The 222,795-nt window shown below is 74.2% G+C and carries 226 protein-coding genes, 5 tRNA genes, 1 other RNA gene, 1 pseudogene and 1 riboswitch (2 of these 234 running past the window's edge); of the genes and pseudogenes, 117 read left to right on the top strand and 116 right to left on the bottom strand.

Translation table 11 applies throughout. From position 1 onward, the window contains the following. The 3 genes from phoU to WHI96_RS03095 form a co-directional block, all read left to right on the top strand. Positions 1-386: the 3' portion of a phosphate signaling complex protein PhoU gene (gene phoU, locus WHI96_RS03105; RefSeq protein WP_062399711.1), read on the top strand. The gene continues 271 nt to the left of window position 1, outside the view; the window shows 386 of its 657 coding nt (coding positions 272-657); the start codon falls outside the window, past its left edge; its stop codon occupies positions 384-386. A 98-nt stretch (positions 387-484) separates the two neighbouring features. Further along, positions 485-685: a dodecin domain-containing protein gene (locus WHI96_RS03100; RefSeq protein ID WP_100879374.1), complete on the top strand. Its 201-nt coding sequence runs from the start codon at positions 485-487 to the stop codon at positions 683-685. A 71-nt stretch (positions 686-756) separates the two neighbouring features. Beyond that, entirely contained in the window at positions 757-1,419 is a 663-nt protein-coding gene (locus WHI96_RS03095; protein ID WP_345641415.1) for a phosphate signaling complex PhoU family protein, read from the top strand. A gap of 66 nt (positions 1,420-1,485) precedes the next feature. Here the strand turns inward: WHI96_RS03095 and pstB are convergent, their stop codons facing one another. The 6 genes from pstB to WHI96_RS03065 form a co-directional block, all read right to left on the bottom strand. After that, positions 1,486-2,265, bottom strand: a complete 780-nt coding sequence (pstB, locus tag WHI96_RS03090; RefSeq protein ID WP_345641412.1) for a phosphate ABC transporter ATP-binding protein PstB — start codon at positions 2,263-2,265, stop codon at positions 1,486-1,488. Positions 2,266-2,276: 11 nt separating this feature from the next. Then, on the bottom strand, positions 2,277-3,392 hold the full coding sequence (gene pstA / locus WHI96_RS03085) for a phosphate ABC transporter permease PstA (protein WP_345641409.1): 1,116 nt from the start codon (positions 3,390-3,392) through the stop codon (positions 2,277-2,279). Between the two features lies 1 nt (position 3,393). Beyond that, positions 3,394-4,338, bottom strand: coding sequence for a phosphate ABC transporter permease subunit PstC (gene pstC, locus WHI96_RS03080; RefSeq protein WP_073575849.1), 945 nt, complete (start codon positions 4,336-4,338; stop codon positions 3,394-3,396). A 127-nt stretch (positions 4,339-4,465) separates the two neighbouring features. Then, positions 4,466-5,569 (bottom strand): phosphate ABC transporter substrate-binding protein PstS, encoded by a 1,104-nt coding sequence (gene pstS, locus WHI96_RS03075; RefSeq protein ID WP_073575848.1) that lies wholly within the window; start codon positions 5,567-5,569, stop codon positions 4,466-4,468. A 198-nt stretch (positions 5,570-5,767) separates the two neighbouring features. Next, on the bottom strand, positions 5,768-6,652 hold the full coding sequence (mshD, locus tag WHI96_RS03070; protein WP_345641404.1) for a mycothiol synthase: 885 nt from the start codon (positions 6,650-6,652) through the stop codon (positions 5,768-5,770). 16 nt (positions 6,653-6,668) lie between these two features. After that, entirely contained in the window at positions 6,669-7,454 is a 786-nt protein-coding gene (locus tag WHI96_RS03065; protein WP_345641401.1) for a winged helix-turn-helix transcriptional regulator, read from the bottom strand. Between the two features lie 201 nt (positions 7,455-7,655). Between WHI96_RS03065 and WHI96_RS03060 the strand changes: the two genes are divergently transcribed. The 10 genes from WHI96_RS03060 (at position 7,656) to WHI96_RS03020 (ending at position 13,188) form a co-directional block, all read left to right on the top strand. Next, a complete protein-coding gene (locus tag WHI96_RS03060) occupies positions 7,656-8,486 on the top strand; it encodes an LmeA family phospholipid-binding protein (RefSeq protein WP_345641398.1) in 831 nt (276 codons plus the stop codon). 12 nt (positions 8,487-8,498) lie between these two features. Beyond that, positions 8,499-8,930 carry a thioredoxin family protein gene (locus WHI96_RS03055; RefSeq protein ID WP_073575845.1) on the top strand — a complete coding sequence of 144 codons (432 nt, stop codon included), beginning with the start codon at positions 8,499-8,501 and terminating at the stop codon, positions 8,928-8,930. 20 nt (positions 8,931-8,950) lie between these two features. Beyond that, positions 8,951-9,076: a putative leader peptide gene (locus WHI96_RS27800; protein WP_373324057.1), complete on the top strand. Its 126-nt coding sequence runs from the start codon at positions 8,951-8,953 to the stop codon at positions 9,074-9,076. A 64-nt stretch (positions 9,077-9,140) separates the two neighbouring features. Then, positions 9,141-9,599, top strand: a complete 459-nt coding sequence (locus tag WHI96_RS03050; RefSeq protein WP_345641394.1) for a DUF4395 domain-containing protein — start codon at positions 9,141-9,143, stop codon at positions 9,597-9,599. A gap of 34 nt (positions 9,600-9,633) precedes the next feature. Next, positions 9,634-10,470: a sulfurtransferase gene (locus tag WHI96_RS03045; RefSeq protein ID WP_345641391.1), complete on the top strand. Its 837-nt coding sequence runs from the start codon at positions 9,634-9,636 to the stop codon at positions 10,468-10,470. Position 10,471: 1 nt separating this feature from the next. Next, on the top strand, positions 10,472-10,771 hold the full coding sequence (locus WHI96_RS03040; RefSeq protein ID WP_345641388.1) for a DUF1416 domain-containing protein: 300 nt from the start codon (positions 10,472-10,474) through the stop codon (positions 10,769-10,771). 130 nt (positions 10,772-10,901) lie between these two features. Then, positions 10,902-11,072 carry a hypothetical protein gene (locus WHI96_RS03035; RefSeq protein WP_157818430.1) on the top strand — a complete coding sequence of 57 codons (171 nt, stop codon included), beginning with the start codon at positions 10,902-10,904 and terminating at the stop codon, positions 11,070-11,072. A gap of 47 nt (positions 11,073-11,119) precedes the next feature. After that, the gene (locus WHI96_RS03030; protein WP_345641526.1) at positions 11,120-11,713 is read left to right on the top strand and encodes a heme-binding beta-barrel domain-containing protein; all 594 of its coding nucleotides are present in this window, start codon (positions 11,120-11,122) and stop codon (positions 11,711-11,713) included. Then, on the top strand, positions 11,714-12,328 hold the full coding sequence (locus tag WHI96_RS03025; protein ID WP_345641385.1) for a 5-oxoprolinase subunit B family protein: 615 nt from the start codon (positions 11,714-11,716) through the stop codon (positions 12,326-12,328). Continuing rightward, a complete protein-coding gene (locus WHI96_RS03020) occupies positions 12,325-13,188 on the top strand; it encodes a 5-oxoprolinase subunit C family protein (RefSeq protein ID WP_345641382.1) in 864 nt (287 codons plus the stop codon). The genes WHI96_RS03025 and WHI96_RS03020 overlap by 4 nt, the downstream gene beginning before the upstream one ends. 3 nt (positions 13,189-13,191) lie before the next feature. Here WHI96_RS03020 and WHI96_RS03015 read toward each other — a convergent pair whose 3' ends face one another. Both WHI96_RS03015 and WHI96_RS03010 read right to left on the bottom strand, forming a co-directional pair. Further along, the gene (locus WHI96_RS03015; RefSeq protein WP_345641379.1) at positions 13,192-14,904 is read right to left on the bottom strand and encodes a hypothetical protein; all 1,713 of its coding nucleotides are present in this window, start codon (positions 14,902-14,904) and stop codon (positions 13,192-13,194) included. A gap of 43 nt (positions 14,905-14,947) precedes the next feature. Beyond that, positions 14,948-16,771, bottom strand: a complete 1,824-nt coding sequence (locus tag WHI96_RS03010) for a hypothetical protein (RefSeq protein WP_345641376.1) — start codon at positions 16,769-16,771, stop codon at positions 14,948-14,950. Positions 16,772-17,015: 244 nt separating this feature from the next. Between WHI96_RS03010 and WHI96_RS03005 the strand changes: the two genes are divergently transcribed. From WHI96_RS03005 to WHI96_RS02990, 4 genes are all read left to right on the top strand, one after another. Further along, a complete protein-coding gene (locus tag WHI96_RS03005; protein WP_412763154.1) occupies positions 17,016-17,501 on the top strand; it encodes a Fur family transcriptional regulator in 486 nt (161 codons plus the stop codon). Then, positions 17,498-18,625 carry a CAF17-like 4Fe-4S cluster assembly/insertion protein YgfZ gene (gene ygfZ, locus WHI96_RS03000; RefSeq protein WP_345641373.1) on the top strand — a complete coding sequence of 376 codons (1,128 nt, stop codon included), beginning with the start codon at positions 17,498-17,500 and terminating at the stop codon, positions 18,623-18,625. The genes WHI96_RS03005 and ygfZ overlap by 4 nt, the downstream gene beginning before the upstream one ends. 222 nt (positions 18,626-18,847) lie before the next feature. Then, positions 18,848-19,051 (top strand): DUF3073 domain-containing protein, encoded by a 204-nt coding sequence (locus WHI96_RS02995; RefSeq protein ID WP_062399683.1) that lies wholly within the window; start codon positions 18,848-18,850, stop codon positions 19,049-19,051. Between the two features lie 194 nt (positions 19,052-19,245). After that, positions 19,246-19,989 (top strand): NUDIX hydrolase, encoded by a 744-nt coding sequence (locus WHI96_RS02990; RefSeq protein ID WP_345641369.1) that lies wholly within the window; start codon positions 19,246-19,248, stop codon positions 19,987-19,989. Positions 19,990-20,274: 285 nt separating this feature from the next. Here the strand turns inward: WHI96_RS02990 and purM are convergent, their stop codons facing one another. The 7 genes from purM to WHI96_RS02955 form a co-directional block, all read right to left on the bottom strand. Beyond that, positions 20,275-21,372, bottom strand: coding sequence for a phosphoribosylformylglycinamidine cyclo-ligase (gene purM / locus WHI96_RS02985; RefSeq protein ID WP_345641366.1), 1,098 nt, complete (start codon positions 21,370-21,372; stop codon positions 20,275-20,277). Between the two features lie 43 nt (positions 21,373-21,415). Then, positions 21,416-23,002, bottom strand: a complete 1,587-nt coding sequence (gene purF / locus WHI96_RS02980) for an amidophosphoribosyltransferase (protein ID WP_425571520.1) — start codon at positions 23,000-23,002, stop codon at positions 21,416-21,418. A gap of 119 nt (positions 23,003-23,121) precedes the next feature. Continuing rightward, positions 23,122-23,460 carry a sterol carrier family protein gene (locus tag WHI96_RS02975; protein WP_345641363.1) on the bottom strand — a complete coding sequence of 113 codons (339 nt, stop codon included), beginning with the start codon at positions 23,458-23,460 and terminating at the stop codon, positions 23,122-23,124. Next, positions 23,460-25,766, bottom strand: coding sequence for a phosphoribosylformylglycinamidine synthase subunit PurL (gene purL, locus WHI96_RS02970; RefSeq protein WP_345641359.1), 2,307 nt, complete (start codon positions 25,764-25,766; stop codon positions 23,460-23,462). Before purL ends, WHI96_RS02975 begins: the two co-directional genes overlap by 1 nt. A gap of 188 nt (positions 25,767-25,954) precedes the next feature. After that, entirely contained in the window at positions 25,955-26,629 is a 675-nt protein-coding gene (gene purQ / locus WHI96_RS02965) for a phosphoribosylformylglycinamidine synthase subunit PurQ (RefSeq protein ID WP_345641356.1), read from the bottom strand. Then, a complete protein-coding gene (gene purS, locus WHI96_RS02960) occupies positions 26,626-26,859 on the bottom strand; it encodes a phosphoribosylformylglycinamidine synthase subunit PurS (protein WP_345641353.1) in 234 nt (77 codons plus the stop codon). The genes purQ and purS overlap by 4 nt, the downstream gene beginning before the upstream one ends. Positions 26,860-26,957: 98 nt before the next feature. Beyond that, the gene (locus tag WHI96_RS02955) at positions 26,958-27,812 is read right to left on the bottom strand and encodes an alpha/beta fold hydrolase (protein ID WP_345641351.1); all 855 of its coding nucleotides are present in this window, start codon (positions 27,810-27,812) and stop codon (positions 26,958-26,960) included. A 90-nt stretch (positions 27,813-27,902) separates the two neighbouring features. On the opposite strand from WHI96_RS02955, the gene WHI96_RS02950 reads away from it, so the two are divergent. Together WHI96_RS02950 and WHI96_RS02945 are read left to right on the top strand one after the other, a co-directional pair. Further along, on the top strand, positions 27,903-28,535 hold the full coding sequence (locus tag WHI96_RS02950) for an MBL fold metallo-hydrolase (RefSeq protein WP_345641348.1): 633 nt from the start codon (positions 27,903-27,905) through the stop codon (positions 28,533-28,535). Continuing rightward, positions 28,535-28,906 (top strand): VOC family protein, encoded by a 372-nt coding sequence (locus WHI96_RS02945; protein WP_345641345.1) that lies wholly within the window; start codon positions 28,535-28,537, stop codon positions 28,904-28,906. Before WHI96_RS02950 ends, WHI96_RS02945 begins: the two co-directional genes overlap by 1 nt. A gap of 77 nt (positions 28,907-28,983) precedes the next feature. Here the strand turns inward: WHI96_RS02945 and WHI96_RS02940 are convergent, their stop codons facing one another. The 6 genes from WHI96_RS02940 to WHI96_RS02915 form a co-directional block, all read right to left on the bottom strand. Beyond that, positions 28,984-29,754 carry a DUF2334 domain-containing protein gene (locus WHI96_RS02940; RefSeq protein ID WP_345641342.1) on the bottom strand — a complete coding sequence of 257 codons (771 nt, stop codon included), beginning with the start codon at positions 29,752-29,754 and terminating at the stop codon, positions 28,984-28,986. 88 nt (positions 29,755-29,842) lie between these two features. Then, positions 29,843-30,565: a GolD/DthD family dehydrogenase gene (locus tag WHI96_RS02935; protein WP_345641338.1), complete on the bottom strand. Its 723-nt coding sequence runs from the start codon at positions 30,563-30,565 to the stop codon at positions 29,843-29,845. Then, a complete protein-coding gene (locus WHI96_RS02930; protein ID WP_345641335.1) occupies positions 30,565-31,062 on the bottom strand; it encodes a ribose-5-phosphate isomerase in 498 nt (165 codons plus the stop codon). Before WHI96_RS02930 ends, WHI96_RS02935 begins: the two co-directional genes overlap by 1 nt. Next, entirely contained in the window at positions 31,059-32,777 is a 1,719-nt protein-coding gene (locus tag WHI96_RS02925; protein ID WP_345641332.1) for a dihydroxyacetone kinase family protein, read from the bottom strand. The genes WHI96_RS02930 and WHI96_RS02925 overlap by 4 nt, the downstream gene beginning before the upstream one ends. Next, a complete protein-coding gene (locus WHI96_RS02920; protein ID WP_345641329.1) occupies positions 32,774-34,093 on the bottom strand; it encodes an RbtT/DalT/CsbX family MFS transporter in 1,320 nt (439 codons plus the stop codon). Before WHI96_RS02920 ends, WHI96_RS02925 begins: the two co-directional genes overlap by 4 nt. Before the next feature lie 8 nt (positions 34,094-34,101). Next, positions 34,102-35,193 carry an alcohol dehydrogenase catalytic domain-containing protein gene (locus WHI96_RS02915; protein WP_345641326.1) on the bottom strand — a complete coding sequence of 364 codons (1,092 nt, stop codon included), beginning with the start codon at positions 35,191-35,193 and terminating at the stop codon, positions 34,102-34,104. A 154-nt stretch (positions 35,194-35,347) separates the two neighbouring features. On the opposite strand from WHI96_RS02915, the gene WHI96_RS02910 reads away from it, so the two are divergent. Then, complete coding sequence (locus WHI96_RS02910) at positions 35,348-36,298, top strand: sugar-binding transcriptional regulator (protein WP_345641323.1); 951 nt, start codon at positions 35,348-35,350, stop codon at positions 36,296-36,298. Positions 36,299-36,466: 168 nt separating this feature from the next. Here the strand turns inward: WHI96_RS02910 and WHI96_RS02905 are convergent, their stop codons facing one another. The 3 genes from WHI96_RS02905 to WHI96_RS02895 are packed head-to-tail and all read right to left on the bottom strand — an operon-like array spanning position 36,467 to position 39,386. Further along, complete coding sequence (locus tag WHI96_RS02905; protein ID WP_345641320.1) at positions 36,467-37,324, bottom strand: phosphoribosylaminoimidazolesuccinocarboxamide synthase; 858 nt, start codon at positions 37,322-37,324, stop codon at positions 36,467-36,469. After that, positions 37,321-38,748: an adenylosuccinate lyase gene (gene purB, locus WHI96_RS02900; protein ID WP_345641318.1), complete on the bottom strand. Its 1,428-nt coding sequence runs from the start codon at positions 38,746-38,748 to the stop codon at positions 37,321-37,323. Before purB ends, WHI96_RS02905 begins: the two co-directional genes overlap by 4 nt. 53 nt (positions 38,749-38,801) lie before the next feature. After that, on the bottom strand, positions 38,802-39,386 hold the full coding sequence (locus WHI96_RS02895) for a TetR/AcrR family transcriptional regulator (protein WP_345641316.1): 585 nt from the start codon (positions 39,384-39,386) through the stop codon (positions 38,802-38,804). A 222-nt stretch (positions 39,387-39,608) separates the two neighbouring features. Between WHI96_RS02895 and WHI96_RS02890 the strand changes: the two genes are divergently transcribed. The 3 genes from WHI96_RS02890 (at position 39,609) to WHI96_RS02880 (ending at position 44,035) form a co-directional block, all read left to right on the top strand. Then, positions 39,609-40,661 carry a threonine aldolase family protein gene (locus WHI96_RS02890; RefSeq protein ID WP_345641517.1) on the top strand — a complete coding sequence of 351 codons (1,053 nt, stop codon included), beginning with the start codon at positions 39,609-39,611 and terminating at the stop codon, positions 40,659-40,661. A gap of 288 nt (positions 40,662-40,949) precedes the next feature. Then, positions 40,950-41,888, top strand: a complete 939-nt coding sequence (locus tag WHI96_RS02885) for a hypothetical protein (protein ID WP_345641313.1) — start codon at positions 40,950-40,952, stop codon at positions 41,886-41,888. After that, on the top strand, positions 41,885-44,035 hold the full coding sequence (locus WHI96_RS02880) for a YhgE/Pip family protein (RefSeq protein WP_345641310.1): 2,151 nt from the start codon (positions 41,885-41,887) through the stop codon (positions 44,033-44,035). Before WHI96_RS02885 ends, WHI96_RS02880 begins: the two co-directional genes overlap by 4 nt. Before the next feature lie 7 nt (positions 44,036-44,042). Here the strand turns inward: WHI96_RS02880 and WHI96_RS02875 are convergent, their stop codons facing one another. From WHI96_RS02875 to acs, 7 genes are all read right to left on the bottom strand, one after another. Then, positions 44,043-45,161, bottom strand: a complete 1,119-nt coding sequence (locus WHI96_RS02875) for an aminotransferase class I/II-fold pyridoxal phosphate-dependent enzyme (protein WP_345641515.1) — start codon at positions 45,159-45,161, stop codon at positions 44,043-44,045. A gap of 166 nt (positions 45,162-45,327) precedes the next feature. Continuing rightward, positions 45,328-45,537 (bottom strand): hypothetical protein, encoded by a 210-nt coding sequence (locus WHI96_RS02870; RefSeq protein WP_345641307.1) that lies wholly within the window; start codon positions 45,535-45,537, stop codon positions 45,328-45,330. Positions 45,538-45,746: 209 nt separating this feature from the next. Beyond that, positions 45,747-47,015: a phosphoribosylamine--glycine ligase gene (gene purD, locus WHI96_RS02865; RefSeq protein ID WP_345641304.1), complete on the bottom strand. Its 1,269-nt coding sequence runs from the start codon at positions 47,013-47,015 to the stop codon at positions 45,747-45,749. 50 nt (positions 47,016-47,065) lie between these two features. Continuing rightward, positions 47,066-48,016, bottom strand: a complete 951-nt coding sequence (locus WHI96_RS02860; RefSeq protein ID WP_345641301.1) for an alpha/beta fold hydrolase — start codon at positions 48,014-48,016, stop codon at positions 47,066-47,068. 6 nt (positions 48,017-48,022) lie between these two features. Further along, positions 48,023-48,544 carry a phage holin family protein gene (locus WHI96_RS02855; RefSeq protein WP_345641298.1) on the bottom strand — a complete coding sequence of 174 codons (522 nt, stop codon included), beginning with the start codon at positions 48,542-48,544 and terminating at the stop codon, positions 48,023-48,025. A gap of 133 nt (positions 48,545-48,677) precedes the next feature. Next, positions 48,678-49,103, bottom strand: coding sequence for an alternative ribosome rescue aminoacyl-tRNA hydrolase ArfB (gene arfB / locus WHI96_RS02850; RefSeq protein ID WP_345641296.1), 426 nt, complete (start codon positions 49,101-49,103; stop codon positions 48,678-48,680). 72 nt (positions 49,104-49,175) lie between these two features. Continuing rightward, positions 49,176-51,152: an acetate--CoA ligase gene (gene acs / locus WHI96_RS02845; RefSeq protein ID WP_345641293.1), complete on the bottom strand. Its 1,977-nt coding sequence runs from the start codon at positions 51,150-51,152 to the stop codon at positions 49,176-49,178. A gap of 335 nt (positions 51,153-51,487) precedes the next feature. Between acs and WHI96_RS02840 the strand changes: the two genes are divergently transcribed. Continuing rightward, positions 51,488-52,240 (top strand): oxidoreductase, encoded by a 753-nt coding sequence (locus tag WHI96_RS02840; RefSeq protein ID WP_345641290.1) that lies wholly within the window; start codon positions 51,488-51,490, stop codon positions 52,238-52,240. Between the two features lie 803 nt (positions 52,241-53,043). Here WHI96_RS02840 and WHI96_RS02835 read toward each other — a convergent pair. Next, positions 53,044-54,012, bottom strand: a complete 969-nt coding sequence (locus tag WHI96_RS02835; protein ID WP_345641287.1) for an HAD family hydrolase — start codon at positions 54,010-54,012, stop codon at positions 53,044-53,046. Between the two features lie 674 nt (positions 54,013-54,686). On the opposite strand from WHI96_RS02835, the gene ssd reads away from it, so the two are divergent. Together ssd and WHI96_RS02825 are read left to right on the top strand one after the other, a co-directional pair. Beyond that, positions 54,687-55,778, top strand: coding sequence for a septum site-determining protein Ssd (gene ssd, locus WHI96_RS02830; protein WP_345641284.1), 1,092 nt, complete (start codon positions 54,687-54,689; stop codon positions 55,776-55,778). Next, the gene (locus WHI96_RS02825; protein WP_345641281.1) at positions 55,775-57,010 is read left to right on the top strand and encodes a TadA family conjugal transfer-associated ATPase; all 1,236 of its coding nucleotides are present in this window, start codon (positions 55,775-55,777) and stop codon (positions 57,008-57,010) included. Before ssd ends, WHI96_RS02825 begins: the two co-directional genes overlap by 4 nt. 54 nt (positions 57,011-57,064) lie before the next feature. Here the strand turns inward: WHI96_RS02825 and WHI96_RS02820 are convergent, their stop codons facing one another. Continuing rightward, the gene (locus tag WHI96_RS02820; RefSeq protein WP_345641278.1) at positions 57,065-57,760 is read right to left on the bottom strand and encodes a type IV toxin-antitoxin system AbiEi family antitoxin domain-containing protein; all 696 of its coding nucleotides are present in this window, start codon (positions 57,758-57,760) and stop codon (positions 57,065-57,067) included. A gap of 516 nt (positions 57,761-58,276) precedes the next feature. Between WHI96_RS02820 and WHI96_RS02815 the strand changes: the two genes are divergently transcribed. From WHI96_RS02815 to WHI96_RS02765, 11 genes are all read left to right on the top strand, one after another. Beyond that, positions 58,277-58,618, top strand: a complete 342-nt coding sequence (locus tag WHI96_RS02815; protein WP_345641275.1) for a hypothetical protein — start codon at positions 58,277-58,279, stop codon at positions 58,616-58,618. Between the two features lie 330 nt (positions 58,619-58,948). Continuing rightward, complete coding sequence (locus WHI96_RS02810; protein WP_345641272.1) at positions 58,949-59,464, top strand: hypothetical protein; 516 nt, start codon at positions 58,949-58,951, stop codon at positions 59,462-59,464. An 864-nt stretch (positions 59,465-60,328) separates the two neighbouring features. Continuing rightward, a complete protein-coding gene (locus tag WHI96_RS02805) occupies positions 60,329-62,170 on the top strand; it encodes a bifunctional DNA primase/polymerase (RefSeq protein ID WP_345641269.1) in 1,842 nt (613 codons plus the stop codon). A gap of 239 nt (positions 62,171-62,409) precedes the next feature. Then, on the top strand, positions 62,410-62,580 hold the full coding sequence (locus WHI96_RS02800; RefSeq protein WP_345641265.1) for a hypothetical protein: 171 nt from the start codon (positions 62,410-62,412) through the stop codon (positions 62,578-62,580). Next, entirely contained in the window at positions 62,577-62,786 is a 210-nt protein-coding gene (locus WHI96_RS02795; protein ID WP_345641262.1) for a hypothetical protein, read from the top strand. Before WHI96_RS02800 ends, WHI96_RS02795 begins: the two co-directional genes overlap by 4 nt. Positions 62,787-62,872: 86 nt before the next feature. Beyond that, positions 62,873-63,052 carry a hypothetical protein gene (locus WHI96_RS02790; protein ID WP_345641259.1) on the top strand — a complete coding sequence of 60 codons (180 nt, stop codon included), beginning with the start codon at positions 62,873-62,875 and terminating at the stop codon, positions 63,050-63,052. Further along, positions 63,033-63,251, top strand: a complete 219-nt coding sequence (locus WHI96_RS02785) for a hypothetical protein (protein WP_345641256.1) — start codon at positions 63,033-63,035, stop codon at positions 63,249-63,251. Before WHI96_RS02790 ends, WHI96_RS02785 begins: the two co-directional genes overlap by 20 nt. After that, positions 63,248-63,862: a DUF2637 domain-containing protein gene (locus tag WHI96_RS02780; protein WP_345641253.1), complete on the top strand. Its 615-nt coding sequence runs from the start codon at positions 63,248-63,250 to the stop codon at positions 63,860-63,862. The genes WHI96_RS02785 and WHI96_RS02780 overlap by 4 nt, the downstream gene beginning before the upstream one ends. Further along, on the top strand, positions 63,862-64,233 hold the full coding sequence (locus tag WHI96_RS02775) for a hypothetical protein (protein WP_345641250.1): 372 nt from the start codon (positions 63,862-63,864) through the stop codon (positions 64,231-64,233). Before WHI96_RS02780 ends, WHI96_RS02775 begins: the two co-directional genes overlap by 1 nt. A gap of 254 nt (positions 64,234-64,487) precedes the next feature. Continuing rightward, a complete protein-coding gene (locus WHI96_RS02770) occupies positions 64,488-64,931 on the top strand; it encodes a hypothetical protein (protein ID WP_345641247.1) in 444 nt (147 codons plus the stop codon). A gap of 10 nt (positions 64,932-64,941) precedes the next feature. Beyond that, positions 64,942-65,586 carry a hypothetical protein gene (locus tag WHI96_RS02765; protein WP_345641244.1) on the top strand — a complete coding sequence of 215 codons (645 nt, stop codon included), beginning with the start codon at positions 64,942-64,944 and terminating at the stop codon, positions 65,584-65,586. A gap of 40 nt (positions 65,587-65,626) precedes the next feature. On the opposite strand, the gene WHI96_RS02760 is transcribed toward WHI96_RS02765, so the two are convergent. Next, on the bottom strand, positions 65,627-66,406 hold the full coding sequence (locus WHI96_RS02760) for a hypothetical protein (RefSeq protein ID WP_345641241.1): 780 nt from the start codon (positions 66,404-66,406) through the stop codon (positions 65,627-65,629). A gap of 128 nt (positions 66,407-66,534) precedes the next feature. Here WHI96_RS02760 and WHI96_RS02755 point away from each other — a divergent pair, with 128 nt between their 5' ends. The 9 genes from WHI96_RS02755 to WHI96_RS02715 are packed head-to-tail and all read left to right on the top strand — an operon-like array spanning position 66,535 to position 71,831. Continuing rightward, entirely contained in the window at positions 66,535-66,888 is a 354-nt protein-coding gene (locus tag WHI96_RS02755) for a hypothetical protein (protein ID WP_345641238.1), read from the top strand. Then, on the top strand, positions 66,885-67,088 hold the full coding sequence (locus WHI96_RS02750) for a hypothetical protein (RefSeq protein ID WP_345641235.1): 204 nt from the start codon (positions 66,885-66,887) through the stop codon (positions 67,086-67,088). The genes WHI96_RS02755 and WHI96_RS02750 overlap by 4 nt, the downstream gene beginning before the upstream one ends. Continuing rightward, a complete protein-coding gene (locus WHI96_RS02745) occupies positions 67,085-68,800 on the top strand; it encodes a recombinase family protein (RefSeq protein WP_345641232.1) in 1,716 nt (571 codons plus the stop codon). The genes WHI96_RS02750 and WHI96_RS02745 overlap by 4 nt, the downstream gene beginning before the upstream one ends. Further along, complete coding sequence (locus WHI96_RS02740) at positions 68,776-69,123, top strand: ATPase, T2SS/T4P/T4SS family (protein ID WP_345641229.1); 348 nt, start codon at positions 68,776-68,778, stop codon at positions 69,121-69,123. The genes WHI96_RS02745 and WHI96_RS02740 overlap by 25 nt, the downstream gene beginning before the upstream one ends. Beyond that, complete coding sequence (locus WHI96_RS02735) at positions 69,117-69,938, top strand: type II secretion system F family protein (RefSeq protein WP_345641226.1); 822 nt, start codon at positions 69,117-69,119, stop codon at positions 69,936-69,938. Before WHI96_RS02740 ends, WHI96_RS02735 begins: the two co-directional genes overlap by 7 nt. Then, a complete protein-coding gene (locus WHI96_RS02730) occupies positions 69,935-70,648 on the top strand; it encodes a type II secretion system F family protein (RefSeq protein ID WP_345641223.1) in 714 nt (237 codons plus the stop codon). The genes WHI96_RS02735 and WHI96_RS02730 overlap by 4 nt, the downstream gene beginning before the upstream one ends. Before the next feature lie 58 nt (positions 70,649-70,706). After that, positions 70,707-70,907 (top strand): DUF4244 domain-containing protein, encoded by a 201-nt coding sequence (locus tag WHI96_RS02725; RefSeq protein ID WP_149663265.1) that lies wholly within the window; start codon positions 70,707-70,709, stop codon positions 70,905-70,907. After that, positions 70,885-71,400, top strand: coding sequence for a TadE family type IV pilus minor pilin (locus WHI96_RS02720; protein ID WP_345641213.1), 516 nt, complete (start codon positions 70,885-70,887; stop codon positions 71,398-71,400). Before WHI96_RS02725 ends, WHI96_RS02720 begins: the two co-directional genes overlap by 23 nt. Further along, positions 71,397-71,831: an Rv3654c family TadE-like protein gene (locus WHI96_RS02715; protein ID WP_345641210.1), complete on the top strand. Its 435-nt coding sequence runs from the start codon at positions 71,397-71,399 to the stop codon at positions 71,829-71,831. Before WHI96_RS02720 ends, WHI96_RS02715 begins: the two co-directional genes overlap by 4 nt. 374 nt (positions 71,832-72,205) lie before the next feature. Here the strand turns inward: WHI96_RS02715 and WHI96_RS02710 are convergent, their stop codons facing one another. Next, positions 72,206-74,863: a DEAD/DEAH box helicase gene (locus tag WHI96_RS02710; RefSeq protein WP_345641207.1), complete on the bottom strand. Its 2,658-nt coding sequence runs from the start codon at positions 74,861-74,863 to the stop codon at positions 72,206-72,208. A 367-nt stretch (positions 74,864-75,230) separates the two neighbouring features. On the opposite strand from WHI96_RS02710, the gene WHI96_RS02705 reads away from it, so the two are divergent. The 5 genes from WHI96_RS02705 (at position 75,231) to topA (ending at position 82,713) form a co-directional block, all read left to right on the top strand. Next, a complete protein-coding gene (locus WHI96_RS02705) occupies positions 75,231-77,534 on the top strand; it encodes a sodium-translocating pyrophosphatase (protein ID WP_345641204.1) in 2,304 nt (767 codons plus the stop codon). 119 nt (positions 77,535-77,653) lie between these two features. Further along, positions 77,654-78,259, top strand: coding sequence for a hypothetical protein (locus WHI96_RS02700; protein ID WP_345641201.1), 606 nt, complete (start codon positions 77,654-77,656; stop codon positions 78,257-78,259). A gap of 74 nt (positions 78,260-78,333) precedes the next feature. Beyond that, positions 78,334-78,936, top strand: a complete 603-nt coding sequence (locus WHI96_RS02695) for a hypothetical protein (RefSeq protein WP_345641198.1) — start codon at positions 78,334-78,336, stop codon at positions 78,934-78,936. 75 nt (positions 78,937-79,011) lie between these two features. After that, positions 79,012-79,602: a hypothetical protein gene (locus WHI96_RS02690; RefSeq protein ID WP_345641512.1), complete on the top strand. Its 591-nt coding sequence runs from the start codon at positions 79,012-79,014 to the stop codon at positions 79,600-79,602. A gap of 339 nt (positions 79,603-79,941) precedes the next feature. Beyond that, the gene (gene topA / locus WHI96_RS02685) at positions 79,942-82,713 is read left to right on the top strand and encodes a type I DNA topoisomerase (RefSeq protein ID WP_425571519.1); all 2,772 of its coding nucleotides are present in this window, start codon (positions 79,942-79,944) and stop codon (positions 82,711-82,713) included. A gap of 69 nt (positions 82,714-82,782) precedes the next feature. Here topA and WHI96_RS02680 read toward each other — a convergent pair whose 3' ends face one another. Then, entirely contained in the window at positions 82,783-83,256 is a 474-nt protein-coding gene (locus WHI96_RS02680; RefSeq protein WP_345641192.1) for a GatB/YqeY domain-containing protein, read from the bottom strand. Positions 83,257-83,294: 38 nt separating this feature from the next. Here WHI96_RS02680 and WHI96_RS02675 point away from each other — a divergent pair, with 38 nt between their 5' ends. Together WHI96_RS02675 and WHI96_RS02670 are read left to right on the top strand one after the other, a co-directional pair. Further along, positions 83,295-84,245, top strand: coding sequence for a metallophosphoesterase (locus tag WHI96_RS02675; RefSeq protein WP_226364720.1), 951 nt, complete (start codon positions 83,295-83,297; stop codon positions 84,243-84,245). 37 nt (positions 84,246-84,282) lie between these two features. Further along, a tRNA-Pro gene (locus WHI96_RS02670) sits at positions 84,283-84,356 on the top strand. Positions 84,357-84,411: 55 nt separating this feature from the next. Here the strand turns inward: WHI96_RS02670 and WHI96_RS02665 are convergent. Beyond that, positions 84,412-85,170, bottom strand: a complete 759-nt coding sequence (locus tag WHI96_RS02665; protein ID WP_345641186.1) for a TetR/AcrR family transcriptional regulator — start codon at positions 85,168-85,170, stop codon at positions 84,412-84,414. Between the two features lie 67 nt (positions 85,171-85,237). Here WHI96_RS02665 and WHI96_RS02660 point away from each other — a divergent pair, with 67 nt between their 5' ends. The 6 genes from WHI96_RS02660 (at position 85,238) to WHI96_RS02635 (ending at position 88,645) form a co-directional block, all read left to right on the top strand. Beyond that, positions 85,238-85,630 carry a VOC family protein gene (locus tag WHI96_RS02660; RefSeq protein WP_345641183.1) on the top strand — a complete coding sequence of 131 codons (393 nt, stop codon included), beginning with the start codon at positions 85,238-85,240 and terminating at the stop codon, positions 85,628-85,630. Between the two features lie 83 nt (positions 85,631-85,713). Further along, positions 85,714-86,211: a polyketide cyclase gene (locus tag WHI96_RS02655; RefSeq protein ID WP_345641180.1), complete on the top strand. Its 498-nt coding sequence runs from the start codon at positions 85,714-85,716 to the stop codon at positions 86,209-86,211. 17 nt (positions 86,212-86,228) lie between these two features. After that, the gene (locus WHI96_RS02650; RefSeq protein ID WP_062399612.1) at positions 86,229-86,561 is read left to right on the top strand and encodes a hypothetical protein; all 333 of its coding nucleotides are present in this window, start codon (positions 86,229-86,231) and stop codon (positions 86,559-86,561) included. A 349-nt stretch (positions 86,562-86,910) separates the two neighbouring features. Beyond that, positions 86,911-87,114, top strand: a complete 204-nt coding sequence (locus WHI96_RS02645; protein WP_226353718.1) for a cold-shock protein — start codon at positions 86,911-86,913, stop codon at positions 87,112-87,114. 109 nt (positions 87,115-87,223) lie between these two features. Then, a complete protein-coding gene (locus WHI96_RS02640) occupies positions 87,224-88,054 on the top strand; it encodes a phosphotransferase (protein WP_345641174.1) in 831 nt (276 codons plus the stop codon). A gap of 9 nt (positions 88,055-88,063) precedes the next feature. Continuing rightward, positions 88,064-88,645, top strand: coding sequence for a GNAT family N-acetyltransferase (locus WHI96_RS02635; RefSeq protein WP_345641171.1), 582 nt, complete (start codon positions 88,064-88,066; stop codon positions 88,643-88,645). Here the strand turns inward: WHI96_RS02635 and lnt are convergent. From lnt to WHI96_RS02595, 8 genes are all read right to left on the bottom strand, one after another. Then, the gene (gene lnt, locus WHI96_RS02630; protein WP_345641169.1) at positions 88,620-90,116 is read right to left on the bottom strand and encodes an apolipoprotein N-acyltransferase; all 1,497 of its coding nucleotides are present in this window, start codon (positions 90,114-90,116) and stop codon (positions 88,620-88,622) included. The genes WHI96_RS02635 and lnt overlap by 26 nt on opposite strands. 4 nt (positions 90,117-90,120) lie before the next feature. Further along, positions 90,121-91,509, bottom strand: a complete 1,389-nt coding sequence (gene mptB, locus WHI96_RS02625; RefSeq protein ID WP_345641166.1) for a polyprenol phosphomannose-dependent alpha 1,6 mannosyltransferase MptB — start codon at positions 91,507-91,509, stop codon at positions 90,121-90,123. A gap of 8 nt (positions 91,510-91,517) precedes the next feature. Continuing rightward, positions 91,518-93,548 carry a hypothetical protein gene (locus WHI96_RS02620; RefSeq protein WP_345641163.1) on the bottom strand — a complete coding sequence of 677 codons (2,031 nt, stop codon included), beginning with the start codon at positions 93,546-93,548 and terminating at the stop codon, positions 91,518-91,520. A gap of 47 nt (positions 93,549-93,595) precedes the next feature. Beyond that, positions 93,596-94,837 (bottom strand): ATP-grasp domain-containing protein, encoded by a 1,242-nt coding sequence (locus tag WHI96_RS02615; RefSeq protein WP_345641160.1) that lies wholly within the window; start codon positions 94,835-94,837, stop codon positions 93,596-93,598. Between the two features lie 99 nt (positions 94,838-94,936). Beyond that, on the bottom strand, positions 94,937-95,875 hold the full coding sequence (gene whiA / locus WHI96_RS02610; protein WP_226354788.1) for a DNA-binding protein WhiA: 939 nt from the start codon (positions 95,873-95,875) through the stop codon (positions 94,937-94,939). Between the two features lie 106 nt (positions 95,876-95,981). Beyond that, positions 95,982-96,182, bottom strand: coding sequence for a hypothetical protein (locus WHI96_RS02605; RefSeq protein WP_345641153.1), 201 nt, complete (start codon positions 96,180-96,182; stop codon positions 95,982-95,984). Positions 96,183-96,322: 140 nt separating this feature from the next. After that, positions 96,323-96,937 carry a TetR family transcriptional regulator gene (locus WHI96_RS02600; RefSeq protein ID WP_345641150.1) on the bottom strand — a complete coding sequence of 205 codons (615 nt, stop codon included), beginning with the start codon at positions 96,935-96,937 and terminating at the stop codon, positions 96,323-96,325. A gap of 384 nt (positions 96,938-97,321) precedes the next feature. Further along, positions 97,322-97,822 carry a class I SAM-dependent methyltransferase gene (locus WHI96_RS02595; protein ID WP_345641147.1) on the bottom strand — a complete coding sequence of 167 codons (501 nt, stop codon included), beginning with the start codon at positions 97,820-97,822 and terminating at the stop codon, positions 97,322-97,324. A 47-nt stretch (positions 97,823-97,869) separates the two neighbouring features. Between WHI96_RS02595 and WHI96_RS02590 the strand changes: the two genes are divergently transcribed. Next, positions 97,870-98,301 carry a DUF1707 SHOCT-like domain-containing protein gene (locus WHI96_RS02590; protein ID WP_345641144.1) on the top strand — a complete coding sequence of 144 codons (432 nt, stop codon included), beginning with the start codon at positions 97,870-97,872 and terminating at the stop codon, positions 98,299-98,301. A gap of 328 nt (positions 98,302-98,629) precedes the next feature. Next, the gene (locus tag WHI96_RS02585; RefSeq protein ID WP_345641141.1) at positions 98,630-99,220 is read left to right on the top strand and encodes a TetR/AcrR family transcriptional regulator; all 591 of its coding nucleotides are present in this window, start codon (positions 98,630-98,632) and stop codon (positions 99,218-99,220) included. A gap of 12 nt (positions 99,221-99,232) precedes the next feature. Here the strand turns inward: WHI96_RS02585 and WHI96_RS02580 are convergent, their stop codons facing one another. Continuing rightward, the gene (locus tag WHI96_RS02580) at positions 99,233-99,643 is read right to left on the bottom strand and encodes a hypothetical protein (RefSeq protein WP_345641138.1); all 411 of its coding nucleotides are present in this window, start codon (positions 99,641-99,643) and stop codon (positions 99,233-99,235) included. A 75-nt stretch (positions 99,644-99,718) separates the two neighbouring features. Between WHI96_RS02580 and WHI96_RS02575 the strand changes: the two genes are divergently transcribed. After that, positions 99,719-101,557 carry a prolyl oligopeptidase family serine peptidase gene (locus WHI96_RS02575; RefSeq protein ID WP_345641135.1) on the top strand — a complete coding sequence of 613 codons (1,839 nt, stop codon included), beginning with the start codon at positions 99,719-99,721 and terminating at the stop codon, positions 101,555-101,557. On the opposite strand, the gene arsC is transcribed toward WHI96_RS02575, so the two are convergent. Together arsC and WHI96_RS02565 are read right to left on the bottom strand one after the other, a co-directional pair. Beyond that, positions 101,554-101,898 (bottom strand): arsenate reductase (glutaredoxin), encoded by a 345-nt coding sequence (arsC, locus tag WHI96_RS02570; RefSeq protein ID WP_345641132.1) that lies wholly within the window; start codon positions 101,896-101,898, stop codon positions 101,554-101,556. The genes WHI96_RS02575 and arsC overlap by 4 nt on opposite strands. Positions 101,899-101,962: 64 nt before the next feature. After that, positions 101,963-103,420 (bottom strand): catalase, encoded by a 1,458-nt coding sequence (locus WHI96_RS02565; protein WP_345641129.1) that lies wholly within the window; start codon positions 103,418-103,420, stop codon positions 101,963-101,965. A gap of 189 nt (positions 103,421-103,609) precedes the next feature. On the opposite strand from WHI96_RS02565, the gene WHI96_RS02560 reads away from it, so the two are divergent. Both WHI96_RS02560 and WHI96_RS02555 read left to right on the top strand, forming a co-directional pair. Further along, positions 103,610-104,803 (top strand): MFS transporter, encoded by a 1,194-nt coding sequence (locus WHI96_RS02560; RefSeq protein ID WP_345641126.1) that lies wholly within the window; start codon positions 103,610-103,612, stop codon positions 104,801-104,803. 424 nt (positions 104,804-105,227) lie between these two features. Continuing rightward, a complete protein-coding gene (locus tag WHI96_RS02555; protein WP_345641123.1) occupies positions 105,228-106,172 on the top strand; it encodes an endonuclease/exonuclease/phosphatase family protein in 945 nt (314 codons plus the stop codon). Between the two features lie 314 nt (positions 106,173-106,486). On the opposite strand, the gene WHI96_RS02550 is transcribed toward WHI96_RS02555, so the two are convergent. The 3 genes from WHI96_RS02550 to WHI96_RS02540 all read right to left on the bottom strand — a co-directional run bounded on the left by WHI96_RS02550 (position 106,487) and on the right by WHI96_RS02540 (position 109,556). Beyond that, a complete protein-coding gene (locus WHI96_RS02550) occupies positions 106,487-107,560 on the bottom strand; it encodes an aspartate-semialdehyde dehydrogenase (RefSeq protein WP_345641120.1) in 1,074 nt (357 codons plus the stop codon). A 5-nt stretch (positions 107,561-107,565) separates the two neighbouring features. Then, positions 107,566-108,831 (bottom strand): aspartate kinase, encoded by a 1,266-nt coding sequence (locus WHI96_RS02545; RefSeq protein ID WP_345641117.1) that lies wholly within the window; start codon positions 108,829-108,831, stop codon positions 107,566-107,568. A 227-nt stretch (positions 108,832-109,058) separates the two neighbouring features. Then, on the bottom strand, positions 109,059-109,556 hold the full coding sequence (locus WHI96_RS02540) for a CGNR zinc finger domain-containing protein (protein WP_345641114.1): 498 nt from the start codon (positions 109,554-109,556) through the stop codon (positions 109,059-109,061). A gap of 56 nt (positions 109,557-109,612) precedes the next feature. Between WHI96_RS02540 and WHI96_RS02535 the strand changes: the two genes are divergently transcribed. After that, entirely contained in the window at positions 109,613-109,795 is a 183-nt protein-coding gene (locus tag WHI96_RS02535) for a hypothetical protein (RefSeq protein ID WP_345641111.1), read from the top strand. Between the two features lie 24 nt (positions 109,796-109,819). Here WHI96_RS02535 and WHI96_RS02530 read toward each other — a convergent pair whose 3' ends face one another. Further along, on the bottom strand, positions 109,820-110,155 hold the full coding sequence (locus tag WHI96_RS02530) for a hypothetical protein (RefSeq protein ID WP_349302339.1): 336 nt from the start codon (positions 110,153-110,155) through the stop codon (positions 109,820-109,822). A 261-nt stretch (positions 110,156-110,416) separates the two neighbouring features. Here WHI96_RS02530 and leuA point away from each other — a divergent pair, with 261 nt between their 5' ends. Continuing rightward, the gene (leuA, locus tag WHI96_RS02525) at positions 110,417-112,213 is read left to right on the top strand and encodes a 2-isopropylmalate synthase (protein WP_345641105.1); all 1,797 of its coding nucleotides are present in this window, start codon (positions 110,417-110,419) and stop codon (positions 112,211-112,213) included. Between the two features lie 44 nt (positions 112,214-112,257). Here leuA and WHI96_RS02520 read toward each other — a convergent pair whose 3' ends face one another. The 6 genes from WHI96_RS02520 to WHI96_RS02495 form a co-directional block, all read right to left on the bottom strand. Further along, positions 112,258-113,361 (bottom strand): ABC transporter ATP-binding protein, encoded by a 1,104-nt coding sequence (locus WHI96_RS02520; protein WP_345641103.1) that lies wholly within the window; start codon positions 113,359-113,361, stop codon positions 112,258-112,260. After that, positions 113,358-114,368: an ABC transporter ATP-binding protein gene (locus tag WHI96_RS02515; protein ID WP_345641100.1), complete on the bottom strand. Its 1,011-nt coding sequence runs from the start codon at positions 114,366-114,368 to the stop codon at positions 113,358-113,360. Before WHI96_RS02515 ends, WHI96_RS02520 begins: the two co-directional genes overlap by 4 nt. Then, positions 114,365-115,291 (bottom strand): ABC transporter permease, encoded by a 927-nt coding sequence (locus WHI96_RS02510; RefSeq protein WP_345641096.1) that lies wholly within the window; start codon positions 115,289-115,291, stop codon positions 114,365-114,367. The genes WHI96_RS02515 and WHI96_RS02510 overlap by 4 nt, the downstream gene beginning before the upstream one ends. Further along, complete coding sequence (locus WHI96_RS02505) at positions 115,288-116,292, bottom strand: ABC transporter permease (protein ID WP_345641093.1); 1,005 nt, start codon at positions 116,290-116,292, stop codon at positions 115,288-115,290. Before WHI96_RS02505 ends, WHI96_RS02510 begins: the two co-directional genes overlap by 4 nt. A 76-nt stretch (positions 116,293-116,368) precedes the next feature. Continuing rightward, positions 116,369-118,021 carry an ABC transporter substrate-binding protein gene (locus WHI96_RS02500; RefSeq protein ID WP_432422457.1) on the bottom strand — a complete coding sequence of 551 codons (1,653 nt, stop codon included), beginning with the start codon at positions 118,019-118,021 and terminating at the stop codon, positions 116,369-116,371. 114 nt (positions 118,022-118,135) lie between these two features. Next, the gene (locus WHI96_RS02495; protein WP_345641087.1) at positions 118,136-119,056 is read right to left on the bottom strand and encodes a helix-turn-helix domain-containing protein; all 921 of its coding nucleotides are present in this window, start codon (positions 119,054-119,056) and stop codon (positions 118,136-118,138) included. Between the two features lie 246 nt (positions 119,057-119,302). Between WHI96_RS02495 and WHI96_RS02490 the strand changes: the two genes are divergently transcribed. After that, positions 119,303-119,506 (top strand): hypothetical protein, encoded by a 204-nt coding sequence (locus WHI96_RS02490; RefSeq protein WP_139282813.1) that lies wholly within the window; start codon positions 119,303-119,305, stop codon positions 119,504-119,506. A 153-nt stretch (positions 119,507-119,659) separates the two neighbouring features. Here WHI96_RS02490 and recR read toward each other — a convergent pair whose 3' ends face one another. After that, positions 119,660-120,277, bottom strand: coding sequence for a recombination mediator RecR (recR, locus tag WHI96_RS02485; RefSeq protein ID WP_345641082.1), 618 nt, complete (start codon positions 120,275-120,277; stop codon positions 119,660-119,662). Position 120,278: 1 nt separating this feature from the next. Beyond that, complete coding sequence (locus WHI96_RS02480) at positions 120,279-120,593, bottom strand: YbaB/EbfC family nucleoid-associated protein (protein WP_060713646.1); 315 nt, start codon at positions 120,591-120,593, stop codon at positions 120,279-120,281. Positions 120,594-120,720: 127 nt separating this feature from the next. On the opposite strand from WHI96_RS02480, the gene WHI96_RS02475 reads away from it, so the two are divergent. Continuing rightward, on the top strand, positions 120,721-121,524 hold the full coding sequence (locus tag WHI96_RS02475; RefSeq protein WP_345641078.1) for an N-acetylmuramoyl-L-alanine amidase: 804 nt from the start codon (positions 120,721-120,723) through the stop codon (positions 121,522-121,524). Between the two features lie 34 nt (positions 121,525-121,558). On the opposite strand, the gene WHI96_RS02470 is transcribed toward WHI96_RS02475, so the two are convergent. Then, entirely contained in the window at positions 121,559-123,988 is a 2,430-nt protein-coding gene (locus WHI96_RS02470; RefSeq protein WP_345641075.1) for a DNA polymerase III subunit gamma and tau, read from the bottom strand. A 50-nt stretch (positions 123,989-124,038) separates the two neighbouring features. Beyond that, positions 124,039-124,133, bottom strand: an RNA gene (gene ffs / locus WHI96_RS02465) — signal recognition particle sRNA small type. 80 nt (positions 124,134-124,213) lie between these two features. On the opposite strand from ffs, the gene WHI96_RS02460 reads away from it, so the two are divergent. The 4 genes from WHI96_RS02460 (at position 124,214) to WHI96_RS02445 (ending at position 126,521) form a co-directional block, all read left to right on the top strand. Then, positions 124,214-124,301: transfer RNA gene (locus tag WHI96_RS02460), tRNA-Ser, on the top strand. A 386-nt stretch (positions 124,302-124,687) separates the two neighbouring features. Continuing rightward, positions 124,688-125,443 (top strand): MerR family transcriptional regulator, encoded by a 756-nt coding sequence (locus WHI96_RS02455; RefSeq protein ID WP_345641072.1) that lies wholly within the window; start codon positions 124,688-124,690, stop codon positions 125,441-125,443. Beyond that, on the top strand, positions 125,437-125,778 hold the full coding sequence (locus WHI96_RS02450; protein WP_345641069.1) for a YnfA family protein: 342 nt from the start codon (positions 125,437-125,439) through the stop codon (positions 125,776-125,778). The genes WHI96_RS02455 and WHI96_RS02450 overlap by 7 nt, the downstream gene beginning before the upstream one ends. Before the next feature lie 74 nt (positions 125,779-125,852). Next, the gene (locus WHI96_RS02445; RefSeq protein ID WP_345641067.1) at positions 125,853-126,521 is read left to right on the top strand and encodes a GNAT family N-acetyltransferase; all 669 of its coding nucleotides are present in this window, start codon (positions 125,853-125,855) and stop codon (positions 126,519-126,521) included. A 241-nt stretch (positions 126,522-126,762) separates the two neighbouring features. Here the strand turns inward: WHI96_RS02445 and WHI96_RS02440 are convergent, their stop codons facing one another. Beyond that, positions 126,763-127,287, bottom strand: a complete 525-nt coding sequence (locus tag WHI96_RS02440; RefSeq protein ID WP_345641065.1) for a DinB family protein — start codon at positions 127,285-127,287, stop codon at positions 126,763-126,765. A gap of 81 nt (positions 127,288-127,368) precedes the next feature. On the opposite strand from WHI96_RS02440, the gene WHI96_RS02435 reads away from it, so the two are divergent. Then, on the top strand, positions 127,369-127,752 hold the full coding sequence (locus WHI96_RS02435; RefSeq protein ID WP_345641062.1) for a hypothetical protein: 384 nt from the start codon (positions 127,369-127,371) through the stop codon (positions 127,750-127,752). Here WHI96_RS02435 and WHI96_RS02430 read toward each other — a convergent pair. From WHI96_RS02430 to WHI96_RS02420, 3 genes are read right to left on the bottom strand one after another with little or no spacing between them, the layout of a single operon-like run. Beyond that, positions 127,700-128,338, bottom strand: a complete 639-nt coding sequence (locus WHI96_RS02430; RefSeq protein ID WP_345641059.1) for a LysE family translocator — start codon at positions 128,336-128,338, stop codon at positions 127,700-127,702. The genes WHI96_RS02435 and WHI96_RS02430 overlap by 53 nt on opposite strands. A gap of 47 nt (positions 128,339-128,385) precedes the next feature. Continuing rightward, positions 128,386-128,766 (bottom strand): VOC family protein, encoded by a 381-nt coding sequence (locus WHI96_RS02425; RefSeq protein WP_345641056.1) that lies wholly within the window; start codon positions 128,764-128,766, stop codon positions 128,386-128,388. Between the two features lie 35 nt (positions 128,767-128,801). Then, entirely contained in the window at positions 128,802-129,059 is a 258-nt protein-coding gene (locus tag WHI96_RS02420; protein ID WP_345641053.1) for a hypothetical protein, read from the bottom strand. Positions 129,060-129,131: 72 nt separating this feature from the next. Then, positions 129,132-129,198, top strand: a riboswitch (guanidine-III (ykkC-III) riboswitch). 20 nt (positions 129,199-129,218) lie between these two features. Between WHI96_RS02420 and WHI96_RS02415 the strand changes: the two genes are divergently transcribed. Beyond that, positions 129,219-129,533: a DMT family transporter gene (locus tag WHI96_RS02415; RefSeq protein ID WP_060713653.1), complete on the top strand. Its 315-nt coding sequence runs from the start codon at positions 129,219-129,221 to the stop codon at positions 129,531-129,533. A gap of 62 nt (positions 129,534-129,595) precedes the next feature. On the opposite strand, the gene WHI96_RS02410 is transcribed toward WHI96_RS02415, so the two are convergent. From WHI96_RS02410 to WHI96_RS02380, 7 genes are all read right to left on the bottom strand, one after another. Continuing rightward, a complete protein-coding gene (locus WHI96_RS02410; RefSeq protein ID WP_345641050.1) occupies positions 129,596-129,913 on the bottom strand; it encodes a hypothetical protein in 318 nt (105 codons plus the stop codon). Positions 129,914-129,998: 85 nt separating this feature from the next. Continuing rightward, positions 129,999-130,469 carry a (2Fe-2S)-binding protein gene (locus WHI96_RS02405; protein WP_345641048.1) on the bottom strand — a complete coding sequence of 157 codons (471 nt, stop codon included), beginning with the start codon at positions 130,467-130,469 and terminating at the stop codon, positions 129,999-130,001. Positions 130,470-130,479: 10 nt separating this feature from the next. Beyond that, positions 130,480-132,831, bottom strand: a complete 2,352-nt coding sequence (locus tag WHI96_RS02400; protein ID WP_345641046.1) for a xanthine dehydrogenase family protein molybdopterin-binding subunit — start codon at positions 132,829-132,831, stop codon at positions 130,480-130,482. A gap of 646 nt (positions 132,832-133,477) precedes the next feature. Further along, positions 133,478-133,849, bottom strand: a complete 372-nt coding sequence (locus WHI96_RS02395) for a hypothetical protein (protein ID WP_345641043.1) — start codon at positions 133,847-133,849, stop codon at positions 133,478-133,480. A gap of 209 nt (positions 133,850-134,058) precedes the next feature. After that, positions 134,059-134,143: transfer RNA gene (locus WHI96_RS02390), tRNA-Ser, on the bottom strand. A 21-nt stretch (positions 134,144-134,164) separates the two neighbouring features. Then, entirely contained in the window at positions 134,165-134,638 is a 474-nt protein-coding gene (locus WHI96_RS02385; protein ID WP_345641041.1) for a nucleoside deaminase, read from the bottom strand. Position 134,639: 1 nt separating this feature from the next. Next, positions 134,640-135,155, bottom strand: coding sequence for a tRNA adenosine deaminase-associated protein (locus WHI96_RS02380; RefSeq protein ID WP_174525539.1), 516 nt, complete (start codon positions 135,153-135,155; stop codon positions 134,640-134,642). A 109-nt stretch (positions 135,156-135,264) separates the two neighbouring features. Here WHI96_RS02380 and WHI96_RS02375 point away from each other — a divergent pair, with 109 nt between their 5' ends. Further along, the gene (locus WHI96_RS02375) at positions 135,265-136,476 is read left to right on the top strand and encodes a M20 metallopeptidase family protein (protein ID WP_345641037.1); all 1,212 of its coding nucleotides are present in this window, start codon (positions 135,265-135,267) and stop codon (positions 136,474-136,476) included. Between the two features lie 64 nt (positions 136,477-136,540). Here WHI96_RS02375 and WHI96_RS02370 read toward each other — a convergent pair whose 3' ends face one another. After that, positions 136,541-136,690 (bottom strand): hypothetical protein, encoded by a 150-nt coding sequence (locus WHI96_RS02370; RefSeq protein WP_345641034.1) that lies wholly within the window; start codon positions 136,688-136,690, stop codon positions 136,541-136,543. A 324-nt stretch (positions 136,691-137,014) separates the two neighbouring features. Between WHI96_RS02370 and WHI96_RS02365 the strand changes: the two genes are divergently transcribed. The 4 genes from WHI96_RS02365 to WHI96_RS02350 all read left to right on the top strand — a co-directional run bounded on the left by WHI96_RS02365 (position 137,015) and on the right by WHI96_RS02350 (position 141,336). Continuing rightward, a complete protein-coding gene (locus tag WHI96_RS02365) occupies positions 137,015-138,418 on the top strand; it encodes an MFS transporter (protein WP_425571518.1) in 1,404 nt (467 codons plus the stop codon). A gap of 42 nt (positions 138,419-138,460) precedes the next feature. Further along, positions 138,461-139,759 (top strand): amidase, encoded by a 1,299-nt coding sequence (locus WHI96_RS02360; protein ID WP_345641031.1) that lies wholly within the window; start codon positions 138,461-138,463, stop codon positions 139,757-139,759. Continuing rightward, the gene (locus WHI96_RS02355) at positions 139,756-140,319 is read left to right on the top strand and encodes a hypothetical protein (RefSeq protein WP_345641028.1); all 564 of its coding nucleotides are present in this window, start codon (positions 139,756-139,758) and stop codon (positions 140,317-140,319) included. The genes WHI96_RS02360 and WHI96_RS02355 overlap by 4 nt, the downstream gene beginning before the upstream one ends. 72 nt (positions 140,320-140,391) lie before the next feature. After that, a complete protein-coding gene (locus WHI96_RS02350) occupies positions 140,392-141,336 on the top strand; it encodes a prephenate dehydrogenase (RefSeq protein ID WP_345641025.1) in 945 nt (314 codons plus the stop codon). On the opposite strand, the gene WHI96_RS02345 is transcribed toward WHI96_RS02350, so the two are convergent. Both WHI96_RS02345 and ligD read right to left on the bottom strand, forming a co-directional pair. Then, positions 141,333-141,914: a putative glycolipid-binding domain-containing protein gene (locus tag WHI96_RS02345; protein ID WP_345641505.1), complete on the bottom strand. Its 582-nt coding sequence runs from the start codon at positions 141,912-141,914 to the stop codon at positions 141,333-141,335. The genes WHI96_RS02350 and WHI96_RS02345 overlap by 4 nt on opposite strands. Positions 141,915-142,010: 96 nt before the next feature. Next, positions 142,011-142,958, bottom strand: coding sequence for a non-homologous end-joining DNA ligase (gene ligD, locus WHI96_RS02340; RefSeq protein WP_345641502.1), 948 nt, complete (start codon positions 142,956-142,958; stop codon positions 142,011-142,013). Positions 142,959-143,010: 52 nt separating this feature from the next. Here ligD and ku point away from each other — a divergent pair, with 52 nt between their 5' ends. Continuing rightward, on the top strand, positions 143,011-143,994 hold the full coding sequence (gene ku / locus WHI96_RS02335) for a non-homologous end joining protein Ku (RefSeq protein WP_345641022.1): 984 nt from the start codon (positions 143,011-143,013) through the stop codon (positions 143,992-143,994). Positions 143,995-144,004: 10 nt separating this feature from the next. Here the strand turns inward: ku and WHI96_RS02330 are convergent, their stop codons facing one another. Continuing rightward, on the bottom strand, positions 144,005-145,345 hold the full coding sequence (locus WHI96_RS02330; RefSeq protein ID WP_349302338.1) for an LCP family protein: 1,341 nt from the start codon (positions 145,343-145,345) through the stop codon (positions 144,005-144,007). Positions 145,346-145,494: 149 nt separating this feature from the next. Between WHI96_RS02330 and WHI96_RS02325 the strand changes: the two genes are divergently transcribed. The 11 genes from WHI96_RS02325 (at position 145,495) to WHI96_RS02275 (ending at position 156,726) form a co-directional block, all read left to right on the top strand. Continuing rightward, positions 145,495-146,367 (top strand): nucleoside phosphorylase, encoded by an 873-nt coding sequence (locus WHI96_RS02325; RefSeq protein ID WP_345648544.1) that lies wholly within the window; start codon positions 145,495-145,497, stop codon positions 146,365-146,367. An 11-nt stretch (positions 146,368-146,378) separates the two neighbouring features. Continuing rightward, on the top strand, positions 146,379-147,437 hold the full coding sequence (locus tag WHI96_RS02320; RefSeq protein WP_345648541.1) for an NAD-dependent epimerase/dehydratase family protein: 1,059 nt from the start codon (positions 146,379-146,381) through the stop codon (positions 147,435-147,437). Between the two features lie 79 nt (positions 147,438-147,516). After that, positions 147,517-148,164, top strand: a complete 648-nt coding sequence (locus WHI96_RS02315) for a glycosyltransferase family 2 protein (protein WP_345648538.1) — start codon at positions 147,517-147,519, stop codon at positions 148,162-148,164. After that, entirely contained in the window at positions 148,161-148,850 is a 690-nt protein-coding gene (locus tag WHI96_RS02310; protein ID WP_345648535.1) for a TIGR04282 family arsenosugar biosynthesis glycosyltransferase, read from the top strand. Before WHI96_RS02315 ends, WHI96_RS02310 begins: the two co-directional genes overlap by 4 nt. Continuing rightward, on the top strand, positions 148,847-149,470 hold the full coding sequence (locus WHI96_RS02305) for a methyltransferase domain-containing protein (protein WP_345648532.1): 624 nt from the start codon (positions 148,847-148,849) through the stop codon (positions 149,468-149,470). Before WHI96_RS02310 ends, WHI96_RS02305 begins: the two co-directional genes overlap by 4 nt. An 8-nt stretch (positions 149,471-149,478) precedes the next feature. Continuing rightward, positions 149,479-150,723, top strand: a complete 1,245-nt coding sequence (locus WHI96_RS02300) for a molybdopterin-dependent oxidoreductase (RefSeq protein WP_345648571.1) — start codon at positions 149,479-149,481, stop codon at positions 150,721-150,723. Then, a complete protein-coding gene (locus WHI96_RS02295) occupies positions 150,707-151,147 on the top strand; it encodes a hypothetical protein (RefSeq protein ID WP_345648529.1) in 441 nt (146 codons plus the stop codon). The genes WHI96_RS02300 and WHI96_RS02295 overlap by 17 nt, the downstream gene beginning before the upstream one ends. Then, positions 151,144-151,512 carry a PH domain-containing protein gene (locus tag WHI96_RS02290; protein WP_100879288.1) on the top strand — a complete coding sequence of 123 codons (369 nt, stop codon included), beginning with the start codon at positions 151,144-151,146 and terminating at the stop codon, positions 151,510-151,512. Before WHI96_RS02295 ends, WHI96_RS02290 begins: the two co-directional genes overlap by 4 nt. Positions 151,513-151,563: 51 nt before the next feature. Next, on the top strand, positions 151,564-152,847 hold the full coding sequence (locus tag WHI96_RS02285; RefSeq protein WP_345648523.1) for a geranylgeranyl reductase family protein: 1,284 nt from the start codon (positions 151,564-151,566) through the stop codon (positions 152,845-152,847). Positions 152,848-153,004: 157 nt separating this feature from the next. Further along, positions 153,005-154,585, top strand: a complete 1,581-nt coding sequence (locus tag WHI96_RS02280; protein ID WP_345648520.1) for a serine/threonine-protein kinase — start codon at positions 153,005-153,007, stop codon at positions 154,583-154,585. 104 nt (positions 154,586-154,689) lie between these two features. After that, positions 154,690-156,726, top strand: a complete 2,037-nt coding sequence (locus tag WHI96_RS02275) for a cytochrome c oxidase assembly protein (RefSeq protein ID WP_345648517.1) — start codon at positions 154,690-154,692, stop codon at positions 156,724-156,726. A 276-nt stretch (positions 156,727-157,002) separates the two neighbouring features. On the opposite strand, the gene WHI96_RS02270 is transcribed toward WHI96_RS02275, so the two are convergent. Continuing rightward, on the bottom strand, positions 157,003-157,431 hold the full coding sequence (locus WHI96_RS02270) for a hypothetical protein (RefSeq protein ID WP_345648514.1): 429 nt from the start codon (positions 157,429-157,431) through the stop codon (positions 157,003-157,005). A 245-nt stretch (positions 157,432-157,676) separates the two neighbouring features. On the opposite strand from WHI96_RS02270, the gene WHI96_RS02265 reads away from it, so the two are divergent. After that, positions 157,677-158,951, top strand: a complete 1,275-nt coding sequence (locus WHI96_RS02265) for an MFS transporter (protein WP_345648511.1) — start codon at positions 157,677-157,679, stop codon at positions 158,949-158,951. Here the strand turns inward: WHI96_RS02265 and WHI96_RS02260 are convergent. Both WHI96_RS02260 and WHI96_RS02255 read right to left on the bottom strand, forming a co-directional pair. Beyond that, positions 158,852-159,730 carry a helix-turn-helix transcriptional regulator gene (locus WHI96_RS02260; RefSeq protein WP_345648508.1) on the bottom strand — a complete coding sequence of 293 codons (879 nt, stop codon included), beginning with the start codon at positions 159,728-159,730 and terminating at the stop codon, positions 158,852-158,854. The genes WHI96_RS02265 and WHI96_RS02260 overlap by 100 nt on opposite strands. Before the next feature lie 101 nt (positions 159,731-159,831). Then, positions 159,832-162,141 (bottom strand): heavy metal translocating P-type ATPase, encoded by a 2,310-nt coding sequence (locus WHI96_RS02255; RefSeq protein WP_345648505.1) that lies wholly within the window; start codon positions 162,139-162,141, stop codon positions 159,832-159,834. Positions 162,142-162,290: 149 nt separating this feature from the next. Here WHI96_RS02255 and WHI96_RS02250 point away from each other — a divergent pair, with 149 nt between their 5' ends. Beyond that, positions 162,291-162,977 (top strand): DsbA family protein, encoded by a 687-nt coding sequence (locus tag WHI96_RS02250; RefSeq protein WP_345648503.1) that lies wholly within the window; start codon positions 162,291-162,293, stop codon positions 162,975-162,977. A gap of 59 nt (positions 162,978-163,036) precedes the next feature. Here the strand turns inward: WHI96_RS02250 and WHI96_RS02245 are convergent, their stop codons facing one another. Continuing rightward, entirely contained in the window at positions 163,037-163,333 is a 297-nt protein-coding gene (locus tag WHI96_RS02245) for a hypothetical protein (protein WP_345648500.1), read from the bottom strand. A gap of 42 nt (positions 163,334-163,375) precedes the next feature. On the opposite strand from WHI96_RS02245, the gene WHI96_RS02240 reads away from it, so the two are divergent. After that, the gene (locus tag WHI96_RS02240; protein WP_345648497.1) at positions 163,376-163,711 is read left to right on the top strand and encodes a hypothetical protein; all 336 of its coding nucleotides are present in this window, start codon (positions 163,376-163,378) and stop codon (positions 163,709-163,711) included. Between the two features lie 31 nt (positions 163,712-163,742). Here WHI96_RS02240 and WHI96_RS02235 read toward each other — a convergent pair whose 3' ends face one another. Beyond that, positions 163,743-163,943 carry a hypothetical protein gene (locus tag WHI96_RS02235; RefSeq protein WP_345648494.1) on the bottom strand — a complete coding sequence of 67 codons (201 nt, stop codon included), beginning with the start codon at positions 163,941-163,943 and terminating at the stop codon, positions 163,743-163,745. Positions 163,944-164,183: 240 nt separating this feature from the next. Between WHI96_RS02235 and WHI96_RS02230 the strand changes: the two genes are divergently transcribed. Next, on the top strand, positions 164,184-165,050 hold the full coding sequence (locus WHI96_RS02230) for a helix-turn-helix domain-containing protein (RefSeq protein WP_345648491.1): 867 nt from the start codon (positions 164,184-164,186) through the stop codon (positions 165,048-165,050). Here the strand turns inward: WHI96_RS02230 and WHI96_RS02225 are convergent. After that, positions 165,047-165,244 carry a DUF397 domain-containing protein gene (locus WHI96_RS02225; protein WP_345648488.1) on the bottom strand — a complete coding sequence of 66 codons (198 nt, stop codon included), beginning with the start codon at positions 165,242-165,244 and terminating at the stop codon, positions 165,047-165,049. The genes WHI96_RS02230 and WHI96_RS02225 overlap by 4 nt on opposite strands. A 230-nt stretch (positions 165,245-165,474) precedes the next feature. Next, positions 165,475-166,419 (bottom strand): EamA family transporter, encoded by a 945-nt coding sequence (locus WHI96_RS02220; RefSeq protein WP_345648486.1) that lies wholly within the window; start codon positions 166,417-166,419, stop codon positions 165,475-165,477. Between the two features lie 55 nt (positions 166,420-166,474). Between WHI96_RS02220 and WHI96_RS02215 the strand changes: the two genes are divergently transcribed. After that, entirely contained in the window at positions 166,475-167,041 is a 567-nt protein-coding gene (locus tag WHI96_RS02215; RefSeq protein WP_345648484.1) for a CGNR zinc finger domain-containing protein, read from the top strand. A 78-nt stretch (positions 167,042-167,119) separates the two neighbouring features. Here the strand turns inward: WHI96_RS02215 and pcaD are convergent, their stop codons facing one another. Next, positions 167,120-167,884, bottom strand: a complete 765-nt coding sequence (pcaD, locus tag WHI96_RS02210) for a 3-oxoadipate enol-lactonase (protein ID WP_345648481.1) — start codon at positions 167,882-167,884, stop codon at positions 167,120-167,122. Between the two features lie 95 nt (positions 167,885-167,979). Here pcaD and WHI96_RS02205 point away from each other — a divergent pair, with 95 nt between their 5' ends. After that, positions 167,980-169,455 carry an aldehyde dehydrogenase gene (locus tag WHI96_RS02205; protein WP_345648478.1) on the top strand — a complete coding sequence of 492 codons (1,476 nt, stop codon included), beginning with the start codon at positions 167,980-167,982 and terminating at the stop codon, positions 169,453-169,455. Here WHI96_RS02205 and WHI96_RS02200 read toward each other — a convergent pair. The 3 genes from WHI96_RS02200 to WHI96_RS02190 all read right to left on the bottom strand — a co-directional run bounded on the left by WHI96_RS02200 (position 169,442) and on the right by WHI96_RS02190 (position 171,675). Further along, positions 169,442-169,582 carry a hypothetical protein gene (locus tag WHI96_RS02200; protein WP_345648475.1) on the bottom strand — a complete coding sequence of 47 codons (141 nt, stop codon included), beginning with the start codon at positions 169,580-169,582 and terminating at the stop codon, positions 169,442-169,444. The two genes, WHI96_RS02205 and WHI96_RS02200, sit on opposite strands and share 14 nt — an antisense overlap. A 309-nt stretch (positions 169,583-169,891) precedes the next feature. After that, the gene (locus WHI96_RS02195; RefSeq protein ID WP_345648472.1) at positions 169,892-170,542 is read right to left on the bottom strand and encodes a response regulator; all 651 of its coding nucleotides are present in this window, start codon (positions 170,540-170,542) and stop codon (positions 169,892-169,894) included. Further along, the gene (locus tag WHI96_RS02190) at positions 170,539-171,675 is read right to left on the bottom strand and encodes a sensor histidine kinase (RefSeq protein WP_345648469.1); all 1,137 of its coding nucleotides are present in this window, start codon (positions 171,673-171,675) and stop codon (positions 170,539-170,541) included. Before WHI96_RS02190 ends, WHI96_RS02195 begins: the two co-directional genes overlap by 4 nt. A 191-nt stretch (positions 171,676-171,866) precedes the next feature. Between WHI96_RS02190 and WHI96_RS02185 the strand changes: the two genes are divergently transcribed. After that, positions 171,867-172,592, top strand: a complete 726-nt coding sequence (locus tag WHI96_RS02185; protein WP_345648466.1) for a hypothetical protein — start codon at positions 171,867-171,869, stop codon at positions 172,590-172,592. 117 nt (positions 172,593-172,709) lie between these two features. On the opposite strand, the gene WHI96_RS02180 is transcribed toward WHI96_RS02185, so the two are convergent. The 10 genes from WHI96_RS02180 to WHI96_RS02135 all read right to left on the bottom strand — a co-directional run bounded on the left by WHI96_RS02180 (position 172,710) and on the right by WHI96_RS02135 (position 183,028). After that, positions 172,710-173,168, bottom strand: coding sequence for a Rieske (2Fe-2S) protein (locus WHI96_RS02180; RefSeq protein WP_345648463.1), 459 nt, complete (start codon positions 173,166-173,168; stop codon positions 172,710-172,712). A gap of 35 nt (positions 173,169-173,203) precedes the next feature. Further along, positions 173,204-174,529, bottom strand: coding sequence for a DUF6529 family protein (locus tag WHI96_RS02175; protein ID WP_349302337.1), 1,326 nt, complete (start codon positions 174,527-174,529; stop codon positions 173,204-173,206). Continuing rightward, the gene (locus WHI96_RS02170) at positions 174,529-175,131 is read right to left on the bottom strand and encodes a hypothetical protein (RefSeq protein WP_345648458.1); all 603 of its coding nucleotides are present in this window, start codon (positions 175,129-175,131) and stop codon (positions 174,529-174,531) included. Before WHI96_RS02170 ends, WHI96_RS02175 begins: the two co-directional genes overlap by 1 nt. A 1-nt stretch (position 175,132) precedes the next feature. Further along, on the bottom strand, positions 175,133-176,113 hold the full coding sequence (locus tag WHI96_RS02165; RefSeq protein WP_345648455.1) for a hypothetical protein: 981 nt from the start codon (positions 176,111-176,113) through the stop codon (positions 175,133-175,135). Further along, positions 176,110-177,084, bottom strand: coding sequence for a DUF4142 domain-containing protein (locus tag WHI96_RS02160; protein WP_345648453.1), 975 nt, complete (start codon positions 177,082-177,084; stop codon positions 176,110-176,112). Before WHI96_RS02160 ends, WHI96_RS02165 begins: the two co-directional genes overlap by 4 nt. A gap of 16 nt (positions 177,085-177,100) precedes the next feature. Continuing rightward, positions 177,101-178,369: a ferredoxin reductase family protein gene (locus WHI96_RS02155; RefSeq protein ID WP_345648451.1), complete on the bottom strand. Its 1,269-nt coding sequence runs from the start codon at positions 178,367-178,369 to the stop codon at positions 177,101-177,103. Positions 178,370-178,909: 540 nt separating this feature from the next. After that, complete coding sequence (locus WHI96_RS02150; RefSeq protein ID WP_345648449.1) at positions 178,910-179,506, bottom strand: hypothetical protein; 597 nt, start codon at positions 179,504-179,506, stop codon at positions 178,910-178,912. 65 nt (positions 179,507-179,571) lie between these two features. Then, positions 179,572-180,366, bottom strand: coding sequence for a tryptophan synthase subunit alpha (trpA, locus tag WHI96_RS02145; RefSeq protein ID WP_345648447.1), 795 nt, complete (start codon positions 180,364-180,366; stop codon positions 179,572-179,574). Further along, a complete protein-coding gene (gene trpB, locus WHI96_RS02140; protein ID WP_345648444.1) occupies positions 180,366-181,628 on the bottom strand; it encodes a tryptophan synthase subunit beta in 1,263 nt (420 codons plus the stop codon). The genes trpA and trpB overlap by 1 nt, the downstream gene beginning before the upstream one ends. Positions 181,629-181,783: 155 nt before the next feature. Further along, positions 181,784-183,028, bottom strand: coding sequence for an MFS transporter (locus WHI96_RS02135; protein ID WP_345648441.1), 1,245 nt, complete (start codon positions 183,026-183,028; stop codon positions 181,784-181,786). A 49-nt stretch (positions 183,029-183,077) separates the two neighbouring features. On the opposite strand from WHI96_RS02135, the gene WHI96_RS02130 reads away from it, so the two are divergent. Together WHI96_RS02130 and mscL are read left to right on the top strand one after the other, a co-directional pair. After that, a complete protein-coding gene (locus WHI96_RS02130; protein ID WP_345648438.1) occupies positions 183,078-183,848 on the top strand; it encodes a FadR/GntR family transcriptional regulator in 771 nt (256 codons plus the stop codon). Positions 183,849-184,010: 162 nt separating this feature from the next. Next, positions 184,011-184,382: pseudogene (mscL, locus tag WHI96_RS27795) on the top strand (large conductance mechanosensitive channel protein MscL); the annotation flags it as partial. A 208-nt stretch (positions 184,383-184,590) separates the two neighbouring features. On the opposite strand, the gene WHI96_RS02120 reads toward mscL, so the two are convergent. Together WHI96_RS02120 and WHI96_RS02115 are read right to left on the bottom strand one after the other, a co-directional pair. Then, positions 184,591-186,009 carry a multicopper oxidase family protein gene (locus WHI96_RS02120; protein WP_345648433.1) on the bottom strand — a complete coding sequence of 473 codons (1,419 nt, stop codon included), beginning with the start codon at positions 186,007-186,009 and terminating at the stop codon, positions 184,591-184,593. A gap of 139 nt (positions 186,010-186,148) precedes the next feature. Next, positions 186,149-186,607, bottom strand: a complete 459-nt coding sequence (locus tag WHI96_RS02115) for a DUF6220 domain-containing protein (RefSeq protein ID WP_345648430.1) — start codon at positions 186,605-186,607, stop codon at positions 186,149-186,151. Between the two features lie 178 nt (positions 186,608-186,785). Between WHI96_RS02115 and WHI96_RS02110 the strand changes: the two genes are divergently transcribed. Next, a complete protein-coding gene (locus tag WHI96_RS02110) occupies positions 186,786-188,198 on the top strand; it encodes an APC family permease (RefSeq protein ID WP_345648427.1) in 1,413 nt (470 codons plus the stop codon). A 9-nt stretch (positions 188,199-188,207) separates the two neighbouring features. Here the strand turns inward: WHI96_RS02110 and WHI96_RS02105 are convergent, their stop codons facing one another. The 4 genes from WHI96_RS02105 to WHI96_RS02090 are packed head-to-tail and all read right to left on the bottom strand — an operon-like array spanning position 188,208 to position 192,497. Then, the gene (locus tag WHI96_RS02105; RefSeq protein WP_345648424.1) at positions 188,208-189,188 is read right to left on the bottom strand and encodes a zinc-dependent alcohol dehydrogenase family protein; all 981 of its coding nucleotides are present in this window, start codon (positions 189,186-189,188) and stop codon (positions 188,208-188,210) included. A 58-nt stretch (positions 189,189-189,246) separates the two neighbouring features. Next, a complete protein-coding gene (locus WHI96_RS02100) occupies positions 189,247-190,203 on the bottom strand; it encodes a TIGR03557 family F420-dependent LLM class oxidoreductase (protein WP_345648421.1) in 957 nt (318 codons plus the stop codon). 54 nt (positions 190,204-190,257) lie between these two features. Continuing rightward, positions 190,258-191,205, bottom strand: coding sequence for an NADP-dependent oxidoreductase (locus WHI96_RS02095; RefSeq protein ID WP_345648419.1), 948 nt, complete (start codon positions 191,203-191,205; stop codon positions 190,258-190,260). A gap of 47 nt (positions 191,206-191,252) precedes the next feature. Further along, the gene (locus WHI96_RS02090) at positions 191,253-192,497 is read right to left on the bottom strand and encodes an amidohydrolase family protein (protein ID WP_345648417.1); all 1,245 of its coding nucleotides are present in this window, start codon (positions 192,495-192,497) and stop codon (positions 191,253-191,255) included. 225 nt (positions 192,498-192,722) lie between these two features. Here WHI96_RS02090 and WHI96_RS02085 point away from each other — a divergent pair, with 225 nt between their 5' ends. The 4 genes from WHI96_RS02085 to WHI96_RS02070 all read left to right on the top strand — a co-directional run bounded on the left by WHI96_RS02085 (position 192,723) and on the right by WHI96_RS02070 (position 198,950). Next, a complete protein-coding gene (locus WHI96_RS02085; RefSeq protein ID WP_345648414.1) occupies positions 192,723-193,133 on the top strand; it encodes an STAS domain-containing protein in 411 nt (136 codons plus the stop codon). Positions 193,134-193,157: 24 nt separating this feature from the next. Continuing rightward, the gene (locus WHI96_RS02080; RefSeq protein ID WP_345648412.1) at positions 193,158-193,874 is read left to right on the top strand and encodes a hypothetical protein; all 717 of its coding nucleotides are present in this window, start codon (positions 193,158-193,160) and stop codon (positions 193,872-193,874) included. Between the two features lie 121 nt (positions 193,875-193,995). Next, the gene (locus WHI96_RS02075; RefSeq protein WP_345648409.1) at positions 193,996-198,456 is read left to right on the top strand and encodes a Pls/PosA family non-ribosomal peptide synthetase; all 4,461 of its coding nucleotides are present in this window, start codon (positions 193,996-193,998) and stop codon (positions 198,454-198,456) included. Positions 198,457-198,548: 92 nt separating this feature from the next. Next, the gene (locus WHI96_RS02070; protein ID WP_345648406.1) at positions 198,549-198,950 is read left to right on the top strand and encodes a group I truncated hemoglobin; all 402 of its coding nucleotides are present in this window, start codon (positions 198,549-198,551) and stop codon (positions 198,948-198,950) included. Between the two features lie 42 nt (positions 198,951-198,992). Here WHI96_RS02070 and WHI96_RS02065 read toward each other — a convergent pair whose 3' ends face one another. Then, positions 198,993-199,883, bottom strand: a complete 891-nt coding sequence (locus WHI96_RS02065; protein ID WP_374107535.1) for a LysR family transcriptional regulator — start codon at positions 199,881-199,883, stop codon at positions 198,993-198,995. A 70-nt stretch (positions 199,884-199,953) separates the two neighbouring features. On the opposite strand from WHI96_RS02065, the gene WHI96_RS02060 reads away from it, so the two are divergent. After that, positions 199,954-201,111 carry a TDT family transporter gene (locus WHI96_RS02060; RefSeq protein ID WP_345648403.1) on the top strand — a complete coding sequence of 386 codons (1,158 nt, stop codon included), beginning with the start codon at positions 199,954-199,956 and terminating at the stop codon, positions 201,109-201,111. 7 nt (positions 201,112-201,118) lie between these two features. On the opposite strand, the gene WHI96_RS02055 is transcribed toward WHI96_RS02060, so the two are convergent. Continuing rightward, positions 201,119-201,931, bottom strand: coding sequence for a GntR family transcriptional regulator (locus WHI96_RS02055; protein WP_345648400.1), 813 nt, complete (start codon positions 201,929-201,931; stop codon positions 201,119-201,121). Positions 201,932-201,992: 61 nt separating this feature from the next. Further along, positions 201,993-202,394 carry an Rv1352/Rv1906c domain-containing protein gene (locus WHI96_RS02050; protein WP_345648398.1) on the bottom strand — a complete coding sequence of 134 codons (402 nt, stop codon included), beginning with the start codon at positions 202,392-202,394 and terminating at the stop codon, positions 201,993-201,995. A gap of 377 nt (positions 202,395-202,771) precedes the next feature. Between WHI96_RS02050 and WHI96_RS02045 the strand changes: the two genes are divergently transcribed. From WHI96_RS02045 to WHI96_RS02030, 4 genes are all read left to right on the top strand, one after another. Continuing rightward, entirely contained in the window at positions 202,772-203,395 is a 624-nt protein-coding gene (locus WHI96_RS02045) for a TetR/AcrR family transcriptional regulator (RefSeq protein ID WP_345648395.1), read from the top strand. A gap of 78 nt (positions 203,396-203,473) precedes the next feature. After that, positions 203,474-204,313: an SDR family NAD(P)-dependent oxidoreductase gene (locus WHI96_RS02040; RefSeq protein ID WP_208818626.1), complete on the top strand. Its 840-nt coding sequence runs from the start codon at positions 203,474-203,476 to the stop codon at positions 204,311-204,313. Between the two features lie 70 nt (positions 204,314-204,383). Then, positions 204,384-206,045, top strand: coding sequence for a flavin monoamine oxidase family protein (locus tag WHI96_RS02035; protein WP_345648389.1), 1,662 nt, complete (start codon positions 204,384-204,386; stop codon positions 206,043-206,045). Further along, positions 206,045-206,815 carry a carbon-nitrogen hydrolase family protein gene (locus tag WHI96_RS02030; protein ID WP_345648386.1) on the top strand — a complete coding sequence of 257 codons (771 nt, stop codon included), beginning with the start codon at positions 206,045-206,047 and terminating at the stop codon, positions 206,813-206,815. Before WHI96_RS02035 ends, WHI96_RS02030 begins: the two co-directional genes overlap by 1 nt. On the opposite strand, the gene WHI96_RS02025 is transcribed toward WHI96_RS02030, so the two are convergent. Continuing rightward, a complete protein-coding gene (locus tag WHI96_RS02025) occupies positions 206,806-207,171 on the bottom strand; it encodes a hypothetical protein (RefSeq protein ID WP_345648383.1) in 366 nt (121 codons plus the stop codon). The genes WHI96_RS02030 and WHI96_RS02025 overlap by 10 nt on opposite strands. A 102-nt stretch (positions 207,172-207,273) precedes the next feature. Here WHI96_RS02025 and WHI96_RS02020 point away from each other — a divergent pair, with 102 nt between their 5' ends. Next, positions 207,274-208,257, top strand: coding sequence for a sugar-binding domain-containing protein (locus WHI96_RS02020; protein ID WP_345648380.1), 984 nt, complete (start codon positions 207,274-207,276; stop codon positions 208,255-208,257). A gap of 134 nt (positions 208,258-208,391) precedes the next feature. On the opposite strand, the gene WHI96_RS02015 is transcribed toward WHI96_RS02020, so the two are convergent. Beyond that, complete coding sequence (locus tag WHI96_RS02015; RefSeq protein WP_345648378.1) at positions 208,392-209,879, bottom strand: protein kinase domain-containing protein; 1,488 nt, start codon at positions 209,877-209,879, stop codon at positions 208,392-208,394. A gap of 173 nt (positions 209,880-210,052) precedes the next feature. Between WHI96_RS02015 and WHI96_RS02010 the strand changes: the two genes are divergently transcribed. The 3 genes from WHI96_RS02010 to WHI96_RS02000 all read left to right on the top strand — a co-directional run bounded on the left by WHI96_RS02010 (position 210,053) and on the right by WHI96_RS02000 (position 212,304). After that, positions 210,053-210,229 (top strand): CsbD family protein, encoded by a 177-nt coding sequence (locus WHI96_RS02010; RefSeq protein ID WP_345648375.1) that lies wholly within the window; start codon positions 210,053-210,055, stop codon positions 210,227-210,229. A 174-nt stretch (positions 210,230-210,403) separates the two neighbouring features. Continuing rightward, on the top strand, positions 210,404-210,916 hold the full coding sequence (locus WHI96_RS02005; RefSeq protein ID WP_345648372.1) for an STAS domain-containing protein: 513 nt from the start codon (positions 210,404-210,406) through the stop codon (positions 210,914-210,916). A 263-nt stretch (positions 210,917-211,179) separates the two neighbouring features. Beyond that, positions 211,180-212,304, top strand: a complete 1,125-nt coding sequence (locus WHI96_RS02000) for a collagen-like domain-containing protein (protein WP_345648369.1) — start codon at positions 211,180-211,182, stop codon at positions 212,302-212,304. A gap of 126 nt (positions 212,305-212,430) precedes the next feature. Here the strand turns inward: WHI96_RS02000 and WHI96_RS01995 are convergent, their stop codons facing one another. Continuing rightward, positions 212,431-212,853: a MerR family transcriptional regulator gene (locus tag WHI96_RS01995; protein ID WP_345648366.1), complete on the bottom strand. Its 423-nt coding sequence runs from the start codon at positions 212,851-212,853 to the stop codon at positions 212,431-212,433. Positions 212,854-212,909: 56 nt separating this feature from the next. Here WHI96_RS01995 and WHI96_RS01990 point away from each other — a divergent pair, with 56 nt between their 5' ends. Next, positions 212,910-213,797 (top strand): alpha/beta fold hydrolase, encoded by an 888-nt coding sequence (locus WHI96_RS01990; RefSeq protein ID WP_345648364.1) that lies wholly within the window; start codon positions 212,910-212,912, stop codon positions 213,795-213,797. A gap of 70 nt (positions 213,798-213,867) precedes the next feature. Here WHI96_RS01990 and WHI96_RS01985 read toward each other — a convergent pair. The 4 genes from WHI96_RS01985 to WHI96_RS01970 all read right to left on the bottom strand — a co-directional run bounded on the left by WHI96_RS01985 (position 213,868) and on the right by WHI96_RS01970 (position 217,024). Beyond that, positions 213,868-213,940: transfer RNA gene (locus WHI96_RS01985), tRNA-Arg, on the bottom strand. Positions 213,941-214,009: 69 nt separating this feature from the next. Then, positions 214,010-214,099: transfer RNA gene (locus WHI96_RS01980), tRNA-Ser, on the bottom strand. 100 nt (positions 214,100-214,199) lie between these two features. Then, positions 214,200-216,206 carry an acetoacetate--CoA ligase gene (locus WHI96_RS01975; RefSeq protein WP_345648361.1) on the bottom strand — a complete coding sequence of 669 codons (2,007 nt, stop codon included), beginning with the start codon at positions 216,204-216,206 and terminating at the stop codon, positions 214,200-214,202. Positions 216,207-216,322: 116 nt separating this feature from the next. After that, a complete protein-coding gene (locus tag WHI96_RS01970; protein ID WP_345648358.1) occupies positions 216,323-217,024 on the bottom strand; it encodes a dienelactone hydrolase family protein in 702 nt (233 codons plus the stop codon). A gap of 59 nt (positions 217,025-217,083) precedes the next feature. On the opposite strand from WHI96_RS01970, the gene hisC reads away from it, so the two are divergent. Continuing rightward, positions 217,084-218,136: a histidinol-phosphate transaminase gene (gene hisC / locus WHI96_RS01965; protein WP_345648356.1), complete on the top strand. Its 1,053-nt coding sequence runs from the start codon at positions 217,084-217,086 to the stop codon at positions 218,134-218,136. A 10-nt stretch (positions 218,137-218,146) separates the two neighbouring features. Here the strand turns inward: hisC and WHI96_RS01960 are convergent, their stop codons facing one another. Continuing rightward, on the bottom strand, positions 218,147-218,821 hold the full coding sequence (locus tag WHI96_RS01960; protein ID WP_345648354.1) for a response regulator transcription factor: 675 nt from the start codon (positions 218,819-218,821) through the stop codon (positions 218,147-218,149). A gap of 544 nt (positions 218,822-219,365) precedes the next feature. Here WHI96_RS01960 and WHI96_RS01955 point away from each other — a divergent pair. Beyond that, positions 219,366-220,937 carry a family 16 glycosylhydrolase gene (locus WHI96_RS01955; RefSeq protein ID WP_345648352.1) on the top strand — a complete coding sequence of 524 codons (1,572 nt, stop codon included), beginning with the start codon at positions 219,366-219,368 and terminating at the stop codon, positions 220,935-220,937. A 65-nt stretch (positions 220,938-221,002) separates the two neighbouring features. On the opposite strand, the gene WHI96_RS01950 is transcribed toward WHI96_RS01955, so the two are convergent. Then, on the bottom strand, positions 221,003-222,795 hold the 3' portion of the coding sequence (locus tag WHI96_RS01950; RefSeq protein ID WP_345648350.1) for a M3 family metallopeptidase. It continues 271 nt past the right edge of the window; the window shows 1,793 of its 2,064 coding nt (coding positions 272-2,064); its start codon lies beyond the right edge, outside the window — the gene reads right to left on this strand; the stop codon is at positions 221,003-221,005.

Here is a 222,795-nt window from a genome sequence, read left to right as displayed (position 1 = left end):
AGCGCATGGGGGACCTCGCCCTGCACGTCGCCCAGGCCGCCCGCCGCAGGCACCCGCAGACCGTCCTGCCCGACGAGGTGAAGTCCTACTTCGCCGAGATGGGCCGGGTCGGTGTGGAGCTCGCGGAGAAGGCCGGGCGGGTCATCCGCACCCGTGACCTGGACGCGGCGAACGAGCTCGAGGCCGACGACGACGCCGTCGACGACATCCACCAGCACATGTTCACCGTGCTGATGGACCGCAACTGGACCCACGGGGTGTCCGCCGCGGTCGACGTCGCGCTGCTCGCGCGCTTCTACGAGCGGTACGCCGACCACGCCGTCGCCGTCGCTCGCCGGATCGTGTACGTCGTCACCGGTCAGATGCCCGGTCCGCTCGCCGTCTGAGAGCGTCGTTGCCCCGTTCGACGTAGGCGATACACCCCGCTCGGCGAACGGTCGACCGATCGAGTTTGACGGTGAGACGCCGGGGGCACGTCTGCTGCATGGAACACGCGGGCTGCGTCGTCACCGAGGTCGTCGGGACCTCCGACGAGAGCGTCGAGGCTGCGATCCGGGACGGCATGAGCCGCGCCGGACACGCCCTCGAGTGGTTCGAGGTGACCGGGGTCCGGTCGACCGTCCTCGGCTCCACCGAGCGTTTCCGGGTCGGCCTGCGTGTCGGCCTGCGGGCCCGCGCCGCCTGACCCCGGCGTTCACCGAGCGTTCACCGGTCCCGGCACGAAGCCGTCACGGACTCCGATCTAAGGTCGTCGCCATGCGCAGGGAGACGCTCGAGGACAACCTGACGCAGCTCCGGGCCATGCTCGACGAGACGGGTCCGCTCGTCGCCTCCGCGTTCCGTGACGCGTCCGAGGCGCTGCTGTGGGACCGCCCCCGGCTCGCCGAGCAGGTCGTCTCCCGCGACCCCGTCATCGACGGCCACCGCGACGCGATCGAGCTGCTCGCCGTCGAGACGATGAACATCCACCAGCCGATGGTCACGCCGCTGCGCTCGGTGATCACCGCCCTGCGGTGCGCCCAGCAACTGGAGCGGATGGGTGACCTGGCCCGGCACATCGCCGCCACCGTCGTCCGCAACGGGGACCGCGTGGTGCTCGCCGAGCAGGCCCGCCCGCTGTTCCGCGACTACGGCGCCCGGGTCGCGGCGATGGGCGACAAGGCGGTCGAGGTGCTCCGCACCCACAACGTCGTCCTCGCCGCCGAGCTGCGCGACGACGACGACGTGGTCGACGCCCTGCACCGCCAGGTGTTCGAGCTGATGTTCGGCCCGGACTGGACCGCGGGGGTGCCGGCCGCCGTCGACGCCGCGCTGCTGGCCCGCTTCCACGAGCGCTACGCCGACCACTGCGTGCACCTGGCCGACCACGTCGTCTACGCCGTCACCGGCGGCACCGTGGACGAGCTGCCCGCGCTCTGACCCGACCCGCCGACGACGAACGGCCCCGGCTCCCTGAGGGGCCGGGGCCGTCGCCGTGCTGCGGACTCAGCCGAAGCGACCGGACACGTAGTCCTCGGTCGCCTTCTGCTTCGGCTGGGAGAAGATCGTCTTGGTCTCGTCGAGCTCGACCAGCTTGCCGGGCTTGCCGGTGCCCTCGATGTTGAAGAAGCCGGTGAAGTCGCTGACCCGCGCCGCCTGCTGCATGTTGTGGGTCACGATGACGATCGTGTAGTCGTTCTTCAGCTCGTTGATCAGGTCCTCGATCGCGAGCGTGGAGATCGGGTCCAGCGCCGAGCAGGGCTCGTCCATCAGCAGGACGTCCGGTCGCACCGCGATCGCGCGGGCGATGCAGAGCCGCTGCTGCTGACCACCGGAGAGACCCGAACCGGGCTTGTCGAGCCGGTCCTTGACCTCGTTCCAGAGGTTGGCGCCGCGCAGCGACCGCTCGACGGTGTCGTCGAACTCGGACTTCGACGCCCGCTTGTTGTTCAGCTTCATGCCCGCGATGACGTTGTCGTAGATCGACATCGTCGGGAACGGGTTGGGCCGCTGGAAGACCATGCCGATCTGACGACGGACGCCGACCGGGTCGACGCCCGAGCCGTAGAGGTCCTGGCCGTCGAGCTCGAGCCGGCCCTCGACGCGGGCGCCGGGGATGTTCTCGTGCATCCGGTTGATCGACCGCAGGAAGGTCGACTTGCCGCAGCCGGACGGGCCGATGAGGGCCGTCACGGTCTTCGGCTTGATCGTCATGTTGACGCCCTCGACGGCGAGGAACGACCCGTAGTAGATGTTCAGGTCCTTGGCTTCGACACTCTTGCCCATGTCGGGAGTCCTTATCGGGTCTTCGGGGCGAAAATACGGGAGATGACGCGGGCGAGGATGTTCAGCACCATGACGATGAGCATCAGCACCAGGGCTGCGGTCCACGCCCGGTCGATGAACGCCTCACGCGGGATGCCGGGCACCGCGTAGGAGTAGTACGAGAAGACGGGCAGCGTCGCCATGGGCCCGGAGAACGGGTTGAGGTTGATCCCGAGAGCGGCACCGACCGTGACCAGCAGCGGCGCGGTCTCGCCGATGACCCGGGCGACGGCCAGCGTGATGCCGGTCGCGATACCGCCGGCGGTGGTCGGGATGACGACCTTCAGGATGGTCCGCCACTTCGGGACCCCGAGGGCGAAGGAGGCCTCACGCAGCTCGTTCGGGACGATCTTCAGCATCTCCTCGGTGGAGCGGACCACGATCGGGATCATCAGCACGGTCAGTGCGACCGCACCGACGAACCCGAAGCGGACCCCGGGCCCGAGCAGCAGCGCGAAGAGCGCGTAGGCGAACAGGCCTGCGACGATCGAGGGGATACCGGTCATCACGTCGACGAAGAAGGTGATGACCCGCGCCAGGCGCGAGTTGTTGCCGTACTCCACCAGGTAGATCGCGGTCAGGATGCCGATCGGGATCGACATCAGGGCGGCGAGCCCGGTGATGATGAGCGTGCCCTGGATGGCGTGCAGACCACCGCCGCCGACACCGACGATGCCGCGCATGGACTGGGTGAAGAAGGTCGCGTCGAACCGTGCCCAGCCCTCGGAGACGACGGTGTAGAGGACCGACACCAGCGGCAGCATGGCCAGCAGGAACGCCGTGGTGACCACGACGGTGACCAGACGGTCGGTGGCCCGGCGACCGCCCTCGACGACCCGGGACACGACGTAGGTCGCGACCGCGTACACGACGGCGGTCGACACCACCCAGAGTCCGACACCGGAGCCGAGGAGTGCGACGAGCCCACCCATCAGGACCGCGGAGGCCACGAGCACCGCCCACGGGGCCCAGTTCGGCAGGCTTCCCGTACGGCGCAGCACCGTGGGTGTCGCGGCGGGGGTCTCCAGACCGGTACTGGTCACGGGTACCTCGGTGTCGGTGCGGTTGCGTTCGGTTCCGGTGGACATCTCAGTTCGCTCCGGAGAAGTCGCGGCGGCGCTCGACGATGTAACGGGCGAGCATGTTCACCAGCAGCGTGATCACGAAGAGCACGAGGCCGGAGGCGATCAGGACGTTCACGTCGAGCCCGGAGGCCTCGGGGAACTGCAGGGCGATGTTCGCCGCGATCGTCGACGGGTTCTCGCTGCTGATCAGGTTCAGCGTCACCGCTCCGGAGACCGACAGGATCGTGGCGACCGCCATCGTCTCCCCGAGCGCGCGCCCCAGACCCAGCATCGCCCCGGAGATGACACCCGAGCGGCCGAACGGCAGCACCGCGAGCCGGATCATCTCCCAGCGGGTGGCACCCAGGGCGAGCGCGGCCTCCTCGTGCAGCTTCGGCGCCTGGAGGAAGACCTCACGGGCGACGGCGGTGATGATCGGCAGGATCATCACGGCGAGGACGACACTGACGACCAGCATGGTCCGGCCGGTGACCGAGGGCGGCCCGGCGAACAACGGGATCCAGCCGAGGTAGTCGTTGAGCCAGACGCTCAGCGCCACCGACGCGGGGGCGAGGGTGAAGGCACCCCAGAACCCGTAGACGATCGACGGGACCGCCGCCAGGAGGTCGACGACGTAGCTCAACCCCTGCGCGAGCCGGCGGGGCGCGTAGTGGCTGATGAACAACGCGACACCGACCGCGAGCGGCGTCGCGATCAGCAAGGCGATCACGGCACCGAGGACCGTGCCGAAGATGAGCGGGGCGATGTAGGCGGCGAGCCCACCGTGCACCTCCTCCGCCGGAGCGACGAGAGCGGGCGCGGCCTCGGAGACGAGGAACGCGGCGACCCCGGCGAGGACGACCAGGATCAGGATCCCCGCACCCTTCGCCGAACCGGCGAAGATGCGGTCACCGAGCTGGCCCGGAGGCTTGCCCGATACGGGTTCGGGCTTCGTTTCCGTGGTGGTCACAGTGATCCCTGGGGGTGCGATCGTGCGCTGGGCAGGGGAGGACGGCACCGGGGAACCCCGGGCTCGGTGTCCATGATGAACACGGCCCGGGGCCCCTGGCTAGATGACATCCGACTCAAGCCGACGGTCAGCCGGCGGCCTTGATCTGGTCGATCACCGGGGTGATCTGGCCACGCAGGGCCTCCGAGAGGGGCGCCGAGCCCGCGTTCTGCGCCGCGGTCTGCTGACCGTCCGCGCTGACCACGTAGTTCAGGAACGCCTTGGTGGTGTCGGCCTGGGCGGCGTCGGGGTAGGTCGGGCAGGCGAGGAGGTACGACACCAGCACCACCGGGTAGGCACCGCCGGTGGCGGTCCTGTTCAGGTCGAAGGCGAACGAGGTGTCGCCCTGGCCCTCGACGCGCGTGGACTCCTCGAGGATCTTCGCGGCGGCCTCGGCGGTCGGCTCGACGTTCTGGTCGCCCAGCTTCACCTTGGCCTTGCCCAGCTCGCCGGCCTGCGACGCGTCGGCGTAGCCGATCGTGCCGTTGCCCGCGTTCACCGCGCCGACGACACCGGAGGTGCCCTGGGCGGCCTCGCCGCCCTGGATCGGCCACTCGCCGTCGCCCTCATCGGTCCACACCTGCGCCGCGGCCTTGTTGAGGAAGTCGGTGAAGTTCTCGGTGGTGCCCGACTCGTCCGAGCGGTGCACCGGGGTGACCGCCGTGGCCGGAAGCTGCACGCCCGGGTTGTCCGCGGCGACCTTGGGGTCGTTCCAGGTCGTGATCTCGCCCTTGAACAGGCCCGCGATGGTCGCCGGCGACAGGTTCAGGTCCTGCACGCCGTCGAGCTTGTAGACGATGGCGATCGGCGAGACGTAGTTCGGGATCTCGATGACCGAGCCGCCGCAGCGCTGCCGCGCCTGATTCAGCTGGTCGTCCTTCAGGTAGGCGTCCGACCCGGCGAACTGGACCGCCCCCTGGACGAACTGCGTACGGCCACCGCCCGAGCCGACCGGCTGGTAGTTGACCGTCGCGCCGGGGTTCGCGCCGGTGAAGCCGGCGATCCAGGCCTGCATGGCCGCCTGCTGGGAGCTCGCGCCCGCACCGGCGATCTGGCCGGTGACGCCCGAACCCTGGGCGTCCGAGCCACCGCCCTCGTTCGCCGCCCCGCAGCCGGCGACGAACAGTGCGCAGGACGTGGCGATACCGACGGCAGCCAGGCGCGCCCGGGGCGCGCGCCGCTTGGTCTTCACTGCAGTTTCCTCCGAGTCGGCTCCGAGCCGGTTGCGGGACGGCGGTCTGGGTGACCACTCGGCCGCAGACGCTAGGAGTCGACGTTGGACGCCACCCCCACGGAAGATGAACGTGGGATGAACAGGGTCGGCGACCGGGTGGACCTGCGTCACACGTTCGAACGAACCCGTCACCGGTCGTCGAACGGTGACCGGGTCTCACCGGGCGTAGTTGACGTCCGCGGCGTGTACGGCGAACCCGAGGCGCTCGTAGACGGCTACGGCGGGGGCGTTGTCCGCCTCGACGTAGAGCAGCACGGTGTCCAGCCCGCGGTCGTGCAGGTGGTGCAGTCCGGCGAGGGTCAGGACCGTGCCGAGCCCCCGTCCGTGGGCGGCCGGATCGACGCCGAGGACGTAGACCTCGCCCAGGGCCCGCTCGTCGCCGGTCGCCGGGTGGACCTTGGTCCAGTGGTAGCCGAGCAGGGTGCCGCCGCCGTCGACGGCGAGCAGGAACCCGGCCGGGTCGAACCAGTCCTCGGCCTCCCGCGCGGCGAGCTCGGCGCCGGTCCAGCCGCCCTGCTCGGGGTGCCAGTCGAAGGCGGCGTTGTTGACGCGGAGGAACTCGTCGTCGTCGCGGCCGGGTTCGAAGGCACGGATCGTGACGCCGTCGGGGACGGTCAGGGCGGGGAGCGGGCCCGCCGCACCGGTGCGGCGCATCTGCCAGAGCACGCGGTCCCGGCTGTAGCCGCGGCCCGCGGCGAGCCCCTTCGCGGCGTCGAGGTCGCCGTGCGCCCACACGTGCGGGTCGGCGGTGACCTTCTCGACCGCGGCGACGAGCGCGCCGCCGATCCCCCGCCGTCGTGCGCCGGGGTGCACGGCCAGCTCGGCGTAGGTGCCGTCGACCTGGGCGTAGCCGGCCACGGCTCCGTCGTCACCGGAAACGACGAGGTGCGCCACACCGTCGGCGGGGGCGTCCGGACGCAGGTGCATCAGGAACTGCTCGGAGAGCGGTTCGGCGCCGTCGGCGGCGGTCGCCGCCCTCAGCAGGTCCTGCACCGCGGAGACGGTGGCGGCGTCGAGACGGGGGTGCTCCTGCGGGTCCACGAGCGCCGACCCTAGGTCACCGCGGCGCCCATGCTCCACGTCCCGGGCCGGTCGGGGGCCGGGCGCCGGGCAGGCGGCGGTCCGGGACGGGCTCGGGGTCCGCGTCGTCCTGGTCGGGCGGCGCGGACAGCCCGCCGCGCGACGGCCGGACGAACTTGTAGCCGACGTTGCGCACGGTGCCGATCATCTGCTCGTGCTCACCGCCGAGCTTGGCGCGCAGCCGCCGGACGTGGACGTCGACGGTGCGGGTGCCACCGAAGAAGTCGTAGCCCCAGACCTCCTGCAGCAGCTGGGCCCGGGTGAACACCCGTCCCGCGTGCTGCGCGAGGTACTTGAGCAGCTCGAACTCCTTGTAGGTGAGCTCCAGCAGCCGGCCCTTGAGCCGCGCCGAGTACGTCGCCTCGTCGATGACGAGCTCACCGAGGACGAGCGCGCCACCCCCGGACGCGGACTCGGCGCCGGGGCGCGACCGCAGCAGGCGAAGCCGCGCGTCCACCTCGGCCGGGCCGGTGTCGGGCAGCAGGATCTCGTCGACCACCCACTCGCCGGACACGGCGACCAGGCCGCCCTCGTTCAGCACGGCGATCACCGGCGCGTCGGTCCCGGCGCTGCCCAGCAGCCGGCACAGGCTGCGCGCGGCGACCAGGTCGGAGCGGGCGTCCACCAGGACGGCGTCGTGCGGACCGGCGTCGAGCAGTGCCGCCACCTCGGGCGCCGCGGTCCGCACGTTGTGCGGCAGCAGCGACAGGGCGGGCAGTACGGCTGCCGCATCCGGAGCCGTGGTCAGCAGGAGCAGTTCCATGGACTCCCCCTTCTCGCGATACGCGGACGATACCGGGACGTCACCCCACGGTCAGCCGCAGAGCGACGGGTTTCACGCCGCGATCCGGATCGTCCCCCCGGGGATCGGAACCGATCCGGGGCCCCCGGGGCCGCCCACCGGACCGGCGGCAGGGCTCTCTACCCTGGTCAGGACGTATCCCGATCCTGTGGAGGCCCGGTCGTGGGACGCCCCGTCCGTCGCGTGCTCGTCGCCGTCCTGGCGGTGGCCGCCGTGCTCGTCGTGGGCGACCTCGCCACCGGCGCGGCGGTCGAGTCGGGCGTCTCCCGTGCGCTGCGCGACCGGCTCGACCTCCCCGAGGACCCGCGCGTGCAGGTGCACGGCTTCTCGGTCCTCGCCCAGGCCGCGACCGGCCGCTACGACCATGTCGAGATGACGCTGCAGCGGGTCCCGGTCGGGCCGCTGCGCACCCCCGAGCTCCAGGTGCAGATGTACGGCCTGCGCGGGGACCTGTCCGACCTCGCCGGGCCCGGACCCGCCCGGTTCCGCGCGGCGGCGGCCGAGGGGATCGTGCAGGTCAGCCCGAACGACATCCGCCGGATGGTCGTCGACGCCGGTGGGCCGGCCGCCGGGGTGACGCGGCTGTCGGTCGAGGCCGTCGACGCCAACGCGATCGACTCGGTGATCCAGGCCGGCGGCGACCCGACGCTGCGCGGGCTCGACCCGCGCAACGCGGCACGGTTCGTCGCGGAGATGCCGGTGGACGGGGCCGACGCGCAGGTGGCCGTCCTGACCGTGCTCCTCGTCGACCACGGCACGATCCGGATCGTCCCGCGGGACGTCCGGATCAACGGATCGGACGAGCCGGTGCCGGACGCGGTCCGCACCTCGATGCTGCGCGCGCTCGCCGTGGACATCGACCCGGGTCCGCTGCCGCTGGGCGTCACCGCGACCTCGGCCGGTGTTCCGGAGTACAACGTCCTGCAGATCGCCGGGTCCGTGCGCGACCTGAGCGTGGGCGGCGGACCGGGCACGTCCCGCTCCGCGGGCTGAGAGGGGCCGTCGGTGGACGTCACGGGTGCGGTGGTGCTGGTCGTCGTCCTGCTGGTGGCGACGCTCGTCGGGCTGGTCCTGCGCAGCCGTTCGGGGCGGCTGCGGCCCTCCGGCGACGACAGCGGCGCGCCCGCCGTGGCCGGGCCGGGCTGGGAGCTGGCCGGGACCGGGCCGGACGGGCGCCGGGCGCTGCTGCTGCAGCTGTCCTCACCGGTCTGCGCGCCGTGCCGGCAGACCGCACGCGTCCTCGGCGACCTGGCCGCGGCGGACCCGGGTGTGGCGCACGTGGAGGTCGACGTGGCCGAGCGCGTCGACGTCGCCCGGGCGCTGGGCGTGCTGCGGACCCCGACGACGGTCGTCTTCGACGCCCGCGGTGCCGAGGTCCTGCGGGTCTCCGGGGTCCCGCGCACCGACGAGCTCGTCGCCGCCCTTCCCACCGGCTGAGAACGTGTGTGTGATGTCCGGTGGGCGCCGACCGCTGGGCTCGGCGCGGATCGTCGGCTAGGCTCGGTTCCGTGAACTGGCCGCTGACCCGACGCCGCACGGTCGATCTGTGCCGCCTCGCCGGCTGCCTGTGTCTGGACTCCTGACCCGCGTGTCCTGAGCCCCGGCGTCCCGCGACGCCGAGGTTCCCACCCCGGTTACTGGAGTCCCATGTCCGTCACGGACCGCGGATCCGCGCTCACCGAGCCCCGGCTCGACCCGCGCGGGGTCCGCTTCTCCGCCGCGATCACCACCGTCGTCCTGGCGCTGGTGCTGCTGTCCGGCAGCGGCCTGCTCGTACTCGCGCAGGCCGTCGTCTTCGCCGTCGGCGCGTTCGCCGGCATGCGGTTCGCCCCCTACGGCGTCGTGTACCGGCACCTCATCGCGCCCCGGCTGGGCCCGCCCGCCGAGCGCGAGGACGCCACCCCGGTCCGCTTCTCGCAGACCGTCGGGCTGGTGTTCACCGTCGTCGCGGCGGCCGGCTACCTGTCCGGCCTGACCGTGCTCGGTGTCGTCGCCACGGCGGCGGCCCTCGCGGCGGCCTTCCTCAACGCGGCCTTCGGCTTCTGCCTCGGCTGCGAGATGTACGGGCTCCTCGCCCGCCTGCGCGGCACCGCCGCGCAGTCCTGACCGTTCCACGACACACGATTCGGGAGAGATCGACATGAGCCGCGAGGACGTCCTCGTCACCGCCGACTGGGCGGAAGAGAACCTGGAGACCGACGGGGTGGTGTTCCTCGAGGTCGACGAGGACACCACCGCCTACGACGGGGGCCACATCCCCGGTGCGGTCAAGGTCAACTGGACCGACGAGCTGCAGGACGCGGTCCGTCGCGACATCCCCACCAAGGAGCAGTTCGAGCAGCTGCTCTCGGCCAAGGGCGTCGGCAACGACGACAAGGTCGTGCTCTACGGCGGCAACAACAACTGGTTCGCCGCCTACGCGTACTGGGAGTTCAAGCTCTACGGCCACGACAACGTCGTGCTGCTCGACGGCGGCCGCAAGAAGTGGGAGCTCGACGGCCGGACCCTGACCACCGACGTCAAGGACCGCCCCGCGACCTCCTACACCGCCGAGGAGGCCGACACCTCGATCCGCGCGTTCCGCGACGAGGTCGTCGACGCGATCGACGCCAAGAACCTGGTCGACGTCCGGTCGCCCGACGAGTTCTCCGGCAAGATCCTGGCCCCGGCCCACCTCCCGCAGGAGCAGAGCCAGCGTCCGGGCCACGTGCCGAGCGCGATCAACATCCCGTGGTCGAAGGCGGCCAACGAGGACGGCACGTTCAAGTCGAACGACGAGCTCGCCTCGCTGTACAAGGAGGCCGGCTTCGACGAGGGCAAGGCGACCATCGCCTACTGCCGCATCGGCGAGCGCTCCAGCCACACCTGGGTCGTGCTGCACGAGCTCCTGGGCCACTCCGACGTCAAGAACTACGACGGCAGCTGGACCGAGTACGGCTCGCTGATCGGCGTGCCGATCGAGCTGGGAGCGAAGTGACATGTGTGCCGCACCTGACCAGAACCTGACCCTGCCCCCGAACACGGACCTCTCCAAGGAGACCGTGCTCGCCGGCCGCGTCGTCGCCGGTGGCGACCCGGTGGCCGGGGCCTTCGTCCGGCTGCTCGACGGCACCGGGGAGTTCACCGCGGAGGTCGTGTCCTCGGCCTCGGGTGACTTCCGGTTCTTCGCCGCCCCGGGCACCTGGACCGTCCGGGCGCTGTCGCGCTCGGGCAACGGGCAGTCCGAGCTCGTCGCCGACGGGCCGGGTCTGCACCGCGCGGAGATCGCCGTCGCCTGACCCGCTCGTTCCACCCGAACGCCGTCCCGGTCCCGCCGGGGCGGCGTTCGGCGTTCCGGCCGCCGACGGTCCGCGCGTCGGAACGGCCGGGGAGGCGCGACGGCGTGCCAGGTCAGTAGACTCGCGCGCCGTGCACTGGTTCTCCACCGGGCTGTTGATCGCCCTGTCCGCGGGAACCGCCGCCTGGGCCGGCTGGTTGCTCCGTCGCCTGTTCGTCGTCGAGCCCGTCGCCGCGCCCGGGCCGGGTCCCGATCCCGAACGGGACCCCGACGACCACCACACCGAGGAGCAGACCCCGTGACCGACCCCGAGCCCGCCGCAGCCTCCGACGAGGAGCTCCAGACCACGATCACCGGCCCGGAGAACGCGGCCCCGGACTCCCCGCAGCGCAACCGGCCGCAGTGGCCCGACCTGCCCGTCGACGACGACACCGCCAACCTGCGCCAGGGTCCCGACCTGCACGAGGCATGCCTCGGCCTGCTGCCGCTGGTCGGCACCTGGCGCGGCACCGGCGAGGTCGTCTACCCGACGATCGAGGGCCCGTTCCACTTCGGCCAGCAGATCACCTGGGCGCACGACGGGCGTCCGTTCCTGTCCTACGAGGCCCGCTCCTGGCTGCTCGACGACGACGGCGGGATCATCCGCCAGGCCGCCCGCGAGACCGGGTTCTGGCGCCCCCAGGAGGACGGCTCGATCGAGGTCCTGATCGCGCACCACACCGGGATCGTCGAGGTCTACTACGGGCCGCGGGGCGACATGCGGTCCTGGCAGATCGAGACCGACGCCGTCGCCCGGACGCCCTCGGCCAAGGAGGTCACCGCGGCGAAGCGGCTCTACGGCCTGGTCAACCAGGGCGATCTCGCCTACGTCGACGAGCGCGCGATGGTCGGGCAGCCGATGCAGCCGCACATCTCGGCCGTCCTGCACCGCGTGGTCGGCTAGTTGGTCGCGGTCCGGGTCCGCCGCTGCGGCGGGCGGGCGGTGCTGCTGGAGGTCGACGACGCCGCCGGGGTGGCGGCCGTCGTCGCCGCCGTGCGGGACGCCGCGCTGCCCGAGGTGCGGGAGCTGGTCCCGGCCGCCCGGACCGTGCTCGTCGAGGTGGCGCCCGGGGCCGCCACCGAGCGGGTCGTGCAGGTCGCACGGGCCGCGGACGCGGCCGCAGGCGAGGCGGGCACCGGCACCGTCCACACGCTGCCCGTGACCTACGACGGCGAGGACCTCGCGCTCGTCGCCGCGACCGCGGGCCTGTCCGTCGACGAGGTGGTCGCGCTGCACAGCGGCGCGGAGTACCGGGTGGACTTCTGCGGCTTCGCGCCGGGCTTCGGCTACCTCTCGGGGCTCCCGGAGCCGCTGCGGCAGCCACGCCTGGAGAGCTCGCGGACCGCGGTGCCCGCCGGCTCGGTCGGGATCGCCGACGTCTACAGCTGCGTCTACCCACGGCGTTCCCCCGGCGGCTGGCGGCTGATCGGCCGCACCGACACGGTCCTGTTCGACCCCGCCGCCGACCCGCCCGCGCTGTTCACCCCCGGCGACCGCGTCCGGTTCGAGCCCCGGTGAGCGCGCTGCTGGTGGTGCGGACCGGGCCACAGGCGCTGGTGACCGACCGCGGACGTCCGGGGCACGCGCACCTGGGGGTGCCGCCGTCGGGCGCGCTGGACGGGCCGGCGTACGAGCTGGGGAACCGTCTGGTCGGCAACGACGACGGCGCCGCCGGGCTGGAGCTGCTCGGCGGCGGGCTGCGGGTGCGCGCCTCGGGCGACCGGACCGTCGCCGTCACGGGGGCGCCCGCGCCGGTGACCGTCGACGGCCGCCCGGCGGCGTCGCACCGGGCGCTGCACCTGCCCGACGGCGCCGAGCTGACGGTCGGGACGCCGGTCGGCGGGCTGCGGTGCTACCTCGCCGTCGCGGGCGGGCTGGACGCGCCGGTCGCGCTGGGCAGCCGCAGCACCGACCTGCTGTCCGGGCTGGGGCCCGACCCCGTCGCCGACGGCGACGAGCTGCCGGTCGGCCCGTGGCCCGGGCCGATCCCGGTGTCCGGGCCGGTCCCGGTGTCGGTGCCCGGTGCCGTGGTCGGGCTGCGGGTGCGCCCCGGCCCCCGCGACGACTGGTTCACCGACCCGCACGCCGCCCTCGCCGGTCCGCGGTGGACGGTGACGGCCGACGGGAACCGGATCGGGGTCCGTCTCGACGGGCCGTCCCCGCAGCGGCGCCCGGAGCTGCGCCGGAACGAGCTGCCGAGCGAGGGGATGGTGACCGGCGCGGTGCAGGTCCCGCCGGACGGGCCGCCGGTGGTGTTCCTCGCCGACCACCCGACGACCGGTGGCTACCCGGTGATCGCCGTCGTCGAGCCCGCCGACCTGCCGCTGCTCGCCCAGGCCCCGCCGGGGACGGGCGTGCGGTTCACCGTGCTGCGCTGAGGCTCAGCGCTCGGCGTCCTCGCCGTCGAGGATGGTGCGGACGTCGTCGACGGCCATGCCGGACAGCCGGCCGATCTGCGCCGGGTCGAGCCCGCACTCGTGCAGGTGCCGGACGGCGCCGGCCAGGTCGTCGCGGCGGCGGCGCAGGACCTCGTCGAGCTCGGCGATGCGGTCGCGGGTGTCGTCGAGCCGTTCGGTCGCGTCGACGGCGCGGGCCGGGTCCTCCAGGAGCACCCCGAGCAGCCGGTCCCTCGCGTCGCCGGCCGCCGGGGTGCGCGCCCCCGCGGTCGGGACGACGGCGAGCGGCAGCTCCTGCTGCTCGCCACCGGGGGAGTCGGGCTGCGGGTCGACGACGGCGTCGGTGGCGCGCAGGCGCGCCCGCTGCACGGCGCGGGCCGCGAGGGCCTGCTGCACGGCCCGGGAGACCGGCTCGGAGCTCGGCCGGGGTGTGACCTCGGGCCCGGTGCGCGGGGTCGGCGCGGGGGGCGGCGTCGTCGGGATCCCGGACGTCGCGGGGAGGTCCTCGGGGGCCGGTTCGGCGCGCTCGGCCGACCAGGGCGGCAGCGGGCCGGGCGCGGTGTCCTTCCGGGCGGCCGGAGCCTGTTCCGCGGCCGGGGGCACGGTCTCGTCCCCGGCGGCCGGGGACCGCCCGGCCGGCGTGGCGTCCGGGCCGGGCGGGACGGAGTCGGTGAGGTCGTCGACGATGCGCAGCCGCGCGACCGGCCACTCCGGGACCGGCGGCGTGGCCGGGTCGCCGGGGGTGCCCGCGGCGACCCGGGCCGCTGCGGCGTCGGTCGGGGAAGCGGGGTCGACCCCGGCGGCGCCGTCGGTCCCGGCAGCGGCGTCGGTCCCGGCAGCGTCGGTCCCGGCAGCGCTGTCGGTGCCGGACGCGGCGGCGTGGGGCGTGGCGGCGATGTCGGTGGGGGCCGTACCGCCGGTGTCCGTCCGGGCCGCCTCCGTCTGAGCCGTGTCGGTCGGTGCCCTGTCGACGGGAGCGGTGCCGTCGGCGGGGACGACGGCCGCGTGGGGGCCGCCCCCCGGGGTCGTCGCGGCCGGGGACTCCACGTCCGCCGTGCTGCGCGCACCCTCGACGGTGCCGTCGCCGGCGGTGGCGCGCCCGGCACGCGGGGCGGCCCCGGCAGCCCGGGCCCGTCGCAGCCCGGTCGACCGGGGGCGCGGGGTCGGACGCGGCCGGGGCAGCGGCTCCGCACCCGAGGCCCCGGTTCCCGCCGCGGCACCCGGGATCGGCGGCGCCGCGGCGAGCGACACGGCGGCCGTCGCCTCCGGATCGCGACCGCGGGCCAGGGTGGCCGCGTCGGGCTGCTCGTCGGCGGGGGCGACCAGAGCCTCCAGGGAGCCCTCGCCCCCGTCGGGGGCGGCGTGGCGCCCCGCACCGGAGGCGACGACCGGGCCGGCGTACGCGGGCACCCGCGGCAGCGGACCGGTGTCCGCGCCGCGCTCGGCGACCACGTCGGCGACGGTCCGTGCACGGGCCGGGGGCGGCGGGTCGGCCGGGCCACCGGCCGCCTCACCGGTCCAGTCCGCAGAGGACGGCTGCGGGTCCGCGGCCGTGCGCGGGGGCTCGAGCGGCAGCGGCACGGGCGCGGAGGTGCGGCGCGCACGCCACACACCCCACAGGACCAGGACCACGAGCACGCCCGCGCCCAGCACCGCCACGAGGGGCAGGACCGGGACCGTGAACGAGCCGAGCTGCATGGGCCCGGACCTTATTGGGGTCCCGGGCCCCGCGCGGGGAACCTCAGCTGCTGCGCGTCCCCGTCGACGGCTGTGCCGCGCCCGTCCGGCCCTTGTCGCCGGCGGCCGCGCCGGAACCGTTGCGGGTCGCGCCGTTGCCCTTCTCGCCACCCTGCGACGACGTCTCGGACGCCGACGACGCACCGTTACGACCGTTCTGACCGTGGCCGGCCTGGCCGGAGCCGTTGCGGGCCCCCTCCGGACCGGGTCGGGCCGGGCCGCGGCCGGCGGCCGGGTTCGCGGTCGTCGGCGGCTCCGCGTCGGCCTCCGCACCCCCGGCCGCGGTGCCCTTGTCCCCCGCCTGCGGCTTCTGCGAACCATCCGTTGGGGTGTCACCGGAACGGCGGACGGCGCCGACCGCGACCGTGCGCTCGGCGTCGCCGCCGGGCGTCGGACGCGGGTCCTGGCGCGGCACGGCCGACGTCGTCGGCTCCGCCTCGACCGGGCGCGACTCCGACGCGGGCCGGAACAGCTCGGCGGGCTCGGGCTCGTCCCCGGGCCGGACGGCGGTGGTGCGCTCGGCACCACCCTGCTGCCCGGTGGGGGCCGGCGACGGGCGCGGGCCCGGTGCGGGCCGCGGACCCGGACGCGGGCCGGCGGCCTTGTCCCCGTCGGTGCCGCCGGGCCTCGGGCCCGGGGCGTCCGTCCGGGCGGACTGCGGTGCCCCGGCCGGACGGTCGGTACCCGTCCCACCGGCGCCCGGTTTGGCCGGGCCGGAGTCTGGCCGGGACTGGGACCCGGAGTCCTGGCGTGCCGGGGTGGGCCCCGGCTGCGGCCGGGGACCGGGCCGCGGCGCGGGTGCCGCGGCGCCCGACGACGACGCCTGGGCGGCCGCGGGTCGGGCACCGTTCGCCCCGGCGCCGTTGGCACCGGCCGCGGGGGCCTGCGGGCGGCCGTTCGGGGCGCCCTGCGGACGCGCGGGCCCCTGGTCCTTCTGGCCGGGACGCTGCTCGGACCCCGGACGCTCCTCGGCGCCGGACCGGGTACCGGGACGCTGCGGCTCCGGTGCACCCGCGCGCGGCCCGGGCCGACCGGAGCGCTGGTCCGACGAGTCGGGACGGACCTGGTCGGAGCGACCCTGGTCGGGACGACCGGGCCGGGCGTCGGCCTGCCCCGGGCGCGCGGAGGCGTCCGCACCCGTGGCGGCGGCAGCGGCGGCGGGCTTGGCGCCGGCACCGGACTGCGCGGCGGGCTTCGCGGAGCGGTCGTCGGACGACCCGGCCTCGCCGGACGGTCCGCCGGGCTTCTGCCCCGGACCGGGGACCGGCCGGATCTCGTGGCGGGCCTTGTCCCCGGTGGCCGGGGGCTTCCCGACCTCGGCGCGCAGCTCGTCGCGACGGCGGGTCAGCTCCCCGACCTCGGTACGGAGCTTGTCGCCCTGCTCACGGGCCCGGTCGGCGTCGGCGCGGGCGCGGTCGACCTGCTTGCGGGCCTCGGTGACGACGCGCTCGGCGTCGGCACGGGCCTTGCCGCGGATCTCCTCCGCCTCCTCCTCCGCCTTCTGCAGGATCGCCTGCATGCGGTCGGAGAAGTTGTCGACGGCACCGTGGCGATCGGACTCCGACGGCCCCGGTCCGGGACGCGGTCCCGGACGCGGCGCCGGGCGCGGCGGCCCGCCGGCCGGACCGGGCGCGAACCCGCCGGGCGGCGCCACCGGCATGGGCGGCGGCATCGGCCGGCTCCGCAGTGCGTCGATGTCCGCGCGCATCCGGCCCATCAGTCGCTGCATCTGGACGATGTGCTCGTCCACCTGCCGACGGTCGTAGCCGCGGAGAACGACGTCGAACCGCGGGGAACCGCCCGGGCGGTCCGCCCCGTCTGCCGTCATCGCCTCTCCTCAGGTCGTCGACATGGGTGCCCTCGGAGGGCACGTACGAGGTGCGCCGACCGACGGTTCGGCGCGACCTCGCCGGTCAGGGTAGTCACGACGACGGGGTCGCGGCGAACCACGCAGCGTGCAACGGTCGTCCGTCGGCGTGGCGGGGCCCGCGACGGACGGTTCCGTGACACGATGTGCGGTCACCGTCCTCGTGTCCCGAGCCTACCGGGCCGTACCGAATACCATCGGCGGTGTGGACAGCACACTGAAGGGCACGTTGCACCGGCGTGGGCTCCGGATGACCCCTCAACGCCAGCTCGTGCTGGACGCGGTCCGGCAGCTGGGGCACGCGACACCCGAGCAGGTGTGCAGCCGGGTCCAGGCGACGGCGCCGGCGGTGAACATCACGACGGTGTACCGGACGCTGGACCTGCTCGAGGAGCTCGGCGTCGTCCGGCACGCCCATCTCGGGCACGGTGCGCCGACCTACTCCGAGCACCAGCACCGCCACGTCCATCTCGTCTGCCACCACTGCGGCCGGGTGGACGAGGCGCCGACCGAGCTGCTCTCCGATGTGGCGAGTCGCACGCTCGCCGACCTGGGCTTCCACCTGGACGCGACGCACGTGGCCCTGTCCGGCACGTGCGTCGACTGTGCGCACGACGACGAGGACTCCGCCGACGGAGCCCCCGAGCAGGACGACACGGCGCCCCAGGAGGGCGCGGAGGGAGACCGGTGACCGTTCCCGGATCCGAGCAGGACCCCGACACCACCGACAACGCCGAGGACACGACCCCCGACCCGGACGACGTCGTCGCCGCGCACCACGGCGACCCGCCGGCCGAGCAGCGGGCGATGGCCCGCTCGGCCGCCGTCGTCGACCGCGGGCACCGCGAGGTGCTGGCGGTGACCGGCGAGGAGCGGCTGTCCTGGCTGCACCTGCTGCTCACCCAGCACGTCAGCGAACTGCCGCCCGGCACCGGCACCGAGGCCCTGGTGCTCGACGCGCAGGGCCGGGTGCTGCACCACATGGCCGTCGCGTCGTCGGCGGACACGGTCTGGCTCGACACCGAGCCCGGCGAGGGCGCGGCGCTGCTCGACTACCTGGCGAAGATGGTGTTCTGGTCGAAGGTCGAGCCGCGCGACGTCACCGCGGAGCTGGCGGTGCTGTCGGTCGTCGGCCCCGGGACCCCGACCGTGCTCGCCGCGGCGGGGCTGCCGGTGCCCGATGCACCGAACGGCGTCGTGGCCCTGCCGGACGGCGGGTTCGTACGACGGACGCCGTGGCCGGGCCGGGACGCGGCGGACGTCGTCGTCCCCCGCGGGACGAAGGACGCCCGCTGGGCGGACCTCACCGCGGCCGGGGCGCGGGCCGCCGGGACGATCGCGTTCGAGGCGCTGCGGGTGGAGTCGCGCGCACCGCGTCTGCATCGCGACACCGACGACCGCACCATCCCGCACGAGGTCGGCTGGATCGGCTCCGCCGTGCACCTCACCAAGGGCTGCTACCGGGGCCAGGAGACCGTCGCCCGGGTCGCGAACCTGGGGCGCCCGCCGCGGCGCACGGTGCTGCTGATGCTCGACGCCGGCGACGAGGACCTGCCCCGCACCGGCGACCCGGTGGTGCGCGACGGCCGCACGGTCGGCCGGGTGGGTACGGTCGTCCAGCACCACGAGCTGGGCCCGGTGGCACTCGCGCTGCTCAAGCGGTCGGTCCCGGTGGACGCCGAGCTGACCGCGGGCGTCGACGACCGGGTCTCCCCCGCCACGATCGACCCGGACTCCTTCGAGCCGGACCCGGACACCCCGCCGCCGGGCCGCGCGGCCCGGGAACGGACGGGTGGCGCCGCGCGCCGCGGGTGACGCGCGGCCCGGCCGGACGACCGTGGGGCGGCCACCGGGTGAACACCCGGCGGGCCCCGCGCCGGTCCGGGGCCGGGTCCGCCTGTGACGACGGCGGTGCCGCGTCGCATGTTCCGGGGTGAGCAGGGTACGGTTGGTTTCACGACATTGATGAGACGAGAGGGGCCGCCGGGTCGTGCGCAATGACCGGCCGCCCCTTCCCTGTTGTAAGGGGGACCTGCCATGGGGCGTGGACGAGCCAAGGCCAAGCAGACGAAGGTGGCCCGTGAGCTCAAGTACAGCTCCCCTTCTATGGATCTCGACGCCTTGCAGCGGGAGATCGGTAGCGCGACGGCGGTGACTACCGACAGCCGCGAGGACGACTACGGCGAGTACGACGACCTCGCCGCCAAGTACAACGACGAGGACGACGACCCTCGCCGTTGACGGCCACCCCGGCGCCCGGCCCCCGTTGTGACACGGCGGCCCGGGCGCCGCGGCACGTGCCGACCCGGTGAGTTCGCTCGTCGGACCGGTCGTACCGGGCGGTTTCCCCCGGCCGGTCGGATAGGGCAAGATCATGACCGGTCTCCTGTGGGAGGCTTGGTCACCGATCCCGTCACGTCCGAGGTGTTCAGCAGATGCGCGGCAACCTGTTCGCGGTCGCCGTCAACCTCGTCGTGCTGACCGTGCGGTCGGACCGTCTGCACGTGCTGCTCATCGAACGGGGCGAGCCCCCGTTCGTCGGGCACTGGGCGCTGCCCGGTGGTTTCGTGCGCCCGGAGGAGGACCTCGTGCACACCGCCAGCCGGCGGTTGGGCGAGGAGACCGGGAGCGACACCGGCAGCGCCGTGTGCGGGCACCTCGAGCAGCTGGCGAGCTACGCCGCACCCGACCGCGATCCCCGCGGCCGGGTCCTGTCCGTCGGCTACCTCGCGCTGCTGCCGGACATGCCGGAGCCGACGCCCGGCGGCGGGGCCGCCGCGTCCGCGTGGTGCGCCGTCGACGACGTGCCGCCGCTGGCGTTCGACCACCAGCGCATCCTCGCCGACGGCGTGGAGCGGGCGAAGTCGAAACTCGAGTACACGACGCTCGCCGTCTCGTTCTGCCCGGACGAGTTCACGGTGACCGACCTGCGCCGGGTTTACGAGGCCGTCTGGGAGACCTCCCTGGACCCGCGCAACTTCCAGCGCAAGGTGACCTCCACCGACGGCTTCCTCGTACCGACGACGACGCTGGTCACCGGCGGCCGCGGACGGCCGCCCCGGTTGTTCCGCCGCGGTCCGGCGACCGCGCTGCACCCGCCGATGCTGCGTGAGCCGCACCGCGCCGGGAGCCGACAGCCGGCGTCGCACGACACGGAGCTGCACCACTCGTTCGAGTGATCCGTGGCAGCCCCGTCGCGGGCTCGGGGCGGGCTCGCGCCGTACGGGTGTACGGCCACCACGTCGGTCCGTGCGGCGGCCGGGTCGTGCGGGATCGCCAGGCCGTGCGAGGGCGGGTGGCCCGGCACTCCGGTCGGCGAACTCGCTTACCCGGTGAGCGAGTTCGTGGCCGGTACACCCGCCGGGGTCGTCGCCCGCACCCCGGCGGTGGGCGGGCGGCTCAGAGGAACCGGACGGTCCCGCGAAGCGCGGCTGGTCCCGCAGAACCCGGGCTGCGCAGGGCGCTCAGAAGCGGGGGTGCTCCCCGCGCAGCTGCACCCGGGCGCCGAGCTCGCCGGAACCGGCACCGTCGACGTCGCCGATCCGGCCGACCTCACCCAGGATCCAGGCCGGGACGTGCCGGGCGGTGAAGACGGCGAGGGCGCGGTCGACGTCCTCGGGCGGCAGCACCGCGACCATCCCGACGCCCATGTTGAACGTCTTCTCCATCTCCGCGCGCTCGACCCGGCCGCGGGACTGGATCAGCTTGAAGATCGGGGCCGGGGTCCACGAGCCGCGCTCCACGGTGGCCGCGAGGCCCTCCGGCAGCACCCGCTCCAGGTTGCGGGCCAGCCCGCCGCCGGTGATGTGGGAGAACGTCCGCACGCCGGTCTCGGCGGTGATCGCCAGGCAGTCCTTGGCGTAGATCCGGGTCGGGACGAGCAGCTCCTCGCCGAGGGAGTGGTCGAACTCCTCCAGCTCACCGGCCAGCGGCAGCCGGGCGATGTCGAGCAGCACGTGGCGGGCCAGGGAGTAGCCGTTGGAGTGCAGACCGGAGGAGCCGAGCGCGACCAGCACGTCGCCGGGGCGGACGCGCTCGGGCCGCAGCACCTTCTCGGCGTCGACGACACCGACACCGGTGGCGGAGAGGTCGTAGGCGCCCTCCTCCATCAGCCCGGGGTGCTCGGCGGTCTCGCCGCCGAGCAGCGCGCAGCCCGCGGTCTGGCAGCCCTCGGCGATGCCGCGCACGATCGTCGCCACCCGGTCGGGGACGATCTTGCCGATGGCGATGTAGTCCTGCAGGAACAGCGGCTCGGCCCCGCAGACGACCAGGTCGTCCACGACCATCGCGACGAGGTCCTGGCCGATGGTGTCGTGCTTGTCCATCGCCTGCGCGATCGCGACCTTGGTGCCGACGCCGTCGGTCGAGGCGGCCAGCACCGGCTCGGAGTACTTGCCGAACTTCGCCGCGAACAGACCGGCGAAACCGCCGATGCCGCCGCGCACCTCGGGCCGGGTGGCCTTCTCGGCGAACGGACGGAAACGCTCGACCGCCTGCTCCCCCGCGTCGATGTCCACCCCCGCGGAGGCGTAGCTGGCGGGGCCGGGCTCGGTCGAGGGCATGCGAGGTCTCTCCAGGTCGGGACGGGGTCGTGATCGGGTGCCGCTACGGGCGGGTCAGCGCTTCTCCGGCACCGTATCCGACGGACAGCGGGCCGGGATCGCCAGAGGCTGCGCCGGACGCCGTCGGCTCCGGGACGTCCTCCAGCAGGTGCTTGCCGAGCTGGGCCTCCTCCGGCAGCGGGATCGGGTACTCCCCGTCGAAGCAGGCGCAGCACAGCCGCGAGCGCGGCTGCTCGGAGGCGGCGACCATCTGCTCGACCGAGACGTAGCCGAGGCTGTCCGAGCCGATCGAGCGTCGGACGCCCTCGGTGTCGGCGCCGTTGGCGATCAGCTCGGCCCGGCTGGCGAAGTCGATGCCGTAGAAGCAGGGCCAGCGCACGGGCGGCGAGGCGATCCGCACGTGCACCTCGAGGGCGCCGGCCTCGCGCAGCATCCGCACCAGCGCGCGCTGGGTGTTGCCGCGGACGATCGAGTCGTCGACGACGACCAGCCGCTTGCCCCGGATGACGTTGCGCAGCGGGTTCAGCTTCAGCCGGATGCCGAGCTGGCGGATGGTCTGGCTGGGCTGGATGAAGGTGCGCCCGACGTAGGCGTTCTTCACCAGGCCCTGGCCGTAGGGGATGCCGGAGCCCTGGGCGTAGCCGATCGCGGCCGGGGTGCCGGACTCCGGGACCGGGATGACCAGGTCGGCCTCGACCGGGTGCTCCTCGGCGAGCCGGCGGCCGATCTCCACCCGGGTGTCGTAGACCGAGCGGCCGGCGATGGTGGTGTCCGGGCGCGCCAGGTAGACGTACTCGAACACGCAGCCCTTCGGCTCCGGAGCGGCGAAGCGCTGGCTGCGGATGCCGTCGGCGTCGATCGCGATGAGCTCGCCCGGCTCGACCTCGCGGACGAACGAGGCGCCGACGATGTCCAGCGCCGCCGTCTCCGACGCGACGACCCAGCCGCGCTCCAGGCGGCCCAGGACCAGCGGGCGGACGCCGTGGGAGTCGCGGGCGGCGTAGAGGGTGCTCTCGTCGGCGAAGGTCAGCGAGAACGCGCCGCGCAGCCGCGGCAGCAGCCGCATCGCGGCCTCGTAGACGCCGAGGTCCGCGGCGCCCGCGGCCAGCAGCTCGGTGAGCAGGTCGGAGTCGGTGGTCGCGCGCAGCCCGGACCGCTTGCGGTTCTCCAGCTTCGCGACGTCCTCGCGCAGCTCGGCGGTGTTCACCAGGTTGCCGTTGTGACCCAGCGCCAGACCGGAGCCCGCGGCCGTGGTGCGGAACGTCGGCTGGGCGTTCTCCCAGGTCGTCGCGCCGGTCGTCGAGTAGCGGCAGTGGCCGACGGCGAGGTGCCCGCGCAGCGAGGACAGCGTCTGCTCGTCGAACACCTGGCTGACCAGGCCGAGGTCCTTGAACACCACGGTGCGGCGGCCGTCGGACACGGCGATGCCGGCGGCCTCCTGGCCGCGGTGCTGCAGCGCGTAGAGGCCGTAGTAGGTCATCTTCGCGACGTCCTCGCCGGGGGCCCAGACGCCGAACACGCCGCACTCCTCGCGGGGTCCTGGCTCGTCGGGCTCGGCGGCGGGCGGTGCGACGGGGGTGAGGGAGAGGGTTCGTTCAGGGCTGACGTGCTCGTTCCGGACGGAACTCAACGCGGCGCTCCTCGGCTGGCGGCGTACCGGGACCAGGGGACGACTGTACGCCCCGAGATCACATGTCCCCAGGTACGGGGACGGGGGTCACGTCGGCGTCGCACACCGCACCCGCCCGGTCACGGCGTGCGGAGCGGCAGGAACGCGGCGATCTCGCCCGCCCGCGACCCGGACGCCGACACCCGCCCGGCGGCGACGGCGTCGTCCCAGGTCAGACGGCCGATGGCGAGCGCGATCCAGGTGCGCGGGTCGGCCTCGACGACGTTCGGCGGGGTGCCGCGGGTGTGCCGCGGCCCCTCGACGCACTGCACCGCGCCGAACGGCGGGACCCGCACCTCGACGCTGCGGCCCGGTGCGCGCCGGGCCAGCTCGTCCAGTGACGCCTTCACCGCCGACTTCCGTGTCGCCCGGTCCGGCTCGACCCCGTCGTCGACCCAGCCCAGGAGGACGTCGGACATCAGACCGAGACGGCGCCGAACCGCGCCGGGAGCGTGCCCTCCCAGGCGGCGCGCAGCTCGTCGAGCGCCAGCGTGCCGAGGGCGTCGCCCAGGTCGAGGACGTCGCCGCCGGTCTCGCCGAGCCGCAGCGCCGGGACGCCGGCCTCGGCGGCGCGGGCCAGGAACGCCTCGGCGCCGTCGGCGGGCACGGTGACCAGCACCCGTCCGGCGGACTCGGCGAACAGCGCGGTGAACGAGTCCTCGTGCACCCCGGCCAGGTCGACGCGGGCCCCCCGGCCCCCGACGAGCGCGGCCTCGACCAGGCCCTGGGCGAGGCCGCCGTCGGACAGGTCGTGGCTGCCGGTCAGCGCCCGGTCCGCGGCCGCGGCGGCGAGGAGCTGCGCGAGGCGCCGCTCGTGCTCCAGGTCGACGGCGGGCGGCCGGCCGCCGAGGTGCCCGTGCACCTCGTGCGCCCACTCCGACCCGCCGAACTCGGCGGCGGTGGTGCCGAGCAGGACCACCGCGTCGCCGTCGGCGCCGGCGAACCCGGACCGGACCGCGGTGGTGACGTCGTCGATCACGCCGAGCACGCCGACGACCGGGGTCGGCAGGATCGCCGTCGTCCCGGTCTGGTTGTAGAAGCTGACGTTGCCGCCGGTGACCGGGGTGCCCAGCACCGCGCAGCCGTCGGCGAGACCGCGCACGGCCTGCTCGAACTGCCACATGACGTGCGGGTCCTCCGGCGAGCCGAAGTTCAGGCAGTCGGTGACGGCGAGCGGGACGGCGCCGGAGGTCGCGACGTTGCGGTAGGCCTCGGCCAGCGCGAGCTGCGCGCCGACGTACGGGTCGAGCGCCACGAAGCGGGCGTTGCAGTCGGTGGCGACGGCGATGCCGCGGCCGGTGGACTCGTCGACCTGCACGACCCCGGAGTCGGCGCCGTGCGCGGCGACGGTGTTGCCACGCACGTAGCGGTCGTACTGGTCGGTGACCCACGAGCGGGACGCGAGGTTCGGGGCGGCGGCCATCCGCAGGATCTCCGCGCGCAGCTCGGACGGGGTCTCCGGGCGGGGCAGCGTCTCCGGCGAGTCCGCGTTCAGCGCGTCCTGCTTCGCGTCGTCGCGGGCGACCGGCCGGGTGTAGACCGGGCCCTCGTGGGCGACCGTGCGCGGCGGCACGTCGACGACGGTCTCGCCCCGGGAGGTGATCACCAGGCGGTCGCCGTCGGTGACCTCGCCGATCACGGTGGCGATGGTGTCCCACCTGCGGCAGACGGCGAGGAAGGCCTCGACGTTCTCCGGGGTCACGACCGCGCACATCCGCTCCTGGGACTCCGAGGAGAGGATCTCGGCGGCGGTCATGCCGGTGGCGCGCAGCGGGACGGCGTCGAGGTCGACGTGCATGCCGCCGTCACCGGCGGAGGCGAGCTCGGAGGTCGCGCAGGACAGCCCCGCGCCGCCGAGGTCCTGGATGCCGACGACGAGCCCGGCCGCGAACAGCTCCAGGCAGCACTCGATGAGGACCTTCTCGGTGAACGGGTCGCCGACCTGGACGCTCGGGAGCTTCTTCCGCCCGGTGCCGCCACTGTCGGAGTCGAAGGTCTCCGACGCCAGCACGGACACACCGCCGATGCCGTCGAGGCCGGTCGTCGCACCGAACAGGATGATCTTGTTGCCGGTGCCGGAGGCGAACGCGAGGTGCAGGTCCTCGGTCTTCAGCGCTCCCACGCACAGGGCGTTGACCAGCGGGTTCCCCGCGTAGGACGGGTCGAAGACGACCTCGCCCGCGACGTTCGGCAGGCCGAGGCAGTTCCCGTAGCCGCCGACCCCGGCGACGATGCCGGGCAGCACCCGGCCGGTGTCGTCGGCGTCGAGCGGGCCGAAGCGCAGCGGGTCGCCGACCGCGATCGGGCGCGCGCCCATCGCCATGATGTCGCGGACGATGCCGCCGACACCGGTCGCCGCGCCCTGGTAGGGCTCGACGTAGGACGGGTGGTTGTGCGACTCGACCTTGAAGGTGACCGCCCAGCCGTCGCCGACGGACACGACGCCCGCGTTCTCGCCGATGCCGGCGAGCATCGTCGAGCGCATCTGTTCGGTGGTGGTCTCACCGAAGTAGCGCAGGTGGACCTTGGAGGACTTGTAGGAGCAGTGCTCGCTCCACATCACCGAGTACATCGCGAGCTCGGCGTCGGTGGGCCTGCGGCCGAGGATCTCCCGGATGCGGGCGTACTCGTCGTCCTTGAGCCCCAGCTCCCGGAAGGGCTGCGGCTGCTCCGGAGTGGCCTCGGCGTGCTTGACGGAATCGACCGGCACCTGGGACTGCGTCACGGGGTCAGGGTAGACGGGGCTTCCCCGCCCGCGTCCCCGCACGGTGCCGGGGCCCACAGGCGGGGTTCCCCACAGCGGGGTGGAGCGCGTCCGCCCCGGGTGGGCCCGCAGGTCCGCTCCCCGGTCACGGGGACGGCCCGGCCGGTGGTCCGCGGGGACCACCGGCCGGGCCGTGCGTCGTCGACGGGTCAGGCGGTGACCCGGGCCAGCACCGAGGTGAACAGGCCGAGGCCGTCCGCGGACGGGCCGGTCAGCTCGCTGGTCGCGTGCTCCGGGTGCGGCATGAGGCCGACCACGTTGCCCGCCGCGTCGGTGATGCCGGCGATGTCGCGGGTCGAGCCGTTGGGGGCGGGCTCGGCGTAGCGGAACACCACGCGGCCCTCGCCCTCCAGCTCGTCGAGGGTCGCGGCGTCGGCGACGTAGCGGCCCTCCTGCGACTTCAGCGGGATCGTGAGCCGGTCCCCCGCGGTGTAGTCGCGGGTCCACGCGGTCTGCGCGTTCTCCACGGTCAGCTCGAGGTCGCGGCACAGGAAGTGCATCCCCGCGTTCGCGACGAGCGCGCCGGGGAGCAGGTGCGCCTCGCAGAGGATCTGGAAGCCGTTGCAGATGCCGAGCACCGGCAGGCCGCGCCCGGCGGCCCGCACGACCTCGGTCATGATCGGCGCCAGGCTCGCGATGGCGCCGGCGCGCAGGTAGTCGCCGTAGGAGAAGCCGCCCGGCACGACGACGGCGTCCACACCCTGCAGGTCGTGGTCGCCGTGCCACAGCGGGACGGCCTCGGCGCCGGCGCGGCGGACCGCGCGGGCGGCGTCGACGTCGTCGAGGGTCCCCGGGAACGTGATCACACCGACCCGGGTGCTCACAGCCGGGTCACCGTCCAGTCCTCGATCACCGGGTTCGCCAGCAGCGAGCCGGCGAGCCGGTGCAGGGTCTCGTCGTCGATGCCGTCCTCGACGTCGAGCTCGAAGTGCTTGCCCTGCCGCACCCCGCTCACGCCGGACACACCGATCCGGCCGAGCGCCCGGGTCACCGCCTGGCCCTGCACGTCGAGGATCTCGGGCTTGGGCATCACGTCCACCACCACTCTGGCCACGGGGCCAGCCTACGGTGAACGACCCGCCGGCTCGACGTGCGTGCCCTCACCCCCGGCGCCCGCGGATCCCGGGCGGCGCGCGGTGCCGCCGGTGCCGCTCAGCCGAGGACCTCGCGCAGCCGGGCCGCGAACTCCGCGGGCTTGCCGGGCCACCCGAACTCGCCGCCGGCGAACCCGCCGTGGTGGCTGGGGAACACGACGACGTCCTGCCCGAGGCGCGCGGCGAGGCCCCGCGCGGTGCGGGCGGTGAACGTGTCGCCGGACTCCTCACCCACCGCCACCACGATCCGGGTGGGGGCAGCCTGCAGCGCGTCGACGTCCGGGACGTGGTCGACGACGGCACGCGAGCCGCCCGAGAGCAGCGGGTCGTCGCGCCGGCCGTCGTCGTCGGCGGGCAGGCCGAACGCGGCCGGGTCGGGCGGGGTCGCCGCCAGGAACTCGTCGGTGAACGGGCCGGCCCAGGACGTCGCCGCGAGGAACCCGGCCATGCCCACACCCCAGCCGCCCGCCGCGTAGGCCCGCTCGTAGCCGTCGATCACCCGGCGGGCCGCGTCGGCGTCGGGCAGCACCCCGACCAGCGGCGGCTCGTGCGCGACGAGCACCCGCACGTCCCCGGGGTGGGCGGCGACGAGTGCGAGCGCGGTGACCGCGCCGCCGCTGGAGGCGAAGACGTCCACGGGGGCACCCAGCTCGCCGACGAGCGCGTGCAGGTCCTCGGCCTGCACACGCGGGTCGTGGTCGGCGCGGCCGTCGTGCCGCGTGCTGCGGCCGAGCCCGCGCGGGTCGTAGGCGACGACGCGGCGGTCCGGCAGCTCCGCGGCGAGCGAGCGGAACCCGGTGGCGTCCATCGGCTGCCCCACGCAGAGCAGCGGCCGGTCCCCCGGCGCGGGGTCCGGGCCGTGGACGTCGTGGACGAGGTCGGCGTCGGGGCGGTGCAGGGTGCGGGTCTCCATGTCCCTCCGACCGCGGCCGTCGCCCGAACTCATCGGCGCGGCCGCCGGGCGCCGCGACGCCGTGACGCCGTGACGCGGGATGCTGTGCCCATGCAGCTGACGCACTACGGCCACGCCTGCGTCCTGGTCGACACCGGAGCCGCACGCCTGCTGTTCGACCCCGGCGCCTTCTCCTCCGGGTTCACCGGTCTCCAGGGCCTCGACGCGATCCTCGTCACCCACCAGCACGTCGACCACGTCGACGCGGACGCGCTGCGCACCCTGCTGCGCGCCAACCCCGACGCCGCCCTGGTCACCGACGGCCAGACCGCCGGGCAGCTCGACGGCATCGACGCCCGCACCGCCGCCCCCGGCGACGTTCTGGCCCTCGGCGGCGCCGAGGTGACCGTCGTCGGGTCCGGGGACCACGCGCAGATCCACCCGGACATCCCGCTGGTCGCGAACAACGGCTACCTCGTCGACGGCGCGCTGCTGCACCCCGGCGACGCCTACGTCCCGCCGGGCGTCGACGAGCTGGCGACGCTGCTGCTCCCCACCGGCGCGCCCTGGCTGAAGGTCTCCGAGGCCGTCGACTACCTGCGGTCGGTCGCGCCGCGGACGGTGGTGCCGATCCACGAGGGCACCCTCGCCGACCCGGCGCTCCACCACCGCTTCGTCGACCAGCTCAAGCCGGACGCCACCACGTTCCTGGTCCCCGACCGGGAGACGGCGGTCGACGTCTGATGGCCCTGCAGTGGGAGCAGGTCGTCGTCGACGCCCGGGACCCGGTCCGGCTCGGCCGCTGGTGGGCCGAGGCCCTGGACTGGACGGTGGTGAACCCCTCGGTGTCGGAGTTCGAGATCCAGCCCGCCGAGGGCGTCGTCCCCGGGCTGATCTTCGTACCGGTCGGGGAGGGCAAGCGGACCAAGAACCGCCTGCACATCGACCTGCGGCCGGACGGCGTCCGCGACTCCGAGGTGGCCCGCCTGCTGATGCTGGGCGCCACCCGGGTCGACGTGGGCCAGCACCGGGCCCCGGCCGACGAGGTGTCGTGGACGGTGCTCGCCGACCCCGAGGGCAACGAGTTCTGCGTGCTCGGCGAGCGGCGGACCTGACACCTGTCCACAGGTGGCACCGGTTGTCCACAGGAGAGCACACACTGTGGACAACCGGGCCGATCGCCGGGGAGTTCCTAGGCCGCCGGGGCGGCGGCGAACAGCGTGCGGTGCACGGTGCCGACGGCGCCCGCCCCGCGCGCCGCGTCGACGGCGGCCAGCGCGGCCTCGACGCGGTGCTCGCGGCGCAGGTCCTTGGCCCGCAGCGCGAGCCGGACGAGCCCGCCGCGCTCGGCGGTGCGCACGGCCTGCTGCTCCAGCGCCCGTCCGCGACGGCGCTCCCCCGCGCGGCGCTCGCCCCGCCAGGGTTCGGACACGCGGAAGGTCAGCACCCGCGAGCGCAGCACCGGACCGCCGGTCGCGCGGACGGTCGTCTCGTCGGCGCAGAGGCCGAAGCCGAGGTCGGCCAGCGCGTCGAGGGTGCCCTCGGAGGCGATCCAGCCGGGCGGTGCGAAGCCGTCGGTGGACAGCCCGGTCGCGAGCAGGATCCGCCGGGCACCGGTCAGCCGCAGACCGGCCTCGTGCCGGGGCAGCGCCCCGAACTCGGTGCGGCGCCCGATCCGCGGCACGGAGCCGCTCTGCCAGGCGCCCACCGGGTCGCTCGTGTGGTCGAAACCGTGCAGGAGCAGGTCGTCCCCGGCGCGGACGCGGCCGGCGATCCAGCGGACCAGGTCGTCGCCGCGGCGCAGTGCCCGCATCCCACCCGCCCCGTCGGGCCCCTTGGGCTGCACGAGGTGGGTCAGCGGCACGCCGCGCCGGTCCAGCTCCGCGGCGAACGCGGCGGCGCGGGCGCGGTCGGCGTCGTCGGAGTCGGTCAGGCCGGACAGCGAGACCAGCAGCGTGCTCATGGCCCCATCCGACCCGACCGAGGTGAACCCCGCGTGGAGCCGCCGGATCGCGCGGACGACGATCGGCGGGCGTTCTCGGCCGGTGTGCTCAGCGGGCCGTGAACCCGCCGTCGACCCGCAGCTCGGCGCCGTTGACCATCGCGGCCTCGGCCGAGGCCAGGTAGACCACGGCCGCGGCGATCTCCGACGGCTCGGCGAACCGCCGCGCCGGGATCTGCGCGCGGTGCGCGTCCCCGGCCGGGTTGTCCCACGCCGCGCGGCCCAGGTCGGTGAGCACGACCGTCGGCGACACCGCGTTGACCGTCACCCCGTGCGGCCCCCACTCGACGGCGAGGGTGCGGGTCAGCCCGGTGATCCCCGCCTTGGACGCGCAGTAGGCCGCGTGCTGTTCCAGCCCGCTGCTCGCCGCCTGCGAGGCGAGGTTCACGATCCGCCCGTACCCGCGCTCCACCATGACCCGGCCCGCGGCCCGCGCCATCAGCCACGAGCCGGTGAGGTTGACGTCCAGGGTGCGGCGCCAGTCGTCGACCCCCAGCTCCAGGGCCGGGGCGAGCAGCGCGATCCCGGCCGAGTTCACCAGCACGTCGACCCGGCCGTGCCGCGCGACGACCTCGTCGACGCAGGCCTCCGCCGCGTCGGGGTCCGCGACGTCGACGACGTGCGCCGACGCACAGACCCCCGGGACGCCGTCGGTGCGCAGGTCCGCGCCGGCGACCACCGCGCCCTGCCCGGCGAGCGCCCGGGCCGCCTCGGCGCCGATGCCCGACGCGGCCCCGGTGACCAGCGCGACCGAACCGGTGAGATCGAACATCAGCAGTCCGTCCCGACGGTCTCCGACCCGGCCGGTCGGCCGCGGTCGTAGGTGTCGAGCGCGGCGACCTTCTCCGCCGAGGCGCTCGCCGGGTCGAACCGGTGGTCGAGCCAGCCGTCGACGAGTGTGCGCGCGAGCTCCAGCCCGACCACGCGCTGGCCCATGCAGAGGACCTGCGCGTCGTTGGACTTCACCGACCGCTCGACGGAGAACGGGTCGTGCGCGGTGACCGCGCGGACACCCGGCACCTTGTTCGCCGAGATCGCGACGCCCAGCCCGGTCCCGCAGATGAGCAGCCCGCGGTCGGCCTCGCCGTCGGCGATCCTGCGGGCCGCGGCGACGCCGATGTGCGGGTAGGCGGTGTGCCCGTCCGCGCCGACGCCGACGTCGACCACCTCGGCGACGCGGTCGTCGGCCTCCAGGTCGGCCTTCAGCCTCTCCTTGTACTCGTAGCCGGCGTCGTCGGCGCCGACGACGATGCGGAGCTTCCCGCTCATGTCTCCTCCTCCAGCACCTCTGCGACGGCCGTCGCGACGAGTCCCAGCGACACCGCCCCGGCGTCGGGGGTGCCGACACTCTTCTCCGCCAGCGGACGGGCCCGGCCGATCCGGGGCCGCAGGTCCGCGGTGTCCCGCGCCCGGGCGGTCGCGACCTCCGCCGCCGCGGCCCACGCCCCGGCGAGCGGATCGCCGTCGCCGACCCGGCGCTCCAGCTCCTCGACGAAGGGCAGCAGCGCGTCGAGCAGGGTCTTGTCCCCCGCCCGTGCCCCGCCGAGCTGCTCGATGGTCGTCGCGAACCCGCGGACGCCGGCGGCGACGGTCGCGGCCGGGTAGCCCTCGGCGGTGTCACCGAGGTGCCGCCCGAGTGCCTCGAGCGCGGCGCCCCACAGCACCCCGGAGGTGCCGCCGGCGCGCTCCGCCCATGCCTGCCCGGCCTGCTGGAGCACCCAGCCGCCGCCGACCTCGTCGCCGAGCTCGCCGACCCGGGCGGTGGCGGCCGTGATCCCCTTGAGCATGCCGCGGCCGTGGTCGCCGTCGCCCGCGACGGCGTCGATCCGGCCCAGCTCGTGCTCGTGGGAGCGGATCGTCGACTCCGCCGCCGCCAGCGCGGCGCGGACGGTGCCCGCGAGCTCCCGGGCCGCGTCGCTCGCCGCGGGCGCGGTGACGACGGCGTCGGCCTCGGCGAGCTCGTCGGCGGTCGGCCCGTGCAGCGCCGCCAGCGGTGCGGCGGTCTTGCGGTAGGCGGGGGTGTAGGCGTCCGCCCGCCACAGCGGCTCCAGCTCGTCGTCGAGCCACATCAGGGTGAGCGAACAGCCGCCCATGTCGAGGCTGGTCACGAGCTCGCCGACCTCCGGGTCGACGATCTCGTACCCGGCGTCGCGCAGCCGCGGCGCGACGTGGCGCCACAGCAGGAACAGCTCCTCGTACTTCGTGGTGCCCAGCCCGTTGAGGATCGCCCCGACCCGGCCGGGCGCTCCCGTGGGCGCGTGCTTCAGCACGTCGTCGACCAGCAGCTCCGCCAGCTCGCGGGCGGGCAGCATCGGGACGTCGCGGATGCCGGGCTCGCCGTGGATGCCCAGGCCGAGCCCGAGATGCCCTTCGGGCACCGAGAACAGCGGCTCGTCCTCGCCGGGCATCGTGCAGCCGGTGAACGCGACGCCGAGGCTGCGGGTGGCCGCGTTGGCGGCCCGGCCGACCCGCTCGACCTCGTCGATGTCCGCGCCGCGCGCGGCGGCGGCGCCCATCGCCTTGAACACGGTGAAGTCGCCGGCGATCCCGCGGCGCCGCGACTCCTCCTCGGCGGAGGCGACGTCGTCGGTGACGACCACGATGCGGGTGTCGATCCCCTCCTCGCGCAGCCGGTCGGCCGCGATCCCGAAGTTGATCGTGTCGCCGGCGTAGTTGCCGAAGCCGAAGACCACGCCGCGGCCCTGGTCGGCGGCCTTCGCGACCGAGTACGCCTGGGCGGCCGACGGCGAGGTGAAGATGTTGCCGACGACGGCGCCGTGCGCCATCCCCGGCCCGACCGTCCCGCAGAAGGCCGGGTAGTGGCCCGAGCCGCCCCCGATGACGACGGCGACCTGGGGGCCACCGTCGCCGCGGTGGGCGACCACGCCGCCGTGCACCCCCCGGACACGGTCGGCGTAGAGGTCGAGGAAGCCGTCGAGCTGGTCGTCGGCGAACGTGGCGGGGTCGTCGTAGATCCTGGTCACGAGGTCTCCTTCACCGGGGTCGCGACGGCGGCGCGCGGCTCGGGGGCGTCCTGCGGGACGTTCAGGAACGAGACCATCACGAAGGCGGCCGCGTAGAGGGCGACGAAGGCCCACACGACGCCGACGTTCCCGGCCCCGACCCCCAGCAGCAGCGCGACGACGCCGGACCCGAGGAACGCGGCACCGCCCGCGGCGGTCGTGTACATGGCCATCGCGGCGCCCGTGTGGTCGGGTGCGAGCGCGGGCATGATCGCGCCCATCGGGACGAACCCGGCGAGCAGGCAGCCGAAGATGCAGCCCGCGGCGACCGAGACCCAGAAGCCCCAGGTCGATCCGGCCGGGACGGCGTGCGGCACGTACCACCACAGCAGCAGGCCCACGGCCGAGCCGAACACGCCGAACCACTGCACGGTGCGCCGCCAGCCCCAGCGGTCCCCGACGGCCCCGAACACCGCGTTGACCAGGATGTTCGTCGCGTAGACGAACACGGTCATGGTCAGCCAGCGGCTCTGGCCCCAGCCGAGGTCCACCGCGATGACCGTCGGCAGGATGATGAACATGCCGTACTGCGGCGCGGTGTTGATCAGCCGGACCAGGAAGCCCATGAGGATCTTCGGGTTCGACGCGGTGAGCCGCAGCCCGGCGGTGAGCACCTGGGCGGTGGTCTCCCCCGCCGGGGCGAGGCGCCGGGTGGCGTGCGGCTCGCGCACCCCGAACCGGGCGATCAGGAACCCGGCGACGACGAGCACGGTCGAGCCGACCATCGCGGCGGTCTCGCCGCCGGTGCCCCCGCCGAAGGCCGGAATCATGCCGAGCGCGAACAGCGAGCCCAGCGTGGGCAGGCCGCCGGTGAACATGACGTAGAACCAGCCGACCGCGACGCCGTTGCGCGAGTACGGCGTGACGACGTTGATCCACACCAGGAACGCGAACGCGAAGAGCGGGTAGCCGAGGCCGCGCAGGAAGTAGGTGGCCGCGACCAGGCCGATGCTGCCGAGCTGCAGGCTCAGCAGGAACAGCACCTCGAACACGACCCAGACGACGACGCCGAGGGTCATCACCCGGCGCGGCCCCCACAGGTCGGCCAGCGCACCGGACAGGTAGCTGGCGACGAGCACGGCCAGGCTGTAGCCGGCGATGATCGTGGCGACGGTCGCCTCGGGCGAGCCGAGGACCGCCTCGATGTGCGGGGAGATGAAGTTCGACTCGGTCCCGTTGCCGGTCATGAAGACGAGCACGCCGAGGAAGCCCCAGCGCAGGGAGTGCGGGATGCCGATGCGGTCGAGGAAGGTCTCGCGCGGTGTCGTCGTAGACATGGCGGCCCTCACGCGTTCGGGAGGATCGAGACCTTGACCGACGACCCGGACGTGTCGCCGACGAGGTCGAGGGCCTTCTGGAACTCCGCGAGCGGCACCTGGTGGGTGCAGATGTCGGAGATCGGGAGCTTGCCGTCCTCCAGCATCTTGATCGCGGCGGGCCAGCAGTGCGGGCCGAGGTGGGCGCCGCGGACGTCGAGCTCCTTGTCGTCGGAGATGATCGACCAGTCGACGGTGACGTCGGACCCGAACACCGAGTACTCGACGTAGGTGCCGAGCTTGCGCAGCAGGTTGAGCCCCTGGGCGACGGCCGGGACGGCGCCCGAGCCCTCCAGGTAGACGTCGGCGCCGTAGCCCTCGGTGAGCTCCCGGACCCGGGCGACGGCGTCCTCGCGGGAGATGTTGATCGTGAGGTCGGCGCCGGTGCGCCTGCCCAGCTCCAGCTTCTCGTCGTCGAGGTCGAGCGCGACCAGCAGGCGCGGGTTCTTCGCGCGGGCGCCGGCGATCAGGCCGAGGCCGATCGGGCCGCACCCGGCGACGACCACGACGTCGTCGAAGGTGATGGTGGCGCGCTCGACGGCGTGCAGCGCGCAGGACAGCGGCTCGGCGAACGCGGCGTGGTGCGGCTCCAGGTCCGGCGAGACCCGGTGCACCCGGGCCCGGGTCGGGACCAGCATGTACTGGGCCATCGCCCCGTCGAAGTTGCGGAAGCCGAACATGTCGTGCGGGCCGCACATCCAGTACTGGCCGCGCAGGCAGTAGCGGCACTGCTCGCACGGGACGATCTGCTCGCAGGCGACGCGGTCGCCGACGGACACGCCGTGCACGGCGAGGCCCTCGTCGTCGCCGGAGACGATCCGGCCGACGAACTCGTGGCCGGGCGTGACGCCGGTCTGGGCCCAGGCGGGGCGGTTCTCGTCGCCCCAGAACTTCGCGGCGCCGTGGTAGCACTTCAGGTCGCTCGCGCACACGCCCACGGCCTCGACCTGCATCAGCAGCTCGCCGGGGCCGGGAGCCGGGACGTCGACCTCCTCCAGGCGGTAGTCCTCGGGGCCGTGTACGACGACGGCCTGCATCCGGGTCGGGATCTGGTCTGCCACGACGGAACCTCCATTGGTGCCATGCGGGGTGCTGCATGCGACTGGTTCTGAGCATGCGTTCCGGCGTGAACATCGGTCAACACATCCGTTCCTGATTGAACAAACGTGCAGTAGGCTTGACTGGTACCGGTCCGGCACGGCGGAGGAGGTGACGATGGCGCCGCACGACGTCTCCCGGCGCGACCTGGGGCTGATGCACCGGGCCGCACGGCTGTACTACGTCGACGAGCTCAACCAGGCCGCGATCGCCGACCGGCTCACCGTGTCGCGGCCGACCGTCTCCCGGCTGCTCGCCGAGGCCCGCCGGGTCGGGATCGTGCAGATCACCGTGCACGACCCGGACTCGCTGCACACCGGCGGCGACGACGCGCCCCGGCTCGCCGCCGCGCTCGGCCTGGACCGGGTGTGGCTGGCCCCGCGCCCCGCCACCGACCTCGGTCAGTCGCTCGCCGAGCCGGTCGGCGAGGCGCTGCGGGAGGCCGGGCTGCGCGCGGGCGACGTCCTGCTCGTCTCCTCCGGGCGCACCGTGTGGGAGCTCAGCCACACCGCGCTGCCCGCGCTGGCCGGCTGCGAGATCGTGCCGACCGTCGGCGGGGTCGCCGAGCCCGAGGCGTGGCACCAGACCAACGAGATCGTCCGGTCGGTAGCCGAACGCGGGCACGGGCGCCCGCACTTCCTGTTCACCCAGGCCATGCCGTCGCCGGCGATGAGCCGCACGCTCGCCGAGGACCCGGAGTTCCGGCGGGTCACCGGGTTCTGGACGCGCGCACGGGCCGCGCTGGTCGGTGTCGGCGCCCCGCCCGCGGGCCGCGCGTCGATCTCGACCTCGGTCCCGCTCGACGACGAGGGCCTCCAGGACGGCGTCGGCGACGTCTGCCTGAACTTCTACCGCGCCGACGGCCGCCCGATCGCCTTCCCGGGCAGCGACCGGATGGTGCGGATCTCCCCGGAGCAGCTCCGACGGGTGCCGCGGACGATCGCCGTCGCCGTCGGGGAGGAGAAGGTGCCGAGCATCCTCGGCGGGGCGCGGGCGGGCCTGTTCGACCGCCTGGTCACCGACGCCCCGACCGCCCAGGCCCTCCTCGACGCCCTCGGCACCGTCTGACCCGTCGTACTCGCCGCCCGCTGCTCGTGCGCGGCCGGCCCAGAAGGGCCTGCCGCACGGCCGGTCCCACCGACGGGCCGGTCGCACCCGACGTCGACACCCCGTGTCCGGCATCCACACCCGTTGCGAGGGGTGTGGATGGCGGCCAAGGGGTGTGGACGCGGCGGATCAGGCGGTGGGTGAGGTCCAGGGGGTGCCGGTGATGCGGCGGTAGACCTCGGCGTAGCGGTCGTGGACGACCTTCACGACCTCGTCGGGGACCTCGGGGCCGGGGGCGGTGCGGTCCCAGTCCAGCCCGGCGGACCAGTCGCGGACGTACTGCTTGTCGAAGGAGAACTGGACCCGGCCGGGCTCGTAGGAGTCGGCGGGCCAGAACCGCGACGAGTCCGGGGTGAGCACCTCGTCACCGAGGACGATCTCGCCGGAGGTGTCCCGGCCGAACTCCAGCTTGGTGTCGGCGACGAGGATCCCGCCCTCGGCCGCGGACTCGGCGCCGCGCCGGTAGACCTCCAGGGTCAGCTCCTGCAGCCGGGCCGCGGTGTCCGCACCGAGCAGGGACACGACGTCGTCGAAGGTCATGAACTCGTCGTGGGAGCCGACCGGCGCCTTCGTCGTCGGGGTGAAGATCGGTTCGGGGAGCTGCGAGCCCTCGACCAGGCCGGCGGGCAGCGCGACGCCGGAGACGGCGCCGGTGCGCTGGTACTCCTTCAGCCCGAGCCCGGTGAGGTAGCCGCGGGCGATGCACTCCACCGGCAGCATGTCGAGCGGGCGGCAGCGGACGGCGCGCCCGGCGAACTCGGCGGGGACGTCGTCGGTGCCGATGACGTGGTTGGGCACGAGGTCGGCGGTGCGCTCGAACCAGTACAGCGACAGGGCGGTGAGGATCGCGCCCTTGTCCGGGACGGGCGTCGGGAGCACGACGTCGTAGATCGACAGCCGGTCCGAGGCCACGAGCAGCAGCTGGGCCGGATCGCGGGACTCGTCGAGGTAGAGCTCGCGGACCTTGCCGGAGTGGACGAGCCTCACAGGATCCCTCCGGGGGTGTAGGCGGCGGCCTCGGGGTGCTTCGCGGTGATCGCGGCGATCTTCTCCGTCACCGTGGCGACCTGCGCGGACGCGGCGCCGGTGAACCGCAGCGGGTCCTCCAGCAGCCGGTCCAGCGTGCCGGCGGGCAGCCCGAGCCGGTCGTCGCCGGCGAGGCGCTGGAGCAGGTCGTTGTCGGCCTGGCCCTGCTCGCGCATCGCCAGTGCGACGGCGACCGAGTGCTCCTTGATGACCTCGTGCGCGGTCTCCCGGCCGACCCCGGCGCGGACGGCGGCCATCAGCACCGCGGTCGTGGTGAGGAAGGGCAGGTAGCGGTCGAGCTCGCGGGCGATCACGGCCGGGTAGGCGCCGAACTCGTCGAGCACGGTCAGCGTGGTCTCGTAGAGGCCGTCGAGCGCGAAGAACGCGTCGGGCAGCGCGACGCGGCGCACCACCGAGCAGGAGACGTCGCCCTCGTTCCACTGGGAGCCGGCGAGGTCGGCGGTCATGACCGACAGGCCGCGCAGGATCACCATGAGGCCGTTGACGCGTTCCGCGGAACGGGCGTTCATCTTGTGCGGCATGGCGCTGGACCCGACCTGGCCGGGGGCGAAGCCCTCGGTGGCGAGCTCGGCACCCGCCATCAGCCGGATCGTCGTGGCCAGCGACGACGGCGCCGCGGCCAGCTGCACCAGCGCGGTGACGACGTCGTGGTCGAGCGAGCGCGGGTAGACCTGCCCGACGCTGGTGAACGCCTCGGCGAACCCGAGGTGGGTGGCGATGCGCTGCTCCAGGTCCTCGAGCTTGACCGAGGCTTCAGTGTCGCCGCCCAGTAGATCCAGCATGTCCTGGCTGGTGCCCATCGGGCCCTTGATCCCGCGCAGCGGGTAGCGCGAGCGCAGGTCCTCCAGCCGGGCGTGCGCGACGAGCAGCTCGTCGGCGGCGGAGGCGAACCGCTTGCCCAGCGTGGTGGTCTGCGCGGCGACGTTGTGGCTGCGTCCGGCCATGACCAGCTCGGCGTACTCCCCGGCGCGGCGGCCGAGCCGGGCGAGGACGGCGACGGTGCGGTCGGCGACGAGCTCCAGGGACAGCCGGATCTGCAGCTGCTCCACGTTCTCGGTGAGGTCGCGGCTGGTCATGCCCTTGTGCACGTGCTCGTGGCCGGCGAGGGCGTTGAACTCCTCGATGCGGGCCTTCACGTCGTGCCGGGTGACGCGCTCGCGGGCGGCGATCGAACCCAGGTCGACCTGCTCGACGACGGCCTCGTAGTCGTCGATGACCGACGACGGCACCTCGACGCCGAGGTCGCGCTGGGCGCGGAGCACCGCGATCCACAGCCGTCGCTCGAGCTGGATCTTGTACTCCGGAGACCAGAGGCGGACCAGCTCGGGGCTCGCGTAGCGCGCGGCCAGCACGTTGGGAATCACGTGGCGCGATGATAATGGCTGGTGGAGGCCCCGTGGCCGCCGGGAGCGCGGCCTCACACCCGGGGCAGCGCGTCCAGGGCCTCGTGCAGGGCGACCCGGCCGACCCCGCGCGGGTCGGGGTCGGCCTCGATCAGCGCGGTGAGCACGACGCCGTCGACGAGCGCGGTGAGCCTGCGTACCTCCCCCGGCCCCGGGCGACGGCCGGTCGCGCGGGTGAGCGCCTCGTCGAGCAGGGCGTCGAACTCGACGCGCTGGGCGCGCAGCAACCCGGCCAGGAACGGGCGACGGCCGGACCCGATCAGCCGCTCGAACCGGCCCAGGACGGCGTCGAGGCCGTCGGTGCGCGACCGTGGGCCGAGCAGCAGGTCGAGCACGATCTCGGCCGGGTCGTCGCGGCGGGCCAGGCAGGCGTGCGCGTCGGCCAGCTCGGCGTGCGCCAGCCGGTCCAGCGCGGCGCAGACCAGGTCCTCCAGCGAGGAGAAGTAGTAGGTCGTGGCCGCCAGCGGCACCCCGGCCCGCTCGGCGACGGCGCGGTGCCGGATCGCGTCGAACCCGCTCTCGGCGAGCAGGTCCGCGGCCGCCGCGACGAGCAGGGCGCGGCGCCGCTCACCCTTCTCGGTCTGTCTCGGGGCCGCCATCGTCACATAGTGCCAAGACAGGACCCGTCCGGACGAGTGAGATACCGGACTCGACGCCCAGGTCGGACGGGGTGACCGTGACCGTTTCGTGACCCTGCCGTTCTCACCGCCACGGGGATGGAACACACTGGTGGTGTGCGCCCGTCACCCAGAAGCCGCTGGTCACCGCGCGGTGGTGCGCGCGGGGCGGCGGCCGCCCCGGCCCCCGGCGAGCCCGTCGACCTGCGATCGGACACCGTCACGCTGCCGACCGAGGCGATGCGCCGGGCGATGGCCGAGGCCGAGGTCGGCGACGACGTGCTCGACGGCGACCCCACCATGCGCGAGCTGGAGGAACGGGTCGCCGGCCTGCTCGGCGCCGCCGACGCGCTGTGGACGCCCACGGGCTCGATGGCGAACCTGATCGCGCTGATGAGCCGGCTCGGCCGCGGCGACTCCTTCCTCGCCCCCCAGGGCGCGCACGTGCTCGACTTCGAGCTGGGCACGGCCGCGTGGCTGGCCGGCGGGATGCCGCGACCGCTGCCGCACGACGCGGGCCCCGGCAAGGTCACCGCGTCCGCGGTGCGCCGGGCCGCCGCCGACGACGGCTCCTACGCCTCCCTGCGCCCGGTGCTGCTGTGCCTGGAGAACACCCACAACTCCGCGGGCGGCACCGTGACCGCACCGGAGGAGCACGCCTCCGTCGCCGCCGCGGCGCGCGCCGCCCGGCTCTCGGTGCACCTCGACGGCGCCCGGCTGTGGAACGCCGCGGTCGCGCTGGGGGTCCCGCCGGGCGCGCTGACCGTCGGCGCCGACACGGTCGCGGTGTGCCTGTCCAAGGGGCTCGGCGCGCCGGTCGGGTCGGTCGTCGCGGGGTCGGCGGAGTTCGTCGAGCACGCCCGGCGGCTGCGCAAGATGCTCGGCGGCGGCGTCCGGCAGGGCGGGGTGCTGGCCGCGGCCGGGCTCGTCGCGCTGGAGGAGATCGACCGGCTGGCCGAGGACCACGACCTCGCGACGCGGCTCGCCGCCGGGCTGCGCGAGCGCGGCTGGCGGGTCCGCGAGCCGCAGACCAACATCGTGCTGGTGGACGTGGCCGACGTGCGCGGCACGATCGCCGCGTTCGCCGAGGCCGGGGTCCGCGCCGGCGCCATCGCGGGCAAGCTGCGGCTGATGACCCACCGCGACGTCGGCGACAAGCACGTCAAGGCGGCGCTGGACCGGATCGGCGAGGTCGGCCCGGCCAGCACCGGCTCACCCGGTGGTCCCGCGCCGCTGCCCCGCACCGCCCTCGGCTGAGGGGCACCGGGGACCATCCGGGACGCCCCTCGTCGCCGCCGTCACAGTGTCGCGCCGGGTCAACTCACTGTCGTCCGAGGTCAAGTCGGCCCGCACGATCGGGTCCACACTGGGCGACGGCCGGACGCCGGAGCAGGCGTCGGCCTAGGCTTCCGCCGCCGTCGCTCCCGTGCGTACGCACCGCCGGGCGCCGGTGGCTCCGACCCACGACCGGTGCCGGTGAGCTGCGCGGGACCCGCGATCGCCGGGTGCCGTGCGGCCCGGGGCGCCCAGGACAGCAGGACCGTCATGACCAGCTCCGCCCCCTCGTCCGCCCCCGATCCCGAGGCGACCCCCGCCCCCGAGGCGGCCCTCGTCGCCGAGGGCGTCGCCGTCGACGGCACCCACGGGGTGCTGCTCGCGCCGACCTCGCTGCGCGCCGTCCCCGGCTCGGTGCTGCTGGTCGCGGGCACCCCCGGCTCCGGGCACACCGCGCTGGCGCTCGCGCTGGCCGGGCGGATGCGGCCCGACCACGGCACCGTCACCCTCGACGGCGACGGCGACCCGCGCCGCCTGCGCCGCGCCGTCGCCGTCGTCGACACGCCCGGGGTCAGCGAGCCGGAGCCGGTGCTGCCGTTGCGGACCGTCGTCGGCGAGGAGCTGGCGATGGCCGGGCGCGGCACCACCCCGCGGGCGGTGACCGAGTGGCTGGGCGCGCGGGGCGCGCAGAGCTGGGTGCGCTCGCGGTTCGAGGACGTGCCCGCACCCGTGCGGATCGGGCTGATGACCGCACTCGCGGCGTCCCGGCCCGGGGTGCGGGTGCTCGTGCTGACCGCGCCGGACCGGCACGGCGGCACCCCGGTGACCTGGTGGCAGGTGGCCTCCGAGCACGCCCGCGCCGGGTTCGCCGTCGTCGTGACCTGCACCGAGGGGTCGGCGGCGCTGCTGGGGGTGTCCGCGGTGCGGCTCGGTGGCGGCGGCGCCGGCGCGCTGCCGGAGCCGCCCGGGCGGCACAGCAGGCCCGAGGATCCGACGGGGCCGCTGACCGTCGTCGCGCCGCAGGGGGCCGACGACCTGCCGCAGGGCTGGACCCGGCGGCTGCTGCGCCGCCGCCCGGTCGGGACCGCGGACGCTCCGCCCCCCGACACCGGGGAGACCCCGCCGGACGCGGGCACGGCGATCCTGCCCGGGCCGGACCCCACCCCCGGGACCACCGACGGCGACGAGAGCACGGAGCGGACCTCATGAGCGCGATCCGGATGGCGATCAGCGAGCTGCGGCGGATCACCGCCGGGCGGCTGCCGGTCCTGGCCGTGCTCGCCCTGCTGATGATCCCGATGCTCTACGCGGGCTTCTACCTCTACGCCAACGGCGATCCCTACTCGCGCCTGGACCAGGTGCCCGCCGCACTCGTCGTCGAGGACGCGGGCGGCACCGACGCCGACGGGAAGGCGCAGAACGTCGGCCAGGACGTCGCGAAGGAGCTGACCGACTCCGGCTCGTTCGACTTCCACCGGGTCTCCGCCGCCGAGGCCGACCGCGGTGTCCGCGACAACGTCTACACCTTCGCCGTGACGATCCCGCGCGACTTCACCGCGGCCCTGCAGTCCTCCGGCGAGTTCACCCCGCGCCAGGGGATCCTCGTGCTCACCACCAACGACGCCAACAACTACCTGGCCCGCACGATCGCCGACACCCTCACCACCCGGGTCCGCGAGTCGGTCGCCAAGGAGGTCGGGACGCAGGCCGCGGACCGGTTCCTCACCGGCTTCTCCACCATCCACACCAGGACCCAGGAGGCCGCGGACGGCGCCGGGAGGCTCGCCGACGGCGCGGCCACCGCCCACGACGGGGCCGGCCGGCTGGCGTCCGGCGCCGGTGAGCTGGCGACCGGGCAGCGCAGGCTCCTCGACGGCGCCCGGCAGCTCTCCGGCGGCGCGGGCGAGCTCGCGACCGGGGCCGGGACCCTCGCCACCGGGGCGGGCACCGCCGCGGCCGGCGCGGACCGGCTGTCCTCGGGCGCCGGGGAGCTCGCGACCGGGCTGGGCACCCTGCGTCAGGCCACCGCCGACCTGCCGGCGCAGTCGCGGCAGCTGGCCGACGGCGCCCGCCAGGTCGCCGACGGCAACGCGCAGCTGGCCGCGGCCGGGGACCGGGTCGCGCAGGAGAGCGCCCGGCTGGCCGACCAGCTCGACGCCGCCGACGGCACGATCGCGGCGGGCCTGCGCGAGCGCGGGTTCACCGAGGAACAGGTGCAGCAGGCCCTGGCCGCGCTGGCGACCGCGAAGCAGCCGCTGGTCGACGGCAACGCCCGCGTCCAGCAGGTGTCCGGGCAGCTCGACCGTATCGGTTCCGGCGCGGGGCAGGTCGCCGACGGCGCCGAGCAGCTCGCCGCGTCGGCCCCGCAGCTCAGCCGCGGCATCGCGAGCGCCGCCGACGGCGCCGGGGCCCTGCGCGACGGCGCGACCGAGCTGTCCGGCGGCGTCGGTGCGCTCTCCGACGGCGCCACGCAGCTGTCCACCGGCGCCGGCGCGCTGCGGACCGGGGCGGACCAGCTCGTCGCCGGGGAGCGCACCGCCGTCGACGGGACCGACCGGCTCGCCGACGGGGCGCGCCGGCTCGACTCGGGCACCGGTGAGCTCGCCACCGGCGCGACGCAGCTGCACGACGGCCTGGCCTCGGGCCTGGACGACATCCCGAACCCGGCCCCGGGCGTCCGGGAGGCCACCGCCGCGACCATCGGCGACCCCGTCGCCACCCGCGACGTCGCCTACTCCCAGGCCGACACCTACGGCGCCGGGCTGGCCCCGTTCTTCATGGCGCTCGCCACCTGGATCGGCGGCTACGTGCTGTTCCTGCTGGTCCAGCCCCTGTCCCGACGGGCGATCGCGGCCGGGCAGAGCCCGCTGCGCATCGCGCTGGGCGGCTGGATCCCGGCCGGCCTGCTGGGGGTCGTGCAGGTCACCGGCATGTACGCGGTGGTGTCGCTGCTGCTGGGGATCACCCCGGTGCACCCGTTCGCGACGCTGGCGCTGCTGTGGCTGACCTCGATGACGTTCACCGCGATCGTGCACGCCCTCAACGCCCTGCTCGGCGCGGTCGGGCAGTTCCTCGGGCTGGTCCTGATGGTGCTGCAGCTCGTCTCGGCGGGCGGCACGTTCCCGTGGCAGACCATCCCCGGGCCGCTCTACCCGGTGCACCACGTGATGCCGATGGGCTACGCCGTCGATGCGCTGCGCCACCTCATGTACGGCGGTGAGCTGGCCGGTGTCGTCGGGACGGCGGTGCCGGTGCTGGTGGCCTGGTTCGTCGGGGCGCTGACGCTGGCGACGTTCGCGGCGTACCGCAAGCGGGTGTGGACGGCGACGGCGGTGAAGCCCGAGCTGGTGCTCTGAGGCCGGCTCAGACCCAGGCCCGCAGCCGCTCCAGCGCCTCGGTGATGCCCTCGGGCGTCCCGGCGCCGGAGAAGCGGATGTAGGCGCCGCCGTCGACCGGGTCGAAGTCCTGCCCCGGTGCGACGGCGATGCCGGTGTCGGCGAGCAGCCGGTAGGTCAGGGCCATCGAGTCCTCGCCCTCGCGCAGCAGGTGCGCGATGTCGGCGTAGACGTAGAACGCGCCGTCGGCGGGGGCGAGCCGGGTGATCCCGAGCCCGCGCAGGCCGTCGAGCAGCAGGTCCCGGTTACGGCCGTAGCGCACGACGTGGGAGTCGGCCTCGGCGTAGCTCGCCCCGTCGAACGCGGCGAGCGCGGCGTGCTGGGGCAGTGCGGGCGGGCAGACGGTGAAATTGCCGGCCAGCCCCTCGACGGTGCGGCGCAGCCGCGGCGGGCACACCAGCCAGCCGAGCCGCCAGCCGGTCATCGAGAAGTACTTCGAGAACGAGTTGACCAGCACGGCCTCCCGCGAGGTCTCCCGGGCGCTGCTCGTCGCGGGGCTGCCCGGGAACGTGATGCCGTGGTAGATCTCGTCGCTGACGAGCTGGATGCCGCGCTCCTCGCAGTACGTGGCGAGCGCCGCGAGCTCGGCCGGGTCGAGGACCGTGCCGGTGGGGTTCGCCGGGCTGGCCACGATCAGGCCCTTCACCGGCTCGTCGAGCGCCTCCAGCATCTCCACGGTGGGCTGGAACCGGGTCGCCGGCCCGCACGGCAGCTCGACGACCTCGCAGCCCAGCGCGGCGAGGATGTTGCGGTAGCAGGGGTAGCCGGGGCGGGCCATGGCGACGCGGTCACCCGCGTCGAACGCGGCGAGGAAGGCCAGCAGGAACCCGCCGGAGGACCCGGTGGTGAGCACGACGTCGCCCGGGTCGACCTCCAGCTCCCGGGTGCGCCGGTAGTGCCCGGCGACGGCCTCGCGCAGCTCCGCGATGCCGGGGGCGACGGTGTAACCGAGCACCTCCGACTGCACCGCGGCGACGGCGGCCGCGCGCACGGGTTCCGGCGCCGGGGTCGACGGCTGCCCGGCCGACAGGTTGATCAGGTCGCCGTGGGTGCGGGCCCGTTCGGCGGCGGCCGCCCAGACGTCCATGACGTGGAACGGGGCGACGGCGGCACGGGCGGCGACGGTCAGGCGGGTCACGCCGCCGAGCCTAGGCGGCGGCCCCGCACGGGACCGGACCGCGCGCCCGGGCGGGAGCCCACTCCCGGGCGCGCGGTCGGTCACGAACCGGGGCGGGCGCGGGGCCCGCCCGGTGTCACTCGGCCTCGAAGCCCAGGGCGTCGACGACGGCGCCGATCTGCGCGTCGGTGTCGGCGACGGTGTCGTCGAGGTACTCGGCGACCGGGGTCAGCTCGGCCGCCTGCGCGGTGCCGGTGAGCGCCAGGGCGGCGAGCGGCGCGGCGACGACGCCACCGACGAGGGCGAGGGCGCGACGACGACGGGCCGGCTGGGGAGCGTGGGCCATGGTGATCCTCCTGTGGTTCAGGGACACCGGCTGTGCCCCTGTGCCACAGGACGATTCCTCGACGAACCGGTGGAGATCAAACCCTGGTGTCCGGTTTTACCTGCTCTTCACCATCGCCGTACATCCGCGCGGGAACGCTCTTGTCGTCCCTGCTCAGGTCCATAGGGACCAACGTCACTAGGCCATTCGACCGTAACGCCCGCGCAACATCAGGCCTGCGCGACGGGCACGCTGACCTCTCCGCGTTCGGCCTTCAGACCGATGTCGGTGCGGTGGTGCGAGCCCGCGAGGCGGACCGGCTCCAGCCGGGCGTAGGCCTCGGCACGGGCGGCGGCGAGATCGGAGCCGGTGCCCACGACCGACAGCACGCGCCCGCCGGAGGACACGACCGCGCCGTCGTCGCGGCGACGGGTACCGGCGTGCAGCACGCCCTCCCCCTCCGCGCCGGTGATGACGTCACCGAGCCGCGGGGTGGCCGGGTAGCCCTCCGCGGCGACGACGACGGTCACCGCCGACCCCTCGGCCCACTCGATCGCGGGCTGCTCGGCGAGGGTGCCGGTCGCGGTGGCGAGCAGCAGCTGCGACAACGGGGTGCGCAGCAGCGCCAGCACGGCCTGGGTCTCCGGGTCCCCGAAGCGGCAGTTGAACTCGATGACCGCCGGGCCCTGCGAGGTCAGCGCGAGACCGGCGTAGAGCAGCCCGGTGAACGGGGTGCCGCGGCGCACCATCTCCTCGGCGACCGGCGCGACGACCCGGGCGACCAGCTCGTCGGCGAGGTCCTCGCCCGCCCAGGGCAGCGGGCAGTAGGCGCCCATGCCGCCGGTGTTGGGGCCGGAGTCGTCGTCGCCGACGCGCTTGAAGTCCTGCGCGGGCAGCAGCGGCACCACGGTGGCGCCGTCGACGAGGCAGAACAGCGACGCCTCGGGCCCGTCGAGGAAGGACTCCAGCAGCGCCGGGTGGCCGGCGTCGAGCAGCCCGAGGGCGTGCGCGCGGGCCACCTCGATGTCGCCGGACACGACGACGCCCTTGCCCGCGGCCAGCCCGTCGTCCTTGACGACGTAGGGCGGGGCGAACACCGACAGCGCGGTGTCGAGGTGCGCCGGGTTGTCGACGACGACCGACGAGGCCGTCGGCACCCCGGCCGCACTCATGACGGCCTTCGCGAACGCCTTGGACCCCTCGATCCGGGCCGCCTCGGCGCTCGGGCCGAAGCAGGGGATGCCGGCCTCGCGCACCGCATCGGCCGCACCGTTGACCAACGGACCCTCCGGCCCGACGACCACGAGGTCCGCCTGCCAGGTCCGCGCCACGTCGACGACGGCACCGTTGTCGGTGACGTCGAGCCCGAGCTGCTCGGACACCGCGGCCGTCCCCGCGTTGCCGGGGGCGACAGCGAGGGCCGTCACCTCCGGGTCCTGCGCCAGAGCCACGGCGATGGCGTGCTCACGCGCACCGCTTCCCACGATCAGGATCCGCACGGTGGCCGAGCGTATCCGTGCACGTCGGACGACGGGGAACCGGTGTCCGCTCAGCCGTCGCAGCGATGCAGGTGAGCTCCGATCAGCGCGGTGACGTGGGTGGGGTGCTCCTGCTGCGGGAAGTGCCCGGTGGCCGGGAGCGTGTGGTGGGTCAGCCCGGCCCCGGCGAACCGCTCGTCGCCGCGCATGGTGGTGTCGAGCACGCAGGGGTCGTCGGCGCCGTGCACCTGCAGCACCGGCACCCCGACCGGCCGGGAGACCTCGCGGGTGAACCGGCGGCCGTCGGGGCGCACCTGGGAGCGCAGCGACCAGCGGTAGTACTCGAGGCTGCAGTGGGCGACGGTGGAGATCCGCATCGCCTCGGCGTTGCGGGCGACGGCGTCGGCGAAGTCGGTGGTGGCGGCCCACTCCGGACCCGCCCACGCGCGCATGATCCGCCCGACCCGGGCGCCGCCGTCGGCACGCAGGGAACGCTCCGGCAGCCGCGGCAGCTGGAACCCGGCCATGTAGCGGCTCGCACGGCCCTGCCCGAGTGGGTCGCACAGCACCGCGTCGCGCAGGACGACCGGGTGCGGCGCCCCGAGCCCGGTGAGCGAGACGACCAGACGCGGGTGCAGCGTGGCGACGGTCCAGCCGATCGCGGCGCCCCAGTCGTGCCCGACGAGGTGGGCACGCGGCTCCCCGAGCGCCCGGATCATCCCGGCGCAGTCACCGGCGAGGGTCCACAGGTCGTAGCCGCGGGGAGGCTTGTCGGTGTCGCCGTAGCCGCGCAGGTCGGGCGCGACGACCCGGAAGCCGGCGTCGCCGAGGGCGAGGAGCTGGTGGCGCCAGGTCCACCAGAACTCCGGGAAGCCGTGCAGCAGCACGACCAGCGGACCGGTCGGCGGGCCGTACTCGGCGAGGTGGATGCGGATGCCGTTGGCCGACACCGCGCGGTGCGTCCACGGACCGGGCACCCGGACGACCGAGGGGTCGGGTGGGGTACCGGTCGCTGCGGACACGCCGGGTCAGCCCGCGGCGGCGTGCCGCCCGGAGGTGCCGTCGGCGATCTCACGCACGTTGTCGCGGTCACCGCGGTGGCCGCGCTGGGCGAGCACCTGGGCGGAGTCCTTGAGCGAGTCGATGGTGCGCTCGGGCTTGCGGATCTTGCGGACCCGCAGGTAGCCGAGGAGACCGAACAGGCCGGCGACGAGCAGCATGAACAGGAACGTGATCCCGAAGCCCGCGGCGCGGTTGAGCCACAGCGACAGGAACTCGGCGAGGGTGAAGAACAGGTAGAACAGGCTGAACAGCCCGATCACCGCGGCGATCACGAAGAAGACGCTGCCCTGCACGCCCTTCTTCACCTCGGCCGTGACCTCGGCCTTGGCGAGCTCCACCTCCGACCGGACCAGGGTGGAGAGGTGGGTGGTGACGTCCTTCACGAGGGCACCGAGGGACGCGTCGCGCGGCCCGGGCTCGCTCGTGAGCGGGATCGAGGGCAGGACCGGCGGAACCTCCGCGTTGCCCGACTGGCTGTTGCTGGCCACCGTCTTCCCTCCTGCTGGTGCACTCGCCTACCCGGGGCGCTGAAGGTCCCCCGGACGGCCGTCGTTCGGTGAGCCGCCATCGTGCCACGGGGTCCTACGACCCGCTCGGCTACGCCACGCCGGGGACACGGCCTCACTCGTCCGGGCGGCCGCGCAGTTTCTTGATCTGTCCGCGCCGGTTCTTGGCGTCGAGCCTGCGGCGCTGCGAGCCGCGCGTCGGACGGGTCGGGCGACGGGTGCGCGGGCCCGCCGCGGTCGCCTCGCCGAGCAGGGTCGCGAGCCGCCCGCGAGCGGCCTCGCGGTTGCGGAGCTGGCTGCGGTGCTCGGAGGCGACGACGGTCAGCACGCCGTCGACGAGACGGTTCGCCAGCCGCGACAGGGCGCGGTCGCGCAGGTCCCCGGGGACGCTCGGCGAGGCCGCGAGGTCGAACGACAGCTCCACCCGCGAGTCGGTGGTGTTGACGCCCTGCCCACCGGGCCCCGAGGCGCGGGAGAACCGCCAGTGCAGCTCACGGGCGGGCACGACGAAGCCCCGCCGCACCTCGATCGGGTCGTCCACGGGCACCAGTGTCGCCGATCGGCCCCGGGTCCCGTGCGGTGTGCACGGGCCCGGGGCCGCCGGGACCGGAGGTCAGTCCTCCTTGGACTCGCTCATGCCGGACGAGATCAGGTCCATCACCGACGAGTCGGCGAGGGTCGAGACGTCGCCGACGTCGCGGTTCTCGGCGACGTCGCGCAGCAGGCGGCGCATGATCTTGCCGGAGCGGGTCTTCGGCAGCTCCTCCACGACCAGGATCTGGCGCGGCTTGGCGATCGGGCCGATCTCCTTGGAGACGTGGTCGCGGAGCGCCTTGATGGCCTCCTCGCCCTTCGCCTCGTCCTTCGAGGCGCTCCCGAGCAGGATGACGAACGCGACGATCCCCTGGCCGGTGGTCTCGTCGGAGGCGCCCACGACCGCGGCCTCGGCGACGGTCGGGTGGCTGACCAGCGCCGACTCCACCTCGGTGGTGGAGATACGGTGCCCGGAGACGTTCATGACGTCGTCGACGCGGCCGAGCAGCCAGATGGCGCCGTCCTCGTCGTACTTGGCGCCGTCACCGGCGAAGTAGTAGCCCTGCTCGGCGAAGCGCGACCAGTAGGTGTCCTTGTAGCGCTCGGTGTCGCCCCAGATGCCGCGCAGCATGGACGGCCACGGCTTGTCGAGCACGAGGTAGCCGCCCTCGCCGTTGCCGACCGGGGTGCCCGAGTCGTCGACGACGGTTGCGGAGATGCCCGGCAGCGCGCGCATGGCCGAGCCCGGCTTGGTGGCGGTGACGCCCGGCAACGGGGCGATCATCTGCGAGCCGGTCTCGGTCTGCCACCAGGTGTCGACGATCGGGCAGCGCTCCTTGCCGATCTTCTCCCGGAACCACATCCACGCCTCGGGGTTGATCGGCTCGCCGACCGTGCCGAGGACCCTGAGCGAGGACAGGTCGTACTTCGCGGGGATGTCCTCGCCCCACTTCATGAACGTCCGGATCAGGGTGGGGGCGGTGTAGTAGATCGAGACCTTGTACTTGTCGACGATCTCCCAGTGCCGGCCCTCGTGCGGGGTGTTCGGCGTGCCCTCGTAGATCACCTGGGTCGCACCGTTGGCGAGCGGCCCGTAGACGATGTAGCTGTGCCCGGTGATCCAGCCGATGTCGGCGGTGCACCAGTAGACGCTCTCGCCCGGCTTGTGGTCGAAGGTGACGTTGTGGGAGTAGGCGGACTGGGTGAGGTAGCCGCCGGAGGTGTGCAGGATGCCCTTCGGGTTCCCGGTGGTGCCCGAGGTGTAGAGGATGAACAGCGGGTGCTCGGAATCGAAGGACTCCGGCGTGTGCTGGTCGGAGGCGGAGTCGACGGCGTCGTGCCACCAGACGTCGCGGCCCTCGGTCCACGGCACGTCGGTCTCGGTCCGCTTGACGACCAGGACCTTCTCGATCGAGGTGCCCTCGACCGCCTGGTCGGTGTTCTCCTTCATCGGGGCGGGCTTGCCGCGGCGGTACTGCCCGTCGGAGGTAATGAGGACCTTGGCCTCGGCGTCCTCGATACGGGCCTTGAGCGCGCCCGGGGAGAACCCGCCGAACACGACGCTGTGCAGCGCGCCCAGGCGGGCGCAGGCCAGCATCGAGAACACGGCCTCGGGGATCATCGGCAGCTGGATGGCGACGCGGTCGCCCTTGCCGACGCCCAGCTCGGTCAGCGCGTTCGCGGTCTTGGAGACCTCGCGCTGCAGGTCGGCGTAGGTGATGGTGCGGGTGTCGCCGGGCTCGCCCTCCCAGTGGATGGCGACGCGGTCGCCGTTGCCCGCCTCGACGTGCCGGTCGGCGCAGTTGTAGGCGACGTTCAGCTCACCGCCGACGAACCACTTCGCGAACGGGGGCTGCCAGTCCAGGACGGCATCCCACTTCGTCGTCCAGTGCAGCCTGTCGGCCTGCTCGGCCCAGAACCCCTCACGGTCGGAGTCGGCGCGGTCGTACCAGTCGGCGGTGGCGTTCGCCTGCGCGGCGAACTCCTCCGACGGCGGGAACGACCTGCTCTCGGTGGAGAGTGCGCTGAGCGCAGAACTCTTCTCGGACTCGGCCATGTCCTCGTGTCCTCCTCGACGCGACGGGTCACTCGGGCCGGCGTGGCGGCCTCGGGCGCACTCGGTGTGCGCGCGTGTGTGTTATCGGACGCTAGTGAAACGTCCTGGCCCGTGCACCGTCTGTCGGGACAGGTACGGACAGGAAACGAACGACGCACCTGACCGTCCGCGCAGGTCGGGGTCCACCCCCCGGTGCGTCACGGAGGTCGGCGACACCGCCGACGGCGGACGGACGGACGTCCGGCGGTCGGTGGAGCACCACGACCGGTCGCCGAGCGGTCCACACCGAAGGGGTACTACCGGACGGTAACCGACGGGTTGGGACGATGACGCGCATGGCCCGCCCCGCAGCAGCCGATCCGCTCGCCCCGCTCGCCGCCCTCCCCGGCGTCGCCGAGGCGGTCTCCCGCGCCCGCGACGCGGCCACCGAGGTGCACAACCAGCCGGTCAACCGGCGCGGCTGGCCCGCGACGGCCGCCGAGGCCGCCCTGCGCGCGGCCCGCTCGTCCGCCGCGGTCGACGGGGCCCCGTTGCGACCGGTCACCGCCGACCACGTCTCCGACCCCGTCCTCGCGGGCGCCGTCCGGATCGCCGACGAGCGCGCCAAGCTCCTCGACACCTGGCGCCGGGCCCCCCTGCAGGGGCTCGCCCGGCTGCACGTGCTGGCCGCGGGCGACCTCGTGCCCGCCGCCGAGCACGAGCGGGTGCTGGGCAGGCCGCGCCCGGCCACGTCGGGGCGGCTCACCGCGCTGGCCGACCTGATCGGCGGGGGCACCTCGGTGCCGGCACCGGTGCTGGTCGCCGTCGTGCACGGCGAGCTGCTGACCCTCGCCCCGTTCGGCACCGCCGACGGCGTCGTGGCCCGGGCCGCGGCCCGGCTGACCGCGATGTCGACCGGCCTGGACCCGCGCGGTCTGTCGGTGCCCGAGGTGGGGTTCCTGCGCCGCACCGCGGAGTACCGGGAGGCTGCGGCGGCGTTCGCGTCCGGGACGCCCGACGGTCTGGCCCGCTGGATCGTCCACACCTGCGCGGAGTGGGAGGCGGGCGGCCGGGAGGGCCTGTCGATCGCCGCCGCGCAGTCCGGCTGAGCCCCGGACAGGAAGAAGCCGGGCGGTGCCCCGAGGGGCGCCACCCGGCCCGACGTGGGAACCGGCGTCCTGGCGTGCACTACGTGTCGTGTTGTGCGGCCTCGGCGCCCGGCGTCCCGGTTCGCAGACCCACGACGACATGCCTCCCGCGGCGTGCTCGGCGTGGACGTGATCCGGTTCCCACGTACGGAGCCCGGTCAGGGGAGACGCCTCTTCTCCTCCGAGACGCCCCTGGCCCGGCCGGGGTCCGTGGCTCCTTCGTAGACCCGGAACGTGATGCGAGCAACCCTCTCCCCGGGATGCACCGGTTCAGCAGCACAGGGTGACCGTCGACGGCCGCCGCGTGGGTGTACGACGACGCCCGGACGGCGGTCGCGCCCGGCATCCGGGCCGCGTTCCGAGCCGACACGGTCCGCGCTGGTCGCCGGTCGCCCCGCTGTCCGCACCGGCGCGGCCGGCCACGCCGCACCGGCCGGATTCCGCCACCGGGCCGCGAGACTCCGTCGATCAGTGCATCAGCGCTGTGCGACGGCGGTCGAGCAGCATTCATGTACTGATCGACGGTCGCCCCGGGGTGCACCGCACCGTCCCGCGCTCCGCCACCCGGCGGTCCGCTCACCGCGTGTCGATCAGTACATGAGCGCGGTCGCAGGATGCCCGGACAGCACTGATGTACTGATCGACGGGCGCGACGCGGTCGACGGCGCGGCAGTCGCGGCGAGGACGGGCACGGGCGCCGGACGAGCCGGGCACGGGCCGCTCAGCGCGGCCGGCGGCGCCCTGCCCACAGGCCGGCCATCACCTCAGCGGCCACCGCGGGCGGACCGGGTGACGGCCGCTCCCGCCACCAGCGCCGCGAGCACCCCGCCGACCGCAGCCGCACCGAGCAACGCCGGATCCCGCCACGGCCCGGCCGCACCGACCCCGCCGACCCCACCGGTGTCCTCGCCGGTCCCATCGGCCGCCGGGCCGGCGTGAGCACCACCCCGGGCCCCGGCCGCGAACCGGTCGGACAGCCGGTCACGCAGCCGGAACAACCGGTCCCGACGGGACGCGGCGCGCACGAACGCGAGCACCGGCCACCCCCGCTCGCGGGCGATGGCCCGCAACTCGCGGTCCGGGTTCACGACGGACGGCTGCCCGACCGCCTCGAGCAGCGGCAGGTCGGTGATCGAGTCGGTGTAGGCGGCACACCGCACGAGGTCGAGTCCCAGCTCCGCGGCGATCTCCCGGGCCGCGACGGCCTTGCCCTCGCCGTAGCAGTAGAACGCGATCTCCCCGGCGTAGCGGCCGTCCTCGACGTGCATCCGGGTCGCCCGGAAGCGTGCGATCCCGACCAGCTCGGCGATCGGCTCGACGACCTCCAGCCCCGACGCCGACAGCAGCACGATCTCCGCCCCCTGCGCGCGGTGGTGCTCGATCAGCCGGACCGCCTCGGGGTAGACGAGCGGGCCCACGATCTCCTGCAGCGTCTCGGCGACGATCGCACGGACCCGCGCCACCTCCCAGCCCTGGCAGATCAGCACCATCCGCCGGCGCAGGGTGTCCATCGTGGACGCGTCCGCCCCGGCGAGCACGAGCAGCAGCTGGGCCCAGGCCCCGCGCAGGACGGTCGCGCGGTCGATCAGACCGGCGCGGGCGAACGGACGCGCGAACGCCAGCGCACTCGACCCGGCGATGATCGTGTTGTCGAGATCGAGGAACACCGCCTGGGGGACGGCGGCACCGGCGGTCCGGTCCGGTGCGACGGGGGCTGTGGAGGACTCGGGCACGACGTCCAGCCTGCCCGAACCGGGACGCGCCCCGTCCCCGGTCCCCGGCTCCGTGCACACTCCGCCGACCGTCGGCCCCACGGTGGGCGCCGCCCGTCCCCGCACCGCCCGGCCGGGGGTACGGGCAGGCCGATGAGCAGGAGCGGAGAGTAGCCGTCCGTACGCGACCGGTCGCCCGGACGCGCTCACCGGTCAGTGGCACAGTTCACCCCGTCGGCGTCAAGAGCGACATCGTCGCCGGTACCGGTCGGCGCAGCCCACGGCCGGAGTATGGGCGCGACCGGCATGTTCCGGCTACAGTTGACCGAGCTCGGACGTGGTCCGAGCGGGTTCAGCTCGACCCCCCGGGGCTGAACCGCCCGACGGCCCCCGCCAATCCCCCCTGGCGGGGGTCGTCCTACGTCCGGGTCGGGACGACACGGTCGTGTCGGTCGCCCGCCTCCCCGGTGCGCTCCCCGCCGCTCCGGTGCCGCTCCCCGGTGGCGCGCCCGCGAGGGCCCTCCCCCGTGCTCCATCCTCCCGCACGGCACCGACGGAACCGGCGGGTTGTCCACAGGTCGGGCCGTTTCCCCGAAGTTGTCCACAGGCCCGCGATCGGGGCCGGCGGGGCGCTCCCGGGACCGCACGCTCGACACCGGGGCCCGCACCGGCGGGCCGGTGTGGAGGACGACGCGATGGACCGGCGCTGCCTGATCGTGGCCGACGATCCCGAGCTGCTCGACGCGCTGCTGCGGCTCGCCGCGGCCGCCGACATGGACGCCCAGCGCGCGGTCGACGCGGCCGACGCCCGCCGTGCCTGGGCCCGCGCACCCGTCGTGCTGCTCGACCGGGCCGGGGCCCGGCGCTGCGGCGAGGCCGGATTCCCACGCCGCGACGGCGTCGTGATCACCGTCCCCGGCGAGCCCGCCGCGGAAGACTGGCGGATCGCGGTCGCCCTCGGCGCGGACCGGGTCGTGCAGCTCCCCCAGGGCGAGGCCGGGCTGGCCGAGATCCTCGCCGACGCCCGGGAGCGCGCAGCGGGCGACGGGCGGGCCGGCCGGGTGCTGGCCGTGGTCGGCGGCAGCGGTGGGGCGGGCGCCTCGGTGCTCGCCACCGCCGTCGCGCTGACCTCCGCACGGGCCGGGGAGTCCGCCCTGCTGGTCGACTGCGACCCGCTCGGCGGCGGCCTCGACCTGATGGTCGGGCTGGAGCAGGAGGCCGGACTGCGCTGGCCGGAGCTGTCGGTCGGCGACGGCCGGGTGCGCGCCGCGGCGCTGCACGCCGCGCTGCCGCGGGCCGGGTCCGGGCGCACCGCGTTGTCGGTGCTGTCCTGCGCGCGCTCCCCGCACGGCCCCGAGCCGGCCGCGGTCACCGCGGTCCTCGACGCCGGGCGCCGCGCGGGCGGCACCGTCGTGTGCGACCTGCCCCGCTATCCCACCGACGCCGCCCTCGCGGCTCTCGGCACCGCCGACCTGACCGTCCTGGTGGTGCCCGCCGGGCTGCGGTCGTGTGCCGCGGCCGCCCGGGTCGCGGACGTGCTCGCCGAGCACGCCCGCGCCGTGGAGCTGGTCGTGCGCGGCCCGTCCCCCGGCGGCATCACCCCCGACGAGGTCGTCGCCTCCCTCGGGCTGTCGTTGCTCACGACCATGCGCCCGGAGCGGGACCTCGCCGGTGCGCTCGAACGGGGATGGACGCCCGGCTCCGGGCGGGGCCCGCTCGCCACCGCGGCCCGGACCGTGCACGAGCGCCTCTCCGGCGCGGCGGGCTCCCGGCGGGCGGCGTCGTGAACCCGCTGGTCGACCGGGTGCGGGCCCGGCTTGCCGACGCCGGCGGCGAGACCGGACCGGCCGCCGTCGCCGCGGCGGTGCGGGCCGAGTCCGGTGGGGTCGCCTCCGACCTGGACGTCCTCGCCGCGCTCCGCACCCTGCGCCAGGAGTTCACCGGAGCGGGCCCGCTCGATGCGCTGCTGCGCGACCCGGCGACCACCGACGTGCTGGTCACCGCGCCCGACGCCGTCTGGGTCGACCGCGGCGACGGGCTGCGCCGCACCGGCATCGTCTTCACCGACGAGGCCGCGGTCCGGCGGCTCGCCCAGCGTTTGGCGCTCGCCGCGGGCCGCCGTCTCGACGACGCGAGCCCCTGCGTCGACGGCAGGCTCCCCGACGCCGGGGTCCGGCTGCACGCGGTCCTCCCACCGGTGGCGGCCGCCGGGACCGCGATCTCGCTGCGGGTGCTGCGCCCCGCCGGACACGACCTGGCCGCGCTACGGCGGACCGGCACCCTCGACGCGACCGGCGAGGCACTGCTGCGCGCGATCGTCGCCGCCCGGCTGGCCGTGCTCGTGGCCGGTGGGACGGGCAGTGGCAAGACCACGCTGCTCAACGCACTGCTGGGCGCGGTCGCCCCGGGCGAGCGGCTGATCACCGTCGAGGACGCCGAGGAGCTCTCCCCGTGCCATCCGCACGTCGTGCGGCTGGTCGCCCGACCGCCGAACATCGAGGGCTCGGGTGGGGTGCCACTGCGCGAGCTGGTGCGTCAGGCGTTGCGGATGCGGCCGGACCGGCTGGTGGTCGGCGAGGTCCGCGGGGCCGAGGCACCTCGCGCGTGGGGTTACCGCCTTCGACCTGCCGTTCGCCCTGGAGCTGGCCGACGTCGCCTGACCGGCCCCGGACACGCCGAAGGGCGCCCTCGACGCTGGGGGCGCCCTTCATCGGTTTCAGGCCGCTCCGCCGCCCGGCGGGCCGCCGCGCCGGAACCAGCTGAACCAGCTGCGGAACAGCTCGGCGAGTGCCTTGAGGATCGCCGGACGGTGCTCCGGGGTCGCGTCCTGCAGGCACATCCGGAGGGCCACGAGGCCGATGATCCCGATGATGAGGATGCCGCCGAGCGCACCAGCGATGTACATCATGGGATCGGGGGTAGACGCAGCGAACTGCGCAAGGCTTACCATGGACTGGCTCCTTGTTCGATGAGACGAGCGAGCGAGTCAGCGGATGAGGGCGGTTTCGCCGCCAAGTGAAGTGCCGTCCTCATCCGCATCTCCCCGGACCGTCCCGGGCCCGCGAAGTGATCATCAGCTCTCCTCCGCCATCTCCTCGCGGTGCGCGTCGTCCCACTCGCGAGACAGCTGCCACTTGTCAGCCTCAGGCAGGCGCTCGAAGCGCTCCGTCGCGTCCTGGTCCTCGTCCGCCTCGTCATCGTCGAACAGGCCCACCTCGGCCTCGCTGGACGCGGGCGACGTCGTGTCGACGTTCCCGAGCCGGTACTGGCCCCTGCCGACCTTGATGAGCTGGCCCTCCTTGGCCATCTTGGACAGCAACGAGCGCGTGGTTGCCGACTGGGAGTCCACCCCCATGGCCAGCACTCCGTCGACGATCTCTGACGTCCCGAAGACCTCGTTCTTCTGGCCGACGAACTTGAGAACCGCCTCGCGGGTGTTCATCGGCTGCACGTTCCACGACAGCTTCGCGTCGACGGCGACGGTCTGCGACGCCTGGACCTTCTGGGCCAGCTCGGCGCCGATGCCCTCGGCGTCGTCCGGCTGAGCAAGACCCCACCCCTGCAGCAGCTGTGCAAGGTGGCGAGCCTGGGGCAAGATCGCCTTCCGCTCTGCATCCAGCTCCGCCTTCCGGCGGTCGAGCTCGGCATCCTCCTCGTCGATGCGGACCATGTCGGCCAGCACCTCGCGCGCGGCCGCCGCGATGTGCTGGGTGGCCGCCTGCCAGCGCTCGCTGGACGACCGGTTCGACTCGGACATGAGCGACAGCATGACAGGTCGTCCCGACACCGCGCCATCCCGCCCCCAACTCTCGTTGGGACCCCCTCTTCGCCCCCCGCAGCGGGGGGTCAAGAGTGGCGCCGAGGTCACCCGTTCCGGTATACGCGCCTGCGGCGCGCGCAGGCGCATACGGGCGCGCGCCGAGCAGTCGCACAAGCGCGTCTGCCTGCTGCGTTGTGCACGTTCGCGGATCCGTCCACACCTGTGGACAACTCTGTGGGGGGTGCCAATTGCATGTTGATAACCCCGCGCGGGACGGAGTTGTCCACAGCATCCACAGCTTCGATCCCCGGAACTGTCGGGGGCGTGTGGTATGAGGCTTCGAGACCGGCTTTGCGTAGCCGTTGCGGGACCGGCTACGCAGGTCTGCGGGAACCCACACCGAGCTGCGGAAACGTGCGACAGAACAGATCAACACGCCTCGTCTTCGCGACGCGACGACGGCGTGTCGACCTGGCCTCGTACGGCTGTTGTGGGGACGCGCTTTCCCAACATCATGACCCCGACATGTCGTTTGGCGACTCCATCTGCCACCTCCGCACGATCCAGGGTGGTGTGGAAACCGGCCCGGGTCATGTGGTATCGGCCCGGCGCCGACGACGTAACGAAGACCAGCGCAACGCCGACCGGCTGATCGTGGCGAAGCACCCGAGGACGTACGGCGTCGGCGATCCGGTGGTCGACAACAGAACCGGGAAGACCCGCGGTAGAACGGGGAGAGTCGTCGGCATCGCGAGCCTGCGCGAGGACGGCAAGACGAAGCCGTTCTACCGGATCGACTTCGGCCGCTACGAGCTACACCTGACCGCAGATGAGATCGAGCCGGATATCTCGTCGACCAAGCGATAATAGTTCTGCATGATCTTGGGCGTCTGTGCCATAGTCCATCTCGGCGCCGGGCGACCGGAGCCACCGACACCGAGCCGCAGGAGCGTCGAGGGGTCGGGCAGCATGAGTCGGGCCCTTGGCTGGGAGGCCAAGGAGCGGCACCAGCAGGTGTCGGCCGACCTAAATCGGCGTAAGCGCAATGAAGAAGCCCTGGCCGGGTAGCCCCTTGAGGCAGTGACCCTCGAAGGCCAGATCCAGCCGAGTGTTGCACAGCCAGGCCCCCGCACAGGGGGTTTCGGAGCTGTGCGCGCTCGGCTCTTCGTCGTTCCTCACCACCGAGAGGAACGCACCATGTGCAACCCCGTCGAGGACGCAGCCCGCGCCCTCAACGACGCCATGAACGAACCCGTCCATCCACATGGAGACGCTCGGAAGCGAGAGCTGGCCGAGAGTGCCTCACGGACCTTCGATCGGATGAAGGCATTCGGACTCGACGTCGTTGCTGAACAGCCCGGTATTCGTCAGGGCGATCTGGTCGACCTGCTGGTGGATGAGTTCGGGGACGAGCCGGATGTTCAGCGGGATGTCTTCGGTGGCTTTCATGCTGCCGTCGCCGCTGTGACCGAGGCATCGTCGATCGGTCCGCACTACGATCAAGACAACGAGCCGCTCTACCCCCAGGGCGCCGACCCTCGGACCTGCGTCGGTTTCCTCCCTGCGGGAACGCGGATCTATCTGGTCGCAACCGTGATCCGATCGCTCAGTTACCAGCACGACGAGCGTCCGGTCGAGATCGCCCTGGAGCGCGGCGGCACCTTTATCTGCGTCCAACTGCCGGGCAGCACCAAGGCCCTGCTTCACCGCTGACCGGCTGCCGGCCACCCCGCAGGTAAATCCCGACCCCGGGCGCTGCCCGTTCTGGAAGGCGCCCGGGGTCGGGCGACCGTGCGCATGTGCACAAGTCGGCAGTCACATGATTCGATTATCGAGGAACAACAAGAACCGCACACAGCGGCGAATAGTCGTCATAGCTAGCCAGCGATAAGAAGTGAAGCGACCGGACCACGAGGGTTCGGTGGAGGCCGATACCGGCGCTGGTGAACGGACCGAGGTGGAACCGGCCGAGCGATGTGATGGGGAAGGACCCCGTCGCGCGCCTGGCCGTTCGCTGCTCCTACAGAGGAGCCAAAGTGACCACCTCGTCGTCGTCCGACCTGGTCGAGGCGCTGCGTCCCAGTACGCGGGCGCTCCCTCAGAATCGCCTGCCCTGCCCGGTCGAGGGCTGCATCAAGCCCCGTCGAACCCGCGGGCTCTGCGCCAACCACTACCTGCGCGCTCTCCGGGCCGAGAAGCGTCGCGCGGCTGCTGGGAAGCCGTCGTGACCTGCGGGGGCACCGAGTACCAGGACGCGTCCGCGAGTTCGACGGAGGCCAAGCGAGAGGGCCGGACGGCGGTGTCGTGGGGGCGGTCCCCCAGCCCGTCGCGCCATCGGCGCCTGCTGGCGCTGCTGATGGGCCCCGGACAGGACGACGCCCCGGGACGAGGAACCCGGGGCGCCGATCTCGCCTGTCCAACGAGCGCATCCGAGGCCGAGAGGATCCGGTGCGTCCCCGAGGAAACCACGCCGAATCGAGTCGGCGGTAGCTCGGGATAAGCGAGAGGCCCCGCCCACTCCCCGGGCGGGGCCCCACTTCGCCATGTTCTCTCGACCAGAAAGAATTGGTACACCTAGTGAACCACATCGGTAACGATTCTCGCAGCTCCGCACAGTTCGACGGCGCTTCTGTTGCCCGCGCAGCCATCCGGCGCGAATGGATCCCAGTCCCAATCGATCCGGACAGCAAGCGTCCCTCGACGAAGTGGAAGGAGCCTGCGGACTGGATCGACGATCCCTCAGTCGTGAAGCAGGTTTGGGGGCCTGGCGGTACGCATGAGGGGCACGGGGTCGGCATCCTCACCGGCCCGTCCGGGCTCAACGTTCTGGACCTGGACACCAAGAACGACGGCGAGGGCGCCCTGGCCGACCTCGGTCACAAGATCGGCGAGACGCTGGTCCGGCGCACACCCTCCGGCGGTTTGCACGCGATCTATCGCGCCCAGGCCGGTCCGATTAAGTCGTCGGCCAGCGAGATCGGTCCGGGGATCGACACCCGTGGCCAGGGCGGCATGTTCATCTGGGCGATGCCCGATCGGGCCTACGAGACCGTCGAGGACTTCGACCCCGCCGACACCCCGGACTGGCTGTACGAGGCCACGGGAACGGTCTCCGGGGGGCTGGACGAGTTCACGCCCAAGGACTTCGCGACCGTCGAGGCCGCGCGGGCCTACGTCGAGCCTGCGCTGCGGGCGCTGCGCGACGCCGCGGAGGGCAACCGGAACGAGCTGGTGCGCGACGCCGCGCTGTGCGTCGGCCACTTCGGCGACGAGTTCTGGAGCCTCGACGAGGCCCGCGAGATGGTCCTGGACGCGGCCATCGACTGCGGCGCCGCCGACGAGGACGACACCCCGGCGACCCTGCGCAACGCCCTGCGGGACGCCCGCGCACAGGGCACGCACCGGCTCGCCCCGGTCAGCCCGAGCAACGGCTCCTGGGGGTTGGTCGACCTCGCCCCCGTCCTGGCCGGGGATGTCGAGGTGCCGAGCCCGACGGTTCTCGCTCGATCCGACGGCGAGCACCTGCTGTACCCCGGGTCGATCCACTGGGTGTTCGGTGAGCCCGAGTCCGGCAAGTCCTGGGTCGCCCTGGCCGCCTGCGTCGAGCAGATCCGGGCCGAGCGCCACGTCCTGTACCTGGACTACGAGAACGGCGCCGTCGAGCTCATCGCCCGCCTGACCCAGTTCGGGCTCAGCCCCGACGAGATCGGTCTCTACTTCCACATGCTGGAGCCCGAGACCCGGCTCGGCCAGGGGGAGGCCGAGCAGTACGCGGCGCACCTGCAGGCGCTTCGACCCGCGGTGGTCGTGCTCGACGCCTTCACCGAGGTCGCCGACATGGAGGGCCTGAGCCCGAACGACGCGGAGGCGGTCAGCCGGGTGGTGCGGTTGTACCTCAAGCCCGCTGAACGCGCGGGCGCCGCCGTGGTCGTCATCGACCACGTCGTCAAGGACACCGACCGGCGCGGGCTGTGGCCCTCCGGCTCGCAGCACAAGAAGTCCGCGGTCTCCGGGGCCGCGTACCTGGTGCGGATGCGTGACCAGTTCGCCCCGGGACGCTGCGGTCGCGCCGAGCTGGTCGTGGCGAAGGACCGGCGAGGCAAGGTCCGCGCCATCTCGTCGGACAAGCAGGCCGGGACTTTCATCCTGGACTCGGACTCCGACGGCTGCACCTGGCGGATCGCTCCCGGCTCCCCTCGCGCCACCTCGACCGGCACCACGCAGTTGCCGGGCAAGGCGGGCGAGGTCGTCCAACACCTCGACCGACTGGGCGCCGCCACGGACGTGGGGTACCGGAAGGCCCGGACCCTCGTCGAGAAGGACGTGCCGGGGTTCTCCGCCTCGAACGCAGCGTTCGAGGAAGCCGTGAAGCACCGCAAGGAGATCCGGCGTCAGGCGCTGTCCAGCGTGGACCCGTGACCGCCCCGGAGCGCGGGGCGTCCCGGGGCGGTCACGGGGCGGTCGTCCGGGGCGGTCCGCGGGGCGGTCCGGGGCGTGTCGGGGCGTCCCGGGGCGGTTCCGGGGCGGTTCCGCCCCCAACGCCCCCCGGTCCAAGAGGACCGGGGGCGGAGGGACGCCCCGCCGGAAATACGAATCGCGGGAAATGAACGAGAGCGCACAGCAATGCTTCGATAATTGGGATCGCATTGGGAGGGGAAATGATGGAACAGAATCGCGAGATCGCGATGGCCCGGCCGTTGGGACTCGGCCCGGCGGCCTGCCTGCTGGCGCTGGCCGGGCTGCTGTTCGCGCTGGTCCCGGCGACCGGGCTGCTCGGGGTTTCGGCCGCGCTGATCCTCGGGGCGCACCGGCTGTGGAACCGTCCGTGAACGAGCCGACGGAGCTGATCCAGCTGGGACTGAAGCCGTCGCTGCGGGAGCGGCTGCAGGCGGAGGCGGACCGGCGCGGGTTGCCGCTGCGCACGCTGATGCGGTCGATCCTGACCGAGCGGATGAACGAGCAGGACGCGGTGCGGCACACCAAGCCCCTGCTGGGTCCGAAGCCCGTGGTCCCGCCGCCCCCGGACGCGTCGTGAGCGCGGGGCCGGCACTCGGGGCCGGGTGGGGGACGCGAGTCGCTCCCCGGGGACGGGAGACACCAGGACGGGCCATCGCCGTCCCGGTGCCGCACAGCACGGGTGCGTGGGTGGGCCTGGCGCTGGTCGGGGTGGGCGTCGCGACCGCGGTACTGGTGCTGGCCGTCCTGGTCGCGGTCGTGGCGCTGCTCGTCCTCGGGGTCGGCGCCCTCGTAGCCAGTCGCCCCTCGACCGAGGAAGGACACGATGACGACCACTGCTGGTGAGCGCTGGGCCGTCGCGGATAGCCGCGAGCTGGACGCCCAGATCATCGACGAGCGCCGCCTGGCCGCCGGGATGCGCGGCCGGTCGACGCGCCGGTGCGCCATGGAGGTGCGCCCCGCGAAGTCCCGCAGGTTCCGGTGTCGCGGTCGTGCCGTCCACGGCTCGGACTACTGCGTGAAGCACCTGGAGGGCAAGCGATGACCCGCCTGGTCCGAGGGGCGACCGTGGCGAGCGTCGCGCTGGTCGCGCTCGTCGCCGCCGTCGTCTCCTACGCCCACATCTACGAGCTGGCCGAGCGGTCCGGTGAGGGGTGGCGGGCCGCCCTGGTGCCGCTGTCGGTCGACGGGATGCTGCTGGCCTCGACGCTGGCGATCGTCGACCGGCGCCGGGTGCGCCGCCCCGTCGGGTGGGTGCCGTGGTTCGGGCTGGTGCTCGGGATCGTCGCGTCGCTGGCCGCGAACGTCGCCGCCGCGCAGCCGACGGTGGAGGCCCGGCTCGTCGCGGCCTGGCCGCCGGTCGCGCTGGCGGTCTCGATCGAGGTCGCGGCCCTGGTCCTGCGCGGGACCACCCCGGTCCGACCCGTAGCCGCACCGGTCCGGGAGACCACCTCGGTCCGACCCCGGACCACCCCGGTCCAGCCCAACCCGGGACCGGTGGACCAGTCCGACCTGGACCGGGTGCGTGCGCTGGCGGACCGGACCGGTTCGCGACCGTCGGGCCGAGCAGTTCGGTCCGAGCTCGGTGTGGGGGCGGTCCGGGCGCGGGCGCTGCTGGAGGAGTTCGACCGGTCCGGCCCGAGGCGGGCCGCCTGATGCCCCGCAGGCCCGACCACTACCCCGTCGGTGGGTGGCCGACCAAGCGCGAGCTGGTCTTCGTCCGGATGAACGGCTCCTGGCTCGTCGCGAGCGGCTATCCGATGATGCTGTTCGCCGACGGCCAGCCGTACCGGACCTGGCGCAACTGGCCCGGCGATCTGGAGTTGGGGACGCTGCGTCCCCGCGGCTGCACCGGGCGCCTCGTCCAGATCGAGGAGGCCATCGCCTACACCGGCGAGGCCGGGATGCTGCGGGAGTTCGGCGCGACCGTCGCGCACGTCTGCCGCCGCCTGCACCACGTCGAGCTGTCGGACTGGTGCTGGTGTGACCGGTGCTTCGCGCATCGCAACCTGGAGCGCGGCTCGTGACCAGGTGCGGACCCCTGCGGCCTGCAGAGCCTCTGCAGGCCCGACCCGCGGACGCCCCGCAGAGGGGTCCGGGCGGTTGCCGGCAGATCGTGCGGGCCGAGCCTCTGCAGCCTCTGCACCCCGTCCGACCTGCGACGGAGCTGCTCGTGGGGCCTCTGCAGACCCGCAGAGCCTCTGCACACGACCTCGGGTTTCCCGAGGGATCGGAGTCCCCCGCTCGGGTTACCGCGCGGGTAAATCGAATGGAGACCGAGATGACCAACGAGCACGACGCCCGGACGGCGCAGCTGCTGGCCGCCTGGGAGAACCAGTACCCCACCACGACCCTGTACGAGCCCGGAGACGCCGCGGAGAGCGCCGAGGAGGCGGCGGGGCGTCGGCTCGCCCAGGAGGCCCTGGAGTCGACGGGTGCCGCACAGTACGGCCAGCCGCTGACCCCCAGCACCCTGTCGCTGACCCGCGGGCTGGCCGCCCGGGACCGCCTGCGCACCCTGCGCCACGAGCTGCACCGCGCCCAGACCGACTTCGACGGCGGGGACGTCTCGACCCTGGAGCGCGACGTCCTCGACGCTACGGACCAGGTCGTCGAGCTGGAGCGGTCCGGCCGGGCCGACGAGGTGATCGAGCTGGACCGCCAGGGCCGATCCCGGACCATCTACGGCCCGTCCGTGGTCTCCCCGTTCCGACCGGTCCACTGAGGAGAACGACATGCCCCTGTACTTCAAGCTGGGACCGCGCCCCCGCCCCGTGGTCGAGCTGGACCGCCGGACCATGGTCCGCCAGACCGCTATGCAGTACCTCCCGGTCTCGGAGGAGCTGACCTCCGAGGAGCTGTCGGTCCACGAGCTGGATCACCGCCTGAACAGCCAGCGCGCCGCGGTCCGTCGCCTGACCAAGCGCCTGTCGAAGACCGACGGGGACTACGGCGGTCCAGCCTCGGACAAGGATCGCGCTCGGACGGAGCACGAGCTGCGCGACACCGAGCGGCGGATTCCCCGCACCGAGGTGCTGCTGGCCGACGCACAGCGACGAGTCGCGATGCTCCAGGCGGTGATGGCGGGCAAGCAGACCGACGACCGGCTCGGGCCGCCGCCGCAGTGGTTCCTCGACAGCCGGGCGCCCGCGGAGCCCGACCAGGAACTCGGGGACGACCCGATGGACCCGGAGGCCCGCGGCGTGGTCGCGCAGGTGCAGGACCGGGTGGTCGCGGTCGCCCAGCACCTGGACCGGCTCGGGATCCCGACCGACATCGGGCGGGGCAAGGTCCGGCAGCTGCTCGGCCAGCGCGACCCGGGCTACCGGATCGGGGACGCCCCGCTGTCGGCCGCCATCCGGCACCGGCAGGCCAGCTGATCCGTCGGGGGCGCCGGAACCCGCACGGCGCCCCACCCTCTCAGCGGTCACGCAGAATCTCCTCGTCGACATCATCACCATCGGCGGTCGCGTGGCCGTAGTAGTAGTTGTTGGTGACCCGGTTGCCGTCGCGTCTCGCCCCCGAGTTCCACGGGTGGCCGCGTTCGACGTCGTCTGCGAGACCCGACCGTCCTTCCAGTTCGAGCTGCCGCTCCTCCTCATCCTGCTCGTTCCGGTAGTAGTCATCGTTGTCGATCTCGGTCGACCGCAAGCGAATTGCGCGATCCACCTCGCGGTCCCTCTCTCGACTCTCCGCAAGCTGCTGGAAGTACTCCTTCACATCACGATTCGCGGTAGTGGACGCGCGGCCAAGCAAGATCGAAATCGAGGCGGGCACCGCACCTGTGACGGTCGTGAAGATGCCAACGTCGGGCATCCCGAACAGAAGCCCCGCCGCCGCGCCGCCGATGATTGCCGCCGCAGCGCCGATACCGGCGACCAAGCTTGCCATGAAGGCCCGATTACTGCGAGCTTCCGCCCCTCGGATTAGCGCCAGGTAAAGCTGCTCTACCTCGCCGCGATCAGTCGCAGCGAGGATCAACTCCCGATTCGTCTCACGACGATCACGATTTCCGCGCCAGACCAACCAGGCCGACGAGCCAGAGGCGCCGAGAGCCGCTCCCGTAGTCACCGCAGAGATCGCCTGTGCTGCAGACGTAGGCACTCCCGAGTCAACGGCCGCTGCCACGATCACAGTCATCAGCATGACCCGTTCATCGCCTACCAGGTCGCTGGCGCTACGGCGAACGGCGTAGATCATCAGAACTGTGGAAGGACCGGTTACCCGAATTGGGGATCCACGCACCACGGGGAACCCGCGATAATTGTCGAGTGGATTCCGTCCTGATTCGATTGTCTTACCAACGAGGTAAGAATGGAATCGGGGAAATGCTCGAAGTTCGCAAGATCTACCGGCAGGCGTTCGCCGACGCCTGGGCCGAGAACACCCAGGGCGGACCGATGTCACCCGCCGAGGCGCGGGAGGCGCGCGACTACGCCCGCGAGTACGCCGAGAACGAGCTGGAGGCCGCCTGGGCGCTGCGCGGCCAGGGGTGCCCCGTCGGGCACCTGTGCGAGAGCTGCGGCGGCCAGCACGAGGACCTGCGGGTGGTCACCGTCGAGACCACCGTCGGCCAGGTCTGCGTCACCACCTGCCCGACGTGCATCCCGGCCGCCCCGCGGACCGCGCGGGCCCTGGCTCGGTTCGTCGCCCAGCACCGCTTGCACCGGGGGCGGGCGTGAGCCGCCCGGCGACCGACCGGGCCCTGCTGGCCGAGGCCGTCGGCCGGATCCGCGAGCACGCCGCCCGCCTGTCGCCCGAGCGAGCCCAGTACCTGCTCGACACCGCCGACGAGATGCAGCTGACCGACCCGTCGATCGACGACCTGTCAATCGAGGTGCTGGCCGCCCTGATGGGCCGGACCCGCGAGGAGAACCAGTGAACACCGCGAACCTGCGCGCCGGGCTGTACGCCCGCGTCTCCACCCGCAACCAGGTCGGCGAGGACCGCACCTCGATCCCGGACCAGCTACGGCGCAACCACGAGGTCTGTGCCCGGGAGGGCTGGCAGGTCGCGGGCGAGTACGTCGACCCCGGCATCTCCGGCGAGCAGCTGGAGGCGCGCCCGGAGATGATGCGGTTGCTGGCCGACTGCGAGGCCGGGCGGCTGGACGTCGTGGTCGCGATCGACCTGGACCGGGTGGCCCGCGACGAGCTGGTGTTCGCACAGATCTTCCACCGGCTGGACCGGGCCGAGATCGCCGTGCACGCCGACGCGACGTTGTACGACCCGGAGAACCACTCCCAGCTGCTGACCCGCGGCATCAAGGCGGTCGTCTCCTCGCACGACAAGCGCGCGCTGGTCGCGAAGATGGCGAAGGGCCAGCGTGCCCGCGCCTTGGCCGGAGGGTGGCCCGGCGGCACCCCGCCCTACGGCTACCGCCTGGTCTGGCCGGAGTCGGACGGGCGCAAGCCGCTGGCCCAGGTCGCGCTGGACGAGGCCGAGGCCGAGATGCTGCTGTGCGCCGTCGACGCGATCGTCGAGGAGGGCCTGACGACCGGCCAGGCGTGCGAGCGGCTGAACAGCCTGGGCTACCGCACCCGCGGCGGCACCCACGGGCGTGGCGGGCGCGACGGCGACGGCGGCCGGTGGACCCACCAGAACCTGCGCCGGGTCCTGTCGGCCCAGGCACTGCTCGGTCGGGTCTTCTGGGGCAAGCCGACCGGGCGCGGCGACCATCGCACCCGGGTCCGGCGCGACGGCACCCCGAAGTTCGGCGAGACCGTCATGGTGCAGCTGGAGCCGCTGGTCGCCGAGGAGCGGTTCGAGGCGCTGCAGGCGGCACTGGCGCGACGGGCCTACGGCGACAAGGCGCCCGCGAAGATCTATCCGCTGACCGGCGCGGTGTCGGCGTGCGGCCGGGGGCGGCTCGGCGGGGTGTACCGGCGCGACCGCGACCTGCGCCAGTACCGCTGCAACCGCGCGAAGTGGCAGTCCGACGGCTCCGAGCGCTGCGACTGCCCGCGGCTGGACGCGACCGCGCTGGAGGACCGGGTCTGGACCGAGGTGTGCGCGTTGCTGGCCGACCCGGCACGGCTGCTGGCGATGGCCGACGAGTACCTGGGGGTGCGGGTCGACGCGGCGGCGGGCGAGACCGACCGGCTCGGGCGGCTGGACCGGCAGATCGCCGAGCTGCAGCAGGCCCGAGTCCGCGCCACCACCGACGCGCTCAAGGCCGGGCTGGACCCGGAACTGCTGCGCGCAGCGGTCGAGGGCATCGAGGGCGAGCTCGCCCAGCTGACTGCTGACCGCGAGCGCCTGGAGGCGGTGCGGGCCGACGCGCACGCTGCGGAGGAGCGAGCGACGGCCATCGGGCGCCTGGCAGAGCGCGCGGCGGACCGGCTGCCCGGGATGAGCCCGACCGAGCAGCGCGAGGTGCTCGGGCTGTTGGGAGTACGGGTCACCGTGCTGGACGACAGCCTCTCCCCCGCACTGCGCATCGAGGGCGAGCTGCCCGGCGGCGCGGACCTGTTCCCGACCACGGCGGGTGACCTCGACGGCCAGGGCGCCCAGGCCGACGGGGATGCCGATCACTCCTCGTGTGGTGACCTCGACGACGAGGGACCGAGGTGTGCGACCTGCTGGCCGCGATGAACACCGGTCACGACGGCGGCGGCTGCACCGTGCACGCCAACTCGGTCCGTGAGATCCCGGCCCGGATGCGCGCGCTGGCCGGGCTCGGCGGGATGTCCCCCGCCGCGCTCGACGGGCAGCTGGCCGCCGCCGTCCAGGTCGTACTGCACATGCGACGCCGCCCCGGCGCCGGCCGGACGCTCGACGAGATCGGCGTGCTGGGCCGCTCCGACGACGGCACCCCCCGCGTCACCGCCGCCTGGAGCCGCGGCAGCGGAGCCGGACCGGGCCGCGACGAGCTCGCCACGCTGCTGCGCGAGCGCGGGGTCGGTGTGCCGTGCTGACCGCACTGCCCGGGACGCCGCAGGGCGTGGCGGTCCCCACCCTGCTCGCGCTGGCGGTGCTGACACTGCCCGCGGCGCCGGGCCGTTCCCGGTGGCGGGCACTGACCGGTACCGGCACCGGCCTCCCGACAGCCCGGCGGCTCGCTCCGCCGTTGCCGCTGCTCGCCGCGCCGCTGGGGTGGCTGCTCCTGGGCCCCGCCGGTGCGGTGTGCGCGGCGGGGGTGGCCTGGGGGGTGCGGCGCCGGGTCGCCGCACGCCGCGCCGCGGAACGGGCCGGGTCGACGGCGGCGGAGCTCGCCGATGCGCTCGCCCGGATCACCGACGAGCTGCGCACCGGCGCGCACCCGGCGGCCGCGCTGGCCGGGAACGTGCACGACGGGCCACTCGCCCGCGCGCTGCTCGAGCCGGCCGCGGTCGCCGCGCGGATCGGTGAGCCGGTACCGGAGGCCCTGCGCAGAACGGCGCGGGGCCCCGCCCGGCGCGACGTCGAACGGGTCGCCTCGGCCTGGGAGCTCGCCGACACCCACGGTGCTCCGCTCGCCGACCTGCTCACCGGTCTGCTCGACGACATCCGCTGGCGGATCGCGCACGGCGCCCGGGTGCGGGCCCAGCTCGCCGGGCCCCGGGCGACGGCGTCGGTGCTGACCGGATTGCCGTTGGCCGGGATCGGTCTCGGGCAGCTGATGGGCATCGCGCCGCTGACCGTGCTGCGCACCGGCCTGCACGGGCCGGCGCTGCTGCTGACCGGGGTCGTCCTCACGGTCGCCGGGGCGGCGTGGGCCGACCGGATCCTGCGTGCGGCGGTGCCGACGTGACGGCGGTCGCGCTCGGGCTCGCCGCGCTCGCACTGGCCGTCGGCGGCGGGCGTCCCGGGCCGGGACGGCTGCGCGGGCTGCGTGCCGTCGTCGGCACGGCTGCGGCCGCGGCGCCGCCCCGCACCGCGGTCCTCGCGGTGCTGGTCCCCGCCGGGGCCGCGCTCGGCGGAGCACTCGGCGGGGCGGGCGGCGCGGTCGTCGGAGCGGCGACGGGCGGCGGGATGCTGTGGCTCGCCCGGCGGGCGGCCCGCGGGCCGGCCGCGCTGGTGGACTCCTCGGACCTGGCCGCCGCCTGGGACCTCCTGGCGACGTGTCTGGCCGCCGGTCTCGCCGTCGCGGACGCCGTCGGAGCCGCGGCCCGGCGGCTCGACGGCCCGGCCGGGGAGGCGTTGCGCCGGGTCGCGGGCCTCCTCGCCCTGGGCGCCGACCCCGACGACGCCTGGGCCGCCGCCGGACCGGTCCCCGAGCTCGCCGGGTTCGCCCGCGCGGCGGGCCGGTCGGCCCGTACCGGTGCCGCCCTCGGACGCTCCGCGGCGGCGGAGGCGGCCCGGCTGCGCGCCGGTCTGGCGGACCTCGCAGAGGAGCGGGCGCAGCGCGCCGCGGTCCGCATCACCGCCCCGCTGGGGCTCTGCTTCCTGCCCGCCTTCCTGGTCCTCGGCATCGTGCCGGTCGTGATCGGGCTGGCCGGGGAGGCGTTCGCGCGGTGGTGAGCACCGCCGCGCGGCGACCGGGTCCGCACCCCGCGGGCCCCCGACGAAGGAGACACCGATGACCCCCACCCGTTCCCTGCTGCACCGCCGGCTGCGCGCACTCGCCTCCGACGACGACGGCATGTCCACCGTCGAGTACGCCGTCGGCACCGTCGCGGCTGCGGCGTTCGCCGCGCTCCTCTACGCGATCGTCAGCGGCGGCGACGTCCTCGCCGCCCTCACCGGGATCGTGCAACGTGCGCTGTCCACGACGCTCTGACCCCCACCGCACCAGCCGCGGCCGCGGTGGCGGCCGTACCACCGGCCGAGGTGCGATCGGCACCACGAACGGCCCGGCGGGTTCCCCGGCGGACGACGGCGGCGCGGTCACCGTCGAGGCGGCGCTGGCGCTCGGCACCCTGGTCGCGGTCACCGCGGCGGCGGTCGGAGCCGTCGCCGCGGTGGCGGCCGGGGTCCGCTGCACCGACGCCGCCCGCGAGCTCGCCCGCCAGGCCGCACGCGGCGACACCGACCGGGGCCGGGCCGTGGCCGCGCAGCTGGCCCCGGCCGGGGCGGAGCCCGAGCTGCGTCTCGACGGCGATCTCGTCGTCGTGACGGTGCGGGTCCGGCCGGTCGAGCTGCTCCCGGTCACGATCAGCGGCACCGCCTCCGCCGCCGTCGAACCCGGCGTCACGACCGGCGCGGCCCGGTCCGGGGTCGAGGCCCGACCCGGCGTCACAGCCGGGTCGGCCCGTCCCGGCGGCGCGTCGTGAGCCGCCCGGTCCCTCCGCGCCGAGGAGACGACGCGGGCGTCGCCTCGGTCTGGGCCGCCACGGCGGCGGCGGTGCTGCTGCTCGTCGGCATCGTCGGCGTCGACCTGGCCGCCGCCACCCGCGCCCGGCACGTCGCCTCCGCCGCCGCTGACCTGTCCGCGCTCGCGGCCGCCGGCGGGTCGGTGGACGGCACCGCCGCCGCCTGCGCCCGTGCCGCCGACCTGGCCGCCCGCAACGGCGCCGAGCTCCTGACCTGCCGCCTCGACGGCTGGGACGCCCTGGTCGAGACCCGGGTCGCCTGGTCGGGGCTGCTCCCGCTGCGCGGTCCCGCGCGGGCGAGGGCGCGCGCAGGCCCGGCTCCCGTGGACACCGGACCGCCCCCGGCGAGCGGGCCCGTGGACGGTTCCGACCCCACCGCGGAGCCGTCGTGAACGCCCCCGGACGTGATCATGATCTCGGTGAGCGGTCCACGCCCCCGGATGAACGGACGGCGAACCCCGGAACACGCCGTCATCACGATTGCTTACGACGAACGTCCCAGCACAACCGCGTTTCGTCGTGGGGGCCTGACCGATCACCGACGTCGCGCGGCCCACGTCTGGTCACCTTCGCGACACTCGGGCCTACTGGGAGTCGCAGGGACGGGCAGGGTCCGGTCCGCCCCCGCCACGAAGACCACGCTCCCCAGACAGCGACGACGTCGGAGCGCCCCTGGCGCCCCCGTCCGATGTCGTCGCACGTGGTTGCCACCGGTCCGCCCCCGCCCCCGACGGGCGGGCCGGTGGTACCCCGTCCGGTTCCGCGCTCACCGCGAACCGGTCGGGGCACCGCGTTCCAGCGCGGCGAGGACCAGGTCCAGCACCTGCACCGCTCCCGTCTTGTCCAGCGGGTTGTTGCCGTTGCCGCACTTCGGGGACTGCACGCAGGACGGGCAGCCCGTGCGGCACTCGCAGTCCCGGACCGCGGCGCGGGTCGCCGCCAGCCACCGCCCCAGCACCTCGTGGCCGCGTTCGGCCAGGCCCGCGCCGCCGGGGTGCCCGTCGTGCACGAACACCGTCGGGAGCCCGGTGTCGGGGTGCAGCGCGGTGGACAGGCCACCGATGTCCCAGCGGTCGCAGATCGCGAACAGCGGGAGCAGACCGATCGCCGCGTGCTCGGCGGCGTGCAGTGCGCCGGGGAGACGTGCCTCGTCGATGCCGGCGTCGGCGAGCGCGTCGGGGTCGACCGTGTACCAGACCGAGCGGGTGTCCAGGCTCTGCGGCGGCAGGTCCAGCGCCGTCCGGTCGAGCACCGTCCCGTCCGAGGTGCGTCGCCGGTAGGCCACGACCTGGCTGGTCACCGTGGTCGCACCGAAGGAGACCTGCACCGGTCCGTACCGGCGGTGCTCCAGCACCTCGAGCACGGTGACGTCGGAGACCGACTGGGCCTCGGTGCGCCAGTCCGGGTCCTCGGCGTGGACGAGGGCGACCCCGTCGTCGAGGTCCAGCTCGTCGACGACGAAGCTGTCGCCGCGGTGCAGGTACACCGCACCGGAGTGGATCGTGCCCGGTGCCGAGCCGCCGTCGACGGTGCCGAGCATCCGCCCGGTGGCCGCCTCCACCACGGCGACCTGTCCGAGCCCGGAGCCCCGGATGTCGACGTGCGCGGCGGGTGCGTCGCCGGTGTCGGGCCAGAACCAGCCGTGCGGTCGTCGGCGCAGCACACCCTCGTCGACCAGTGCGTCAAGGACCTCCACCGCGGGGGCTCCCCCGAAGATCTCCTCGACGTCGACCGTGGTCAGCGGCATCTCCGCGGCCGCGCACGCCAGCTGCGGCGCGAGCACGTACGGGTTGACCGGGTTGAGCACGCAGCTCTCCACCGGCGCCCCGATCAGCGAGCGCGGGTGGTGCACGAGGTAGGTGTCGAGCGGGTCGTCGCGGGCGACGAGCACGACGAGCGCCTCGTCGGCGGCGCGTCCGGCGCGCCCGGCCTGCTGCCAGAACGACGCGCGGGTGCCCGGGAACCCGGCCTGCACCACCGCGTCGAGCCCGGAGATGTCGACGCCGAGTTCCAGCGCGTTGGTGGTCGCGACCCCGAGCAGCTCGCCCGACATCAGGTCGGCCTCCAGCGCGCGGCGCTCCTCGGGCAGGTAGCCGCCACGGTAGGCGGCCACCCGCGCGGCGAGCTCCGGAGCGATCTCGGCGACCTGGCGCTTCGCACCGAGCGCGGTGAGCTCGGCGGCCCGCCGGGACCGGACGAACGCCAGCGTGCGGGCGTCGGTCAGGACGAGGTCGGCGAGCATCCGGGCGACCTCGGCCCCGGCGGAGCGGCGGACCGGCGCCCCGTTCTCCCCGGTGATCTCGGCGAGCAGCGGCGGCTCCCAGAACGCGACGGTGCGCCCGGCGTGCGGGGACCCGTCCTCGGTGACGGCGACGACGTCGCGTCCGGTCAGCCGGGACGCGAACTCCTCCGGGCGGGCCACCGTCGCCGAGGCGAGCACGATCACGGGGCGCGCGCCGTAGCGCGCGGCGAGGCGCAGCAGCCGGCGCAGCAGCAGCGCCACGTGCGAGCCGAACACCCCGCGGTAGGTGTGGCACTCGTCGACCACGACGTAGCGCAGCCGGCGGAGGAAGGTCGTCCAGCGTCCGTGCCGGGGAAGGATCGACCGGTGCAGCATGTCCGGGTTGGAGAAGACCCACCGGCAGTGCCTGCGGACCCAGTCGCGCTGGTCCAGGGGGGTGTCGCCGTCGAACGCGGCGGGCCGGACCCCGTCCGGGGCGAGCCCGTCGAGGGACCGCAGCTGGTCGGCGGCGAGTGCCTTGGTCGGGGCGAGGTACAGCGCCGTGGCCCGCGGGTCCTCGGCCAGTCCGGCGAGGACCGGCAGCTGGTAGACCATCGACTTCCCCGACGCCGTCCCCGTCGCGACGACGACGTCGGCGCCGGAGTGCACCAGTTCCGCACCGTGCGCCTGGTGCGCCCACGGGCGGGTCACACCGCGGTCCGCCCAGGCCGTGCGCAGCGGCTCGGGCGTCCAGCCCGGCCAGTCGACCGGGTTGCCGGCCCGCGCCGGGATCCGCACGACGTGGCGCAACGGGTCGTCGACGGCGCCGACCCCGTCGTCGCCGCCGGAGCCGACGGAGCCGTGAGAGCCGTCGGAGGAGTCGGCACACCCGTGGGAGTCGACAGAGCGGCGGGAACCGGCAGAGCCGCGGGAATCGACGGAGCCGCGGGAATCACGAGAACGGTCCGAACCGCGGAGACCGTCAGGACCGTCGAAGCCGTCCTGCGCGGCGAACACCCCGGCGCCCGGCGCCTGCGAGGCTCCCGGTCCCGCTCCCGGCGTGACCGTGTCGTCGGCACCGGACGTCCACGTGGTGTCGGCACGGGCCGGGTCGAGTCCCGAGCCCACCAGCACGCGGCGCAGCAGCTCCACCCCGCGCTGCGCCCCGTCCGGGCCCTGCGTGCTCTCCGCCGTCGCTCCCACGACCGACCACGATGGCACAGATGTTCGAACGATCCGACGCCGCTCCCGGTGGCGGCCCCTGGCCGGCGGCCCCCGGCCGGGCGGATCACCGAAGTCGTTGCACCGCAGTTGATCTGCAGGTTCCCGGATTGCGTCACAACATCGTGTGGGATTGATCACTTTTGTCAGTTCGTTACGTCTTGTGATCCCAATCGCACTGAGGGGTGCACCACACTCCTAGACTGCACCAGCCCGGTCACCGGTGGACGCCGCCCGGGCCCAGTCGACGCCGACGAGGCCGTCGCCGCTCGGACGGGTCGAGCCACAGTGACCCGTCCCGGCCGCCGGAGACCTCGCCGGCCGGATCCTTTCCACCGGGAGGACACGGATGTCCCAGCCCACCTACCTCGCCCAGGGCCTCGAGCTCGGCGGCGGGAACCTCGCCATCGTCGGCGTGGTCGCGGTGGTCGCCCTCGTCGCCCTGGTCGTCGGCGGTCTCCTGATGCGGGAGGTGCTCTCCTACGACGAGGGCACCCCCAACATGAGGGAGATCGGCCGCGCGGTCCAGGAGGGCGCCGCGGCGTACCTCAACCGCCAGTTCCGCACACTGCTGATCTTCGCCGTCGTCGTCGTGTTCCTGCTCCTCGCGCTCCCCGCCGAGGACAACTTCGAACGCATCGGCCGATCGATCGCCTTCGTGTTCGGAGCCGCGTTCTCCGCCGCCATCGGCTACCTGGGCATGTGGCTCGCGACGCGCGCGAACATCCGCGTCGCCGCGGCCTCGCGCGAGCCGGGCGGCCGGGAGAAGGCGACCCGCATCGCGTTCCGCACCGGCGGCGTCGTCGGCATGTTCACCGTCGGCCTCGGCCTGTTCGGCGCCTCGCTCGTCGTGCTCGTCTACGCCGGCCAGGCGCCCCGCGTCCTGGAGGGCTTCGGCTTCGGCGCGGCACTGCTCGCGATGTTCATGCGGGTCGGCGGCGGCATCTTCACCAAGGCCGCCGACGTCGGCGCCGACCTCGTCGGCAAGGTCGAGCAGGGCATCCCCGAGGACGACCCCCGCAACGCGGCCACCATCGCCGACAACGTGGGCGACAACGTCGGCGACTGCGCCGGCATGGCCGCCGACCTGTTCGAGTCCTACGCGGTGACCCTGGTCGCCGCGCTGATCCTCGGCACCGCGGCGTTCGGCCTGCAGGGCTTGCTGTTCCCGCTGATCGTCCCGGCGATCGGCGTGATCACCGCGATCCTCGGCGTCTACCTGACCAAGGCCCGCGCCGGGGAGAACACCCTGCGCGCGATCAACCGCAGCTTCTACCTCTCGGCCCTGTTCGCCGGGGTGCTGTCGATCGTCGCCGCCTACGTCTACCTCCCGGGCACCTTCGGCGAGCTGATCGACCCGACCGACGGCAGCGTCGTCGGGCTCACCGGCGACCCGCGTCTGATCGCCTCGGTCGCCGTGGTCATCGGCATCGTGCTCGCCGCGGTCATCCTGAAGCTGACCGGCTACTACACCGGCACCGAGGACCGTCCGGTCAAGGACGTCGGCGAGTCGTCGTTGACCGGTGCGGCCACCGTGATCCTGTCCGGCATCTCGATCGGCTTCGAGTCCGCCGTCTACACCGCGCTCGTCATCTCGGCGGCCGTCTACGGCGCGTTCCTGCTGTCCGGCTCGATCGTCGTGTCGCTGTTCGCGGTCGCGCTGGCCGGTACCGGCCTGCTGACCACGGTGGGCGTCATCGTCGCGATGGACACCTTCGGCCCGGTCTCGGACAACGCCCAGGGCATCGCGGAGATGTCCGGCGACGTCGAGGGCGAGGGCGTCGACATCCTCACCGAGCTCGACGCGGTCGGGAACACCACCAAGGCGATCACCAAGGGCATCGCGATCGCCACCGCGGTGCTCGCGGCGACGGCGCTGTTCGGCTCCTACCGCGACGCGATCAGCCAGGCGCTCGCCGGGGTGGACATCGCCGCACAGGACGCCGGGACCGCCTTCGCCTACGAGGTGTTCAGCCCGAACACCCTGGTCGGCGTGATCATCGGCGCCTCGGTGGTCTTCATGTTCTCCGGCCTCGCGGTCAACGCGGTGACCCGCGCCGCGGGCGCCGTCGTCTACGAGGTGCGCCGCCAGTTCCGCGAGCACCCCGGGATCATGGACCGCACCGAGCGCCCGGAGTACGGCCGCGTCGTCGACATCTGCACCCGGGACTCGCTGCGCGAGCTGGCCACCCCCGGCCTGCTCGCCATCTTCGCCCCGATCGCGGTCGGGTTCGGTCTCGGCGTCGGGCCGCTGGCCGGCTACCTGGCCGGTGCCATCGCGACCGGTGTCCTGATGGCGATCTTCCTGGCCAACTCGGGCGGCGCCTGGGACAACGCCAAGAAGCTCGTCGAGGACGGCAACCACGGCGGCAAGGGCTCCGACGCCCACGAGGCGACGATCATCGGCGACACCGTCGGAGACCCGTTCAAGGACACCGCGGGCCCCGCGATCAACCCGCTGATCAAGGTCATGAACCTGGTCTCGGTGCTGATCGCCCCGGCGGTCGTGGTGCTGTCCACCCCGGACGCCAACCCGGTGATCCGGATCGTCATCGCGATCGTCGCGGTGGTGATCATCGCGGCCGCGGTGGTGGTCTCGAAGCGCCGCACCTCGGCGATCACCGACGCCCCGGCCGAGAGCTCGGTCGGCTAGTCGACACCTCGCAGGACCACGGCGGCCGCTCGTCCCATCGGGACGGGCGGCCGTCCTGCGTCGCGGGACGATTCGGATACCCTCCGCCGGACGGCAGTGATCACCCCGACGGAGGAGCGATGCGGACATCGCGAGGTCTCGCCGGACTCCTCGTCGCCCCGGCCGTCCTGCTGGCGGGCTGCGGCCCCTCCGGGCCGACCGTCGAGCAGTGGACCGAGTCGATGTGCGCGGCCGTGCTGCCCTTCGTCCGCACCGCCGTGGACACCCCCGGGGAGACCCCGGACCCCGCACAGCGGCTGCGGGCCCTCTCGGACTACCTGACCCGCACCACCCAGGCCGCCGACGGCGCACTGGGCGACCTGGACCGGCTCGGCCCGGCCCCCGTCGACCACGGCGAGGCCCTCTCCGCACGGCTCCAGGGCGGGCTCGGCGAGATCCGCTCGGCGTTCTCCGGGGCGCGCTCGCGGGTCGACGCCATCGACCCGGCCGACCCGGCCGCGGTGCAGCGCGACCTGCCCGCCGCGCTGGAGCCGCTCGCCCGCCTCGGCGGCACCACTGGACCGCTCGACGAGGTCACCGGCAACCCGGCGATCGCCTCGGCGTTCCGGGCCTCGTCGACCTGCACGGATCTCACCCGCTCGGCGGAGCAGGCCCGCGCGACACCGCCGCCCGGCGCACCTGCAGCTAGTCCGAAAGGGCCAATCGGAGAGGGTGGAAGCAGCTGACCGGCGACGGCGTCCTACCGTCGACCACTGTCCGTGCCCCGGGCCCCGACGGGCCCCGACCCTGGAGCCCGACGATGGCCACCCCCCGCCCGGCGCGAACCGCCCGGGTCCTGCTCCCCACCCTGCTCGCCGTGCTCCTGGCCGGCGGTTGCGCGTCGAGCGTGGCCGGCACCCCCGCGGCGGACCCGGCCCCGCGGCCGACCTCGGGGGTCGGCGCCGACCCGGTCGCCTGGGGCGACAAGGTCTGCGGCGCGACCCTGGCCTACTACCAGCCGCTCAACACCCCGCCGAACTACGACGGCGCCGACCTCGCCGGCATCAAGACGCGCCTGTCGGAGTACCTCGGCAAGGTCGCGACCGGCATCGACACCGGCAAGAAGCAGCTGACCGCGGCCGGCGAGTCCCCGGTGGCCGGCGGCGACGCGTGGGCGAGCGCGGTCCGCGACATGCTCGACCGGTCCGGCACGACGATCGCCCAGGCCAAGAAGGACGTCGACGCGATCGACCCGAACGACGTCCAGGGCTTCAAGGGCAAGCTCGACGGCGCCCAGCAGAAGCTGCGGACGATCTCCGGCGCCCAGGGCCTGGACAAGATCGGACCCACCCCGCGGCTGGACAAGGCGTTCGCGACCGCGCCGAAGTGCGTCGCCCTCAAGAAGATCAACGGTCCCGCCTGACCCGCCGCGTCACCCGTCCGGCGCTCCCTGCTGGGCAAGCTCGAACATGCGTTCTATGCTGCGCGGGTGCCGCAGATGTCGCTGTTCTCCGCGGAGGCCCGGCCGGCGGGGCTGACCGACCTGGCCGGGCTGCTCTGCGGGCCCGGGCGGATCGAGCGGTTCGGCGCCGGTGACACGGCCCGGTTCGACGTCCCGCTGCCGATCGAGGGGCGCGAGACCGCGCTGGCCGCGCTGGCGGCGGCCCGCGGCGTCACCCTCGCCCCCGGCGCGTCCGGGATGCGCAGCGCGTTCCGGCGCGACCTGGTCCCGCTGGCCCGCGCCTGGTGCACGCCGGACGGTCGCAAGCAGATCCCGCGGGACTTCCAGCTCGACGGCGCCACGCTCCGGCTGTGGGCGCTCTCCGCGGGCACTCCCGACCTGCGGGGCGGGCACCTGCTGCTGCTCGACCCGCAGGCTCCGTGGACACACGGCCCGCTGATCGCCGCCGCCACCCGGGCCGGCCTGCCCCCGGCCCGGCTCGCCCCGGGGGAACACGGCGCGCCCGGCCCGGCGTTACGCCTGCACGGAGCGCGCCGACTGGCCCGACTGGTGGAACTGGTGGGCCCCGCGCCGCGGATGACGAACCCGACCGAGTGGCCCCGGCACCACGGCCGACCGGCCGCCTGACCTGCCGAACCACGGCCGGGTCTACGCTGGCGGCTCGCCCGCTCCGAGTGGCACGAGCCACGACACGGAGCGACGACGGTGTGAGATCGTGCGATCGTCGACCCCGAAGAAGACGCTCAGCGCAACCGTCCCGGCACGCTCCGGGACCGCACGGTGTAACAGTGCGAGGTCGGGAAACGGCTACGACGTCGCAGGGGCCGCGACGCAGCCGAGGAGATGAGGTAGGACCACGTGGCAGCAGCGACAACGGGATCGACGGGTTCGGCACGCACGTCGGGGGGCAGCACGCGCAAGCCGACCTCGACGGCGAACGCATCCGGCCGCCCGACGCGCCGCCTGGTGATCGTCGAGTCCCCGAGCAAGGCGAAGAAGATCCAGCCCTACCTGGGCAACGACTACGTCGTCGAGTCCTCGGTCGGCCACATCCGCGACCTCCCGCGCGGCGCCGCGGACGTCCCCGCCAAGTACAAGGGTGAGTCCTGGGCGCGCCTCGGCGTCGACGTCGACAACCAGTTCAGCCCGCTCTACGTCGTCACCCCGGAGAAGCGCAGCACCGTCTCCGAGCTGCGCGAGGCGCTCAAGACCGTCGACGAGCTCCTGCTCGCGACGGACCCCGACCGCGAGGGCGAGGCCATCGCCTGGCACCTGCTGGAGACCCTCCAGCCGAAGGTCCCGGTCCGGCGGATGGTCTTCCACGAGATCACCGAGTCGGCGATCCGCGCGGCCGCGGAGAACACCCGCGAGCTCGACCAGCACCTCGTCGACGCGCAGGAGACCCGCCGCATCCTGGACCGCCTCTACGGCTACGAGGTCTCCCCCGTGCTGTGGAAGAAGGTCATGCCGAAGCTGTCGGCGGGCCGCGTCCAGTCGGTCGCGACCCGGCTGATCGTGCAGCGCGAGCGGGACCGCATCGCGTTCCGCTCCGCGGAGTACTGGGACATCGCCGCGACCCTCGACGCCGGGGAGAAGGCCACCCCGCGCTCGTTCGGCGCACGGCTGCTGCAGGTCGACGACAAGCGCGTCGCCACCGGCCGCGACTTCGACTCGCTCGGGCAGCTGAAGAAGGGCTCCGCGGAGGTCGTCACCCTGAACGAGGCCGAGGCGCGCCGCCTCGCCGAGGGGCTGCAGGACCGCCCGATGGAGGTCGCGTCGGTCGACTCCAAGCCCTACACGCGCAAGCCGTACCCGCCGTTCATGACCTCGACGCTGCAGCAGGAGGCCGGCCGCAAGCTGCGGTTCTCCTCCGAGCGCACGATGCGCAGCGCGCAGCGTCTGTACGAGAACGGCTACATCACCTACATGCGTACGGACTCGACGACGCTGTCGGCGACGGCGATCGAGGCCGCCCGCTCGCAGGCCCGTGAGCTGTACGGCGACGCCTACGTCGCGGACTCGCCGCGCCAGTACACGCGCAAGGTGAAGAACGCCCAGGAGGCCCACGAGGCGATCCGCCCCGCCGGGGAGAGCTTCCGCACCCCCGGTGCGATCGCCCGCGAGGTCGACGGCGACGACTTCCGGCTCTACGAGCTCATCTGGCAGCGCACGATCGCGTCGCAGATGAACGACGCCCGCGGCACCACGGTCAGCATCCGGATCGCCGGGACCGCCGGCACCGGCGAGAACGTCGTGTTCGGCGCGTCCGGTCGCACGATCACGTTCCCGGGCTTCCTGAAGGCCTACGTCGAGACCGTCGACGACGGCTCCGCGGACCAGGCCGACGACGCCGAGTCCCGGCTGCCCGAGCTCACCCGGGGCCAAGGGCTCACCGCGACCGAGCTGGTGCCCGACGGGCACTCGACCAGCCCGCCGTCGCGGTTCACCGAGCCCGCGCTGGTCAAGGCGATGGAGGAGATGGGGATCGGACGGCCGTCGACGTACGCGTCGACGATCAAGACGATCCTCGACCGCGGCTACGTCTGGAAGAAGGGCTCCGCGCTCGTCCCGTCGTGGGTGGCGTTCGCCGTCGTCGGGCTGATGGAGCAGCACTTCGGCCAGCTCGTCGACTACGACTTCACCGCCGCCATGGAGGACGACCTCGACTCGATCGCCTCCGGTGACGACTCCCGCGTGCACTGGCTGTCCGGGTTCTACTTCGGCACCGACGGCGCGAGCAGCGGCTCGGAGATCGCCCGGGCCGGTGGGCTGAAGAAACTCGTGGGGTCGAACCTGGAGGAGATCGACGCCCGCACGGTGAACTCGATCCCGATGTTCGCCGACGCGGCGGGCAACGACGTCGTCGTCCGGGTGGGGCGCTACGGCCCGTACCTGGAGCGGATCGTCGACGGCGAGTCCCAGCGCGCGAACCTGCCCGACGACCTGGCCCCGGACGAGCTGTCCGAGGAGATCGCCGAGAAGCTGTTCTCGGTGCCGCAGGAGGGCCGCAAGCTGGGCACCGACCCGGTCACCGGACACGAGATCGTGGCGAAGGAGGGCCGCTTCGGCCCCTACGTCACCGAGCTCCTGCCCGAGCCGGAGGTGCCCGAGGGCGCCAAGAAGAAGCCGGCCAAGCCGAAGCCCCGCACCGGCTCGCTGTTCAAGTCGATGACGGTCGACACCATCACCCTCGAGGACGCGCTGCGGCTGCTGTCGCTGCCCCGGATCGTCGGCACGGACCCGGACTCCGGCGACGAGATCACCGCACAGAACGGGCGCTACGGCCCGTACCTGAAGAAGGGCACGGACTCGCGGTCGCTCTCGGGCGAGGAGCAGCTCTTCACGGTCACCCTCTCCGAGGCCCTGGAGATCTACAAGCAGCCCAAGCAGCGGGGCCGGGCCGCCGCGGCGCCGCCGCTGCGTGAGCTGGGCGAGGACGCCTCGACCCAGAAGAAGATGGTGATCAAGGACGGCCGGTTCGGCCCCTACGTCACCGACGGCGAGACCAACGCCAGCCTGCGCAAGGGCGACTCGGTCGAGGAGATCACCGACGAGCGGGCGTCCGAGCTGCTCGCCGAGCGGCGGGCGAAGGCCCCGGCGAAGAAGACGACGACCCGCAAGCCCGCGGCGTCGAAGAGCACCGCCGCGGCGAAGAAGACGACCACCCGCAGCACCGCGGCCAAGACCACGCCGACGAAGTCGACCGGGACGCGGACGCGCAAGACCCCGACGACCTGAGACCGGTGACGACGACGGGCCCCGCTCCGGATGATCCGGTGCGGGGCCCGTCGTCGTCGGTGGGTGCGGTCAGCCCGCGGCGAGGGCCTTCTTCACCGCGGCGGCGACGCGGCCACCCTCGGCCCGGCCCTCCGCGGCGGCGTTCGCCTTCTTCATGACCTGGCCCATCTGCCTCATGCCGGGCTTCTCCCCGGTCTCGGCCTCCACCTCGGCGACGGCGGCGGTCGCCAGGGCTGCCACCTCGTCGTCGTCGAGCTGGGTCGGCAGGTACCGGGCGAGGACCTCGCCCTCGGCGCGCTCACGGTCCGCGGACTCGGGGCGGCCGCCGTCGGCGAAGGCCTGGGCGGACTCGGCGCGCCGCTTGGTCTCCTTGGTGATGACCGCGCGGACCTCGTCGTCGGAGAGCTCCCGGGCGGTGTCACCGGCCACCTCGGCGTTGCCGATCGAGGTCAGGACGGATCGCAGGGTCGTCCGGACCAGCTCGTCCCTGGCCTTCATCGCGGTGGTCAGGTCGGCCCGCAGCTGCTCCTTGAGGGTGCTCACGGGTCGCCACGATAGTCCCGCGACGTACGCTGGATCGCGTGAGTATCGCCGGGACCCTCGCACGGACCGCCGCCGGAGCCGCCCTGCTCGGGGCCTCAGGCATCGGGTACGCGGCGGGGATCGAGCGGCGGCACTGGACGCTGCGCCGGGTCGAGCTGCCCGTCCTCGACGAGGGTGCGCGGCCGCTGCGGATCCTGCACCTGTCGGACTTCCACCTCACGCCGGGCCAGCGCAGCAAGATCCGCTGGATCGCCGCGCTGGACGAGCTCGACCCACACCTGGTGATCGACACCGGGGACAACCTGGCGCACCCCGACGCGGTGCCCGGCGTGCTGACCGCGCTCGGGCGGCTCCTGGAGCGCCCGGGCGCCTTCGTGTTCGGCAGCAACGACTACTACGGCCCCACCCCGAAGAACCCGGCCCGCTACCTGCGCCGCGGCGACACGAAGCGGGTGCACGGGGCGGACCTGCCCTGGACCGACCTGCGCGCCGCGTTCCGCGAGCACGGCTGGGTCGACGCCACCCACGCCCGGCACGTGCTCGAGGTCGACGGCCGCACGGTCCGGATCGCGGGCGTCGACGACCCGCACCTCAACCTGGACCGCTACCCGCGCATCGCCGGCCACGACGCCGACGCCGACCTGCGCATCGGGCTGACCCACTCCCCCGAGCCGCGGGTGCTCGACGGCTTCGCCGCCGACGGCTACGACCTGGTCCTCGCCGGGCACACCCACGGCGGCCAGCTGCGGCTGCCCGGCTACGGCGCACTCGTCACCAACTGCGGGATCGACCGGTCCCGGGCCCGCGGAGCGAGCCGCTGGGGCAGCCGGATGCGGCTGCACGTGTCGGCCGGGCTGGGCACCTCGCCGTACGCGCCGGTGCGGTTCGCGTGCCCACCGGAGGCCTCACTGCTGACGCTCGTCCCCCGCACCACCGGCCCCGATGCGCGGACGGGAACCCCCGCGCAGGCGTCGGAGGGCATCGGGTAGAGTTCTCCACGGCTCACGAGGAGACTCGAGTGCCCATCGGGGTGTGGCGCAGCTTGGTAGCGCGCTTCGTTCGGGACGAAGAGGTCGCAGGTTCAAATCCTGTCACCCCGACAACAGGAAGGCCCAGGTCCGGCGGACCTGGGCCTTCGTCGTGTTCGGGACGGAACTACGTCCCGACGAGCCCCGCGAAGCCGTCCAGGGTCCGCGCGAGGCCGAACTCCCACGCCCGGTCCGCGTCCCAGGCGCTCCCGTGCGCCGCGCCCACCGCAGCGCCGACCCGCACCGCCAGCGGGAAGACGTCCGGGTCCAACACACGCCCGAGCAGTGGCGCGTTGACCGCCCACCACTGCTCGTCGGTCTGGGACGACGACAGGGTGGCCTCTCCCGCCTCCTGCTCCGCGAGGGCGTGCTGCCGGACGAAGGCCAGCAGGTGCGACAGCGCGCTGTCCCGGTCCAGGTCCGACAGCCCCAGGCCGTCGAAGGCGTGCAGCTCGTACTCGTACTTCGCCATCTGGCCGGGCCCGAGCGACGGCCGGTGCGTGGAGACGGCCGCCGCCCACGGGTGCGCCCGGTGGAACGCCCGGTTGCCGTCGGCGACCGAGGTGAGGCGGCCACGCCAGGGCAGGCCGGCGAGGGCGGGCATCGGCATCCCCCGGTAGGCCGCGTCGAGCATCAGGTCCAGCAGCTCCGCCTTGCCCGGCACGTAGGTGTAGGTCGTCATCGTCGAGACGCCGAGGGCATCGGCGACCTTCCGCATGCTGAGGGCGGACAGACCCTCCCGGTCGGCCAGGACGACGGCCGCCTCCACGACCCGGTCCAGCGAGAGCGACTGCCGGGGTCCGCGTCGCGGGACGGCCTCGGGGTCGCGCCAGAGCAGGGCGAGCGTCCGGTCCGGGTCGCCGGCGTTCGTTCGCGTGGGAGCCACGGGGTGATTCTCCCCCATCTATTCGCGTACGCTGTACGATGTACGCCGTACAGAGTTGAGGAGTCCCATGCACATCACCGCCTCCGCCGTCGCACTGAACGTCGAGGACGTCGCGGCGTCACGCGCCTTCCTGACCGAGCACTTCGGGTTCGAGGTCGCCATGTCGGCGGACGGGTTCGCCTCACTCACCCGCGACGACGTCGGCATGAACGTGATCTACCTGCGGCGCGGCCTGGAGACGCTCCCGGACGACCAGCGTGACACTCACGCGGCCGGCCAGATCCTCGCGTTCACCGTCGACGACCTGGAGAGCGAGCTGTCGCGTCTCGTCGCCGAAGGGGTCGCCATCACCATGCCGCTGACCACCGAGGAGTGGGGCGAGCGGGCCTTCCAGGTCCGCGACCCCAACGGCGTCGTCGTCCAGCTCGTGGACTGGAACGGGGCGACCTCTCCCCGGTAGCGGACGGCCGTCGGGTGCACGATGGACCCCGTGATCGGTGACCGCTGGGGCGTGAGCGACGCCGAGACCGCCCGTCCCTACCCGTGCGACGAGCTCGTCAGTCCCCCGCGCTGCAGGCGTGGCGGGGCGTCTCCGTCGCCGCGCCGGCCGCTGCGGTCTGGCCGTGGGTCGCCCAGATCCGGCTCGCCCCGTACTCCTACGACTGGGTCGACAACCTCGGCCGCCGGTCCCCGCAGGAGCTCGTGGAGCTCCCGGAACCACAGGTCGGGGACACCTTCACCGCGACCGGCGGACGGCGGCTCGGCCGGATCCTCTCGGTCGGACCCGGTGTGCAGCTCACCGGCAGCATCCTGGGCGCGGTCATGTCCTACGTCCTCGTGCCGCAGGGACCGGACACGACCCGCCTGCTGCTCAAGGTCGTCATGGGCGGCCCCCGCGCGCTCGCGCCGCTGGTGTCGGTCGGCGACCTGGTGATGGCCCGGCGGCAGCTGCTGAACCTACGACGGCTCGCCGAGGGCCGCAGCCGGGTACGGCGCCGTGACGAACCGCCGGGCGTGGTGGGGTGCGACGACGGGGTGTGATGCGCGATCCTGACGGGATGAGTGAGAACCCGGTAGCGCTCGATCTCGACGACGCGGGACTGGCCGGTGGCCTCCCCCGCCCGGCGCACCAGCTCGACGGGATCCAGGACGTACCGTTCCGCCCGGTCCAGTTCCGCGACAACGACCTCCCGACCGCGCTGGAGCGCGCCGCGCAATGGCTGCGCGAGACCCAGTCCTGGCTGGGTGAGCCGGTCGACGTGATCGCCATCCACCTCGACTACAACGAGGCGTCCGAGGCGGCGTACTACGAGCTCAAGCTGCTGTGCAACGAGGAGGACCTCGCCGGGGCGCCCATCGCGGTGCGCCAGCGGGCCGCGGCCGACGCCTGACCACACGATGACGGGTCGTCGCCCCGGCACCGACCGTGCCGGGGCGGCGACCACCGAGTGATCAGAGTCACGCCCAGCATGACGATCGGCAGGTCGTGACCCTCGCGGCGGCCCGCCGGAGCACCGCGGGGTGAACGATTGCTTGGTCGACACCGCGCCCTGCGGTAGCGTCGTCCTCGGTCACCGTAGTTCTGAGTTTCGTGTCTCAAGCGCGCTCGCAGAATGATGATGCGGGCGGATTCGCTGTCTTTGGTGTAGCTGAAGCTGGCTGCCGTCTGGGAATTCCTCTGACCCGGGCAGCCGCACGACGTGGTTGTTCCGTCCGAATGCTGCATGACAAGGAGTCACCATGACCAACGGCACCGTGAAGTGGTTCAACGCCGAGAAGGGCTTCGGCTTCATCGCCCCCGAGGACGGCGGCGCCGACGTGTTCGTCCACTACTCGGCGATCGACGGCTCGGGCTTCAAGGAGCTCCAGGAGAACCAGGCCGTGTCCTACGAGGTCACCCAGGGCGCCAAGGGCCCGCAGGCCTCCTCGGTGACCGTCCGCTAAGGACGCACCCGCCCGGCCGACGTGCCGGGCCCTGTTCCTCCGTCCGATGGCGGCATCCCCCACGCGGGGATGCCGCCATCGGCGTCTCCGGGGCCGCTACCGTGGCGGCGTGCCGCTGTCCGCCCGCCAGGCCGCGCTGATCGAGGGCTGGCTGCCCGGGCACGAGGTCGTCACCGACCACGGCTGGGGTCTGGTCGGGACCACCGTGCTGCAGGTCCGCCACGACGGTGCCGACCTCGTCGTGAAGGCAGGCGACGACGCCGACACCCACATCGCCCGCGAGCTGCGTGCCCACCGCGAGTGGCTGGCCCCGCTCGTCACCCGGGGTCGCGCGCCGGAGCTCCGCCACGCCGACGCCGACGCGAAGCTGCTGGTCACCCGCTACCTGCCCGGAGGCCTCGTGCAGGACACGCCGGCCGAGCACGAGCCGTCGACCTACCGCGGGGCCGGGGAGCTGCTGGCAGTGCTGCACGACCGGCCCGCCGTCGTCGACGAGGGGTACGGCGCCCGGCTGCGCGAGACCGTCCTGACCAGGCTCGGGCGTCCGCACCGCATCGCACCCGGGCTGCTCGCGCGGCTGCGGGCGGAGGTGACCGGCTGGCCGACCCCGGCGGCCCGGCTCGTCCCCACCCACGGTGACTGGCACCCGCGCAACTGGCTGGTGCACGACGGGACCGTCTCCGTGATCGACCTGGGCCGGGCGGCGCTGCGCCCGGCGCCCACCGACCTGGTGCGCCTCGCGGCCCGCCAGTTCCGGTGGGACCCGGCGCTGGAGACCGCCCACCACGACGGCTACGGCGGCGACCCGCGCGAGCCCGGCCCGTGGCGCCGGGAGTGGATCGCCGAGGCCGTCGGCACCGCGACCTGGGCGCTGAAGGTCGGCGACGAGCCGTTCGAGGCCCACGGACACCGGATGCTCGCCGAGGCGTTCCCGGACTAGCCTGCGCCGGTGCCCCTCCTCGTCGGTCCGGCCACCTCGTTCGACGACCTCGCGACCCTGCTGGGCCCGAAGCGCGACCCCGACGCGTCGGTCTGCTGGTGCCTCTCCCACCGCCTGCCCGCGGCGACGCACCGCGCCCTGACCGGCCGCGCCCGGGGCGAGTACGTCCGGGAGCTGACGACCCGCGCGGTCGCACCCGGCGTCGTCGCCCACGACGACGACGGCGAGCCGGTCGGCTGGGCCGCCGTCGCCCCGCGCGCGGAGCTGCCGTTCGCCCGCTCCCGCACCATCCCGCACGTCGACGACCTCCCGGTCTGGTCGGTGTGGTGCTTCCGGGTCCGCGCCGGGCACCGGGGCCGCGGCATCGCACATGCCCTGCTCGCCGGCGCCGTCGCGTACGCCCGGGACCAGGGGGCACCGGCGGTCGAGGGCTACCCGGTGGACAACCGGGGCGCCCGGGTCGACCTGACGATGGCCTACGTCGGCACCCGCGCGTTGTTCGAGGCGGGCGGGTTCACCGTCGCCGCGGAGACCACCGGGGTGTCCGGCGGGTTCCCGCGGGTGGTCATGCGCCGGTCGACGTCCGGTTGAGCTCCCGGCGGCGCAGCAGGTACCCGGCCGCCGCCGCGAGCAGCCCGGCGAGCGCCAGACCGTGCTCGAACCAGGCACCCCAGCGGGTCGCGAAGGTCGGGTCGGTACGCAGCGGCACCTGCTCGACCAGGGTGTCCGCGGTGTACAGCGCGGTCTCGGCGACGACGGAGCCGTCGGGCCGGATCACCGCGCTCGCCCCGGACAGCGCCGCGACGACCGCGGCCCGCCCGTGCTCGACGGCCCGCAGCCGCGACATCGCCAGGTGCTGCCAGGTCATCTCGCCCCGCCCGTACCAGGCGTTGTTCGTCGGGACGACCAGCAGCGCACCGCCGTCGGCGACGCCGTCGCGCAGCACGTGGTCGTAGGCGGTCTCGTAGCAGATCGCCGTCGCCACCCGGGTGCCCGCGACGGGCAGCACCGCGGGCGCCGTACCGGGGGTGAAGTCGGACAGCGCGACGAACGGGGTCAGGTACTGCGTGACCGCCCGCAGCGGGATGCGTTCGCCGAACGGCACGAGCTCCTGCTTCGCGTAGCGCTCCCCCACCCCGGTCACCGGGTTCCAGACGGCCACCGCGTTCTCGGTGTCGGTCGCGCTCGCCTCGTAGTTGGTGCCGACCAGGAACGGCACGCCGAGCGCGTCGACGACCCGGTCGACCGCCGGGTCGACGCCGTCGGTCGACAGCGAGCTCTCCGGCCACACGACGAGGTCGGGCCGCGGCACCGCGCCGGACCGGACCCGGTCGATCAGCACCGAGGTCTCGGCGAGGCTGTTCGCGCGCAGGGTCCGACCGGCCGTGAACAGGCCGAGCCCGATGTCGGGGGCGTTGCCCTGCACGACCGCGACGGTGCGGGTGCCGTCCTGCGCGTCGACGGGCGGGGTCGGCACCGCGAGCAGGACGAGCACGACCGCCGCGACCGGGACGAGGCCGACGATCCGGCGGGGACGCTGCAGGAACGCCGCCGCGCAGAACCCGGCCGCGACCACCGCGACCGACACCAGCGGGGCCCCACCGATCGCGGCCAGCGGCAGGAACGGCCCCTCGACCTGCCCGAACGCGACCCGCCCCCAGGGGAAACCGTTGAGCGGGAACCGGCTCTGCAGCCACTCCTGCGCGGCGAACGCGAGCGCACCCCACACCGGTGCGGCGGGCAGCCGGGCGGCGAGGGCGACGAGCGCGCCGCCGAGCGCCGGGAACCCCGCCATCACCAGCGACAGCCCCACCCACGGGAACGGCCCGTAGTCGCGGCCCAGGAACTCCTGGATCCACATCAGGTGCGCCAGGTAGAAGGCGAACCCGAACACCGCCCCGAGCAGCGCGGCGCGGCGCACCCGGACCCCGGACAGGGCCCACCAGAGCAGCGCGAACGCCACGATCGCGGTCCACCACACCGTGCGCGGCGGGAACGCCAGGTGCAGCAGCACCCCGCCGACGACGACCGCCGCGATCCGCAGCGCGAGTGCCTTCACCACACGGTCAGCATGATCCGGCCGCGGCGCGGGCCCGCGCGCGGGTCCGGGCGGCCACCGCCACCACCGCGGCGACGACGAGCAGCGCGCCCGCGTAGGCGGCGACGAGCTGCGCCGGCCGCCCGGAGTAGTCCCCCGCGAGCGGCGGCACCAGCACCGCGGACACCGCCACGACGCCCGTCAGCGCCGTCCGCGGCCGCGGCGGGACCGGCACGCAGGCCAGCGGGGTCAGGGCCCACAGCAGGTACCACGGGTGCAGCACCGGCCCGAGCACGACGACGGCGCCGAGCGCCAGGCCGAGCGCCGTCGTCGCACCGGTCCGGCCGCGGGCCTGCGCCACGAGCACCCCGGCGACGAGCAGCGCGGCGAGCGCGGTCCCGGCGGTCCGCGCCACCGTCAGCGCCGTGGTCGGGTCGGCGCCGAGCACGCCCGCGAGCGCCGCGGCCCAGTTGGTGGGCGCCATCCAGCTGAACAGCTGCCCGGGCGCGGACACCGCGCCGAGCCAGCTCCCCCCGCCGGCGTCGACGGCAGACACCGCGAGCGCGGCCGCAGCGGACACCCCCGCGACCAGCGCGACCGCCCCCCACCGGTGGGTGCGGCCGGGCGCGGACCGGGCCGCGGCGACCGCCAGGACCACGAGCCCGGCCGCAGCGGGGGCCTTCACCAACGCCCCCAGCGCGACGAGCACCGTGCCGGCGGCGAGCGCCGCCCGCGGCCCGCGCAGCCCCACGGCGAGGCCCGCGAGCAGCAGCGCGAGCATCGGCCCGTCGTTGTGCATCCCGCCGACGACGTGCCAGAGGACCAGCGGGTTCGCGACCCCCCACGCCAGCGCCGTGCCCGGCGGGATCCCGTGGGCACGGGCCAGGCGCACCACCGCCCAGCCGATCCCCGCCGCCGCGGCGACGGCGAGCAGCCGGTACGCCGCCACCCCGGCGACCACCCCGTCCCCGGCGACGGCGGCGACCGCCTTCTGCCACAGGTCGGTCACCGGTCCGTACGGCGACGGCGTCCCCCGCCAGTAGCCGTCGACCCGCGCGAGGACCGGCGACCCGGCGGGCAGGCCGGCCGCCGGACCGGTCCGGTGCGGGTCGGCGCCGCCGAGCGCGACCGTCCCCTGGGCGAGGTAGCTGTACACGTCGCGGGAGAACAGTGGCGGTGCGACGAGCAGCGGGGTGGCCCAGGCGAGCAGCGCCCGCACCGCCTGCGCCGGGACGACCGGTGCGCGCACCAGAAGCAGCCAGGCCACGACGACCAGCCCCGTCCCGGCCACCGCGGCGCCCAGCGCCACCGTCGACCCGGGGCGGAGCACCACCGCCCAGGCGCCGCCGGTCAGCAGCACCGACCCGGCGGCGCCGAGCGCGGTCGGTGCCGCGACCGGGCGGCGTCGCTCCCCCACGGCCGGGGTCAGGCGGTCGGGGCCGCCGGGCCGTCGGAGGCCTGGAGTGCACCGGCGGGGAGCCGGTCGGCGCCCCAGCTGCGTTCGATGTAGCCGACGATCGTGGCGATGTCCTCCGCGGGCACGCGTTCGGGCTCCCCGTGCTCCAGCGGGTCGCCGTGGAAGATGTAGAGCCGCGACGCGAACTGGTCGAACGGCAGCGACGCCTCGCCGAAGCGTTCCCCGTTGCCCGCCGTCGAGACGACGACGCCGTCGCCCCAGTCCTGCCCGCTGTCGTTGTTCGGGTTGTAGAAGTACACCCGCATCACGTCGTTCGGGTCCGGCGCGACCCGCAGGATCGTGATGGCGTGCCAGCCGACGTAGCGGGCGGCGCTGTCGGTGACCGCGATGCCCGCGGGCTGCGGGTGGATCAGCGGCTGGCCGCCGTTGTACCCGGGGTGGTAGCCGGCGTGGAACTGGCGCAGGAACGCGTCGAGGTCGGTGAGGTTGCCGGTCCCGACGTCGACGTTGATGTGGAAGCCGCGGGCCGCCCACCAGCCGTGGAACTCCGGGTTGACCCAGCGGTGCGGGTCCCCGGGCCGGTCGGAGCAGCGACGGCCCATCTCGGCGTAGATCCGGTCCAGGTGCGGGACGACGACCAGCGACACCGGGTCGAGGTCGATCGGCAGCTTCTCCGCGACCCCGGCCCCGCTCTCCTTCGACGAGATCCGCTGTCCCTCGAAGTGCATGACGATCTCGTCGTCGCGGGCCGCCCACACGACCATCTGCATGAGGTAGTCCGGGTCGTTGTAGGCCCACATCGACAGGGCGCGCGCGGACTGGCAGGTGGGGTTGTCGCCCTGCCCGACGCCGAGCGGCTGGCCCAGCATCGACAGCACACCGGCCAGCAGCCGCACCTCGGGCTGGGGCTGCTCACCGAACGCGGCGACCAGTCGCTGCCGGGCGGCCGGGCCGATCTCCAGCGCGATCTGGCGCCACAGCCCGGGCACGACCGGCGGCTCGTAGAGGATGCCGCGGTCGAGCAGCAGCGCCAGGCCGTAGATGCACTGCGCGGTCTGCGGGGTGACGGCCTCCTCGATCAGCCGGTGCACCAGGTCCCGGAAGCGCAGCAGGCAGTTCTTGCCGGTGTCGGACAGTCCGAGCGCCTCGGCGAGCAGGTAGTCGCTCTCGTGCCGCAGGAACTGCAGCAGCTCCGCGTGGTACGGCGACACGAGCCCGGTGTCGTGCATGGCCCGGGCGAACCCCGCTGCCTCGTACTGCAGGCCGCCGGTGTCCATCGCCTCCAGCCGGGAACGGAAGACGTCGATGCCCGGGTCCTCGCGGCTCGCCTCGGTGGTCCCGAACAGCGCGGTGATCAGCCGGTCGAGTCCCTGCCCGGAGGACAGGTCGACGCTCGGGTCGCCCCGCCACACCGACAGCCGGGTGATCAGCGACGACACCTGGTCGACCTGGATCGGGCGCTGGCGCAGGATCCGCCAGATCTCGTCGACCAGCTTGTCGAGGACGCTGTCGTAGCCGATGCCCTCGGCGATGTGGCGGAACAGGTCGCGGATCATCTGGGCCGTCCGGCCCTCGTGGACCCGCTCCGCCTCGGTCGGCGGCGTGAACAGCAGCTCGAGGTTCATCGCCAGCACCTGGGACAGGAACTGGCGGGCCTCCTCGGCCGAGACCACGGGGTGGTCGTACTCACCGAGGGCGACCGCGAGCATCCGCAGCTCGCTGGTCGCCTCCATGACCACCGTGTCGGCGACGCCGCTGTGCAGCCCCGCCCCGACGAACGCCGGGACCAGGATGTCCGGGTGGGCCCAGTCGGTGCCGGCGAACACGCCGGCCTCCTCCAGGTCCCGGGCGCGGGCCTGCACGGCGGCGGGGCCCCCGTCCTGCAGCAGGACGCGGCGGAGCTGCTCCAGAACCCTGCGGATCTTCGTCGTCTTACCGAAGTCCGGGGTCCGGGCCAGGTCCCGGGTGGCGTCGTCGAGCGAGACCAGGCGCCTGTCCAGCACCGAGGTCCCACTCGCGACGTCGACGGTCGGTTTCACACGGCTTCCCTCGTTCGGTCTCCACGGCCGTGGGCGGGTACCCGCCCTCAGACGTAGAAGTCGAGTTCTTCCTGCTTCTTCAACAGATCGCGCATCCGGTAGGGGTCGTCCCCGAAGAAGTAGAGCAGACCCCAGTGCGTGCCGAACGCGGTCCTCTTCGTCACCGTCTCCTCGACCGGCGACGTGAGGTCGTGCGACTCGTAGTAGTCGTCGTCCTCGGTCTCCTCGGGGATCCGCAGGCTGCTGACGACGCGGCGGCGCGGGTAGACCCCGAAGCAGCCGGCCACGCCGGAGGCGCCCTCGACCTCCTTCGGGAAGAAGGCGTCGATCTCCTCCTCGGTGGTCTTCGGGTCGAACGCCAGCACGAGGCCCTGGTAGGCGTTGAAGCCGTAGGAGCGCTCGAGCAGCTCGAAGACCTTGAAGCCCGGCGGCCGGTAGGCGACCTCGCCGAAGTACATCTCGCCGTCGGAGGTGACGAAGTACTCCGGGTGGACGAAGCCGAACTCGATGTCGAAGGTCTTGATCAGCTTCTCGATCTGCGCGGTGATCGCGGGCCGGTACTTCTCCAGCTCCGGGGTCGCCGGCACGAACACCGAGTAACCGAGGGTGACGTACTCGGAGATGTTGAGGAACTTGATCTTCCCGTTGTGCACCCACGCCTCGACGGCGAACTCCCACCCGTCCAGGTGGGACTCCATCAGGAGCGGGAACTCCTCGTCCGGGATGTTGTCGATGTCCTCGTAGGTGCGCACCACGCGGTGCCCGAGGCAGCCCGCCTTGTCGAACGCCTTGATGTGGATCGGGTCGTTCGGGTCGCCGTCGAGCTTCAGCAGGGTCTGGTTGACGCGCTTGAGGAAGCGGACGATGTCGTCACGGTCGTGGGCCTCCTCGAAGATGCCCACCCGGATTCCGCCGAGCTGTGCGCGACGCTTCATCAGCGCCTTGTCCCGGAGCAGCATCGCCTGCCCGAACAGCCGCGGGTTGTCGAGCAGCACGGAATTGATCGCGCCGGCCCATTCCACGGTTTCCTCGAACAGTGGGATGGCGACGTCGACGCCCATCTCCTGCAAGGTCTCCGCGATCTCCATCGAGCGGTCGTTCAGTCGCTCGAAGTTCCACGGGACGTACGGGATCTCGTGTTCCCTGCAGTATTCCTCGGCCCAGTCCGGGGCGACGACGACGTACCGGCGGTCGAAGCGGTCGATCGCCTCCACCGCGTTGAGACTCCACCCGAGAAGTGCGACGTATCCCTTTTCCGGATTCTTGGTGGCTGAGTCGGACCGAGGCATGGAGAAGCAACCTCCCGATTTCGACGAATTAAGGCGGCGAATGCTTGAGTCCACACCGTACCCCGAGTACGCCGGAGGGGCGGATCGTGGCGGCGGGGTTCAGTCGTCGTCGGGTCCGGCGACGCCGGAGAGCCGGACCAGCCTGCGCAGCCGCCCGGCGACGGTGTCCTTCGTCAACGGCGGGTCGGCGAGACGGCCGAGCTCGGCCAGCGACAGCGACGGGTGCTCCAGCCGCAGCAGCGCCGTCTCCCGCAGATGGGGGGCGACGTCGTCGCCGAGCGCCCGCAGCGCCACCCGGACCCGCTCGGTCGTCGCGGCGGCGGCCGTCGCGGCCCGGCGGGCGTTCACCGTCTGCAGCGATCCGTCCGCGGTCGTCGCGCCCCGCGGGGCGACCGGCACCCGGCTCAGCACCTCGGCCACGCCCGGGGCGCCGACGCTGCGCAGCAGGGCCTCGGCGCTCTCCGGGTCGCGCACGACGACGCGGTGCTCGCTCACCGTCTCCTGCGGCGCGGCCAGCACCCCGAGTCCGCGGGCCGCCCCGACCAGGGCCAGCACGACGGCCGGGCCCGGGCAGGTGACGACCAGCCGGACCCGCCCGGCCGGCCGCACGACCCGGCCCCGGGCGATCAGCGCCCCACGCCACACCCCGGCGGCCACGGCGGGCCCCGCCGCGACGACGGCGGGTGGCAGCCCGAGCACCGGCCGTCCGGTCCGGTCGACCAGACCCGTCGCCCGGGCCAGGTCGGTTCCCGGCGCCGTGACCCGCACCTGGTAGCGCAGGGTCGCCCCGCCGCCGGTCACGACCTCGGCCCGCAGCCCGCCGCGACCGTGCAGCGCCCCGAGCTCGGAGCGCATGCGCAGCGCGGGGGCCGGGGCGTCGAACTCGGCGTGGATCGTCGTCCTGCCGTCGCGGACGCCGACCTCCCCCGCCAGGCGCAGCTGGGTGACGAGCCCGGCATGCCGGACACCGGGGCGCTCCTCACGGACCGCGCCGAGCTCGCGGTGCAGCTCGGCGGTCACGCGCTCCAGGTCGAACACGATCGTCTCCTGCGGATGGGAGGCGGCAGGGCGGGGACACATCCCCCGAGGTGAACCCCGCCCTGCCCGGAAGGGCGGAGCGCCGGAGCGCCCCACCGTGGCGGGATCAGTCCTCGGACGGGTCGGCGTGCATCGGGCAGCGGGGATCGATGCAGGGCCTGCTCTCGGCCCCGGCCCGGAACGCCGCGTTCGCGAGCACCGAGCACAGACAGCCCTGGGCCTTCGCCCGCGGCCCACCCGGCGCAAGGTCGTCGACCGGCACCGGTGTCGGACCCGGCCGACCTCCGCCGTTGGCCCCCTCGGACATGGCTCCCCCTCCGCACGACTGCGCGCCCGGAGTTCCCCGACGACGGGGCCCGTGCGCAGATACATCCGGCGGTCGCCACGAGGGTCCGAGACCTGCCGGGGCGACCGGCTCGCGACGGTAGCCTATACGCGAAGTAACGCCTATTTCGGCTCGGTCCTCACGGGGAGTAGTGATTCGGGACTCAGAGTCAACCCCTGCCGCCGGGCCACGCCCTCGATCTGCGCCCAGATCAGGTCGGTCAGATGGAGGGTGACGACGTCGCGACCCGGCGCGTCCCCGGTCGTCCGGCCGCGCAGCCACCACTCGACGGTCGCCTGCACCGCACCGACCATCGACTGCGACCACACCCGGACCAGATCCGGCTGGTGGACGTCGAGCATCGCGGTGTAGGACCCGAGCAGGCCGGTCAACGCGGACGCGATGAACTCCCGGCCCGCGTCGACGACCTCACCCCGCTGGCCGGGGAGGCGGCGGCGGAACAGCAGGTCGACGCCCGGTGAGTCGTCGAGGAAACCCATGACCGCGTCGATCGAGTCGTGGATCCGCGTCCACGCCGCGCTCTCCCGGTAGATGGCGGGCATGAGCCGTTCCATCAGGCGGTCGGTCGCCCGTTCGGCCATCGCGTCGAGCAGCGCGGCCCGGTCCCCGAAGTGCCGGTAGATCACCGGCTTGGTCACGCCTGCCTCGTGCGCCACCTGGTCCAGGCCGAAGTCCTGCCCGTCACGGCCCAGCACTGCCAGCGCCGCGTCGACCACCTGCTCCCGACGGCGCGCACGATGCGCGTCCCAACGCGTACTGCGGCCGTCGGACCGGAGGTCGTCCGTGGCCCCGGGTTCCGTGCGGCCGGACGACACGCTCACCATGCTCCTCCCTCGGCGGGCCCGGCGGGAGGAAGCCCGGACCCGGGTGACAGTGGATCACGAAAGACCGGTGTCCGACTCGGCGCGGCGCGGTCGTCCCCCGCGCGACGAGCCGGGCGGGGACGGCCGCGCCCTCGTCGTCGTCCCGGAGGACCGCCTGGTCCCGGTGCCCGACGGGGTCGACGCGGGCGTCGCGGCCTGTTCGATGGAGGGCCACGTCGAGAGGACCTTCCATGACCGCCACCCGGCCCGGGACCACCGTCGCGGAGCCGGTTCCGGTCAGGCCGGCCGGGCCGTCACCCCGGCGCCGCCGTCGCCGGACACCGGGACCGTGTCCCAGCCGTGCCGGCGCAGGCCCGCCGCGACGGCCGCGGGCGGAGCGCCCTCGTAGAGCACGTGCACCACCCCTCCCGGGGCGAGCAGCGCGCGCAGCACGGCCAGCTCGGGTCCGGGGTCGCGGGTCCAGAACAGGTTCACGTTCACCGTGAGCGCGACGTCGACCGGGCCGTTCTCGATCCCCAGCCCGGCCAGATCGGACCGCACGACGGCGAGCACGCCGGAGTCGACGAAGGCCGCGCACCGTCCGGCGGTCCGCGCGACGGCGACGGCCGAGCGGTCCACCGCGAGCATCCCGCCGCCCGCGACCGGGTCGAGCCGGGGGCAGACCAGCGACGCCACCGCCCCCGGTCCGCAGCCCGCCTCCAGCACGCGGGTGCCGGGCTGCGCGCCGACGACGGCGGCCGCGAACCGCGCCCGAGTCGGGACCACCCGCGTCGCCATACGGTCGATCGTGGCACGGACCGGGCGCAGACGGCATCATCGAGGAGGTGGACGAGGTGGTGGGACCCGAGCAGATCCGTATCTCCGACGCCGAACGCCAGACCGTCGCCGACCGGCTGCGTGCCGCCCATGCCGAGGGCTACCTCGACCTCGCCGAGTACGACGAGCGCCTGACCGAGGTCTGGCGGATGCGCACCCGGGGCGACCTGGGCCGGGTGACCCGGGACCTGCCCGCCGCCTCGGCCCCGGCCCGGCGTGACGGCGCGGTGTTCTCCGCGACGGCCGGAGGCGTCGCGATGCGGGTCCTGACGGTCGTCTGGCTGTGCATCACCGCCGCGGCCGCCGCCGGGACCTCGGTGCTGGCGTTGCTGACCGACATGAGTCCGTGGTGGTTCCTGGTGTTCTCCGCGCCGACCGGTGCGGTGCTGCTGACCCTGTGGGTCGCGGGCGCGGGGCGTCCGCGGCGCGGCGGCCGGTAGCCGTCGCGCCGGAGCCCGTCGGCCGCCCGGCCCCGCTCCTCGACGACGCTCCGGTGGTGGGCCAGGGCGTCGAACCCGTCCGGCCGGGGGTGTCGCCGGTCGACAGCAGGCCGACGCCGTGCCGCCCGGCCGTCCGCGGCACGGTCGAGCATCGTCCGGCCGCGGCTCACGGTGACTCCTCGTCCTCCCGAGCCCACGTCGTCGGGGGCACCGTCACGACAGTCCCTACCCGCCGTGACGGGCCTCACGCAGGCGAGGCACGACAGTGGCGGACCGGGTGAACGGCCGGTGTACGGACGTCCGTGACGACCCGATAGGTTCCGCGATCATGGGACACCGCGAGGAGCTTCTGGACGGGGCCGCGCAGTGCCTCTACGAGAAGGGGTTCGGCCGCACGACCGCACGGGACGTGGTGGCCGCGTCCGGGACGAACCTGGCCTCCATCGGCTACCACTTCGGGTCCAAGGACGCCCTGCTCACCGAGGCCCTGCTGCGGGCGACGACGGCCTGGGGCGAGGAGCTCGACCGGGCGCTCGCCGAGCCCGCGGGCGGGACCACCGACCCGCAGCGCCGGGTCGAGGAGACCTGGAGCCGGGTGGTCGGACTGTTCTCCACCCAGCGACGCCTGTGGGCCACCCACGTCGAGGCGCTCGCCCAGGCCGACCGGCTGCCCGAGCTGCGCGCGAAGCTCGCCGAGGCCCAGCGGGAGGTCCGTGAGGGCCTGGCCCTGACCTTCCACACGCTGCCCGACGACCCGGCCGCCGCGGACCGCCGCGTGCACGTGCTCGGCTCCGTCTACCAGGCGCTGCTCACCGGGCTCATGGTCCAGTGGATGCTCGACCCCGACACCGCTCCGTCCGGTGTGGACATCGCCGAGGGCCTGCGCGCCATCGCCGACCGGGCCGACGCCTTCGCCTGATCCCCCGGCGGGTCAGTGCCAGGGCTCGACCCGGCCGATGATCGTCCCGCCGCGGACCGCGCCGGGCTCGGCCACCCGCACGGTGAACGTCCCGAGCGCGAGGAAGCGCAGCGTGACCGTGCCCCCGGCGCTGACATCGACGGCGCGGCCCTGCTCCGGGACCAGCACCCGGCGCGCGACGTCGCTGCCGACGGTGAGCACCACCGTCGTCCCGCGTTTCACCCGCACGGTCGGGACCGCGGGCGCGGGCCGTGTCGCGGAGTGGTCGAAGCGGACCGGGGTCAGCCCGTGGGAGTCCGCGGACGCGGCGACGGTCGGCCCGGCAGCGGCGGCGCCCGCCGTCGATCCGGTCGCACCGCAGCCCGCGGCGGCCGGGGAGAGGACGAGCATCCCGGCGAGCAGCAGCCGGGCCGGTCTCCGCATGCCTCCATGCTGCCGGATGCGCGGCCGACGACCCCGCCCGGTGCACCCGTTCGTGGCGTTCGGCACGATCGGGTCGTGAGCCCGCACCCCAGCGCCCCCGTTCCCCCGACGCTCTTCGACGACGAGCGCGAGCCGCGCTGGCGGTCCCGGTTCACCACGGCACGCATGTCGCGCCCCGGCTGGGCCCGCGACGCACCGGCCCGCTCGGTCTACGTCTCCAACGCGACCGGCACCGTCGAGATCCACGCCTGGGACCGTGACTCCGGGGAGCACCGCCAGGTCACCGACCGGCGCAACGGCACCACCTCGGCCGTGCTGCCGCCGGACGGCGGGCACGTCTGGTGGTTCGCCGACACCGACGGCGACGAGTTCGGCCGCTGGGTCGCCCAGCCGTGGTCCTCCGGTGCGGGCGCCGACACCGTGCCCGCCGTCCCCGGCGCCGGCGACGGCTACCCGGCCGGCCTGGAGATCGGCCGCCGGATCACCGCGATCGGCGTCTCCACCGACGACGGCACCGTCCTGTCGGTGCACGAGCGCGGTTCCGGCACCGATGCCCGCGAGATCTACCGGCACACCGAGGACGCCGGCGTCGGCGCGCTGTCCGAGGACGAGACGCTGCTCGCGATCTCGCACTCCGAGCACGGCGACTCCCGCCACCCGTCGCTGCGGGTGCTCGACGTCGCCACCGGGGACACCGTCGCCGAGCTGCACGACGGGCCCGGACGTGGTCTCGCCGCGCTGGAGTTCTCCCCCGTCGCGGGCGACCAGCGGCTGCTCGTCGGCCACGAGCGCCGCGGCCGCGACGAGCTGCTGGTCTGGGACCCGACGACCGGCGAGGTCACCGAGCTCGCGATCGACCTGCCCGGCGAGCTGGTCGGCGGGTTCGTGCCGGACGCGTCGGCGCTGCTCGTCGCACACACCCACGCCGCCCGCACCCGGCTGTTCCGCCACGTCCTGGCCTCCGGCGAGCTGACCGAGCTGCCCACCGCGCCCGGCTGCGTCGGGTCCGCCGAGGTCCGCGACGACGGCACCGTCGAGTACTCCGCGTCGTCGGCGGCCACCCCGTCGCAGATCCGGGCGCTGCGCCCGGACGGCACCGACGAGGTCCTGGTCGCCCCGCCCGGCGAGCGCCCGCCCGGCTCGGTCGCCGTCCGCGACGTGTGGACCGAGGTCCCGGCCGGGCAGGTGCACAGCCTGGTCGCCGAGGCGCCGCGCGCAGACGGCCGCCCGGCGCCCGCGGTGTTCGTGCTGCACGGCGGCCCGCACGCCGCCGACGAGGACCGGTTCGACGCCGGCCGCGCGACCTGGGTCGAGGCCGGGTTCACCGTCGTCGAGGTCAACTACCGCGGCTCCACCGGCTACGGCTCGGCCTGGCGTGACGCGATCGAGGGCCGGCCGGGCCTGACCGAGCTGACCGACGTCGCCGCCGTCCAGGACGCGCTGGTCGCCGACGGCACCGTCGACCCGGCCCGCTGCGCCGTCGACGGCTGGTCCTGGGGTGGGTACCTGTCGCTGCTCGCGGCCGGGACGCAGCCGCAGCGGTGGGCCGCGGCCGTCGCCGGGGTGCCGGTGGCCGACTACGTCGCCGCCTATACCGACGAGATGGAGCAGCTGCGCGCGTTCGACCGGGCGCTGTTCGGCGGCTCCCCCGACGAACTGCCCGACCTCTACCGGGAGGCCTCGCCGCTGACCTACGTCGACGAGGTCCGCGTACCGGTCCTGGTGCTGGCCGGGGAGAACGACCCGCGCTGCCCGATCCGGCAGATCGACAACTACCTGGACGCACTGGCGGCGCGCGGGGACGTGACCTACGAGGTCAGCCGGTTCGACGCCGGGCACGGCTCGCTGGTGGTGGCCGACCAGATGGACCTGATCGCGACCGAGGTCGACTTCGTGCGGCGGGCGCTGGGCTAGTCGCCGAGCAGGCCCAGCACGTTCTCCGGCGGCCGGCCGACGACGGCCCGGTCGCCGGCGATCACCACGGGCCGCTCGATCAGCTTCGGCTCGGCGGCCAGGGCGTCGAGCAGGGTGTCCCGGTCGGAACCGGCGAGGCCCTGCTCGCGGAACGCGGGCTCGCCGGTGCGGGTGATCGCGAGCGGGTCCTCGGTGCCGAGCGCGGCCAGGGCCCGCTCCAGCTCGGCGCGGGTCGGCGGGTCGTCGAGGTAGCGCCGCACCGTCGGTTCGACGCCGCGGTCGGTCAGCAGCGCGAGGGCGGCGCGGCTCTTCGAGCAGCGCGGGTTGTGCCAGATCTCCACGTGCCGAGCCTAGGACGCACGACGGCCCCGGGGTGTCCCCCGGGGCCGTCGCCGTGCTGAGCGGTCAGCCGCCGTTGCGGACGGCCTGCTCGATCCGGTCGCCGATGTCCTTGTCGACGTTGCGCCAGTACTCGAAGGCGCGCTGCAGGACCGGCTCGGTCACGCCGTCGAGCAGGTGCCCGGCGACGTTGCCGACGAACCGCTCGCGGGCGGCGTCGTCGAAGACCTCGCGGACCATGATCCCGGCCTGGCCCCAGTCGTCGTCGGACTCGCGCAGGGAGTAGGCGGACCGGACCATGTCCCCGTCGGCGTACCAGAGGGCCTCGGAGACCCGCTTCGGGTCGGCCGCCGGGCCGCCGTAGGAGTTCGGCGCGTAGATCGGGTCACGGGTGTTCGTGATCCGCATGGCGCCGTCCTTCTGGTAGTTGTTCACCTCGCTGCGGGGCGCGTTGACCGGGATCTGCTTGTAGTTGACGCCGAGCCGGGCGCGGTGGGCGTCGGCGTAGGAGAACCCGCGGGCGAGCAGCATCTTGTCCGGCGACAGGCCGGTGCCGGGCACCAGGTTGTTCGGCTCGAACGCGGCCTGCTCCATCTCGGCGTGGTAGTCCTCGACGTTCCGGTCCAGCGTCAGCGTCCCGACCTTGATCAGCGGGTAGTCGCTGTGCGGCCACACCTTGGTCAGGTCGAACGGGTTGTACCGGTAGGTCTTGGCGTCGGCGAACGGCATGACCTGCACGTACAGCGTCCAGGACGGGTGGTTGCCCGCCTCGATCTCGTGGTAGAGGTCGGCCTGGTGGTAGTCGGGGTCCGACCCGGCGAGGGTGTCGGCCTCGTCCTGGGTCAGGCACTCCACCCCCTGGTCGGACTTGAAGTGGTACTTCACCCAGACCATCTCGCCGGCCTCGTTGATCCAGCTGTAGGTGTGGCTGGAGTAGCCGTTCATCTGCCGCCAGGTCTTCGGGATGCCCCGGTCCCCCATGAGCCAGGTGACCTGGTGCGCCGACTCCGGCGACAGCGTCCAGAAGTCCCACTGCATGTCGTGGTCACGCAGGTTGTTCGCGACGCGCCGCTTCTGGCTGCGGATGAAGTGCTGGAACTTCATGGGGTCGCGGACGAAGAAGACCGGCGTGTTGTTGCCGACCATGTCCCAGTTGCCCTCGGTCGTCCACAGCTTCAGCGAGAAGCCACGCGGGTCGCGCCAGGTGTCGGGGCTGCCGCGCTCGCCGGCGACGGTCGAGAAGCGGATCACGCCTCGGGACTCGACGCCGGGCTGGAGGAACGCGGCCTTCGTGTACCGGGAGACGTCCTCGGTGGTCTCGAACCGCGCGAACGCCCCACCGCCCTTCGCGTGCGGCTGGCGCTCCGGGATGCGTTCCCGGTTGAAGTTCGCCATCTGCTCGATGAGGTAGTGGTCGTTGAGCAGCAGCGGGCCGTCGGGGCCGATCGTCAGCGAGTGCTCGTCGCTGGCGACCGGGCTGCCGGAGTCCGTGGTGGTGGGCTTGGGCTGGTGCGGCGTGGTCACGGCCGAGCCTCCTCGTGCGCGTGGTGGGTGGGGCGGGTGCTGCCCCGCCGGGCCGACCGGGACGCTCCCGCGGCTGCGCGGCCGCGTCGCGGTCGGCGGTGTCCGTTCCCCCGGGGACTTCCCGTGCGGTCCCGGACGAAACCCGGAACCGGTGCGCGACGACGACGGGGCGCGGGTCAGGATGGGGTCGTGCCCGACGCCGCAGCCACCGCGCCCCGCGCCGGTCTGGGTGCCTTCGCCGACGTGCTGCGGCTGCCCGGGGTCGGCGCGATCACCGCGATCGGCATGGCCGCCCGCATCCCCGCGACGGCCGTCGGCGTCACCCTGACCCTGCACACCGTCACCACCCTCGGCCACGGCTTCGGCGCCGCCGGGCTCGTCGCCGCCGCGGTCCCGACCGGGATGGCGATCGGCGCGCCACTGCTCGGCACGGTGGTCGACCGGCACGGGCTGCGTCCGGTCCTGGCACTGACGATGACCGCGGGCCTGCTGTTCTGGTCGGTCGCGCCGCTGCTGGGCTACGCCGGGCTGCTCGGCGCCGCCTTCGTCGCCGGCATCCTGACCCTCCCGGTGTTCTCCCTGGTCCGGCAGGTCATCGCGGCCGCCGTCCCGGCCGGACGACGCCGCCCCGCGTTCGCGCTGGACTCGATGACGGTCGAGATCTCCTACATGACCGGGCCCGCCGTCGGGTCGCTGCTGACGGTGTGGCTGGGCTCGGCGACGACGATGCGCGTGATCGGGGCCGGGTTCGTCCTGGCCGGGATCGCGCTGTGGCGGCTCGACCCACCGGTCCGCACCGACGGCGACGGGGCCGCCCGCACCGGCCCCCGCCCTCCCCTGCGCAGCTGGCTGACCCGGCCGCTGGTCGGCGCGCTGCTGGCGGTCACCGCCGCGGTGATCGCGATCATGGGCACCGAGTTCGCGTTCATCTCCGCCCTCACCTCCTCCGGTCAGGCGTGGGCGATCGCGCTGGTCAACGCCGCGTGGTGCCTGGCGTCACTGGTCGGCGGGTTCCTCTACGGCAGCGCCCGCCGCGGCCTCCCGCTGCCGCTGCTGCTCGCCGCGCTCGGACTGGCGACGCTCCCGGCGTCGCTGGCCTGGTCGTGGTGGAGCCTGCTCTTCCTGCTGCTCCCGGCGGGTCTGGCGACCGCGTCGACGCTCGCGGCGGGCAGCGCCGCGATCGGCGACCTCGCCCCGGACCGGGTGCGTGGCCTGGTCACCGGCCTGCAGGGCTCCGCGACGACGCTCGGCATCGCCGTCGCGACGCCGCTGGCGGGGGTGCTGGTCGACACCGCCTCCCCCGGCGTGGCGATGCTGGCCTGCGGGTCGGTCGCGGTCGTCGCCGCCGTGGTGGCGGCGCTGCTGCTGCGCACCCGGGCCTGAGCGGCCTGCTCGTCCGGTCGCGGCCCACCACCACCACCGCACCCCGCCCCGCCCCGCCGTGCCGTGCCGTGCCACGCGATCCGCGTCGGGGCCGCGTCACCGAGATGCACCTCAGCGGGAATTGTGGATCTTCCGGGCCCGCTGGGCTGCATCTCGGTGACGCCGCTGCCGCCGAGATGCACCGGACGGTCGTCCGAGACCCTCTGCGGGAGCCCTGAGCTGCAGCTCGACGGGTGGACGGTCGACGAGCGGTCGTGCAAGTCGGACGCTGAGAGAGTCCACAGACGATCGGCGCAGCGCACCGTCCGGACGCGGCGGGCAGGTGTGCCCCTCGGGCAGACTGGACCGGGTGAGCGCACCGCCCCGCCCCGACTCCGAGACCCAGCCCATCCCGAGTGGGCGGCCCCGTCGTCGGGGAGGCCGGGTGCGCTGGGGGTTCGCGCTGTTCCTCGGCGCCGCCGCCGCGCTCGCGACGCTGCCCGACCTCGTCGGTCTCGACGCCCACTCGCCGTTCGCGCAGGTGATCGCGTTCCGGCCGCTGATGGTCGCCGCGCTCGGCGTGCTGGTCGTGATCGGCCTGCTGATCACCCTGGCCGCCCGCCGGTTCTGGCCGGTGCCGGTCGTCCTCGCGCTGGTCGCGCTGGTCGGCGCGGCGATGGTGCTCCCCCGCACCGTGGCGGGCCCCGTACCCACCGGCGGGACCCCGCTGAAGGTGCTGGCGCTCAACGTCTACGAGGGCAACGCCGACACGCAGTCCCTCGCCGCGCTCGTCGCCGCGGAGAACCCCGACGTCGTCTCGATCCCGGAGGCGGGCGGCCGCTACGAGAGCGAGATCGCCCCGCTGCTGGAGCCGCTGGGCTACCGGACGGCGTCCAGCGTCGACCGTTGGGACCGCGACGTCACCGGCAACACCGTGGCCTGGTCGAACCGGCTCGGTGACGTCCGAACCCGGATCGGCAAGGACGTCCGCTTCGACTACATCGAGATCACCGGCGGCGGGCTGGGGAACCTGCGCTTCGTCGCGTTCCACTCCGTCGCCCCGGTGCCGCGCTCGGTCGGGCAGTGGCGCTCGGACCTGGAGACCGTCGCGAAGTGGTGCTCCGGGACGAGCCCGGCGATCGTGGCCGGCGACTTCAACGCGAGCCTCGACCACTCGGTGTTCCGCGACGCCATCCGGGGCTGCGGCGACGCCGGGTCACAGACCGGCAACGGGCTGGCCGGGACCTGGCCGACCTGGGCCCCGGCGTGGCTGGGGCCGCAGATCGACCACATCGTCTACACCGGCGGGATCAGTGCGGAGTCGTTCGGGACGCGGCTGGTGCCGGGCACCGACCACCGCGCCGTCGTCTCGACGCTGCACCTGCCCTGAAGCCCGGCGCCCAGCCGGCGGCCGCGCTCGGGTAGGCACCTTTCAGGGACTGTGAGCACGCGGCGTGGGTGCGCGGCTCGCCCACCGGCTACGCCACAGGGGTTCCCTGTGCGAACTCGCTCACCGGGTGAGCGAATTGCACTCCTACCTGCTGCGGCAGACGGAGTCAGGAGGGCGTCCCGGCCACCTCGTCGATGACGGCTCGTGCGCTGGACGATGCCGACGACCCCGGTGAGGACGAACGCAGCGCTCGACGCACGACGACGGCCGCCCCCCGGAGACCCGGACGGCGGCCGTCGTAGGTACGGAGGAGGTCAGCCGGCCGCGGCGACCGTCTCCGCCACCTCGTAGGTGTTCAGGGCGGCGCCCTTGCGCAGGTTGTCCCCGCACACGAACAGCTCCAGGGTGTTCGGGAAGTCCAGCGACTGCCGGATCCGGCCCACCACGGTCGGGTCTCCGCCGACGGCGTCGGCCGGGGTCGGCCACTCGCCGGCGGCCGGGTCGTCCTTGAGGACGATCGTCGGCTGCGCGCCGAGCACCTTGCGGGCGGCGTCCACCGAGACCTCCGAGGAGAAGGTCGCGTGGATCGCCAGCGCGTGCGTGGTGACGACCGGGACGCGCACGCAGGTCGCGGAGACCTTGAGCTCCGGGATCCCGAGGATCTTGCGGGACTCGTTGCGGACCTTCAGCTCCTCCGACGACCAGCCGTCGTCCTTGAGGGAGCCCGCCCACGGCACGACGTTGAGCACCAGCGGAGCCGGGAACGGCGAGTCGGCGCCGACCGGGATCCCGGCCTCGGTCAGGACGGCCGCGACGTCGCCGGCGGCCTTGCCGAGGTCCTTGCCGGCGACCGCGGACAGCTCGGTCTGCAGCTGGTCGATGCCGGGCTGACCGGCACCCGACGCGGCCTGGTACGACGACACGACCAGCGCCTCGAGCCCGAACTCGCGGTGCAGCGCACCCATCGCCGCCATCATCGACAGCGTCGTGCAGTTCGGGTTGGCGATGATGCCCTTGGGTCGCTCGGTCACCTTCTCCGGGTTGACCTCGGGGACGACGAGCGGGACCTCGGGGTCCATCCGGAACGCGCCGGAGTTGTCGACGGCGATCGCGCCGCGGGAGGCGGCGATCGGCGCCCACTCGGCGGAGACCTCGTCCGGCACGTCGAACATCGCGATGTCGACGCCGTCGAACACCTCGGGCTTCAGCTCCAGGACCGTGATGTCCTGGCCGCGGACCGTCAGCACCTTGCCGGCGCTGCGCGCGGAGGCGATCAGGCGGATCTCGCCCCACGGAACCGACTCCCGGGAGTCGATGATCTCGATCATGGTGGTGCCGACGGCACCGGTCGCGCCGACGAGCGCGAGGACGGGCTTGTCCATCGCCATCCCGCTCACCGACCCGTTCCGGCGGCGACCACCGCGTCGTCCTCGGCGCCGAGCTCGAACGCCTCGTGCAGCGCCTGCACCGCGTCGTCGAGCTGGTCGGAGCGGCAGATCACCGAGATCCGGATCTCCGAGGTGTTCATGGTCTCGATGTTGATCCCGGCGTCGGAGAGCGCCTCGCAGAACTTCGCGGTGACGCCCGGGTGGTTGCGCATGCCCGCGCCGACCAGGGACACCTTGCCGATGTCGTTGTCGTAGATCAGCTCGGCGAACCCGATCTCGGCCTTGGCGCGCTCCAGCGCCGCGACGGCGGTGTCACCGTCGGTGCGGGGCAGCGAGAAGGTGATGTCGGTCTTCTTGTCCGACACGTTGGAGATGTTCTGCAGGACCATGTCGATGTTGATCTCCGCGTCGGCGACCGTGCGGAAGATCTTCGCGGCCATGCCGGGGGTGTCCGGCACACCGGTGACGGTGATCTTGCCTTCGGACCGGTCGTGGGCGACGCCGGTGATGATCGGATTCTCCAACGGGATCTCCTCGATCGAGCCGGAGACCAGGGTGCCCGGCTTGTCGTTGTAGGAACTGCGCACCCGCAGCGGGACGCCGTAGCGGCGGGCGTACTCGACGGCGCGCAGGTGCAGCACCTTGGCGCCGGACGCGGCGAGCTCGAGCATCTCCTCGTAGGTCACCGTCTCGAGCAGGCTCGCCCTGGAGACGATCCGCGGGTCGGCGGTGTAGACGCCGTCGACGTCGGAGTAGATCTCGCAGACGTCGGCGTTCAGCGCGGCCGCGAGCGCGACGGCGGTGGTGTCCGAGCCGCCGCGGCCCAGCGTGGTGATGTCACGGGAGTCCGCGCTCATGCCCTGGAAGCCGGCGACGAGCACGATGTGCCCCTCGTCGAGGGCCTCACGCAGGCGCCACGGGTTCACCTCGGTGATGCGGGCGTCACCGTGCTTCGAGGTGGTGAGCATGCCCGCCTGCGAGCCGGTGAACGACCGGGCCTCCGCGCCGAGGGCGTGGATCGCCATCGCGACGAGTGCGTTCGAGATCCGCTCACCGGAGGTGAGCAGCATGTCCATCTCCCGCAGCGGGGGCTTCGGGGAGATCTGCTCGGCGAGATCGGTCAGCTCGTCGGTGGTGTCCCCCATGGCGGACACGACGACGACGACATCGTGGCCCTCCTTGCGGGTACGGACGATGCGCTCGGCGACCTTCTTGATCCGCTCCGCGTTCTCGACCGACGAACCGCCGTACTTCTGCACGACGAGGGCCACGCCGACCTCCAATCCTGGCTCCGCGGTGGGAGCCGTCGGGTGCTCTCTCTTCGACCGCCGGGATGCGCAGGTGACGCATCGGCGGCGCTGGTCGGAACGGAACAGTACCGGCGAGCGCCGTCCGTTTTCAGGATCTGGACGGTCACCGATGACCCAGACCACACGGGCTCGCCCACGGACCCCGTGCTCGGGTATGCGCGCGGGCCGCACGTCGCCGGACCGGGGACTCAGACCCGGACGGCCTGCTGCCTGCCGCGGTGCCGCCGGACCGCGTCGGTGTTGCCGCAGCGTGCGCTGCAGTAGCGCTGCCTGCCGTTGCGGGAGACATCGGCGTAGGCGCGGGTGCAGCCCTCGGCGGCGCACCGGCCGAGCCGGTCCATCCCCCGGGTCGCCAGATGGGTGGCGGTGCCGGTCGCGAGCAGGGCGCGCAGCACACCGGCCAGGCCCAGACCGTCGTCGCGGTGGTGCAGGTGCCAGTGGCCGTCGTGGTCGGTGAGGCGTGGTGGCCCGGTCGACTCGGCGAGCAGGACGTTGAGCAGCCGTGCCCGCTCCGGGCCCGGCTCGGCGTCGACGACCCCCTCCCACCGGCGCAGGAAGTCGAGCACCGTCGGCAGGTCGGCGCCGACCGGGTCCCAGTCGCGCGTCACCCCGGCGGCGAGGCAGCGCGCGACGAGCTCCCCGGTCGACGACGGCGGCGCGTTCACCAGGTCGGCGGCGAGGAGCACCGGATCACGTCCGTAAGGGTTGATGTGCACTGACCCATTACAGCAACGTCGTCGTCGTGAGCACACCCCTGGACCACGAGTGGGAGACGACCTCACGACACCGCACCTCCGACGGCGTCGTGCGCTACCAGCGCTGCCACTGCGGGACGTGGCGGGTCCGGCTGGAGCGGGACCCCGCCGGCGGCGGGCCGCCCGAGACCCTCGCGCAGCCGGCGCGCGGCCGGGTCGGGGCCCGGTAGACGCACGCCGTGCGGTGCGGGGCCTCAGACCCGGCGCAGGAGGCGCACCACCACGGTGGTGATGATCAGCCACAGGATCGCCGCGACCCCGTAGTTCAGCGTGACGGCCATCTTCGGCTGGGCCGGGGTGAACAGGTCACCGAGCCCGAGGTTCAGCTGGGCCGCCCAGGAGGCCACGAACTCGGTGAGGAAGTTCGCCGGATTGGCGTCGAGCAGGGTCAGCACGATGTGCGCCACCAGGATGGCCACGATCACCAGACCCACGATCCGCACGATCGTCGCGATGATCCCCATACCCTGCCGCACGGTCGAACCCACGGTTGCCGCCATCACAAACCCCTTCGTCACGGACGGCGTCATGGTCGCACCGCCGCACCCTCACCACCCTTCCAACGAGGGCAAACGCCGCTGGTTGTGATCACTTCGTTGCGAGCCGGGGCTCGGGGCCGGGTTCGACCGTGCGGGTGGCGGCTTGCCGCGCAACGGGGGTTCGGGTCTACGGTAGAGGCATGGCGCGCCTGCTCCTTCGCCGCCGCGGCGGGGTCTGAACCGACCGGCCCCTCGTCGCGGGGTCTCGCGTGTCCGCCGGTCGCCACGACGGCACGACGACGGAGCATTCCCGTGACCACCTCTCCCGACGCCTACGAAGCCCGCGCCCGCAGCAACGTCCGCACCCCCGAGGGCGCGCCGCACGCGACCCAGCCCGCCTGGAACCGCCAGCGCGGCTCGCAGATGCCGGTCCACCGGTACAAGCCCTTCCATCAGCTGGTCGAGCCGGTGTCGCTGCCCGACCGCACCTGGCCGGACACGGTCATCGACACCGCGCCGCTGTGGTGTGCGGTCGACCTGCGTGACGGCAACCAGGCGCTGATCGACCCGATGAGCCCGCTGCGCAAGCGGCGGATGTTCGACCTGCTGGTACGCATGGGCTACAAGCAGATCGAGGTCGGCTTCCCGGCGGCGAGCCAGACCGACTTCGACTTCGTCCGCGAGATCATCGAGCAGGGCGCGATCCCGGAGGACGTGCAGATCCAGGTCCTGACCCAGGCCCGCCCGGAGCTGATCCAGCGGACCTTCGAGGCCTGCGAGGGCGCGCACTCGGCGATCGTCCACCTCTACAACTCGACGTCGATCCTGCAGCGCCGGGTCGTCTTCCGCTCCGACCGCGCGGGCATCACCAAGATCGCCACCGACGGCGCGGAGGAGGTCAGCAAGTTCGCCGAGAAGTACCCGGCGACCGACTGGACCTTCCAGTACTCGCCGGAGTCCTACACCGGCACCGAGCTGGAGTACGCCGTCGAGATCACCAACGCGGTGAGCGCGATCTGGCAGCCGACGCCGGAGCAGCCCATGATCGTCAACCTGCCGGCGACGGTGGAGATGGCGACCCCGAACGTCTACGCCGACTCCATCGAGTGGATGCACCGCAACCTGGCCCGCCGCGACGCGCTGGTGCTGTCGCTGCACCCGCACAACGACCGCGGCACCGGCATCGCCGCCGCCGAGCTGGGCTACCAGGCCGGTGCCGACCGGATCGAGGGCTGCCTGTTCGGCAACGGCGAGCGCACCGGCAACGTCGACCTGGTCGCGCTGGGCATGAACATGTTCACCCAGGGCGTCGACCCGCAGATCGACTTCTCCGACATCGACGAGGTCCGCCGCACCGTCGAGTACTGCAACCAGCTGCCGGTGCACGAGCGCCACCCGTGGGGCGGCGACCTGGTCTACACCGCGTTCTCCGGCTCCCACCAGGACGCGATCAACAAGGGCTTCGCCGCGATGGAGGCCGACGCCGCGGAGGCCGGGCACCCGGTCGCCGACCACACCTGGGAGGTCCCGTACCTGCCGGTCGACCCGAAGGACATCGGCCGCACCTACGAGGCCGTCATCCGGGTCAACAGCCAGTCCGGCAAGGGCGGCATCGCCTACATCATGAAGACCGAGCACCAGCTCGACCTGCCGCGCCGGCTGCAGATCGAGTTCAGCCACGTCATCCAGGCCTTCACCGACACCGAGGGCGGCGAGGTCGAGCCCAAGGCCATGCGCGACGCGTTCGACGTCGAGTACCTGGGCCGCGAGACCCCGCTCAAGCTGGTGCGCCACCGCATCCACAGCGACGGCGAGGGCCGCGACGAGATCGTCGCGACCGTGCGCGTCGAGTCCGACCTGCACGAGATCGCCGGCTCCGGCAACGGGCCGATCGCGGCGTTCGTCGACGCGCTGGCCGGGATCGGGTTCGACGTGCGGGTGCTCGACTACCACGAGCACGCGATGGGCGGCGGTGACGACGCCCGCGCCGCGGCCTACGTCGAGTGCGCCGTCGAGGAGAAGGTGTTCTGGGGCGTCGGGATCGACAGCTCGATCACCAGCGCCAGCCTCAAGGGCGTCGTGAGCGCGATCAACCGCGCCCTGCGCTGAGCCCCGGCCCGGCCCGGCTGCACGCAGGCGGGCCGGGCGTCGGGTCAGCGGCCGATCGCGTCGCCGAGGGTGATCTGCTGCTCGGGGACCTCCGGGCCGCTGCCCGGACCGACGGCGGCGTCGGCCTCCTCCCCGGTCACCTCGTGCGGGGTGATCACCCCGTCGCGGATGGCCTCGGCGTGGTGGCAGGCGACCCGGTGTCCGGTGGTGTCGCCGTCGAGCACGCGCAGCTGCGGGCGATCGGTGGAGCACCGGTCGTCCTGACGCCACGGGCAGCGGGTGTGGAACCGGCACCCGGACGGCGGCGCGGCGGGCGAGGGCAGGTCCCCGGAGAGCAGGATCCGCTCCCGGGTGTCCTCGACCGTCGGGTCCGGCTGGGGCACCGCGGAGAGCAGCGCCCGGGTGTAGGGGTGCAGCGGGCCGTCGTAGAGCGCGCGGGCGGGCGCCTCCTCCACGATCGACCCGAGGTACATCACCCCGACCCGGTCCGACACGTGCCGCACGACGGCCAGGTCGTGCGCGATCACCAGGTAGGTCAGGCCGAGCTCGCGCTGCAGCGAGCGCAGCAGGTTGAGCACCTGGGCCTGCACCGACACGTCCAGCGCCGAGACCGGCTCGTCGGCGACGACGAGGTCGGGCTCCACGCACAGCGCCCGGGCGATCCCGATGCGCTGACGCTGCCCGCCGGAGAACTCGTGCGGGTAGCGGCGCAGCGCGGACTCCGGCAGCCCCACCGCGCGCATGAGCTCGGCGAGCCGGTCCGGACCGGCCTCGATCCCGTGCGCGGCCAGGCCCTCGCGCAGCAGCGACCCGACCGACTGCCGCGGGTCCAGGCTGGACATCGGGTCCTGGAACACCATCTGGAACCGGCGGCGCATCCGGCGCAGCGGCTCCCCCTTCAGCGCGGCGACGTCGGTGCCGTCGAAGGACACCGTGCCCGCGGTCGGCTCGGTGAGCTTGAGGATCGCCCGCCCGAGGGTCGACTTGCCGCAGCCGGACTCGCCGACCAGGCCGTAGGTCTCGCCGCGCTCGATCCGCAGCGAGACGCCGTCGACGGCCCGGACGTGCCCGACGGTGCGCTGCACCAGCACACCCCGGGTGATCGGGAAGTGGACCTGCAGGTCCTCGACCTCCAGCAGGGGGCTCATGCCGTCGCTCCGATCGGCTCGGGGTTGTGGCAGCGCAGCAGCCGGCCCGCCTCGTCGTCGGCCACCGGGGTGACCGAGGTGCAGGTCTCCAGCGCCCGCGGGCAGCGCGGCGCGAACGCGCAGGCGTGGTCCCAGGGCAGGTTGTCCGACACCGACCCGGTGATCGCGGGCAGCTCCGCGGCGGGGTCGGAGTCCAGCCGCGGGATCGACCGGATCAGCCCGGAGGTGTACGGGTGGCGCGGGCCGTCGAACAGCGAGTGCCGCTCCGCGCGTTCCACGACGCGGCCGCCGTAGAGGACGTTGACCCGGTCGCAGAGTCCCGCGACGACGCCGAGGTCGTGCGTGATCATGATCAGCGCCGTCCCCGTCTCGGCGACGAGCTCGCGCAGCAGCTCCAGGATCTGGGCCTGGATGGTGACGTCGAGGGCGGTGGTCGGTTCGTCGGCGATGAGCAGCTTCGGCCGGCAGGCCAGCGCGATCGCGATCAGCGCGCGCTGGCGCATCCCGCCCGACATCTGGTGCGGGTAGGCCTTCACCCGTCGCGCCGGGTCGGGGATGCCGACCCGCTCCAGCAGGGAGACGGCCTCGCGCCGCGCCTCCTCCTTGCCCATCCCGCGGTGCCGGGTGAGCGCCTCGGTGATCTGCACCCCGACCGGCACGACCGGGTTCAGCGACGACAGCGGGTCCTGGAAGACCATCCCGATGTCGCGGCCGCGGCGCTCGCGCAGCTGCGCGTCGGACAGGGTGAGCAGGTCGACCGGTCCGCCGTCGGAGGAGAACAGCACCGAGCCGCCCACCCGGGGGGTGCGGCCCGGCAGCAGCCCCATGATCGCCAGGGAGGTCACGGACTTGCCGCAGCCGGACTCGCCGACCAGGCCGACGACCTCGCCGGGGCGGACGTCGAACGACACCCCGTCGACGGCGACGACGTCGGCCTCACCCCGCCGCACGAAGCGCACGGACAGGTCCTGGACCTGCAACAACGGGTTCCTCGGAGATGTGGTCATCGCCGGCCTTTCGGGTCGATGGCCTCGCGCAGCGACTCGCCGAGCAGCGTGAACCCGAGCGCGACGACGATGATCGCGATCGCCGGGTAGACCGCCAGCCCGGGCCGGACGTCGAGGTAGGGCTGCGCGGAGGCGAGCATGAGACCCCACTCCGCGCGGGCCGGGTCGGCGTCGCCGAGGCCGAGGAACGACAGCGCGGCCGCGTCGAGGATGGCCGTCGCCAGGGTCAGCGTGGCCTGCACGATCACCGGGCCGATCGCGTTGGGCAGCATGTGCCGCAGCACCACCGCCCGTCGCCTCACGCCGAGCGCGGTGGCCGCGAGGACGTGGTCGGACCCGCGCTGGGCGAGCATCGACCCGCGCAGCAGCCGCGCGAAGATCGGCACGTTCACCAGCGCGACGGCGATGATGACCGTCGTCTGGCTGGGCCGGGCGGCCAGCGCCGCGACCGAGATCGCGAGCAGCAGCGACGGGATCGACAGCAGCACGTCGGTGACGCGCATGAGGACGGTGTCGATCCAGCCGCCGAACGCGCCGGCGAGCACACCGATCACCAGGCCCGCCGCGAGCCCGAACACGGTCGCGAGCACGCCGACGAGCAGGGTCTGGCGCGAGGCCAGGATCATCCGGGAGAACTCGTCGCGGCCGTTCTGGTCGCTGCCCAGCAGGAAGCCGGGCTGCGGTCCGGGGATCGAGCCGGGGCGCAGCTGGTCGAGCAGCTGCGGGAACGCCTGGGCCGGGTCGTGCGGGGCCAGCAGCGGCGCGAACACCGAGACCAGCACGAACAGCCCGATGATCACCGCCCCGACGATCGCGGTGGGGCTGCGGCGCAGCCGGCGCAGCGCGTCCGCGGACAGGCTGCGGCCTGCGGTGTCGTCGATCCGGTCCCTCCGCCGCTGCGCCCAGGTGGTCGGTGCGCTCATCGCAGCCTCACCCTCGGGTCGATCACGGCGTAGGACAGGTCGACGAGCAGGTTGACCAGCACGTAGATCAGCGCGCCGAGCAGCACCACGGCCTGCAGCCGCGGGTAGTCGCGGCGCTCGATGCCCTCGGCGATCAGGGTGCCGATGCCGGGCCGGTTGAACACCTTCTCGGTCAGCACCGCGCCGGCGAGGAGCAGGCCGGTCTGCAGACCGATCGTCGTGGAGACCGGCAGCAGCGCGTTGCGCAGGACGTGCCGGCCGCGGACGGTGCCCGGCGCGAGGCCCTTGGCGTTGGCGGTGCGGACGAAGTCGGACTCCAGCACGTCGAGCACCGAGGCCCGGGTGATCCGCACGATGACGGCGAGCGGGATCGTCGCCAGCGTCACGGCCGGCAGCACGAGGTGCAGCAGCGAGTCCCAGCTGGCGTCGAACTCGCGGGTCAGCAGGCCGTCGAGGGTGGGGAAGCCGGTGACCGAGGTGGCGTCGATGCCAGTCGACTGCAGCCCGGACGGCGGGAACAGGCCGAGGTCGACGGCCAGGAACTGCTTGAGCACGTAGCCGAGGAAGAACACCGGCACGGCGACGCCGACCAGCGTCCCGACGATGGTCAGGTTGTCCCAGATCCCGCCGCGGTGGCGGGCGGCGAGGTAGCCGAGCGGGATCCCCAGGGCGACGGCGAGCAGCAGCGCCGACAGGGACAGCTCGATCGTCCCCGGGAGCGCGCGGCCGAGCTCGGTGATCACCGGGTCGCCGGTGACGAGGGAGGCGCCGAAGTCGCCGGTCAGCGCCCGGCCGAGGTAGCGCAGGTACTGGATCGGGATGGGCTGGTCCAGACCCAGCGTCTTGTTCAGTGCCGCGATCGACTCCGGGGTCGCCTTGTCTCCGAGCAGCGCACCGGCCGGTCCGCCGGGCAGCGAGCGCAGCCAGGCGAACAACAGCACGGACAGGATGAGCAGCGTCGGGACGACCTGGAGCAGGCGGCGCGCGACGAAGCGCAGCATGCGTGGATGTCCTCAGTGGTGGGAGGCGGGACACGCGACCGGGCGCCGCGGGGTCTCCGCGGCGCCCGGGGCACGGTCAGTTCTTGCTGACGGAGACGAAGCGCTCGTCGGTCAGCGGCGACGGGATCACGCCCTGCACGTTCGGTCCGACGACGATCGCCGGGCCGGTGGTCAGGATCGGCACGGCCGGCAGGTACTTGGCCATGATGTCCTTGTTCGCCTGCTGGTACGCGGCGGCGTGACCGGCCGGGTCCGGGATGGCGTCGGCCTTGGCCAGCTCGGCGAACATCGCCGGGTCCTGCGGCCCGAACTCGGCCTTCTCCCGGCCGAAGAACGTGCCGACGAAGTTGCCGGCGTCGTTGTAGTCACCGGTCCAGCCGAGCATGTGCAGGTCGTGCTTGCCGGCCTTCTGGACGTCGTCCTTGTAGCCGCCGTTCCACGGCCGCGCGACCGGGTTGACCGTGATGCCGACGGCCTTCAGGTTCGCCGACATCGCCGAGAACAGGTCCGCCGGGTTCGGCATGTAGGGCCGGGTGATCTCGGTCGGGTAGTAGAAGTTCAGCGTCAGGTTCTGCGCGCCGGCCTCGGCGAGCAGCTGCTTGGCCTTCTCCGGGTCGTACGGGTACTGGGTGACGTCGTCGGCGTAACCCGCGACGGTCGGCGGCACGAACTCCTTCGCGACCGCGGAGCCCTCCGGCATCTTGGTGCGGACCAGCGACTCGCGGTCGATCGCGTAGGCGAGCGCCTGGCGGACCCGCAGGTCCTTGAGCTTCGGGTTGTTCTTGGTGTTGATGCCCATGTAGAGCAGCGAGAACGGCTGGCGGATCAGCACCTGGTCGCCCTGGTCGGTCAGGGTCTGGTAGTCCGCCGGGGACGGGTAGTCGTAGCCGTCGATGGTGCCGGCGGCCAGCTCCTGCTTACGGGCGTTCTCATCCGGGATGATCTTGAAGATGAGCCGGTCGAGCGTGGCCTTCTCGCCCCAGTACTGGTCGTTGCGGACCAGGGTGATCGTGTTGTTCGCCTTGTCGAAGCTCTCGAACTTGAACGGCCCGGTGCCCGTCGGGTGCTCGTTCGCGTAGGCGGGGTAGGTGAAGGAGTCACCGCTCTGGGTGACGGCGTCGGCGTCGTACTGCTCGAGCGCCGCCGGGCTGGAGATCGAGAACGACGTGAGGCCGAAGGCGGCCGGGAACGCGCCCTTGAACTTGTTCAGCGCCAGGACCGCGGTGTTCGGGCTCTGCGCCGTGCAGGACTTGTAGAGCGGAGTGCCCGAGGCGTCGCCCTCGTTCTTGGCGAAGCCCTCGAAGACGTCGCCGTAGTAGATCATCTGGCTCTGCGCCGCGGCGCCGGCCATGTTGAACCAGCGGTCGAAGTTCGCGCAGACCGCGGTCGCGTCGAGCGGCGTGCCGTCGTGGAACGTGACGCCCTCGCGGAGGGTGAACGTCCAGGTCTTGCCGTCCGGGGTGGACGTCCACTCGGTGGCCAGGCCGGGCTCGAGCTCGGTGGTCCCGGGCTTGTAGGTGATCAGGGTGTCGAACATCTGCCGGGCCGGGCGGAAGCTCTCGCCGTCGTCGTTGAAGATCGGGTCGAAGTTCTTCGGCGCACCCGCGGCGCCGAACACGAACGTCCCCCCGGCGGCGTCGCCACCCGCTCCGCGCTCCGAGCTCGCGCAGGCGGTCATGCCCACTGCGAGCACGCCCGCCATGACCGCCGTCATCCACCGTCTGCGCATTCCGGTCCCCTCGTCGGCAGCGGCGTCCACCCGATGTGTGCGTGAGGACACCTGATGACGGGGAAACCTATAGCGGTCCGTTACCAACCGGTAGACCCTTGCGTCACGATAGTGCTACGAACTGGTACGCACGTCCCGTTCGTCCGGACCGTCGTCGACGGCCGACCGGTGCGCGTCCCGGTGGGCCGACACCGCGGCCCGCGAGGCGCCCTCGTCGAGTGCGGCCGACCGGACCTCGTCGAAGACCTCGCGGTAGGTGCGCAGGTCGGCGGATGACTCCAGGAACGACTCCCCCGCGTGCCCCTCGGTGTGGACGACGTCGGGGCCGAGCTCGTCGGGAACGGTCAGGATCGCGAAGCGGCCGGCGTGCGCCCGCTGCGGCCCGGCGCCGAACGGGAGCACGCGCAGCGTCACGTCGGGCAGGCCCGACAGCGTGAGCAGCCGGTCGAGCTGCTCGGCCATCACCGCAGGACCGCCGGTCGCGCGGGCGAGCACGGCCTCGTCGACGACGGCGTCGAGGACCAGCGGCGGCGTCGCGGTGAGCGCCTCGTGGCGACGTCCGCGCAGCCGCACGAGCTGGTCGATCTCCCGGTCCGGGCGCCCCGGGAGCCGGGCGCGCAGCGCGGCGTGTGCGTAGGCGGGCGTCTGGAGGAGCCCGTGCAGCACGGTCAGGTCGAACGCGGCGACGGCGGTCGCGTCGGACTCGGCGGCGGCGTAGCGCCCCGGCGACGGCAGGAAGTGCGGGTCGCTGCGCAGGCCCTCGGTGAACGGCTCCCACCAGCCGCGGGTACGGCTCTCGGTGACCAGCCGCTCGAGCATCTCCGCCTCGACCCCGGCGACCCCGCCGTAGACCTCGACCAGCGCGGCGACGTCGGCCGGGCGCGGCACACCCTTGCCGTTCTCCAGCCTGCTGATCTTCGACGTCGAGCAGCCCACGCCGCCCGCGGCGTCCTCCAGCTTCAGACCGGCGTTGACGCGCAGCCTGCGCAGCTCGGCACCCAGCCGTCGTCGCGCGCCGGTCGGCTCCTGCTCCACCTCGCGCCCCCTCCGTGACCCCGCCGTGCAATCTACAGTTCTGTGCAATTCCCTGTGTCTGCAATTGCACGTACGCGTGTCGTCGTGCATCCTGGAGTCACCCGGACGTGACGGCAGACACACCGACCGTGGCGACCGGGGACCACGGACCGACCGCGACACACGAAGGGAGATTGACATGATCCGCAGGACGCAGGTGCCGCACACAGGCACGCACCACAGCGCCCGTACCGGGCGGTGGTCGCCGTGATCGCGCTGGTGGCGGTGGCCCTGGCGGGGCTGGCCACACTGGTCGTCTCGGCGATCGTGATCGGGGTGACCGACCGGCGCCAGAGCGAGGCGTGGCGCCGGATCGCCGAGCAGCGGCGCCGGGAGTGGGAGCGCAGGCAGCGCCAGCTCCACGGCCGGCCGCACCACGTGGACGCGTGGGGCGACGAGGACACCGACTGAGGCCTGCCGAAGGGGCGTCGGTACCGACTGACACCGCTCTCGGACCCACCGGAGAGGAAGGACGGCGCAGCGGCGGGGGGTTGCTGCGCCGGGTGGCCGGTCACGGCCGGGGCGAGGTGCCCTGGACGGACCGGCCCGTTCTGCGTCCGGGGCCTAGAGGGCCCGTCGGCCGGCGAGCGCGCGGCCCAGCGTCATCTCGTCGGCGAACTCCAGGTCGCCGCCCATCGGCAGGCCGGACGCGAGCCGCGTGACGCTCAGACCCGGGAAGTCGCGCAGCAGCCGGACCAGGTAGGTCGCGGTCGCCTCGCCCTCGGTGTTGGGGTCGGTCGCGATGATGACCTCGGAGATCTCGGTCTCGTCGGCCGCCGGACCGGTGCCGCCCAGGCGGGCGAGCAGCTCGCGGATCCGCAGCGTGTCCGGGCCGATCCCGGCCAGCGGGTCGAGCGCGCCACCGAGCACGTGGTAGCGCCCCTTGAACTCGCGGGTCCGCTCGACGGCCAGGACGTCCTTGGGCTCCTCGACCACGCACACCAGCGTCGGGTCGCGACGCGCGTCGGAGCAGTAGCGGCAGCGGGTGTCCGACGCGACGTTGCCGCACACGTCGCAGAACGCGACGCCCTGCTTGACCGTCTGCAGGACCTCCTGGAGCCGGTTGATGTCGGCCGGGTCCGCGGCGAGCAGGTGGAACGCGATGCGCTGGGCGCTCTTCGGACCGACCCCGGGCAGGCGTCCCAACTCGTCGATCAGGTCCTGGACCGGTCCTTCGAACACCTCAGGCGCCCGGGAGGCCCAGGCCGCCCATGTCGAGGCCGCCGGCGAGCGGACCCATCTTCTCCTGCTGCAGCTCCTGCGCACGGCGGACCGCGTCGGCGAGCGCGCCGGCGACGAGGTCCTGCAGGGTCTCGACGTCCTCCGGGTCCACGACCTTCGGGTCGATCCGCACCGAGCGCGGCTCCAGGCCCGCGGTGACGGTGACCTCGACCAGCCCGTTCCCGGCCTGGCCGGTGACCTCGGCGGTCGCGAGCTCGGCCTGGGCCTGCTGGAGCTGCTGCTGCATCTTCTGGGCCTGCTGCAGGATCATCTGCATGTCGGGCTGACCGGGTTGCACGCGTACCCCTCGCTGTCGGGTCCGGCTCGCGCGATCGGGGTCTTCCCCGGCGCGACCGGCGCGGACGTGTCGTTCTGCCAGGGTAGACGTGTCAGGCTGACCGACCGTGCGCGCCCTGATCCGTTCCGCCACAGCCGTCCTCCCGGCCGTCGTCGCGCTGCTGTGCGCCGGCTGCGGCGCAGCGGCACCGGCCCCGCCCTCGGTCGACGCGATCCCGGTACCGGCCGCGACGACCCGTTCGCTGCCCGCCACCCCGGCGCCGGTCCCCGCCCCCGTCGTGCTGCTCGACCCCGGGCACAACGGCGGCAACGCCGCGGACCCGGCCGCGGTGAACCGGCCGGTCCCCGACGGGCGCGGCGGGACCAAACCGTGCAACACGACCGGCACGTCCACGAACGCCGGCTACGCCGAGCACACCTTCACCTGGGACCTGGCCGGGCGGGTGCGGTCCCGGCTGGAGGCCGCCGGTGTGCGGGTGGTGCTCACCCGTCCCGACGACGACGGCGTCGGCCCCTGCGTCGACGCCCGGGGGGCGGCGGGCGGCCGGTCCGGTGCGGCGCTGGCCGTGTCGCTGCACGCGGACGGCGCGGCGGCCTCGGCCCGCGGGTTCCACGTCGCCTACGCCGAGCCCGCGGTGCACGGGACCGGACCGGCGTCGCTGCGCCTGGCCACCGAGCTGCGGGACGCGCTGCGCTCGGCCGGGTTCGCCCCGGCCGGCTACATCGGCCGCGACGGGCTCGACGGCCGCGAGGACCTGGCCGGCCTCAACACCTCGACCGTGCCGACCGCGCTGGTGGAGGCGGGCAACATGCGCAACGCCGGCGACGCCGCCGTGCTCACCGACCCCGCCGGGCGGGACCGGATCGCGGCGGCGGTGGCCGCGGCGGTGCTGGCACAGCTGCGCCGCTGACCACCCGCGCCCCGGCCACCCCGTCCGGGCCGGGTCAGCGCGGGTCGATCGCGCGTGCCCCCAGGTGCGAGGTGAGGATCTCCAGCGCCGCGGCCTCGGGGTCGCGACGCGCACCCGGCGACGCCGCCTCGGCCGCGGCCTCGGCGAGCATGTCCTCCTCCTCGGCGGCCTGGTTCCGTACCGGGGCGGGTCGTGCGCCCGGACCGTCGCCCCCCTGCGGTCCGGCATCACGAGGGTCCGGCGGTGCGTCCTCCGGCGGCGGCTCCGGCGGCAGCGGGACCTCGGAGTCCCCCGCGGGACGGCGGGCGGGCCGCCCGCCCTGCTCGCGCTGCGGGGCGTCGCGCTGGGAGGGACGCTGCGGCACCGCCCGCTGCGCGCGTTCCGGTGCGGCGGCGCGACGCGCGGTCGCGGCCTCACCGGTGTCGCAGTGGACCCGCCACCGGACCCCGAGGACGGCGCGCAGCGCATCGGCGATCACGTCGGTGTTGCGCGCCTCGGACAGCCGCCGGGCCAGCGGCGGGGCGCCGATCGCGAGGACCAGGGTGTCGCCGTCGACCGCCCGGACGGTGGCGTTGACCAGGAGCGCCTCGGTGCTGCGGCTGCGCCGGCGGACGGCGGCCAGGATCTCCGGCCAGACCCGGCGGACCGCCGTCGCGTCCAGCGACGACGCCGACGACACCGGCTGCGCCGACTCCGGCGGTACGGCGTCGGCGGGGGCGCCGTCGCGGGGCGGGGCCGGTCGGCGGGGCGGGGCCTCCTGCGCGGCGGGCTCCTCGGCCCCGCCCGCTCCCGGCCCGTCCGCCCGGCGACCGTCCGCTTGCCGACCGTCCGCAGGCGGGCCGTCCGCAGGCGGGCCGTCCACCGGGGCCACGCCGGCGGGTGCGGCGGAGCGCGCATCGGGGCCCGCGGTCGCCGGAGAGCGTTCCGCGGAACGCTCCGCGCCGGACTCCGCCCCGGCGGAGGACGCCGCCTCCGTCGTCGCGCTCCCCTGTCCGCGTGGTCCGGTCGCCTCCTCGGCATGGGGTGCCGTGGCGCCCGTCGGACGGCTCCCGGCCTCCGCGGACGCGGGGCCCCGGCCGGGGGCCGCACCGCCCCGGTCCGGGGCGGCGCCGCCCTGCTCCGGACCGGGGGCCGCGGCCGGGGCGGCTGCGGTGGCCCGGCTGTCGTCCTCACGTTCCGCGGAACGCGCCGCGCCCGCTTCCGCCCGGGCCACCGCGGGCTCCGGGGCGGCCGGCCGCTCGCTGGGCCGCACGAACCGCTTGGCGGCACCACCGTCGTCGGACGGGCCGGCGGGGTCGGGCGCGATCGCGTTGCGCCGCTCGATGCGCTCCAGGCGTTCGAGCAGTCCGCCGTCGGACGCCGTGGCCGCCGGGAGCAGCATCCGCGCGACCAGAAGCTCCAGCAGCAGCCGCGGGGCGGTCGCCCCGCGCATCTCGATCAGGCCCTGGTGCAGGATCTCGCCGTAGCGGGTGAGGGTGGCCGGGCCGAGCCGGGCGGCCTGGTCCGCCATCCGGGACAGCTCGTCCGCGGCGCCGTCGACCAGGCCCTGCTCCGCGGCGTCCGGCACGGCCTGCACGAGCATCAGGTCGCGGAAGCGCTGCAGCAGGTCCGAGGCGAAACGGCGGGGGTCGTGCCCGGCCTCGACGAGCCGGTCCACCGCGCCGTAGACGGCCGCGCCGTCGGCCGCGGCGAGCGCGTCGACGGTGTCGTCGATCAGGCCGGAGTCGGTCACCCCGAGCAGCGCGACGGCGCGCTCGTAGGTCACGCCCTGCGGACCGGCGCCGGCGAGAAGCTGGTCCAGCACCGACAGCGTGTCGCGGGCCGAGCCGCCCCCGGCCCGGATCACGAGCGGGAACACCGGCGGCGCGACGGTCACCTGCTCCTCGCCGCAGATCTTCTCCAGCAGCGCGCGCATCGTGCCGGGCGGGATCAGCCGGAACGGGTAGTGGTGGGTCCGCGACCGGATCGTCGGGAGCACCTTCTCCGGCTCCGTCGTCGCGAACACGAAGACCAGGTGCTCCGGGGGCTCCTCGACGATCTTGAGCAGCGCGTTGAAGCCCTGGGTGGTGACCATGTGCGCCTCGTCGACGACGAACACGCGGTAGCGCGACTCGGCCGGCGCATAGAACGCGCGGTCACGCAGCTCGCGCGCGTCCTCGACACCACCGTGGGACGCCGCGTCGAGCTCGACGACGTCGATGCTGCCCGATCCCTCGGGGGCGAGCGCGATGCACGAGTTGCAGACGCCGCACGGGTCCGGGGTCGGGCCCTGCTCGCAGTTCAGCGAGCGCGCCAGGATGCGGGCCGAGGACGTCTTGCCGCAGCCCCGCGGCCCCGAGAACAGGTACGCGTGGTTGATCCGCCCCGCGGTGAGGGCGGTGGCCAGGGGCTCGGTGACGTGCTCCTGTCCCACGACGTCGGCCAGCTTGGCCGGGCGGTACTTGCGGTACAGAGCCAGAGCCACGGGGGAAGGCTACCCAGGGGGTCCGACACTTCGGGGACCCGCTCGCAGACAGAAGGGGACCCCGCGCACCCGCCAGAGCCTGTTGACCCTTGCTGCCTTCCGGCCCTGGGGGAGTTCACAGGATGGACGCCGCACGGGGTCCACGGACAGTGTGCCACGGACGGCGACGCCGGGCGGCGAGGGGGCCGCGTCGGATCGCCGAGGGCGTCGCGTAACCTCGTTCGCGGAGGATTCGCCTAGTGGCCTAGGGCGCACGCTTGGAAAGCGTGTTGGGAGCAATCCCTCACGGGTTCAAATCCCGTATCCTCCGCCAGCAGGAAAGCGGAACGCCGGGTGGTTCTCACGCGGAGCCCCCGGCGTTCGGCGTCCAGTCTCATCTCCGGTCTCACTCGGCATCCGGCCGGCCCCAGAGCAGACCGCCCACACGCTGGGCGACGTCGCTGCGCACGACCCCGGTGATGTGCTGGTAGCGGGCCGCCACCGCGGTCGTCGACCAGACGATCGGGCCATGACGGCGCGCTCCGGGACGCCGGGGACGAGGAGCACCGTCGCGGCCGTGTGGCGGGCTTCGTGCAGGCGCCCGTGCCGGACCCACCACGGGAGGTCGCACGCCAGGCGATACGGGCACCGTGGCGCTCGACACTGCGGCGGCGTCGACACTTGACCTTCGAGTCGCCTTGAAGGTTTACCGTCGCCGCCGTGGCCCGCTACCGCATCTCCCAGCTCGCTGAACGAGTCGGCGTCCCTGCCACAACCCTGCGCTACTACGAGACCCAGGGCCTCATGGCCACCCAGCGCACCGCCGGCGGCTACCGCACCTATGACGATCACGACGTCGAGCGGGTCCGGTTCATCGTCACCGCCAAGAAGCTGAGGCTCCCGCTGACCCGGATCCGGGACCTGCTCGGAGTGTGGCAAGGCGGCATGTGTCGGGACGTCCGCGTCCGCCTCCTCCCGCTGGTAGCCAACCAGATCGACGATCTCGACAAGCGGATTGACGACCTCCGGCTGCTCGGTCAACACCTGACCGATGCCCGGAAGGGACTGCGCGCCCTGCCCTCACGCGACGCACCGTGTGACCCGGAGTGCGCCTTCCTGACAGGTCCTACCTCCACATCGACCGGTACGCCCCCGGCCGCCGAGCCCAGTGCCCCGATCGCCTGTTCTCTCTCGGGCGCCGATCACACGGCCCGGCTGAAGACCTGGCATGCCGCCTTGTCCGGCACGGTGTCCTACCAGCTCAGCGACGGAACCATCCGGACCGAACTGCCTACTGCCCGGCTCGCCGATGTCGGCGCCCTCATCGCGGACGAGGTGACGTGCTGTCCGTTCTTCCGATTCAGCCTCACGATCACTCACGATGGGGCCCAGCTCGACGCCACGGCCCCCGCCGAGGCCCGGCCACTCCTCGGCGATCTGTTCCCGTCCCACCGAACAGAAGGTCACCAGTGCTGACCCTGAGATCCGTAGTCCTGTTCGTCCTGGCCGCCGTGTTCGAGATCGGCGGCTCGTGGCTGGTATGGCACGGCATTCGCCAGAACCGCGGTTGGATGTGGACCGGAGCCGGCGTCCTTGCGCTGGGCCTCTACGGGTTCGTCGTCGCGTTTCAACCCGACGCCGACTTCGGGCGCATCCTCGCTGCCTGTGGAGGCGTGTTCATCGCCGGATCACTCGCCTGGGGGATGATCGCCGACGGCTTCCGGCCTGACCGATACGACGTCATCGGCGCCCTCGTCTGTCTCGTCGGTGTCGCAGTGATCATGTACGCCCCACGACCCGTCGTGGTCTGACAAGAGGGAACCGCCGGCGGCCGGGGCTCCGCCCGAACCCGACGCCGCTCGGATATCAGGAGTACAGGGGGCCGATGATCCTCTCACGGCGCGCCGAGACGGCAGCCAGACCGGCAGGGGTGGACCCGCGCTGCGCGGAGATCACCAGCGAGTCGATCATGCGAGAGAGGAACTCGGCTGTCGGTGGGTCCGACGTGCGCCGTACGGAACGGCTCGTTCTGGTCCCGATCACAACCGACGACCTCGGTGATCTCGTCGATCTTCATAGCGATGACGGCATCTCCGCCTGGTACGGCGGAACGTGGACGCTGCACGATGCGGGCAGGTTCGCCGCCGCGATGGAAGATCGCTGGCAGACGGATCGAATGGGGAAGTGGCTCGCGTACGACCAGCACTCCGGGCGACTCATCGGGCGAGGTGGACCGACGCGCACGGACGTCGTGGCCGAGGAAGCGGTCGAGATCGGGTGGGCGATCCGTCGATCCTGCTGGCGGCTCGGGTACGCCTCGGAGATCGGGCGGACGAGCATCGACTTCGTCCGGCACCTCGATCCGGGGCTGCCCATCGTCGCCTTCACCGAACGGCACAACGAGCGCTCACGGGCTGTCATGACACGGCTCGGCATGATCTACAGCGCCGAGATCAGGCGTTCGGGGCTGATCGCTGGTCGGGAGGGCATCCACGATATGGCTCCATTCGCGCTGTACCGGCTGCCGGGCACCACGAGCGCTCACGTGTGCTGAATACGTGCCGACGTCGCCGTCCCCGTCACCAACCCGCGTCACTCCAGGTCACGGGGCATCGCGGTTCGCGGGTGTGGCTCCCCTTCAAGGATCACGCCGCCCTGCTCTCACTCTCGGTCGCAGTGTCAGTCGCCTCCTTCACCGGTCCTCACGGGTTCACATCCGTATCCTCCGCCAGCAGGAAACGGAACGCCCGGCACACCCTCGCGGGTGGCCCGGCGTTCGTCGTTCCCGGGCCTGCTCAGCGCCCGGCCGCGCGCACCAGCCGCAGCTGCCCGACCTCCGCGACGTTCTTCGCCAGCTCGGTGTTCACCCAGGCCAGCGTGTGACCGACCGTCGTCTCCGGATCCCCCTGCCACGGGAACGTGGCCTCCGCGGCGAGGTCGTCGTCGGACAGTCCGTCCAGGACGTCCGTCCACTCGTCGCGCAGCGCGCGCATCCGGGCGACGGTCGACGTGGCGTCGCCCGGCCACACCACGTCGGTGCGGTCCCGCGGCGTACGGCCGCGGAGGTGGTCCAGCGTCACCGACCACCACCAGTCGACGTGCCAGGTGACCCACGCGATCGTCGGGACGGGGATCGGGTCGGGCTCGGAGTCCGCCCAGTCGGGCCGCCACGTCCCGTCGCCGGACCGGTGCACCGTCCAGCAGACGCGCGCCGGCCGCCACAGGGTCTCGTCGTCGTCGAGCCGGTCGAGGTGATACTCGAACAGGGCCCACGTCAGGTCGAACTGCCACCTCAGGAGCGCGACACGGGATGCCGACATCGCCCGAGCCTCGCATCGCACGGTCCCGGCCGGAAGTACGACACCCCGCCGGCGGAACCGGCATCCTGGCCGCCGCGACCGGTGATCGCGCTCGGCGGAGCGGTCGCGACGGGCGTCGCGCTCGCGTTCGTCAGCGGCGGACTCCTCCTCGGCCTCGCCGCCGCCCGCCACGGCCTGCACCACCGGATGGCGACGCCGAACCGGGCCGGGTGGGCGGCCGTCCCGGCCCGGGCCGTCGTCGTCGCGGTGCCGCTGCTCGGCATCCAGGTCGACACGATCGAACACGGCGGGTTCGACCGGGTGTCCTCGACCGCCGGTCTCGTCGTGGCCGTCGGGTACGCGAGCGCGCTGGTCGTGCTGACGGCGTCCCGGGTCGGTCGTGGGTGTCGTCCGTGCTCGCCCCGCTCGGCGGCTACTGCGACGACCCCGTCGCCGCCACCCCGACGCCGAGCCCGATCATCGTGAGCCCACCGGCACCGCCGACGGCCGCGATGCGCCTCGGCGACGACGCGAACCAGGCCCGGGCCGACCCGGCGGCGAGGGCCCACACGCTGTCGAGCACCAGACCGATGGCGACGAAGAACGCCCCCAGCAGCAGGATCTGCGCGACGACCGGGCCGCGGGCGTCGACGAACTGGGGCAGGAACGCGACGAAGAAGACGACGGACTTCGGGTTCAGCACGCCGACCACCAGACCGTCGACGACGCTGCGGGCCGGCCCCACACGCCGGTCCTCACCAACGGAGCGCTGCATCGCACGGACGACGTCGTGCCGGTGCCGGAACGCCACGATCCCCAGGTACACCAGGTAGGCGGCACCCACCAGCTTCAGGACGGTGAACGCCGCCGCGGACCGGGCGACGAGGTGCCCGAGGCCCACCGCCACCGCGACCACCTGCCCGAAGACGCCGACGGCGTTGCCGACGACCGACGCCAGCGCGGCGGACCGGCCGGCCGCGAGCGCGCGGCCGACGGTGAACACGACGCTGGGTCCGGGGATGACGATGACGACCGCCGCGGCGGCGGCGAACGCGAGGAGTCGATGGTCCACGGGGGAAGCGTCCGCCGACCGGCCTCCGGTGTCGAGGCCGGTCCCGATCAGCGTCGTGACGCCGCGGGCCGGTCCCCACGGTCGACGACGCAGAACCGGTTGCCCTCGGGGTCCTGCATGATCACGTAGTCGGCGTCGGCCGGTCGGGTCCGCCACGGGACCTCCTGCGCGCCGAGGGCGACCAGGCGCCGGACCTCGGCCTGCTGGTCGTCTGCGTAGAGGTCCAGGTGGATGCGCGGCGGCAGGACCCGCTCGGACGGCGCCACGTCGAGCGAGACGTCGGGGCCGGAGCGGCCGTCGCGCGGGCGGAGGAGCACGAAGTCGTCGTCCGCGGGGGTGCGCGCCTCGTAGCCGAGCGCCTCGGTCCAGAACCGGACCTGTCGCGCGAGGTCGGTGACGCGCAGGACGATCGAGCCGACGACCAGCATGCGACGACGGTAGCGGGATCGATGCGGCTCGAGGCTCAGCGCAGCCGGGAGATCAGCCGGAACACCAGCCACAGCAGCGCCGCTCCCCCGCAGACCAGGCCGACGCCGACCAGCACCGAACCCAGGATCGGCCAGGTCAGGTCCGGACCTGGCGGGTCGGGGGCGCCGGGCGGGAGACGGTACAGGTACGGCTGGTCGTCCGGATCGGGCAGCACCCGGTCCAGCCAGAACGGCAGCAACACCATCCCGCCGGTCGACAGACACAACCCCGCGACGACGGCGAGCAGGCGCACCCGGACAGGGTAGGCGGCGGTCCGACCGGTCACCATCACTCGACCCGGGCCAGCCCGTCGGCCATCCTGGTACCGGACCGCCCACCCGGCGGCTCCCCGGACGAGACGCGCCGTACCCGGAACGCCAAGACGACGCATCCCCTCCGGGAGGAGCTCGTCATGGCATGGATCTACCTCGTGGTCTCCGGTGTGCTGGAGACGGTGTGGGCCGCGGCGCTGTCGCAGAGCCGCGGGTTCAGCAGGCTCGGTCCGTCGCTGCTGTTCGCGGGCGCGCTGGCGCTGAGCATGGGCGGGCTGGCCCTGGCGTTGCGCGACCTACCGGTCGGCACCGCGTACGCCGTGTGGGTCGGCATCGGCGCGGTCGGCACCGCGCTCTACGGCATGGCCGCCCTCGGTGAGCCGGCGACGACGGCGCGGCTGCTGTGCCTGCTCGCGATCGTCGCCGGTGTGGTGGGGCTGAAGGTCCTGCACTGACCCGGTACGACGACGGGGCCGGCCCCCCGTCAGAGGTGCCGGCCCCGCCGCCTGGGAGCCCCTTACTCGAAGGGACCGTCGGTCACCAGGCCACCGACCGGACCCTCGACGAAGCGGGGGTCGGCCTGCGGGATCTCGGTGTCGGTTCCGTTGACGCCGTCCGGCCGGTTGGTCGGCGAGAAGGTGTCCGCGGCGTCGAGGAAGCTGTAGCCGAAGGTGTCGGAGAGCTCCAGCACCGAGCCCACACCCTGGGTCGGGCTCTGGGTGCTGGGGTAGCCGTGCCCGTCCTCGGTGTCGGCGGCGGCGATCCCGGCCAGCGGGAACGCCACCGCGCCGAGCGCGCCGACGGCGATCAGGGAGCGTCGCATCCGGTTCTTCATCGAATCCGTCCTTCGGTAGCGGGGAGCAGGCCGGTCACTCTGACGGCCTAGTTCGGTGCGGCATACGGATCTCGCCGCACCGACGTCACATGTTGTCGGCGCCGGCCTTGATCGCCTCGCGGATGCGGTTGTAGGTGCCGCACCGGCAGATGTTGCGGATCTCGTCCAGGGCCTCGTCGTCGACGGAGCGCCCCTCGGCCGAGCAGCGCTTGACCAGGTCCACCGCGGCCATGATCTGGCCGGGCTGGCAGTAGCCGCACTGGGCGACGTCGTTGTCGATCCAGGCCTGCTGCATCGGGTGCAGCTCCCCGCCCTCGGCCAGGCCCTCGATCGTGGTGATCTCGTCGGACTCGGAGATCGCCCCGACCGGGACCGAGCACGGGTTGAAGGCCTTGCCGTTGATGTGGCTGGTGCAGGCCTTGCAGACGTTGATGCCGCAGCCGTACTTCGGGCCGGTCACGCCCAGCAGGTCTCGCAGGACCCAGAGCACCCGGACGTCGTCCTCGACGTCGACGGTGACCTTCTCGCCGTTGACCGTGAAGGTGTGGGAAGGCATGTCGGGCTCCTCAGCGGACGAGGTCGAGGCCGTTGGTCGGCGACGGCGGGACGGGCGGGACGGTCGGGTACGGCTCGAACGGCAGCGGCTCGTTGTGCAGGATCGGGAACTGCGTCGGGACCGTGCCGGTGGCGCGGGCGTAGGCGCAGGCGATCGCGCCGCAGGTCGCGGCCACACCGAACTCGCCGGCGCCGCCGGGCTCCGGGGCCTCGGAGTCCTCGATGAGCACGATGTTCATCTCGGGCGGGGTGTTCCACTGCCGGGTGTAGAAGTAGTTGTCCCAGCTCGCCTCGACGAAGTGCCCGTCGACCAGGTGCAGACCGGCGGTCAGCGTCATCGCGATGCCGTCGTTGATCCCGCCCATCATCTGGGCCTCGAGACCCCGCGGGTTGATGATCAGCCCGACGTCGACGACGTAGGTCACCTTGGTGACGCGGGGCCCGGTGCGGGCCGAACGGATCTTCCGGTCCACCGTCTCCGGGCGGCAGTCGAGCTCGACGACCGCGCAGGCGACGCCCTTGTACTCGACGTGCATCGCGATGCCCTGGGCGGTGCCCTTCGGCATCGACTTGCCCCAGTCCGCCTCCTTCGCCGCGCGGTCGACGACAGCCTTCCAGCGCTGGAGCTTGGTGAACTCCGACCGGAACTCGTACGGGTCCTTGCCCATCTTCGCGGCGACCTGGTCGACCATCAGCTCGCGCGCGGTCGCCGTGTCGGGCGAGTAGATGTTGCGCATCGAGCAGGTGTTGAACCGCATGTCGACCTCGTTGAGCAGCGAGGTCGCGACGCCGACGTTGTACGGGTTGGTCTGCGTGGTGACGTAGATGCTCTGCGAGACCGTGTAGTTGCCGCCCGGGGCCTTGTTCGCCGCGGCGGTGATCGCCTCGGACAGACCGGGGTTGATCTCGGTGGCGACGCTGGTGTGCCGCAGCTCGAAGCTGGTCACGGACTCACCGGAGACCTGCGCGCGGACCCGGGTGGTGGCCATCGGGTGCGTGCGGCCCTGGCGGGAGTCGTCGGCGCGGGTCCAGATCAGCTTGACCGGCTTGCCGAACGCCTTCGAGCACTCGGCGGCCTCCTCGAGACCGTCGAAGAACAGCCGGCGCCCGAAGGAACCGCCGCCCTGGACGACGTGCACGGTGACCGCGTTCTGCGGGATGCCGAGCTTCTTGGCGATCTCGGCCTGCGCGGCGATCGGGGACTTCGACGGCCCCCAGATCTCGGCGGAGCCGTCGCGCACGTCGGCGATCGCGCAGTTGGTCTCCAGCGCGGAGTTGCTGCGGAAGTAGAAGGTGAAGTCGCCCTCGACGGTCTCGCCGGGCACCTGCGGCACGGCCAGCGGGAGCTCCCCGCGGCGCAGCGCGGCCAGCACGGACTCGTCGTTCTCGCCCTCGACGGTGCCGCCGTCCCAGTCGACGTCCAGCGCGTTCACCGCGTCCACGGCCTGGCCGAAGGTCTTCGCCCGCACCGCGACGCCGGAGGGGACCTGCTCGACGTCGGTCACGCCGGGCATGTTCCGGACCTCGTCGATGTTGTCGACGCCCAGCGGGGCCGAGTTCAGGTTCGGGCCGCGGCAGATGACGGTCGGCAGCGCGTCGGGGATCTGCAGGTCCGCGAGGAACTTCTTCTTGCCGGTGACCATGTCGCGCGCGTCGGACTTGGTCCGCGGCGTGCCGATGACCGTGAACTCCTCGCGGTCCTTCAGCACGACGTCGACGGCCTCGTTCACCGAGCTGGACGCCAGCTCGGTCAGCTCGCCGAAGGGCAGCTGCTCGCCGTTGTTGCCGGTGATGAGCCCCTGCCGGCTGCGCAGCACGTTCACGTCCTGGCGCAGCTCGTTCGCGGCCGCGTCGAGCAGCCGCTTCTGCGCGAGCGCCGCCGCGACCCGGATCGGGGTGTAGGTGGAGAACGTGGTCGTCGAGCCGCCGGTGAGCTGGTTGAACACCAGCTCCGGGCGGGCGTCGGCCAGGGTGACGATCACCTGGTCCGGGTCGAGGTTCATCTCCTCGGCGATGATCATCTGCGTCGAGGTGATGATGCCCTGGCCGTTGTCCGAGCGCGGCAGCGCGAACGAGACGGTGCCGTCGCGGTTGACCTCGATGCGGATGAGGTTGGCGGTCGGGCGCGCGGAGTCGCGGATGACGTCGAGCAGGTCGTAGAGCTCGGCGGGCAGGGGCGGCGACGGGACTGCGGCCGCGTTGGCCTGCGGGACTCCCGGGAAGTAGGTCTGGCGCCCGATCTCGGCCGCGACGACCAGCGTGGGGGCGGCGACCAGATAGCCGAGGAACCGCCGGCGGCTGACGTTCTTGCGGCCGTCGCCGGACGCCGGGCGCTCGGGGGCGGTGGCGCTGTGAGCGGGCATCGTTGTCCTCTCCGAATGTGCTGCGGTGCACGACCCGATGCGACGTCCGGTGCGGGGAGCGGGGGACGACTGCGGGGCATTCGGGCGATCAACGACGTGCCTGATTCGACGGATACGCGTCGGTACGCGCGCTACGTGTCATGAGAAATCCGCTGCCGGACCGTCGGAGGTGCGGTGATCGGCAGGTCAACGGGGTGGCGCTCAGGGTCCCCTTACCCGCAGATGCGGATGACTCGCCGTCGCGAAGTCCGCAGGATGGGGTTGCTCTGATGAGAAGGACACCACTCGTACGGGTGATCCGGTCGAGCCCGGCCGAAGCGGGGGCGGGTGCGCCACCGAAGGGAGTGCCCTCGCGTGTGTCGGCGCCGGCCTTGACCGACTCGCGGATGCGGTCGGGGTGCCGCGTGGTGCGGGCCGTGCAGACGTCGATCCCGCAGCCGCACTGCGGGCCGGTCACGCCCGGCAGTACCCACGGACCCGGACGTCGTCCTCGACGTCGACGGTGACCTCCTCGCCGTCGACCGTGACGGTGTGGGACGACATGTCGGGTATCCGCAGGTACGGAGCCGGTGTGTCCCACGGGTCCGGATCATGAGGTTGAAAGCCGGATACTCCGCTCACCTGTCGAGGAGCATCACTTCCGACTTCAGTGGGTTCGGCGACCGGCGCGCAGCAGCGTCACGAAGGTCCAGGGCAGTACGACCAGCGCACCCAGGACCCCGACGATCCCGGCGACGAGGATCGCCCGGTGCCCGGCGCCCGGGTTCGGGGTCGCCGCGAGGCCCGCGACCAGCACCAGCGCCGGAACGGCGACGATGCCCGGCCACACCAGCGTGCCGAGCCACTTCTCCCCGACCGTCCAGGAGCGCCCGGTCCACAGCATCACGACGCCGGCGAGCCAGCCGACGACGGGCAGCACGAAGCCGCCGAGCATCAGCATCAGGACGGTGAGGACCGGATAGGCGTCCGGGTCGCCGGGGCGGGCGGGGCCGTGCGGGGTGGTGGTCATCGTGGTCATCTCCAGCTCCTCGTGTCGGGGTGTGCACCCACTGTCGCGCCGGAAGGGGGTCGACCACATCGGAGCCGGGAATGATCCACGGCGTCGGACCACGGTCGGAGAGGGGGCGCGTCCGGTCCGCCCGCGGGGACCGTCCGGCCGTCGGGGGTCGGCCGCCGGGAACGTCAGAGGGCCGGACCCCCGACCCGGGGATCCGGCCCTCTGACCAGCGGTAGCGGTGGGATTTGAACCCACGGAGGCGTGAACCTCACGCGCTTTCGAGGCGCGCTCCTTCGGCCGCTCGGACACGCTACCGCCGACGAGGTTACTCCAGGCTCAGTCGCGGTCGGCGCACGGGGTCCGGCCGAAGAACTCGCGCAGCAGGGCGGCCGCCTCACCTGCGCGGACCCCGCCGACGACCTCAGGACGGTGCGCGAGCCGCCGGTCGCGCAGCACGTCCCACAGCGAACCCGCGGCGCCGGTCTTGGGCTCCCAGGCCCCGAACACGACGCGCTCGACCCGGGCCAGCCCGATCGCGCCGGCGCACATGGTGCACGGTTCGACGGTCACGGCGAGGGTCGTCCCGGTCAGCCGCCACTCCCCCACGACCGCGGCGGCGGCGCGCAGGGCGAGCACCTCGGCGTGCGCGGTCGGGTCGCCGGTGGCCTCGCGGGCGTTGCAGGCCGCGGCGAGCTCGGTGCCGTCGGCGGCGAACACGACCGCGCCGATCGGGACGTCCCCGGTCGCCGCGGCGCCGCGCGCGACGTCGAGGGCACGGCCCAGCGCGAGCCGGTCGGCCGGGCGGAACAACTCAGGAGCCGACGAGCTCGTCCAGCGCGGCGGCGAACCCGCAGCGGCGGGCGATGGTGTCCAGCTGCTCGTCGGGGTAGAGCTCGAGGTCGGAGACGAGGATCTCCAGCTCGTCGGCGGGCAGGCCGAGGTCGGCCAGGATGCCCAGGTCGCCCTCCGGCCAGGCGTCGTCGAGGGCGTCGTCGTCCGGGGGGAGCTCGACGCGGAGCAGGTCGAGCACGTCCGCGGCGATGTCGTAGTCCAGCGCGGCGACGGCGTCGGAGATCAGCAGTCGCACCCCGCCCGCGGACGGGCGGAGGAGGACGAAGAACTCGTCGTCGACGTCGAGGAGGCCGAGCACCGCACCGGTGGAGCGCTGCGCGCGCAACGCGGTGATCGCCGCGTCGAGGTCCACGAGCGCCTCGGAGTCCAGCCGGACACAGCGCCAACGGCCCTCCTCCCGGATCGCGGCGACCGCGAATCCGGGCAGGGCGGCGCCACGGGTGTCCGGGGCTGCCTCGACGCTCTGTGTGGCCACGTGTCAACGGTACGTCGCTCCGGGCGTGTGAGTCACGCCACGACCAGGTACGCGTGGTCACACCGGGCCCGCGGGCGCCGGACGGGCTCCGGTCGGCGACGATCGGTCCATGCCCATCACGCCCGCCTCGGTCGCGGGGCTCCCCGGCGGCCTGCTCGATGCCGCCCGCGTCCTGCAGCCGCGGACGGTCGCGCTGCGCCGGGAGCTGCACCGGGCACCGGAGCTCGGACTGCACCTGCCCCGCACCCGGGACGCGGTCCTCCGGGCCCTCGACGGGCTGCCGCTGCGGATCCGCACGGGCGGGTCCTGCACCTCGGTGACCGCCGTCCTCGACGGCGACCGTCCCGGGCCGGGGGTGCTCCTGCGGGGCGACATGGACGCGCTGCCGCTGCCCGAGGACACCGGGCTGGACTTCGCCTCGGGCACCGACGGCGTCATGCACGCCTGCGGGCACGACACCCACACCGCCATGCTCGCCTCGGCCGCGCGGCTGCTCGCGGACCGGCGGGACCGGATCGCCGGCCGGGTGGTGTTCATGTTCCAGCCGGGCGAGGAGGGGTTCCACGGCGCCCGGCACATGATCGACGAGGGCGTGCTCGACGAGGGCCCCGAGCTGGCCTACGCCCTGCACATCACCTCGACGGTGCCGACGGGACAGCTCCACCACCGGCCGGGCCCGATCATGGCGGCCGCGGACGTGCTGCGGGTCCGGGTGACCGGCCGCGGCGGGCACGCCTCGGCCCCGCAGGACGCCTGCGACCCGGTCCCCGCCGCCGCGGCGATGGTCGGCGGCCTGCAGACCCTGCTGACCCGCCGGGTCGGGCCGCAGGAGTCCGCGGTGCTCACGGTGTCCCGGATCGAGGCGGGCACCACCGACAACGTCATCCCGGAGACCGCGGAGCTGACCGGGACGCTGCGGACGTTGTCGCAGCCGGTGCGCACGCTGCTGCACCGGGCGGTCGCCGAGCACTGCCGGCACACCGCGCTGGCCTACGGCTGCACGGCCGAGGCGGAGATCGTGCCGGGCTACCCCGTCACCCGCAACGACGACCGCGCGACCGCCGGGCTGGTGCGCGTCGCGGAGCGGGTGCTCGGCCGCAGTGCGTGCGTCGCCATGCCGGACCCGCTGATGGGCTCGGAGGACTTCTCCTACGTGCTGGACCGGGTGCCGGGCTCGCTGGCCTTCCTGGGGGCGCGGCCGCCGTCGGTCGACCCCGCCCTCGCCCCGCCGAACCACTCGAACCGGGTGGTGTTCGACGAGGCCGCGTTCCCGGCCGGGATCGCCGTGTACGCGGGTCTGGCGCTGGCCGCGACCGGTTGAGCCGCGGCCGGTGGGTGACGGCGCCGCACCCCTGTCGGGATGCGGCGCCGGGAAGCGCGGACGCTCAGACGGTCTCCTCGACCGGCACGGCCGGGGCCACGCGGCCGTGGCCCTTCCAGTTGCGCTGGGCGTAGGCGGCCAGCGCGGAGGTGACCGCCAGGCCCACCCCCGTGCTCGCGATGATCGACAGGAAAACGGCGCTCGACACAGCCATGACGGCTCCTCCTCACACGGGCACGCGCCGGGTCCGGTGACCGGGTCCGGATGACCCGGGCGGAGTCGCGACGCTTGCGAGTCCCACGGGCGCTACCTGCGCCCACCGACCACGGTCCCACGCCGGAAAAGCGCTGTCCCGCCTGCAGAAGTACCGAAACGGATGACTCCGCTCACAGATACCGCTGTGCCCCATCCGGCAATGGGTGCGACGCCTCGTTAACGTCGGGGAGAACTGTTCAACGAAACGGACAGAACGCCACGGATCGACAGTTTCTCGACGAAAGCTTCACCCGTGGCGTGCACTGTCGCCAGGGGGAACGACGTGGACGACACAGCAGAAGGGACGGTCGACGGCGTCACCGTCACCGAGCCCGCGACCATGCGCCGCGCTGTTGCGGCGGCCGCGGTCGGCAACATCACCGAATGGTTCGACTTCGGTGTCTACGGTTATCTGGCCACCACCATCGAGGCCGAATTCTTCCCGCCCGGGCCGCTGTCCCAGGTGGCCGTGTTCGCGACGTTCGCGATCGCCTTCTTCTTCCGCCCACTGGGCGGCCTGTTCTTCGGCCCGCTGGGCGACCGCATCGGCCGGACCAAGGTCCTGTCGATCACGGTCATCCTGATGGCGCTGGGCACGTTCCTGATCGGGCTCATCCCGTCCTACGCGTCGATCGGGCTGGCCGCGCCGATCCTGCTCGTCGCCGCCCGCGTCCTGCAGGGCTTCTCCACCGGCGGTGAGTACGCCGGCGCCATGACCTTCATCGCCGAGTACTCCCCCGACCGTCGTCGCGGGTACTTCGGCAGCTTCCTGGAGCTCGGCACGTTCGTCGGCTACGCGCTCGGCGCCACCATCGCCTCGGTGCTGCCGCTGGTGCTCAGCCCGGATGCCATGTCGAGCTGGGGCTGGCGGATCCCGTTCTTCGTCGCGCTGCCGCTGGGCATCGTCGGGGTGTACCTGCGGGTCAAGCTGGAGGAGACCCCGGCCTTCCAGACCCTGCTCTCGGAGTCCGAGGAGCGCGCGGGCACCCAGGTGAAGGACGGCCTCAAGCTGATCTTCACCAGGTACCTGCCGACCTTCGTCATGGTCGGTGGCGTCGTCGTCGCCTGGAACGTCACGAACTACATGCTCACCAGCTACATGCCGACCTACCTGGAGACCACGGTCGACCAGCACGGCGGCACCGCGATCGACTCCAGCACGTCGTCGTGGCTGCAGATCGTCGTGCTGTGGCTCGCGGTGTTCGCCATCCCGCTGCTCGGACGGCTCTCCGACCGGATCGGGCGCAAGCCGATCATGTGGACCGGCGCGGCAGGCCTGATCGTGCTCGGCATCCCGATGATCCTGCTGATGCAGAACGGCTCGGTCCCGTCGGTGTTCCTCGGGCTGCTGCTCATGGGTGTGCTGCTGATCTGCTTCTCCTCGACCGGCCCCTCGACGCTGCCCGCGCTGTTCCCGACCCAGATCCGCTACGGCGGGCTGTCGATCGCGTTCAACATCTTCGTGTCCGCGTTCGCCGGGACCGTGTCGCTGGTGATGTCCGCGCTCGTGCTCGCCACCGGGGACCTGCTGTGGCCGGGCTACTACCTGATCGCCGCCGGCGTGATCGGCGTCGTCACGCTGCTGTTCCTGCCCGAGACTGCGCGGCGTCCGCTGCGCGACGGGCAGCCGTCGGCGTCGTCGCCGGAGGAGGCCCGCGAGATCGCCCGGGAGATGGCCGCGCGCTGATCACCGGTTGTCGGACCCGGGGAGCGACGGCACGCTGTGCGCGTGCTGCCGCTCCCCGATCTGTTGCGGGCCCTCGACTCCGGGGAGCTCTCGCCGTCCGAACACGTCGACGACGTGCTGTCCCGGCTGGAGTCCGACACGACGAACTGCGTGGTCACCCTCGACGCCGACCGGGCCCGGCAGCGCGCCGCCGCGCTGACCGCGCTGTCCACCTCGGGACGGCGGCTGGGCCCGCTGCACGGCGTCGCGGTGGGGATCAAGGACCTGGTCGACGTCACCGGGCTGCCGACCCGGTGCGGCTCGCGGCTGCTGGCCGACGCCGCCCCCGCGACCGCCGACGCGCCGGTGGTGACGATGCTGCGGGCCGCGGGGGCCGTGGTCGTCGCGAAGCTCCACACCCACGAGTTCGCCTACGGCCCCACCGGCGACGTCGCCGCCACCGGCCCGGCCCGCAACCCGCACGACCCGACCCGGATCACCGGCGGCTCGTCGTCCGGGTCCGCCGCGGCCGTCGCCGCCGGGCACCTCGCGCTGACCGTCGGCACCGACACCGGGGCGAGCGTGCGGACCCCGGCCGCGCTGTGCGGCGTCGCCGGGCTGAAGCCGCGGCGCGGGGCCGTCCCGGGCGAGCGGGTGTTCCCGCTGGCCGAGTCGTTCGACACGGTCGGGCTGCTGGCCGCCGACGCGGCGTCGCTCGCGGTCGCCCGCACCGCGCTCGGGGAATCCGGCGCGTCGGCCGCGGCGGTGCTGCCCCGGATCGGCGTCGCCGAGGGCGACTGGTGGCGCCCGCACGACCCGGTGATCGCCGACGCCGTCCGGGCCGTGGCCGACGCGCTCGCCGCGCTCGGCGCGCCCGTCGCCGCCCAGGACACCCCCGGCGTCGCCGAGCTGGCCGCCACCTACCCGGTGATCACCGGTGCGGAGGCCTACGCGACCCACCGGCACTGGTTCACCGAGCGCCGCGACGAGTACCAGCCCGCGACGGCCGCCCGGCTCGCCCCGCACGCCGAGGCCCCGGCACACCTCTACGTCGACGCCCGGCGCGAGCGCCGCCGGGTCGGGCGCGCGCTGCTCGACCGCCTCGGCGCCTCGTGCGACGTGCTGCTGTGCCCCACCACCCGGCTGCGGGCCACGCCGATCGGCGCGACCGAGCACGGCGGGGTGCCGGTGCTGCCGTCGATGCTGCAGCTGACCTCACCGTTCAACCTGCTCGACCGGCCCGTCGTCGCGCTGCCGGTCCCGGTGCCGGGGCTGCCCGCGGGGGTGCAGCTGGTGGGGATCACCGTCGGTGAGGACGTGCTGCTGGGGCTGGCCCGGGCGCTGGAGACGGCGCTGCGGTGATCCTCCCGGTGGCGGTGGCGCGCGGGGTCACCGCGGGCGAGGTCGACCGCGTGTACCGCCGCTGGGCGCGGTCGCGGGTGGCCGTGGGCTCGACGCTGCGCACCGCCGCCGGGGTGGTCGAGGTCGTCTCCGTCGACGAGGTGGACCCGGACCGCATCACCGACGACGACGCCCGCGCCGCGGGCGAGCCCTCCGCCGACCGGGTGCGCCGCGCGTTCCGCGGAACGCGATCCGACCCGGTGTTCCGCATCGGGCTGCGCTTCGCCGGGGCCGACCCACGGGAGTCGCTGCGGGACGCGACCGGGAACCTCGACGACGTCGTCGCGGCCCTGGACCGGATGGACCGCCGGTCGCGCCGGGGGCCCTGGACCCGGCCGACGCTGCGGCTGGTCGCCGAGCTGCCCGGGGTCCGGGCCGCCGAGCTCGCCGAGCGGGCCGGGCGCGACACCGCCGCGTTCAAGCGCGACGTCCGCGCGCTCAAGGAGCTGGGCCTGACCGAGAGCCTGGAGGTCGGCTACCGGCTCTCCCCGCGAGGGGCCGCGTTGCTCGCCCGTCCATGATCACCGGGTCGGGCGGTGCGACGAGCGGAGTCCGCGCGGGGCCGGTAACCGCGGTCTCTACCCTCGTGACGCATGCGAGCGGTGTGCGTGCTGGGGACCGGACTGATCGGCGGGTCGCTGATGCGGGCCGCGGCCCGCGCCGGGCGCGAGGTGTGGGGCACCGCCGCGTCCGGGCCGACCGCGGCCGCCGCCGTCGCCGACGGGTTCGACGTCACCACCGACACCGACGCCGCGCTGGCCCGGGCCGCCGAGGCCGACGCACTCGTCGTCGTGTGCGTCCCGCTGACCGCGCTGGAGGCGGTGCTGCGCCGCGTCGACGCGGTCGCCCCCACCTGCCGGCTCACCGACGCGGTCAGTGTGAAGGTGCCGGTCGCCGACACCGTCGCCCGGTTCGCGCCGCGCGCCCGCTTCGTCGGCGGGCACCCGATGGCCGGCACCGCCGAGTCCGGCTGGCCCGCCGGGTCCGCCGACCTGTTCACCGACGCCGCCTGGGTGGTCGCCGCCGACGACGGGCTCGACGTCGACGTGTGGCGCGACGTCGCCGAGCTGGCCTGGGCCTGCGGCTCCCGGGTGGTGCCCGCCGCGGTCGACGAGCACGACGTCGCGGTCGCCCGGATCTCGCACCTGCCGCACCTGTTCGCCGCCGTGCTCGCCTCCGTCGGCGCCGGTGAGCAGGGCGACGACCTGGCCCTCGCCCTGTCCGCGAGCTCGTTCGCCGACGGCACCCGGGTCGCCGGGACCCGCCCCGAGCTGGTGCTGGCGATGTGCGAGGGCAACCGGGGCGCGCTGCTCGCCGCCGTCGACGACGCGCTGGGCCGGCTCGGCGCGATGCGCGGGGCGCTGGCCTCCACCGGTGGGTTGGCCGCGACCGTGCGCTCCGGGCACGAGGCGCGGATGCGGTGGGCCTCCACCCGCGAGCCGCTGGAGGTGCCGGTCGACCTCGGCGCGCCGGACGTGTTCGCCGAGCTGCGCGAGCTCGGGCGCCGCGGCGACGTCGTCGAGCCGCTGAAGCGCTAGAGGGTCGCCCGGGACGCGATGCCCGGGTAGTCGAGCACGAACCCGTCGTCGTCGACGGTCATGTCGGCGACGAACGACCCGGCGGCGAACCGGACGACGCCGGGTGCGCCGGGCGCCCCGGCCGTCACCGTGCGGTAGGTCTGCTCGGTGTTCTCGACGGTCAGCGTCGGCAGGTCGACGAACACCATCGGCAACACGTGCTCGGCCGGCTCGCGGTGCAGCGCGAGGCGCCGCAGCGGCAGCGCGTTGAACACCGGGCTGAAGGCGAGGTCGACGTCGCGGGCGCCGCCGAAGTGGCCGCGGCTACCGCCGAAGCCGTCGTCGACCAGCCAGACGCCGTCGGTGCTGCGCGAGAGCGTGAGCTGCTGCTCCCCCTCGGCGGTGGCGACGTCGACGGCGAGCCGCGACAGCGTCCCGTCACCGGCGACGACGAGCCGGTAGGAGGCGGTGAGCACCCCGCCCTCCCCGCCGCGGATGATCCGGCCGACGGCGCGGAAGCCGCCGCCGTTGGTCGTGATGCGCGCCGACTCCGTACCCGCGGCGCCGTCGGTCTCGGGGTCGGACCGCCAGGTCAGCATGACCGCCACGCACGTCACCTCCGGGTCGTCGCTGTCGCGCACACCGAACCACACCGCCGCACGGACCACGCGAACGGGTGATGATCGGGGGCGTCCTCAGCGGGGCTCCCGGCGGACGTCGTCGGCGTCGACGTCGTCGCGGATCCCCCGGAAGACCGGCTGCCGCAGCCGGCCGGCCGCCGTCCACCCGAGGTGGGCGACCTCGGCGACGACCGTCGGGGAGCACCAGTGTGCGCCCGCCGCGTCGACCCGGGGCAGTGCCTGCGCGAACGGTGACTCCGGTGCCCCGGTCAGCCGGGCGGTGAGCAGCTCCTGCACCGCCGCCCCGGCCAGCCCGGACCCGACCCGGCCGGCGAACTCCAGCCCGTCCGGACCGGGGACACCGAGCAGCAGCGCACCGATCCGCCCCGCACCACCGGACCGCTCGGCGTCGAGCCTCGTTCCGCCTGCGCTCCTCTCGGGCTTCCACCCCCCCACCACACAGGACTGCGAGTGCCGGTGGGCGACCTTCACCCAGTCCGGGCTGCGCCGGCCCGGCCGGTACCGCGAGTCCTCCCGCTTGGCGACGACGCCCTCCAGCCCCCGCGACGCCGTCACCTCCAGCAGGGCGGTCCCGTCCGGGTAGAGCGGCGAGGTCTCGACGTGCGGGGTGGCGGACAGGTCGAGCCGCTCGAGGGTGGCCCGGCGCTCGGCCAGCGGGCGGTCGAGCAGCACCACCCCGTAGAGGCGCAGCACGTCGAACACCATGAACGTGACCGGGCGGCTGCCCGCGGGGCCGTGGATCCGGTGGGCGAGCGCGGCGAAGCTGGGGACACCGCCGTCGAGCAGCACCACCTCGCCGTCGAGGAGCACGTCGGGGGCCAGGTCCACCAGACCGGCGAGCTCGGGGAAGTTCGCGGTGACATCGCGGCCGGAACGGGTACGCAGGCGCAGTGCCGGCTCGCCACCGCCGTCGGTGACCTCGGCCAGCACGCGCATGCCGTCCCACTTGACCTCGAACGACCACCCGGCACCGGTCGGCAGGGGTCCGGGGGTGGCGAGCATGGGCTGCACACCGTCATGCTGTCACCTCGGACGGCACGCTAGGGAGGACCGCATGCGCGCGATCTGGAGCGGGGCCGTGTCCTTCGGGCTGGTCAGCGTGCCGATCAAGGTCTACTCGGCGACGTCCAACCACGACGTCCGGTTCCACCAGGTGCACGGTGAGGACGGCGGCCGCATCCGCTACAAGCGGACCTGCGAGGTGTGCGGCGAGGAGGTCACCTACGCCGACATCGTGAAGGGCTTCGAGACCCCCGACGGCGAGCTGATCACCCTCGACGACTCCGACCTCGCGTCGCTGCCGGTGAGGACCGGGCACGAGATCGACGTGATCGAGTTCGTGCCGAACGACCAGATCGACCCGATGCTGTTCGACAAGAGCTACTACCTGGAGCCGGAGACCAAGGCCGCCAAGCCCTACGCGCTGCTGCGCGAGGCACTCGAGGAGACCGACCGCACCGCCGTGGTGAAGGTGGCGCTGCGCCAGCGCGAGACGCTCGCGCTGCTGCGGGTGCGCGGCAAGGTGATCGTGCTCCAGACCCTCATCTGGCAGGACGAGATCCGTGAACCGGAGTTCGACATCCTCGCAGGCGAGGTCGACCTCAAGCCGCAGGAACTGAAGATGGCGTCGTCGCTGGTCGAGAGCATGGGCGCGGACTTCGACCCGTCGGAGTTCCACGACGAGTACCGCGACGCGATGGCCGACCTCATCGAGGCGAAGAAGTCCGACGGCGACGCCCGCCCGGCACCCGCCGCGGAGGCCGCCGACGACGGCGGGGACTCGATGAGCGACCTGCTGTCGGCGCTGCAGGCCAGTGTGGACGCGGCCCGGTCGACGAAGTCGGACTCGGGTTCGGGTTCGGGGTCGACCGAGAAGAGGACCCCGGCCCGGCGGTCGTCCTCCCGGTCGAAGAAGTCCGAGGAGCCGACGACCGGGGAGAAGGACGCCGAGACCGGCGACGCCGCCACCGGCACCGACGACGCGACGCCCGCGAAGCCGGCCACCACACGTCGGCGGTCGACGAAGAAGACCGCCTGACCGACGCCCCTCAGGGGCCGAAGCCGGACTCCGGCGGCGCCTGGTCGTTCTGCAGGGCGCCGAAGAGCGCCTGGGCCCGGGTCCGGTCCCAGCGCAGGTTCGACCCACCCGCGCTGCCGCCGATCGGGACGGTCGTCTGCACGCCGTCGCCGCCGGAGACCCCCTTCATGCCCCAGGCCAGGCCGGCGAGGTTCCAGATGTGGTCGGAGTCGTCGACGGTGATCGTGCCGGTCACCGCGGACGCCAGCGGGACCATCCGGAACGGGTTGATCAGGGTGAGCGGGCTGGTGGCCTTGCCGAGCAGCGCGGACAGGAACTCACGCTGCCGCTGGACGCGGTCGAAGTCCGAGCCGGGCGTCGCGCGGGTGCGGACGTAGCCGAGCGCGGTCGTCCCGTCGAGCTCCTGGCAGCCGGCCTGGATGTCCAGCCCGGCCTTCGGGTCGTCGATGGCACTGGAGACGCACATGTCCACCCCGCCGACGGCGTCGACGGCGCCGACGAACCCGCCGAAACCGACCTCGACGTAGTGATCGATGCGCAGGCCGGTGGCGCCCTCGACGGTCTCGACGAGCAGCTCCGGGCCGCCGAGTGCGAACGCCGCGTTGACCTTGTTGCTGCCCCTCCCGGGGATCGGGAGGAACGAGTCGCGCGGGATGGACACGAGCACACTGCCGGAGCTGCCGGTGTGCAGCAGCATGATCGTGTCGGTGCGCCGGCCCGCCGCGTCGCCGGTGGCGAGACGTTCCTCGTCCTCGGCGGAGAGTCCCTCGCGGCTGTCCGAGCCCACGATCAGGTAGTTCGTCCCCGACGACGACGCCTGGGAGTCCGCGGGCAGCGCCTGCACCCGGGTCATGTTCTGGTCGAGGTAGACGCCGAACCCCACGAACGCGACCAGCAGCAGGATCAGCACGGCCTTCCAGCGCCCGCGGGTGGCGCGACGGAGGCGGCGCCAGTCCGGCATCGACGGGCCGCGGGTGACCCGGCCGTCGCGGGGCGCCTGCGACGCGGGATGCACCCCGGCGCCCGCTCCCCCGGCCCCCGCTCCGGCGGGACGCGGCATGACCGGACCACGCGGCGGCGCGGCGGCCCGGGTCGGTGGCGGCGCCCCGGCGGCCCGGCCGGGCGGCGGCTTGCGCAGCGGCCCGCGGCCCCCGCGCGCAGGCGGGGCCCCGGGCGGCTGCTGCGGCGGCGACGGCGGCGGGAGCGGACGGCCCCCGTGGCCGGGAAGCGGGTTGCGGGGCTGGTTCGTCCAGCCGGGACTGCCGGGCCGCGCGGGACGGCCACCGCGCGGCGGCTCGCCCTGCGGCGGACGCCCGCCCGCGGGGGGCGGGCCGCGGAAGTATCCGGCCATGCCTGTCCCACCCTCCGATCGGCCCGCATCCTGGGCACTCGTGGCCGACGATACTGCGCGCCGCCGTCCCCGGGACGCCGGGCGAGAGGGTCACCCCGTCCACCTGCGGTGTTCCCCCCGACCGGGTGCGCGGGGGATGATCGTCGACGATGGACCTCCCCCTGCACGAGGACGACCTGGACGCCGAGGGCGTGATCCGGGCGTCGGCGATCACCCCGCACCGCCCGGACGTGCCGGCCGCGGCGGTGCTGTGCTGGTTCCCCGAGGTCGTCGAGGACGTCGGGACCCGCTCCGAGGCGGTGACCGTGCTGCGCAGCGAGCTCGGTCGCAGCCCGGTGTGGCGCACGACCGGGCCCGGCGGCACACCGGTCGCGGTGCTGCACCCGGGCGTCGGCGCGCCGCTGGCGGCCATGTTCCTGGAGCACCTCGCGGCGCTGGGCGTCCGCACCGTCGTCGGGGTCGGCGGGGCCGGGGCGCTGCGGCACGAGCTGACGCTGGGGCACGCCGTCGTCCTGGGCAGCGCGCTGCGCGACGAGGGCACCTCGTTCCACTACCAGCCGCCGTCGCGGACGATCGACGCCGACCCGGACGGGGTCGACGCGGTGGTCCGGGTGCTCGACGACGCCGGGGTGCCGCACGTCGTCGGGCGGTGCTGGACCACCGACGCCGTGTTCCGGGAGGCCCCGGCGCGGGTCGCGCGGCGCCGCGACGAGGGCTGCGCGGTGGTCGACATGGAGGCGTCCGCGCTGGTCGCGGTCGCGCGCCGGATCGGGGTCGGCTACGGCCAGGTGTTCCTCGCCGCGGACTCGCTCGCCGGGCCGGAGTGGGAGCACCGCGGCTGGACCAGCGCCCGCGAGGCCCGGGCGGGCCTGTTCGGCCTGGCCCTGGCCGCGGCCGAGAACTGGGACGCGAGCCGCACGGCCGGGACCCCGGACCCGGACGGCGTGGCCGGGGGCGGACCGCCGGGCCGGGTGGCCGCGGAGCCGGGCGCGCACCCGGCGGGCGGGGCCGGCACGCCCTAGCGTCTGCGGGCATGCGCGTCCTCGTCACCGGCGGTGCCGGATTCATCGGGTCCCACGTCGCCGACCGCTTCGTCGCGGACGGCCACGAGGTCGTCCTGCTCGACGCGCTGCTGCCGCAGGCCCACGGCGGCGAGGCCCCGGAGCTGGACCACGAGCTGGTCCGCGGCGACGTGCGCGACGCCGACACCCTGTCCCGGCTTCTGCCGGGGGTGGACGCGGTCTGCCACCAGGCCGCGATGGTCGGGCACGGCGTCTCCCCCGCCGACGCCCCCGACTACGCCTCCCACAACGACCTCGGCACCGCGGTGCTGCTGGCGCAGATGCACGCCGCGAAGGTGGACCGGCTCGTGCTGGCCGGGTCGATGGTCGTCTACGGGGAGGGCCGCTACGACTGCGCCGACCACGGCGTCGTCCGGCCCGGGCCGCGTGCGCTCGACGACATCGACGCCGGCCGTTACGAGCCCCGCTGCCCGGAGTGCGGCGAGGACCTCGAGTCCGGCCTCGTCCCGGAGTCCGCGCCGGTCGACCCGCGCAGCACCTACGCCGCCACCAAGCTCGCCCAGGAGCACCTCGCGAGCGCCTGGGCCCGCCAGACCGGCGGGACCGTGTGGTCGCTGCGCTACCACAACGTCTACGGCCCGCGGATGCCCCGCGACACCCCCTACGCGGGCGTCGCGTCGATCTTCCGGTCCTCGCTGGAGCGCGGTGAGGCCCCGAAGGTCATGGAGGACGGCCGGCAGCGCCGGGACTTCGTGCACGTCACCGACGTCGCCGCGGCCAACGCCGCCGCACTCGTCGCCGACCCGGAGCCGACCGGCTTCGGCGCCGCGAACGTCTGCTCCGGCGAGCCGCACACCATCGGCGACCTCGCCGCCGAGCTGGCGCGCGCGATGGACGGCCCCGAGCCCGAGATCGTCGGCGGCGCCCGGCCGGGCGACGTGCGCCACGTCGTCGCCGATCCGGCCCACGCCGCGGCCCGGCTGGGCTTCCGCGCCCGGACCAGCTTCACCGACGGGGTGACGGCGTTCGCGACCGACCCGCTCCGTTCACCGATCGTCGCGAACCGCTGAGGGGCGCCGTCCGAACCTCCCTGCGGGACCCTCCCGCATTCGGCGGGCGGCGGCCCTGCGGAGAGGTGAAGATCGCGACGTGCATCCGGAGATCGTGCTGCCGTGCCTCGACGAGGCGGAGGCGCTGCCCTACGTCCTGAAGCGGATGCCCGACGGCTGGCCGGTGATCGTCGTCGACAACGGGTCGACCGACGACACCGCGGCGGTCGCGCGCGGGCACGGGGCGCGGGTGGTCGTCGAACCGCGGCGCGGCTACGGCGCGGCGGTGCACGCCGGACTGGAGGCCGCCACCGGTGAGCTCGTGGCCTTCCTCGACGGCGACGGCTCCCTCGACGCCGACGTGCTGCCCGGCATGGCCGAGACCGTCGCGTCCGGCCGCGCCGACATCGCCGTCGGGCGGCGGGTCCCGGACACGGTCGGCGTGTGGCCCTGGCACGCCCGCGCGGCGAACGCGGTGATCGCCGGGATGCTGCGCACCCGCGGGGTCCCGGTGCACGACATCGCCCCGATCCGGGTCGCGCGCCGGCAGGCGCTGCTGGACCTGCGGATCGAGGACCGGGCGTTCGGCTACCCGCTGGAGCTGCTGCTGCGGGCGGGCCGGGCGGGCTGGCGGTTCGACGAGATCCCGGTCGCCTACTCCCGCCGCGCCGGCGGGCGGTCCAAGGTCTCCGGCTCGGTCAGGGGCACCGTCCGGGCCGGTCGCGACATGATCCGGCTGCTGCGATGACCGGCCCCGTCACCACCGTCGTCCTCGCGAAGGCCCCCGAGCCGGGCCGGGTCAAGACGAGGCTGTGCCCACCCGCGACACCGGAGCTCGCCGCGGCGATCGCCTCGGCGGCGCTGCTCGACACCCTCGACGCCGTCGCCGGGGTGCCCGGCGACACCGTGGTCGCGCTGACCGGGAACCGGGCCGCCGCGACCGGGGCGGCCGAGCTGGCCGCCGCGCTGGACGGGCTCGCCGTCGTCGCGCAGCGGGGGGACGGGCTGGCCGCGCGGATCGCCGCCGCGCACGCCGACGCCGCCGCGCTGCACCCGGGCCGCCCGACCCTGCAGGTCGGGATGGACACCCCGCAAGCCACGGCCGGGCTGCTGTCCCGCTGTGCGGACCGGCTCGCCGAACCGGGTGTGGACGCCGTCCTCGGCCCCGCGACCGACGGCGGCTGGTGGGTGCTGGGCCTGCGCGACCCGCTCGCCGCCGCCGCGCTGCACGGCGTCTCGATGTCGACCGCCGAGACCGGCGACCGGACGTTGGACGCGCTGCGGGCCGCCGGACTGCGGGTGGTCCTCGCCGAGCCGCTGACCGACGTCGACACGGCCGCGGAGGCCGTCGCCGTCGCCGCGCGGCTCCCGGGGAGCCGCTTCGCCCGCGCCGTCGCCGAGCTGACGCTGCGATGTCCGGAGGTGTCGGTGTGACCGTGACCGCCGAGGGCTTCGACATGCCGCTGTCCGGCACCCCCTCCCGCCTGCTGTGCGACGACGGCACCGAGATCGCGCTGGACGTCGACCGCTGGGCCGACGCGGCCGCCGGCTGCGACGACTGGCTGCTGCGCCACTGCGCGGGCCCCACCGTCGACCTCGGCTGCGGACCCGGCCGGCTGCTCGTCGCGCTCGCCGCGCGCGGGATCGCCGCCCTGGGCGTCGACGGCTCCGCGGTCTCGCGGGTGCTCTGCCGCCGCCGCAGCGTCGCGATGGTCCAGGCCGACCTGTTCGGCCCGCTGCCCGGCGAGGGCAGCTGGTCCCACGTGCTGCTCGCCGACGGCAACCTCGGCATCGGCGGCGACCCGGCCGCACTGCTCACCCGCGCCGCGCGGCTGCTCGCCCGCAGCGGGACGGTGCTCGTGGAGGCCGACCCCCGCCCCGAGCACGCCTGGCGCGGCACCGCCCGGGTGCTGTGCGGCGGCGGTGCGGGCGAGCCGATCCCGTGGGCCGCGCAGGGCGCGGTCCCCCTCGCGGTGACGGCCGGGCGGGCCGGCCTGCGCGTGACCGACGTGCACCTCGGCGCGCGGGTGTTCCTGGAGCTGACCGGACCGTGACGCGCGTGATGCGGTGGCGGAGCCCGATCCGGGGACCCTGGCTGACCTCGATGTTCGCGCTCCCGCTGCTGGTGGGGCTGCCGATCGTGGCGTTCACCGGGCTGCTCGACCGGCTCGCCTACGGCCGGGAGCAGGCCATCCCGGCCGCCGACGCCGTCGGCGGGCTGCAGCTGCCCTGGGTGGACTGGCCGGTGTCGCCGGCCTGGCTGTTCCGGCTCACCGAGGGCCTGCACGTCGGGCTCGGGATCGTGCTCGTGCCGCTGGTCCTGGCGAAGCTGTGGTCGGTCATCCCGAAGCTGTTCACCGCGCCCGAACGCCACCCGGTGACGCTGCTGGAGCGGCTGTCGCTGGTGCTGCTGGTCGGCTCGATCCTGTTCCTCATCGTCACCGGCCTGCTGAACGTCCAGTACGACTACGTCTTCGGCTTCTCCTTCTACGACGGCCACTACGCCGCGGCCTGGGTGTTCCTGGCCTCGTTCGCGCTGCACGTGGTCACGAAGCTCCCGACGATGGTCCGCTCGCTGCGGGGCCGCTCGCTGCGCACCGAGCTGGCCACGCCGCTCGCGGCCACCCGGCCGGAGCCGGCGCACCCGCTGGTCGCGCCGGACCCGGACCCGCCGACGATGTCGCGGCGCGGCGCGATCGCCCTGGTCGGCGGCGGGATGCTGTTCGTCGCGGCGCTGACCGTCGGGCAGTTCACCGACCGGCTCCGGTCGACGGCGCTGCTGCTGCCCCGGGGCCGGACGACGGCGCCCGACAGCACCGAGCGGGGCGGGCCGAACGACTTCCCGGTCAACCGCACGTTCGTCGCGTCCGGGATCGCCCCGGCCGCGGTCGGGAGCGCCTGGACGCTGACCCTGACCGGCGGCGCGGCACCGGTGGTGCTCGACCGGGCGGCGCTGGCCGCGCTGCCGCAGCACACCGCGGAGCTGCCGATCGCCTGCGTCGAGGGCTGGTCGACCTCGCAGGTGTGGACGGGTGTGCGGCTGACCGACCTGGCCCGCGCCGCGGGCGTGGCCGACCCGGCGACGGCCGAGGTGCGGTCGGTCGAGGTGGGGAGCCCGTTCGCCCGGTCGCTGCTCAACCGCGCCCAGACGCTGTCGCCGGACTCGCTGCTCGCGCTGCGGGTCAACGGCGCCGAGCTGTCCCCCGACCACGGGTTCCCGGCGCGGCTGATCGTCCCGGCGCTGCCCGGGGTGCACAACACCAAGTGGGTCGCGACGATCGGGTTCTCCCGTGCTGCTCCTCGGTAGCCGCCTGCTCGCCGCCCTCGGCTGCTTCGCACTCGCCGGGTGGGCGGCGTACGCGATCGCCGGCGGGTCCCCCGACCTGGTCACGATGGCCTGGTGGTTCGCCGGCGCGGTCCTGCTGCACGACCTCGTGCTGTTCCCGCTCTACGCCGCCGGGGACCGGCTGCTGCTGCTCGCGCTACCCCGCACCCGGGTGCCGCTGGTCAACCACGTGCGGATCCCGGTGCTCGGCTCCGGGCTCGCGCTGCTGATGTTCCTGCCCGGGATCATCCGGCAGGGCGCGCTGAGCACGCTGAACGCGACCGGGCTGGACCAGGAGCCGTACCGGATGCGGTGGGTGTGGCTGACCGTCGTGCTGTCCGCCGTCTCCGCGCTGATCTGGACGGTGCGGACGCTGGCCGGCCGCCGGGCAGTATCGGAGCCATGAGCGAACCCGTCTTCGACAAGCGCGACCAGCTCGACAAGGTCGCCGCCGGCCTGCTGGAGGGCGAGCGGATCATCGCCGTCTACGACGCGATCGGCGCCGGCACCGGCTTCCTCGGCCTCACCGACCTGCGGGCGGTCCTGCAGGACAACTCCTTCGTCGGCAAACGCACCGCGATCACCTCGATCCCCTACGGCCGGATCTCCTCGGTCTCGTTCGTCGCCGACCGGAACCTGCTGGGCCGGTTCGCGAGCTCCGGCCAGATCGCGATCACCGTCGGGGCGGCCGTGCACGAGGTGGCCTTCCGCGGCGACGACAAGGCCCGCCACGCCCACGACGTGATCCTCTGGCACCTGACCCGGTCGTGACCGGGGGCACGCTCGGCGGCGGTCGCCCGGCCGGGTTGCGACACTGGGGTCATGAGCACCGGTCCCGTCTCCCCCGCCACCACTCCGGACCCCACCGACGTGCTCGTCGTCGGGGCGGGACCGGCCGGGTCGGCGGCGGCGGCGTGGGCGGCGCGGCACGGGCTCGACGTCGTCCTCGCCGACTCCGCGACCTTCCCCCGGGACAAGGCCTGTGGTGACGGGCTGACCCCGCGCGCGATCGCCGAGCTGGGGCACCTGGGCCTCGGTGGCTGGGTCGACTCGCACGGCACCAACCAGGGGCTGCGCGCGCACGGGTTCGGGCAGGTCCTGGAGCTGCCGTGGCCGGGCGGGTCGCTGCCGGCGCACGGCTCGGCGATCCCGCGCACCGAGCTCGACGCAGGCATCCGCCGGGTCGCCCTGGAGGCCGGCGCGACCCCGATGGAGGGCGCCAAGGCCGTCGACGTGACGTTCGCCGGGGGCCGGGTCGACTCCGTGCTGTTCGACGACGGCCGCTCCGTCCGGTGCCGCAGGCTCGTCGTCGCCGACGGGGCGCGCTCCACTCTCGGGCGGGTGCTGGGCCGCGAGTGGCACCAGGACACCGCCTACGGCGTCGCCGCACGCGGCTACGTCACCTCCGGCCGGCACGACGACCCGTGGATCAGCTCGCACCTGGAGCTGCGCGGCGAGGCCGACGAGGTCCTGGCCGGGTACGGCTGGCTGTTCCCGCTGAACGACGGTCGGGTCAACATCGGCGTCGGCACCCTGGCCACCGACCGGCGCCCGGCCAACATCAAGCTGCGCGGCCTGATCGAGCACTACGCGAACGCGCGCCGCGCCGAGTGGGAGCTCGGCCCGAAGGTCGAGCTGGTCCGCTCGGCGCTGCTGCCGATGGGTGGGGCGGTGTCCGGCGTCGCCGGGCCGAACTGGGCGCTGGTCGGCGACGCGGCCGGCTGCGTGAACCCGCTCAACGGCGAGGGCATCGACTACGGCCTGGAGACCGGCCGCCTGGTCGCGGAGCTGCTCGCGGCGGGCGCCGACCTGGACCGCGCCTGGCCCGCGACCCTGCGCTCGCACTACGGCCTGGCGTTCTCGATCGCCCGCAGGCTCGCCGGACTGATCACGATCCCCCGGCTGCTGCCGCTGGCCGGGCCGGTCGGGATGCGGTCGCGGGCACTGATGACGGTCGCGCTGCGGGTGATGGGCAACCTCGTGACCGACGCCGACCGCGACCTCACCGCCCGTGCCTGGCGGGCCGCCGGGAAGCTGTCGGTCCGCCTGGACGACCGGCCCCCGTTCCCCGCCGCCGACCTGCGCACACCGGTCGCGGCGCGCTGAGGGCCCCGGGTCGCAGGATCACCGGGTGGTGGCAGCGCGCCGTCCACCGGGGTGACCGGTTCCGGACGGTACGGTCGCCGCCAGGAGGTCCGCCACGACGGCGGACGGCCGGTGCGCGCGCCCGCGGTCCGGCCGCACCAGCAGACCGGGAGGGCCCGTGACCCGCGGCGACGATCCGGAGCGCACCCGCAGGGATGCGTCCGACCCGTGGCGGACGGGGAACCGCCGGCAGCGGCCGCCGGGCGGCCCCGCGCCCGACCCCACCCGTCGCGTCGGCGGGGCCCGGCCCGCGCCGCGCCGCGCCGACGACGACCCGGCGACCCGCAGCAACGCGCCGGATGCCACCCGCCGGGTCGGGCCGCCCCCCGGCGGCCACCCGGGCCCCGGTGGTCCCGCGGACGGCACCCGGCGCCTCGGGCCCGGTGAGGCCCCCACCCACCACCTCGGCGCCCCGCCGACCGCCGCCTACGGCGCGCCCCGCCCGTCGCGCCCGGACGCGACCCGGATGATGCCCGCGCCCATCACCGAGCCCGAGCTGCTCGGCGGCCGGTACCGGCTGGAGGGGCTGCTCGGCCAGGGCGGGATGTCCGACGTGCACCGGGCCACCGACACCCGGCTCAACCGGCCCGTCGCGGTGAAGATCTTCGGTGCGGCCGACGACCCGAGTGCCGACCAGCGCTTCGAGCAGGAGGCGCAGGTCATGGCGAACCTGCGCCACCCCGGGCTGGTCGCGGTGCACGACTTCGCCGTCGAGGCCGACCGCGCCTACCTGGTCATGGAGCTCGTCGACGGGCCCACGCTCAAGGACGTCATCGCCCGCGAGGACCTGCCGCCCGAGGACATCCGCCGGATCGGCACCGAGGTCGCCCAGACCCTGGCCTACGTCCACTCGCAGGGCGTCACGCACCGCGACATCAAGCCGTCGAACATCCTCGTCGACTCCGACGGCCGGGCCCGGCTCGCCGACTTCGGCATCGCCGCCCTGCTCGGCGGCGACGGCCACACCGCGGCCGGCGAGATCATCGGGACGCCGGCGTACCTGTCGCCGGAGCAGGTCCAGGGCCGCCCGGTCGGACCGCCGACCGACGTGTACGCGCTCGGCCTCGTGCTGCTGGAGGCCTGGACCGGGCGGCAGGAGTACCAGGGACAGGGGCTGCAGGGCGCCGCCGAGCGCGTGAACCGCGCCCCGGTGGTACCCGCGGACGTCCCCGAGCCGGTGCGGACGGCGATCGCCCAGTCCACCGCGACCGACCCGCAGCGACGCCCGGACGCCCGCCGCGTCGCCGAGATCCTCTCCGAGCCGGCCGCCGTCGCTCCGCCGGTCGTCGCGCCGGAGCCCGAGCCCGGGCCGCGTGACCTCGGCTCGTCGGGGATCGGGAAGTGGATCGCGATCGGCGCGCTCGTCGTCGCGCTGCTGGTGCTGCTGCTCGGGTTCCTGCTGTTCGGGAACGGCGACTCCGACACCCAGGCCCCGCCGACCACCGAGACCAGCGCACCGGCCACCACCGAGACGACGACCGAGGCCCCGACCAGCGAGGACAGCGGCGGTATCCAGCTGCCGAGCGACATCCCGGGTCTGCCGTCGGGCCTGCCCTCGCTCCCGTCGAACCTGCCGTCGCTGCCGAGCGAGCTGCCGTCGCTGCCGTCGAACCTGCCCGACCCCGGCCAGATCGGTCAGGACGCGCAGGGCTTCTGGGAGTCGATCCAGCGCTGGTGGTCCGGGATCACCGGCAACTGAGTGACCCGTCCGACCCGGTGCGGCGCGCGCCGGGCCGGACGGGGACCATCGGAGGTGACACGGGCGCGGTCGGTGCCCGGTGACCACCTGCGGAGGGGTTCTCGGTGAGCGCGAGCACGGAGCAGGCGACGACCGACGCGGCCGGTGGTGCGCAGCCCGCACCGGCGGTACCGGCGCGGCGCGACCGCCGTGCCCTCCTGACCGCGCTCACGGTCGCCCTGGTGCTGCTGTGCGCCGGCGTCGCGGTCGCCGTCTCGATCGGCGACGACGGCTTCTGGCGGCAGAGCGGGCTGCCGGTGCCCGAGCCGGGCCTGAAGGCCGCGACGGTCGTCGCGAAGGTCCTGGCCGTCGCCGCGACCGCGCTCGCCGCCGGGTCGCTGCTGGTCGGCGGCCTGGTCGCGGCCCCGCAGGGGTCCGGGACGGTCGACGTCCACGGCTACCGCGCGCTGCGCCGGGGCACCCTGGCCGCCACCGTCGCCGGGGTGTCGGCGATCGCCGCGGGCTGGCTGTCGGTGGCCGACATGACCGGCAACTCCCCCGGCGTCCTGGCGTCGGCGGGCCCGTTCGGGTGGCTCGGCGCCGCCGCGACGATCGAGGAGCCGCTGGGCTGGGCGCTCGCCGGGGCGCTGCTGCTGCTCGTCGCCCTCGGATCGGCGTTCTCGCTGAGCTGGAAGGCCGCCGCCGCGCTCGGGCTGGTCGCCGCGTGCGCGATGGCGGTGCCCGCCGCGGTGCACCCGGCCGCGACCGGGGCCGGGCACGACTGGAGCGGGGACGCGAACGTGCTGCGCGCCGTCGCCGGGACCGCCTGGCTCGGGCTGGTCGCCGCACTGGTCGCGTTCCGCGCGCACGGCGGCGTCGTCGAGGGACGGACCGGGGGCCGGGTCCGCGGGCTGCTCGCCGTCGGCGGGGTCGTGTACCTGGCCGGTGAGATCGTCTTCCAGCTGGTGGTGACCGACGCCGGACCCCTCGGTGGGTCGGTCTACGTGCAGTTCGCCGTCGTCGTCGCGGTGCTGCTCGCGGCCCTGGTCGCGCTGACCGCGCTGCTGGTCCGCGGGCTCGTCGCCGCCCCGGGCGGTCCGGTGCCGGGCCGGCTGCTGCCGGTGGTCGCGGTGCTGGGGGCGGCGGTGGCGACGCTGGGCGTCGCGAGCATCCGGCTGGTACCGCCGCGGTTCGTCGTCGCCGACGACTCGGCGCTGCAGACACTGATCGGCTGGGACGTCGTCCGGCCGTTCTCCGCGCTCGCGGTGCTGACCGACTGGCGCTGGAACCTGCTGTTCGGCACCGGTGCGCTGGTGCTGGCCGGGCTGTACCTGGTGGCCGTGCGCCGGCTCGCGTCCCGTGGGGTGGTGTGGCCGGTCGGGCGCACCGTCGCCTGGCTGCTGGGCTGCGCGACGCTGCTGCTGGCGACGTCGTCGGGGCTGGGCTTCTACTCCCCGTCCATGTTCAGCGTCCACATGATCAGCCACATGACGCTGAACATGCTCGCGCCGATCCTGCTGAGCCTCGGCGGCGCGGTCACGCTCGCGCTGCGGGTGCTGCGCCCGGCGGGCCGCGGCAACCCGCCCGGCCCGCGCGAGTGGCTGCTCGCGGCGGTGCACTCGCGCGTCGCGAGGGTCATGACCCACCCGGCGTTCGCGGCGGTGCTGTTCGTCGGCTCGTTCTACGTCCTGTACTTCACCCCGCTGTTCGACGGGGCGCTGCGGTTCCACTGGACCCACCAGCTGATGAACCTGCACTTCGTGCTGGTCGGCTATCTGTTCTTCTGGCCGCTGATCGGCGTCGACGCCGCCCCGCACCGGCTGCCGCACCTGGGGCGGCTCGCGGTGATGCTCGCGACGATGCCGTTCCACGCGTTCTTCGGCGTCGCGGTGATGAGCTCCTCGACGGTGCTCGGCGAGAACTTCTACCGCCAGGTCGGGCTGCCGTGGCTGGACCTGCTCGACGACCAGCGCACCGGCGGCGGCATCGCCTGGGCGACCGGTGAGATCCCGATGCTGCTGGTGATGGTCACCCTCGTGGTGCAGTGGTCGCGCGACGACTCCCGGGAGGCGACCCGCAAGGACCGGCAGGCCGACCGGGACGACGACGCCGAGCTGAAGGCGTACAACGCGATGCTGGAGCAGATGCGCCGCGGCGGCTGAGCGTGCTCGGTCCGGTAGCGCGGTCCCGTCCGGCTCGGGCCGCGACCTGCCCGACCGTCGTGCCCGCGTCGAGGTGGACGACCTGGTCGTGGATCCGGTCCAGGGAGGCGTCGACGACGGTCCGGCGCTCGACGACGTCGCTGCTCGCAGCCGCGACGTCATCCTGAACCGACCACGAGGAGAGCCCCGCCGGCGTCCCGACGAGGCTCCCCGTGCCCGGCGCGGTCGTGCGTGACCACCTCGGGCCGGGCACGGTCCGGGGGCGGCGGGTCGAGGTCAGCCCATGGTGCTGCAGTCGACGTTCGCCGAGCTGTACTCGCTGTCGTCCAGGGAGGTCGAGGTCTTCGTGTCGACGACCTGACCGGTCGCCACATCGGTGATGGTGCAGGTGATGGAACCCGGACCGGAGCTGCCGGCGTTGACGTGGGCGAACCCGTACTCGCCGCTCACCTCGACGGTCTTGCTCCACGGCAGCGTCTGGTAGTCCGACGACGAGCTGGTGGCGCTGTCCGTGCCGTAGCCGACCATCATCTTCTTCGCGTCACCGGTGATCTCGAGCCGGTAGCTCGCGGACCCCACCGTGTACGGGGTCGACACGTCGGTGGGCGTGGCCCCCGTCCCGGAGGCCGTGACCGGCGCCGGCGACGCCGAGAGCGCGCTCAGGTCCTCGGACAGCTGGTTCAGACCGGTGAAAACGATCACCATGCCCCAGATCCCCAGGGCGATCGCGCTGCTGCGGGCGGTGCGAGGTGGTCACGACCACCCTGTCGCTGGGCCGTACGGACTCATCTCGGCTGGACCGTTCGGATACTCAATTCTGGCGACGGGTCGGTGCTCGGTGCTCCGGCGTGAAGATCGCCTGCTCGGCCACGGTCCGGATCCGGACGCTCGGTCTGCTCCGCCGGACGATCCGATGGGCCGCGGACCGTCCCGTGGCGAAACCTGGGGGAATGACCGACACCCTCGTACCGACGACCCGCCCCGAACGCACCGCCTGGGGCGCGGTCGCCGTGATGGCGATGACGAGCTTCGTGCTCGTCCTCGCCGAGTTCCTCCCGCCCGGCCTGCTGACCCCGATGGCCGCCGCGCTCGGGATCACCGAGGGCCAGGCCGGGCAGGCCGTGTCGGCGACGGCGTTCGTCGGGCTCCTCGTCGCCCCCACGATCGGGGTCCTGCTGCCCCGGCTCGACCGCCGGGCCCTGCTGACCGCGCTCGCCGTGGCCGCCGCGGTGTCGAACCTGGCCGTCGCGGTGGCGCCGAACTTCGTGGTGCTGCTCCTGGCCCGGCTGCTCCTCGGGGCCGCGATCGGCGGGTTCTGGGCGATGTCGCTGGCCGTCGCGGCCCGGCTGAGCACGCCCGGGCGGCTCGGCCGCGCGGTGATGCTCGTGAACACCGGGACGACCGTCGCGACGGTGGCGGGGGTGCCGCTGGCCGTCCTGCTCGGGTCGGTGGCCGGCTGGCGGGCCGTGTTCGTCGGCGTCGCCGTGCTGTCCGCGGTCACCGCGGTCGCGATCCGGTCGTCGCTGCCGACCGTGGCCCCGGACGCCTCGGACGGTCTCCGTCCGCTGCTCGACACCCTGCGGGCGCCCGGCATCGGGCGCGGGCTCACCGGCCACGTGCTCACCGTCCTGGGGCACTTCGCCGCGTTCACCTACATCCGCCCGGCACTCGGGACCGTCCCCGGTCTCGACGCCGGCGGGGTGGCCGTGCTGCTCGCGGTGTTCGGCGCGGGCGGCGTGGTGGGGAACGTCGTCGTCGGGCTGGTCGTCGACCGCCACCTGCGGGTCGTGCGCTTCGCGGTCCCGGCGACGCTCGCGGCCGGCGTCGCCGCGGTCGCCGCGTTCCCGACGGTGCTGCCGCTGGTCGTCGTCGGTGTGGCCGTCTGGGGGCTGTCGTTCGGGGCGTGGCTGACAGTGGTCACGACCTGGATCGCCCGCGTCGCGCCGACCCGCATGGAGGCCGGGGGCGGCCTGCTCGTCGCCGGGTTCCAGCTCGCCATCACGATCGGGGCCGCCGCCGGCGGGCTGCTCGTGGACGGGCTCGGGGTGCGCGCGACCCTCGCCGGCGCGGCCGTCGCGGCCGCGGTCGGTGGTCTGACCTTCGGCTCCGCCCCGCAGGACCCGCCCTACGGCGCGGATGAGGACCGGACCGACGAGCGCCACCGGGACGGCGACATCCCGGACTCGCGGCGGAACGCCCGGGCGAACCCGAGCTCGGAGCGGTAGCCCACCCGGTGGGCGACCTCGGCGACCGTGGCGCTGCCGTCGGCCAGCAGCGCCCGGCCGGCGTCGACCCGGGTGGCGGCCAGGTAGTCCGCCGGGGTGCGGCCGACGACCTCGGCGAAGCGGGCCGCGAAGACCGCCCGCGACATGGTCGCCTCCCGGGCCATGTCGGCGACCGTCCAGGGGCGGGCCGGGTCGGTGTGGATGGCGTGCAGGGTGCGGGCGATACGGGGGTCGAGCGCCGAGGCGAGCCAGCGGTCGGTACCGGCCGGCTGCTGCTCGACCCACATCCGCACCGCGGTCACGGCGATCGTGGTGGCGATCCGGCTGCAGATCACGGTGTCGCCGCTGCGGACCCGCCCGCCGACGGTGTTCCACCCGCACTCCATCCCGCGGACGAGCGTCGCCATGCCGGGCTCGGCGGGCCCGAACGCGCGCGCGACGAGCGCGGGCGGGAGCGTGCCGTCGTCGCGGGGGCGGGCCGGGGTCGCGGCGAGCACGACGGCGGTGAGGTCCGCCCCGTCCTCGCCGCGGACCGTCAGGTCCCCCGGCTGCGGGACGAGGACGAGGTCGCCCGCCGCGACGGTCGTCCAGCAGCCGGTCGTCGTGCGGACCGAGGCGCTGCCGTCGTGGAGGAAGACGAACCCGGCGGCGTCGCGGAGCACCGTGGCCGTCGCGCCGTCGGTCACCCGGGAGCGGCGGGACCGTTGCAGCTCCCACTCCATGCCGGCCAGCATCCGGTCGAGACGGCTGTCGATCGCATCGGGCAGAGGTGCGGTCACCCCCGGATCAGCCGCGGGACGGCCCGCCGTATTCCGGCGACCACGCCCGTCCACACCCTCCGGCGGCCGTCCACACCCGCTGCAACGGGTGTGGGGACCGGTCAGGGGGTGTGGACCGTGGGCTCCACGTAGTCGGTCGACTCCTCACCGACCGGGGTGCGCGTCCCGCCGAGGGTGCCGTCGGCCCAGCTCGCCGCCTTCCGCAGCCGCAGGCTGTTGGTGACCACCAGGAACGACGACAGCGCCATCGCGGCCCCGGCGAGCAGGGGGTTCAGCAGGCCCGCCATCGCGATGGGGATCGCCGCGGTGTTGTAGCCGAACGCCCACCACAGGTTCCCGCGGATGGTGCCCATCGTGGCGCGGGCGAGCTCGACGGTCGCCGGGAGCACGCGCAGGTCGTCGCGCACGAGCACGACGTCGGCGGCCTCCAGGGCGACGTCGGTGCCCGAGCCGACGGCGATGCCCAGGTCGGCCGCGGCGAGCGCGGCGGCGTCGTTCACACCGTCGCCGACCATCGCGACGGTGCGGCCCTGCGCCTGCAGCGCGCGGACGTGCTCGACCTTCCCGTCGGGCAGCGCCCCGGCGACGACCTCGGTGATCCCGCAGGCCCGGGCGACGGCGTGCGCGGCGGCGGGCCGGTCACCGGTCAGCAGCACCGGGCGCAGCCCCATCGCGACGAGCTCGGCCACCGCGACCGGCGCGGACTCCTTCACCGGGTCGGCCAGCGCGACCAGCCCGGCGAGGGCGTCGTCGACGTGCACGGCGACGACGCTGTGCCCGGCCGCCTCCCACTCCGCGAGCCGCGGGGCGAGCGCGCCCGCGTCCTCCGGGGGACGCCCGACGGAGACGGTGCGGCCGTCGACGGTGCCGCGGGCGCCGAGCCCGGGCAGCGCGACGAAGTCCTGCACGGCCGGGACGTCCGCTCCGGCGTGGGCACGGATCGCGGCGGCGATGGCGTGCTCGGACCCGCTCTCGACGGCGGCGGCGCGGGCCAGCACCTGCGCCGCGTCCGCACCCGGGAGGGCGGCGACCTCGACCACGGCCATCCGCCCGGTCGTCAGCGTGCCGGTCTTGTCGAGGACGACGGTGTCGGCGGCCCGGGTGGTCTCCAGCGCCCGGTGCCCCTTCACGAAGATGCCCAGCTCGGCGCCGCGGCCGGTCGCGACCATCAGCGCGGTCGGCGTCGCCAGCCCCAGCGCGCAGGGGCAGGCGATGATCACTACGGCGATCGCGGGCGCCAGCGCGCCGGCCCAGCCCGCGCCGGCCAGCAGCCAGCCCCCGAGGGTGAGCAGCGCCAGCGCCAGCACCACCGGCACGAACACCGACGACACCCGGTCGACCAGCCGCTGCGTCGCGGACTTCTCCGTCTGCGCCCGCTCGACGGCCGCGATCATCCGCGCGAGCCGGGTGTCCGCGCCGACCTGCTCGGCGACGACGACCAGCCGCCCGCCCGACGCGATCGTGCCGCCGGTGACGGCGTCGCCCGGCCCGACCTCGACCGGGACCGGCTCGCCGGTCATCGCACTCGTGTCGACGGCGGCCCGCCCGGTCTCGACGACGCCGTCGGCGGCGACCCGCTCGCCCGGCCGCACCAGGAAGCGGTCGCCGACCCGCAGCCGTCGCACGGGGATGCGGGACTCGATCCCCCCGGACAGGACCGTGACCTCGTCGGTCTCCAGCGCGGCGAGCGAGCGCATGACACGCCCGGCGGTACGGCGGGCGCGGGCCTCGAAGTACCGCCCGGCCAGCACGAACGTCGTGACCCCGGCGGCGACCTCGAGGTAGAGCGGGCCGGACGGGTGCAGCACCGCGTCCCACCCGGTGAGGGTCTGCCGGGTGTCGAGGAACGCCATCTCCCCCAGAGACCAGGCCGACGCCGAGATCACGCCGAGCGAGACGAGGGTGTCCATCGACGTCGTCCCGTGGCGCAAGTTCAGCACGGCGGCGCGGTGGAACGGCCACGCCGCCCAGCCGACGACGGGCAGCGCCAGCGCGACGACCACCCACTGCCAGTACGGGAAGCGCAGCGACGGGACCAGCGACATCGCCAGCGACAGGTCGGCCAGCGGGATGAACAGGATGAGCGCGACGGCCATCCGGGTCCGCAGCCGTCGCAGCGCGGTGTCGTCGGAGACGGCCTCGTCGCCGGTGTCGGTCGGGCGGATCTCGGTGGCGCCGTAGCCGGCCCTGCGGACCGTCTCGACCAGGGTCGCGACCGGGGTCGCCGACGGGTACCGGACCAGCGCGCGCTCGGTGGCGAGGTTGACGGTCGCGTCGACGCCGTCGAGCCTGCCGAGCTTGCGCTCGACCCGTCCGACGCAGGCCGCGCAGGTCATGCCGTCGATCTTGAGCTCGACCGTGCGGACGTCCGTCTCCCCTACGGTCCGGTCCACGGCGCTGTCGGTGCTCACGACCCCATGGTTCTACACGCGATCGAAGATTCGCCACCCGGGCCCCTGACCTGCGGCGGACCGGCGCCCCACTCGACCGTTGCAGGGTGACAGGGCGTACAACTGGTCGTCGGGAGTGGGGGCACGCGGACGTCCGAGGAGGAACCCTGATGGCCACCGGGAACCGGAAGGCGGCGGCGAGGAGCCCGCTCACCGCGAGGAAGGGACCGTCGCAGTTCACGGTGATCGCGCTGATCGTCGTGGTGGCCTTCGCCGCGGTCGTCGGTGTCGGCGTCTACCGGAAGAACTCCGGCGGCGGGATCGCGGTCCCGCCGAACGCGTCCGCGCAGGGCGTGACCGTCGGCGACGAGGCGGCCCCGAAGACGATCGACCTCTACCTCGACTTCCAGTGCCCGATCTGCAAGCAGTTCGAGGCACAGGCCGGGCAGACCCTCGACCAGATCGTGTCCTCCGGCCAGGCGAAGATCGTCTACCACCCGATCGCCATCCTGGACCGGGCGTCGTCGACCCGGTACTCGACCCGGGCGGGCGCCGCGGCCGGGTGCGCCGCCGCGGCCGGGGTGTTCCCGGAGTTCGAGAAGGAGCTCTACGACGACCAGCCCGCCGAGGGCGGCGCCGGGCTCTCGAACGAGCAGCTGGTCGCGCTGGGGCAGAAGGCCGGCGCGGGCGGCGACTTCGCCCGGTGCGTCGACGACCAGCGCTACGCGCCGTGGGTCACCCAGATCACCCAGCAGTCGCTGCGCGACGGCGTGTCCGGCACCCCGACCGTGAAGGTCGACGGCACCCAGGTCGACGCGACCCCGCAGGCCATCCAGCAGGCGGTCGCCGCGGGCTGAGGACCCGGGGCCGCCGGTGGCGCGGCCCGGTCCGTCGCGCCACCGGAGCGTCACGCGGCTCAGTCCGTCGCACCACCGGAACGCCACGCGGCGACGGCCGCGGTCACCTCGTGGCCGCGGGCGCGGGTCAGGTCGCGGTCCCGGTACGGCGAGCGGACCCGGTACGCGACGGTCGCGGCGAGATCGTCCAGGTAGCCGCGTCCGCCCTCGTCGAGGGCGCGCCGCTCGTCGTCGTCGAGCTCCAGGAGCACGGAGTACCCGACCGGGCCGTGCGAGCAGTTCACGTCCAGGTAGGTCCCGGCGCCGTCGCACAGCAGGAACCAGGCGTGCGGCTCGTGGTCGACGACCTGCATCACGGCGTTCTCCTCAGGTGCGGACTCTCCGGCGTGGAGAGACTCGTGCGCTGTCCCGACGGCTTCGAGGTGGTCGTCCACGGCGGTCCCGACCGCACCCGGGTGGCGGACCGGCTGCTCGCCGACCGCGGGCGCGCCACCGCCGTCGCGCTGCGGCTGCTCGGGGACCGTCTGGCACCGCGGTTCGTCCCGTCCGGCTTCCACGCCGGGTTCGCCGAGGTCCACGCCGAGCGGTCCGCCGAGCTGGGCGACCTCGAACTGTCCTTCACCTTCTCCGGCGACGACGACCCGCACGCCGACGGCCACACCCGTTTCGACGTCCACCTGCGCCTCGACGACGAGCGGTGGCACGCCGTCCGGTTCGCCGTCGGGTTCTGGTGAGTGACGGTCGTCCGACACGTCGGCGGTCCGCTCAGCCGGGCCGACGCAGCGGGCAGTCCAGCCGGGGGCAGCTGCGGAGGAGCAGCTGCCGTTCCTCCCGGCGGTCCCGGCGTTCGCGGGCGACCCGCTTCCACTGACGTCGCTGGGTCTCGGTGTCCATCGACATGCCGATGAGCACGGAGAACCAGGTGAGGGCGAGGACTCCGCCGACGAGGATCAGCGAGGTGATCATGGTGTGCCACCTCCGCTCCGGTGCGGCGGGGTGGGGATCTCGGAACTGTGTGTGGTGCCGTCATGGTCGTGCATGGCGCACCCCCTTCAGCGGTGGTGGCCGCTGTCCAGGATCTGGGAGTCGAGTATGCGGTGCGAACGCCCGGCTGCACCAGACTGAAAGCAATATCCGGTCTGCAATTGCATCCGCGCTAGGATCGCCGGGGACCCCACCACAGGAATCACCGGAGGACGTGTGGCCATGACCGCGGCACACGGCCCACTCGTCATCCGCAAGCGCCTGGGCTGGGCCCTGAAGCAGCTCCGCGTGGCGCGCCATCGGCAGCTCTCGGAGATCGCGAAACTCCTCGAGGTGTCGGCCTCGAAGTTGTCCCGCATCGAGACGGGTCAGGTGGAACCCAAGTTCCGTGACGTCCGCGACCTGCTGGAGATCTACGAGGCCTCGGACACCGAACGTGATCGCATTCTCGGATGGGCGAACGACGCGAAGGCTCCGGGCTGGTGGGAGCCGTTGGGTCCTGCTCCATCCGGGGTGGACCTCAACATGCTCATCTCGTTGGAGGCGGAGTCACGCGCCAAGAGCACCTTCAGCATCCCGATCTCCGGCCTGCTGCAGACCGAGGACTACGCCCGCCTGCTCCTGACCGAGGTGTTCGCCGGGCAGGATCGCGTCGGGATCGAACGCATGGTGGAGATCCGGATGGGTCGTCAGAACGTGATCGAACCGGACCGGACGGAAGCCCCGCCCCTCGAGCTTCACGTGCTGCTCGACGAGGTCGCCCTGCACCGCTGCGCCGACGAGGAGGTGCTGCGGGCACAGATCGGGGAGCTGATCCGCCGGGGCGACCAGCCCAACATCACGCTGCAGATCCTGCCGTTCCGCGCCGGCTGGACCAGCGCGACCAGCACGTTCTCCGTCTTCTCGCCCCGCCATCCCGAGACGGACTGGCCGATGGTCAACGTCGAGGGGACGGAGAACGACGTCTTCATCGACACCCCACAGGCCGTCGCCGACTACCGGCAGATCTGGCAGCGGCTCCTCGACCAGGCCATGTCCCCGGACGACAGCCGGAAGATGCTGGACCGGAGATTCGCGGGACGGTCCTAACCGCGCAGGTGGTCGAGGTCGAACTCGCCGTTCTTGACCCCACGGACGAAGGCCGACCACTCGTCGTCGGTGAATCCGACGACGACCGCCTCCGCGGTCGTCGACCGTACGCGCACACCGGTCGCGTCGGCCGCGACGGCCACGCATTCACCCTTCGCGCAGAAGGAACTGGTGACGAACTGACCGTCGGACACTCTCGACCTCGGCTTCGCATCTCGCCGGTCGGGGCCGGCAGCACTGTCGGCGAGGGGGAGCAACACCGACACTCGCCCAACGAGCCGACCCCGGGGAGGTGCGTGTCCGACGCTCGATCGGCGAGATGTTCACTCGTTCGTCCCGGGAACTCGGTCCGTTAGCGGCATTCCGCAGCCGTCGCCCGCCGGTGACGCGCGGCCGGACGCCGCAGTCGTACGACAGGGTGGGTTCACCCCTGTGTGGCGATCTCACTCGGCGTCGCCGCGACCCGGTTCTCCGCACGCCGGATCAACACGATCCCCCCGAGGATCAGCACCCCGCCACCCACCTGGACCAGGCTCGGCACCTGCGCGATCAGCACCCAGGCCGCCAGCACCCCGAACATCACCTCGGACAGCCCCACGAACGACGCGACGCGCGTGTCGAGCCGTCGGATGGCGATGATCCCCGTGAGATACGGCAGCGCCGTCGCGAGCACGACGAGCATCCCCAGCAGCACCGGCCAGGGCACGTCGACGCCCACCAGCCGGCCGCTCGACTCCCCCACCCGCCACGGCGTGATGCCCAGCAGACCGGTCACGGTGAGCGCGACCGCACCGACGACCATCGCCCCGGAGATCATCAGCAGCGGCGGGACGCCGCCCTCGTCGTCACCGCCGGGCAGGAGGAAGTAGACGCAGACGCAGACCGCGGCGCCGAGGCCCCACAGGATTCCCGTCAGGTCGACGCGTTGGGGCCCGAACGGGTCGACGACCAGCACGAGCCCGGCGAGCGAGACCAGGCAGCCGACGAGCGTCACCGCGGCCGGGATGCGCCGGGTCCGCGCCCAGGTCCAGCCGACGAGCAGCACGGGCGCGAGGAACTCCAGCAGCAGTGCGACGCCCACCGACAGGTGCTGCAGCGCCTGGAAGAAGCACAGCTGGACACCGGCGACGGCGGCCAGGCCGTAGAGCAGGACCTTGCGGGCGTTCGGCGCGCTGAGCGGATGCCGGCGCAGCATCACGACCGTCACCGGGAGCAGCAGGACGGCGGCGCCCGCGATGCGCAGCAGCGTCGTGAGCCCGGGCGACCAGCCCGCCTCCAGGAACGCCGCGCCGAGCGGTCCGGAGAAGCCGTACGCGGCGGCCGAGACCAGCGCCCACATCAGCCCGCGGACCATGTGGTCCCGTGTCACGACCGAAGCACCCATAGACTCCTGACAGTAGGAACCGACCATGTCAGGGGTCAACATGGAATTCGCCCATGACACCCAGGTGCTGCTCGCGGCGGCCGCGGCGCTGGTGAACACCCGTCGGGCCGAGCCGGACCCGCTCGACGACGGTCCGGGCTTCGCGGCCTGGCTGGCCGAGCAGCCGTACTCGGGGCGCCGCTCCGGCTCCGACGACGAGCGCCGGGCCGTCCGTGCGCTCCGCGAGCGGCTGGCCGGGCTGTGGCCCGCCCACGGCGACGACGGCCCCGACCGCGACGGCACCGTCGCGCTGGTCAACGCGATCCTGGCCGAGACCGACGCGCGCCCGCACCTCGCGCGGCACGACGGCTGGGACTGGCACCTGCACGTCACGCCGCAGGACGCGCCGCTGGCGGACCGGATGGGCGCGGAGATCGCGATGTCGGTCGTCGACCTGGTGCGCGGCGACGATCTGTCCCGGCTGCGCCGCTGCGCCGCCGAGGACTGCGACGCCGTGCTGGTCGACCTGTCCCGCAACCGGTCCAAGCGGTTCTGCGACACCGGCAACTGCGCGAACCGCGCGCACGTCGCCGCCTACCGCGCCCGCCGCGCCACCCGCACCCCCTGACGCCCCGTCCCCGCCGTGTCGATCAGTACCTGAGCGCGGTGCGCCCCGGCCGGGACCGCGCTCGGGTACTGATCGACATCAGGCGGGCAGGTGCTCGGTGAGCAGGGCGTTCACCTCGTCGGGGCGCTCGCGGTTCAGCAGGTGGGCGGCGTCGGCGACCTCGGCGTAGCGGGCGCCGGGAATCGCGTCGGCGATCTCGTGCAGCGACGACGGCGGCGTCGCCGGGTCGTCCGCCCCCGCGACGACGAGTGCCGGCACCGACACCGCACCCAGCTCGGCGCGGACGTCGAAGGCGGCGATGGCGGCGCAGCAGGCGGCGTAGCTCTCGTCGTCGGCGGCGCGCAGCATGTCCAGCAGCCGCTGCTCACCGGCCGGGTCTCGCTGCGCCCAGGTCTCGACGTACCAGGTCCCGGGCCGGGAGCCGACCATCGCAGCGGTGCCGTCGGCCCGCACGGTCGCCGCGCGCTGCGGCCACGAGTCCGGGTTCGGGAAGCGCGCCGCCGTCGCCAGTACCGCGATGCTGCGCACCCGCTCCCCGCCGTGCACTCCGAGCCACTGACCGACCGCCCCGCCGATCGAGACGCCGACGTAGTGGAAGTCCCCGATCCCGGCGGCGTCGGCGGCGGCGAGCGCGCCGCGGCCGAGCTCGGAGATCGTGAGGTCGCCGGTGACGGGGGCCGAGCCGCCGTGGCCGGGCAGGTCGAACCGGACGCAGCGGAACCGGTCGGACAGGGCCGCCACCTGGGCGTCGAACAGGTGCAGGTCGGTACCCAGCGACGGGCCGAACAGCACGGCCGGTGCGTCGGCCGGACCGTCCACGACGTGGTGCAGATCGAGGGCCATGTGCCCATCCTGCACCGGCTGCGGATCGCGGCCCGGGTTCGTAGGGTCACCGGCGAGGACGTGCGCCACCGGAGCCGCTGGAGAGAGGACCGTCCATGGCCGAGCTCGAGACCTTCACGATGCTGATCGGCGGGAAGCCGGCCGACGCGGCGTCCGGCCGCACCTTCGAGACGCAGAACCCGTTCACCGGAGCGCCCTGGGCGACCGTGCCGGACTGCGGCCCCGACGACGTCGACACCGCCGTCGCCGCCGCCCGCACCGCGCTCGACGGCGAGTGGGGCGCGATGACCCCGTTCGCCCGCGCCGCCTGCCTGCGCCGGCTGGGCGACCTGATCACCGAGAACGCCGAGGCGCTGGCCCGGACCGAGGTCGCCGACTCCGGGAAGCTGTACCGGGAGATGATCGGCCAGCTCCACGGGCTCGGCGGCTGGTACCACTACTACGCCGGGATCGCCCCGACGATCGAGGGCCGCCAGATCCCCGCCCCGAACCCGAACTACCTGGTCTACACGCGCAAGGAGCCGGTCGGCGTCGTCGCGGCGATCACGCCGTGGAACTCCCCGCTGCTGCTGATGACCTGGAAGGTCGCACCCGCGCTGGCCGCGGGCTGCACGATCGTCGTGAAGCCGTCGGAGCACTCACCGGCCTCGACGCTGAAGTGGGCCGAGCTGGTCGAGAAGGCCGGGATCCCGGCCGGCGTGGTCAACGTCGTCACCACGAACGACCGGGACACCGCCGCGCACCTGGCCGGGCACCCGGGCGTCGACAAGGTCGCGTTCACCGGCTCCACCGCGACCGGGCGGGCGATCGCGAAGGCCGCCGCGGAGAACCTGAACACGGTCACCCTGGAGCTGGGCGGCAAGTCCCCGCAGGTCGTGTTCCCCGACGCCGACCTGGAGTCGGCCGCGAACGGGATCATCGCCGGCGTGTTCGCCGCGACCGGCCAGACCTGCATGGCGGGCTCCCGGCTGATCGTGCACGCCGACGTCCACGACGAGCTCGTCCGGCTCATCGCCGAGCGCGCGGCGACGATCACGCTCGGCGACCCGAACGCCGAGGACACCGAGATGGGTCCCGTCGCGAACGGGCCGCAGTACGAGAAGGTCCTCGGCTACCTGGAGACGGCGAAGGCGGAGGGCAACACCGTCGCCCACGGCGGGGCCGCGGAGCCCCGGCTGGGCGGCTACTTCGTGCAGCCGACCGTGATCACCGGGGTGACGCCCGAGTCCACGGTCTACCGGGAGGAGGTGTTCGGCCCGGTGCTCGCGGCGCTCACCTTCACCGACGAGGACGAGGCCGTGAAGCTGGCCAACGACACCCCGTACGGTCTGGCCGGCGCGGTGTGGACGAAGGACGTGCACCGGGCGCACCGCGTCGCCGGGCGGATCCGGGCCGGCACGGTGTGGATCAACGCCTACCGGGTGGTGGCGCCGAGCGTCCCGTTCGGCGGGTTCGGGCACTCCGGGCTCGGCCGGGAGAACGGCACCCAGGCCGTCGAGGAGTACCTGGAGAACAAGTCGGTGTGGGTGGAGCTGTCCGGCGGCACCCGCGACCCGTTCACCCTCGGCTGACCCGGGACCCCCGGTCCGGGGACTCCTCCCAGCCCAGCCGCTCGGTCCAGCGCTCGCCGCGGTCGGCACGACGCGGGGCGGGCACGCGGGCGGCGGGGCTGTCGGTACGGGTCTCGGACGTGCTCATGGGGGCCTTCCGTCGGGCGGTGTGCACCGCCGTGCCCGGGGTCGAGGTCCCGGGCACGGCGGTCCTCCGGCACCGCGGTCGGGACGCGCGGATCCGGCGACGGGGAGCGTCGCCGGATCCGGCGACATGTCGCGCGGCGCGGAAGTCGGGGAGCGACCACGGAACCGGTGCGGACCGCACGCTACGGACCGGTGGCGGCCCCGGTTCGTGAGCTGAGACCCCGACCGGTGGACGGACCCGCGAGCGCGACGGATGGGAATGCGTTCGGCCGTCCGGCTCAGCCGGGCCCGTCGTTCGCGCGCGGGGTTCTCAGCGGTCGCCGAGCAGCCCGCTCTCGTGGGCGAAGACGATCGCCCGGGCGCGGTCGCGCAGGCCGAGCTTGTCCAGCACCCGCCCGAGGTGGGTCTTCACCGTCGTCTCGCCCAGGTGCAGGGCGGCGGCGACCTCGGCGTTCGACAGACCTCGCCCGACCTCGCGCAGCACGTCGGTCTCCCGCGGGGTCAGCCGGGACAGCTCCTGCGCCCGGGCGGACGGGGCGGGGGCCTCGGCGTAGCGGGCGATCACCCGCGGCACGACGGCCGGGTCGAGCTGTCCCCCGCCGGCGGCGATCCGGCGGACCGCGTCGAGCAGCTGCTCCGGCGGGGAGGTCTTGAGCAGGAACCCGGCCACCCGCGCGCGCAGTGCCGCGTCGACGACGGCGTCGTCGTCGAACGTGGTGAGCACCAGGACCCGGGCGGTCGAGCCGGCCGCGGCGAGCTCCGCGGCGGCGGCGAGCCCGCCACCGCCGGGCATCCGGACGTCCATCAGCACGACGTCCGGGTCGAGGGCCCGCACCGCCCGGACCGCGGAGGCGGTGTCGTCCGCCTCCCCGACGACGTCGACGTCGGTCTCGCCGTCCAGCAGCATCCGCAGGCCCGCGCGGACCAGCGCCTCGTCGTCGCAGAGCACGACCCGGATCACGGTGTCCCCCGTTCCAGCGGGAAGCGGGCGTGCACCGCGAACCCGCCGCCCGGTCGCGGCCCCGCCGCCAGCTCCCCGCCGAACAGCTCGACCCGCTCCCGCATCCCGACCAGCCCGTACCCGGCCCGGTCGGGTCCCGCGGCACCGGTCCCGTCGTCGTGGACGGAGACGACCAGCGTGCCGTCGGAGTGGTCGACGACGACGTGCGCGGTCGCCGTCCCCGCGTGCCGCACGGTGTTGCTGAGTGCCTCCTGCACGATCCGGTACGCCGACCGGTCCAGGTCGTCGGGCAGGTCCCGCAACCGCCCGCGGACGTCGACGACGACCGGGGTCCCGGCCGCCCGCACATCGGCGGCGAGCTCCTCGAGCCGGGCCAGCGACGGCGCGGGCTCGGCCGCACCGGAGGCCTCCTCGCGCAGCAGCCCGACGACGCGGCGCAGCTCGTCGACCGACCGGCGGCCCAGCTGCTCCACCGACTCCAGCGCGGTGCGCTCGGCCGACCCGTCGGGCATCCGCCGACGCACCACCCCGGCCTGCAGGGTCATCACCGACACGGTGTGGGCGACGGCGTCGTGCAGCTCCCGGGAGATCCGCACCCGTTCCTGGGCGACGGCGGCCTCGGCCAGGGCGTCGCGCTGCGCGGCGAGCTCGGCGGTCATCGCCCGCAGCTGCGCCGACCGCAGCTCCTCGCGGCGCAGCAGCATCCCCATCGCCGTGGCCGCGCCCAGGACGAACGGGTAGAACGCGATCTCCCAGGGCGAACCGAGCCAGACGCCGACGTAGATCCCGGCGGACCCGGCGGTGCCGGCGTAGACGCCCAGCGCGACCCGCCCGGTGCACCGGTAGCCGAGGTGGCCCAGGAGCAGCATCAGCGCGATCAGCTGCGCACCGCCCGCGCCGCCACCGAACAGCGGCGGCCACGCGAACGGCACCAGCATCAGCGGCGGCCCGGCGACCGGGACGCGGGCGGCCAGCAGGAGGACCGCCGCGACGAACGCGGCCAGCCCCCACGTCGACGGCACCAGACCCACGCCCTCGGGGTCGCCGCCGGCCTCGGCCAGCACGGCCGCCGCGCACAGCCCGGCCGCGGGCACGGCGAACGCCCACGGCATGGACGGCTTCGGCAGGCGCACGCCCGCGACGCTAGCGGCCACCGCGGCCCTGCGGATCCTCTCCGCGGAGGACCCCGGGGCCGCCCGGGTCCTCTCCGGGGCCCGCCGGGTCGGCCGACCGGGACGATCCGCCGGGGCGGGGTCCGGCGGCATCGTCGTCGCCGCCCAGGGCGCCGCGACCGGCGGGCCCGCCGAGGACGGGGAGTCCACCGATGTCCACCACCACGCCCGCCACGACGGTTGCGGCCCACGCCGCCGCCGACCGGGCCGCGGCCCCCGTCTGGCCGCTCCGGATCGCGGGGGGCCTGCTCGTGCTCACCCCGCTGCTCGTCGCCGGCGGGTTCGCGACCTCGCCGCCGCAGGCGAGCGACTCCGCGTCCGACTACGCCGCCTCGCTCGGCGCGGACCCGGTGGTCAGCGGGATCTCCGCGGCCTTCCTGCACTACGGGTGGGTCGCGCTGGCGTTCGGGGCGCTCGCCGCGATCGCGATGGTGCGGGGCCGGCGGGGCCGGGTCCTGACCGTCGTCGGTGCGGCGGCGACGGCGTTCGGCGCGGTGCAGATGTCCGGGCTGCTGCTCGGCGACCACTACCTGGCGTCGATGGCGAACCGGGTCGGGCCCGACGTCGCCGGTGCGGTGCTGGAGAGCCTCGACGCGGGCGTCCCGTGGGTGCAGGTCTGGATGCTCACCGGGAAGGTGTTCGGCCTGCTCGGGCCGGCCGTGCTGACGGCCGGGCTGGCGCGGGCGGGCGTCATCGGCTGGTGGGCGGTGCCGGGCTGGCTCGCGATGTGGTTCCTCGCGCCGACGCTGGGGTCGATGGTCGGCGTCGTCGCGACGGCCGCGCTGACCGTGCTGTGCGGCGCGCCGCTGGTGGTGCTCGGTGTGCGGATGATCCGGCGCGGGTCCCCGGACGTCGTCGCGGCGGGCCGGGCGGCCTGACCGCACCCGACGGCGGGCCCGCGCACCGGGGGTGTGCGGGCCCGGCGTCACCTCGGCCGCGTCACATCGGCGGCGTCACATCGGCCGCGTCACATCGGCGGCGTCACATCGGGGCCGTCAGGCCAGGACCACCTGCCCGCCCTCGACCCGCACCGGTCGCGAGGTGAGCGGGGCCGTGGCGGGGCCGTCGAGCGGGGCCCCGTCGGAGACGGCGAACAGGCTGCCGTGGCAGGGGCAGGAGATGCCGGCCTGGGAGACCTGGTCGACGAGGCAGCCCTGGTGCGGGCAGGTCGCGTCGAACGCCAGGACGGTGTCCGCGTCCGGGCGGGTCACGACGACCTGCTGCTCGGCGAAGACCCGTCCGCCGCCGACCGGGACGTCGTCGACGGCGGCGATGCCGGCGGGCGCCGCAGCGGGGCTGCTGCTCGGGGCGGCCGCCGCGGGGGCGGGGGTGGTCGGCGCGGGCGCGGCGGGTGCCGTGTCGCGCGGGGTTCCGTAGGTGGCGCAGCCCGCGGCGCAGCAGGCCACGGCGGCACCGGCGCCGGCGAGGAGCCGGCGGCGCGGGATCGGGGACACGGGGGACCTCCGGGGGACGGTGGGGGCGGTGGGGGTCAGAACGACAGGCCCTGGCCGGCGAAGAACCACAGCGCCGAGGTCAGCCAGACCCCGGTGAGGACGGCGAGCAGCACCCCGCCCGCGACGGCGAGCAGCCACCCGGGCACGCCGGGGCGGCGCAGGAGCAGCATCTTGGTGACGAACGCGCCGTAGAACAGGCAGCCGAGTGCGGAGTGCAGCAGCGCCGACGTCGTCGCGCCGGACCAGCCGAACGCGTAGAGGCACTGCACGGCGACGGGCACGGTCACCAGCACCGCGGCGCGACCCGACCAGCGGTGCGCGACCGCGGTCACCGGGTCGGCGTAGCCGCGCATCATCATCCGGCCGGTGACGCCCTGGACGATCGCGAGGACCAGGGCGGCCGACCCGAGCCACGCCTTGGCCGCGGCGCCGCTGGAGAACCCGGCGAGGTTCACCGCGACGCCGGTGCCGACGTGCGCGCGGGCCCAGACGCCGAGCGCGACCGCGACCAGCGACCCGACGACGACGGGGACGGCGACGACCCGCCACGACAGGCCCTCCACCGGGACCGCGACGTCGTGGGCCGCCTCGGCGGCCGGTCGGCGACGGGCGCGCGCCGGGTCGGGTGCCGTCGCGCGGGACCGCAGGCGGCCGAGGCCGCGCCGCCCGGGCCGGCGGACGGGGTCGTCGTCGCCGTCGGCCCGGTCGCGGACGGCCGGGCGTGCGGGGCGCTCCCGGTACGCGGCGGCCGGGTCCTCGGCCGGGGCGCCGGTGCGGACGTCGGCACCGGCGTCGGCGCGGTCGCCCGTCCGGTCGTAGCGGCCGGGTTCGGCGTAGCCGGCGAGCGGTTCGTAGGCGTCGGGGTGGTCGGCCGTGCCCGCCGCCCACCCGCGGTGGTCGACGTCGTCGGACCAGTGCAGCCGGTCCGCGCCGGCGGGCCCGGAGCGGCCGGGGGTGCTCCCGGACCAGGCCGTGTCGTCGGCGCCCTCGGACCATCCGGAGGGCGGGACCTCACCGGCGGCCCGGCGCGGGCGGCCGGGACGCGCGGCCCCGGCGTCCCGCGCCGGGCGGCGCGGCGTGGTGACCCCGTGGGCGCCCGGACCGCCGCCCGGGGGCGGGGTGAGCGGGCCGGTCGGGGTGAACAGGTCCCCCGCGACGGCGTCGCGACGACGGTCGGCTGTGCCCGCCCACCGGTCCGCGCCACCGTCGGGGTCGTGGTCGGGCGCCCAGGACGGCTCCGGGACGGCGGCCCAGCCGCCGCTGTGCCCGGGGCCGCGGGGGCTCGGGATGGCCGCGGGGACCGGGGCGAACCCGACCGGGTCGGTGAGGTCGCGGTCCGCGTGCCGCGCGCGGGGGGACATCAGTACCCGCCGCCGTAGCCGTAGGCGTCACCGCTGCCGCCGGTGGACGGAGCCGGGGCCTCGGCCGGAGCCGGGGCCTCGGCGGGTGCGGGCGCCTCGGCGGGTGCGGGGGCCGGTGCCGCTGCGGGAGCCGGGTCGGACGCGTCGGTCCGGGTCGCGGTGAAGTCCCAGGAGCCCCCGTCGGCGCGGGCGGTGCCGGTGGCGACGCCGTCGGCGACGGTGTACTCGACCTCCGCGCCGTCCTTCCCGGTCAGGCGGGTGGTGCCGCCGGGGGTGGCGGTGCCCTTCGTCCAGGACTCGATGCCGCGGTTGTCGCAGACGTAGGCCTTCACGGCGCCGTCGGTGACCCAGATGTCGACGGTGACCTTCCCGTTCGTCGACCGGCCCTTGTAGACGACCGTGCCGGTCGCGGCCGGTGCCGGGGCGGCCGTCGGGGCGGGCGCCGCGGGGAGGGCGAGCGAGCCCGCCGCCTGTTCGACGGCAGCGGGGGCGGCTGCGGGCAGCGGTTCCGGTTCCGCGGTGAGCACGACGTTGGCCGTCGCGGCCCCGGCGGCGACCGCGCCGACGGCGACCATGGTCAGGAGGGGTCCGGAGAGTCGCATGTCAGCCCACCTCGATCCGGACCGAGTCGAACGCGGGCGTCTGGTCGGCCCGCTGCATCATCGGGGTGCGGTGCGACCCGTCCCCCGCCCACGACGAGCACTGCAGCTCGCCGGTCTGCTCGACCCCGGGCACGTCGATCGTGACGCTGTCCGGCCGTGCCCCTCCGCCGCCGTCCTCGGTGGCCTGGAAGAACAGCGGATCGGGCGACGAGTCCGGTGCCTCGCCCGGATCGGGAAGGATCCGGCAGGCGGTGTGGAAGTGGCCGCGCTGGAGCCCCTGGCCGTCGAGCAGGGACGCCTCGGCGTAGTAGCCGCCCTGGGCCGCGGGGAGGAACCGGTCGCGGACCAGGTTCCGGGTGCTGACGGTCAGGCGGAACGCCTCCCCGGGCCGGACCTTCGTCGGGGCCTGGGTGATGAGCAGCGACGGGCTGCGGTCGGCGTCGGCGACCTCGCCGAACGCGGTGGACACGCAGCGGGGCGCCTTCTGGAAGCCGTCGTGGGCGGTGAGCCGGCTGCCCGAGCAGTCGACGGCGAGGATGTCGAGCGCGGCCTGCGCCCCGCCGTCCTTGCCGTCCCTGCCGTCATTGCCGTCGCCGGAACCGCCGGCGTTGCCGCCGTCCTGTCCGCCCGTGCCGTCCCCGGCCGCGGGACCCGACCCCTCGCCGGATCCCGCCCCGTCGCCGTCGTCGGGACCGGAGCCGGTGTCCGAGCCCGATCCGGTGTCCGAGCCCGATCCGGTGTCGGGGCTTGAGCCCGAACCGGTGTGGCCGGAGTGGTCGTGCCCCCCACCCCCGGTGGCGGACCCGGACGACCCGGCGGAGGACCCGCCGGTGTCGGACGGCCCGGAGGCGACGTTCGCCGGCCGGTCGCTCCGGTCGGCGGAGGCGGCCCCGGCGGCGTAGGCGGCGGGCCCGGCGACGAGCAGGCCCAGGGCGAGCGCGGTGACCGCGATCGTCCTGCTGCGGCTGGTGGTGGATCTCATCGGTATCGGCTCCTCGGGGCGGTGCGGTGCGCTCCGGTGGTGCGGGAGGGCGGCGCTCCGGTGTCGGTGTCCAGGTCGAGGTCGTGGGGGGTGGCGTCGGCGGGGCCGGGCTCGGGATCGGGCCGCGGCCGGACGGGCGGCACGTGTGCCAGCTCGTCCCAGGGGTCGGGCGGGCCGACCGGCAGGGCCGGCCGGGCGCCGTCGCGGGGGTGGCGCGGGGCGGGGACGAGTGCGGCGGCCGGGCCGGGGGCGGGGCGGCCGCGCCGGTGCAGGGTCATGAGCAGCCCGCCCGCGGCGAGCAGCGCGACCCCGACCACCAGCGCCGGCACGACGACGTCGGACGCGGTGCGGGTCCCGGCCGGCACCGGGTCGGGCGGGGCGGGCAGCGCCGCGTAGTCGACCAGCCCGGTCGACTCCAGGTAGCCGATGTGCCGGGTGACGTACACCGACGCCTCGTTCGCGAACTGCCGCATGAGCTCGTTGCGGGTGCCGACCTTGACGTCGGTGATCACCGGCAGTACCGAGCCGTGCGCGGCGCGCAGGATCTGCACGAACTGGCGGTCGTAGTCGGTCCCGGTGCGGGCGGTCAGGTCGTTCATCCAGCCGATCTGCTGGTCGTTGGGCCTGCTGGGCAGCAGGACCCCGAGCTGTTCGGCGGTGGAGCGGACCAGCTCGTCGAGGTCGTGGTGCTCGACGCCGAGCTTGCGGGCGACGTCGCGGACGGCGGGCGAGGTGGCCTGCTGCTCGCCCTGCTGCCCGGTCGGAGCCTCCCAGAGACCGGCGAGGCGCACCTTCTGCAGCAGGTCGCGGTCGGCGGGGCCGAGCGGACCCCACCGGGTCTGCGTCCACCCCTGCTGCTGGTCGGTGGCGGCCGACGTCGACACCCAGTACTGAGCGAGCACGACGGCGGCGACCGCGGCCAGTGCGGCGAGCACCGACCAGCGGAGCGGGCCGGGGATCCGGCGGGACATGGGTTCTCCTCCCCGGTCAGACCTGGGCGAACTGCTCGGTGTGCACCCGGTCGTCCGGGACACCGAGCGCGGTGAGGGTGGCGAGGACGTCGCCGACGAGCTGCGGTCGGCCGCAGACGAAGTAGTCGAGCCGGCGGGCCGGGTCGTCGAGGTCGGTCAGGACGGCGGCGAGCAGCGCGGTGTCGATCGGCCCGGTCGCCCCGGACCAGTCCGCCGACGGGCGGCGCAGCACCTCGGTGACCTGCAGGTCGATCAGCGTGCGCAGGGACGCGAGCTCGGCCCGGAACAGCAGGTCGGCGCGGTCGCGGGCGTGCACGACGAGCCGGTACGGCCGCCGGTCACCGCGGTCGGCGGCGGTGCGCAGCATGCTCATCATCGGGGTGATCCCGACGCCGCCCGCGATCAGCACGAGCCCGGTGGACGGCACCGAGTCCGGGGTGAACGAGCCGTACGGGCCGTCCACCCAGACCGGGTCGCCGCGGCGCAGCTCGCGCAGCCGCCCGGCGAAGTCGCCGGTGTGCCGCACGGTGAACTCGACCCGCCCGCGGTCGGACGCCGACGACGCGATGGTGAACGGGTGCTCCTCCACCGACATCCGCTCCAGCCGCAGCCAGGCGAACTGGCCGGGCCGGAACCACGGTCCGGCGTGCCGGCCGGGCCGGGCGAGGACGAGCGTCGACACGGTGGGGCTCTCCGGGCGCACGACGTGCACCCGGAACTCGCCGGTCGCCGCGCGGGCGCCCCAGCGGAGCACCAGCACCGCGACCAGCAGCAGGCCGAGCCCGCCCAGCACCGGACCCATGACGGCGTCGGTGACCAGGTTGTTCAGCCACAGCACGTGCAGCGACGACGCGCCGACGACGACCGCGGCCAGGCTCAGGTGCAGCCAGCGCCACACCTCGTGCGAGCCGGACCGGACACCGCGCAGCGCGAGCACCAGCAGCACGACGACCGCGATCGTCGCGAGGGTGGCGGCCTGGCCGCGGGCCGGTGCGGCGAGCGGCACGAGCAGCCCGACACGTTCCGGGTGGTCGGCCACCACGCAGGCGAGGTGCAGCGCGACCAGCACCCCGGCGAGCACGCCGAGTCTGCGGTGCAGGCCGAGCAGGGTCTCCAGGCCGAGGGCGCCGGAGAGCCCGCGCACCCGGGACGGCAGCACCGCGACGATCACCATCGCCGACAGCGCGAGCAGCCCGGTCAGCACCGAGAGCTGGTGCAGCAGCGGCTGCGGTCCGGAACGGAGCATCCAGATCAACGACGGGCCGACGAGGACCGTGACCAGCACGGATCCCCACACCGCGCGGGCGCGGCGGTGCGCCAGCCAGGCGTCGGCGGGCGGCGGGGTTTCCCGCCGCAGGGGTGCGGTGACCGGATGCGGAACCGGGCGGGTCACCGGTCGCCGGGCGTGCGCCCGGCCGGTGAGGGTGCCCGCAGCGGGCGGGGGTGGTGGGTGCGCGAGCGGTGGACCGTCACGGACCGGCCTCGGGCCGGTCGCGGGTGCGACGCTACGGTCGGGCGGACGCCGGGGGCGCGTCCGCGCAGGGCGGGGCGGGTCATCGGATCACTCCGGTTCGTGGAACCGGCCGGGTGGGGAGCCCCGGCCACCGCCGCGGCATCCAGGGGGAGCGGGCCGCGGTGCGGTGACACGAACATAGGAACCCCACCGGGACGGGGTTGCGTTCCTGAGAACGCGCACCGCCGTCCGGTCGCCGTCGTCCGGCGGGCGGGGACCGATCACTCCGGTCGGAGTACGGATGTACGACCAACCGGCGCGATGACTCTCAGGAACATCACGTTCACCCCGCGCGACCGCCGCTGGTCCCGTTCAGTCGGCCTCCGGCGGCGCGGGCGGGCGGGCGGGCGGCTTCGGCAGCGGCGGCTCGGACCGGGTGAGTGTCGGCAGGATCGGGTCCCGGTACGGGACGGGCTCGCCGTCGGCGTCGATCCGGACGGCGATGGCGGCGTTCAGCTCGTCACGGACGACCGACCGGTCGGTGGCGCGGCGACGGCGGCTGACGAACTCCCACCGGACGTCCGGGGTCCAGTCCTCCGCGACCGCCGGCGGGGTCGGCCGGTGCCGGATGTCGTAACGGATCTGGTCGACCAGCCGCGTCGTGGCCTCCGCGCGGGGCCACACCTGCAGGGCCGCGCGGGTGAGTGGGAAGTCCGTCCGGGGCGGCAGCAGCATGAGCAGGGTGGTGATCTGCTCGCGGTCGGCGTCGGCGGAGGAGGAGCCGAGCGCGAGCCCGATCCGGCGCAGGATCTCCAGCTCGTGGTGGCGCCGCCGGTCCTCGATCTGGTGCCGCCGCTCCCGCACGAGGTCGCGCCGGGACACCCACAGCGCGTAGAGGGCGACGACCAGCGCGAGCAGGCTCAGTGTCGACCCGACGACCTCGGCCAGATCCACCACGAGCTGCGGCACGACCGGAGCCTAGTGATCACACGGCGCGGCCGCGCCCTCCGTGGAGGGCGCGGCCGGCGGGCTGGTCAGGCGGAGACGCGCTCCGCGGCGCGGACGCCCTCGGCGAGCTCGCGGGCGAGCGACTCGACCGCGGACGGCCCGCCGGACTCCAGCGCCTGCACGAACGCCGTCCCGACGATGACGCCGTCGGCGTAGGAGGCGACGTCGGCCGCCTGCTCGGCGGTCCGCACACCCAGGCCGACGCACACCGGCAGGGTCGCGACCTCGCGCGCGCGGGCGACCAGGTCACGGGCCTCGACGCCGACCGAGCGGACGCCGGTGACACCCATCAGCGACGCGGCGTAGAGGAAGCCGCGGCTGGACTCGACGGTCATCCGCATGCGCTCGGGGGTGGTGGTCTGCGCGACCAGGAAGATCCGGTCCAGGTCGTGGGAGTCCGACGCGGCCAGCCAGTCGTCGCAGTCGTCGGGCAGCAGGTCCGGGGTGATCAGACCGGACCCGCCGGCCTCGGAGAGGTCCGCGGCGAACCGCTCGACGCCGTAGCGGTCGATCAGGTTCCAGTAGGTCATGACGACGGCCGGGGCGCCGGCGTCGACGACCCCGCGGACGGCGGTGAACGCGTCGCGGGAGCGGGCGCCGTTGTCCAGCGCCTGCTGGGTGGCGCGCTGGATGACCGGCCCGTCCATCAGCGGGTCGGAGTAGGGCAGTCCGACCTCGACGACGTCGACGCCGCCGGCGACCATGGCCCGCATCGCCTCGACCGAGCCCTCGACGGTCGGGTAGCCGACCGGCAGGTACCCGACCAGCGCGGCGCGGCCCTCGGCCCGGACCGCCTCGATCCGCTGCTGCACGCTGCCCATCAGACCGCTCCGTCCGTCACGGCGTTGCCCTCGTCGTCGATCAGCCGGAAGTACTTCGCGGCGGTGTCGACGTCCTTGTCGCCGCGGCCGGACAGGTTGACCAGCACGACCTTGCCCTCGCCCAGGCGCTTCGCCTCGCGCAGCGCTCCGGCCAGCGCGTGCGCGCTCTCGATGGCCGGGATGATGCCCTCGGTGCGGCAGAGCAGGCGGAAGGCCTCCATCGCCTCGGCGTCGGTGACCGACTCGTAGCGGGCGCGCTTCAGGTCGTGCAGCCAGGAGTGCTCCGGGCCGACGCCCGGGTAGTCCAGGCCCGCGGAGATGGAGTGCGAGTCGCGGGTCTGGCCGTCCTCGTCCTGGAGGATGAAGCTGCGCGAGCCGTGCAGGACGCCGACGTCACCGCCGCCGATCGACGACGCGTGCCGCGGGGTGTCGACGCCGTCGCCGCCGGCCTCGAAGCCGACCAGCTCGACCGAGGTGTCGTCGAGGAACGCGTGGAAGATGCCCATCGCGTTGGAGCCGCCGCCGACGCAGGCGCAGACCAGGTCGGGCAGGGCACCGGTGAGGTCCTGGACCTGCTGCCGCGCCTCGACGCCGATGATCCGCTGGAAGTCGCGCACCATCGCCGGGAACGGGTGCGGCCCGGCGACCGAGCCGATGAGGTAGTGCGTGTCGACCACGTTGGTGACCCAGTCGCGCATGGCCTCGTTCATCGCGTCCTTGAGGGTCCGCGTGCCCGAGGTGACCGGGCGGACCTCGGCGCCGAGCATGCGCATCCGGGCGACGTTGAGCGCCTGGCGCTCGGTGTCGACCTCGCCCATGTAGACGACGCACTCCAGGCCCATCAGGGCCGCGGCGGTGGCCGAGGCGACGCCGTGCTGCCCGGCGCCGGTCTCGGCGATGACCCGGGTCTTGCCCATGCGCTTGGTGAGCAGCGCCTGGCCCAGCACATTGTTGATCTTGTGCGAGCCGGTGTGGTTCAGGTCCTCGCGCTTGAGCAGGATGCGCGCACCGCCGGCGTGCGCGGCGAACCGCGGCGCCTCGGTGACCAGGCTCGGACGGCCCGAGTAGGTGCGGTGCAGCTCGGCGAGCTCGGCCTGGAAGGCCTCGTCGGTCATGGCCGCTTGGTAGGCCTGCTCGAGCTCGTCCAGCGCGGCGACCAGCGCCTCCGGGACGTAGCGGCCACCGAAGCGGCCGAAGTACGGGCCGGTCTGGTCGACCAGCCGCGCCGTGTCCCCGGCCGGGGGAAGGGCGGTGTCGGTCACGAGTACTCCCTGACGGATCGAGGACCCCGATCTCGGGCCGCCGCCGGGCGGGGATGCGCCGGGAGATCGGGCGGTCACGACGGTACACCGGGCCCACGACGCCGGAATCGGCACCGGGGCTCTCATATATCAGCGGCCGGCCGCGTGGGCGGGCCTCAGACGAAGCGCGGGCGCCCCGCGACCCAGCCCAGCACCATCTCGGCGACGATCACGACGCCGAGCAGCACCAGCGACGGCGTCCACGAGCCGGTGACGCCGTGCAGGATTCCGAACAGGAACGGCCCGGCCGCACCGATCAGGTAGCCGAAGCCCTGGGCCATCGCCGACAGGTCGGTGGTCTCGGCGGCCTCCCGGGTGCGCAGCGCGATCACTCCGAGGCCGACCGGGAAGACCGCCATGCCGAGACCGAGCAGGACCGTCCACAGCCAGGGCGCGGCAGCCGGAGCGATCGCGAGACCGGCGACGGCGGCCAGCGAGCAGAGGGCGAGCCCGACGATCCAGCCCGACTGCGACGCCCGGTTCAGCACGATCGGCGGGATGACGAAGCTGAGCGGGATGCCGATCAGGCTGATCAGGGCGAGCATCAGCCCGGCGTCGGTGCGGGCGACCCCGACCGAGACGAACAGCTCCGAGAGCCACCCCATCGCCACGTAGGCGACGCAGGCCTGGAGCCCGAAGAACGCGGTGACCACCCAGGCCAGCGGGCGGCGCACCATCGGGCGTCGCTCCCCCGCGTCGGCGGCGCGCACGACCGGCTCCGGCTCACCGTGCCGGGCCCCGATCGTCCAGACGACCAGCGCGGCCAGCGACAGCAGCGCCCACGCCCCGACCGCGCCGCGCCAGCCGCCGAGCAGCGGCTCCAGCGGCGGGGTGAACGCGGCGCCGATCCCGCCGCCCGCGGCCAGTGCGGCGGTGTAGATGCCGGTGACCCGGCCGACGGCGTGCGGGAAGGACTGCTTCACCACGACCGGGATCAGCACGTTGCCGATCGCGATGCCGGCCGCGGCGACGAAGGTGCCGCCGAGCACGACCCACGGTCCGTCGACGACGCGCAGCACGAGCCCGGCGGTGAGCACCGCCATCGCGAGGCCGATCGCGCGGGCCATGCCGAGCCGGCGGGAGAGCAGCGGGGCGGCGATCGCGGCGAGGCCGAAGCAGATGGTGGGGACCGCGGTGAGCACACTGGTCCAGACCGCGGAGGCGCCGAGGCCGTCGCGGACCTCGCCGAGCACCGAGGACATCGAGGTCACGGCCGGGCGGAGGTTCGAGGCGGCGAGTGCCACCCCCACGACGAGCAGCGGGGTCCCGACGAGCGCACCGCGGCGCGACGGCCCGGTCTCCTCGGCCCGTCCGGTGGCGATGGTCTCCTCCGCGCGTGTCTCGTGCTCAGCAATGCTCACGAAACAGTATTGTTACAGACATAGGATGTTCGGATGGAAGGATGATCCGGTGCCTCTCGTCACAGCGCGCCGCGGCGGCCTGGTCGACCAGGTCATCGACCAGCTCCGCACCGCCATCACCGGTGGGGAGTGGCCGGTGGGCCGGCGGATCCCGCCCGAGTCGGAGCTGGCCGCGTCGCTGGAGGTCGGCCGCAACACCGTCCGCGAGGCCGTCCGCGCCCTCGCCCACGGCGGCCTGCTGGAGGTGCGCCAGGGCGACGGCACCTACGTGCGGGCCACCACCGAGCTGTCCGGGGCGCTGCGCACGCTGTGCGGCCCGGAGCTGCGCGAGGTGCTGGAGGTCCGCCGCACCCTGGAGGTCGAGGCGGCCCGGATGGCGGCCGCCCGCCGGACCGACGCCGACCTGACCGTCCTGCGGGCGGCGCTGGCCGAGCGCGACCGGGCCGTCGCGGCCGTCGCGGCGTACGGCCGTCGCGGGGAGGAGCCGGACGCCGCGGACCTGGAGCACGCGGCCCGTGCGGACACCGACTTCCACGTGGCCGTCGTCCGGTGTGCGGGCAACAGCCTGCTCGTCGAGCTCTACCGGGGTGTGGTGGAGGCGGTCGCGGACAGTGTGAAGACCACGATGCCCGGCACCGCGGGCACCGAGGACGACATCTCCCACACCGGGATCGTCGAGGCCATCGCCGACGGCGACGTGGACCGTGCCGCCCGGGAGGCCGGGGACTTCCTGGACCGGCTCATCGCCGCCCGCCCGGTCACGCCGCAGACCCCCGCCGGCGAGCGCGGCCCGGACGCCGGGGCCGGCCCCGTCGCCTGACCCGCGACCCCGCACCCGGGCCGCCCGTCGACCGGCGGGTCCCGTCCGGCGCGCCGGCCCGGGCCGTCCGGCCGCAGGCCCGGCGGGGAGGTCACGGTCCGGTTACCCTCCTTCGCCGGACCCACCCCCCACCCCCGACCCGATCTCGAGGAGTGCTCTGGCGTGCTGAAGGGCTTCAAGGAATTCCTGCTACGTGGCAACGTGATCGACCTGGCGGTCGCCGTCGTCATCGGTGCGGCGTTCACGGCCGTGGTCACCGCCTTCACGAAGGCGTTCCTGGAGCCGCTGCTCCGGCTGTTCTCCGGCGGGGAGGACGCCGTGCCCCCGGGCACGATCCCGCTGACCGACGAGGTGCAGCTCGACTACGCGAGCTTCCTCAACGCCGTCATCACCTTTCTGATCACCGCCGCGGTCATCTACTTCCTGGTCGTCTTCCCGATGAAGTGGCTCCAGGAGCGCCGTAGGCGCGACGCCGAGGACCAGGCGCTGGAGACCGACCTCGACCTGCTGAAGGAGATTCGCGACCTGCTCCGCGACCAGGCCGAGCGGGACCGCGACCGGGCTCTCGCCCCGGCGCACCGCCCCGTCGGACAGGCGCCGGCGCCGCCGATGCCGCCCGGCCCGCCGCCGGTCCGTCCGGCGCCCCCGCAGCACGCGCAGCAGCCCGGGCCGGTCGACGACGGCGTCCCCGAGCCCTACCCGGACACCCCGCGCCGGTCCCGGCACCGCGGCTGAGCCCTGCTCACTCCGGGTCGTTGCCCGACGGTCCGCCGACCCGGTACGGCGTGGTCACCCCCTCGTACATGAGGTGTGCCATCAGCCCCTCCGACGGGTGCGTCAGGTTGTGGCAGTGGTCCATCCACACCCCGGGGTTGTCGGCGACGAAGGCGATCTCGTAGCTGTCGCCGTCGGCGACGTCGAGCGAGTCGATCCACCAGGGGCTGCCCGTCGCGGGCACGCCGTTGCGGGACAGTACGACGGCGTGGTGCCCGTGGAGGTGCATGGGGTGCACCTCGCCGCTGCCGTTGGCGATCCGCATCCGGACCACGTCGCCGCGGGCGACCATGTACATCGGCACGTCCGGCCACATGTGCCCGTTCACCGTCCACCACAGACCGGGTACGCCGTCGACGAAGCCGGGGCGGCGGCCGATGTCGTAGTCGAAGCGGCGGTCCGCAGCGGCCGGGTCGAACCCGAGCGGCGCGGGCGTGCCGTAGACCAGCGGGTCGAGCGCGCGGTCCGGGCGCGGTGCCGCCGCCGGGCCGGGACCGTCGCCGAGGACGACCGCGGCGTTGCCGCCGATCTCCACCCGGGCCCCGCCGGGTGGGACGGTCACCTCCAGGTCCAGCCGGCCGCCCGCGGTGAGCAGCACCGACTCCCCCGTCACCGGGGGCGGGTCGTGCACCTCGGTCCCGTCGATCGCCACGAGTCGGTACGGCGCCCCGGTCACCCACGCCGAGGTCGGGCCGTTGTCGGTGTTGACCATCCGGACCCGGATCCGGGTGCCGGGCGCGGCGGGGACGGGCAGCACGGCGCGGCGGCCGTCGAGCAGGCGTGCGCCCTCGTGGACGTGGGCGGCGGCGACCACGTCCGGCCCGGTGGGGCCGTCGCGCGGCTCGACGACCAGCACCCCGTACAGGCCGCGCTGCACCTGGGTGTTCGCGACCTGGTGCGAGTGGTACCAGTAGGTCCCCGCGTCGCGGGCGACGAAGCGGTAGACGAACTCCCCACCCGGCCCGACGGCGTCCTGGGTGACGCCGGCGGTGCCGTCGTCGCCGTTCGGGACGTCGACGCCGTGCCAGTGCAGCGTAATGCCGTCCGGCACGTCGGCGTTGACCAGCCGCACCTGCAGCACGTCGCCCTGCCGGATCCGGATCAGCGGGCCGGGCGACGTCCCGTTGAGGGTGTAGCCGTCGAGGGTGCGGCCCGAGGGCAGCGGGATCGCCTGCCTGCGGGCGGTGAGCGTCAGCGACACGGCGGGGGCGGCCGTCGAGGTCTCGCGCAGGGTGTCGACGCCCACCCCGTGGTGGTCGTGCGTCTCCGGCGCCGGGGCGCCGCCGGTGTCGACGTAGCCCATGTCGGTCACCGCGTACGGGGTCGGCAGCAGGCTCCCCCACCACAGCCATCCGACCGGGGCCAGCAGGGCGAACGTCGCCAGCACCGCCACGGCCACCCGGCGGCGCCCGGGCCGCGGCGCAGCGGGCGGACCGTCCGGCGGCTCCCCGGGGGGACCCGGCGGCCCACCGGGCTCCGGCCGTGCCGTGGGGACGGGGTCGGCGGTGATGGCGGCGCTCCCGGGCTCAGGCGACCCGCTCGCCGGCCGTCGCGGCGGCACCGGACCGCGAGCCGGCCCGCTGCCCCGCGACCACCGCGCAGGCGAACAGCGCGAGCGCGCAGAGCCCGTGCAGCGCCCCGAGCCCGGTCACCGAGTGCCCGAGGATGCCGAGCAGGACCTGCAGCGCGACCAGCCCGACGACGATCCCCGCCCACCGCACCCCGCCCGGGACGCGGGCGAAGAACGCGACGACCAGCAGCGCCAGCGCCAGCACCGGCACGACGATCTGCCCGTTGATGCCGTGCAGCGCGAACCCGCCGACCCCGGTGAAGTCGGTCGTCTCGCTCTCCATCCCCGCCTTGTCGAGGACCCCGCCGCCCTCGATCCAGGTGGACAGGCCGAACACGGCGTAGGCGATCGCGGCGGCCTGGATCAGGACCTCCAGCGCGACGAGATAGGCGATCACTCGGTAGGCGGTTCGCACGGCGACCTCCGGTTCCTCCGACGAGCGGACGCCGGACAGTGAACGCCACGTGAGCGCTATCACACATGCTCAATCCAGATGAAACACTCCACCCTTTCGACTCGACACGGCACGAACCCCCCACCAGGCTGGGCCGGTCGCGGGCGGCACGGGCCGTCGCGGAGGGGAGCGCACCACGATGGCGGACGCCACGACGTCGACGGCGGAGGGCGGGCCCACGCTGAAGCGGGTCATGGGGCCCAGGCTGCTGCTCCTGTTCATCATCGGCGACATCCTGGGCACGGGCATCTACGCCCTGGTCGGCCAGGTCGCCGAGGAGGTCGGCGGGGCGGCGTGGGTGCCGTTCCTGGTCGCCTTCGCCATCGCCATGATCACCGCGTTCTCCTACCTGGAGCTCGTCACGAAGTACCCGCAGGCGGCGGGGGCGGCGCTCTACACGCACAAGGCGTTCGGCATCCATTTCCTGACCTTCATGGTCACCTTCGTGGTGATGAGCTCGGGGATCACCTCGGCGTCGACGGCGTCCCGGGCGTTCGCGGCGAACCTGAACGAGGGCTTCGGGCTGGACCTGGGCAACGGCGGGATCGTCCTGATCGCGCTCGGCTTCATGCTGCTGGTCGCGCTGGTGAACCTCCGCGGCGTCGGCGAGAGCGTGAAGCTCAACGTGGTCCTCACCCTGGTCGAGCTGTCCGGGCTGCTGCTGGTGATCCTCGTCGGGATCTACGCCATCGCGGGCGGCGACGCCGACTGGTCCCGCGTCGTCGCCTTCGACACCCCCGAGGACAAGGGGGTGTTCCTCGCGGTCACCTCGGCGACCTCGCTGGCGTTCTTCGCGATGGTCGGCTTCGAGGACTCGGTGAACATGGCCGAGGAGTGCCACGAGCCGCGCCGCATCTTCCCCAAGATCATGATCACCGGCCTGACCGTCACCGGGGTCATCTACGTGCTCGTCGCGATCTGCTCGGTGGCGCTGGTCCCGGTCGGTCCGCTGGCCGGGAGCGAGACGCCGCTGGTCGAGGTCGTCCGCGCCGGCGCCCCCGGCATCCCGGCCGACGTCGTGCTGCCGTTCATCTCGATGTTCGCCGTCGCCAACTCGGCACTGATCAACATGTTGATGGCCTCGCGGCTGCTCTACGGGATGGCCAACCAGGCCGTGCTGCCCAAGCCGCTGGCCCGGGTGCACCCGTTCCGCCGCACGCCGTGGGTGTCGATCATCTTCACCACGCTGATCTCGTTCGCGCTGATCAGCTACGTGTCGCTGGACTCGGACTCCGACGTCGTCTCCGCGCTCGGCGGCACCACGTCGCTGCTGCTGCTCGCGGTCTTCACCGTCGTCAACATCGCGGTGCTGGTGCTGCGCCGCGACCGGATCGCCGAGGACCACTTCCGGGCCCCGCCCGGGCTGCCGGTCGTCGGCGCCGTCGCGAGCCTGTACCTGGTCCTGCCGTTCTCCGGGCGCGACACGATCCAGTACGAGCTGGCCGGGCTGCTGCTCCTGCTCGGCCTGGTGCTCTACGCGATCACCCTGCTGCTCAACCGCAGGCTCGGGGTGAAGAAGGCGGCCCTGGACCCGTCGAAGCTGGACGGCTGAGCCGCCCGATCACGGCCGGAGGACGATCTTCCCGACCTGGGCGTTGGACTCCAGGTGCTCGTGCGCGGCGACGACCTGGTCGAGGCCGTCGAACACCCGGTCCACCTGCGGGGCGAAGTCCCCACCGCGCATCCCCGCGGCGACGAACGCGGCCGCCCGGCGCAGGCGTTCGGCGTCACGGGTCATCGCGAACAGGGTGAACGAGCGGACGACGAGATCGGGCAGCGTCGCCGTCGGGAAGATCGTCGGTTCACCGGAGAGCCTGCCGTGGATGACGATCGTGCCGTCCGGGCGGACCGCGTCGGCCATCGTCTCGACGGCGGGTCCGGCGACGGCGTCGAACACGACGTCCAGGCCCCGGCCGCCGGTGATCTCCCGGCAGCGCGCGACGAGGTCCTCCTCCCCGGTGGCGACGACGTGTGCGGCGCCGGCGTCGAGCAGCGCCTGCGCCTTGGCACGGCTGCGGCTGGTGGCGATCGGGACGGCGCCGATCCGGTTCGCGGTCGCGATCGCCGCCAGCCCCACGCTCGACGACGCCGCCGTGACCAGCACGTGGTCGCCCGGCTTCAGGACGCGCGGTTCGAGCAGCCCGGCGTAGGCGACGAGGAACGGCATCCAGGTCGCGGCCCCGGTCACCGCGTCCACCGGCCGCGGGACCAGGGCACGGGCCGGGACGAGGGCGTGGTCGCCGTAGACGGTGTGGTCGTTCATGGAGAACGCCGGGACGATGCTCACCGGGTCCCCCGCCGACCAGCGGTCCACGCCCGCGCCGACGGCGGCGACGGTGCCCGCGGCCTCGTAGCCCAGACCGGCCGGGAGCCGGGTCGGCTCGATGTACTCACCGCGCCGGAACATCGACTCGGCCCGGTTCAGCCCGATCGCCTCGACGGCGACGACGGCCTCCCCCGGACCCGGCTGCGGCACGGGCTCCTCGACGACCGTGAGCACCTCGGGCCCGCCGAGCTCGGTGAAACGAACGACCCTGTTCATGCCCTCCACCCTGCCGGTCGGGCCGGTCCGCGCACCCCGTCCGACCGGCCGGGATCGCTCAGAGCGCGCGCAGCCGGCCCGCGAGCTCACCCTCGTAGAAGGCGAAGAACTCCTCGACGTCCGGCCCGGCGCTGATCAGCGCGAGCCGGTCGTAACCCGCGTCGGCGAAGCCCTTCGCCGTCGCGACGTGGGTCTCGACGTCCGGGCCCGCCCCGAACGCGTCGGCCATGTCCTCCCGGCGGACGAAGGCCGTCGCAGCCTCGAAGTTGCGCACGTTCGGCAGCTCGGCCTGGATCTTCCAGCCGGTCGGGCCGAACCGGAACAGCCGGTGCGCGGACTCCAGCGCGGCGTCGACGGTGCCGGCGTAGGCCAGCGGGACCTCGGCCCAGCGGGAGCCGGTGCCGCCGGCCGCGGCGTAGGCGTCGATCAGGTCGGTGCGGGGCTCGGTGGCGAACAGACCGTCGCCCAGCTCACCGGCGATCCGGGCCGCCTTCGGCCCACCCGCGGCGACGACGATGTCCGGCAGCGTCTCCGGCAGGTCGAACACCCGCGCGTCCTCGACGGACAGGTGGGTGCCGCGGTAGGTGCGGTAGCCGCCGCTCCACAGCAGACGGATGATCTCGAGTGCCTCGCGGAGCATGGCGTGCCGCACCCCGACGACCGGCCACGGGTGCCCGGTGACGTGCTCGGACAGCTGCTCGCCGGAGCCGACGCCGAGGGTGAACCGGCCGTCGGACAGCAGTGCGGTCGTCGCCGCGGCCTGGGCGATGATCGCCGGGTGGTAGCGGATCGTCGGGCAGGTCACCCCGGTGGCCAGGCCGATCCGCTCGGTCCGCATCGCGATCGCGGCGAGGATCGACCAGGCGAACCCGGAGTGCCCGTGGCTCTCCAGCCACGGGTGGTAGTGGTCGGAGATCTCGACGAAGTCGAAACCGGCCTCCTCCGCCCGGACGGCCTGGCGGACCATCTCCTGCGGCGTGTGGGCCTCGGCGAAGAGCTTGAAGCCGATCTGCACGACGGGTGTCCTCTCCTCGGGGGTGCCCCGGCGGGGTTCCCGGCAGGCGTCGGATCACTCCTGCGGCAGCAGGACGATCTTCCCCGCGGTGTGCCGCTTCTCCAGCTCGGTGTAGGCCTCGCGGACCCCGTCGAGGGGGTACCCGGCCGCGATCGGGACCTGCAGGGCCCCGTCGGCGACGAGCGCGCCGAGCGCGGCGAGGTCGTCGCGGCCCGCGGAGTCGGCGGTGCCCCGGGTGGCGGCGCCGTGGGCCTGCGCGCCCTCGAAGTCGATGATCGTGTTGATCCGCTCCGCGGGGACACCGAGCTCGCGGGCGAGCGCCACGTAGCCGCCGCCGACGAGGTCGACGACGGCGTGCACCCGGTCCGGCGTCGCGGCGCGCAGGTTCGCCAGCGTCTCCTCGGGCGAGGACCCGTAGGCGACCGGGGTCACGGCCAGCTCGCGCAGCCGGTCGTGGTTGTGCTCGGAGGCGATCCCGACGACCTCCACGTCGCGCAGCGTCAGCAGCTGCACCGCGATCTGCCCCACCCCGCCCGCGGCACCGGCGACGACGACCGTCTCCCCCGGCTGCGGGTCCACCGACGCGACCGACGCGGCCGCGGCCGTCCCGGCGATGTAGAGCACCCCGGCCGTCACGACGTCGAGACCGGCCGGGCGGCGCAGGACCTGCTCGGCGGGCACGTCGACGTGGGTGGCCTGGGAGGCGCGGTCGTCGGTCCAGCCGAAGACGTCGTCGCCGGGCTCGACGTCGGTGACGCCCTCCCCGACCGCCGCGACGACCCCGGCCCAGTCGCTGCCCTGCCCGCTGGGGAACGTGCTGGGCCAGGACTCGGCGAACACGCCTTCGCGCAGCGCGGTCTCGCCCGGGTTGATCCCGGCCGCGTGCACCTCGACCAGGACACGGCCCGGACCGGGGTCGTCGAACCCGACACCGGCCACGTACAGCTCGTCGACGCCGCCGTAGCGGTCGTACCGCACGGCCCTGCCCTCACGTGTGCTCATGTCGGGCAGCGTTCCCGCTGCGCGACGGCCTGCACCGATGAGCCGGGTCACACCGGTGGGTGCAGCTCCACGGCCGCGCCGGTGACGGTCCGGCGACCGCCCTTCAGCACCCAGCGGACCGGTGCGACGGCGGCGACCGCCGTGCCCGGGTCGGGCGCGTCGAGGCAGACCAGGTCGGCCGGGGCCCCCGCGACGACCCCGGTGGCGGCGGACGGGGTGCCGAGCACCCGGGCGGCGCGCGGGCCGACCAGGTCCAGGCAGGCCGCCAGCTGCTCCGGCGACGCCTGGTGGGTCAGGTTGGCGTAGAGGTTCGCCATCCGGACCAGGGAGCCGTCGCCGTAGGGGGTGAAGGCGTTGCGGACGTTGTTCGTGGCCACCGCCGCCGGGGCGTCGCGCTCGACGAGCCGGTCCAGCACGACGACCCCGCGCGGCGCCCCGGCGCCGGTCTCCCGGCCGGTGAGGAACAGGTCCGTCGACGGCAGGGAGACCACGCCGACCCCCGTCCCGGCGCACCGGTCCAGCACCGCGGCGCGCCGCTCCGGCTCCAGGAACGACCACGCCGTGCCGTGGCCCGCGGTGACCCGGCCGCCGAGGCCCGCCCGTTCGGTCAGGTCGCACAACGTGCCGATCAGCGCGCCCTCGGCGGTGCCGTCGAACAGGTCCAGGTGCAGGTCGACGTCGGCGTCGTGGTCCGCCGCCAGCCCGAACACGCGGTCCAGCTGGCCCGCGGGGTCGTCGTCGGCGTAGGGGGCGCCGCCCACGACCGCGCGCCGGCCCGCCGCCCGGGCCCCGCCGAGCGCTTCGTCGAGCAGCCGGGCCGTCTCCGGCGAGCCGGTCAGGCCGTCCTGGGCGAAGACGCAGACCTCGACGTCGACAGCCCAGGCCCAGTCCGCCGCGGCCGCCAGCACACCCTCCAGCCCGCGGCGCCCGACGGTCGGGTCGAGCTCGACGTGGGTCCGCACCCGGGTGGTGCCGTGCGCGACGCAGGACGCCAGGACGGCCCCGGCGCGGGCGGCGACGTCGTCGACGGTGAAGTCCGCCTTCATCGCCGCGGTCTCGGCCATCGCGTCGTCGACTGTGCCGCCGGACCACGAGCAGCGGTCCGCGGTGAGCGCCTTGTCCAGGTGCAGGTGCGCGTCGACGAGGCCGCCGACGACGAGCCGGTCCCCCGCGTCGGTACCGGGTGTCCCGGCGGGCGCCGGGACACCCACCGACCGGATCCTGCCACCGGACATCACGATGTCGACGGCGCCGTCGTGGCCGGGGACGCGGGCGCGCCGCACGACGGTCACGGCTCCGTCGTCGGCCGGGTCCGGGGGTCGCGGTGATGTGGAGGTGGTCACCCGGTGAAGACTCTCTCCCCGGACAGGATCCCGCAGGTCGACCGGTGGACAACGGCCCGGGGCCCGGTACGGTGAACCCATCGGAAACTCGGCCGTACGTCCCCGGACACGCGGCCCCGCACCATCCGGCGGGCGGGGTCGCGGGCGAGGCGTGCCCGAAGCCGGGTGGCCGTCGTGACGTCGGCCGAGCCCGGTCGCCGGCGGCTCGGCCACACGGGCAGCTGGCCGGAGCCGCACTCCCGGGTGAGCCTGCGCGAGCACACCCCGGCGCCCGGTGTGACCGTCCTCGAGGTGATCGGTGACGTCGACCTTGCCGAGGCCGAGGCGATCCGGGCCCGGATGTCGGAGATGCTCCACCAGACGCGACCGGCGCGGGCCCTGCTGGACCTGTCCGGCGTCGGGTTCCTCGGGTCGCACGGTCTGACCGCGGTGGTCCGGTCCTCCCGGGCGGCCGGTGAGGCCGGGGTCCGTCTCGACGGGGTCACCGGCCCGGGCAACCGTGCGGTGATCCGGCCGGTGCGGATGACCGGGCTGGACCAGGTCATCACCTGGTACCCGGACCTCGACTCGGCCCTGGGGGCCTGAGCCGGCCGTGCCGGAGTGCTCCGGATGAGCCGGCCGGTCGCCGTCGTGTTCGCCGACGCCTGGACCCGGCCGTCGGCCGGGGACCACACCGACGACACCGAGGCCGTCGCCGACCTGCTGCGCCGCAGCGGGCCCGGGTTGGACGTCCGGACCGCGGGCCCGGCGGGGGACCGTCCACTGCGGGAGGCGCTGTCCGACCCGGACACGGTGCTGTTCGCCCACCCCGGTGCCTCCGGCGACGACGAGGCCGCGTTCCGGCGGCTGCGCGCGGACAAGGGCGCGATCCGCCGGTTCGTCCACGGGGGCGGGTGCTACCTGGGCGTCTGCATGGGCGCGTTCCTGGTGGAGCGCGGCTTCCTCAACCTCGTCGGCCTCGCCGTCGACGAGTACTGGTCCCGTCCGGGGGCCGATCCGTCCACCCCGGACCCGGCACTGGTCACGGTCCGGTGGCGCGGAGCCGAACGGCGGATGTACTTCCAGGACGGGGGCGTGATCCGGCCGACGCGCCGGGCGCTCGCCGAGACCGAGATCCTCGCCACATACGCCGACGGCACGGTGGCCGCCTGCGTCACCCGGTGCGGTGACGGGGCGGTCGGTGTCGTCGGCCCGCACCCGGAGGCCCCGCCCTCGTGGTTCCACGACCACGGCGTCGACCTCCCGGCCGACCATGATCATGACCTGGGGATCGATCTCGTCGACACGCTGTTCAGGACGGTCCACGGGCCGTTGTCGCCCCCCTGACGACGGCGGACCCCTCGTCTGGCTACGCACTCCACCCGACCGGGGTTCACCGGTTTGCGAGTGACGATCGCCACGCCCGACCTGCACTTTTCGTCCCCTCGGGATGGGGTAGTCCGGAGTCATGTCCGACGTGTCCAACCGGTCGGCCCTCACCGGTGGGGTCGACGGCGGCGACAGCCGCAACACACAGCCGGGACAGCCCCAGGTGATCCGCCGGGACCTCCCCTACCGCCCGTCGCCGACCAAGCGACCTGTACCGACCCCGCGTCCCCGGACGCTCGACGACCGTGTACTAGTCCCCGGACCGACCCTGGAGGCCTCGCGGGCCCGGCCCGGCGAGCAGCTCGCCGAGGTGTTCGAGGAGGCCGTCGACCGCCATCCGGGCGCCGTCGCCGTCGACACCGGCGACGCCACACTGACCTACCGCGAGCTCGACGGCCGCACCAACCGTCTCGCCCGGCACCTGCGCGGGCGCGGCACCGGGCCCGGCGACGTCGTCGGGCTGCTGCTCGACGACCCGGTGGAGAGCTACACCGCCATGCTCGCGGTGCTCAAGACCGGGGCCACCTTCGTCCCGATGGACGCGGGCTTCCCCGCGGACCGCGTGGCGTTCATCCTCTCCGACTCCGCGGCCGGTCTGCTGCTGGTCACCGACAGCGCGCTGGCGAAGGTCGGCGACCCCGTGCGGGGCGACGTCGAGATCCTCTCGGTCACCGGTGCGGCGGCCGCCGACATCGCCGCCTGCTCCGACGAGCGGCTCGGGCCGGACAGCCGTCGCACACCGGGCCGCGACCACCCCGCCTACCTGATCTACACCTCCGGCTCCACCGGCCGGCCCAAGGGCGTCGTGATCGGCCATCCGGCGATCTGCAACTTCGTGCGGGTCGCCGCCGACGAGTACGGCGTCCGCGCCGACGACCGCATGTACCAGGGCCTGACCCTGGCCTTCGACTTCTCCGTCGAGGAGATCTGGACCTCGTTCCTGACCGGCGCCACCCTCGTCCCCAAGCCGGCCGGGGTGTCGCTGGTCGGCGAGGACCTGCACGACTTCCTGGTCGAGCGCCGCGTCACCGCGATGTGCGTGGTGCCGACGCTGCTCGCCACCGTCGAGGCCGACCTCGACGACCTCCGGTTCCTGCTCGTGTCCGGGGAGGCCTGCCCGCAGGACCTCATCCGCCGCTGGTGGACCCCGCAGCGCCGCTTCCTCAACGTCTACGGCCCCACCGAGGCCACCGTCACCGCGACGATGGCGCAGGTCCACCCGGACCGCCCGGTGACGATCGGGCGGCCGCTACCGACCTACGCCGCCCTCGTCCTGGACACCACCGACCCGACCCGGGTGCTGCCGTTCGGCGAGACCGGGGAGCTGGCCGTCGCCGGGGTGGGACTGGCCGACGGTTACCTCAACCGCGACGAGAAGACCGCAGAGGTGTTCGTCCCGGCCCCGGTCGACCTGCCGAACAACCCGTCCGGGCTGATCTACCGCACCGGTGACCTGACGCGGATCAACGCCGACGGCGAGATCGAGTACCGGGGCCGCATCGACCTGCAGGTCAAGATCCGCGGCTACCGCATCGAGCTGTCCGAGATCGAGGCCGTGCTGCAGGACCACCCGGCGGTCGCGATGGCGGTGGTGGACACCTTCGAGCCGACGCCCGGCACGAAGGAGCTCGTCGGCTACTACAGCCTGGTCCGCGGCGCGGAGCCGCCGACCGACCTGCGGGCCCGCCTGCAGGACCGGCTGCCGTCCTACATGGTGCCCGCCTACCTCGAGCACCTCGAGCTCATCCCGATGACCACCAGCGACAAGGCGGACCGCAAGAACCTGCCCGCGCCGACCGGCAGCCGGGTGGCCGCGACCGGCCCGGTCGTGGGCCCGGCGACCGACGTCGAGCGCGGCCTGGTCGCCGAACTCGCCACCGCGCTGCGGGTCCAGCCCGCCGAGATCTCGGTCGAGGCCGACTTCTTCGACGAGCTCGGCGCCACCTCGCTGCTGCTGGCCGGGTTCGCGGCCGCCGTGCGCCGTCGTGACGACCTGCCGTCGGTGTCCGCACGCGACGTCTACCGCCACCCCACCGTGCGCCGGCTCGCCGCCGCGCTCGGCGACGTCGTGCCGACCGTGGCCGCCGAACCGGTCGAGCCGGTGCGCGCCCGCCCGGTGGCGCACGCGCTGACCGGCATCGCGCAGCTGCTGTTCCTGCTCGCGTCCGGCTTCGCCGCTGCCGCGGTGCTGGTCCTCGGCTACCGCTGGGTCTCCGCCGCCCCCGAGGCGGTGTCGCTGACCGGCCGGGCCGCGCTGTGGACCGCGGGGGTGCTCGTCGCCGTCGTGCTGCTGCCGGTGCTCGCGAAGTGGACGCTCGTCGGCCGCTTCCGCGAACGGACCGTGCCCTTGTGGGGCGCCGCCCACCTGCGGTTCTGGGTTGTCTCGACGCTGATCCGGACCAACCCGATGGCGCTGGCCGTCGGCACTCCGCTGTACACCGCGTGGCTGCGGCTGCTCGGCGCGCGGATCGGGCGCGGCAGCGCCCTGTTCGGGGCCGTCCCGGTCGCCACCGACCTCGTCCGGGTCGGCGCCCGCACGATCGTGCACCCGGAGGCGTCGCTGCAGGGCTACCGGGCCGTGCCCGGTGCGCTGGAGTTCGGCCCGGTCGGCGTCGGCGACGACTGCGTGGTCGGCGAGGCCGCTGTGCTCGACATCCGGACCTGGATGCAGGACGGGTCGCAGCTGGGCCACGCCTCGGCGCTGCGCCCCGGTGTCACCGTCCCGTCCGGCCAGGTCTGGCACGGCTCGCCCGCCGGTCCGTCCGACTCGGACTACCGCGGGCCCGACGCCGTCGGCGCGGGGCGGCTGCGCCGGGTCGTCTACTCGACGGTGTTCGCCGGGCTGTCCTGGGCCGTCGCGACGGCGGTGTTCGCCCTCGTCGTGGCCGCGTTCGCCCGCTTCGCCCCGCAGGTGGCCGGTCTGATCGGGCTGACCGGTGCCGACATGGGCGCGCACTGGTGGTTCTTCCTGGTCGGCGCGATCGCGGTCATGGCACTGGTCGTGGCGGCCCTGCTGGTGGGCGTGCTCGCCGTGCTGACGCTGCCGCGGTTGGCCGCGCTGTTCGTGCCGGTCGACCGCACCTTCCCGCTCTACGGCGTGCGCCACGTCGCGCAGCAGATCGTGACCGGCGTGTCGAACGCGCGGTTCCTGGTGCTGCTGCTCGGCGACAGCTCGTTCATCACCGGCTACCTGAAGGGCCTCGGTTACGACCTCGACGACCTGCGGCAGACGGGGTCGAACTTCGGCACCCAGCTCCGCCAGGAGTCGCCGCGGCACGCCCGCGTCGGCACCGGGACGATGGTGTCCGACGGACTGCGGATGATGAACACCGAGCTGTCGCACGACTCGTTCCGGATCCGCCCGGTGCGGCTGGGCCGGGACAACTTCGTCGGCAACGACGTGCACCTGCCGCCGGACGCCCGGATCGGCGACGACGTGCTGCTCGCGACCAAGGTCATGGTCCCGGTGGACGGGCCGGTGCGGACCGGGGTGGGCCTGCTCGGCTCGCCGCCGATGGAGATCCCGCGCACCGGCGCGGGGCCGCACCCGAACCACCCGGCCACCGACGAGGAGCTGGCCCGCCGGCTGCGCTCCAAGAACCGCTACAACGCCTCCACCCTCGTCGTCACGGTGCTGCTGCGGGCCCTCGGCGTCGCGGTCGCGCTGGTCCCGCTCGGGATCTCGGTGGCGCTCTGGCCGGCGTGGGGCCTGTGGGCCCTCGGCCCGGCCGTGTTCCTCGGCCCGCTGCTGCTCATGGTGTGGTCGGCGCTGCTGGAGCGCGCGACGCTCGGCTTCCGCGGCCTGCAGCCGCGCACCGCGTCCATCTACGACCGCTACTTCTGGTTCCACGAGCGGCTCTGGAAGCTCTACGTCCGGCCCGTGCTGGCCGGGACTCCGCTGCTCGTGTGGCGCAACCGCCTGGCCGGTCTGCGCGCCGGGAGGCGCGTCTTCGACGACGGCGCCGCCCTGCCGGAGAAGAGCCTGGTCTCCCTCGGCGACGACGTCGTGCTCAACTCCGGGTCGGTCCTGCAGTGCCACTCGCTGGAGGACGGCCGGTTCGAGTCCGGCCGGATCCGGGTCGGCGACGGCGTGGCCGTCGGTGTGCGGGCGTTCGTGCACTACTCCACCGACATCGGCGACGGCGCGACGCTGGCCGCCGACTCGTTCCTGATGAAGGGCGAGCAGGTGGCCCCGGGTGAGCGCTGGGGCGGCAACCCGGCCGAGCCGGAGGCGGACGACGCCCCGGTGCCCGACCACCGCGCGCCTGCGGAGCCCGCGGTCCCGGTGTCGGTCGTGCCCGTGCCGGCCCAGCCGTTCACCGAGGAGGTGTTCCTGTCGCGGGTGCAGCAGTACCTGGAGCTGCACGACGTCGCCTGGGCCACCAACGCCTCGGTCGCGGTGCTCGACACCCTGGCGCGCAGCCTGGGCGCGGACGCCCGTGACGACCTGGCCCGGCACCTGCCGTCCGGGCTGCGGGTCCAGGTCCCGTCGCTGACCGGCTACGGCCCGGGACACGGGCAGCACGCGGTCGACGACTGACCGCACGGCCGGGAACCGGTTGTGCACTATTGACGACACCCGCACCGCACGGGATTGTGATCGGGTCCCGACAACGGAGCGGGAGCGTCGTCATGCCCGAACAGCAGTCCCTGCACGACCGCCTCGGCGGCATCTACGCGATCGCCGGGGCGGTCGACATCCTCGTCGACCGGCTCTTCGCGAACGCCTCGGTCAACGCGAACGAGGGAGTGCACGCCCACCACGGCGACCTGGCCAACGCCCCCGGCTACAAGTTCCTGGTCACGGCGTGGTCGGTGCAGGCCGCGGGCGGTCCGCAGTGCTACCCGGGCATGGACATGGTCACCGCGCACGAGACGCTGAAGATCACCGACGAGCAGTTCGACGCGGTCGCGCTGGAGATCTCCTCGACGCTGAACTTCTGCGGGGTGCCCACGCCGGAGCACACCGAGTTCATGGAGATCATCGAGCGCTACCGGCCCGAGGTGGTGCGACAGCAGCCCTCGGCCGCCTGACCGGCCGGTCCCGGGGCCTGCCCGCCGCACCCCCGGGACCGGTCAGCGGCGGGCCGCGAGACGCACCAGGACCAGCGCGGGCCCGGACGGCGCGCGGCCCCGCCGCCACGCGGCGCGCAGGCGTCGCTGCAGGTCGGCGCCGCGCACCGGGACCGTCCGCAGCGTCCCGGCCGCCACCTCGGCCGCCACGGCCAGACCGCTGATCACCGCGGGCCCCGCGCCGCCCGCGACCGCGTTCTTGATCGCCGTCGTCGAGCCGAGCTCCAGCACCGGTGGCGCCACGGTCCCGAGCGCGCGCTCCAGGAACTCCCGGGTGCCCGACCCGGGCTCGCGGGCCACCAGCGGCGTCGTCGCGAGCCGCGCCGCGTCGACCGCGCGGCGCCGGGCCCACGGGTGGTCCGGCGCGACGACGAGCACCAGCCGGTCCCGTCCGACGACCTGCCCGTCGAGGTCCGCGGGCAGGTCCGGGCCCTCGACGAACCCCAGGTCGGCGTCGCCGGAGCGGACGTCGTCGACCACCTCGGCGGTGTTGTGCGAGGTCAGCGTGACCGCGGTGCCGGGCAGCTCGGCCCGCAGCGCCACCAGCCAGCGGGGCAGCAGGTACTCCGCGACGGTGAAGCTGGCGGCCACCCGCAGCCGGGCCGCCCGGTCGGTGCGCAGCGCGGCGACGCCCTCGTCGAGGGCGTGCGCGGCGTCCAGCACGGCGCGTGCCCGCTCGACGACGAGTGCCCCGTCCGGGGTGAGCCGGGTGCCGCGCGGGGAGCGCTCCAGCAGGGTCAGCCCGAGTGCCGCCTCCAGGGTCCTGACCCGGGCGCTGACCGCGGCCTGGGAGATGCCGTGGGCCGCGGCAGCCCTGCCCATGCTCCCCAGGGTGGCGACCGAGACCAGCAGGTCGTAGGGCACGAGGTCGGCGACGCGCGGGGACAGGGCCACAACCTCCGATTATGACTCCGCAACCGGGCGACGGGTACCGGCGGGCCGCCGACCGGCAGACCGTGGAGGCATGACGACGCACCTCCGGCCCCCGGCCGCGGCCGCCCCGCAGGCGCCGCACGCGTTCGCCCGAATCGGGCTGCTGCGCGAGCTCGGCACCCCCGGTGACGCGGTCCGCTCGTTCGGGCCGAACTGGTTCGCCGCGGTGATGGGCACCGGGATCGTCGGCGGGGCGGCCGCGACGCTGCCGTTCCGCTCCCCGCTGCTGACCGCGTGGGCGACCGGGGTGTGGTGCCTGGCCTCGGCGCTGCTGGTGGTGCTCGTGGCCGCGACGGTGGCGCACCGGGTGCGGTTCCCCGAGCGGGCCCGCGCGCACACCGCGGACCCGGTGGCCGTGCAGTCCTACGGCGCCGTGGCGATGGCCCTCATGACGGTCGGCGCAGGCGCGGTCCAGTTCGGCCCGGCCGTGCTCGGCACCCCGGCCGCGCTCGCGACGAGCGGGGCACTGTGGCTGACCGGGACGGCGTTCGGGCTGGTCACTGCCGTCGGCGTGCCGTACCTGATGATCACCCGGCACACGGTCGCACCGGACGCGGTGTCCCCCGCCTGGCTGCTGCCGGTGGTGCCGCCGATGGTGTCGGCCGCGGACGGGGCGCTGCTCGTCGTCCACCTCGCGCCGGGCACGGGCCGAACCACGCTGCTGCTCGCCTGCGTCGCGCTGTTCGGGATGAGCCTGTTCGCGACGCTGGCCCTGCTCCCGCAGATCTGGAACCGGCTCGTCGTGCACGGGACCGGACCGGCGGCGGCCGTCCCCACCCTGTGGATCGTGCTCGGCCCGCTCGGCCAGTCGGTCACCGCGGCCGGGCTCCTGGCGAACGCCGCGCCGGGCAGCCTGCCCGAGCCGTACGCGGGCGCCGCAGCGGTGGTCGCGGTGGTCTACGGCGTCCCGGCCTGGGGGTTCGCGATGCTGTGGCTGGCGCTCGCGGCCGCGGTGACCCTGCGGACCGTCCGGCGGGGGCTGCCGTTCACGCTGACCTGGTGGAGCTTCACCTTCCCGGTGGGGACCTGTGTGACCGGCACGAACCTGCTGGTGGCGCGGCTGGGGACGCCGGCGCTCACCGTCGTCGCGACGGCGCTGTACGTGCTGCTGGTGGCGGCCTGGCTCGTGGTGGGGGCCCGGACCGTGCACGGTGCGCTCGTCCGCGGGACTCTGCTCGACCCCGCGTGAGGCGTCCTCAGCGGCGCGGGTCGCTCCGGTCGGGGGACCCGAGCAGGTCGAGCTGGTAGCCGTCGCGGGTGGAGAAGTCGGCCCGCAGCACGAAGCGGTCGCCGCGCACCAGCGTGCGGCGCCACTCGACGGGGCGGCCCTTCGCGCTGCCGAGTCGCGACACCGAGAACGCGGCGGTCGACGGGCTCCCGCCCAGCAGCCGGTGCTCGGCGGGGGTCGGCAGGATCGGCGCGATGGTCTCCTCGCCGCCGGTGAGCACCACGTCGCACAGCTCGGCGTAGCGCTGGTAGAGGGCGACCCCGGTGAAGTCGGCGTGCAGCAGCGGGGCGGCCAGGTCGTACGGGAGCCACACCCGGTCCAGCGCGAGCGGCTCACCACCGGCGAGCCGCAGCCGTTCCAGGTGCACGAGCGGCGTCGACTCCTCCAGCCCGAGCCGCGCCGCGACGACGCCGTCGGCGCGGACGTCCAGGGCCCGCACGACGCTGCGCTGCTCCAGGCCCATGGCCCGCACGGACTCGTGGATGCTGTAGAGCGCGCCCAGGCGCTGGGCGGTCTCGACCGGCGCCGCCAGCCGCGACGGCCGGCCCCGCGTCCCGACGACGCGGCCCTCGTCGCGCAGCACCTTCACCGCCTGGCGGACGGTGTGCCTGCTGACGCCGTACTCGCGGCCCAGGGCGAGCTCGCCGGGGAAGCCGTGGGTGAACGCGTCGGAGTCCAGGCGGCGGCGCAGGTCCTCGAGCAACTGCTCCCAGAGCAGCCGTCCCGGCTCGCGGCGGAGCACGGCGGGTCCGGGGACCGGTCCGGCCTCGGCGTCACGCACCCTGGTGAATGTACGGACCGGACCGTCACGGCCCCCCGGGCAGGCGACCCGGGCCGGTGGGTCAGCGGACCGACCAGGTGCAGGCGCCCGTGAAGACGACCGCCTCGCCGTCGAGGATCCGGGCGGCGGCCGGGCCGTGCAGGACCCCGCGGGACACCTCGGCGCCGTCCGGCCCGGTGCGCGTGTAGACGCACTCCCGGCCCCGGGCGGGGCCGTCGGTGGTCCAGGTGCCCGGCGCGAGGTCGAGACCGGCCCGGTACACGCCCTCGGCCGCCTCCCGCACCGGGACGGGCGCGGCCTGGTGGACGGCGGTCGCCTCGGCACGGTCGTCGCCGTGCACGAACACCCCGACCAGCACCACCGGCACGACCAGCGCCAGCAGCACCCACGGCCAGAGCACGGTGCGCTGACCTGCTGCGGCGCGCTCCGCGTAGTACCGCCCGTACGGTCCGGTGCCGTCCATCCACCCGCCTCACGTCCGACGTCACTCTGGTGATCGAAGCGGATACCCGACAGTGTTACGTCCCGTCCCACGATCTGAACGGACGTGCCGGAGCGGCGGGCGTCGGATCGCGGGTTCGCCGGCATCCCTCGCGAGAGCGCGATCTCGTCGTCGACCGGCGTCGTCTGCTTCGACCTGAACGCCGAGGCGACCAGCTCGCGCCCGGTCGTGCGTCGCGTTGTCCATCGCCAGGAAGGACCGGGCCGGCTCGAGGAAGATCGGCGGGAGCAGGTCGGACAGCACGCCCTGGCCGGAGACGCAGGTGCCGTCGGCCGGCCCCGCCCGGCCGCCGCACCGGGGAGCCCCGGGGTGCGGCCCGCCCGTGCTGGAATGGCGGGATGAGCACCGGCCGGACCTACGCGGGCGCGTCCGCGTCGGACCGCGCCGAGGACCGTCGCCGCCGGCTGCTCGACGCGGGACTGCAGGTGCTCGGGACCGACGGCTACCGGGCGGCCACCGTGCGCCGGATCTGCCGGGAGGCACGCGTCGCCGACCGGTACTTCTACGAGTGCTTCGACGGCACCGAGGCGCTGCTGCTCGCCGTCTACGCCGAGTGCACCGCCCGCCTCCGGGACGCGGTGCCCCCCGCACTGGCCGCGGCGCCCGGCACCGAACCGCTCACGCTGGCCCGGGCCGGTCTCGACGCGTTCCTGCGCGTGGTGGAGGACGACCCGCGGCTCGCCCGGGTGGTCTGGTTCGAGGTGCTCGGCGTGAGCCCCGAGGTCGAGCGGACCTCGCTGGAGACCATGTCCGGCTTCGGGCGGCTGCTCCTGGCGCTCACCGCGGACCACGCCGCCCCCTCTCCCGCCGACGCCATCGCCACCCGGCTGCGCGCCGACGCCGTCATCGGCGGGATCAGCCACGTCGTCATGACCTGGACGGTGAGCGGGTTCGACCCGCCCCGCGACCGGGTCACGGACGCGCTCGCCCTCTTCCTCGTGGGCGGTACCGGCCTGGGATGACGCCGGTCACCCCGCTATGTGGAATCACGCGTCATCAGATTAGGGTCGCCCACCACACCCGCTCGTGAGGAGCCGACGATGAAGTCCTTCACCGGTCGTACCGCCGCGATCACCGGAGCCGGATCCGGCATCGGGCGCGCGCTGGCCCTGCGCCTCGCGGGCGACGGCTGCCACCTCGCCCTGGCCGACCGGGACGCCGCGGGCCTCGCCGAGACCGCCGCGCTCGCCGGGCCGCAGGTACGGGTCACCACCGCCGAGCTCGACGTCGCCGACGAGAAGGCCGTCTACGGCTGGGCCGACGCCGTCGTCGCCGACCACGGCGCCGTCCACATGATCGTCAACAACGCCGGCGTCGCGCTGTCGGGCACCACCGGGGCACTGTCCCTGGAGGACTACCGCTGGATCATGGACATCAACTTCTGGGGCGTGGTCCACGGGACCAAGGCGTTCCTGCCGCACATGGAGACCGCGGGCGCCGGCCACGTGGTCAACCTGTCGAGCATCTTCGGCGTCGCCGCGCAGCCCCTGATGAGCGGCTACAACGCGAGCAAGTACGCGGTCCGCGGGTTCACCGAGTCGCTGCGCCAGGACCTCGAGCTCACCGGGTCCCCGGTGTCCGCGACCTGCGTGCACCCCGGCGGGATCCGCACCAACATCGCGAAGGCCGCCCGGGTCGACGACAGCGTCGCCGCCGCCACCGGCCGCCCGGCCGCCGACGCCACGGCCGAGTTCGAGCGGATGCTCACCACCACCCCGGACCGGGCCGCGAAGACCATCCTGGACGGCGTGCGGCGCAACCAGCGCCGTGTCCTCATCGGACCGGACGCGTGGGCCATCGACTCGATGGTGCGGCTGCTGCCGACCACCTACCAGCGGATCGTCACCGGCGTCGTGCGCTCGCGGCGCGGAAAGGGCTGATCCGGGGCGGAGTCCTCGATAGGGTCGCGGGGCCGGGTGATCCCCGGCACACGACCCGAGGAGCCCACCCATGAGCCCCGAGCAGCCACCCGTCACCGCGTTCGGCCCGGACTTCCCCTTCCCCTACGACGACTGGCTGACCCACCCGGCCGGGCTCGGCCGGGTCCCACCGGACCGGCTGGGGACCGAGGTCGTGGTCGTCGGGGCCGGGATCGCCGGGCTCGTCGCCGCCTACGAGCTGATGCGCATCGGGCTGCGGCCGGTCGTGTACGAGTCCTCCCACCTGGGCGGACGGCTGCGCTCGCAGCCCTTCGAGGGTGCCGACGGGATCGTCGCCGAGCTGGGCGGGATGCGCTTCCCCCGCTCCTCGACGGCGTTCCACCACTACGTCGACCTGCTCGGGCTGCCCACCGCGCCGTTCCCGAACCCGCTGACGGAGGCGGCCGGCAGCACGGTGATCGACCTGCACGGGCGGACGTACTACGGCCGGACCCTGGCCGACCTGCCCCCGTTCTTCACCGAGGTCGCCGACGCCTGGGCGAGCGCGCTGGAGGAGGGCGCGGGCTTCACCGACCTGCAGCAGGCGATCCGCGAGCGCGACGTCGGACGCATCCGGGCGCTGTGGGCGGAGCTCGTCGAGGTCTGGGACGACCGCACCTTCTACGACTTCGTGTCCACCTCGAAGGCGTTCTCCGACCTGTCCTTCGCCCACCGCGAGGCGTTCGGGCAGGTCGGCTTCGGGACCGGCGGCTGGGACTCGGACTTCCCGAACTCGATGCTGGAGATCCTGCGGGTGGTGCTGACCGGCTGCGACGAGGACCAGCTGCTCGTCGTCGGCGGCGTGGAGCAGGTGCCGCAGGGGCTGTGGACGCGCACCCCCGACGACCTGGTGCACTGGCCCGCCGGAACCAGCCTGTCGTCGCTGCACGGGGGCGGGACCCGGCCGGGTGTCGCGCGGCTGCACCGCCTCGACGCGGACACGATCCGTGTCACCGACGTCTACGGCGGCACCCGCGACGTGTCCGCGGTGCTCACCACCTGCCAGAGCTGGCTGCTGTCCACCCAGATCGACACCGACGAGTCGCTGTTCGGCCAGGAGGTGTGGATGGCCCTGGACCGCACCCGCTACATGCAGTCGACCAAGACGTTCGTGATGGTGGACCGGCCGTTCTGGCGCGACGTCGACCCGGCGACCGGGCGCGAGGTCATGTCCACGACGCTGACCGACCGGCTCACCCGCAGCACGTACCTGTTCGACAACGGGCCGGACCGGCCCGGGGTGATCTGCCTGTCGTACTCGTGGATGAGCGACTCGCTGAAGATGCTGCCGTACCCGGTCGAGAAGCGGGTCGAGCTGGCGCTGGGCGCGCTGCGCAAGATCTACCCGACCGTCGACGTCGGCGCGCACGTCATCGGCGACCCGATCACCGTGACCTGGGAGTCCGACCCGCACAGCCTCGGTGCGTTCAAGGGAGCCCTGCCCGGGCACTACCGCTACAACCGGCGGATGTACTGCCACTTCGTGCAGGACGACCTGCCCGCCGCCGAGCGCGGGATCTTCATGGCGGGCGACGACGTGTCGTGGACCCCGGCCTGGGCGGAGGGAGCGGTGCAGACCGCGCTGAACGCGGTCTGGGGGATCGTCGCGCACCTGGGCGGGTCCACCCCGCCGGACAACCCCGGTCCCGGGGACCGGTTCGCCGAGCTCGCGCCGCCCGCGCTGCCGGACTGATGCGCGTCGCGCTGCTGCAGACCGTCTCCCGGCCGCGCGACGTGGCCGGGAACCTCGCCCGGCTCGCCGAGGCGTGCGCCGCCGCGGACGCGGACCTGCTCGTCACCCCGGAGATGTTCCTGACCGGCTACGACATCGGCGCCGATGCGGTGGCCGGGCTCGCCGAGCCGGCGGACGGGCCGTCGGCGGACGCGGTCGCCGGGATCGCCAGGGCGTCGGGGACGGCGGTGCTCTACGGCTACCCGGAGCGCCACGGCGGGCGGGTCGCCAACGCCGTCGCGCTGGTCGGGCCGGACGGGACCCGGCTCGCCGGGTACCGCAAGACGCACCTGTTCGGTGCGCTCGACCGGGCCTGCTTCACCGCCTCGGACACCCCGCCCGCCGTCGTGACCTGGAACGGCTGGGGCCTGGGCCTGCTGGTCTGCTACGACGTCGAGTTCCCCGAGACCGTCCGCGCGCTGGCGCTGGCCGGCGCCGACGCCGTGCTGGTCCCGACCGCGAACATGCTCCCCTACGACCACGTGCCCCGGGTGCTCGTCCCGGCCAGGGCGTGGGAGAACCAGGTGTACGTGGCCTACGCCAACTGGTGCGGCACCGAGGGGTCGCTGACCTACGGCGGGCTGTCCTGCGTCGCCGGGCCGGAGGGCACCGTGGTGCGGGCGGGACGCGACCCGGAGCTGCTGGTGGCCGAGCTGGACCGGTCCGCGCTGGCGGTGTCGCGGCGGGCGAACCCCTACCTGGCCGACCGCCGCCCCGACCTCTACGGCTGAGGGTCCGGCCGGGGGCCCGCCAGCAGGATCCACTCCAGGCACCCGCCGGACCCGGGGTCGAGCACCTCGACCCGGTGGGCGTGCCCGCCCGCCACGTGCACGACCTCGTCCGCGGCGAGCTCCACCGACGGCCCGCCGGCCGCGACGCCCACCCGGGCCCGGCCGGCGAGGACGACGAGCAGCCGGTCGCACGGCGCGGCCGGGGCGTGCCACGCGCCGGCACCGGGGGCGAGCGCGAACCGCTCCAGGGCGAGGTCGCCGTAGCCGTCGTCGCGGCCGACGAGCAGCTGGCGCGACACCGGGGCCGGTGCCGGGTGGTGCGCGGCTGCCGGGGTCGTGCCGATCGTCGCGGTCATGGCGTGCCTCCACTCATCTGAGCGGTCCGAACACCGTCGAGTACACGGCCGTGGTCACGGAAGGTCAACATCACCGGCCGATGCGCGCGCTACCGTGCTCAGATGAGCGGTGACGACGAGGCGCCCGCCTGGGGGCCGGCCCGCCGGGTGCTCGCGGCCGAGGTGGCCGAGCAGGTGCTGCTGCACGGGCGGTCGAGGATCGCGGTCGGCACCGAGCTGGGGCTCAGCCGGTTCCAGGTGGCCCGGCTGCTCGAGGCGGCCCGCGAGCGCGGGCTGGTCCGGGTCGCGATCGACCCCGGCGGGGACGTCGACGCGGCGCGCTCGGCCGCCGTCCGCACCGCCCACGGGCTGCGCCGCGCCCTGGTCGCCCGCGACGACGACACCGACCCGGACGGCGGCGGGGTGCCCGCGCTCGCCGCCGCGCTGCTCGCCGAGACCGTCGGCACCGGTGACGTGCTGGGCCTGGCCTGGTCCCGGACGGTCAACGACGTCGTCGGGCTCCTCCCCCGGCTCGCGCGCTGCACCGTCGTGCAGCTGTGCGGCGCCTACTCGCTGCCGTGGCGGCGCGACGGCTCGGCCACCGCGGTGTTCCGGGCCGCCGCGCTGTGCGGCGGCGACGCCTACCCGGTCTACGCGCCCCTGCTGCTGCCCGACGCCGACACCGCCCGCGCGGTGCGGGCCCAGCCGGGCGTCGCCGACGCGCTGGCCCGCTGCGCCGCGCTGGACACCGCGGTCGTCGGGATCGGGGCGTGGCGGGCCGGGCACTCCACCGTGCACGACGTGCTGACCGCCCCCGAGCGACGACGGCTGGCCGAGGGCGGCGCCGTCGGCGAGGTCGTCGGGCTGCTGGTCGACCGCACCGGCCGGGTCCTCGACAGCGGTCCGGCGCACCAGCTCGTCGCGGTCGGGGAGGCGGACCTGCGGGCCGCGGGCGACGTGATCGCGCTGGTCAGGGACCCGGAGCGGGCCGACGCCACCGCTGCCGTGCTGCGCTCGGGCCTGGTCCACACCCTGGTCTGCGACGCGGCGACGGCCGACGCCCTGCTCGCCCGGGCCGACGGGCGACACCCACCGGGCGACCCGTGATCGTCCCGGCCACGGGTCCGGCGGCCGCGACGACGTCGTGACGCTCGCCGTGCGCCGGGCTCGACCTCCGCGGTCGAGTCCCGTCACGACGGCGTGTCCGCCGGTGGACAGCGGGTCCCCAGCCGTGGGCCCGGTCAGCAGGGGCGCGCGCCCGTCGCCATCGGGGACGGCCCGGTGACCGGGCGCAGGTAGGCGTCGCCACCGGTCCGGGCGAGCGCGGCGCAGGCGTCGCCGCGGTCGTCGAACGGGCCCAGGTAGGTGACGTAGATCGGGTTCCCCTCCGCGGTGCGCGACCGGAAGGGCACGCAGCTGTCCCCGGCGAGCAGGTAGTTCGCCCCGGGGTGGGCGCGCAGCTGCTCGGCGACGTCCTCGCGGTGCCGCGCCGGGTCGACCGCCGCGCCGACGACCACCAGGTCCGCCGGACGCGCGCACGACACCGGCGCGATCGGCCGCCCGAGCCGCAGGTCGCCGTCGGCGAGGGCGGTCGTGGCCTCCGCCGGCTGCACCGTGCCGGTGGTCGGCGGATCCGCCGGTCCGGTCAGCAGCATCCACGTGGCCCCGAGCGCGACCGCCGCCCCGGCGACGCAGGCCCCGATCAGCACCGGTAGGCGTCGCGACCGGACCCGGGGCGCGGCCGGGAACCCGGCGCCGGTCACGGCCGGGTACGCGGGTCCGGGCGCGGCGGCGAGCCCGGGGCCGGTCACGGCCGGGAACGCGGGTCCGGGGCCGGGGGTGGTCGCGGGCCGGGTCGGCGCAGGGGTCTCCGGCGCGGGGTGCGGCCCGAGCAGGCGCTGCACCGCGGCGGCGAGCGCACCGGCCGTCGCGAACCGGGCGGCGGGGTCCTTCGCCATCCCGCGGGCGACGACGTCGTCCCAGCCGGGGTCGAGCCCGGGCCGGAGCGCGGACACCCGGGGCGGCGGCGTCATCAGGTGCGCGGCGAGCACGGCGGCCGGGTCCGCCTCGGGGAACGGGGGCCGCCCCGTGAGCATCTCGACGAGCACGCAGGTCAGCGCGTAGACGTCGGCCCGGCCGTCGACCGTGCCGGTGCCCGACAGGCGTTCCGGGGCGAGGTAGGCGAGCGTGCCGACGGTCGCGCCGGTCTCGGTGAGCGCGGTGTCCGGGTCCGGGCCGACGGCGCGGGCGATGCCGAAGTCGGTGAGCGCGGTGAAGTCGTCACGGCTCTCGACGACGAGCAGGTTCGCGGGCTTCACGTCCCGGTGCACCAGACCGGCGGCGTGTGCGGCGTCGAGGGCGTGCGCGGCCTGGCGCAGGATGCCGGCGGCCCGGCGGGGTTCCAGCGGCGCCCGGCGGGCGAGGATCCGGGCCAGGTCCTCGCCGTCGACCAGGCGCATCGACAGGTAGAGCCTGCCGTCGACCTCGCCGAACCCGTGGACCGGGACGACGTGCGGGTCACGCAGCTCGAACGCGGCGCGGGCCTCCCGCCGGAACCGCTCGACGACGACCGGGTCCCCGGCCAGGTGCGCGGGCAGCACCTTCAGCGCGACCTCGCCGCCGTGACGGCGGTCGTGCGCCCGCAACACCACGCCCATGCCCCCGGCGCCGAGCCGCCCGCGGATCTCGAACTCGCCCAGCACCGACCCGACGACCAGCTCCCCGTCCATTCCCGCACCCCTCCCGTGTCCGCCCGGTGCCTTCCTACCGCCGGGCGCGGCGACGCAGGATCCGCAGGGATACGCAGAACGCGTTTCTCCGGCCGCTGCGGAGGTACCCGGTCCCCGTGCGACGGCGTCGATCCGGTGGCCGTCGCGATGTGTCACCAGCCGAGGAGGAACCCATGGCAGCGGACGACAAGGTCTCGAACAAGACCGAGGAGCTCACGGGCAAGGCCAAGGAGACCGTCGGCAAGGCGACCGACGACGAGAAGCTCGAGGCCGAGGGCAAGGGCGACCAGGCCAAGGGCAACCTCAAGCAGGCCGGCGAGAAGGTCAAGGACGCCTTCAAGAAGGACTGAGAACGCTCCCGCCTCGGCCCCGGCCACCGTGGTGGCCGGGGCCGAGGTGCGTCCCGGGGCGGTCGGCCGCGCGGCCCCGAGCCCCGTTGACGCCGCCGCCCCGCCCGGCGACGATCGAGGAGTTGCCCGGGTCCCCGGCGACAGACCCGTCTGTCGACCGGAGAGGTCCCCCTCATGACATCGGCCCCGCGCCTGTCGCTCGTCGAGTCCGGCATCGTCCCCCGGCCGCGTGATCTGCTCGGATCGGTCGTGTCGTGTGCGTCGGAGACGTTCACGGTCGACGGCGTCCGGACGACCGCCCTGTTCGTCGACGGCGAGATCGACATGGGCACGATCCCGCAGGTCGTCGACGTGCTGGGGCGGCTCCTCCACGGCGCCGCCGCCCGCGCCGTCGTCGTCGACCTGACCGGCGTCACGTTCTGCAGCATCAGTGGGCTCTCCGCGGTCGTCGACGTCGCCCTCGCGGCGGACGCCCCCGACCGCCACGTCGCCGTCGTGGCCCCGGCGTCCCGCATCAGCCGCGTCCTGGACCTGCTGCGCGACGACCGCGACCTGGCCCGGTACACGACGTTCGCGGCGGCCGTCGCCGCCATCCGCGCACTCGATCCGGGCCGTCGGACTCCCCGGGCGCCGGGCGGCGCCACCATTCGGCGACTACATGACCGAGACCATTCCCACAACGACTGATCCGACAACCGGAACATACCCGGCCGACGATTACCGGGCCGCCTGCTCCATTTGCCGATTCCGGTGGCAGTCGGGCGCTCTCCCGATGTTGTCGCAGCTCAGTGTGATATCAGCGGTTCGGAGACTCATCGATCATCCCATTCGGACAGCCAGGGGGAATTCCGGTGGATCGGTTTGCAGGAAATCGGCACGGGTACCCGAGAATTGATCCGTACAGGTCAACCGACCGGCATCGAGATCGAATACGAGAGGTTTCCCTCCACATGAACCAGCCCAACCGTGCAGGATCCGGCAACAGGACCCGCCGCCCGGCCGAGCGCGACGACGCCGAGGTCACCGTGGCCGGGCAGACCGGGACGACCGGGGAGACGGGCGTCGAGGCCGTCGCGGTGACCGTCGCCGTCCAGGGCGACCAGGCAGCGTCGGGGTCGGGGACCCCGGCCGGGACCCGGGGCACCAACGGCGCCGCGGGAGACGCCGGGGCCAAGGGCGAGCGGGGCCCCGTCGGCGCGGCGGGCGAACCGGGCGACAAGGGCGCGAAGGGCCCGGTCGGCGTCGCCGGTGAGCGCGGCGACAAGGGCGTCACGGGCCCGGCCGGCGCACCGGGTGAGCAGGGTGACAGGGGCACCAAGGGGCCCGTCGGCGCGCCGGGCGAGAAGGGCCTCCCCGGCGAGCGTGGTCCCGTCGGCGGGCAGGGGGCCGAGGGCGCCACCGGCGAACGGGGTGCCCCGGGCATCCCCGGATCGACCGGCCGGCCCGGCGACCAGGGTGAGCCGGGTCGCACCGGCCCGGTCGGCGCCCCCGGCGAGCAGGGCCCGCAGGGTCTCCCCGGTGAGCGTGGGGTCCACGGTCCCGTCGGCGAGCAGGGCCTGCAGGGCGAGCGTGGGCTCCTCGGTGAGCACGGCCTGCGCGGCGAGCCGGGCGCCCGGGGTCAGGCCGGACCGGCCGGCCTCGCCGGCGGACCGGGTCCGCGCGGCGTGATCGGTGAGGTCGGCGACAAGGGCGCCCGGGGTATGCAGGGGGTCCAGGGCGTCATCGGCGACGAGGGCGCGCCCGGCATCGACGGGCCACAGGGACCGCAGGGTGAGCAGGGCATGCCCGGACGGCCCGGGCCCGCGGGACTGCCCGGGGTCCAGGGACCGCGCGGTGGCGCCGGACCGGTGATGCCGCCCCTGGCCGGGACGAACGACCTTCTGCGCAACGTGGTGCGCGCCGCGCTGGACGTCACGCCGCGCACCGTCCTGGACCCGCGTGTCGGGTACCGGTACTGGACGACGCTGGCCTCGCGGCTGGTGAAGCTCCAGGGCGGGCTGCTGCTGCGGGCGATCGTCACCGTGCCCGACGCCGGGCCCGACGAGGACCGCTCGAACGTGCGCTCGATCGCCTGAGCACCGGCACACCACCACAGGTCCGGCCCCGACCGTCGACTCCGGTCGGGGCCGGACCTGTGGGTACGCCTCCGGCGGGGGCCTCCTCTTCCGGTCCGTGATCGCCGCGCCGCGTGCCGGGGTCGGCTACCGGCCGTCACCACCGTCGACGGCGCCCGGGCCCGGTTCCTCGACCGGCTCGGGAGCCCCCAGGGCGTATCCCGTGCAGTCCTCGCACCGGGTGAGCAGGTCGTGCGTGCAGTCGATGACGTGTTCGAGGAATCTCTCGGCGTCCGCCAGCCGGGCGCGCTGCGCACGGATCCGGCGCAGCCTCCGCTCGATCGCCCCGGCGCGGCCCGCCTCACCCCGGTGGAGCACGAGCCGGATCTCGGCGAGGCTCATACCGACACCGCGACAGGCCTGGACGACGCGCAGCCGGCGGACGTGTTCCTCCGTGTACTCCCGATGGCCCGACGGGGCACGGTCGGGGACGACGACCCCCTCGTCGTTCCAGTGCCGCAGGACGTGCACCTCGGCGCCGACCCTCCGGGCGGCCTCGCCGATCTTCATCGCCCCACGTCCCTCCGGCTTGACCTCAGGTCGACCTGAGGTTCTAGCGTCGGCCCATGCTGACACACGAGCCGCTGCTGCCCGACCCGATCCCGGTCGCCGTCGGCGGGACCACGGTCGCCACCCGGATCCTGGAGCCCGCGGGGCCGGCCCGCGGAGACGTCGTCCTGTGTCACGGCACGCCGTGGTCCTCGCAGATCTGGGGCAGCGTCGCCCGTGAGCTCGGTCGCGACCACCGCGTGTTCCTCTGGGACATGCCGGGCTACGGGGAATCGGAGAAGGGCCCGACGGTCGCGACGGACCTGCGCACCCAGGCGGAGCGCCTGGTCTCCCTCCTCGGTGTCTGGGGCCTCCACCGCCCGCACGTGGTCGCACACGACATCGGCGGCGCGGTCGCGCTGGGAGCGCACCTGCTGCACGGTGTCGACTACGCCGACCTGTTCCTCTGGGACGTCGTGACGCTGGACCCGTGGGGTTCGCCCTTCTTCCGGCTGGTGGCCGAGAACACCGACGTGTTCACGCGGCTCCCCCCGGATCTGCACTCCGCACTCGTGGAGGGGTACGTCACCGGCGCGCTCTCGCGGGAGCTCCCGGAGCGGGACGTCGAGGCTCTCGTGTCCCCCTGGACGGCTCCCGGCGGGCAGGCCGCGTTCTACCTCCAGATCGCCGCACTGAGCGCCGCCGACACCCGCGCGGTGGCGGAGGAACTGGACGCCACGCGGTGTCCGACGCGCATCGGCTGGGGCCGGGACGACCCCTGGATCCCTCTCCGCCAGGCCTACGAGCTCCGGTCCAGGCTCCCCCACCACCCCGATGTCGTCGTGCTCGACGACGTGGGACACCTGACGCCCTACGAGAGCCCCGCCGCTGTGGCCGCGGCGCTCCGCGCATGGCTGACCGGCACTGCGGACCGGTCCCGGGCCGGGCGGGTCCGTCGGCCGTGAGCGACCTCCGCGGGCACGAAACAGATTTGGCCCTGACCATCACCACTGGTCAGGGCCAAATCTCGATGTGTGCGCCCGAAGGGATTCGAACCCCTAACCTTCTGATCCGTAGTCAGATGCTCTATCCGTTGAGCTACGGGCGCGTTGCTGTCTCCAGCGTAGCAATCTTGAGTTGTCGGCCGGCGACCGGTGTACCCACCGCCGTGCCGGTGCGGAGGCTCCGGGATTTGAACCCGGGATGGGGGGTTACCCCAAACCGCATTAGCAGTGCGGCGCCATAGACCAGACTAGGCGAAGCCTCCCCGGTGCCTGACGGCCACCAGCGAGGGCAACACTACACGGGCATCCCGTCCGCCCGGAACCGGGGCCCCCCGGGTCGTGGGGGCCCCGGTCCGGCGCACGTCAGGACCCTGCGAGGGCCACGAACGGGGTCAGCGCGTCGGGGTTCTGCAGGGCCCCGGCCGACACCGCCTTCTCCGGCGCGGTACCCGCGAGGATCTTCTTCACCGGCACCTCGCACTTCTTGCCGTTCAGGGTGCGCGGCACCGCGTCGACGACGACGAACCGGTCCGGCACGTGCCGCGGCGAGAGCTCCTTGCGCAGCAGCGAGCGCAGGGTCGGCTCGACGTCGTCGAGCGTGACACCGTCGTCGAGCACGAGGAAGCAGAGCAGGGCCCCCTCCTCGCGCTCGCCGAGCGCGGTCGTGTCGATCACCAGGGAGTCCGCGACCCCGTCGACGTTCTCGACGACGGCGTAGAAGTCCGCGGTGCCCATCCGGACCCCGCCGCGGTTGAGCGTGGAGTCCGAGCGCCCGTAGATGACGTACGAGCCGCGCGGCGTGCGGCGGACCCAGTCGCCGTGGCGCCAGTTGCCGGGGAAGTCCTCGTAGTAGGACTCGCGCAGACGGGTGCCGTCCGGGTCGTTCCAGAACATGACCGGCATCGACGGGGTCGGCGTGGTGATGATCAGCTCGCCGACGTCGTCGAGCAGGTCGGTGCCGTCCTCGGCCCACGAGCGGACGTCGGCGCCGAGCGCCGCGCAGGACAGCTCGCCCAGCCACACCGGCACCGTGGGGGCGCTGGTGAGGAAGGCCGCGCAGACGTCGGTGCCGCCGGAGACCGAGCAGATCTGGATGTGCGACCCGGCCGCCTCGCCGATCCAGCGGAACCCGTCGACCGACAGCGGCGCACCGGTGGAGCCGAGGGCGCGCACCGAGGACAGGTCGTGGTCGTCGCCGGGGCGCAGGCCGGCCTTCATACAGGACTGCACGTACGGCGCGGAGACGCCGAACAGCGACACCCGGTGCTTCGCCGCCAGCGCCCACAGCGCGCCGAGGTCGGGGTGGCCGGGGCTGCCGTCGAACATCACGATCGTCGCGCCCACGAGCAGGCCGCCGACCAGGAAGTTCCACATCATCCAGCCGGTGGTGGTGAACCAGAAGAACCGCTCCCCCGGCCCGAGCCCGTGCTGCAGGCGCATCGCCTTCAGGTGCTCGACGACGATGCCGCCGTGGCCGTGCACGATGCCCTTGGGCAGACCCGTGGTGCCCGAGGAGTAGAGCACCCACAGCGGGTGGTCGAACGGGACCGCGGTGAACTCCAGCGGGCCGGACCCGGCGGTGAACTCGGCCCAGGTCGTCGTGCCGTCGAGGGTCGCGTCGGGGTCGAGGTAGGGCACGAGGACGGTCGCACGCAGCGTCGGCAGCTGTCCGCGCAGGTCGGCGACCTTGTCCCGGACGTCGAAGCCCTTGCCGTTGTAGCGGTAGCCGTCGACGGCGACGAGTACGGCGGGCTCGATCTGGGCGAAGCGGTCGTGCACCGCGCGGGCCCCGAAGTCCGGCGAGCACGACGACCAGATCGCGCCGAGGCTCGCCGCGGCCAGGAACGCGACGAGGGTCTCGACGCTGTTCGGGGCGAGCGCGACGACCCGGTCCCCCTGCCCGACGCCGGCCCGGACCAGCCCGGCGCGGGCTCGGGCGACCTGATCGCGCAGCTCGGCGTGGGTGACGGTGCGCTCGAGGCCGTCCTCGCGGACGAACTCGACCGCGACGTCGTCGTCGGCGCGGCCCGGGCCCGGGGTCAGGGCGTGCTCGGCGTAGTTGAGGGTCGCGCCGGGGAACCACTGCGCGCCGGGCATGTCGCGGGAGCCGAGCGTCGCCGTGGGGCGGTCGTGGAACAGCACGCCGGAGTACTCGGCGACGGCCGACCAGAAGCCCTCCAGGTCGGTCACCGACCAGGTGTGCAGCTCGGCGTAGTCGGTGACGTCGGACAGCGGGGCGCCCCGCTCGTCACGCGCCCAGGTCGCGAACCGGACGATCTCGGTGTCCGCCACCCGCTCCGGGGTCGGGCTCCACAGGAGCTCGGGGGTGTCCGGATCGGTGACGGTCTGCGGCGACGACACGGGCGGCATGTCCCGAGCATCCCCGACGACCCCGGCCGCGCACCAGTGGTCACAGCCCACACCCGGCCGCGTCGCCCGGGTGCCGGCCACACCCGGCCCGCCCTCCGGTCAGGCCGGGGCGTCCGTCAGCGCAGGTGGGCGTCGAACCAGTTGAGGACCCGCTGCCACGCCTCGGCGGCCGAGTCCGGGTCGTCGTCGAAGCGGTAGCCGGTGCTCGGGTAGACCACGACGTCGGTCGCCTTCCCCGAGGACGCCGCGGCGTCGCGCAGGCGGGCGACGGCGTCGGTGTCGGAGGCCTCCGAGTAGATGCCCAGCCAGGGGCAGGTCAGCTCGGGTGCGGTCTCGACCAGGGCGGGGAGGCTGGACCACGACGACGACTCGATCCCGCCACCCGCGACCGTGATCGCCGCGCCGAGGGTGCGGTTGGCCGCGACGTGCAGCGCGACCGTGCCCCCGAGGTCGAACCCGAGCACGCCCATCCGGTCGGCCTCGATGCCCACGTCGCCCAGCCAGCCGAAGGCGGTGTCGCAGTCGTCCATGACCTGGCGCGGCTCGAGGCTGCCGACGTGCTCGGCGACCGCGGCGTCGGAGCCGTCGGCGAGGTCGCCGCCCGCGCCGGCGTCGCGGTAGAGGTGCGGGGCGACGGCGAGCCAGCCGTCCGCGGCGAGGCCGGTGACGAGCAGGCGGATCGAGTCGGTGACCCCCCGTGCCTCCTGCAGGACGACGACACCGCCGCGGACCGGACCGTCGGGTTCGGCCACGGTCAGGCGCAGCTCGCCCCCGTCGGTCAGCGGCACGCCCTCGGTCCGGACAGCGGTCGTCGTCATGACGTCACTCAACCAGAGCACGGGCTCGGGTTCGACCCCCGGCGGATACCGTTGCCGTCATGACGCTGATCCGTCCCGATCTGGACACCCTGCCCGCCTACGTGCCGGGTCGCACCGTCCCCGGGGCGATCAAGCTCGCGAGCAACGAGGTCGCCGCGCCGCCCGCTCCCGCGGTGCTGGAGGCCGTCGCCCGCGCCGCCGCAGGTGGCAACCGGTATCCGGACCTCGGCGTCGTCGAGCTGACCGGACGCATCGCGGACCTGTACGCCCTGGCCCCCGAGCGGGTCGCGGTCGGCTGCGGCTCGGTGACGCTGTGCCAGCAGCTCGTGCAGATCGGCTGCCTGGGCCCCGGCGACGAGGTGCTGTTCGCCTGGCGCTCGTTCGAGGCGTACCCGATCGTGACCCGGATCGGCGGGGCGGAGCCCCGCACCGTGCCGCTGGACGCCGACTTCCGGCACGACCTCGTCGCGATGGCGGCCGCCGTCACCGAGCGGACCCGGGTGGTGTTCGTGTGCAGCCCGAACAACCCGACCGGCCCGGCCGTGCACCGCGACGAGTTCGTCCGCTTCCTGGGCGCCGTGCCGTCGGACGTGCTGGTGGTGCTCGACGAGGCCTACGCCGAGTTCGTGACCGACCCCGACGCCGTCAGCGGCCGGCCGCTGCTCGACGACCACCCGAACCTGGTCGTGCTGCGCACCTTCTCCAAGGCCTACCGGCTGGCGGGACTGCGGGTCGGCTACGCCCTGACCTCCGAGGAGGTCGCGACCGCGCTGCGCAAGGTGGCGCCGCCGTTCGGGGTCAGCTCGGTCGCCCAGGCGGGTGCCGTCGCCGCGCTGGAGCACCGGGAGGAGATCCTCGCCGACTGCGCCGCCGTCGTCGCGGAGCGGGACCGGGTGGCCGCCGGGCTGCGCGGGTCCGGGTTCACCGTGCCGGAGACCCAGGCGAACTTCGTGTGGCTGCCGCTCGGGGACCGGTCCGCGGCGTTCGCGACGCACTGCGGCGAGCGGAAGGTGATCGTGCGCCCGTTCGCCACCGACGGGGTGCGGGTCACCGTGTCCATGCCGGAGGAGAACGACCTGCTGCTCGACGTCGCGTCGTCCTTCGGATCCTGAGAGCCCCGACTCAGCCGTCCAGCTGGTAGCCCAGCCCCCGGATGGTCCTGATCCGCTCGGGACCGATCTTGCGCCGCAGGTAGGACACGTAGACCTGCACCAGATTGGCCGACACCGGTTCGGTCCAGGCCCGGCGGCCCAGGTCGTCGAGCGCGACCGGCTCGCCCGCCTGCTCGGCCAGCGCGAGCAGCAGCGCGTACTCGGTCGGGGACAGCGCGACCCGGCGGCCGTCGACGAACACCTGGCCGGCGTCGACGTCGACGGACAGACCGCCGTGCCCGAGCACCGTCGGCGCGGGCAGCCCCGCGGCGGCACGCAGCCGGAGCCGGATCCGGGACGCGAGCTCGTCCGGGACGAACGGCCGGATCAGGAAGTCGTCGCGGTCGCCGCGCAGAATGCCGATCACCCCGGCCCGCCGTTCGCGCGGCACGACGGTGATCACCGGCGTCGGCGGGGACTCGGACTGCACGGCACCGAGCAGCACCGACGGCTCGGGGCCCGGCAGCTCCATGTCGAGCACGAGCAGGTCGGCGCCGCGGGAGCGCAGGGTGTCCAGCAGCTCGATGCCGTCGGCGACGACGACGAGGTCCACGCCCTCGGCGGCGAGGTCCTGGCGCAGCCCGCGGCCGAGCGAGGCGGTGCCCGCCGACGGCGGCAGGGCCAGCAGCACGCTGAGCGCGCGCATCTCGGCACGGGGCGCCGGGATCGGGAGGGACGGCGAGACGGGGGGAGCGTGATCGTTCACAGATCCTGCGGAGGTCGGGGAGCGGGGAGCTCGGGAGGTCGTGCGGGGAGCACCGGGGAGGCACGGCCACTGTTCCTCGACCGGCAGCCCGTCACAATCGGCTAACGGTGCGACGTACCGTGACCGCTTAGCCCGAACGAGTGATCCTGAGAGTCTTGTTGCTCTGTTCGGCCCAGCATTACTGCCGAAATGGCGGGATCTTGCTCTTCGGCGCTCTCCGTCGACCTGTCGGCGCGGAGACGCAACCACCCTTCTCAGCGGGGGTGTTCACACTCGGTCACCCTACCTAGAGTCCCTCCTCATGCGACGGAAGAGTTCCGCTGCGGCTGATCAGGTCGACCCCCGCGACCTGATCGCGCGACTCGCCGCCGAGCACAGCTCCCCCTCTGTGCCGTCTCCCCGGGGCAGGCATGCCGTGTCCTCCGCCCCGGCGGACGACACGGCCCGATCCGCCGTGCCCGCGGCCACCCTGCTCGAGGACCGGGTGAGCGTTTCCGGGCGGCACCGCGTCCTCGACGCCGGGTACGACGACACCGGTGCCGCCGTCACGGCGGACTCCCCCACCGGTGCCACGACGGCGGACGCCGGGCGGATCACCTGGGCCGACACGGCCGACCCCGGCCCGTGGGCGCCGCGCAGCCGCACGACCGGCAGCGGCTCCCACGCCGTCACCGGGGCCGGGCCGCAGCCGCAGGGCGTCACCGCCTCGGGGGCCCACGCCGCTGCCGGGGACGTGACCGTCGCCGGGGACACCGCGGTGACCGGGACGGGCGCGCACGCCGCGCCCGCCACCCGGACCCCTGGCCGTCGCGCGCAGCGGTCCGGGCCGTCGTCGGCGGCCGGGCTGTCCGGCGTGGAACTGTCCGGCGGGTCGTCGTCGACCGAGGAGACCGGCGCCCCGCAGGCCGAGATGCCGGCGCCGCGCACCGAGGTCACCGGCGGGGCCATCGCCGGTCTGCACGAACCCGAGGGGTCGGTGTCGGGGACGGGCTCGGTCGTCGCGATCGATCGTTCACGCCCCGCCCGCTCCCGCGTCCGCCGGTTCGCCCCGCTGGGCGTCGGCGTCGCCGCGGTGCTCGCCGCGACGATGGTGCTGACGCTGCTGCAGCCCGGCACCGAGGACCCGTCGCTGTCCGCGGCGATGGTGAACGACCCGTCGCGCCGGTCGGCGTCGGACACCACGCTGTCCGCCGGTCCGGTGCTGGCCAACGGGGGCGGCTCCGCACTCGGCGACGCCGCGCAGGGCGCGTCCGGCCAGATCGGCCAGGCCCTGGCCGCGCAGGAGGCCGCCGAGCGTCGCGCCGAACAGCGCCGCCGCGAGGCCGCCGAGCGGGCCCGGGCGGCCGCGAGCTCCGGCGGTTCCGGGAATTCGGGCGGGTCCCCCGCCGCGGGTCCGGTCGGCGGAGCCGTCCAGGTCGCGGGCGACGGCGTCCAGGCCGCGCTCACGAAGGGCTGGCAGGCCATCGGCGGCGACGAGTTCCTCGGGTCCGCCCTGGGGAGCAACTGGTCGCCGTACAACGGCGCCGGCCACGACGGCCAGGGCCGCCGCACCTCCGACGCGATCTCGGTGGAGAACGGCAACCTGCTCATCCGCGGCGACTCGCAGGGCAACACCGGCGGCATGGCCTGGGGCACCCCGCAGAAGTACGGCAAGTGGGAGATGCGCGCCCAGTTCCCCAAGGGCGACGAGCAGTACCACCCGGTGCTGCTGCTGTGGCCGAGCGAGGTGTCCTGGCCGGAGGGCGGCGAGATCGACTTCGCCGAGACCACCAGCGCCAGCGACGACGTGTCCTTCTTCCTGCACTACGGCAGCTCGAACTCGCAGAAGGACGCCAAGAAGCAGATCGACATCACCCAGTGGCACAACTACGCCGTGGAGTGGACCCCGGACGCGATCGTCGGCTACATCGACGGCGTCGAGTGGTTCCGGTCCGAGGACCCGAACACCTTCCCCCCGGGTCCGATGCACGCCACGATCCAGCTCGACTACTTCCCCGACGGCGGCTCGCCCGAGCCGTCGGAGATGCGGGTCGCCTGGATGCGCCAGTACACCTAGCACTCCCCACACGACCGCCCGCCGCCCGGCGCTCCCCACCGGACGGCGGGCGGTCGTGTGCCGCGTCAGCCGGCCAGACCGCGCCGCGCCAGCAGCGGCGCGATCTCCGGGTCACGGCCGCGGAACGCGCGGTAGGCCTCCATCGCGTCGACGGCACCACCGCGGGACAGCACCTCGCGGCGGAACCGGTCGCCGTTCTCCCGGCGCAGGCCGCCGTGCTCGCCGAACCAGGCGACGGTGTCGGCGTCGAGCACCTCGGCCCAGATGTAGGAGTAGTACGCCGCCGCGTACCCGCTGCCGCCGAACACGTGGTTGAAGTAGGTGCTGCGGTAGCGCGGCGGGACCAGCGGGTGCGCGATCCCGGCCGCCTCCAGCGCCTGCTGCTCGAACGCGAGCACGTCGGTGATCCCGGCGGCCTCGGCCGGGGACAGCCGGTGCCACGCCTGGTCCAGCAGCGACGCGGCCAGGTACTCCGTCGTCGCGAAGCCCTCGCCGTACCCGCGGGCGGCCTGCGACGCGGCCAGCAGCTCCGCGGGCAGCGGCTCGCCGGTCACGTGGTGGCGGGCGAACGAGGTGAGGACCTGCGGGTCCTCCAGCCACATCTCGTTGACCTGGCTCGGGAACTCGACGAAGTCGCGCGGCACCGAGGTCCCGGAGAACGTCGGGTACTCCACCTCGGAGAACAGCCCGTGCAGAGCGTGCCCGAACTCGTGGAACAGGGTGCGGACCTCGTCGAGGGTGAGCAGCGCGGGCTCCCCCGCCGGGGGCCTGTTCAGGTTCAGCGTGTTCAGCACGACCGGCCGCGTCCCGAGCAGCGACGACTGGTCGACCAGCGAGTTCATCCACGCCCCGCCCCGCTTCGACGGCCGCGCCCACAGGTCGGCGCCGAACAGCCCGAGCGGCTCGCCGTCGCTGTCACGCACCTCCCACCAGCGCACGTCCGGGTGGTAGGCGGGCAGGTCGGTGCGCTCGGTGAAGGAGATCCCGTACAACCCGGACGCGGCGCGGAACACGCCGTCGGTGATGACCCGGTCGAGCTCCAGGTACGGGCGCAGCGCGGCGTCGTCGACGGCGTAGCGCTCGCGGCGCACCCGCTCCGCCTCGAACGCCCGGTCCCACGGCTCCAGGTCGCCCTCGACACCGCCGGCCAGCTCCGCGGCCTCCCGGTCGGCGTTGGCGACGGCGGCGGGGACCAGCGACTCCAGCATCGCGACGGCGGCCTCCGCCGTCCCCGCGGTGCTGACGCCCGTTCCGCTGTCGCTGCTCTCGGCCGCGCCGCCGATCACGTACGACGCGTGGTCGGGGTACCCGAGCAGCGCGGCCCGCTCGGCGCGCAGGCGCACGATCGCGAGGACGGTGTCGCGGGTGTCGTGCTCGCCGCCCTGCCCGCGACCGGTGGACGCGCGGAACAGCTCCTCGCGCAGGGACCGGTCGGTGAGCACCGCCAGTGCGGGCTGCGCCGTCGGCAGGACCAGGGTGATCAGCCAGCCGGCGTCGTGGCCGCGTTCGGCCGCGGCGGTCGCGGCGGCGGCGACCGCGTCGTCGGACAGGCCACCGAGCCGGTCGCGGTCGGTGACGTGCACGGCCGCGGCGTTCGCCCCGGCCAGCAGCGCCGCACCGAACCGGGTGGTCAGCCCGGACAGCTCGGCATTCAGCTCCCGCAGCCGGACCTGCTCCTCGGGGCCGAGCCGGGCCCCGGCGCGCACCATGTCGCGGTGGTGGCGCTCGAGCAGCCGCAGCGACTCGGCATCGAGACCGAGGTCGTGGCGACGGGCGTGCAGCGCGTCGATCCGGGCGAACAGGCCCGGATCCAGCGCGATCGCGTCGGCGTGGGCGGCGAGCATCGGCGCGACCTGCG

It is taken from the genome of Pseudonocardia tropica (assembly GCF_040105315.1).
GTDB lineage: Bacteria > Actinomycetota > Actinomycetes > Mycobacteriales > Pseudonocardiaceae > Pseudonocardia > Pseudonocardia alni.
Note: the sequence above shows the minus strand (reverse complement) of the source record. Positions and strands in the feature narration are given on the sequence as shown.

What these genes read in the sequence shown, in the direction of transcription:
- WHI96_RS03100 (WP_100879374.1), top strand. Translation starts at nt 485, where the DNA reads ATGGAACACGCGGGCTGCGTCGTCACCGAGGTCGTCGGGACCTCCGAC.
- WHI96_RS03095 (WP_345641415.1), top strand. Translation starts at nt 757, where the DNA reads ATGCGCAGGGAGACGCTCGAGGACAACCTGACGCAGCTCCGGGCCATG.
- pstB (WP_345641412.1), bottom strand. Translation starts at nt 2,265, where the DNA reads ATGGGCAAGAGTGTCGAAGCCAAGGACCTGAACATCTACTACGGGTCG.
- pstA (WP_345641409.1), bottom strand. Translation starts at nt 3,392, where the DNA reads ATGTCCACCGGAACCGAACGCAACCGCACCGACACCGAGGTACCCGTG.
- WHI96_RS03065 (WP_345641401.1), bottom strand. Translation starts at nt 7,454, where the DNA reads ATGGAACTGCTCCTGCTGACCACGGCTCCGGATGCGGCAGCCGTACTG.
- WHI96_RS03050 (WP_345641394.1), top strand. Translation starts at nt 9,141, where the DNA reads ATGTCCGTCACGGACCGCGGATCCGCGCTCACCGAGCCCCGGCTCGAC.
- WHI96_RS03045 (WP_345641391.1), top strand. Translation starts at nt 9,634, where the DNA reads ATGAGCCGCGAGGACGTCCTCGTCACCGCCGACTGGGCGGAAGAGAAC.
- WHI96_RS03040 (WP_345641388.1), top strand. Translation starts at nt 10,472, where the DNA reads ATGTGTGCCGCACCTGACCAGAACCTGACCCTGCCCCCGAACACGGAC.
- WHI96_RS03015 (WP_345641379.1), bottom strand. Translation starts at nt 14,904, where the DNA reads ATGCAGCTCGGCTCGTTCACGGTCCCGGTCCTGCCCCTCGTGGCGGTG.
- WHI96_RS03010 (WP_345641376.1), bottom strand. Translation starts at nt 16,771, where the DNA reads ATGACGGCAGACGGGGCGGACCGCCCGGGCGGTTCCCCGCGGTTCGAC.
- WHI96_RS02995 (WP_062399683.1), top strand. Translation starts at nt 18,848, where the DNA reads ATGGGGCGTGGACGAGCCAAGGCCAAGCAGACGAAGGTGGCCCGTGAG.
- WHI96_RS02990 (WP_345641369.1), top strand. Translation starts at nt 19,246, where the DNA reads ATGCGCGGCAACCTGTTCGCGGTCGCCGTCAACCTCGTCGTGCTGACC.
- purM (WP_345641366.1), bottom strand. Translation starts at nt 21,372, where the DNA reads ATGCCCTCGACCGAGCCCGGCCCCGCCAGCTACGCCTCCGCGGGGGTG.
- WHI96_RS02975 (WP_345641363.1), bottom strand. Translation starts at nt 23,460, where the DNA reads ATGTCCGACGTCCTCCTGGGCTGGGTCGACGACGGGGTCGAGCCGGAC.
- WHI96_RS02955 (WP_345641351.1), bottom strand. Translation starts at nt 27,812, where the DNA reads ATGGAGACCCGCACCCTGCACCGCCCCGACGCCGACCTCGTCCACGAC.
- WHI96_RS02950 (WP_345641348.1), top strand. Translation starts at nt 27,903, where the DNA reads ATGCAGCTGACGCACTACGGCCACGCCTGCGTCCTGGTCGACACCGGA.
- WHI96_RS02945 (WP_345641345.1), top strand. Translation starts at nt 28,535, where the DNA reads ATGGCCCTGCAGTGGGAGCAGGTCGTCGTCGACGCCCGGGACCCGGTC.
- WHI96_RS02940 (WP_345641342.1), bottom strand. Translation starts at nt 29,754, where the DNA reads ATGAGCACGCTGCTGGTCTCGCTGTCCGGCCTGACCGACTCCGACGAC.
- WHI96_RS02935 (WP_345641338.1), bottom strand. Translation starts at nt 30,565, where the DNA reads ATGTTCGATCTCACCGGTTCGGTCGCGCTGGTCACCGGGGCCGCGTCG.
- WHI96_RS02930 (WP_345641335.1), bottom strand. Translation starts at nt 31,062, where the DNA reads ATGAGCGGGAAGCTCCGCATCGTCGTCGGCGCCGACGACGCCGGCTAC.
- WHI96_RS02920 (WP_345641329.1), bottom strand. Translation starts at nt 34,093, where the DNA reads ATGTCTACGACGACACCGCGCGAGACCTTCCTCGACCGCATCGGCATC.
- WHI96_RS02910 (WP_345641323.1), top strand. Translation starts at nt 35,348, where the DNA reads ATGGCGCCGCACGACGTCTCCCGGCGCGACCTGGGGCTGATGCACCGG.
- WHI96_RS02895 (WP_345641316.1), bottom strand. Translation starts at nt 39,386, where the DNA reads ATGGCGGCCCCGAGACAGACCGAGAAGGGTGAGCGGCGCCGCGCCCTG.
- WHI96_RS02885 (WP_345641313.1), top strand. Translation starts at nt 40,950, where the DNA reads ATGACCAGCTCCGCCCCCTCGTCCGCCCCCGATCCCGAGGCGACCCCC.
- WHI96_RS02880 (WP_345641310.1), top strand. Translation starts at nt 41,885, where the DNA reads ATGAGCGCGATCCGGATGGCGATCAGCGAGCTGCGGCGGATCACCGCC.
- WHI96_RS02875 (WP_345641515.1), bottom strand. Translation starts at nt 45,161, where the DNA reads ATGGACGTCTGGGCGGCCGCCGCCGAACGGGCCCGCACCCACGGCGAC.
- WHI96_RS02870 (WP_345641307.1), bottom strand. Translation starts at nt 45,537, where the DNA reads ATGGCCCACGCTCCCCAGCCGGCCCGTCGTCGTCGCGCCCTCGCCCTC.
- acs (WP_345641293.1), bottom strand. Translation starts at nt 51,152, where the DNA reads ATGGCCGAGTCCGAGAAGAGTTCTGCGCTCAGCGCACTCTCCACCGAG.
- WHI96_RS02840 (WP_345641290.1), top strand. Translation starts at nt 51,488, where the DNA reads ATGGCCCGCCCCGCAGCAGCCGATCCGCTCGCCCCGCTCGCCGCCCTC.
- ssd (WP_345641284.1), top strand. Translation starts at nt 54,687, where the DNA reads ATGGACCGGCGCTGCCTGATCGTGGCCGACGATCCCGAGCTGCTCGAC.
- WHI96_RS02820 (WP_345641278.1), bottom strand. Translation starts at nt 57,760, where the DNA reads ATGCTGTCGCTCATGTCCGAGTCGAACCGGTCGTCCAGCGAGCGCTGG.
- WHI96_RS02815 (WP_345641275.1), top strand. Translation starts at nt 58,277, where the DNA reads ATGTCGTTTGGCGACTCCATCTGCCACCTCCGCACGATCCAGGGTGGT.
- WHI96_RS02810 (WP_345641272.1), top strand. Translation starts at nt 58,949, where the DNA reads ATGTGCAACCCCGTCGAGGACGCAGCCCGCGCCCTCAACGACGCCATG.
- WHI96_RS02800 (WP_345641265.1), top strand. Translation starts at nt 62,410, where the DNA reads ATGATGGAACAGAATCGCGAGATCGCGATGGCCCGGCCGTTGGGACTC.
- WHI96_RS02785 (WP_345641256.1), top strand. Translation starts at nt 63,033, where the DNA reads ATGACGACCACTGCTGGTGAGCGCTGGGCCGTCGCGGATAGCCGCGAG.
- WHI96_RS02780 (WP_345641253.1), top strand. Translation starts at nt 63,248, where the DNA reads ATGACCCGCCTGGTCCGAGGGGCGACCGTGGCGAGCGTCGCGCTGGTC.
- WHI96_RS02775 (WP_345641250.1), top strand. Translation starts at nt 63,862, where the DNA reads ATGCCCCGCAGGCCCGACCACTACCCCGTCGGTGGGTGGCCGACCAAG.
- WHI96_RS02770 (WP_345641247.1), top strand. Translation starts at nt 64,488, where the DNA reads ATGACCAACGAGCACGACGCCCGGACGGCGCAGCTGCTGGCCGCCTGG.
- WHI96_RS02765 (WP_345641244.1), top strand. Translation starts at nt 64,942, where the DNA reads ATGCCCCTGTACTTCAAGCTGGGACCGCGCCCCCGCCCCGTGGTCGAG.
- WHI96_RS02760 (WP_345641241.1), bottom strand. Translation starts at nt 66,406, where the DNA reads ATGATCTACGCCGTTCGCCGTAGCGCCAGCGACCTGGTAGGCGATGAA.
- WHI96_RS02755 (WP_345641238.1), top strand. Translation starts at nt 66,535, where the DNA reads ATGCTCGAAGTTCGCAAGATCTACCGGCAGGCGTTCGCCGACGCCTGG.
- WHI96_RS02725 (WP_149663265.1), top strand. Translation starts at nt 70,707, where the DNA reads ATGACCCCCACCCGTTCCCTGCTGCACCGCCGGCTGCGCGCACTCGCC.
- WHI96_RS02705 (WP_345641204.1), top strand. Translation starts at nt 75,231, where the DNA reads ATGTCCCAGCCCACCTACCTCGCCCAGGGCCTCGAGCTCGGCGGCGGG.
- WHI96_RS02700 (WP_345641201.1), top strand. Translation starts at nt 77,654, where the DNA reads ATGCGGACATCGCGAGGTCTCGCCGGACTCCTCGTCGCCCCGGCCGTC.
- WHI96_RS02695 (WP_345641198.1), top strand. Translation starts at nt 78,334, where the DNA reads ATGGCCACCCCCCGCCCGGCGCGAACCGCCCGGGTCCTGCTCCCCACC.
- WHI96_RS02690 (WP_345641512.1), top strand. Translation starts at nt 79,012, where the DNA reads ATGTCGCTGTTCTCCGCGGAGGCCCGGCCGGCGGGGCTGACCGACCTG.
- WHI96_RS02660 (WP_345641183.1), top strand. Translation starts at nt 85,238, where the DNA reads ATGCACATCACCGCCTCCGCCGTCGCACTGAACGTCGAGGACGTCGCG.
- WHI96_RS02650 (WP_062399612.1), top strand. Translation starts at nt 86,229, where the DNA reads ATGAGTGAGAACCCGGTAGCGCTCGATCTCGACGACGCGGGACTGGCC.
- WHI96_RS02645 (WP_226353718.1), top strand. Translation starts at nt 86,911, where the DNA reads ATGACCAACGGCACCGTGAAGTGGTTCAACGCCGAGAAGGGCTTCGGC.
- WHI96_RS02615 (WP_345641160.1), bottom strand. Translation starts at nt 94,837, where the DNA reads ATGCCTCGGTCCGACTCAGCCACCAAGAATCCGGAAAAGGGATACGTC.
- WHI96_RS02605 (WP_345641153.1), bottom strand. Translation starts at nt 96,182, where the DNA reads ATGTCCGAGGGGGCCAACGGCGGAGGTCGGCCGGGTCCGACACCGGTG.
- WHI96_RS02595 (WP_345641147.1), bottom strand. Translation starts at nt 97,822, where the DNA reads ATGGCGACGCGGGTGGTCCCGACTCGGGCGCGGTTCGCGGCCGCCGTC.
- WHI96_RS02585 (WP_345641141.1), top strand. Translation starts at nt 98,630, where the DNA reads ATGGGACACCGCGAGGAGCTTCTGGACGGGGCCGCGCAGTGCCTCTAC.
- WHI96_RS02580 (WP_345641138.1), bottom strand. Translation starts at nt 99,643, where the DNA reads ATGCGGAGACCGGCCCGGCTGCTGCTCGCCGGGATGCTCGTCCTCTCC.
- WHI96_RS02550 (WP_345641120.1), bottom strand. Translation starts at nt 107,560, where the DNA reads ATGGCGATGGACAAGCCCGTCCTCGCGCTCGTCGGCGCGACCGGTGCC.
- WHI96_RS02530 (WP_349302339.1), bottom strand. Translation starts at nt 110,155, where the DNA reads ATGACGCCGTCCGTGACGAAGGGGTTTGTGATGGCGGCAACCGTGGGT.
- WHI96_RS02520 (WP_345641103.1), bottom strand. Translation starts at nt 113,361, where the DNA reads ATGAGCCCCCTGCTGGAGGTCGAGGACCTGCAGGTCCACTTCCCGATC.
- WHI96_RS02515 (WP_345641100.1), bottom strand. Translation starts at nt 114,368, where the DNA reads ATGACCACATCTCCGAGGAACCCGTTGTTGCAGGTCCAGGACCTGTCC.
- WHI96_RS02510 (WP_345641096.1), bottom strand. Translation starts at nt 115,291, where the DNA reads ATGAGCGCACCGACCACCTGGGCGCAGCGGCGGAGGGACCGGATCGAC.
- WHI96_RS02505 (WP_345641093.1), bottom strand. Translation starts at nt 116,292, where the DNA reads ATGCTGCGCTTCGTCGCGCGCCGCCTGCTCCAGGTCGTCCCGACGCTG.
- WHI96_RS02500 (WP_432422457.1), bottom strand. Translation starts at nt 118,021, where the DNA reads ATGCGCAGACGGTGGATGACGGCGGTCATGGCGGGCGTGCTCGCAGTG.
- WHI96_RS02480 (WP_060713646.1), bottom strand. Translation starts at nt 120,593, where the DNA reads ATGCAGATGATCCTGCAGCAGGCCCAGAAGATGCAGCAGCAGCTCCAG.
- WHI96_RS02445 (WP_345641067.1), top strand. Translation starts at nt 125,853, where the DNA reads ATGATCCTCTCACGGCGCGCCGAGACGGCAGCCAGACCGGCAGGGGTG.
- WHI96_RS02440 (WP_345641065.1), bottom strand. Translation starts at nt 127,287, where the DNA reads ATGTCGGCATCCCGTGTCGCGCTCCTGAGGTGGCAGTTCGACCTGACG.
- WHI96_RS02425 (WP_345641056.1), bottom strand. Translation starts at nt 128,766, where the DNA reads ATGCTGGTCGTCGGCTCGATCGTCCTGCGCGTCACCGACCTCGCGCGA.
- WHI96_RS02415 (WP_060713653.1), top strand. Translation starts at nt 129,219, where the DNA reads ATGGCATGGATCTACCTCGTGGTCTCCGGTGTGCTGGAGACGGTGTGG.
- WHI96_RS02410 (WP_345641050.1), bottom strand. Translation starts at nt 129,913, where the DNA reads ATGAAGAACCGGATGCGACGCTCCCTGATCGCCGTCGGCGCGCTCGGC.
- WHI96_RS02405 (WP_345641048.1), bottom strand. Translation starts at nt 130,469, where the DNA reads ATGCCTTCCCACACCTTCACGGTCAACGGCGAGAAGGTCACCGTCGAC.
- WHI96_RS02400 (WP_345641046.1), bottom strand. Translation starts at nt 132,831, where the DNA reads ATGCCCGCTCACAGCGCCACCGCCCCCGAGCGCCCGGCGTCCGGCGAC.
- WHI96_RS02395 (WP_345641043.1), bottom strand. Translation starts at nt 133,849, where the DNA reads ATGACCACGATGACCACCACCCCGCACGGCCCCGCCCGCCCCGGCGAC.
- WHI96_RS02375 (WP_345641037.1), top strand. Translation starts at nt 135,265, where the DNA reads ATGCCCATCACGCCCGCCTCGGTCGCGGGGCTCCCCGGCGGCCTGCTC.
- WHI96_RS02370 (WP_345641034.1), bottom strand. Translation starts at nt 136,690, where the DNA reads ATGGCTGTGTCGAGCGCCGTTTTCCTGTCGATCATCGCGAGCACGGGG.
- WHI96_RS02350 (WP_345641025.1), top strand. Translation starts at nt 140,392, where the DNA reads ATGCGAGCGGTGTGCGTGCTGGGGACCGGACTGATCGGCGGGTCGCTG.
- WHI96_RS02345 (WP_345641505.1), bottom strand. Translation starts at nt 141,914, where the DNA reads ATGCTGACCTGGCGGTCCGACCCCGAGACCGACGGCGCCGCGGGTACG.
- ligD (WP_345641502.1), bottom strand. Translation starts at nt 142,958, where the DNA reads ATGCTCGCCACCCCCGGACCCCTGCCGACCGGTGCCGGGTGGTCGTTC.
- ku (WP_345641022.1), top strand. Translation starts at nt 143,011, where the DNA reads ATGCGCGCGATCTGGAGCGGGGCCGTGTCCTTCGGGCTGGTCAGCGTG.
- WHI96_RS02330 (WP_349302338.1), bottom strand. Translation starts at nt 145,345, where the DNA reads ATGGCCGGATACTTCCGCGGCCCGCCCCCCGCGGGCGGGCGTCCGCCG.
- WHI96_RS02325 (WP_345648544.1), top strand. Translation starts at nt 145,495, where the DNA reads ATGGACCTCCCCCTGCACGAGGACGACCTGGACGCCGAGGGCGTGATC.
- WHI96_RS02320 (WP_345648541.1), top strand. Translation starts at nt 146,379, where the DNA reads ATGCGCGTCCTCGTCACCGGCGGTGCCGGATTCATCGGGTCCCACGTC.
- WHI96_RS02310 (WP_345648535.1), top strand. Translation starts at nt 148,161, where the DNA reads ATGACCGGCCCCGTCACCACCGTCGTCCTCGCGAAGGCCCCCGAGCCG.
- WHI96_RS02300 (WP_345648571.1), top strand. Translation starts at nt 149,479, where the DNA reads ATGCGGTGGCGGAGCCCGATCCGGGGACCCTGGCTGACCTCGATGTTC.
- WHI96_RS02290 (WP_100879288.1), top strand. Translation starts at nt 151,144, where the DNA reads ATGAGCGAACCCGTCTTCGACAAGCGCGACCAGCTCGACAAGGTCGCC.
- WHI96_RS02285 (WP_345648523.1), top strand. Translation starts at nt 151,564, where the DNA reads ATGAGCACCGGTCCCGTCTCCCCCGCCACCACTCCGGACCCCACCGAC.
- WHI96_RS02270 (WP_345648514.1), bottom strand. Translation starts at nt 157,431, where the DNA reads ATGGTGATCGTTTTCACCGGTCTGAACCAGCTGTCCGAGGACCTGAGC.
- WHI96_RS02265 (WP_345648511.1), top strand. Translation starts at nt 157,677, where the DNA reads ATGACCGACACCCTCGTACCGACGACCCGCCCCGAACGCACCGCCTGG.
- WHI96_RS02250 (WP_345648503.1), top strand. Translation starts at nt 162,291, where the DNA reads ATGGCCACCGGGAACCGGAAGGCGGCGGCGAGGAGCCCGCTCACCGCG.
- WHI96_RS02235 (WP_345648494.1), bottom strand. Translation starts at nt 163,943, where the DNA reads ATGATCACCTCGCTGATCCTCGTCGGCGGAGTCCTCGCCCTCACCTGG.
- WHI96_RS02230 (WP_345648491.1), top strand. Translation starts at nt 164,184, where the DNA reads ATGACCGCGGCACACGGCCCACTCGTCATCCGCAAGCGCCTGGGCTGG.
- WHI96_RS02215 (WP_345648484.1), top strand. Translation starts at nt 166,475, where the DNA reads ATGGAATTCGCCCATGACACCCAGGTGCTGCTCGCGGCGGCCGCGGCG.
- pcaD (WP_345648481.1), bottom strand. Translation starts at nt 167,884, where the DNA reads ATGGCCCTCGATCTGCACCACGTCGTGGACGGTCCGGCCGACGCACCG.
- WHI96_RS02205 (WP_345648478.1), top strand. Translation starts at nt 167,980, where the DNA reads ATGGCCGAGCTCGAGACCTTCACGATGCTGATCGGCGGGAAGCCGGCC.
- WHI96_RS02200 (WP_345648475.1), bottom strand. Translation starts at nt 169,582, where the DNA reads ATGAGCACGTCCGAGACCCGTACCGACAGCCCCGCCGCCCGCGTGCCC.
- WHI96_RS02185 (WP_345648466.1), top strand. Translation starts at nt 171,867, where the DNA reads ATGTCCACCACCACGCCCGCCACGACGGTTGCGGCCCACGCCGCCGCC.
- WHI96_RS02175 (WP_349302337.1), bottom strand. Translation starts at nt 174,529, where the DNA reads ATGTCCCCCCGCGCGCGGCACGCGGACCGCGACCTCACCGACCCGGTC.
- WHI96_RS02170 (WP_345648458.1), bottom strand. Translation starts at nt 175,131, where the DNA reads ATGCGACTCTCCGGACCCCTCCTGACCATGGTCGCCGTCGGCGCGGTC.
- WHI96_RS02165 (WP_345648455.1), bottom strand. Translation starts at nt 176,113, where the DNA reads ATGAGATCCACCACCAGCCGCAGCAGGACGATCGCGGTCACCGCGCTC.
- WHI96_RS02160 (WP_345648453.1), bottom strand. Translation starts at nt 177,084, where the DNA reads ATGTCCCGCCGGATCCCCGGCCCGCTCCGCTGGTCGGTGCTCGCCGCA.
- trpA (WP_345648447.1), bottom strand. Translation starts at nt 180,366, where the DNA reads ATGGGCAGCGTGCAGCAGCGGATCGAGGCGGTCCGGGCCGAGGGCCGC.
- WHI96_RS02110 (WP_345648427.1), top strand. Translation starts at nt 186,786, where the DNA reads ATGGCGGACGCCACGACGTCGACGGCGGAGGGCGGGCCCACGCTGAAG.
- WHI96_RS02105 (WP_345648424.1), bottom strand. Translation starts at nt 189,188, where the DNA reads ATGAACAGGGTCGTTCGTTTCACCGAGCTCGGCGGGCCCGAGGTGCTC.
- WHI96_RS02095 (WP_345648419.1), bottom strand. Translation starts at nt 191,205, where the DNA reads ATGAGCACACGTGAGGGCAGGGCCGTGCGGTACGACCGCTACGGCGGC.
- WHI96_RS02080 (WP_345648412.1), top strand. Translation starts at nt 193,158, where the DNA reads ATGAGCCGGCCGGTCGCCGTCGTGTTCGCCGACGCCTGGACCCGGCCG.
- WHI96_RS02075 (WP_345648409.1), top strand. Translation starts at nt 193,996, where the DNA reads ATGTCCGACGTGTCCAACCGGTCGGCCCTCACCGGTGGGGTCGACGGC.
- WHI96_RS02070 (WP_345648406.1), top strand. Translation starts at nt 198,549, where the DNA reads ATGCCCGAACAGCAGTCCCTGCACGACCGCCTCGGCGGCATCTACGCG.
- WHI96_RS02060 (WP_345648403.1), top strand. Translation starts at nt 199,954, where the DNA reads ATGACGACGCACCTCCGGCCCCCGGCCGCGGCCGCCCCGCAGGCGCCG.
- WHI96_RS02050 (WP_345648398.1), bottom strand. Translation starts at nt 202,394, where the DNA reads ATGGACGGCACCGGACCGTACGGGCGGTACTACGCGGAGCGCGCCGCA.
- WHI96_RS02045 (WP_345648395.1), top strand. Translation starts at nt 202,772, where the DNA reads ATGAGCACCGGCCGGACCTACGCGGGCGCGTCCGCGTCGGACCGCGCC.
- WHI96_RS02040 (WP_208818626.1), top strand. Translation starts at nt 203,474, where the DNA reads ATGAAGTCCTTCACCGGTCGTACCGCCGCGATCACCGGAGCCGGATCC.
- WHI96_RS02035 (WP_345648389.1), top strand. Translation starts at nt 204,384, where the DNA reads ATGAGCCCCGAGCAGCCACCCGTCACCGCGTTCGGCCCGGACTTCCCC.
- WHI96_RS02030 (WP_345648386.1), top strand. Translation starts at nt 206,045, where the DNA reads ATGCGCGTCGCGCTGCTGCAGACCGTCTCCCGGCCGCGCGACGTGGCC.
- WHI96_RS02025 (WP_345648383.1), bottom strand. Translation starts at nt 207,171, where the DNA reads ATGACCGCGACGATCGGCACGACCCCGGCAGCCGCGCACCACCCGGCA.
- WHI96_RS02020 (WP_345648380.1), top strand. Translation starts at nt 207,274, where the DNA reads ATGAGCGGTGACGACGAGGCGCCCGCCTGGGGGCCGGCCCGCCGGGTG.
- WHI96_RS02015 (WP_345648378.1), bottom strand. Translation starts at nt 209,879, where the DNA reads ATGGACGGGGAGCTGGTCGTCGGGTCGGTGCTGGGCGAGTTCGAGATC.
- WHI96_RS02010 (WP_345648375.1), top strand. Translation starts at nt 210,053, where the DNA reads ATGGCAGCGGACGACAAGGTCTCGAACAAGACCGAGGAGCTCACGGGC.
- WHI96_RS02005 (WP_345648372.1), top strand. Translation starts at nt 210,404, where the DNA reads ATGACATCGGCCCCGCGCCTGTCGCTCGTCGAGTCCGGCATCGTCCCC.
- WHI96_RS02000 (WP_345648369.1), top strand. Translation starts at nt 211,180, where the DNA reads ATGAACCAGCCCAACCGTGCAGGATCCGGCAACAGGACCCGCCGCCCG.
- WHI96_RS01995 (WP_345648366.1), bottom strand. Translation starts at nt 212,853, where the DNA reads ATGAAGATCGGCGAGGCCGCCCGGAGGGTCGGCGCCGAGGTGCACGTC.
- WHI96_RS01990 (WP_345648364.1), top strand. Translation starts at nt 212,910, where the DNA reads ATGCTGACACACGAGCCGCTGCTGCCCGACCCGATCCCGGTCGCCGTC.
- WHI96_RS01975 (WP_345648361.1), bottom strand. Translation starts at nt 216,206, where the DNA reads ATGCCGCCCGTGTCGTCGCCGCAGACCGTCACCGATCCGGACACCCCC.
- WHI96_RS01970 (WP_345648358.1), bottom strand. Translation starts at nt 217,024, where the DNA reads ATGACGACGACCGCTGTCCGGACCGAGGGCGTGCCGCTGACCGACGGG.
- hisC (WP_345648356.1), top strand. Translation starts at nt 217,084, where the DNA reads ATGACGCTGATCCGTCCCGATCTGGACACCCTGCCCGCCTACGTGCCG.
- WHI96_RS01960 (WP_345648354.1), bottom strand. Translation starts at nt 218,821, where the DNA reads ATGCGCGCGCTCAGCGTGCTGCTGGCCCTGCCGCCGTCGGCGGGCACC.